Source organism: Cytobacillus gottheilii, assembly GCF_001636345.1.
GTDB classification, from domain to species: Bacteria; Bacillota; Bacilli; order Bacillales; family Cytobacillaceae; genus Cytobacillus; species Cytobacillus gottheilii.
The window spans coordinates 4,398,946-4,584,535 of the sequence record NZ_KV440945.1 but is presented as its reverse complement, the minus strand read 5'-3'; the positions used below and the strand labels follow the sequence as shown (position 1 = coordinate 4,584,535).

General features: G+C 38.0%; 185 protein-coding genes, 3 pseudogenes, 3 riboswitches and 1 other annotated feature. Of the genes and pseudogenes, 140 read left to right on the top strand and 48 right to left on the bottom strand.

Annotation, left to right across the window (positions count from 1 at the left end):
* Positions 1 to 228 precede the first annotated feature (228 nt).
* The 6 genes from A6754_RS22200 (at position 229) to A6754_RS22175 (ending at position 6,554) form a co-directional block, all read left to right on the top strand.
* Positions 229 to 1,050, top strand: a complete 822-nt coding sequence (locus A6754_RS22200) for a hypothetical protein (RefSeq protein WP_066451213.1) — start codon at positions 229 to 231, stop codon at positions 1,048 to 1,050.
* A 14-nt stretch (positions 1,051 to 1,064) separates the two neighbouring features.
* Positions 1,065 to 1,244, top strand: a complete 180-nt coding sequence (locus tag A6754_RS22195) for a hypothetical protein (RefSeq protein ID WP_066451210.1) — start codon at positions 1,065 to 1,067, stop codon at positions 1,242 to 1,244.
* A gap of 649 nt (positions 1,245 to 1,893) precedes the next feature.
* Positions 1,894 to 2,139, top strand: coding sequence for a hypothetical protein (locus A6754_RS22190; protein ID WP_066451209.1), 246 nt, complete (start codon positions 1,894 to 1,896; stop codon positions 2,137 to 2,139).
* A 799-nt stretch (positions 2,140 to 2,938) separates the two neighbouring features.
* Complete coding sequence (locus A6754_RS22185) at positions 2,939 to 3,328, top strand: hypothetical protein (protein ID WP_066451208.1); 390 nt, start codon at positions 2,939 to 2,941, stop codon at positions 3,326 to 3,328.
* A 466-nt stretch (positions 3,329 to 3,794) separates the two neighbouring features.
* Complete coding sequence (locus A6754_RS22180; protein ID WP_066451206.1) at positions 3,795 to 4,100, top strand: hypothetical protein; 306 nt, start codon at positions 3,795 to 3,797, stop codon at positions 4,098 to 4,100.
* A gap of 483 nt (positions 4,101 to 4,583) precedes the next feature.
* Positions 4,584 to 6,554: a DEAD/DEAH box helicase gene (locus tag A6754_RS22175; protein ID WP_066451204.1), complete on the top strand. Its 1,971-nt coding sequence runs from the start codon at positions 4,584 to 4,586 to the stop codon at positions 6,552 to 6,554.
* Between the two features lie 300 nt (positions 6,555 to 6,854).
* Here A6754_RS22175 and A6754_RS22170 read toward each other — a convergent pair whose 3' ends face one another.
* Positions 6,855 to 7,196, bottom strand: coding sequence for a hypothetical protein (locus A6754_RS22170; RefSeq protein WP_066451202.1), 342 nt, complete (start codon positions 7,194 to 7,196; stop codon positions 6,855 to 6,857).
* Positions 7,197 to 7,498: 302 nt separating this feature from the next.
* Here A6754_RS22170 and A6754_RS22165 point away from each other — a divergent pair, with 302 nt between their 5' ends.
* From A6754_RS22165 to A6754_RS22155, 3 genes are all read left to right on the top strand, one after another.
* Positions 7,499 to 8,290 carry a GIY-YIG nuclease family protein gene (locus tag A6754_RS22165; protein ID WP_066451200.1) on the top strand — a complete coding sequence of 264 codons (792 nt, stop codon included), beginning with the start codon at positions 7,499 to 7,501 and terminating at the stop codon, positions 8,288 to 8,290.
* 65 nt (positions 8,291 to 8,355) lie between these two features.
* Positions 8,356 to 8,793 (top strand): hypothetical protein, encoded by a 438-nt coding sequence (locus tag A6754_RS22160; RefSeq protein ID WP_066451197.1) that lies wholly within the window; start codon positions 8,356 to 8,358, stop codon positions 8,791 to 8,793.
* Between the two features lie 48 nt (positions 8,794 to 8,841).
* A complete protein-coding gene (locus tag A6754_RS22155) occupies positions 8,842 to 9,501 on the top strand; it encodes a hypothetical protein (protein ID WP_066451195.1) in 660 nt (219 codons plus the stop codon).
* A gap of 76 nt (positions 9,502 to 9,577) precedes the next feature.
* Here the strand turns inward: A6754_RS22155 and A6754_RS22150 are convergent, their stop codons facing one another.
* Entirely contained in the window at positions 9,578 to 10,189 is a 612-nt protein-coding gene (locus A6754_RS22150; protein ID WP_066451193.1) for a helix-turn-helix domain-containing protein, read from the bottom strand.
* A 295-nt stretch (positions 10,190 to 10,484) separates the two neighbouring features.
* Here A6754_RS22150 and A6754_RS23425 point away from each other — a divergent pair, with 295 nt between their 5' ends.
* The 6 genes from A6754_RS23425 to A6754_RS22130 all read left to right on the top strand — a co-directional run bounded on the left by A6754_RS23425 (position 10,485) and on the right by A6754_RS22130 (position 14,642).
* Entirely contained in the window at positions 10,485 to 10,643 is a 159-nt protein-coding gene (locus A6754_RS23425) for a zinc-ribbon domain-containing protein (RefSeq protein WP_082851791.1), read from the top strand.
* A gap of 63 nt (positions 10,644 to 10,706) precedes the next feature.
* Positions 10,707 to 11,225 carry a hypothetical protein gene (locus A6754_RS22145; protein WP_019156565.1) on the top strand — a complete coding sequence of 173 codons (519 nt, stop codon included), beginning with the start codon at positions 10,707 to 10,709 and terminating at the stop codon, positions 11,223 to 11,225.
* 172 nt (positions 11,226 to 11,397) lie between these two features.
* Positions 11,398 to 11,847 carry a GNAT family N-acetyltransferase gene (locus A6754_RS22140; RefSeq protein ID WP_066451185.1) on the top strand — a complete coding sequence of 150 codons (450 nt, stop codon included), beginning with the start codon at positions 11,398 to 11,400 and terminating at the stop codon, positions 11,845 to 11,847.
* An 891-nt stretch (positions 11,848 to 12,738) separates the two neighbouring features.
* Positions 12,739 to 12,867, top strand: coding sequence for a hypothetical protein (locus A6754_RS23340; protein WP_257299029.1), 129 nt, complete (start codon positions 12,739 to 12,741; stop codon positions 12,865 to 12,867).
* Between the two features lie 77 nt (positions 12,868 to 12,944).
* On the top strand, positions 12,945 to 13,262 hold the full coding sequence (locus A6754_RS22135) for a hypothetical protein (RefSeq protein ID WP_066451176.1): 318 nt from the start codon (positions 12,945 to 12,947) through the stop codon (positions 13,260 to 13,262).
* A gap of 246 nt (positions 13,263 to 13,508) precedes the next feature.
* Complete coding sequence (locus tag A6754_RS22130; protein ID WP_066451173.1) at positions 13,509 to 14,642, top strand: PD-(D/E)XK nuclease family protein; 1,134 nt, start codon at positions 13,509 to 13,511, stop codon at positions 14,640 to 14,642.
* 42 nt (positions 14,643 to 14,684) lie between these two features.
* Here A6754_RS22130 and A6754_RS22125 read toward each other — a convergent pair whose 3' ends face one another.
* Positions 14,685 to 15,179: a Holliday junction resolvase RecU gene (locus tag A6754_RS22125; RefSeq protein ID WP_066451170.1), complete on the bottom strand. Its 495-nt coding sequence runs from the start codon at positions 15,177 to 15,179 to the stop codon at positions 14,685 to 14,687.
* Between the two features lie 281 nt (positions 15,180 to 15,460).
* Positions 15,461 to 16,210 (bottom strand): hypothetical protein, encoded by a 750-nt coding sequence (locus tag A6754_RS22120; protein WP_066451167.1) that lies wholly within the window; start codon positions 16,208 to 16,210, stop codon positions 15,461 to 15,463.
* A gap of 892 nt (positions 16,211 to 17,102) precedes the next feature.
* Between A6754_RS22120 and A6754_RS22115 the strand changes: the two genes are divergently transcribed.
* The 4 genes from A6754_RS22115 to A6754_RS22615 all read left to right on the top strand — a co-directional run bounded on the left by A6754_RS22115 (position 17,103) and on the right by A6754_RS22615 (position 19,612).
* Positions 17,103 to 18,329, top strand: a complete 1,227-nt coding sequence (locus tag A6754_RS22115) for a hypothetical protein (protein WP_066451165.1) — start codon at positions 17,103 to 17,105, stop codon at positions 18,327 to 18,329.
* A 129-nt stretch (positions 18,330 to 18,458) separates the two neighbouring features.
* Complete coding sequence (locus tag A6754_RS22110) at positions 18,459 to 19,016, top strand: YdcF family protein (protein ID WP_066451163.1); 558 nt, start codon at positions 18,459 to 18,461, stop codon at positions 19,014 to 19,016.
* 83 nt (positions 19,017 to 19,099) lie between these two features.
* Positions 19,100 to 19,339 (top strand): hypothetical protein, encoded by a 240-nt coding sequence (locus tag A6754_RS22620; RefSeq protein WP_082851790.1) that lies wholly within the window; start codon positions 19,100 to 19,102, stop codon positions 19,337 to 19,339.
* Positions 19,340 to 19,366: 27 nt separating this feature from the next.
* Positions 19,367 to 19,612 (top strand): GNAT family N-acetyltransferase, encoded by a 246-nt coding sequence (locus A6754_RS22615; RefSeq protein WP_371806985.1) that lies wholly within the window; start codon positions 19,367 to 19,369, stop codon positions 19,610 to 19,612.
* A gap of 116 nt (positions 19,613 to 19,728) precedes the next feature.
* Here A6754_RS22615 and A6754_RS22100 read toward each other — a convergent pair whose 3' ends face one another.
* A complete protein-coding gene (locus A6754_RS22100) occupies positions 19,729 to 21,162 on the bottom strand; it encodes a hypothetical protein (protein WP_066451161.1) in 1,434 nt (477 codons plus the stop codon).
* Between the two features lie 495 nt (positions 21,163 to 21,657).
* Between A6754_RS22100 and A6754_RS22095 the strand changes: the two genes are divergently transcribed.
* The 5 genes from A6754_RS22095 to A6754_RS22075 all read left to right on the top strand — a co-directional run bounded on the left by A6754_RS22095 (position 21,658) and on the right by A6754_RS22075 (position 29,652).
* Positions 21,658 to 22,101, top strand: coding sequence for a helix-turn-helix domain-containing protein (locus tag A6754_RS22095; protein WP_066451158.1), 444 nt, complete (start codon positions 21,658 to 21,660; stop codon positions 22,099 to 22,101).
* A 62-nt stretch (positions 22,102 to 22,163) separates the two neighbouring features.
* Positions 22,164 to 23,159, top strand: coding sequence for a hypothetical protein (locus A6754_RS22090; RefSeq protein ID WP_066451156.1), 996 nt, complete (start codon positions 22,164 to 22,166; stop codon positions 23,157 to 23,159).
* Between the two features lie 134 nt (positions 23,160 to 23,293).
* Positions 23,294 to 25,303: a type I restriction-modification system subunit M gene (locus A6754_RS22085; protein ID WP_066451154.1), complete on the top strand. Its 2,010-nt coding sequence runs from the start codon at positions 23,294 to 23,296 to the stop codon at positions 25,301 to 25,303.
* Positions 25,303 to 26,649, top strand: coding sequence for a restriction endonuclease subunit S (locus A6754_RS22080; protein ID WP_066451144.1), 1,347 nt, complete (start codon positions 25,303 to 25,305; stop codon positions 26,647 to 26,649). Before A6754_RS22085 ends, A6754_RS22080 begins: the two co-directional genes overlap by 1 nt.
* Before the next feature lie 15 nt (positions 26,650 to 26,664).
* The gene (locus A6754_RS22075) at positions 26,665 to 29,652 is read left to right on the top strand and encodes a type I restriction endonuclease subunit R (RefSeq protein ID WP_066451142.1); all 2,988 of its coding nucleotides are present in this window, start codon (positions 26,665 to 26,667) and stop codon (positions 29,650 to 29,652) included.
* A gap of 34 nt (positions 29,653 to 29,686) precedes the next feature.
* Here the strand turns inward: A6754_RS22075 and A6754_RS22070 are convergent, their stop codons facing one another.
* Together A6754_RS22070 and A6754_RS22065 are read right to left on the bottom strand one after the other, a co-directional pair.
* Entirely contained in the window at positions 29,687 to 29,989 is a 303-nt protein-coding gene (locus A6754_RS22070) for a hypothetical protein (protein ID WP_066451139.1), read from the bottom strand.
* Positions 29,976 to 30,962 carry a ParM/StbA family protein gene (locus A6754_RS22065; protein ID WP_066451137.1) on the bottom strand — a complete coding sequence of 329 codons (987 nt, stop codon included), beginning with the start codon at positions 30,960 to 30,962 and terminating at the stop codon, positions 29,976 to 29,978. Before A6754_RS22065 ends, A6754_RS22070 begins: the two co-directional genes overlap by 14 nt.
* Before the next feature lie 1,147 nt (positions 30,963 to 32,109).
* Between A6754_RS22065 and A6754_RS22060 the strand changes: the two genes are divergently transcribed.
* The 25 genes and pseudogenes from A6754_RS22060 to A6754_RS21945 all read left to right on the top strand — a co-directional run.
* Positions 32,110 to 32,364 carry a hypothetical protein gene (locus A6754_RS22060; RefSeq protein ID WP_066451134.1) on the top strand — a complete coding sequence of 85 codons (255 nt, stop codon included), beginning with the start codon at positions 32,110 to 32,112 and terminating at the stop codon, positions 32,362 to 32,364.
* Between the two features lie 94 nt (positions 32,365 to 32,458).
* Positions 32,459 to 33,262, top strand: coding sequence for a four helix bundle protein (locus A6754_RS22055; protein WP_066451131.1), 804 nt, complete (start codon positions 32,459 to 32,461; stop codon positions 33,260 to 33,262).
* 1 nt (position 33,263) lies between these two features.
* On the top strand, positions 33,264 to 33,650 hold the full coding sequence (locus A6754_RS22050) for a four helix bundle protein (protein ID WP_066451128.1): 387 nt from the start codon (positions 33,264 to 33,266) through the stop codon (positions 33,648 to 33,650).
* 441 nt (positions 33,651 to 34,091) lie between these two features.
* A complete protein-coding gene (locus A6754_RS22045) occupies positions 34,092 to 34,979 on the top strand; it encodes a tyrosine-type recombinase/integrase (protein ID WP_180320264.1) in 888 nt (295 codons plus the stop codon).
* A gap of 70 nt (positions 34,980 to 35,049) precedes the next feature.
* Positions 35,050 to 35,925: a heteromeric transposase endonuclease subunit TnsA gene (locus A6754_RS22040; RefSeq protein WP_066451122.1), complete on the top strand. Its 876-nt coding sequence runs from the start codon at positions 35,050 to 35,052 to the stop codon at positions 35,923 to 35,925.
* Complete coding sequence (locus tag A6754_RS22035) at positions 35,894 to 38,017, top strand: TnsB C-terminal domain-containing protein (protein ID WP_066451119.1); 2,124 nt, start codon at positions 35,894 to 35,896, stop codon at positions 38,015 to 38,017. Before A6754_RS22040 ends, A6754_RS22035 begins: the two co-directional genes overlap by 32 nt.
* Positions 38,007 to 39,602: an ATP-binding protein gene (locus A6754_RS22030; RefSeq protein ID WP_066451115.1), complete on the top strand. Its 1,596-nt coding sequence runs from the start codon at positions 38,007 to 38,009 to the stop codon at positions 39,600 to 39,602. Before A6754_RS22035 ends, A6754_RS22030 begins: the two co-directional genes overlap by 11 nt.
* A 3-nt stretch (positions 39,603 to 39,605) precedes the next feature.
* On the top strand, positions 39,606 to 41,444 hold the full coding sequence (locus A6754_RS22025; protein WP_066451111.1) for a TnsD family Tn7-like transposition protein: 1,839 nt from the start codon (positions 39,606 to 39,608) through the stop codon (positions 41,442 to 41,444).
* Between the two features lie 160 nt (positions 41,445 to 41,604).
* Entirely contained in the window at positions 41,605 to 43,503 is a 1,899-nt protein-coding gene (locus A6754_RS22020) for a KAP family P-loop NTPase fold protein (RefSeq protein ID WP_066451110.1), read from the top strand.
* A gap of 17 nt (positions 43,504 to 43,520) precedes the next feature.
* Positions 43,521 to 44,240 (top strand): Qat anti-phage system associated protein QatB, encoded by a 720-nt coding sequence (locus A6754_RS22015; protein WP_066451109.1) that lies wholly within the window; start codon positions 43,521 to 43,523, stop codon positions 44,238 to 44,240.
* The gene (qatC, locus tag A6754_RS22010) at positions 44,237 to 45,649 is read left to right on the top strand and encodes a Qat anti-phage system QueC-like protein QatC (protein ID WP_066451108.1); all 1,413 of its coding nucleotides are present in this window, start codon (positions 44,237 to 44,239) and stop codon (positions 45,647 to 45,649) included. The genes A6754_RS22015 and qatC overlap by 4 nt, the downstream gene beginning before the upstream one ends.
* On the top strand, positions 45,633 to 46,373 hold the full coding sequence (locus A6754_RS22005) for a TatD family hydrolase (RefSeq protein ID WP_066451106.1): 741 nt from the start codon (positions 45,633 to 45,635) through the stop codon (positions 46,371 to 46,373). Before qatC ends, A6754_RS22005 begins: the two co-directional genes overlap by 17 nt.
* Positions 46,374 to 46,459: 86 nt before the next feature.
* Positions 46,460 to 46,774, top strand: a pseudogene (locus tag A6754_RS23335) (type II toxin-antitoxin system PemK/MazF family toxin); the annotation flags it as partial.
* Complete coding sequence (locus tag A6754_RS23330; protein ID WP_306806941.1) at positions 46,754 to 47,350, top strand: ATP-binding protein; 597 nt, start codon at positions 46,754 to 46,756, stop codon at positions 47,348 to 47,350. The pseudogene A6754_RS23335 and the gene A6754_RS23330, both read left to right, overlap by 21 nt.
* A gap of 136 nt (positions 47,351 to 47,486) precedes the next feature.
* Positions 47,487 to 47,960 carry a GNAT family N-acetyltransferase gene (locus A6754_RS21995; protein WP_066451102.1) on the top strand — a complete coding sequence of 158 codons (474 nt, stop codon included), beginning with the start codon at positions 47,487 to 47,489 and terminating at the stop codon, positions 47,958 to 47,960.
* 345 nt (positions 47,961 to 48,305) lie between these two features.
* Positions 48,306 to 48,959: an HAD family hydrolase gene (locus tag A6754_RS21990; RefSeq protein ID WP_066451100.1), complete on the top strand. Its 654-nt coding sequence runs from the start codon at positions 48,306 to 48,308 to the stop codon at positions 48,957 to 48,959.
* Positions 48,949 to 49,566 carry an NUDIX hydrolase gene (locus A6754_RS21985; protein ID WP_066451097.1) on the top strand — a complete coding sequence of 206 codons (618 nt, stop codon included), beginning with the start codon at positions 48,949 to 48,951 and terminating at the stop codon, positions 49,564 to 49,566. Before A6754_RS21990 ends, A6754_RS21985 begins: the two co-directional genes overlap by 11 nt.
* 938 nt (positions 49,567 to 50,504) lie before the next feature.
* Positions 50,505 to 51,827, top strand: a complete 1,323-nt coding sequence (locus A6754_RS21980; RefSeq protein WP_066451095.1) for a hemolysin family protein — start codon at positions 50,505 to 50,507, stop codon at positions 51,825 to 51,827.
* Between the two features lie 549 nt (positions 51,828 to 52,376).
* A complete protein-coding gene (gene phnD, locus A6754_RS21975; RefSeq protein WP_066451092.1) occupies positions 52,377 to 53,330 on the top strand; it encodes a phosphate/phosphite/phosphonate ABC transporter substrate-binding protein in 954 nt (317 codons plus the stop codon).
* A gap of 213 nt (positions 53,331 to 53,543) precedes the next feature.
* A complete protein-coding gene (gene phnC, locus A6754_RS21970; protein ID WP_066451089.1) occupies positions 53,544 to 54,317 on the top strand; it encodes a phosphonate ABC transporter ATP-binding protein in 774 nt (257 codons plus the stop codon).
* Positions 54,314 to 55,126: a phosphonate ABC transporter, permease protein PhnE gene (gene phnE, locus A6754_RS21965; protein WP_066451082.1), complete on the top strand. Its 813-nt coding sequence runs from the start codon at positions 54,314 to 54,316 to the stop codon at positions 55,124 to 55,126. The genes phnC and phnE (A6754_RS21965) overlap by 4 nt, the downstream gene beginning before the upstream one ends.
* Positions 55,126 to 55,923, top strand: a complete 798-nt coding sequence (gene phnE / locus A6754_RS21960; protein WP_156495838.1) for a phosphonate ABC transporter, permease protein PhnE — start codon at positions 55,126 to 55,128, stop codon at positions 55,921 to 55,923. The genes phnE (A6754_RS21965) and phnE (A6754_RS21960) overlap by 1 nt, the downstream gene beginning before the upstream one ends.
* A 408-nt stretch (positions 55,924 to 56,331) precedes the next feature.
* Positions 56,332 to 57,171, top strand: coding sequence for a manganese catalase (locus tag A6754_RS21955; RefSeq protein WP_066451079.1), 840 nt, complete (start codon positions 56,332 to 56,334; stop codon positions 57,169 to 57,171).
* 799 nt (positions 57,172 to 57,970) lie between these two features.
* The gene (locus A6754_RS23080) at positions 57,971 to 58,138 is read left to right on the top strand and encodes a hypothetical protein (protein WP_180320262.1); all 168 of its coding nucleotides are present in this window, start codon (positions 57,971 to 57,973) and stop codon (positions 58,136 to 58,138) included.
* A 15-nt stretch (positions 58,139 to 58,153) separates the two neighbouring features.
* Positions 58,154 to 58,471, top strand: a pseudogene (locus A6754_RS21945) (redoxin domain-containing protein); the annotation flags it as partial.
* A gap of 168 nt (positions 58,472 to 58,639) precedes the next feature.
* Here A6754_RS21945 and A6754_RS21940 read toward each other — a convergent pair.
* Both A6754_RS21940 and A6754_RS21935 read right to left on the bottom strand, forming a co-directional pair.
* Positions 58,640 to 59,374: a class I SAM-dependent methyltransferase gene (locus A6754_RS21940; protein ID WP_066451069.1), complete on the bottom strand. Its 735-nt coding sequence runs from the start codon at positions 59,372 to 59,374 to the stop codon at positions 58,640 to 58,642.
* Between the two features lie 268 nt (positions 59,375 to 59,642).
* Complete coding sequence (locus A6754_RS21935) at positions 59,643 to 60,251, bottom strand: flavin reductase family protein (protein ID WP_066451064.1); 609 nt, start codon at positions 60,249 to 60,251, stop codon at positions 59,643 to 59,645.
* An 89-nt stretch (positions 60,252 to 60,340) separates the two neighbouring features.
* On the opposite strand from A6754_RS21935, the gene A6754_RS21930 reads away from it, so the two are divergent.
* The 6 genes from A6754_RS21930 to A6754_RS21905 all read left to right on the top strand — a co-directional run bounded on the left by A6754_RS21930 (position 60,341) and on the right by A6754_RS21905 (position 66,621).
* On the top strand, positions 60,341 to 61,021 hold the full coding sequence (locus A6754_RS21930; RefSeq protein ID WP_066451062.1) for an ArsR/SmtB family transcription factor: 681 nt from the start codon (positions 60,341 to 60,343) through the stop codon (positions 61,019 to 61,021).
* A 334-nt stretch (positions 61,022 to 61,355) separates the two neighbouring features.
* Positions 61,356 to 62,936 (top strand): L-lactate permease, encoded by a 1,581-nt coding sequence (locus tag A6754_RS21925; protein WP_066451059.1) that lies wholly within the window; start codon positions 61,356 to 61,358, stop codon positions 62,934 to 62,936.
* 78 nt (positions 62,937 to 63,014) lie between these two features.
* Positions 63,015 to 63,722 (top strand): FadR/GntR family transcriptional regulator, encoded by a 708-nt coding sequence (locus A6754_RS21920; RefSeq protein WP_066451056.1) that lies wholly within the window; start codon positions 63,015 to 63,017, stop codon positions 63,720 to 63,722.
* Positions 63,723 to 63,762: 40 nt separating this feature from the next.
* Entirely contained in the window at positions 63,763 to 64,479 is a 717-nt protein-coding gene (locus A6754_RS21915) for a (Fe-S)-binding protein (protein WP_066451053.1), read from the top strand.
* A 17-nt stretch (positions 64,480 to 64,496) separates the two neighbouring features.
* Positions 64,497 to 65,939, top strand: coding sequence for a LutB/LldF family L-lactate oxidation iron-sulfur protein (locus A6754_RS21910; RefSeq protein WP_066451049.1), 1,443 nt, complete (start codon positions 64,497 to 64,499; stop codon positions 65,937 to 65,939).
* Positions 65,920 to 66,621, top strand: a complete 702-nt coding sequence (locus A6754_RS21905; protein WP_180320261.1) for a LutC/YkgG family protein — start codon at positions 65,920 to 65,922, stop codon at positions 66,619 to 66,621. Before A6754_RS21910 ends, A6754_RS21905 begins: the two co-directional genes overlap by 20 nt.
* A gap of 178 nt (positions 66,622 to 66,799) precedes the next feature.
* Here A6754_RS21905 and A6754_RS21900 read toward each other — a convergent pair whose 3' ends face one another.
* Complete coding sequence (locus A6754_RS21900; protein ID WP_066451044.1) at positions 66,800 to 68,062, bottom strand: cation:dicarboxylate symporter family transporter; 1,263 nt, start codon at positions 68,060 to 68,062, stop codon at positions 66,800 to 66,802.
* 116 nt (positions 68,063 to 68,178) lie between these two features.
* A riboswitch (cyclic di-AMP (ydaO/yuaA leader) is annotated at positions 68,179 to 68,329 on the bottom strand.
* 181 nt (positions 68,330 to 68,510) lie between these two features.
* Between A6754_RS21900 and A6754_RS23325 the strand changes: the two genes are divergently transcribed.
* Positions 68,511 to 68,978: a glycine zipper domain-containing protein gene (locus A6754_RS23325; protein ID WP_246586548.1), complete on the top strand. Its 468-nt coding sequence runs from the start codon at positions 68,511 to 68,513 to the stop codon at positions 68,976 to 68,978.
* A 344-nt stretch (positions 68,979 to 69,322) separates the two neighbouring features.
* On the opposite strand, the gene A6754_RS21890 is transcribed toward A6754_RS23325, so the two are convergent.
* Positions 69,323 to 69,877 carry a hypothetical protein gene (locus A6754_RS21890; protein WP_066451041.1) on the bottom strand — a complete coding sequence of 185 codons (555 nt, stop codon included), beginning with the start codon at positions 69,875 to 69,877 and terminating at the stop codon, positions 69,323 to 69,325.
* A 107-nt stretch (positions 69,878 to 69,984) separates the two neighbouring features.
* On the opposite strand from A6754_RS21890, the gene A6754_RS21885 reads away from it, so the two are divergent.
* The 4 genes from A6754_RS21885 (at position 69,985) to abc-f (ending at position 73,471) form a co-directional block, all read left to right on the top strand.
* The gene (locus A6754_RS21885; RefSeq protein ID WP_066451039.1) at positions 69,985 to 70,578 is read left to right on the top strand and encodes a TetR/AcrR family transcriptional regulator; all 594 of its coding nucleotides are present in this window, start codon (positions 69,985 to 69,987) and stop codon (positions 70,576 to 70,578) included.
* 39 nt (positions 70,579 to 70,617) lie between these two features.
* On the top strand, positions 70,618 to 71,190 hold the full coding sequence (locus A6754_RS21880; protein WP_066451036.1) for a GNAT family N-acetyltransferase: 573 nt from the start codon (positions 70,618 to 70,620) through the stop codon (positions 71,188 to 71,190).
* A gap of 132 nt (positions 71,191 to 71,322) precedes the next feature.
* On the top strand, positions 71,323 to 71,451 hold the full coding sequence (locus A6754_RS23320; protein WP_257298990.1) for an RAxF-45 family protein: 129 nt from the start codon (positions 71,323 to 71,325) through the stop codon (positions 71,449 to 71,451).
* 145 nt (positions 71,452 to 71,596) lie between these two features.
* On the top strand, positions 71,597 to 73,471 hold the full coding sequence (gene abc-f, locus A6754_RS21875; RefSeq protein WP_066451033.1) for a ribosomal protection-like ABC-F family protein: 1,875 nt from the start codon (positions 71,597 to 71,599) through the stop codon (positions 73,469 to 73,471).
* 67 nt (positions 73,472 to 73,538) lie between these two features.
* Here abc-f and A6754_RS21870 read toward each other — a convergent pair whose 3' ends face one another.
* Positions 73,539 to 73,961: an SRPBCC family protein gene (locus tag A6754_RS21870; protein ID WP_066451030.1), complete on the bottom strand. Its 423-nt coding sequence runs from the start codon at positions 73,959 to 73,961 to the stop codon at positions 73,539 to 73,541.
* A gap of 179 nt (positions 73,962 to 74,140) precedes the next feature.
* On the opposite strand from A6754_RS21870, the gene A6754_RS21865 reads away from it, so the two are divergent.
* The 16 genes from A6754_RS21865 (at position 74,141) to A6754_RS21795 (ending at position 84,692) form a co-directional block, all read left to right on the top strand.
* On the top strand, positions 74,141 to 74,713 hold the full coding sequence (locus tag A6754_RS21865) for a GNAT family N-acetyltransferase (RefSeq protein ID WP_257298987.1): 573 nt from the start codon (positions 74,141 to 74,143) through the stop codon (positions 74,711 to 74,713).
* A gap of 12 nt (positions 74,714 to 74,725) precedes the next feature.
* Positions 74,726 to 75,154: a hypothetical protein gene (locus A6754_RS21860; RefSeq protein WP_066451027.1), complete on the top strand. Its 429-nt coding sequence runs from the start codon at positions 74,726 to 74,728 to the stop codon at positions 75,152 to 75,154.
* A 234-nt stretch (positions 75,155 to 75,388) separates the two neighbouring features.
* A complete protein-coding gene (locus A6754_RS21855; RefSeq protein ID WP_066451025.1) occupies positions 75,389 to 75,967 on the top strand; it encodes a TetR/AcrR family transcriptional regulator in 579 nt (192 codons plus the stop codon).
* A 24-nt stretch (positions 75,968 to 75,991) separates the two neighbouring features.
* Complete coding sequence (locus A6754_RS21850) at positions 75,992 to 77,446, top strand: DHA2 family efflux MFS transporter permease subunit (protein ID WP_066451821.1); 1,455 nt, start codon at positions 75,992 to 75,994, stop codon at positions 77,444 to 77,446.
* 217 nt (positions 77,447 to 77,663) lie between these two features.
* Positions 77,664 to 78,119 carry a GNAT family N-acetyltransferase gene (locus A6754_RS21845; RefSeq protein ID WP_066451022.1) on the top strand — a complete coding sequence of 152 codons (456 nt, stop codon included), beginning with the start codon at positions 77,664 to 77,666 and terminating at the stop codon, positions 78,117 to 78,119.
* An 18-nt stretch (positions 78,120 to 78,137) separates the two neighbouring features.
* Positions 78,138 to 78,878, top strand: coding sequence for a DUF5071 domain-containing protein (locus A6754_RS23315; protein ID WP_257298983.1), 741 nt, complete (start codon positions 78,138 to 78,140; stop codon positions 78,876 to 78,878).
* Between the two features lie 59 nt (positions 78,879 to 78,937).
* Positions 78,938 to 79,402, top strand: coding sequence for an NUDIX domain-containing protein (locus A6754_RS21835; RefSeq protein ID WP_066451019.1), 465 nt, complete (start codon positions 78,938 to 78,940; stop codon positions 79,400 to 79,402).
* A 23-nt stretch (positions 79,403 to 79,425) separates the two neighbouring features.
* Positions 79,426 to 79,977 carry a histidine phosphatase family protein gene (locus tag A6754_RS21830; protein ID WP_066451016.1) on the top strand — a complete coding sequence of 184 codons (552 nt, stop codon included), beginning with the start codon at positions 79,426 to 79,428 and terminating at the stop codon, positions 79,975 to 79,977.
* Between the two features lie 17 nt (positions 79,978 to 79,994).
* Positions 79,995 to 80,336 carry a hypothetical protein gene (locus A6754_RS21825; protein WP_066451009.1) on the top strand — a complete coding sequence of 114 codons (342 nt, stop codon included), beginning with the start codon at positions 79,995 to 79,997 and terminating at the stop codon, positions 80,334 to 80,336.
* A complete protein-coding gene (locus A6754_RS21820) occupies positions 80,333 to 80,737 on the top strand; it encodes a hypothetical protein (RefSeq protein WP_066451007.1) in 405 nt (134 codons plus the stop codon). Before A6754_RS21825 ends, A6754_RS21820 begins: the two co-directional genes overlap by 4 nt.
* Positions 80,738 to 80,824: 87 nt before the next feature.
* Positions 80,825 to 81,265, top strand: coding sequence for an Rrf2 family transcriptional regulator (locus A6754_RS21815; RefSeq protein ID WP_066451003.1), 441 nt, complete (start codon positions 80,825 to 80,827; stop codon positions 81,263 to 81,265).
* A 110-nt stretch (positions 81,266 to 81,375) separates the two neighbouring features.
* Positions 81,376 to 81,999, top strand: coding sequence for an NAD(P)/FAD-dependent oxidoreductase (locus A6754_RS21810; protein ID WP_306806936.1), 624 nt, complete (start codon positions 81,376 to 81,378; stop codon positions 81,997 to 81,999).
* Positions 81,950 to 82,276: an FAD-dependent oxidoreductase gene (locus A6754_RS23375; protein WP_306806935.1), complete on the top strand. Its 327-nt coding sequence runs from the start codon at positions 81,950 to 81,952 to the stop codon at positions 82,274 to 82,276. The genes A6754_RS21810 and A6754_RS23375 overlap by 50 nt, the downstream gene beginning before the upstream one ends.
* A gap of 571 nt (positions 82,277 to 82,847) precedes the next feature.
* Positions 82,848 to 83,225, top strand: a complete 378-nt coding sequence (locus A6754_RS21805; protein ID WP_066451002.1) for a GntR family transcriptional regulator — start codon at positions 82,848 to 82,850, stop codon at positions 83,223 to 83,225.
* Positions 83,225 to 84,094, top strand: a complete 870-nt coding sequence (locus A6754_RS21800; protein ID WP_066451000.1) for an ABC transporter ATP-binding protein — start codon at positions 83,225 to 83,227, stop codon at positions 84,092 to 84,094. Before A6754_RS21805 ends, A6754_RS21800 begins: the two co-directional genes overlap by 1 nt.
* Positions 84,087 to 84,692 (top strand): ABC-2 transporter permease, encoded by a 606-nt coding sequence (locus tag A6754_RS21795; protein WP_066450999.1) that lies wholly within the window; start codon positions 84,087 to 84,089, stop codon positions 84,690 to 84,692. Before A6754_RS21800 ends, A6754_RS21795 begins: the two co-directional genes overlap by 8 nt.
* Before the next feature lie 104 nt (positions 84,693 to 84,796).
* Here A6754_RS21795 and A6754_RS21790 read toward each other — a convergent pair whose 3' ends face one another.
* A complete protein-coding gene (locus A6754_RS21790) occupies positions 84,797 to 85,261 on the bottom strand; it encodes a FixH family protein (protein WP_066450980.1) in 465 nt (154 codons plus the stop codon).
* A 15-nt stretch (positions 85,262 to 85,276) separates the two neighbouring features.
* Complete coding sequence (locus A6754_RS21785) at positions 85,277 to 86,644, bottom strand: PepSY-associated TM helix domain-containing protein (protein WP_066450978.1); 1,368 nt, start codon at positions 86,642 to 86,644, stop codon at positions 85,277 to 85,279.
* 269 nt (positions 86,645 to 86,913) lie between these two features.
* On the opposite strand from A6754_RS21785, the gene nikA reads away from it, so the two are divergent.
* From nikA to A6754_RS21685, 21 genes are all read left to right on the top strand, one after another.
* Complete coding sequence (gene nikA / locus A6754_RS21780) at positions 86,914 to 88,395, top strand: nickel ABC transporter substrate-binding protein (RefSeq protein WP_371806984.1); 1,482 nt, start codon at positions 86,914 to 86,916, stop codon at positions 88,393 to 88,395.
* Complete coding sequence (gene nikB, locus A6754_RS21775) at positions 88,395 to 89,339, top strand: nickel ABC transporter permease (RefSeq protein ID WP_066450977.1); 945 nt, start codon at positions 88,395 to 88,397, stop codon at positions 89,337 to 89,339. Before nikA ends, nikB begins: the two co-directional genes overlap by 1 nt.
* On the top strand, positions 89,339 to 90,187 hold the full coding sequence (nikC, locus tag A6754_RS21770; protein ID WP_066450975.1) for a nickel transporter permease: 849 nt from the start codon (positions 89,339 to 89,341) through the stop codon (positions 90,185 to 90,187). The genes nikB and nikC overlap by 1 nt, the downstream gene beginning before the upstream one ends.
* Entirely contained in the window at positions 90,184 to 90,999 is an 816-nt protein-coding gene (locus A6754_RS21765; RefSeq protein WP_066450972.1) for an ABC transporter ATP-binding protein, read from the top strand. The genes nikC and A6754_RS21765 overlap by 4 nt, the downstream gene beginning before the upstream one ends.
* Positions 90,980 to 91,738 carry an ABC transporter ATP-binding protein gene (locus tag A6754_RS21760; protein WP_066450970.1) on the top strand — a complete coding sequence of 253 codons (759 nt, stop codon included), beginning with the start codon at positions 90,980 to 90,982 and terminating at the stop codon, positions 91,736 to 91,738. The genes A6754_RS21765 and A6754_RS21760 overlap by 20 nt, the downstream gene beginning before the upstream one ends.
* A 30-nt stretch (positions 91,739 to 91,768) precedes the next feature.
* The gene (locus tag A6754_RS21755) at positions 91,769 to 93,115 is read left to right on the top strand and encodes an MATE family efflux transporter (RefSeq protein WP_066450965.1); all 1,347 of its coding nucleotides are present in this window, start codon (positions 91,769 to 91,771) and stop codon (positions 93,113 to 93,115) included.
* Between the two features lie 98 nt (positions 93,116 to 93,213).
* Positions 93,214 to 93,876: a cobalamin B12-binding domain-containing protein gene (locus A6754_RS21750; RefSeq protein WP_066450954.1), complete on the top strand. Its 663-nt coding sequence runs from the start codon at positions 93,214 to 93,216 to the stop codon at positions 93,874 to 93,876.
* Complete coding sequence (locus tag A6754_RS21745; RefSeq protein WP_066450953.1) at positions 93,863 to 94,969, top strand: ATP-binding protein; 1,107 nt, start codon at positions 93,863 to 93,865, stop codon at positions 94,967 to 94,969. The genes A6754_RS21750 and A6754_RS21745 overlap by 14 nt, the downstream gene beginning before the upstream one ends.
* A gap of 47 nt (positions 94,970 to 95,016) precedes the next feature.
* Positions 95,017 to 95,373: a hypothetical protein gene (locus tag A6754_RS21740; protein WP_066450951.1), complete on the top strand. Its 357-nt coding sequence runs from the start codon at positions 95,017 to 95,019 to the stop codon at positions 95,371 to 95,373.
* Between the two features lie 81 nt (positions 95,374 to 95,454).
* Positions 95,455 to 95,598, top strand: coding sequence for a sporulation histidine kinase inhibitor Sda (sda, locus tag A6754_RS22605; protein WP_246586650.1), 144 nt, complete (start codon positions 95,455 to 95,457; stop codon positions 95,596 to 95,598).
* Positions 95,599 to 95,789: 191 nt separating this feature from the next.
* A riboswitch (TPP riboswitch) is annotated at positions 95,790 to 95,899 on the top strand.
* 107 nt (positions 95,900 to 96,006) lie between these two features.
* Entirely contained in the window at positions 96,007 to 96,612 is a 606-nt protein-coding gene (locus A6754_RS21735) for a thiamine phosphate synthase (RefSeq protein WP_082851849.1), read from the top strand.
* Positions 96,590 to 97,717, top strand: a complete 1,128-nt coding sequence (gene thiO / locus A6754_RS21730) for a glycine oxidase ThiO (RefSeq protein ID WP_066450942.1) — start codon at positions 96,590 to 96,592, stop codon at positions 97,715 to 97,717. Before A6754_RS21735 ends, thiO begins: the two co-directional genes overlap by 23 nt.
* A gap of 4 nt (positions 97,718 to 97,721) precedes the next feature.
* On the top strand, positions 97,722 to 97,925 hold the full coding sequence (gene thiS / locus A6754_RS21725; RefSeq protein WP_066450939.1) for a sulfur carrier protein ThiS: 204 nt from the start codon (positions 97,722 to 97,724) through the stop codon (positions 97,923 to 97,925).
* A 3-nt stretch (positions 97,926 to 97,928) separates the two neighbouring features.
* The gene (locus A6754_RS21720) at positions 97,929 to 98,696 is read left to right on the top strand and encodes a thiazole synthase (RefSeq protein ID WP_066450936.1); all 768 of its coding nucleotides are present in this window, start codon (positions 97,929 to 97,931) and stop codon (positions 98,694 to 98,696) included.
* Positions 98,693 to 99,700 (top strand): ThiF family adenylyltransferase, encoded by a 1,008-nt coding sequence (locus A6754_RS21715; RefSeq protein WP_066450934.1) that lies wholly within the window; start codon positions 98,693 to 98,695, stop codon positions 99,698 to 99,700. Before A6754_RS21720 ends, A6754_RS21715 begins: the two co-directional genes overlap by 4 nt.
* Before the next feature lie 137 nt (positions 99,701 to 99,837).
* A complete protein-coding gene (locus A6754_RS21710; protein ID WP_066450931.1) occupies positions 99,838 to 100,212 on the top strand; it encodes a hypothetical protein in 375 nt (124 codons plus the stop codon).
* 105 nt (positions 100,213 to 100,317) lie between these two features.
* On the top strand, positions 100,318 to 100,479 hold the full coding sequence (locus tag A6754_RS21705) for a DUF1540 domain-containing protein (RefSeq protein ID WP_066450929.1): 162 nt from the start codon (positions 100,318 to 100,320) through the stop codon (positions 100,477 to 100,479).
* Between the two features lie 265 nt (positions 100,480 to 100,744).
* Positions 100,745 to 101,071 carry a cupin domain-containing protein gene (locus A6754_RS21700; RefSeq protein WP_066450928.1) on the top strand — a complete coding sequence of 109 codons (327 nt, stop codon included), beginning with the start codon at positions 100,745 to 100,747 and terminating at the stop codon, positions 101,069 to 101,071.
* A 101-nt stretch (positions 101,072 to 101,172) separates the two neighbouring features.
* A complete protein-coding gene (locus A6754_RS21695; RefSeq protein ID WP_066450927.1) occupies positions 101,173 to 104,145 on the top strand; it encodes a hybrid sensor histidine kinase/response regulator in 2,973 nt (990 codons plus the stop codon).
* A gap of 265 nt (positions 104,146 to 104,410) precedes the next feature.
* Positions 104,411 to 105,058 carry an FMN-dependent NADH-azoreductase gene (locus A6754_RS21690; RefSeq protein WP_066450924.1) on the top strand — a complete coding sequence of 216 codons (648 nt, stop codon included), beginning with the start codon at positions 104,411 to 104,413 and terminating at the stop codon, positions 105,056 to 105,058.
* Between the two features lie 245 nt (positions 105,059 to 105,303).
* Entirely contained in the window at positions 105,304 to 106,530 is a 1,227-nt protein-coding gene (locus A6754_RS21685) for an MFS transporter (RefSeq protein WP_066450921.1), read from the top strand.
* A 94-nt stretch (positions 106,531 to 106,624) separates the two neighbouring features.
* Here the strand turns inward: A6754_RS21685 and A6754_RS21680 are convergent, their stop codons facing one another.
* Entirely contained in the window at positions 106,625 to 107,917 is a 1,293-nt protein-coding gene (locus A6754_RS21680; protein WP_066450918.1) for a DUF4179 domain-containing protein, read from the bottom strand.
* Positions 107,914 to 108,444 carry an RNA polymerase sigma factor gene (locus tag A6754_RS21675; RefSeq protein WP_066450916.1) on the bottom strand — a complete coding sequence of 177 codons (531 nt, stop codon included), beginning with the start codon at positions 108,442 to 108,444 and terminating at the stop codon, positions 107,914 to 107,916. Before A6754_RS21675 ends, A6754_RS21680 begins: the two co-directional genes overlap by 4 nt.
* Positions 108,445 to 108,735: 291 nt before the next feature.
* On the opposite strand from A6754_RS21675, the gene A6754_RS21670 reads away from it, so the two are divergent.
* Together A6754_RS21670 and A6754_RS21665 are read left to right on the top strand one after the other, a co-directional pair.
* Entirely contained in the window at positions 108,736 to 109,164 is a 429-nt protein-coding gene (locus tag A6754_RS21670) for a MarR family winged helix-turn-helix transcriptional regulator (protein ID WP_066450915.1), read from the top strand.
* A 3-nt stretch (positions 109,165 to 109,167) separates the two neighbouring features.
* Positions 109,168 to 110,391, top strand: coding sequence for an MFS transporter (locus tag A6754_RS21665; protein WP_066450913.1), 1,224 nt, complete (start codon positions 109,168 to 109,170; stop codon positions 110,389 to 110,391).
* 69 nt (positions 110,392 to 110,460) lie between these two features.
* Here the strand turns inward: A6754_RS21665 and A6754_RS21660 are convergent, their stop codons facing one another.
* From A6754_RS21660 to A6754_RS21645, 4 genes are all read right to left on the bottom strand, one after another.
* Positions 110,461 to 111,576 (bottom strand): Ger(x)C family spore germination protein, encoded by a 1,116-nt coding sequence (locus A6754_RS21660; RefSeq protein WP_066450912.1) that lies wholly within the window; start codon positions 111,574 to 111,576, stop codon positions 110,461 to 110,463.
* The gene (locus A6754_RS21655) at positions 111,566 to 112,657 is read right to left on the bottom strand and encodes a GerAB/ArcD/ProY family transporter (protein ID WP_066450911.1); all 1,092 of its coding nucleotides are present in this window, start codon (positions 112,655 to 112,657) and stop codon (positions 111,566 to 111,568) included. The genes A6754_RS21660 and A6754_RS21655 overlap by 11 nt, the downstream gene beginning before the upstream one ends.
* Positions 112,658 to 112,682: 25 nt before the next feature.
* Positions 112,683 to 114,143, bottom strand: coding sequence for a spore germination protein (locus A6754_RS21650; RefSeq protein WP_066450909.1), 1,461 nt, complete (start codon positions 114,141 to 114,143; stop codon positions 112,683 to 112,685).
* 203 nt (positions 114,144 to 114,346) lie between these two features.
* A complete protein-coding gene (locus A6754_RS21645; protein ID WP_066450907.1) occupies positions 114,347 to 114,802 on the bottom strand; it encodes a GNAT family N-acetyltransferase in 456 nt (151 codons plus the stop codon).
* Between the two features lie 152 nt (positions 114,803 to 114,954).
* Between A6754_RS21645 and A6754_RS21640 the strand changes: the two genes are divergently transcribed.
* Entirely contained in the window at positions 114,955 to 115,980 is a 1,026-nt protein-coding gene (locus tag A6754_RS21640) for a DUF1835 domain-containing protein (RefSeq protein WP_082851783.1), read from the top strand.
* Between the two features lie 68 nt (positions 115,981 to 116,048).
* Here the strand turns inward: A6754_RS21640 and A6754_RS22875 are convergent, their stop codons facing one another.
* The 3 genes from A6754_RS22875 to A6754_RS21630 form a co-directional block, all read right to left on the bottom strand.
* Positions 116,049 to 116,198, bottom strand: coding sequence for a hypothetical protein (locus A6754_RS22875; RefSeq protein ID WP_156495837.1), 150 nt, complete (start codon positions 116,196 to 116,198; stop codon positions 116,049 to 116,051).
* A 14-nt stretch (positions 116,199 to 116,212) separates the two neighbouring features.
* Positions 116,213 to 116,419, bottom strand: coding sequence for a YozQ family protein (locus A6754_RS21635; protein ID WP_066450903.1), 207 nt, complete (start codon positions 116,417 to 116,419; stop codon positions 116,213 to 116,215).
* 207 nt (positions 116,420 to 116,626) lie between these two features.
* A complete protein-coding gene (locus tag A6754_RS21630; protein WP_066450899.1) occupies positions 116,627 to 119,716 on the bottom strand; it encodes an efflux RND transporter permease subunit in 3,090 nt (1,029 codons plus the stop codon).
* 100 nt (positions 119,717 to 119,816) lie between these two features.
* Between A6754_RS21630 and A6754_RS21625 the strand changes: the two genes are divergently transcribed.
* Positions 119,817 to 120,656 (top strand): TetR/AcrR family transcriptional regulator, encoded by an 840-nt coding sequence (locus A6754_RS21625; protein WP_066450894.1) that lies wholly within the window; start codon positions 119,817 to 119,819, stop codon positions 120,654 to 120,656.
* Positions 120,657 to 120,773: 117 nt separating this feature from the next.
* Here the strand turns inward: A6754_RS21625 and A6754_RS21620 are convergent.
* From A6754_RS21620 to A6754_RS21610, 4 genes and pseudogenes are all read right to left on the bottom strand, one after another.
* A pseudogene (locus A6754_RS21620) lies at positions 120,774 to 121,887 on the bottom strand (Ger(x)C family spore germination protein).
* Positions 121,884 to 122,513 carry a GerAB/ArcD/ProY family transporter gene (locus A6754_RS22595; RefSeq protein WP_257299263.1) on the bottom strand — a complete coding sequence of 210 codons (630 nt, stop codon included), beginning with the start codon at positions 122,511 to 122,513 and terminating at the stop codon, positions 121,884 to 121,886. Before A6754_RS22595 ends, A6754_RS21620 begins: the two are co-directional and overlap by 4 nt.
* A 40-nt stretch (positions 122,514 to 122,553) precedes the next feature.
* The gene (locus tag A6754_RS22590) at positions 122,554 to 122,973 is read right to left on the bottom strand and encodes a GerAB/ArcD/ProY family transporter (protein ID WP_082851780.1); all 420 of its coding nucleotides are present in this window, start codon (positions 122,971 to 122,973) and stop codon (positions 122,554 to 122,556) included.
* Between the two features lie 11 nt (positions 122,974 to 122,984).
* Complete coding sequence (locus A6754_RS21610) at positions 122,985 to 124,442, bottom strand: spore germination protein (protein ID WP_066450885.1); 1,458 nt, start codon at positions 124,440 to 124,442, stop codon at positions 122,985 to 122,987.
* A gap of 80 nt (positions 124,443 to 124,522) precedes the next feature.
* Between A6754_RS21610 and A6754_RS21605 the strand changes: the two genes are divergently transcribed.
* The 7 genes from A6754_RS21605 (at position 124,523) to A6754_RS21580 (ending at position 128,629) form a co-directional block, all read left to right on the top strand.
* On the top strand, positions 124,523 to 124,999 hold the full coding sequence (locus tag A6754_RS21605; RefSeq protein ID WP_066450883.1) for a DinB family protein: 477 nt from the start codon (positions 124,523 to 124,525) through the stop codon (positions 124,997 to 124,999).
* Between the two features lie 178 nt (positions 125,000 to 125,177).
* A complete protein-coding gene (locus A6754_RS22585; protein ID WP_080848865.1) occupies positions 125,178 to 125,330 on the top strand; it encodes a YpzG family protein in 153 nt (50 codons plus the stop codon).
* A gap of 166 nt (positions 125,331 to 125,496) precedes the next feature.
* A complete protein-coding gene (locus A6754_RS21600) occupies positions 125,497 to 125,982 on the top strand; it encodes a hypothetical protein (RefSeq protein WP_066450881.1) in 486 nt (161 codons plus the stop codon).
* Entirely contained in the window at positions 125,963 to 126,475 is a 513-nt protein-coding gene (locus A6754_RS21595; protein WP_066450879.1) for a hypothetical protein, read from the top strand. The genes A6754_RS21600 and A6754_RS21595 overlap by 20 nt, the downstream gene beginning before the upstream one ends.
* Before the next feature lie 346 nt (positions 126,476 to 126,821).
* Positions 126,822 to 127,031 (top strand): helix-turn-helix transcriptional regulator, encoded by a 210-nt coding sequence (locus tag A6754_RS21590; RefSeq protein WP_066450877.1) that lies wholly within the window; start codon positions 126,822 to 126,824, stop codon positions 127,029 to 127,031.
* Positions 127,028 to 127,423 (top strand): hypothetical protein, encoded by a 396-nt coding sequence (locus A6754_RS21585; protein ID WP_066450875.1) that lies wholly within the window; start codon positions 127,028 to 127,030, stop codon positions 127,421 to 127,423. Before A6754_RS21590 ends, A6754_RS21585 begins: the two co-directional genes overlap by 4 nt.
* A 119-nt stretch (positions 127,424 to 127,542) precedes the next feature.
* Positions 127,543 to 127,651, top strand: a riboswitch (SAM riboswitch).
* A 180-nt stretch (positions 127,652 to 127,831) separates the two neighbouring features.
* Positions 127,832 to 128,629, top strand: coding sequence for an alpha/beta hydrolase family protein (locus A6754_RS21580; protein WP_066450872.1), 798 nt, complete (start codon positions 127,832 to 127,834; stop codon positions 128,627 to 128,629).
* 55 nt (positions 128,630 to 128,684) lie between these two features.
* Here the strand turns inward: A6754_RS21580 and A6754_RS21575 are convergent, their stop codons facing one another.
* Together A6754_RS21575 and A6754_RS21570 are read right to left on the bottom strand one after the other, a co-directional pair.
* On the bottom strand, positions 128,685 to 129,182 hold the full coding sequence (locus A6754_RS21575) for a hypothetical protein (RefSeq protein WP_066450870.1): 498 nt from the start codon (positions 129,180 to 129,182) through the stop codon (positions 128,685 to 128,687).
* Positions 129,179 to 129,655, bottom strand: a complete 477-nt coding sequence (locus A6754_RS21570; RefSeq protein ID WP_066450868.1) for a DinB family protein — start codon at positions 129,653 to 129,655, stop codon at positions 129,179 to 129,181. The genes A6754_RS21575 and A6754_RS21570 overlap by 4 nt, the downstream gene beginning before the upstream one ends.
* A gap of 171 nt (positions 129,656 to 129,826) precedes the next feature.
* Between A6754_RS21570 and A6754_RS22580 the strand changes: the two genes are divergently transcribed.
* Positions 129,827 to 130,126, top strand: a complete 300-nt coding sequence (locus tag A6754_RS22580; RefSeq protein WP_082851779.1) for a Parvovirus coat protein VP1-like protein — start codon at positions 129,827 to 129,829, stop codon at positions 130,124 to 130,126.
* Between the two features lie 282 nt (positions 130,127 to 130,408).
* Here the strand turns inward: A6754_RS22580 and A6754_RS21565 are convergent, their stop codons facing one another.
* Entirely contained in the window at positions 130,409 to 131,377 is a 969-nt protein-coding gene (locus A6754_RS21565) for a sugar phosphate isomerase/epimerase family protein (RefSeq protein WP_066450866.1), read from the bottom strand.
* Positions 131,378 to 131,580: 203 nt separating this feature from the next.
* Between A6754_RS21565 and A6754_RS21560 the strand changes: the two genes are divergently transcribed.
* From A6754_RS21560 to A6754_RS21535, 6 genes are all read left to right on the top strand, one after another.
* Complete coding sequence (locus A6754_RS21560) at positions 131,581 to 132,570, top strand: LacI family DNA-binding transcriptional regulator (protein ID WP_066450864.1); 990 nt, start codon at positions 131,581 to 131,583, stop codon at positions 132,568 to 132,570.
* 112 nt (positions 132,571 to 132,682) lie between these two features.
* Entirely contained in the window at positions 132,683 to 133,666 is a 984-nt protein-coding gene (locus A6754_RS21555) for a substrate-binding domain-containing protein (protein WP_367659952.1), read from the top strand.
* A 72-nt stretch (positions 133,667 to 133,738) separates the two neighbouring features.
* Positions 133,739 to 135,253 carry a sugar ABC transporter ATP-binding protein gene (locus A6754_RS21550; RefSeq protein ID WP_066450854.1) on the top strand — a complete coding sequence of 505 codons (1,515 nt, stop codon included), beginning with the start codon at positions 133,739 to 133,741 and terminating at the stop codon, positions 135,251 to 135,253.
* Entirely contained in the window at positions 135,246 to 136,229 is a 984-nt protein-coding gene (locus A6754_RS21545; RefSeq protein ID WP_257298934.1) for an ABC transporter permease, read from the top strand. Before A6754_RS21550 ends, A6754_RS21545 begins: the two co-directional genes overlap by 8 nt.
* 12 nt (positions 136,230 to 136,241) lie before the next feature.
* Positions 136,242 to 137,279, top strand: a complete 1,038-nt coding sequence (locus A6754_RS21540; protein ID WP_066450851.1) for a Gfo/Idh/MocA family protein — start codon at positions 136,242 to 136,244, stop codon at positions 137,277 to 137,279.
* Between the two features lie 184 nt (positions 137,280 to 137,463).
* Positions 137,464 to 138,393, top strand: a complete 930-nt coding sequence (locus A6754_RS21535) for an AEC family transporter (RefSeq protein ID WP_066450848.1) — start codon at positions 137,464 to 137,466, stop codon at positions 138,391 to 138,393.
* Positions 138,394 to 138,465: 72 nt separating this feature from the next.
* Here the strand turns inward: A6754_RS21535 and A6754_RS21530 are convergent, their stop codons facing one another.
* Positions 138,466 to 138,885, bottom strand: a complete 420-nt coding sequence (locus A6754_RS21530; RefSeq protein ID WP_066450845.1) for a DUF1801 domain-containing protein — start codon at positions 138,883 to 138,885, stop codon at positions 138,466 to 138,468.
* A gap of 119 nt (positions 138,886 to 139,004) precedes the next feature.
* On the opposite strand from A6754_RS21530, the gene A6754_RS21525 reads away from it, so the two are divergent.
* Together A6754_RS21525 and A6754_RS21520 are read left to right on the top strand one after the other, a co-directional pair.
* On the top strand, positions 139,005 to 139,787 hold the full coding sequence (locus tag A6754_RS21525; protein ID WP_066450843.1) for a nucleotidyltransferase domain-containing protein: 783 nt from the start codon (positions 139,005 to 139,007) through the stop codon (positions 139,785 to 139,787).
* Positions 139,788 to 140,003: 216 nt separating this feature from the next.
* A complete protein-coding gene (locus A6754_RS21520; RefSeq protein ID WP_066450840.1) occupies positions 140,004 to 140,879 on the top strand; it encodes a cation diffusion facilitator family transporter in 876 nt (291 codons plus the stop codon).
* Between the two features lie 103 nt (positions 140,880 to 140,982).
* Here A6754_RS21520 and ade read toward each other — a convergent pair whose 3' ends face one another.
* Positions 140,983 to 142,725 carry an adenine deaminase gene (gene ade, locus A6754_RS21515; RefSeq protein ID WP_066450837.1) on the bottom strand — a complete coding sequence of 581 codons (1,743 nt, stop codon included), beginning with the start codon at positions 142,723 to 142,725 and terminating at the stop codon, positions 140,983 to 140,985.
* A gap of 226 nt (positions 142,726 to 142,951) precedes the next feature.
* On the opposite strand from ade, the gene A6754_RS23435 reads away from it, so the two are divergent.
* Entirely contained in the window at positions 142,952 to 143,197 is a 246-nt protein-coding gene (locus tag A6754_RS23435) for a CysS/YqeB C-terminal domain-containing protein (RefSeq protein WP_442874021.1), read from the top strand.
* A 39-nt stretch (positions 143,198 to 143,236) separates the two neighbouring features.
* On the opposite strand, the gene A6754_RS21510 is transcribed toward A6754_RS23435, so the two are convergent.
* The 3 genes from A6754_RS21510 to A6754_RS21500 all read right to left on the bottom strand — a co-directional run bounded on the left by A6754_RS21510 (position 143,237) and on the right by A6754_RS21500 (position 146,665).
* Entirely contained in the window at positions 143,237 to 144,814 is a 1,578-nt protein-coding gene (locus A6754_RS21510; protein WP_066450835.1) for a Vga family ABC-F type ribosomal protection protein, read from the bottom strand.
* A 333-nt stretch (positions 144,815 to 145,147) separates the two neighbouring features.
* Positions 145,148 to 145,504, bottom strand: coding sequence for a hypothetical protein (locus A6754_RS21505; RefSeq protein WP_066450833.1), 357 nt, complete (start codon positions 145,502 to 145,504; stop codon positions 145,148 to 145,150).
* A 111-nt stretch (positions 145,505 to 145,615) separates the two neighbouring features.
* Entirely contained in the window at positions 145,616 to 146,665 is a 1,050-nt protein-coding gene (locus A6754_RS21500; RefSeq protein WP_066450823.1) for a lactonase family protein, read from the bottom strand.
* Between the two features lie 312 nt (positions 146,666 to 146,977).
* On the opposite strand from A6754_RS21500, the gene A6754_RS21495 reads away from it, so the two are divergent.
* Positions 146,978 to 148,705: an ATP-binding protein gene (locus A6754_RS21495; RefSeq protein WP_066450820.1), complete on the top strand. Its 1,728-nt coding sequence runs from the start codon at positions 146,978 to 146,980 to the stop codon at positions 148,703 to 148,705.
* Positions 148,706 to 148,775: 70 nt separating this feature from the next.
* Here the strand turns inward: A6754_RS21495 and modB are convergent, their stop codons facing one another.
* From modB to A6754_RS21480, 3 genes are all read right to left on the bottom strand, one after another.
* Complete coding sequence (gene modB, locus A6754_RS21490) at positions 148,776 to 149,441, bottom strand: molybdate ABC transporter permease subunit (protein WP_066450817.1); 666 nt, start codon at positions 149,439 to 149,441, stop codon at positions 148,776 to 148,778.
* A gap of 1 nt (position 149,442) precedes the next feature.
* Entirely contained in the window at positions 149,443 to 150,225 is a 783-nt protein-coding gene (gene modA, locus A6754_RS21485) for a molybdate ABC transporter substrate-binding protein (protein WP_066451804.1), read from the bottom strand.
* A 224-nt stretch (positions 150,226 to 150,449) separates the two neighbouring features.
* Positions 150,450 to 151,271 (bottom strand): formate/nitrite transporter family protein, encoded by an 822-nt coding sequence (locus A6754_RS21480; RefSeq protein WP_066450814.1) that lies wholly within the window; start codon positions 151,269 to 151,271, stop codon positions 150,450 to 150,452.
* Between the two features lie 323 nt (positions 151,272 to 151,594).
* Here A6754_RS21480 and A6754_RS21475 point away from each other — a divergent pair, with 323 nt between their 5' ends.
* Positions 151,595 to 152,440, top strand: coding sequence for a VOC family protein (locus A6754_RS21475; protein ID WP_066450811.1), 846 nt, complete (start codon positions 151,595 to 151,597; stop codon positions 152,438 to 152,440).
* A 64-nt stretch (positions 152,441 to 152,504) separates the two neighbouring features.
* Positions 152,505 to 153,842, top strand: coding sequence for a D-serine ammonia-lyase (gene dsdA, locus A6754_RS21470; RefSeq protein WP_066450809.1), 1,338 nt, complete (start codon positions 152,505 to 152,507; stop codon positions 153,840 to 153,842).
* Positions 153,843 to 153,889: 47 nt separating this feature from the next.
* On the opposite strand, the gene A6754_RS21465 is transcribed toward dsdA, so the two are convergent.
* A complete protein-coding gene (locus A6754_RS21465; RefSeq protein WP_066450807.1) occupies positions 153,890 to 154,624 on the bottom strand; it encodes a general stress protein in 735 nt (244 codons plus the stop codon).
* Between the two features lie 100 nt (positions 154,625 to 154,724).
* Between A6754_RS21465 and A6754_RS21460 the strand changes: the two genes are divergently transcribed.
* From A6754_RS21460 to A6754_RS21405, 12 genes are all read left to right on the top strand, one after another.
* Positions 154,725 to 155,912, top strand: coding sequence for an alanyl-tRNA editing protein (locus tag A6754_RS21460; protein ID WP_066450806.1), 1,188 nt, complete (start codon positions 154,725 to 154,727; stop codon positions 155,910 to 155,912).
* A 143-nt stretch (positions 155,913 to 156,055) separates the two neighbouring features.
* A complete protein-coding gene (locus tag A6754_RS21455) occupies positions 156,056 to 156,373 on the top strand; it encodes a DUF3870 domain-containing protein (RefSeq protein WP_066450803.1) in 318 nt (105 codons plus the stop codon).
* 463 nt (positions 156,374 to 156,836) lie between these two features.
* On the top strand, positions 156,837 to 157,661 hold the full coding sequence (dppA, locus tag A6754_RS21450) for a D-aminopeptidase DppA (RefSeq protein ID WP_066450800.1): 825 nt from the start codon (positions 156,837 to 156,839) through the stop codon (positions 157,659 to 157,661).
* 13 nt (positions 157,662 to 157,674) lie between these two features.
* Positions 157,675 to 158,607: an ABC transporter permease gene (locus A6754_RS21445; RefSeq protein ID WP_156495836.1), complete on the top strand. Its 933-nt coding sequence runs from the start codon at positions 157,675 to 157,677 to the stop codon at positions 158,605 to 158,607.
* On the top strand, positions 158,607 to 159,560 hold the full coding sequence (locus A6754_RS21440; protein WP_066450797.1) for an ABC transporter permease: 954 nt from the start codon (positions 158,607 to 158,609) through the stop codon (positions 159,558 to 159,560). Before A6754_RS21445 ends, A6754_RS21440 begins: the two co-directional genes overlap by 1 nt.
* A gap of 4 nt (positions 159,561 to 159,564) precedes the next feature.
* Entirely contained in the window at positions 159,565 to 160,557 is a 993-nt protein-coding gene (locus A6754_RS21435; protein WP_066450794.1) for an ABC transporter ATP-binding protein, read from the top strand.
* A gap of 79 nt (positions 160,558 to 160,636) precedes the next feature.
* Positions 160,637 to 162,265 (top strand): peptide ABC transporter substrate-binding protein, encoded by a 1,629-nt coding sequence (locus tag A6754_RS21430; RefSeq protein WP_066450793.1) that lies wholly within the window; start codon positions 160,637 to 160,639, stop codon positions 162,263 to 162,265.
* Positions 162,266 to 162,352: 87 nt separating this feature from the next.
* The gene (locus A6754_RS21425) at positions 162,353 to 163,294 is read left to right on the top strand and encodes a S66 peptidase family protein (RefSeq protein WP_066450790.1); all 942 of its coding nucleotides are present in this window, start codon (positions 162,353 to 162,355) and stop codon (positions 163,292 to 163,294) included.
* Between the two features lie 12 nt (positions 163,295 to 163,306).
* On the top strand, positions 163,307 to 164,428 hold the full coding sequence (locus tag A6754_RS21420) for a dipeptide epimerase (RefSeq protein ID WP_066450787.1): 1,122 nt from the start codon (positions 163,307 to 163,309) through the stop codon (positions 164,426 to 164,428).
* The gene (locus A6754_RS21415; protein ID WP_066450785.1) at positions 164,400 to 165,329 is read left to right on the top strand and encodes a C40 family peptidase; all 930 of its coding nucleotides are present in this window, start codon (positions 164,400 to 164,402) and stop codon (positions 165,327 to 165,329) included. The genes A6754_RS21420 and A6754_RS21415 overlap by 29 nt, the downstream gene beginning before the upstream one ends.
* The gene (locus A6754_RS21410; RefSeq protein ID WP_066450781.1) at positions 165,329 to 166,339 is read left to right on the top strand and encodes an ABC transporter ATP-binding protein; all 1,011 of its coding nucleotides are present in this window, start codon (positions 165,329 to 165,331) and stop codon (positions 166,337 to 166,339) included. Before A6754_RS21415 ends, A6754_RS21410 begins: the two co-directional genes overlap by 1 nt.
* Positions 166,336 to 167,118, top strand: coding sequence for a serine hydrolase (locus A6754_RS21405; RefSeq protein ID WP_066450777.1), 783 nt, complete (start codon positions 166,336 to 166,338; stop codon positions 167,116 to 167,118). Before A6754_RS21410 ends, A6754_RS21405 begins: the two co-directional genes overlap by 4 nt.
* A 130-nt stretch (positions 167,119 to 167,248) precedes the next feature.
* On the opposite strand, the gene A6754_RS21400 is transcribed toward A6754_RS21405, so the two are convergent.
* The gene (locus A6754_RS21400) at positions 167,249 to 167,983 is read right to left on the bottom strand and encodes a YqcI/YcgG family protein (RefSeq protein WP_066450775.1); all 735 of its coding nucleotides are present in this window, start codon (positions 167,981 to 167,983) and stop codon (positions 167,249 to 167,251) included.
* A 218-nt stretch (positions 167,984 to 168,201) separates the two neighbouring features.
* Between A6754_RS21400 and A6754_RS21395 the strand changes: the two genes are divergently transcribed.
* Positions 168,202 to 169,692 carry a GGDEF domain-containing protein gene (locus A6754_RS21395; RefSeq protein WP_066450773.1) on the top strand — a complete coding sequence of 497 codons (1,491 nt, stop codon included), beginning with the start codon at positions 168,202 to 168,204 and terminating at the stop codon, positions 169,690 to 169,692.
* 479 nt (positions 169,693 to 170,171) lie between these two features.
* Here A6754_RS21395 and A6754_RS21390 read toward each other — a convergent pair whose 3' ends face one another.
* The 4 genes from A6754_RS21390 to A6754_RS21375 all read right to left on the bottom strand — a co-directional run bounded on the left by A6754_RS21390 (position 170,172) and on the right by A6754_RS21375 (position 173,554).
* Entirely contained in the window at positions 170,172 to 171,491 is a 1,320-nt protein-coding gene (locus tag A6754_RS21390) for a TrkH family potassium uptake protein (protein ID WP_066450771.1), read from the bottom strand.
* Positions 171,492 to 171,655: 164 nt separating this feature from the next.
* Positions 171,656 to 172,282 (bottom strand): pyridoxamine 5'-phosphate oxidase family protein, encoded by a 627-nt coding sequence (locus A6754_RS21385; protein WP_066450763.1) that lies wholly within the window; start codon positions 172,280 to 172,282, stop codon positions 171,656 to 171,658.
* A 109-nt stretch (positions 172,283 to 172,391) separates the two neighbouring features.
* Positions 172,392 to 172,829 (bottom strand): Dps family protein, encoded by a 438-nt coding sequence (locus tag A6754_RS21380; RefSeq protein WP_066450760.1) that lies wholly within the window; start codon positions 172,827 to 172,829, stop codon positions 172,392 to 172,394.
* A gap of 128 nt (positions 172,830 to 172,957) precedes the next feature.
* On the bottom strand, positions 172,958 to 173,554 hold the full coding sequence (locus A6754_RS21375; RefSeq protein ID WP_066450757.1) for a YqaA family protein: 597 nt from the start codon (positions 173,552 to 173,554) through the stop codon (positions 172,958 to 172,960).
* A gap of 110 nt (positions 173,555 to 173,664) precedes the next feature.
* Here A6754_RS21375 and A6754_RS21370 point away from each other — a divergent pair, with 110 nt between their 5' ends.
* A complete protein-coding gene (locus tag A6754_RS21370; protein WP_066450754.1) occupies positions 173,665 to 174,528 on the top strand; it encodes a sulfite exporter TauE/SafE family protein in 864 nt (287 codons plus the stop codon).
* A gap of 1 nt (position 174,529) precedes the next feature.
* Here the strand turns inward: A6754_RS21370 and argS are convergent, their stop codons facing one another.
* The 3 genes from argS to mgtE form a co-directional block, all read right to left on the bottom strand.
* The gene (gene argS / locus A6754_RS21365) at positions 174,530 to 176,212 is read right to left on the bottom strand and encodes an arginine--tRNA ligase (RefSeq protein ID WP_180320302.1); all 1,683 of its coding nucleotides are present in this window, start codon (positions 176,210 to 176,212) and stop codon (positions 174,530 to 174,532) included.
* Positions 176,213 to 176,272: 60 nt separating this feature from the next.
* Positions 176,273 to 176,488: a binding site (T-box leader), on the bottom strand.
* Between the two features lie 32 nt (positions 176,489 to 176,520).
* Positions 176,521 to 177,696 (bottom strand): FtsW/RodA/SpoVE family cell cycle protein, encoded by a 1,176-nt coding sequence (locus A6754_RS21360; protein ID WP_066451801.1) that lies wholly within the window; start codon positions 177,694 to 177,696, stop codon positions 176,521 to 176,523.
* 1,086 nt (positions 177,697 to 178,782) lie between these two features.
* Positions 178,783 to 180,141, bottom strand: coding sequence for a magnesium transporter (mgtE, locus tag A6754_RS21355; protein ID WP_139785681.1), 1,359 nt, complete (start codon positions 180,139 to 180,141; stop codon positions 178,783 to 178,785).
* A 400-nt stretch (positions 180,142 to 180,541) separates the two neighbouring features.
* On the opposite strand from mgtE, the gene A6754_RS21350 reads away from it, so the two are divergent.
* The 5 genes from A6754_RS21350 (at position 180,542) to A6754_RS21330 (ending at position 185,127) form a co-directional block, all read left to right on the top strand.
* Positions 180,542 to 181,321 (top strand): hypothetical protein, encoded by a 780-nt coding sequence (locus A6754_RS21350; protein ID WP_066450748.1) that lies wholly within the window; start codon positions 180,542 to 180,544, stop codon positions 181,319 to 181,321.
* Positions 181,322 to 181,566: 245 nt separating this feature from the next.
* Entirely contained in the window at positions 181,567 to 182,616 is a 1,050-nt protein-coding gene (locus A6754_RS21345; protein WP_066450746.1) for a FecCD family ABC transporter permease, read from the top strand.
* Positions 182,617 to 182,618: 2 nt separating this feature from the next.
* A complete protein-coding gene (locus tag A6754_RS21340) occupies positions 182,619 to 184,019 on the top strand; it encodes an ABC transporter ATP-binding protein (RefSeq protein WP_066450745.1) in 1,401 nt (466 codons plus the stop codon).
* Positions 184,020 to 184,103: 84 nt separating this feature from the next.
* Complete coding sequence (locus tag A6754_RS21335) at positions 184,104 to 184,682, top strand: cob(I)yrinic acid a,c-diamide adenosyltransferase (RefSeq protein ID WP_066450742.1); 579 nt, start codon at positions 184,104 to 184,106, stop codon at positions 184,680 to 184,682.
* A 61-nt stretch (positions 184,683 to 184,743) separates the two neighbouring features.
* A complete protein-coding gene (locus A6754_RS21330; RefSeq protein ID WP_066450740.1) occupies positions 184,744 to 185,127 on the top strand; it encodes a VOC family protein in 384 nt (127 codons plus the stop codon).
* A gap of 131 nt (positions 185,128 to 185,258) precedes the next feature.
* Here A6754_RS21330 and A6754_RS21325 read toward each other — a convergent pair.
* On the bottom strand, positions 185,259 to 185,590 hold a 332-nt coding region (locus A6754_RS21325), incomplete at its 5' end, for a transposase (RefSeq protein WP_180320259.1).

Here is a 185,590-nt window from a genome sequence, read left to right as displayed (position 1 = left end):
GGGAACGTTATTATTCTTTAAATGAAAGAGGAAGAGAGTGGGAAAAGGGCGTGAGCCTTAGAGGGAGAAGCGATTGAGGAAGAAAGGGGGAAGTGGAGCGGGGGAACGTTATTAAAATTCGAGGACATAGTAGAGGGAAAGGGTTAAGGAAATGAAGTTAAAATTTCTAATTGAACTTATGTATAATAAATAAAAAGAAGATAGAAAGAGTAAAGGGAGTGAAAAGAGATGCTTTCTCTTGAAGAATATATCTCCAAAAGAAAAAAAGAAGATCAAATAAATGAATTTGATATTGAATCTAAACCTCAAAATATGCAAACATGTATGAACTATATTTTTGAATATTTTAATCAGTACCTTGATGCTTCAAAGTTAGACGAAAAGACTGTGTTAAACGAAGAGCGACTTGAAAAGTATAAAAAATCACTTCGAGACTATGAACCTGAACTTCAAGATTGGTTGGTTAGAATCTTTGAGGATTTTGACAAACAGCTTAATCGTTCCATTATTAGTTTCCTTAAAAAAGATGATTTATTTTATCTATACAATACTGAACAAGAGTTTCGGAGTGTTTCGTATGAATGTTACGCTCAGCTTATAAAGAAAAATTCTTACCTGAAAGACCAAACGGAAATGCTTTTCCTCTTTATAAAAGACCATCATCGTATCAAAAGTAATCCAAAATTGGATTTTCAAAATCTTTATATTTCAGAAGAAGTAGAGGAGTGGATTAATAAGACGTGGAACAAATATCAGGTGAACTTACTTGCTTTTGCATCAGACTATGTGTCCCGATTTTTTAATAATGAGGAAACGTGGGATGTAAAACATAGAAGTAAAAGCAAAGATGGTTGGAGGAAATATGAGTATGACTATAAACAAAAAACCAATTTATTTAATATAAACTCTCTACATAGAAGAATATCTAATAAACCATTTATCAGAGGGAAAAAGCAATTTCTTGAAATTTTGTTAATGTACTGTTGGATTCACGAAATTGATGGGGATGAATCTTATTGGCAGGAGTATATAACTAAGGTATTAGGATAAGAGAGGTTAAGAAGATGGAGACAGAAAAAGGGAATTTTGACAAAAAGAAAGCAAATGATTCTCAAATGCAAACCTTTTTATCAGGATATGATGATCAATGGAGATTAACAAAATTAGTTTCTATAAAGATGATGTTAGAGGATAGAGAAAAACTGAAGCGAAAACTTCGATCATTTTATGGGCCAGACTTTTAAAAAGAATGAGGATAACTACGTTTATAATGAAACAACAAATGGGTTAATATTTAGGGCAATCTCAGAGTTACTCATGTATTTTGAGGATTATTTTGTATTAATGAATTATATAAGAGAAGTGTACCCACCCAAAAATCTTTAGGCTAAGCTAAAAAACTTTGTTCTTAAAGAAAAAAGTCTGGTCAAGACTGAGGGGGACAGGGGCGATTATATTAGAATCGGGAACGTACCGTTGGTACGTCTCGATTCTTTTTTATATGAACAAATGATTGAATAGAAGCAGATAAAGCTAAAATTTTGGCTCCATTTCTTCGTGCTACTGTCTCTTCGCATTTAAGTTCTTCCCTATGTAATTCAAGTTCGTACCTGTTGTAAATAAGTTGGTATCTGAACAGGGGCGAAAGCGGGAGCTGACAACTATGTATGTAGACTCCAGAAGGATCGGGAAACGTACCGTTGGTACGAAGCCTGTAGTATCAAGTGTTAAAAGGGGGTTCGACATCCAATCTATTGAATCACGCCTTTTTCCGTTGTATTATTAACACATAAGCAATTGACGCTCACCTCAAAGGATATGCCATCAAATACCTCTCTGGCATTCCCATCATGCTTAACCACAAAAAATAAACCTCAAAGGAGACCTCGATTAATGAATAACTCAAAATTTGCAAAATCAATATTGAACCTATTAGGAGATAGGGTGTTAGAATATCAAGAATATCACTATGGACTGAATATGCTTGTCAAAGATGTAAATGCAGAAATAGATGGTAGAGATTTAATGGAATATATAGAAGAGGAATTAGAAGCCGAAGGCTTTAAGGACATTAGCTTTAGTTTTGGAGATGGACACTGGATGACAATACACAAAGAAAGACAACAGGTAAGAAATTAAGGCATCCTTTAAAAAGGTAGAGGATAAGGCAAGAGAGAAGGATCGATTTGCGTACCATCGGTACGCCATTCGATTCTTTTTTGTGTGATAAAAAAGGGTGAAAAATCGTGTTAGAAAGGTTTGAACAAAAAGGGGATAAGTTGTGAATAAAGGGAAAGAAAAAGAGAAGGGAATACTGCGATATCAACAAAATATACACAGATTAGGGATAAGGTTAGAGGAAAAGAGTGAAGAAGAGTTAGATATCAACAGGTTGTAAACAAGTAAGAAAAAAGGCGTGAAGAAAAGCCTGAAAAAACACCTGGTCAACCATCTTTTCAACCTTAATCCTTACTCCTACTATGGAAGAACTTAATTACATTTTCACCTTCCTTACTGTTCCGTTATCGGTACGAATTTTACCCGAAAGGGTGGTTTTTTGGGAAGAACTTGAATTACGTAATAGTGAGAAGGTTTAAGGAAGGGAAAGGGCGTGAAGGTAAGTGGGAGAAGGGGAGGGAAAGCGGGGAAGAACTTAATTTCAAAGAGACAGCTACCTTTATGTTTATTCCTGATTCTTTAAGTCCTGGTTGGGCCGATAAAAAGATATGACGTACCGTTGGTACGAAGCCTTTAGTATCAAGGTTTAAAGGGGTTCGACAGGGGTACGACACTCGAAGGATTGTAAATATTAATTGACAGGGTATAATTAAAACATAAGCATTAGATGAACTTCCTCATGGATGTGCTAAGCCTACTTCTTCAAGCACTCCCATCTGACGCTTAATCAAACTAAACCCCATATAAAGGAGACCTCGAAATGAACAAATTACAATTACAATCAGCAATTACCCAATCTAAGAATCTTGAAAGCAGTATCCGAATCTTTGTAAGTGAATCCTATCACTACAGTCTTAAAGACACCTTTAACAAGCCGTTAAGATTAGCTACAACTCTCTTATCAAACGTTATTCCGCTTAAATATTTAGTAAAAGAGTATTTTTATAATCCTGAATTATATAAGCAATTTGATGATATCTCTGATCAAATCTTCCATCATATAGATATGATTGAGGAAGCATTACAGGAGATATTAGAGTTAGGCTTGCAAAACGAAGAGGAATTTAAGCATGTGTACAGTCAGTTTAATTTCACCCGTAACTTGTATTGTGAGTTACTGGCTGAGGTATATGAAGAAGAAGCAATCTAAAAAAGAGAAAAGGATCGGGTAGCGTACCAACGGTACGCCATTCGGTTCTTTTTTTGTAAAACTTGGTGAGCAGGATGGAGTAAGGTAGGGGGAAGGTGGGGATAAGATGTGAATTAAGGAAAAGAAGAGTGAAAAGAATGGTTAGATATTAACAGGTTATACACAAAGATGGGAAAAGGAGTGAGAAAAAGCGGGAGAAGGGAAAGAGGGATTGAAGCGGGGGAGCGGAATTGCCCAAGGTTTTTTAGATGGAAACAAAGTAGACGGCAAGGATTAAGGATTAGGAAAGCCCCACCAGTTACCATATCAAAGTGTAAAGAAGGTTACTGCACTTGAAACATATTAACGATCAGTTTTGGTAAAAAATAAATTACATATAAACTGATAATAAGGGAACTAACTGAATTTGGAAGGTTTATTCTATAGCCCATTAATACAATCTAAACATAAGAAAGGAGTTAGAAACATGGAAAATTCAAAGGTTAAAGTAAGATATGAAATATATGATGATTTGATAAATAAGACGTATTACAAGAAAGAAACTGGATTTCAGATCGATAATGAGCATGTAGTCACCTTTTATGAACACAATCTAATTGGAATAGACCGAATAGGCGATAAAGTTGATGATTATTTAGTTGTGTATGATGATGATTACTTTAAAACTATTTTCTTGCAAATTGAGAATACAGATTTAGCTTGTATTGATCTTTCAAATGAAACATCAATTAGCTTTTTTAAGTATTTACTTAAACAAAGGTGTGATAAGTAGAGAGAACAGACACTAAGCAACCAAGTTCTTCTCTCGTAATTCAAGTTCAACCTGATGTAAATAGGTTGCTATCAGAACATAGGAGAGAATCATTTAAAATTGTAAAGTCCAAAAGAATCGAGAGTCATTACCGTTTTGGTACGTTTTCTCGGTTCTTTTTTGGGTAAATAAAAAAACAAAAACCGTTGACAATAGTCAAAATTGATAGTACAGTATAAAAACAATTTAATATATTATCTGCAAGTTTATATATTTTTTTCTATTGTTTTTTTATTCACTTATACAGCTATATAAGGCTGATTTACTTAGATTTACATTTTTGCAGATCCAGTATTTCTACTATTTAACTTTGGGACAAGTATGTCTGGAAGTGAGGTAGGAATAAGGATTTTTCTGCAATTATGTCTGTACTAAGTAAATCAGTCTTTTTTGCGTCTTTTTAAACAAACAAAAATAGCCGTTGTGGAGTCGGAGGAAAAACAAATGAAAAAGTCAGTTAAAAACAAGTATGCAGGAAAAATTCAAGTGTGTGAAGAAAGAAAACCGAGTGAGCCATATTTGCATCAAAAAGAGGCGTTGAAAGCCTTGGATATGGCGATAGGAAAAAGTGAAGCAAAAAGATTCTCAGGATTGTTAGTGTTACCAACTGGTGGAGGTAAAACGCAAACGGCAGTCCAATGGGTGCTAAGAAATATTATTAATGAGAATAAGAAAGTTATTTGGTTAGCTCATAGACATGAGTTACTGGAACAAGCCCTAACATCAGCTAAAAAGAACTCTTTTTCTATCTTGCTTAATAAAAGGAAGAGCTTTAGTTATAGAATTATTTCAGGTGTGCATGATAGGTGTCGCAATATAAGTAGAGAAGATGATTTTATTATTGCAAGTAAAGACAGTCTGTATAGAGGAAAAGAACACTTAATAGAAAATTGGTTAAAATACCATGATGATATATTTCTTGTTATTGATGAAGCCCATCATGCCACTGCAAAAACTTACAGAAAGATTATAGAGGTTATAGATAAAAAGGCTAATAGGCTTAGAATATTAGGTTTAACAGCAACTCCTTTTAGAACAGCAGAAGAGGAAAAGGGACTGTTGAAGAAAGTCTTTAAGGATGACATCGTGTATGAGGTATCTTTAAGAACTTTAATCAGTAGAGGAATCCTTGCAAAGCCAATCTTCAAGGAATTGAAAACTTATGTAGATATGAGAGCGGATTTAAGCGATAAGGATATTAAAACTATTGAAATGTTGGACAGTATCCCTAAAGATATTGCAAAGCATATATCGGAAAATAAGTTAAGAAATAACAGGATTGTGCAAGAGTATATTGATAATAGAGATGAATATGGAAAACTTCTGGTTTTTGCGATTAATAAGATACATGCTATTGTGTTGAATAAATTATTTACTGATAGAGGGATAAAATCTGAATACGTTATTTCATCTGATAACGATATTGTAGATGATAGTGGTTTGTCTAAAGCAAACAAAGAAATTATTGAAAAATATCGAAATAATGAATTAGACGTGTTGATAAATGTAAACATCCTTACAGAAGGAACTGACATCCCCAATATACAAACTGTCTTCTTGACAAGACCAACGATATCAGAAATATTAATGACACAAATGATAGGGAGGGCTTTAAGAGGGGAAAAAGCAGGAGGTACTGAAAAAGCCTTTATCGTTAGTTTTATTGACAGTTGGCAAAATAAGATTGCATGGGTTAATCCCAAGAAATTATACGAGGGTGAAGGTATCTGGAATGAATTAAGTAATGTAAATATAAAAACAGCACCAAGACTTATCCCGTTAAAGAAAATAGAGGAGTTTATTAAAATCGCTGATGATTCTGTTGATACAACTGACTTGGAAAGAGTAGATTTTATTAAAACAATTCCAGTAGGTTTTTATTCATTTTCACTGCCGATTCTCTCAGTAGACGGTGAAGTTAGATATAAAAATTGTGAAGTGTTGGTTTATGAAAACAATCAAAAGGCATATCAAACATTAATAAAGTCATTACCAAATTGTTTTGAATCGGATGAATTAAAAAGCACAATTGAAGAAAGTGACTTTGATTTAATTAATTCAACTGTAGTGAATAAGTTCCTTAATGATTTAGATACAATTCCAAACTATATATTCGAAGATTTAAACGATCTTATACGATACTATGCTTTAAATCGTTCAGAGCCTCTGTTTTTGGAGTTTAAAGATAGAGATAAATACGATATTTCAAACGTTGCTCAATATATATACAATTACGAATTAGGTGGAAAAAGGAAAAAGGAATATATTGATATGGTTTGGGAAGAAGAGGGCTTCTTTAAAGTGTACTTTGATTATAACAAGCTCTATTTCAGAAAATGCATTGATAATGAGATCTTAAAATTAGAGGAACCTGATATGTATGCCCCAATGTCTAATGAAAAGGCAGTAAGCTAACTCGCAGACATTATGTGAAATCAATTCTACCCTTAAATACCTCAACAAAAGTCATCATCATTCCTTGCAAAAATATGAACCTTAAAATATAGCGTTTTATAGGACAATTAAAGGAAGGAAAAAGGTATTATACATTTTCTTCCTCTGAAACTAAATTAAGTGTACAAAAAAATATGAAAAAGAGTTATCAAATTATTTGGATATTGGCAAAAAGCCACTTTATTTTTAGAGAGGGTTGGAGAACCAATAAATCCAACCCGAAATTTTTTATGAATACTAATGATGTCCAATCTGATGTAATTACGATAGGTTTCGCCATCCCTCTAAAGGATCGTGGTTCACAAATGTTACCTTCCAACATTGGTCATTAGTTATATACTCTATATTAAGCGAGACCTGATTAAATAAGGTAGCACCACCAAATATTTTAACTAAGAACGTTTGATTATATATCCTGTTTAGATCGTATAAATCTTTTTCAAGCGATACTGTACGCCTCTCCTTAAAGATTTGAATAACTACTATTGGTTTCCAACTAAGTTTTATTTTGTTTTTGATGTTTTTACCTACGTATTTCTCTATCGATTTGAATTTATGTTCAAAAGTATCCCCTTGTTTAAAAGTAAATTCAAAAAAGTCCATATGTCATCCCCTTAGGATAAGAAAGTATTATTGAAGGTGTATCTATAATTTTCATATTTGGAACATACATTGGCTTCTTATTTTTTGTTACAAGGTAGAGTATTGACTCGAAATAAAAATATGAATTTTCCAAAGGAAGGAATCAGGAGTAAAACCAGATTACTAAAAATCTTTCACTGCAATCACAACAATCAATCACACACTCCAATTACTATCTGTATTAATTTGTTTGTGCTAATCTAAAAATATTAAAAGGAGTATAGATGAATATGTTTTAGATAACCTGAATGGGGGCATTGAAGGTGGATAATTTACATGTTTGTGATTTTAGCTTCGAACACATTTATGACATCGCACCTGAAAAAGAAATAGACGACAACATTAAGGCATTCTATCCTCAGAATAAGTATGAGAATTCAAATGATCTTGTGTTACATAAGTATGGCAAGGGGCCATTTTGTAGGTTTGCGATTTCAAGAGAGCTTAGGAGAGAAGGAGTCTATCTTATAAAAATAGACGAAGAAATTAAGTATGTAGGAGAATGCGAAAATCTTGCAAACCGTTTTAACTTGGGATATGGAAACATATCACCGAGAAATTGTTTTGTTGGAGGCCAATCAACTAATTGTAGGATAAATAACGAGATTTATAAGAATTCAATAAACAATTACAATGTTGAACTTTACTTTTATGATACTACTAATAGATTTGAAGTCGAATGGGAGTTAATCAATACGCTTAGTCCATCTTGGAATAGATCTAAAGGTAAGAAAGTGGAAAATAGAAACAGCTTGGATAAATCAACTATTCCCTCTAAGCAAGTGTCGTATAAGAAATCAACTTGTAGGGAAGAAATTTTAACCGTAGTTAGAACTATTGTGGGGAATAAAGGAGTCAATGAGTTTACTGTTAGCGAGGTAGTAAAATTTATGCTGAAAAATGATTCTGGATTCAAGGAATCAACGATTCGAACACATATTACTTCAAAGTGTTGTGTGAATGCTCCGAGCCATCATGCAATTGTTTACAGTGACTTTGAAAGGATTAGTAAAGGGCTGTATAAGTTGATTAATAATGTAACTAATATCAAATAGCACAACATTAATAAATGGCAGGCATAGAGGTTATTGCAAATTTAAAAAAACAAAGTAGGTGCATCTTGAATACTGAAGCGGTTATAAGAATCAAAGAGACTGTTGATGGCTATAAGAAATTACTTGGTATCCTGGCTGAGAATGAGGATAATGAGCAAATTTGTAGATTATCTAAGAAGCGAATTTCTGAGATATATGGATTATCTTATACAGGTACATGTAAAAAGTTGGATTTCCTCTTACGGTATGGACTTGTAAGGGAAGTCGATAGAGGTTTAATAAGAACTGGAAAGAAAGTAATGGAAGCAAAACCATTCACATTACTTCAAAGAATTATGTTGTTGGTGTTAGATAAACCAGAAGTCTATAGTAGTTTTAAGCAACAGGCAGAGTTACTAAAAGAGCCATTTGAAGAAGTGCAAGTGGCATGGGGATTTTATTCATACTTTTTTGGATCAAAGTATCCAGATAAAGATGAACTTAGTTTGTTAGTTCAGGAGTAGATTTGATAGGCATGAAAATAGACAAGAAGAATTAGGAGGGATAAACCGATGAAGAAACAATATCTTGACTTAATACAATTTTTTGAGGGATACGTTCGTAATTATAGAAGGTTGAATTTGTCCAGAATTCATAATCGCTCGATGTTTACTCAAAGGGAAATTGATTACTTTGCAAATTTGGGCGAAATGCTTGGTTTTGATAGTTTTATTGAAGATGCAAAATATGATAAGAAAAAGGATCGGTCAAGACCAATGGATCTCGCTTGGTGGAAGTGGGATGAAAGAATAGATAAAGAGAATTATGTGCTTCTTGCACTGCATTTAGAAAGAGAAAACCAATGGAATAAAGATGAAGACACAATCGATAAGATCTTTTCTGATACAGAAGAAGGTTTCATTCCACATAATGTGATAGGAATTCAAAATGTAGAATCATGTGATCGAATTAAATTTCTAAACAAATTGATAGTAAGGAAGAATGCAGTTCAAAAATCAAACGTCTTAATGATATATCGCTATTATGACTTAGAATCTGATTTAGAAAGGGTATCTGCATACAATTATAATGCGAAAGGTTTATCAGAACAAAGAAGTGCCATCTGCAAGCAAGATGAATTGGGTTATTGGTTTATGTGTTTTGAAGAAGAATATGAAACATTGCAAAAGAACAAAGAGGAATCTGATTTAACCAGAAAGGTATTGCTGTGAATTCAGTAAATAAAGAAAAGCCAGGCAGTTAGTTTACTGAGCTGGCTAATTTTATGATTTCGCATACCGAAGTGTTTTACTTGTTCTTTCGCATTAAGTCTTTATCTAATTTTACTTTTTGAATCAAAGGGTTTTCTTTAGAGTAAATCTCAACAATAGCAGTAATCCAATTATCCTTCTTATTAATCTGACGATCACCGAATACCCACAAGCCAAGTTCCTCCAGGTGTTTAATCTCCTTTGATAAATTATTCTCTAAGTCAAATCTCTGACCGATTTCAACAATGTCCCATATATCTAATACATCCGCAACTGTTGTTAGGAATACTTGGACAACTTCAGTTTGCTCTTCTGTATGACAATCATGGTAATCATATCCATATTGATGTGCATGGGAGATGATTCTAACCAAGTCTCTACCACTTTGGATTCTATGAAGGAACTTAACATCTGTATGCTTTTCTGTACTCGCTTTCTTTATAGATTCATCCTCGCTAACGATGTTATCAAGTTCACTCAAATTTGTTTCTAAAGCATCTAAGACAGATAAAAGTGTTGCACTTTCTGCTGTGCCAGAGGACTCTAACCTTCGGACAGTCCTTTCACTAACTTTGGCTCTATCTGCTAACTCAGCTTGTGTCCAGAGCTTTAATTTTCTTAATTCCTTTATTTTCTGACCAGTATGCATCACTTAATCTCTCCTTGTTTTGTTTTATTGATTTTATTATAAACGCAACGGTACTAATGTTTAAGGTCAGCTATAGGACAATTAGAGGACAATATTGGGACAATTTTATTTTGTTAATAACTTTATGAAGACTACATTAAATATCTTCCACTTCTACACCAACAATTTCATTCCTACATCGAGTGTTATCTCTGTTAAAATAGTTATAAATTATTGGATGTAATTTGTAAAAACAAGTTAGTAGATGATGGATAAGAGCTACGTTGGCATTACATCGTAGCCTTTCACTATCTTAATGAAATTAGAAATAGTTGTAAAAAAACCAGAAATAGCAAAACAATGGCATCCAACCAAAAATGGTAGTACACGCCCTGATGAAGTGGGAGCATATGCAAGAGAAGAATATTGGTGGTTATGTGAGAATGGCCATAAATGGAAGAAAGAAAGCACCTAACAGTAGACGAAGTTCTAAGTGTAAATACTGTAAAAGGTAAATTTTATAATAGGGGGGACAATTATGAGTTGGGAAGAAATGTACAGTAGAGACTATCCATGTAGTTGTGGTAAAGGCACATATACAGAAGTGGTTGAAATGGATGACTGGAACAGACGAAGAGAACATCGAACAATAAACTGCCCTGAATGTGCTGAGAATGAAAAAAAAGCTAAGATAAATGAAGCTAAGGAAAGAGAAAGATTAAAACAATTGGATGAAGAAATAAAAGCCTATTTTAGTGAACGTTACATGGAGAAATGGCATTCTTACTTTGCTTCCGCAAAAAATAAAAAGGAAATTTGGACATTAGCAAAGGAAATGGGAATTGAAAGAGATAGCCTTTCTTCTTTCTATACTCGGAATAAATCCAAAGGTATGGAAACATACGTTAAGGAATTGGCAATCTCCGATAACATACAAAAGATCATGCAAGCTCTAAATATTGAAGATGTGGATTTAACATATAAGGTCGATGAAGCAATGAAGCTAAAAAGAGCAAAGTATGCAAAATCAGTTGCCGAATGGCATAGAAACCATTAAAGATAATTAACTGATGATTGTAAAATAGATAAAAAGTTCGCAAGAAATTTGGAGTGAGAAGATTAAATAATTGGCTTATTCAACTATCAGGTGTATTTTACTAACAATCGCTTCTTGTGCTAACGGAGCAGGTTAGTTTAATAAGAATTACGTAATTCGCAGGGGGATACATATGGGGAAATATGAGGTAAAGCAAATATATAATCTGTTGAGTTTTGATGTGGATAGTTTAGTAAAGCAAAGCAAAGAAGATGGTTTTCGTTTTGTAGAAAGATTAGTTAATGATTATAAAAATGGCAGTAATACTTTTAATCATTCTGGAGAAGGTTTATTTGGCGTGTTTAATGAAGAAGGTGTCATTGTTGCTATTGGTGGATTAAATAAAGACCCATTTTCAAATGAACTATCCATTGGTAGGCTGAGGAGGTTTTATGTTAGTAAAGAATATAGGAGAAATGGTATAGGAAGCCGTTTGGTAAAGAAGATAATTGACGAAGCAAAAATATATTATAAAATTTTGGTGCTTCATACAGATACGGAACAAGCTGATAAATTTTATACTTCTTTAGGATTTTCAAAGGAAAATCTTTATCCAAATTCAAGTCACTTTATGAAGTTTTAAAAGCTAATGTGTGCCATTGCTCAATAAAGGGTAATCGCTTCTTCTTGTTGAAGTAACGAGCAGATTAGTGAAAGAAAAATAATTAAAAAGGATGATGAGTATGGATGTTTTTGGAGCTATATTAAACATTATATTTTTTTTATTGGTGATTTATTTAATATCAAGAGTCTTCCACTATTTTAATGATACGAAAAATAGGTTAAACGAAATAGATAAGAAGTTAGAAGAAATAAGTGAAAAAATTTCTAACAGGGATTAGTCTAATAAGTTCCTCAACTAACGGGTGCTTTTGTTTAATATGATCGTTTAACTATGATCATATTTCAAATGGGAGAGAAATCAACAGTAGCTAACTAAAAGAGGATTTTTGAGAAGCATATAGAGAAGGTTATGGTCAGTGGTAGTAAAGAAAGCGGAACTAAAAGAGTAATGTTGATATTCTCTAATTCATTCTCTAATTCATTATCTAATCAGCAGATATAACCAATATAGAGATTAGATAACACATAGCTATGATTCCGATAATCAGCAATAAACCTTTATAAATTTTTCAACTAATAAACTACTATTTATTGATAGTTGTGCTTCCTTATTATTTAGAAACACTTCATAAAAAAAAATATAAAAACTCAATCATTATGGCATCCAAACAATTTCCAATATATTGAATGTGATCTATTGACATATTAAAATAGGTGGTTTATTATATTCCTTACAAATTATACTAATACACACCAATACTTTGGGATATGAGGGAGCAATTTATGAAAAATTGTTTGTTAGTCCATAAAGCCCAACTGAATAAAAAAGTACACTAATCCACTCGGAAAACGAGTGGATTTTTTTATGGTGTTACTTAGGCAACTGTATTAGAAAAAGGAGGAAGATTTAATGCTTGATATACACAATTCATTAAGAAGATTTGTAACAGAGGAGGCTATTCGTGACATAACTATTGATCTCATTATGCTATTGAGCGGGTTAATTATTGGAGCTTATGTAAAAATACTATTTTTTTAAATGTAATAGCACAATCTTGGTAGTGATTTACATGGTATTCCTATGAGAAAAAATATATCGCAAACAAGGTGAAGATGATGAAAGATAGAATGATTCTCGGCTATATGTTATTAGCATGCAAGCAGTTAAATTATACGAAGGAAGAAGTAAGGAATTTTATAGGAGAGCTGTCGATACTGTTGGAAACTAAAACTGAAGAAGAGATTGAAGAAGGTTTTCAATGGTACATGGAGTTAGATGAAAGCGAAAATAAAATAGAGAATAAACCAACTAAAATGGATATTAAACCAAAAAATCCAAGAAAGATAACCAGATTTCCCGAAGGTTATCGAAGCAAACTTTCAATTGAGAACGAGAAAATTATTAGACTGCTAAGAAGTATAAGTAACCCATAATTGAATATCAGGTTTTAGGGTTATAGAATTCATATATTAATAACTGTTGATATACCTTCATTTGTAAATTGTGATTAATGATGTGAGATGTCGAAAACTATTGAACCAGGGAGGAACGAGAATATGTATTTGTTATATAAGAAACACCAAACATCAATGAGTAAAGACAAGGCATTTCCAGAAAGATGGAAAATGTCTTTTTTAATACAGTTGCTTAGAAAACCTCATAAGAAAGGAGAGAGATAAATGCGTAACAACTACGGGTTCTGGTCACTTTCAAAACACAAGATGCTAATGGAGTGCGAAATGAAGTGGGCGTTAAATTATCATATATCGAAGAGAGGTGAATTTGATAGTAAGCCACCAATCCTCCAACTTGCATGGCGATTGAAACACCTAAAAAATGTGTTTTTACTCTTTGGAGATTTGCTTCACAAAATCATTGAAGAAGAAGTCAATAAATTTATGGAAACAGGAGAGGTCTTATCTAAAACTAAAATAAGGGGAAAGTTGAGCGATATGCTTGAACAGTCGTTTAGAGAGTCCCAAAATGATTTAAACCTGTGGTACAAAGATCCCAAAGCAAATACTATGCTTTATGAGATTTATTATGATGGTGGTTTAGGTGAGAATACTACTGAGTTTATTAAGCAAAGAATAGACAAGTGCGTTAGCGGATTTATCCATTCTAAAACAATTAATGAACTTATTATTAAAGGAAATGTGAAAATAATGGAGGCAGAAAAATTCCGCTCATTTTATGTGGATGGAGTTAGAGTTGTTCTTTCAGCCGATCTTATATATCATGACCAAGATAATGAAGTATGGGGAATTGTCGATTGGAAGTCAGGAAAGCAGACACAGCATGACGCACTACAGCTTTCCCTATATGCAATGTATCTCGAAAATACATATGGAGCAAAATTACAAGACATCCTGGTGAGTAATGATTTCTTAGAAAGTGGTACAAGCAAATCATATGTTATAGATACATACGAAACTGATAATCTACGAGATTTAATTCTACAAAGTGCAAAGAGAATGGCTGAGTTAGAAGAGAACTTACATAAATCTGACACAGAAGTAATGGAACTGTTTCACAAGACGGAGAACAAAGAGCGATGTGATACATGCAACTTTAAAGCTATTTGCTTGGATGAACAAAAGGATATACATATTAACAATTTCTTACGTGGCATTGGGAGAAAAAAGGGGGAGAGAATGGTGAAAGAGAGAGATATTATTATGATGCGAGAATTTGTACGAAGTGGTATGCCAGTTGACGAAAGGGTGGTAGAATTTTTGGAAGAAAGTCCCTATGAAACTGAGGATAGCTATAGAGCAAAATTGGAACGAATGTCAGAGTTTATGGAGTATTAGTCAAAACCCAACTTTCTCAAAATGGATACACTATGGATAATATCATATTGCACAATCTCCGAGAATGGGGCTAAGATCGAATCGATAGCGTGTGCGAATTAGTGTGGCAGGAAGGTTGATGCCATTTTGCTGAATCCATTCAATAGGGAAACTATTACGGTCGGCGTGATAGTAATAGTAATGCACTTTCTCAGCAGGAACGAAAAATGTCTGGTAATCATGTGATCGGAAGTTGATCACAAAGCCTGCAATAATGCCAGATTGTTTATTGTGAAGGAAGAGGGTGTCAATCTGATATTGATTGATGTTTGCAAATGGAAGGGACTTTTGCTTCGTGGTTTTGAGTTCGAATAGAAAAATGATGGGGTAACTGTAGGCAAAAAAATCATAGCTGTTCTTTACGTTCGCAAACTTCATCGTATCGTCTTTTAACCGCTGAACAAAAATCTCAGAAGGAAAGCTGTTGAAGAACTCTTTCTCAAACACCTTACCATGATTGGTCTTACTTTTATTTTTAGTTGTTAATGTCGTAGTCATAAAGCCTTCTCCTTTCTGTTAGTAGATGTCTTACCTTATATGCAGAAAGTGAGAAAATATAAGAAACAGCAAAGGCCCTCAATAAGAGGGCCTATCTGTTTAAAAGTTAAAATTTGCTTAGGTCTTGTTCTTATCTTTAGCCTTTAAGTTATTGATAACTTCCATTAGCTCTTTTACTCGGAGATCGGCAGTTTTAATTTGCTTTTGTTGAACTTCTTGAAATGCTTTTTCTTTATCGTTATTAGTGTCCTCCTTCTTAGGGAGTATTATGGAATAATACTTTAAGAGAAAAGTTCAGGCAGATGATTTAAGCCATAATATTCGAGTTCATATTCCCACTCTTCAAACAGAAAAATAATAAGGTTATCGTTTAAGCCATCTTCTACATGCTTAATAAATGCTTGTCTATCCATTTCTTTCTCTTTTTCATAGTTTTCGTTCCGATAGTAGACGGTTTTATTGATGACTGTAATAATTTCAGAACTCTCTTTTGCATTAGCAATAGCGGCCATTGCGTCTTCAGTGGTATTGAAATGGTGAGATTTACAATCGAAAATAGCGTTAAGAAACTGATGTGGAAGTGTAAGAGCAGGTTTAGAGGTGTAGATGTTTCCGACCGAATTGATAGAGAATTTGGGCTGAATAAAGCCATCTCTTTCATGTTGGAGAATAGCTTCATACTTCTTCTTTAAAAGTAGACATTTTCGATATTCGATATAAGCAATAACAAAAGATTCTCTTGGGAAATGCTCAGATAGTTTACTTAGACTTATTTTTGCATTGTCTTCAAGAATGTAGTGCGTGTTATTGCTATATCTTCTAACAAAGAATTGATTACAGAAATTAATTATTGATTGTTCGGACATGAAGTTATTGTCTACCTTGATACCGTTTGAAATCATTTCATCACCAATAAACTTCTCGGCATCTCTAATCACTGATATACAATCTTTAATACAGATTTTAAGAAGCTGTGGGTTAATTTTGATAGGGGTATTGTTAAGGCGTTCTAAGAGCATTTCGTAGGTCATATAGAAGTTCTCCTTTTGTATGGGGTATTAGTGTAAGCGAATGAAACTTGTTATGTTTATCATAAGCGAAACCTGGAAGAGAAAAAATAGCAAAACGGTTCTATGTTGTTTGAGTCCTCGATATTTAAAATGATCGTTTAAAATTGCTCTACCCCTTATGGCTGTTAGGTTCATAGGATGTTGGGAAACGGAACAATAATCACTTATATATTACTTGATTAAAAACTCTTAGAGCTAATTTACATCTTTAAATGAGATTATCTACTATCTCTTTTATGTACTTTTGATACTGCAAATTCAGTAAGTATGTCTTATAGACATATTTGCGAACGCCCCTTTGCAATTCCTACTGAATATCTCCTAAACACAATTAAAACCTTTCTTCTAATGGAACAACTTTTAGTTGTTTAAGAGCTGTCATTGATGTAATACTCAATTTCCATAGAACTTAAAATGAACTGGTTTGACAATTGTCAACACCACTAAGAAATACAACAAACAATCTACATATAGTATAGAGCATTCTAACTCTGTATTTACTGACGCTGTATATAGTAAATGTGTTATAGATGTATCTTATGAATTCATAAAACACAAATAACGTTATAGTAAGTTTACAGTTTTTGGTTTACTATTTAGTTAATTAGTTGCAAAATTTTCTAACTAAAAGGAAACTTGCCATGCCATGAAATTTTTTTAATAGCTTGAAATGAATCTACTCCATTACATAAATCATTTATGGAGTTTCATGCAAATGGTAGTGCTGAGCATTGGGAAGTACATATTGATTTTGCAATAAGTGGTAGTGAAAGTATCCACAATGATAAGCTCGTTTATAGCTATTGGTTAGTAAATAAGAAGTTCTCCATATAACGCTTATTGAGGTGAAATTATGTATTACAGATCAGAATTATTATTTAATAAGGATGATATATCCAACTATCTATTAGAAATGAAAAATCAACTTAAAACTGAAATTTGGAAAGAAACAGAAGATTATCTACTAAACGTGGGTACACAGCAATATTTACAACATTTAAAGAGCAAATATGAGTTAAATGAAATAGTAATACACACCGAGGAAGCATATGCAGAACCGAAAGAAGAATATATTAAGGCAGAGGATTTCCCGTATGACTTTCATGTAGTTAGTGGTAAAAGTTACCCAAAGCAGGTTTATTATTTTAATGTACCGTATTCTGGTAATTCAGACCTATTGAGTTATAGACCTTCTACTTTTACATTATCACCACCAAGGGCATATATAAATTCAAATATGTTAGTGTTGAGATTTGTTCAGTTTTACGATGATGTGCAGAGAATAAATAAAGAATACGAATCTTTTATTAACAGTTTACAAGGAATGGTTAATAATTTGAATAATGATATTAGGCAGTACAATGGTGTTTTGGAGCCACATATTTTAAACATTGTTAATTTGAGAAAAGAAGAGATTTTAAAAAGAAGAGAACAATATGCCTCATTAGCTGTACCTATAAGAAAAAAAGATAATGTGTCTTATACATTTTCTATTCCATCGCCAGAAATAAAAAAGAAAATTAACTTAAAACCTGTTCAAACTGCGAAGGACTTTACACCCACTCCTGTTTTAAGCCAAGAAGTTTATTTTGATATATTAAAAATAATCAATGATATGGGGAAAGAATTTGAAAGAAAGCCATCAGTGTATTCTAATAAGGGTGAAGAGGATTTAAGGGATCACTTTTTAATGCTATTAGAGCCACATTTTGGTGGGAGTGCAACAGGTGAAACATTTAATAAAAGTGGAAAGACAGATATTTTATTACGCTATGAAGGTAGTAATGTTTTTGTTGGAGAGTGTAAATTTTGGTCAGGCAAAAAGGGCTTCCTTAAAACAATAGATCAGCTATTAGGTTATCTAACTTGGCGAGATTCAAAGACTGCCGTAATTATGTTTGTACCTAATAAAGATTTTAGTAGCGTAGTCGACACTGCTAAAGAAGCAATTACACAGCATCCTAATTATTTAATGTTTAATGGTGATTCAGACGAAACATGGTCAAACTATACATTTCATATAAGTGATGACGATAACAAAGAGATAAAATTGGCACTGATGCTATACCATATTTCATAAACCTGCGTTTACAAAAGATTATATTATACCTACAACATGAGAGCAAAGGGCTTATTCCGAGGCTCTTTAAAAGGTTATCCAACTTACGATACCGTAACGTATTTGTTTTATATAAGGGGAAATTTACTGATGACTTATCCTTTTGATTGTATTACTGAATTTATTTTCGTAGAAACAGAAATTTCTTCAGCAGATGTTATTTTAGTTCCTGGTGCAAACCATCCTCAGCTAATGGAAAAAGCAGTTGATTTATATAAACAAGGATTCGCACCGTACATACTCCCATCTGGTGGATATAAGCCACACGTAGGATCTACCGAGTGGGAATATCTAAGTAAAATTGCAATTGAATATGGACTACCAGAGGAAGTAATTTTAAAAGAAGATAAAGCACAACATACCTTGGAGAATGCTCGTTTTTCTTTAAAAGTTCTAAGAGATAAAGATATATCTTTTAATAAAGCTATAATTGTTTGTAAGGCAGGACACTCTCGGCGAGCATTATTATGTTATCAACACGAATTTCCAAAAGAGGTAGAGTTTCTTGTCTCACCTGTTGTTGATAGACATGGAATAACTAAAGATAACTGGTTTCTTACTGAAATTGGAATAAGACGTATAATGACTGAAGTTCAGAAAATCGGTAAATATTTTGGAGATTTTATTCCTACTTGGGTAAATAAATAATTTAATTCAACTATCGGGGTGCTTCAATAAATATTTTTGAGAATAATGGAAAGAGTCGCTTTACTTAGAGAGGAGATAAACAAATGATTGAATTACGAAAAATAAACGGGGATAACATAGATGAAGTAATAGCACTTGAAGTTGAAGAAAACCAGAAAGAATTTATATTAGAAACTACTAACCTTAGATGCTTTGCAGACGCTCATATGTTGAACACAGACGGTACACCAGCTTCGCCATTAGCTATTTATGCGAATGATACGATGGTTGGATTTTTGATGTATATTTACGATACGTTAGATCATGAATCATTTAAAAAATAACTTTTCTATGGCAAAAAAAGTTATTTTATTTGGCATAATATGATTGATAGAAGTTACCAAGGGAAAGGATATGGAAAACTTGCTTTTGAAAAAGTGTTGATGGATATTGAAAATATGCCATATGGGGAAGCTGAATATGTAGCCCTCTTCTATCATTCAAGTAATGTCATAGCTAAAACATTATACGCTTCATTTGGTTTCGTAGATACAGGAATCATTCAGGATAATTCTATGTTGGCGATTATAGACTTGAAGAATCAACCAACTCCTTGAATTATGAGCAACTCAGAATATCTTCTTTAACTAAAGAGCGTTAGTTTAATATCACATATCAATACAAAGGAGCATCGGTATTTTGATACCGATGCTTTTACGTGTCTTTTTCAACTCTAATCTACTTCTTCAAAGTCATTGTATTGCTCTTGCTGTTCAAAATGCTGTAATGACATTTCATACAGCTCTTTAGCTGGTAGATCAAATAGGGAAGAGTCTTGCAATGAGTAAATCTCTTCTTCAGGAGTCTCCTCCAAATTCTTCACCAAACCCTCCTCAAACGCTTCATACGGAAAGTCCATAAGAGATTTTTCTGCTACCCTTTCAAGTTTATCTGGTTGCAATTTCATAATGGAAACTTCACGTACATTTATTATGGACTTAGCTTTCTTCTCCCCAAGCACAATTTTTAAATTCTTACCCGTAATTTGCTTTGCAGTAGTAATTTTATTCATTCTTAGTCGCTTTGCCATTTTCTCAGCTTTTCTCAGAAGTTCTGAATCATAGTACGGAATTGTCATGAAGGTAATTAGATGAAAATGATTGTTGTTACCTTGGATGGAGTGGGCGATTTGAAGTAATTCTTCTTTGTTATTGAGGATTTCAGACGGAATTTTGTGGAGGAGACCTAATACTGCAAAGAGGCTGATAGCCACACAAAAAGTGGAAGGGTGTCTTTCAACTCCGTATTTTTCATTAACGAGCTTGGCAAGGTGACGAATGGAGATAAAGAATACAGTATCATTCTTGATGGCGTGTCGTCTTTCAGTAATATTTTGAAAGGCGAATTGATGGAGTTCATCTAAGATATAAAGCTGACTTTTGGTAATCGAGTAGAGGTTGGGGTAGAGGGTATCCCAATCGGATGCTTCATCAATCATTGTTTGATTGCTTTGATATTTTTTCTGTTGATATTTAACGTATTCCAAATCTCTGTAGTTGACGTTAAGGATTGTAGCAAGCCTTCTACGAGCCGTTGGGTATCCCATAGGCTTTCCAATGTTGTCATCTGAACATGCTATCTCAATTAAATCAAGTAAAGAAAATCCAATGGTTACAGCCGTTTTTACGTTCTTAGAGAAGTAGCGATAGTACCCTTTGTTATCTTTTGAAATCCACCCTACGTGATTTTTTGAGAAGATACAGTGTTCCCATTTCCCTTCATCAAAACGCTTAAACGAAGGAAATACAGTGGAGAATAGATTTTGTTTGGAGATGTAATCAGTGAATTGTTTATCTGTCTTTACTGATGGTGGTAGTTGATAGTGGGCTTTATCAGAAGTTTGAAAGAGGGGAGTAAGGTTGTGACCAAGGATATGAGTTTGAAAGATTTTCTTGTTGCTTGCTGTGAGCTTCAAATACTTCCGAATGATGCCATTCGCCAGTTCTTTCTCTAACACCTGCTTCGCTTCAAAAACTTTATTCATATATTCTACTCCTGAGTATCCCTGCTCTTTTAATTCCGTTCGTACTTTATCTAACTTTTTGCTCATATAAGCCTTCTTTCCTAATTTGGATAGCTTGGGTGTAAATAGTTTTTGTAATGTCATTTTCTTACTCTCCTTTGGTATTAGATTTAAGGGCGAAGTTCCCTTAATTGATATTTTCGTACAAATGCAAGTTTTCTTCTATATGAAAACGGTTCGACCTGGTTCGAGAGAATAGATGTAAGGAGAGTAGGATGAAGGACTAAGGTTAAAGGATAAATGCTTGAATAGAGGGAGATTTCAAATGTTGCAAAGATAACTGAATAGGATATTAGATGTATTCAATTATATTTAAGGTAACTGTATTAGGAGTAAATGCTTTTGTGGTTGTCGAGAAAACGGTATTACGCAAAGAGGAATAGGGAGGTAGGAATAAACAATTCAGGATAGACGAAGTTCATGTTGTTACTTAGAAAACATCAATGGAATTCTTCGAGAAATACTTATAGATATGTTTTCGTGGGTTATCAAATGTCAACTCCAAATCTATCATATAAGGTATTTGATTTACAAAACAGGATTTCGTAATTGCGAAAACGTTTAGGAGGGTGACAGAAAATGAAAAAGGGAAGATCAATGAATAAAAATTTTGGGAGTATGCTATTTTATCTGAGGGAAAAAAAGCAGTATTCATTGCAACAGTTGTCGGACAAGACGGGTATTTGTCCAACATATATCCATAAATTGGAGAAAAACAAAAGAAATTGTCCAAGTTATCCTATTGTCTCTAAATTAGCAGAGGCGTTGGAAGTGGATGTCATTGATTTGTTAGAAGTGTCTACTAATCATAGTGTTAGAAGCTCGCTAACATTTGAACAATTAGTTATGTCTAATAGTTTTGCAGTAGAAGGAGTAGATGAATTTACGCCACAAGCAAAGAAGTCCTTATTGTCTTTAGTAGATGTGATCATTGATTTAGATTGGGAAAAAGAAACGTTAATCGGAGATATGTACGAGGTTATGCAGGCTGTAGATGAATTTAAAAAGGGTATAAGTGCGTAGATAACGTTTGGAGTGGAAGAGTTTTTCCTCTCCTCTTATTTAGATTAAAGGTGGGAAATGAAATGAGCAGGAACAATAGTGAAAGGGAGAATATCTTAAATCTATATATTACGCTTTGTAATAAACAAGCATTAGAGGATATAGTTTCAGAAGAAATAAATGCAATCCAATTAGAAAAATATTATCAAGGCAGTAAGATTGATGTCTATGCGGAAACTGAACAGGGAAAGTTTTTATTTGTTGAAAACCAAATTAAGCCAACAGATAAGGCTCACTTTGAGTCAATTCAGAAACTCATTTTAAAAGCTCCTGATAATTCAATAGTAATTTGGGGGGCAGTATCCTTTTCAAACAATTTTTTGGAAACAGTTGCTGAGTTAGTAAGTAGTATTAATTATAAACGAATAGAGTTTTATGCAGTTGAAATTAATCCAAATCTCCTTGAAATTTTAGATGAATTGAATCAACTACACATCATAAAGGTTATTGATAATTTACCAAGGTTACAAGGAATAGACACTTATACGACTACGTTTGATAAGTACGTTAGTAGTTGTCAGCACCGTACACCGAATAACGAATACGAAGGCTATGTAAGGAAGTCTGTTCGTGAAAGGACTAACGAATGTATTGTAAGGGAATTAAGAAGTAAAATTAAGTATCCTCTTTTCTTTAGAGAGAAGAGAACGATGGATATTAACAAATTACGCTATGGAGCAGGGCGAACTGCCATCGATTTTGAATTGTATTTCGCAGATCGCAAGCAAAATGCTTTTGTTACTTGCCAATTCACGAATGAGACTACGGATATATTCAAGTTAATTTGTGCTAAGAAGAGCATCTTTGAGGAAAAGATAGATAAACAAGTCATAGTAGATGAAAATAATATGAGGCTATATACTCTCGTAGAGCAATATGAACACAAATTTGATAAGATTGATCAGCTTGTTGATTTGATGGATAAGTATATATTTTATTTGTCGAATTATACGTTTTATCTAAACAAGCCAAGTCAGAAGGAAATGTGGGAGCAACATCCAGAAGGGTTATTAGAATAAAGAATTGGGAAGAAGGGTGGATGAATTAAATCTATCCTTTTTTCATTTCTTATATTTGGAAAATTATTTTGTTATATAGTAATTACTGATAGAATGAATTTATAAACGAGTAAGTGATAAGGAGCAAACAACAGATGATAAACTTTCAAGAAAAAGTAAACTTTATATGGTCGATAGCTGAGATTCTACGTGGCCCATACAAACCAGACGACTACGGGAAAGTGGTATTGCCGATGGCTGTATTGCGTAGATTTGACTGTGTACTGGATGATACAAAAGAAGCTGTATTGCAAAAACATGAGCAGTTTAAAAACCTTCCAGAAGAGTCAAGGGATGAAATTTTAAATCGTGAAGCAAAACAGAAGTTCAGTAACATCAGTAAGTATGATTTTTCTAAACTATTAAGTGACTCAGATAATATTGCAGATAATTTACGTGATTACATAAATGGATTCTCACAAACGGCAAGGGATATAATCGAGTATTTTGACTTTGATAAGCAAATTGAAAAGATGGATCGCAATGATTTACTATACCTTGTTGTAAAGCGTTTTAGCGAAATTGACTTACATCCAGAAATTGTTTCAAATGTCGAAATGGGATATATCTTCGAAGAATTAATTCGTAGGTTTAGTGAGCATGCCGAGGCGGGGGATCATTACACGCCAAGAGAAGTTGTAAGGCTAATGGTCAATCTATTATTCCTTGAAGATGAAGACATCTTGACTAAGCCAGGTATTACTCAGACATTATATGATTCATGTGCAGGAACAGGCGGAATGGGTTCTGTGGCACAAGAATACTTAAAGGAAATGAACCCTACAGCAGAGCTTGAATTCTTTGCACAAGAAATCAATGAGGAATCGTATGCCATTTGTAAAGCCGATACATTGATTAAAGGTGAAGAAGCTAAGAATGTTCGTTTTGGTAATACATTATCAAATGATGCTTTTTCTAATATGAAATTTGATTATTTGATTACCAATCCTCCCTATGGTGTGGAGTGGAAACCAAGTGAAAAGGTGGTAAAAGCAGAACATGAAAACATGGGCTTAAATGGCCGCTTCGGAGCAGGATTACCGAGAATTTCGGATGGACAACTTCTCTTCCTACAACATCTTGTATCTAAAATGAAGCCTGTATCAGCAGACAATCCTAAAGGTTCACGTCTGGCTATTATCATGAATGGATCGCCTTTGTTTACAGGGGATGCAGGTAGTGGAGAGAGTGAAATTCGCCGTTATATGATAGAGAATGATTTGGTTGAAGGGATCGTAGCTATGCCAAATGACCTTTTTTACAATACGGGCATTTCAACGTATGTATGGATTTTAACCAATGCAAAAAATCCTTTGAGAAAAGGTAAGATTCAGCTTGTAAATGGCGTTCATTTCTATCAAAAGATGAAGAAAAGTATGGGTAGTAAGCGAAATGAACTATCAGAAGAGCATATTAACGAGATTGTTCGCTTATATGGAGATTTAAAAGAAGGTGAGTATGTTAAACTCTTTGACAATGAGGACTTTGGCTACCATAAGATTACTGTTGAACGACCATTACGTTTGAACTTTAAAATTGATGAAGAGAGAGTAAAAGAGCTTTCCACTCAAACAGCCTTTGCAAACTTAGCTAAATCGAAGAAAAAAGGTGAGACAGGAGCAAAAGAGATTGAAGTTGGAAAGCAACAGCAACAAGACATTGTAGATGCCCTTTTGTCCATTCAATCAGATATAGAGTACAAGAACCGAGAAGAATTCACGAAAATGTTAAAGAAATTGTTTAAGGACAAAGGATTAACGATAGGTTCACCTTTACTAAAAGCAATCTTAAATGTACTATCTGAGAAAGACGAAATGGCTGACATTTGTGTTGACGGTAAAGGTAATCCAGAGCCAGACACAGACCTACGTGATACAGAAAATGTACCTTTAAAAGAAGATATTCATGAATACTTTGAACGTGAAGTAAAGCCTCATGTTCCTGATGCGTGGATTGACGAGAGCAAAACAAAAGTTGGGTATGAAATTCCATTCACTCGCCATTTCTATCAATATACTGCACTAAGAAGCTCAGCCGTCATCAAGGAAGAGATCAAAGCATTGGAAGAGAGCATCTTGGAGAAGTTGAAGAAGGTGATGGGGTGATGGAAAATCATTATGTTTATCATCCGAGCGGTGTTGATTGGTTAGAACAATTGCCCGAAAATTGGAATGTAGTAAAATGGAAATATTTATCAAGTGAAAGAATGATGTATGGTGCAAATGAATCTGCTGAATTAGATGACAGAGACTTACCAAGGTACATTAGAATTACGGATTTAGATTCACAAGGAAACCTAAAAGATGAAACTTTTAAGTCACTATCATATGAAAAGGCTAAAGGTTATATGTTGAAAAACGGAGATATATTGCTCGCAAGAAGTGGTGCAACTGTTGGTAAAGCATATATTCATAAAGGTGATTTAGAGGCATGTTTCGCAGGTTATTTAATTCGATACAGAGCCAATGAAAATATAGTAAATCCGAAATTGGTATATTATTATACTCAAACGATGTTGTATGCAGATTGGATCAGAGAAAATACTATCCAAGCAACAATTCAAAATGTAAGTGCAGAGAAATATGCAAATTTATCAATGCCTGTTCCTCCTAATCAAGAACAGAATAACATTGTATGTTTCCTCGATAATAAAACATCTGAAATCGATTCTCTTATAGCAAACAAAGAAAAACTGATCGAATTACTCGAAGAAAAACGTCAAGCGACCATAACGGAAGTAGTGACAAAAGGATTAAATCCTGATGTGAATATGAAGGATTCAAATGTGGATTTTATAGGTCAAATACCAGAGCATTGGGAATTAAAAAAAATGAAAAATTTATCGCAAATAGAATCAAGTAATGTTGATAAAAAGACTGTTGAAAATGAAACGCCTGTTTTGCTTTGTAACTATGTTGATGTCTACTATAATGACGAAATCACAAATAAAATTGAGTTTATGAAAGCTACGGCTAAGCCAGAACAGATAAAAAATTTCACTTTAAAGAAAAATGATGTAATTATTACCAAAGACTCCGAATCACCATTAGATATAGCAATTCCTACTTGGGTTGGGGAGGATTTAGATGGTGTTTTATGTGGATATCACCTTGCTCTTTTACGCCCAAAGGAAAGTGTTCTGAATGGGTTGTATCTATTTTATCTATTAAAATCATCACAAATTCGAGAGCAATTTTATTCAAGAGCTAACGGGGTTACAAGGTACGGTTTATCAAAAGAAGCTATAAAGAATGGACTCTTTCCTTGCCCACCACTTGAAGAGCAATTGTCTATCGGAGCATATCTATATGAAGCTAACAATGAAATTAGTAATGGAATAGTTTTAATTAAGGATCAAATAAACAAACTTAAAGAATACCGCCAATCTCTCATATATGAAGCAGTCACAGGAAAAATTGATGTGCGGGATTATAAAAAAGTGCTGTCGTAATAGGGAGGGGAAGAAATGGCGATTGATTATAGTGAGAAGGGGTTTGAAGAAAATATAGAGAGTACCTTGATAAGTTCTGGCTATATCGAGCGTAAGATTGTAGGGCAAGACTTAGAGGGGTTTAGAAGGCATGCCATTGATATAGAAGTGTTCTTTCAGTTTTTAGAAGCTACACAGCCTAAGTCTCTGGAACGTCTTCAAAAGGCTTACAAAGTGCAGTACAAGGCTAAAATTGTAGACCGTCTTCATCGTGAGTTGGACAAGCGTGGGATGATAGATTGCTTACGTCATGGCATTAAAGATTACGGTGTTACCTTAAAATTGGCATACAACAAGCCTGTAAGCACCATGAATCAAATGCTCCAAGACCTGTATGAGAAGAACATATTTACGGTTAGTAGGCAGGTCTATTACAGTAAGAACAACCAAAATAGCTTGGATATGATGATTTCTTTAAATGGTCTACCTATTGTTGTCATGGAGTTAAAGAATCAGCTAACAGGTCAAAATGTCGAACATTCTATGAAACAGTTTGAAGATGACCGAGATCCTAATGAACTTCTTTTTCAATTTAAGAAAAGAGTGATTGTTTACTTTGCGGTGGATACCGATGATGTTTTTATGACCACTCGACTCAATAAGGATAAGACCTACTTCCTACCATTTAACAGAGGGAATAACGGTGGGAAAGGAAATCCTCTTGTCTATGATAACTACCGAACGTGCTACCTATGGGAAGATATTTTGCAGAAGAATAGTATGTTGGATATCTTATTCCGCTTTGTCTTTATCAAACAGGAAGATGTATTGGATTCAACAGGAGAAATCATTGACAAGAAGGAAACGGTTATTTTCCCACGTTATCATCAGTTAGATGTTGTTCGGAAGGTTGAAGTAGATGTTCAGGATAAAGGCGTAGGAGTCAACTATTTAATACAGCATTCAGCAGGGAGTGGGAAAACCAACAGTATTTCTTGGTTATCCCATCGACTTGCCAAACTGCATAATGAGAACGATGAAGCTGTATATAATAGTGTGATTGTCATTACGGATAGAAGGGTGTTAGACCAACAACTACAGGATGCGGTCTATCAGTTAGAGCATAAAGCAGGAATGGTTGAGAAGATAGATAAGGATTCAAGCCAACTTGCCAATGCTCTTACAAATGGTACAAGAATCATCATTACAACTCTACAAAAGTTCCCTTTTATCGTAGAAAAGGTAGGAGAGTTTTCGAGAGGGAAATATGCGATTATCATTGATGAAGCTCATTCAAGCCAAGGTGGTAAAGCCTCAACAGCGATGACAAGTCTACTATCTGATAAGACATTAGAAGAAGCTCTTGAAGCAGACCGCATTGCCGAAGAGAATATGGAAGATATCGAGGAAAAGATTGCAGAAACGATAGTGAAAAGTGGGAAGCAAGACAATATCTCCTTCTTTGCCTTTACAGCAACACCAAAAGCTAAAACGATTGAAAAGTTCGGTACATTAGATGCAGATGGAAAACCTCATGCTTTTCATGTTTACTCCATGCGACAAGCGATTGAAGAGGGCTTTATTTTAGATGTCCTGAAATACTATACAACGTACAAGACGTATTACGAGGTTGCTAAGAATATTGAAGATGATCCAGAGCTACCGTCTGGTAAAGCTACTAAACAAATCGCTAAGTATGTATCGTTGCACCCTCATAACATTGCTCAAAAGACGGAAATTATCATCGAGCATTATCGACAAGTGGCGAGACATAAGATTGGTGGCCGAGCAAAGGCGATGGTCGTGACGGGAAGTAGGCTTCATGCTGTTCGATACAAACAAGCGTTTGACAAATATATAGAAGCTAAAGGGTATGACGATCTAAAGTGTATCGTAGCATTTTCTGGAACGATTGAGGACAAAGGGGTATCTTTTACAGAGCCAGAAATGAATCAATTTGGTGAAAAAGAGTTGCCAGAGAAATTTGCTTCTGATGAATACCAGGTATTACTTGTCGCAGAAAAATATCAGACGGGATTCGATCAGCCTTTACTGCACACCATGTATGTTGATAAGCCATTATCTGGTATTAAAGCTGTACAAACTCTGTCACGCCTGAATCGAACGTGCAAGGGGAAGAACGATACCTTTGTCCTTGATTTTGTGAATGATGCTGAGGATATTCGAAAGTCGTTTCAACCTTATTATGAAGTAACAGGCTTGGAATCAACGACTGATCCGAACTTGCTCTACGACTTACAACAAGAGTTGGATGCTTGCCAGGTATATACTGAGGAAGAAATAGAGGAAGTATGTAAGTTAGAATTCAGTGATAAGAAGAAAACGGTTAAGACTCAGGAGAAATTGAATGCTGTTATTGATAAAGCAGTGGAGAGATTTAAGAAGGACTTAACGAAAGAACAAAAAGATGATTTCAAAGGAGCTTCTTCAAAATTTATTCGAACGTATTCGTTTATCCTACAAATCAGTCCTTTTGCTGACGTTGACCTTCATAAACTCTTTGTTTACTTAAATTATCTAATGAAGAAGCTACCAAGAGGTAGTGGGGATACAGTTTATATTGCAGATGATGTAGCATTACAGTTTTATCGAAATGAAAAAGTTTTTGAGGGAAGTATCTCTCTAAGTCAGGATGGGGAAGTGGAATTAAAGCCACCTTCACATGGTAAGGGAAGAACAATTGAAGAAGAGAAGGAACGATTGTCTTCCATTATTGATCGTCTAAATGATAAATTTGGTACAGAGTTTACAGAAACAGATAAATTAAGTCGTGACCAAATCAAAGAGGATATTGTGAGAAATGAAGATTTAGCTCAAAAAGCTCGCAATAACACTAAAGAAAATTTTAAATTCTCATATGAAAAAGCGTTCATGGATTTTGTGATTTCCAGGATGTCACAAAATGAGCAGTTCTTTATGAAGATGCTTGAAAACAGTGATTTCCGTAGCTTTATTATGGAGGATATGTTTGAGGAAGTGTACTCGGAGTTAAATGCACATTGATATGTAAGGGAGCCAATTGGCTCTCTTTTTTACTCTAAAATAAGTTGTTTAGTAGATCAATGTCTTCCTCAGATAGCTTGCCCGTCTTTTGCTTTTCTGTCTGTGAAGGGGGATTGAGAGGTATTACCTGATGGGTTTTAAGGAGAGCTTCCAGAATCATCTTCTCAATTTCAGACTGCGAAAAGGTTATTTTTGTCTGCTCTTTGCTCATATCTTCTTTTACTAATTTGCAGATATAGTCGCTAACGTTCTCATTGTTTTCTTTCAAGTGGTTAAGGAAAACGTAAACATCATGATACTTTCGTTTGAAGGAAATAGAGATTTTATGCTTTGCCATTCATCTTCGCCTGTAAGACATTAAAGAAAGACAGCACATTAGCAAATTCGGCATCGGATATGAATTCAACGAACGGGTATGGGGAGAGGTATTGCTTCAATATGGTGCTACCCCCGCCTACAACAACAACACTTGTATTAGAGAAGGATATCTTTCTACTTTTTGCGTAGTTGAAGATCATTTCTACGTGATTTTCAATGATTTTCTCGATTATCTCCTTACTTTCTGACTGTTTTATGCCATCCAGGATCAAGTATTTGTCCTTAAAAATTTGTTCGACTACTTCATCATGGATGGTCGTTCCATAATGACTACTTAGTGTTTCAGCAATTTTCCCTCTAAGAATGTGAATGCCGAGAGTGCTTACCGCCATTCTGTCATATTGGGGTACTAATTGGTGAAATTGGAGATAGCTACAGTTTAGACTACCAATGTCGATCACAAGCAGATTTTTTTCTCTATATTTATCCATATCATGGTAAGCCACACCTATACCTTCGGGGGCTAATACTACATTTCTAATTCTAAATGAGAATGGTTTATTATTTACTGTTAGTGCAATTAATTCATTCTTTTTGATATACCCTTCAAACTCTTCTTTCTTTTTCTGGCTCTTATAAATACTTAGAGGCATATTGATAGCAAGGTTGATCTGAGCCAATGCAATTGGTTCTTTTGCCTTTTCAGCCAATTCAAGCAATCTGGTAATAGCCAGATAAATTGAAAGACGATGGTTATAGTTTTGCTTGGATAGGTCATAGTTAATGTGTTCATCACCTACAGCATCACCAACAAGAAAGGATTGGTCTTCGTAAGATACCATGTAGTTATTTCCTGCTATTTCAACACCGAAATCCTGAGCGGACAATATCTTATTTTTAAATTTTCCTTTCTGGATAGAACCGTCATACTTTCCTAAATACTTGCATTCTGATTTGCCACAATCGATGGCAAAATTAAAGATTTTGTTCATTGTTAAAGCCTCCTTTATTAGTTTTTATATTATAGATGACAAGGGCGACTTTATAACAAAAATTCCTATCTTTTTTGTCGTATGTAGTAGGATGATATGCGAAAATATGCTATGTATTAGGAAATCTCTATTGATGATTGTTCAAGGTTCTTTATAGTTAGAACGGGGTACATTACATGAGGCTGTAAGGTTAAATACGCTCATTGATTACGGAACAAGGACTCACTACTATTCTAATTGTTGAAGTAATTTCAATAGAGTGATGATGTTAGGATAATTCGCAAAACGCTAATAGACTTTTTTCATTTGCATAACCCAACTTGGGAAGTCTGCGAGACTTCTATACTGCGAATTCACATTGCGAATTCAATACACTAATTGTAAATCTATTTTCACTTATAATGTAAAAGCTATTTAAGTAATACCCTAATTGATACATTCGATGCTACAAGTGAATGGAATCTCTACTGATTACAGTTAATACCATCAACATTGCTTTTGATTATATGTGTCTTTTATTCCCTGTATATGGAAGTCATTCCAAGGATATTACGGTTGCAGTAATTCATATTGTCGTCTTGAAGACGACTCGCCTACTGCCTGGTGTAACTCCTGTAGAATCCTGCGTAAAATGAAATGGTTTGACAATTGTCAACAGTCTGATCGAATTTGGTGTATATCAAAATTAACTCTTTGATTAGATGTGGTTTTAATGTCTCCGCAATAAAACCTCCTGGATCTACAAATGTTTAAATGAACAAAACAGGATACTTATTGAATTGCAATAAATGAAGCAATTTGGCCGCAGAGTTTGCTGATGATATCACTCATGGAATCCGCAGTAGATCAAGGGTTCTCAAATACCTGGTTTTTTCGTTGTGTAATATAGGTTTATGTTTTGACCAAGTTGATTTTTTACTCAACAGTTAATTGATGAAATCAGCAATTATTTTTTCAATGAGACGCTTCCAACACGTAGTAAGATTTGTTTAAAATGGCTCGAACACCATAGAACCGAAACTACGAATACAAACATTGCCTTTCTTTATATAATAGTTATATCAGATGTGAAAGAATTGATAATTTAATACCATTTGAGAAAGCCTCTATAATTAAATAGAATGGCTAATAGAAGGAGGAAACGAGCATGAACATCTTAGTTAAAAGAACACGTATAAAATATCGAAATGCAAGGGAAAGAGCCTGCTACAACATCATGGATATTGAGTATCACCTAAAAACACTGGCTTGCGATGGACTAATTTGGTGTTTGCAGGAAATGCCAGATACGAGCCAAGCAGAGGAAATCCTTATAAGTCACTACCTCCATAAATATCGAGAAATACAAGTGTATGATGATATTTATGAACCCCAAACACCCTCAACAACAGCAACCTACTAAGCATACAATCCTCACGTTTTTGTTCTCTTTTCAAAACTAAAAAAAACAATACCCTTACACAATTCAAAAAAGACAAGAAAGAAGGCTATTACCTATGAAGATAAGCAAAAAAAGGTATGTTGGAAATGTAAGAGATTTAAAGGTCTATAGGAAGGCATTATTGTTTTGTAAAGTGATGTATGAGATTTCTAAAAGACTTCCGCCAGAAGAATCATACCTTGCCGATTTGTTAAAGCGAAGCAGTTGCAGTGTGGTAGCGAATCTGGCTGAGGGGAATACAAATTTCTACCACAGAAAGGAATTAAATCACCTCAATAGTTCTATCAGCAAAGTAGCAGAAATTAGAGCAGGTCTTGACTTACTAAGGATGCAAGGCTATATCGATGAATCTGTTTATAAGAGTTCAGATTTAAGAGGAGAAGAAATCTTAAAGATGATTATTAAGCTGATGCAACGGATTGAAAGTAAACTTGATCAGGATGACATAGATGAAACAGAAATAGTAAATAAATCAGTAATGCTTCCAATTGAACTTTCAGAGCTTATCAAAAAAGCAACTTTATTCAACAATCATATCCTCGAAATAGTTCAGCAGTACCCTCCGATTGAGAAATACGGTCAAATTGACCAGATTACAAGAGCATCAAAATCCATTCTGGAAAACCTCGGAAATGCTCAAAATGCATCATATCCCCAAAAGAGCCTCTATTTGAATACTTCCCTTGGTAGCGTATCAGAGTGCAAAGCCTTCCTCGATATCTCAGTTATGCAAAACTATATTTCAACTGAACAATTTTATGAAATCAGTAATCTTGGAGACACATTGTTAGATTTGATTATTGAACTTATTAATCATATGGAAGAGAACAATGAAAAAGTATATAACGAGGTGTCTTAATATGATTAAAGTTGAGACTTTCCGTACTTTTGATGTTTACAATCGATCAAACGATTTATCAATGGCGATTAAACAAGCAACAAAGAGTTGCAATGCCGACCTAACAGAGCAGGAAATTGGCGTTCTTAATAAGAAAGTTGTAATTATCCCAACTAAGGTTGCGGCCGCAATTGCACAAGTGAATTTGAAAGTGAGGTTTAAGAAGTTAAACGAAGCGAAATCTACACTTATTCAATTGCAGACGATCATGTTGGATTTAACTGTGAGAAAGAAAATAGACGAGCAGTCATGGGTGGAAGTAAAAGAATTATCAATAGAAGTGATGAAGTTATTAAATGGTTACTTTGGGTGGATTAGTGGTAGAAAGCAGAAGTCAAATTATGACTAATAGTAGTGTAAGTAAATAGAAAATCTTATTTCCAGTAATTCTTTTGGTTTAACTTGGTGTTCTATATAGAGATAACTCGCCTGAACATCTGTAAAGCTGATTGACAGACGTATATTTTATTGCAGTTATCTTATTAAATTGGCTTAAAAAGTTATGTATAGAGTTAAAGGTTGCTTATTTTTCTTCTATAGGGTATCAATCCGCATTCTTACGTCTGGTGAAAATTAAGACTTTCAACATAACTAAGAATTATGTAGAAGGATTATTTTTACAGTCAGCTTACTTGCGAAAAAGCTGATTATCACTATAATAGAATTATAGAAACTAATAGAAATTTAATAGGCGTTATCGCTTTGGGAAGATTTACTTTAAAAAAAGTAAAATCTTTGCCTGAATGCGATAACGCCTATTTTTTTGCCCAAAAAGAAGGAGTTGATGAAGATGGTATCTGAATTTATAAGCGAGTTAAAAAGGGAAGGTAAGAGTCCATTAACGATTCAAGCCTATGCAAAGGACATTGAACAATTTATGGATTGGTTAGATGAAACGATAGGGTATGCAACAGATGTAATTACTGAGACTGACATTCGTGAATATCGTCAATTTTTAAATCTCCATAAAAAGCTAAAAGTGACGAGCATCAACAGAAAAATTAAAAGTATAGTCCAACTTCAAAAGTTTCTTTACAGGAAAGGAATATGTAAAGAGGAGGTGAATCTGAAAAAGGTTCTACAGAAGAATAATATTTATCTTGATTATGAAGTGACCGTTGTAGAAAAACAAGATCTCTACAGATTGAAACGTACAATCGAGGCGGATGGAAATAAGAGAGATATTCTAATTTACTATTTGCTATTTGCAACAGGTGTCAGGTGTAGCGAGTTAGTATCAGTAGATTTAGAAGATATTCAAATGACAGATCGTAATGGAAAGAACAACTATAGTTTTATCCTTATTCGTAATGGAAAGGGAGATAAGATTCGAAAGATTAATTTGAATGCACAAGTAGTAAACGCAATTCGAGCATATTTAGAGGTAAGACCAGAGTGCTTGTCTAACAAACTACTTCAAGGTCAAAGAGGATCGCTTACAAGGTTAGCAATTAATAAAATCTTAGAAAAGTATAGTAGGAAGGCTCAACTTGACTATATTGTTTCACCACATATGGCCAGGCATACCTTTTGTTCCAATCTAATAAAGGAAGGAAAAGTTGATCCCAAAACCGTTGCAATTTTAAGCGGGCATTCTACGGTGGATACATTATATCGGTTCTATGTGAATAGCAGTGGAGAAGATAAGCAAAGAGCTGTTGATAATTTGTATGTTTAATAAGTAGAAAATGCAATGATTTTGCCGAGTTTCTTCCTATTATATATTTACTTTGAATGGAGTGTATAAAATGCCTGTATTGAAACATGAACAAACTGCTGAGAAATTAGCGAAATTAGTTGAAAAGGGATACGGTCAGGGAGAGGGAATAGATTACAAGCCTTTTCTTGATGTTATTCGAGTACCAAGCAAAGGGCGGGTTAGTCGAATCAAGGGGTGGAAGACGAATCGAGTACATCATTTTCTCACTGACTCGGAGACTCGCTATTTTTATCTATTGGAGTATGGAGGATTTGAGGGTTTCCAAATTATAGATGTTCGTGAGCATTATCCCTTGATAGAAGGCATGAATGAAATATTGCCAACCTTGGATAAACAACTAATCAAACGTGTGTTTAATCAGAAATCAGGAGAACCAATGGTATTAGTGACAACCTTTCTGATTACTTTGCAAAATGCGGATGGTGATATTAGCTATTATGCAAGATCAGTTAAGGATTATCGGCAGTTAGAGAATAGCCAAGTTATCGAACGTTTTGAGGTAATGAATAGGTATTGGAAATATAGAGGAATAGACTACGGCATCATTACAAATAAAGAAATTCCGATTGTCCCTGCAAAAAACATTGAATTTATCCACTCTGCTTACCATCTGGATGAATACGGCATTAAAGATGAAGAACAAGTAATCTACATAGATTACATGCTAAAGCTAATAGCAAATTACCAAGATAGTCCTGTAAAAGATGTAGCAATCCAATTTAATAATGATCTTAATACTGAAGATGGGACTGGACAACTCATATACAAGCATTTGTTAGCAAGAAAAATTGTGAAAATAAACATGAACAAGCCAATTAATTTAGATCTTCCTTGTTCAGAGGTAACTTTTGTGGATAAAGGAGAGGGTATTGGTGCTTTTTATCAACATGTTGATTCAATATGAAAATGATCCTAAGAGTATCGATAGAGTAATCTTTATTGATGACAACTATCAAACTTGTTTTCTCATAAATGTATTTGATAATTCGTTTCCTATAGCCAAGGAGATTAAAGAGGTTGAGGATACTATAAATGATGGGACAGTAAAGATTATTCGTAATGATCCTTGGGCTTTATTACTGTCTGAGAATGATATTAGTGAAAAGGCAAAATTAGTACAAGAAAAAGCATGGGCAGTTGTTTCTCGGTTATTAGAATTTGGTGTGGATAACCTGTTAAATACAACGAGTAGGAATAAAGTTATCAACAAAATTGCTAATGAAATGGGGATAAATCACAAAACAGTCGTTAAATATTTGAAGCGTTACTGGAAAAGAGGAATGTATCCAGATTCATTACTTCCTGATTTTAGAAACAAGGGGTGCAAGGGACAAGAAAAACAAAGTGGAGAGAGAAAGAGGGGAAGACCAAGAAAAGGTAAGCGAATTGTAGGGGATGGAATCAATATAGATGAAGAAGTGAAAAGGATATTCAGATTAGCGGCCATTAAATATTACGAAACGAAGAAAAATGTTAGTGTACGGTATGCCTATGAGCAGATGATTAAGGAGCATTTTAGAAAGGTGCTGGAAGAATCTCCAGAAAAGCTCCCAACTTATAATCAATTTCTCTATTGGATTAGAAAGGAACAAAATTTATCAAAGGAGATTATTCGTAGAACAGGGAAACGTAACTACGATTTAACATACAGACCAGTTTTGGGTAGTTCGACAAGTGAGGTACGTTCACCTCTGGATAAGGTACAAATTGATGCTACTGTTGCAGACGTATATTTGGTAAGTGAATTTGGTGGGGGTAGAAATTGGGTGATTGGAAGGCCAATTTTATATTTGTCCAAATGTGTATTTTCGCAAATGATTGTTGGTTTCCATGTTGCATTGGAAGGGCCAAATTTTGAGCAAGCAAGGCTGGCTTTAATGAATATGGTTGAGGATAAGACAGAGTATTGTTCGCAATTTAATATACAGATTGATGAATCACAGTGGCCTACTGCTTATTTACCTAATTGTATTGTGGCAGACAGAGCTGAGCTTCTTTCAAATGCATCTAATGTACTTACGGAGAAATTGAATATAAAAATGGAAAACTCTGGTTCGTGGAGAGGCGATCTAAAATCGCTAATCGAAAGGCAATTTGGACTCTTAACCAACGAGGTTATTAAGCCCATATTGCCTGGGGCTGTTGATAAGGACTTTGGAAAACGTGGTGTCAGAGATCATCGCCTAAGCGGAAAATTAACCTTATCGGAGTTCAAGAAAATAATCATCAATTACATTTTATACTTTAATAATTACTATGTATTGGAAAATTACATGATGGATGAAGAAATGATTAGGGCAGGCGTTGAACCAATCCCGATTAAAATTTGGCAGTGGGGGATAGAGAATAGAGCTGGAAGACTCCGAAAGATCTCAAAAGAAAAAATGATGTTGCACATGCTTCCTGAAGGAACGGCAACGGTAACTGAATCTGGTATAAAGTTTCGTAATATATTCTATGGTTCAGATTTGGCGTTAAAAGAACAATGGTTTGTTCAAGCCCGTTATAAAAAGAGTTGGAAGGTTTCAGTTAAATACGATTCGAGAAACCTCAGCCGAATATATTTAAAAGGTGTTCACGACAATGGATTTGAAGAGTGTTATCTATTGGAACATCAATCTCGGTATAAAAACAAATCTCTGGAAGATATTAATTATTTGCAAGAGTACGAGAAGATGCAAAAAAGTGGGTATAAACAAAATGAATTGAAAGCCAAAATTGACCTTAAAGAAGCAATAGAAGATATTGTGAAAAATGCTGAAAAACAAGCAAAGGCGAGTGGAGTTAAGGAAAGCTATAATAAACGAATAAAGAACATAAAGGTACATAGGAAATTTGAACAAGAAAAAATAAAACAGCAAGAGCAAGCAGAGTCTCAGAACGTAAAAACGGAGAGTATGAGAACTAATATTATTCCAATGAGTGGCGTATCTAATGATGACTTGTTGTTACTAAAAAATATGCAGAAGAAGGGGATTGCCAAACGTGAAGAATAATCAGTTTATTCATGCTTTTTACCATGAACAGGTGATAAAAGAATACGAGGGTAATCCCCTGATTGAAGCACTACCCCCCATTTTATCAAAGCAGGAAGTCGTAGAAAAATTGTGTTATTATCCTCACTTTGATGAAAGTGAACGTCAATTAGATAGTCAATATCGATTTCATATTATTCAAAGGCTCTTTTCTTTATTTCAAGTTCTTCCCTTTCACATCGATTTGGAGTCCAGGTTATCCAGGCTTCTAAGGCAGGGTTATATAGGAAGAAATCCATTTAGTCCTACATATGCTTCATCGTTAATTCAGGGACATGAGAATATACAGAATCAAGTAGACCAAGGTTGGTTTAATCACTCAATTCCAAGAGGTCTAACAATAATTGGGCCAAGTGGTACTGGTAAAAGTACGGCTATTGCGAAAATTTTCGATCAATTACCTCAAATTATCAAACATTCGAGCTATCGGGGGAAAGATTTCTTGTTTACACAATTAGTTTTTCTTCGCCTTGAATGTAGCCATGATGCATCGGTCAAAGGTTTGGTGAACCAGTTTTTTATAACTGTTGATGGTCTATTAGGAACAAACTATTTTGAAAAGTTTGGTCGATCTAACAAACTGTCAGTAAATACATTGATGCCAATTATGACGCAAATCATCAATTCGGTCGGTGCTGGAATTTTATGTATCGATGAAGTCCAACATCTCAGCATAAGAGGAGTAGGTTCTAAGCTAATGCTTAACTTCTTTACCACACTAAATAATATGATTGGAATACCTATCGTACTCATTGGAACTCCTTCCGCTATGAATGTTTTGCAAAGGGAATTTCGACAAGCTCGTAGAGGAAGCGGCCAAGGTGATTTAATTATGGATAGAATGGAAAACGATGCGTATTGGAGGTTGTTCTTGGAATCTATTTGGGAATATCAATGGGTTAGAAATCCAGTAGAACTGACTGATGAGATGGTTGAGGTCATGTACCAAGAATCGCAGGGGATTATTGACATTTGTTTGAAGCTCTTCTCTTTGTCACAAATAAGGGCCATCTCCTCTGGTAGTGAATGTCTCTCAGTAACCTTAGTTAGACAGGTAGCAAGGGATTATTTAAAACTCGTTCAGCCTATGCTTACAGCTTTAAAATCTGGTGATATGAGTAAAATCGCACAATATGAAGATATTTATTTTCCCTTTCAAGAAGCAGTAGAAAGAGAGAGGATTGACTTAGAGAAAAAAGACTTTATTAAAGTGATGAAAAATAAACAAAATTCAATTGATGATACAAAACTTAGAGAAGAAGCTCTATTCCGACTTAATATACTTGGACTGTCAAAGGAAAAAGCTAAAGAGGCAATTAACGAAGTATGCAAAGCTACGATCTTTACTGATTTACAAGAATTAGTGAAAAGTGCGTATCAATATTCGGTACAAATAGTTTTAGAGAATGAAGGTACAAAAGAAACAAGGGTAAATTCAGAAAGTGACCTGAGAACAATTGTGAAAGAAGGCAAGGAAAAAGGGCTTTCAGCTTATGCCTCTTTAATAGATTCAGGAATTATCAAGCAGATTAAGGAGGTGGTATAAAAGATGCTGTTCTTTCCTACTCCATATCCTGATGAACTACTATTTTCGTTATGTTCCAGATATTATGTAAGGAGTGGCAACATTAGTTACAAAGGAACTCTGGATGATCTGTATTCTAATCGGAGCTTAACAGCTTCGATTTCTTTGCCTTCAGGAATTAGCTCGTTAATAAAAAACATGCCACCTTTCTCCAAGATGAATGAAGAACAAGTTATTCATCAGCATACTTTATTTTTATTTAATTCGGCATTTTTACCATTTGAGCGGGCTAAGACCATTCACACAGAGATGTGTAGTAATGATGGGAAAGGGGTTTACGTTCGTTCTGGCTTAAATGCAAGTGCAGTAACGCAAAATGAATTTCTTCGTTATTGCAAAGACTGTGTGCAGGAAGATAGAGAATTGTTCGGTGAATTATACTGGCATCGGAACCATCAGATAAGTGGGATACACTGTTGTTTAAAGCACTATACTCCCCTTTATGACAGCGACATAAAAGTAGTCGGTTCTAATAAGCATCGATTTGCTATTCCTACATTGGAGAACTGTTCTGCAAAAAAGAGTGTACTTGATGGAGTTGCCGAGAAAACAAGATTGGAATACATAATGCATTGCAAGAAGTTGAAGAAGAGTATTTTGCAGATATTGGAACAGCCATATGTACATCATCCGTTAGAATGGTTTGATCAGAAGTATAGAAATAAATTAGCTAATATGGGTTTGGCTTATTATACTGGTCGTGTTAAACAAAAAGATTGGAGAGAATATTTTCAGACTATCTATAGTGAAGAGGTGTTACACCTTTTCCATTCACCATTAAGAGGTAATCAAGATTGGCTTTCGCAAATAGTTCAAAAAAATCGGAAGTCCTTCCATCCTGTAAGACATCTATTAGTAATTTTAGCTTTAGAGTTGACAATAGAAGAGATTTTTAAAAAGAGTTTACCTCAGCCATTTGGTCAACCAAACTATCCATGCCAGAATATTGTTTGCGAATACTATAATGTCCCTATAATCGAAAACGTATCTATTACTCTATGTGAAAAGACTAAAATACCCATTGGAACGTTTACATGCCCTAAATGTGAATTTAGCTATACGAGACGAGGGCCAGATCAAAATGAAGCGGATAAATTTCGAAGAACAAGGGTTAAATCCTATGGTTCACTATGGGAAAGGAAGTTACAGGAGTTTTCAAAGTCTGGTATTGGATTAAGAGAGTTATCTCGAAGAATGGGAGCAGATCCGAATACAATAAGGCGATTTTTAAATAGTGAAGAAGAAACTGGCTTGGAAATTGAAAATACTGAGAACTTTGTTACGCAAGATCAGCAAAGCTGGCTTTCAATGCAAAAGGAATGTTCACACAAGTCTATCAAACAATTAAGAGATGCAAATAAGGCTCTGTATATGAGGTTGTATAGAAGGGACAGGGAATGGTTGAAAGCGAATAGTCCCAAATCATTAAAAAGAGCATCCTCTGTAAGAATCGATTGGAATAAGCGGGATGAAGAGATATTGGCAGAAGTAACTAAAGTCGTTGAAGAACTTCTTAATCCAGAAAATAAGCCAGTTCGAGTTACGGTAGGTAAGGTTGGGTATTTAATTGGAGAGAGAGCATTATTAGAAAAGAAGCTGGATAAACTACCGTTGACAAAATCTTTTCTACATCAGAAGGTTGAAGCCATTGAGAAGTTTCAACACCGCCGTATTTATTATGCAATCAAGAGAAGTAGAGCTATAGGTGAAGTCTTAGTGTCATGGAAAATATTGCGAGGTGCAGGAATTAAAGAAACTAATAAATGGACTGAAATTGTTAATAGAATTTTAGCAGACTTGTAATATACATGTTACTGGTAGATGAATACATTCTGAAAGAGACATATCTTTTATAGATATGTCTCTTTATGTGCGAATCTTTAGAGTACATAGACAAATCAGTAGAAATAGGTCAAAATATGTATAAATATGGTTTTGTTCTTTGATATTAGGAGGGATTTAGATGTGGGCGGATAATGCTTCAAAAATAGATATGTTATCTTACGAACCTTATGCTGAATTATTGCACGATATAGCTTTAAGTGAACGAGTTAATCCATTGACCATTGGACTTTTTGGCAATTGGGGAAGTGGAAAGTCTACGGTACTTAATCTGATAGAAGGGAAAATTAAAAGAGAGGAAAATCCGAAAATAACTTCTGTTTTTGTTAATGCATGGATGTTTGAAGGTTATGATGATGCAAAAACGGCACTTATGGAAGTTATACTTAGATCTTTGGAAGAAAATGAGGATATAAAAAGTAAAGTTGGTGGTACTCTTAAAAGTCTCAGAGATAGAGTGGATTGGTTTAGAGTTGGTGGTTACGCTGTTAAGAAAGGGATTCCCTACCTGTTAAGTGCAACACTTGGAAATCCATTACCACTCCTTATTGATGGGTTAAAATCATTTGTACCCAAAGATGAAAAACAGGCTGAAGAAACATTAGCGGGAATGAAGAAAGCAAAAGAATTTCTAAAAGACCAATCTGAAGAAGGAAATGTAGTTCAAAATATAAGGATGTTTCGAGAGGAATTTGAGCAAATGATGACTGATTCCAACTTAGAGAATCTTATCATCATTATAGATGACTTAGATCGGTGCAGTCCTGAACGTATAATTGACACACTGGAAGCAATAAAGTTGTTCTTAGCTGTAAAGAAGACAACCTTTATCATTGCAATAGACGAAGATGTTGTCAGTTACGCTGTGCAAAGGAAATATCCCAAAATAGACGATGCAACACTTGATATTTCGAAAGACTATATTGAAAAAATTGTACAAATGCCTATTAGGATACCAGAATTATCGGACATTGATGTAAAAAACTATTTATTACTCTTAGTCAGTGAAATGTTTCTGAGTGAGAGTCATTTAGATAGGCTATTGTTAGGATTAAGAGAACGTCAGATTTTCGTTAAAGGAGAAATAATAAATCAAGAAGAAATATATTCGATTTTAGATTTCTCTACAAATAATTTAGAAGAAGTTTTTAAGACAGGATTCAATAAACAGGATTTTGAACTACAGTTAGATGTATTCGGAAGCGTAGCTGAAGTAATCTCAACTACGTTAAAAGGAAATCCTCGTCAGGCTAAGCGATTCTTAAATTCATTCTACATTAGAAAAAAACTATCAGATATTCAAAATCTTAATCTTGATTTAAGAATTTTGGCAAAACTGATGGTTCTTGAATATACACATATTGAACTTTTTCGAGAATTATATACTTGGCAGGTAAAAAATGAAGGATATGCAAGTGAATTAGAGGAATTAGAGAAGATTTCAATGGATGAAAATGTTGATGAATCAAAAATTGAAATAGTAAAGAAGAAGTATAACAGTTTATGGTTTAAACCAATTGTTCAGCAATGGGTGAAAGTAGAACCATTAAATCTTTATGATCAAGATTTGAGACAGTATTTCTATTTGGCTAAGGAATCTATTAAAGAAAAGGGAGTTTCCTTACTTAACCTAACCTCTATAGAAAGAAAATGGGTTAATGATATCAGTACCGAGGAATTACAAGAATCGTTAAGGAGACAAAAAGTTGTTGAATTTAGCGAAGACCAAAGCCTTGACCATTCAAAAATTATCAAAGGCATTATCTCAAAATATCAGACCAACAGAGAAGCCTATATTAAAGTGTTAATTTTAATATATGAGCAATTTCCAAATTATAGAGATGAACTTGTCAAGGAGTTTAAAAAACTAAGAAAAGAAGAATTTAGTCCTGGAACAGTTTTAACGTTTAATGCAGTGAAAATGGTGAACGCCGACCATTACCAAGAGGTTAAGAATCATTTTATTAAAGAAGAGGTAGTAAGTGTAGGGATTTGGGAAAGGGTTGAAAAACCGAATTAATTATTAGGAGGATATGAATGGGGACTTCAAAAGGGTATTTACCGCCCACTGGTCATTTATGGACTGATACTAAGAGAGCTGTCTCAAATATGAATCGAAACAATTATAGTGGTAGCTCTATCGGTAAGGCTATGTCAAATTTTTCAAAGGCAACTGGTGGAAGTAATGGTTCAAGAAATGAAGGGAATACAGCGATAGGAGCATCTGGTTCTAAGGCAATAAGTTTTGGGAATTTAGTAAGAAGCATTGGTTTAAATAACGCCCTTGATCAAGTGGGTTTATCCCACCTAATCGGCAAAGGGCCTCAAGCAGTATTTGAAGGTTTAATAGATTATTTTTCAGAGGGGACAAATTCTCTTCAACAATCCATTGCAAACCAGGCGATGCAAGAGTATATGGAAGAGATGATGGGTAGTGTAAGAAGTGAAGAAGAACTCGAAGACGCATTTACAAATTTAGAAACTGAAGTATTCATAAAGGATTATTTAACGAAATATGTAGAGGTTTCATTCTTTACTAACTTTGCTGAAAAAATAAATTCATTATGTAAGGATATTACAGAAGCTATAAAAATGCAGGGAAGAATAAAAGAGTTTATTAGACTTACAGTTTCGGAAAGTTACAAATCAGATGCCTTGAAGAATATTGATTGGAAGGGAAGAGAAGGAAGGCAATATCTCGAAAATAAGTGTGAAGAAATATGGGGAATCTTTGAAATGTGGGGTGATTCAGAATGAGCAGGATTTGGTTCGTAAAGAATGAACAGGATGTAGAAACGGGCAGTAGTATGGTTTACAACTTAACATCAAAAAACAACAAATCAAATATTAAAACAGACGTAGAGAACTTATGGAGGATGTTCAGTCAACCAAGTTTATCAAAGGTTGTTGAAGATTTATTATTAGTTGGAATAGCTGTTTTTACAACCGACAAAAAGATTCCAAGAAAAACAGCAAAGGATGGATGGAGTAGAGAATTAAATCTCCATATACCTGTTTTGGAAATTGATAAATGGAATTCCGTTAAAAACGAGTTAGAAGAAACACTTTCTTTTCTGAGTGGCGACACATGGAATATTTCTTTTTATCATACGGTAGAAAGGCTTAGAGGTGATAAAGTTAATAAAAAATATAATATTAAAGATCCTACATCTTTTGATTGCGTCTCATTGTTTTCAGGTGGAGTGGATTCATTTTGCGGGGCTCTAACGCTTATGGAAAGTAGTAGGAACCCATTATTTGTAGGGTTTAAGGAATACCCATTACTACTTAGAAGACAAAAAACTCTTATCGAGTCAATTCAAGATAAATATAGTGAGCAAAATATGGATTTTATCCAATTCAATGTCTCCCCAAGAAGACCGTCAAATGTAGGTTCGAATAATACGTTTGGAGAAAGCACAAGTAGAAGTAGATCGTTTCTTTTTATTACTGGTGCAATTGCTGTTGCTTCAATGATTGGTAAAGACACACCTGTTTATATTCCTGAAAATGGCTTTATAGGTATAAACGTTCCTTTGACACAAAGTAGAAGTGGAAGTTGTAGTACCAGAACTACCCATCCATATTTTATAGGCTTAGTTAATCAGCTACTTATTCAAATAGGGATAGGTAATAAGGTAGAAAATTTCTATTCAACAAAGTCAAAAGGTGAAATTATTTCTGAACATCAAAATAATAATGTTTTTAAAGACAACTATAAAGAAACATTGTCTTGCTCCCACCCTTGTCAGTCGAGGTATGACGGAATTAGTCCGCCATTAAATTGTGGGTACTGCTATCCTTGTCTAATTAGAAGAGCGTCATTAGTTGTCAATGGGTTTACTGATGATCATTACAATTCTAATTACTCACTGGACAAGGAATTTATAGAGACCAATCTAAAGATTGATGGGAAAGCAAGCGACTTAAAAGCTGTGTTATATACAATTAGAAGATTCGTAGACAATGAACAAGACTCGGTTTTTATTAGAAAATTACTTCGACAGCCAGGGCCGCTATCAAGTGCTGAATTAGACTCTTATGAAAGTGTATATCGTACTTCTATAGAAGAGCTAATTTCGATGGTAGAGTATGAAGATGGAAAAAATAATGGAGAGTTAAAAAAATACATGGGATTAAAGGAACAGCATGCAGAATTACGTTGATTTCCATGTTCATATTGACTATTACGAAAACTACAAGGAAGTTTACGAATACTATACCACAAATAAAATTTATGCTCTTTTCGTTACAAACTTCCCCGAAATTTATAGAAAGTCTAAAGAAACTTTTGCTGATTCAAAATATGTCAAAATTGCTTTAGGGTATCATCCAGAGATGGTTGAAATTAAGCCATTTAACAGAAAAGAGTTTGATAGGCAGTTAGATAAAACAAAATACTTAGGAGAAGTTGGATTGGATTTCTCAAAAAGATTTTACAAGTATCGAGATGAACAGATCAAAGTCTTTCGATACATTTGTCAAAAAGCTAACGAAGGCAACAAAATAATGTCTATTCATTCAAGAAATGCAGAAAAAGATGTCTTAAAAATTTTAAATGAATATAAAGTAAAATATGCTGTTTTTCATTGGTACACTGGTAGTAGTAGTTTATTACAAGACATCCTTGCGTCTGGTTATTACTTTTCCTTAAACCCTTCAATGTTGAAGTCAAAAAAGGGAAAAGAATTCATAAGTAATGTGCCTTTAGAACGGATATTAATTGAAACGGATGGGCCTTACGGAAAATTTAAAAACCGTCATATTACTCCTGGTGATATCCCATCTGCATATAAAGACTTTGAATATTTCTTGGGAGTAGAAAATTTAAGAGAAATAGTATTTCAAAACTTGAATGGATTGCTTGTAAAGCAACTGGAACGAAATTAAAAGGATTGAATTGAAATCATTGAAGTAACAATAGATCCCTTAGAGTGGTAATACTAAATTATTGTAAGCAACGAGGAGAATGAAATATGGTTAAACAAGGTGAAGTGTATTTTGCTGATTTATCTCCTGTGCATGGAAGTGAACAAGGAGGATTAAGACCAGTATTAGTTGTTTCCAATAATATTATGAACAAACATTCTACATGTGTAATTGTTGTTGCAATAACTGCACAAATTAGTGAACCAAAACTTCCAACCCATGTTGTAATAGAAAACGATAAACATAATTTTAGTAAAAGAAGTATCATATTATTAGAACAAGTTCGGACAATAGACAAAGAACGTCTAAGAGAAAGGATAACAACACTTGATATAGAGACAATGACAAAGGTTTCTGAAGCGTGGTCATTCAATACATTTATGGATGAAAGGGGTTTTCAAAAACTTTCCACTCTGCAATTACCAACCTTTGTTAAAGGATCATTGTTTAATCAAGAAGAGGATTATGAATATGAGTTTAAAGAAATAAGAGAGAATGATATTGCGAGAGATATTATAAAAGATAAGGTGATTGAGTACACAGTCGCATTTCTAAATGATGATGGGGGAAGAGTTTTATTTGGTATTTCAGACGATCTAATTGTAAAAGGTGTACTATTAAGCAGAGATGAAAAAGATGATATAAGACAATTAGTAAATAATAAGATTTCTGATTCTGTACAACCTTCTGTATCTCCTAACTCCTATGCAATAGAATTTCATCAAGTTTATGATGAAAACAGTGAAATGCTATCAGATTTATACATCGTTGAAATTCTTATTCGATCACCGATTGATTCGACTATTGTTTATTTTGACAACAAGGATAGAATTTGGTCAAAAGTCAATGGTGGAAAAAGGCCTTTAAAGGGGCCAGCAATTCAAGATTTTATTTTAAGAAAGGCTCTAAATAAAGCTCTAAACAAAAATAGAGAATAACATCAAATGAATAAAGATACAGGAATTTCTCTACAAATGAGTAGTGTTTGCTAAAGTAACCTCAAAACCTTAAATCTTAATATCAATAGATATGAAATGTATTTACCAGAACAGGATTTTAAAAGGAGATAAAGAGATGGAGATATTAATTGAAGGTGCAAAAATAAGTGATACAAAATCTTTAGTTACAATTTATCATGATGCCTATTCTGAAAATGAAGAAATGGGTTTTCCTACAAGTGCATCAAAAGTAACGACAAAAGAGGTTGAAGATTGGATTAAAGAAACTATATTATACATAGCTCGTTTGGCTAACTCTTCCGAAGCTGTAGGTGTTGTGAGGTTTAAATATAGCAGTGAGTGGAATTGTTATGTATTAAGTAGATTAGGAGTAAAGTCTATTTATAAGGGTAAAGGAATTGCTAAAAGCCTAATGGAATATGGAGAATCAGAACTATTAAAAATGGGTGAAAGGACATTGAGATTGACAGTAGCCCAAGGACATCCTTATTTGTTAAAAATGTATGAAAAGAGGGGATACAAGATTGTAGGAGAACGGCCTCTACCTGAGCTACCGTATGATGAATTTATTATGGAGAAATTATTATAGCGAAGAAGGATTGATTGGAGGATTAAGAGTTTGATATAAGGAAATATCGAAAGGTACATAAAATTGATAATTAGACTTGCTGAAGAAAAAAATATTAAGGAATTAATAAGTATGAGATGGGGTCCTACTATTGAATACGATGAAAATAAATAAGTCAAACAGAATCAATTCGATGATTTTCATAGGGAATGTTACTCATTTGTTTTTTTAGTGAATGCATTTAATAGTAGGGTTTGTAAAGAATGCTCTTTTTCACCAATAAACTTAATAGACTGCATAGTACAGGATGTAAAGGGGGAGACTGAGAAACCCTTTATATAAGAAAAATTGAAAGGGTGTGTTCATATGAAAGCGGTAATCATAGATTTTGATGGAACTTTAGCGAATACCTTACCAATTTGTTATTGTGCTTTCAAAAAAGTATTTAGAGAGTTTGATAATAGAGAACTTTCGACAGAAGAGATTAAAGCCATGTTTGGGCCTTCTGAAACGGGGATTATTAGAGAGAATCTGTGTCATCAAAATAAAGAACAAGCAATTGAAATGTATTATGAAACCTATACAGCATTTCATGAAGATTTAGTAGAACATAATCAAGAAATAGATGATCTATTACAGTATTTAAAAAACATGGGAGTAAAGTTAGGAATTGTTACAGGAAAGGCAAAGAGGAGTTTGGATATTTCATTAAAAGCTCTACAAATGGAAGATTTATTTGATGTTACTATAACAGGTGATGATGTAACAAACCCAAAACCGCATCCTGAAGGGGTGATTAAGGCTTTATCTGATTTAGGTATAGACAGAAGTGAGGCAGTGTTTGTTGGAGATAGTGATGCTGATATCGAGGCAGGTACAAAGGCAAATGTTTATACAGTTGGAGTTCAATGGTTGCCTGATTATCAAACGGCGAAATTTACTATTGAACCTGATTCTTTCTTTAAAAGTGTAGCTGAATTTCTTGAATTAATAAAAATGGGTGTTCCAAATGAGTCATAAGTGGTTGGAGTGGGCAAAAAAAATTCAATCATTATCTCAAGCGGGATTAACTTTTTCAAAAGATGTTTATGACATTGAACGCTTTGAAGAGTTACGAAAAATAAGTGCTGAGATCATGGAAGAATATACTGGATTAGAAATGCAAAAAATCAAAGATTTATTTACTAATGAAACAGGATATCAAACTCCTAAGTTAGATGTTCGTGGTGTTGTGTTTAAAGATGATAAAATCTTAATGGTAAGAGAAAAAATTGACGATAGATGGTCTTTGCCTGGAGGGTTTTGTGATATAGGATTGTCACCTAAAGAAAACATTGTAAAAGAAATAAAAGAAGAATCGGGCTACGATGTAATCCCTACAAAATTACTTGCTTTATTAGACATGAATAAACATCCCCATCCACCTCAACCCTACCATTATTACAAATTGTTTATTCAATGTGAAATAGTGGGTGGGTATGCAACTGTAGGAGTGGAAACAAAAGGTATAGATTTTTACTTCGAAGATAATTTGCCTAACCTATCTTTAAACAGAAATACGGAATCTCAAATCAAATTACTATTTGACTTTCTAAGAAATTCAGATAAAGAAGCAATCATTGATTAACTACTCCTTAAACCTAATCACTACTATGTCTCAAAATTTTATAACCGTTCCTTAAACAAAAATAACGTACTTTAAATAAAAATAAGATTCCAAGACCGAAGGTTTCCTGATCCGATTCAGCAGACCTTCGGTCTTTTTTTGCTTGAAAAAGAAAGGGAGAAAAAGGCGAGAAAAGCATGAGGAAGAGCATGAAGAAAAGCGGGAGAAAGAAAGATTCAACAGGGTTTCGCAACGAAAAAGGAAGAAGAAAAAGCAGGAGCAAATGTGGGGGAACCCGCTCCTAAACCTTAAACCTTACGCCTACTATGGAACATTATTATTATCTCGGATTTAGTGAAAAGTCCGTACATAAATGAGGAAAAAGCGTGAAAAAAGCGGGAACGTTATTATTCTTTAAATGAAAGAGGAAGAGAGTGGGAAAAGGGCGTGAGCCTTAGAGGGAGAAGCGATTGAGGAAGAAAGGGGGAAGTGGAGCGGGGGAACGTTATTAAAATTCGAGGACAAAAAGTCCTCTAGGGTCTCCTTAGAGGACTTTGCTTTTATGTACAGATTCCGTTAGGTACACTAGACTGAACGCTCTCTGATTTCTCTCATTTTAAGATAAAACTCTTCTTCAAGATTATAGCCAAAGTAATTGGATAACTTACATAGCACTTCGGTAAGGGGAATATTGTAACTTGAAAAACACACTTCCAAGGAGCTGCTAGCAGGTTTTCATAATTGCTCTAATAATAAGAAGCACTGATTCTTCTTGAGAATTGGTGCTTTTTTGCGTTTAGATGGTGTGAATAGCCGAATTTAATTTAGAGAGCTAAGCCTTCTTCACTGCCGATAGAAACAGATGTTTAGAAATATATTTAAAAAGGAAATTTTGATAATTAAACAGCACTCAAGAGATATTAAGTATATAAAATCATATGAAAGAACGGTGAAATCTCTTGGACAATATAGGCATATCTATCTTAATCATATTGATTCTTATAGTGGCGAATGGTCTTTTTGCGATGACAGAGATTGCCATTGTAACATCTAAGAAAGCCCGGCTTGAGAGAATGCGTGATGAAGGAAATAATAAAGCAGCATATGCATTGAAATTAGCTGAGGATCCTAATCAATTACTATCAACCATTCAAATAGGCATTACCTTAATTGGTGTCATTACAGGTGCTTTTGGAGGAGCAACGATTGCCCGCCAGTTATCTGTTTATGTAGAACAGATTGAATTTCTTGCTCCTTACAGCTACCAGTTAAGCTTTATTATTGTCGTTGGGATCTCTACTTATTTATCGTTAATTATTGGTGAATTAGTTCCTAAGAGAATTGGTTTAGGAAATCCTGAGAAAGTTGCGAGTGCTGTTGCGAAGCCGATGTATTATTTTTCAAAAATTGGACGGCCTCTCATTTGGATATTAAGTAAATCAACTGAACTTCTTCTGAAAATTTTAGGGATTAAACCAAACAATGAACCAAATGTAACGGAAGAAGAAATCACACAGCTAATTGAAGAAGGTGTTTATAGCGGTGTGGTTGAAGAAATAGAGCAGGATATCGTCGAGCAGGTTTTTTATTTAGGAGATAAACGCCTAAGTGATATCCTGACAACTCGCACCAAGCTTATTTGGCTGGATATTGAAGATTCGTTTCAGGAAAACATGAAAATGATAAATGAAAGCCCACACTCTAAGTTCCCAGTTGGAAAAGGAAGTTTAGATCGTTTTCTTGGGATTATTCATACAAAAGACCTCTTATCGAAAGTGGCTGGAGGAGAGAAATTTGATCTGGCTGATTGTATTGAAGATACTCACATTCTTCCCGAATATATGAAAGTATTTCACGTGTTGGAAATCTTAAAAAAGTCCGGCAAACATGAAGCGGTAGTAACAGATGAATATGGAGGCATAGAAGGCTTTGTAACTCTTCATGATATTATTGAAAATATTGTTGGGGACATGCCGGAGGATGACGAAGAGGTTCCGCAAATTATTAAAAGAAATGAGGATACATGGCTGGCAGATGGGCTTGTTTCCATAGATGCCTTTATCCGATACTTCGACTTAGAGGACTCATCACTTTTAAAGGATCGAAGTCATTATCATACAATCGGCGGACTGTTCGCATACATAATTGGAAACTTACCTAAAATAAAAGATACCATTCAGGTAGAAGATTTAGAGATTGAAGTAATTGATATGGATGGAGCAAGGTTAGATAAATTGTTAATCACGAAGTTAAATACAGAAAAAGATATTGAAGAAGAATAGGCGGTTCTTATAAAGTTGCCTGTTTATATTAAAAACGAATCTATTCTTCCAGATGCTTAATAAATAAGATTGAGACAGTATTTTAATCTTGATAAGCCCGAACCATTAGTGGAACTTTATGCTCCCTAATTGTTTCGGGTTTTTTTGAGTTGAACACAACATATAAAACGGGTGGAATAGAGGGTAGGGTGAGCACCCTCAGAAGGCCAGATTCCGCAGTACAATGTAACGGTTCTGTTTGAATAGCTGATCCCTTATTTTAATAAGAAAAATAGGTCGTACAGAAAAAAATTAGCGATAAATATATACCCGTTATTCATAGACTTATGCATTTACCCATGTAAATATTTCGTAAATCTAATCATGATCAAAAATAGTAAATACTACCTAACCCTTTGAGCTTCAATAGATAGGCAAATAGAGGTGATTTCACCGAATGTAAAGCCATGTAAAAGCAGTGTATAAAAACCCCAGAATGGTAGAAAAGTAGATTTTCCGCAGTCATAATAGGTTTTAGGCAAAATTCATAAACTTCGGGAGGAATTAATTATGAAAAAATTTCTTGGTTTCTTGCTAATAACTCTATTAGCAGTAACTCTAGCAGCTTGCGGCGGAGAATCTTCAAGTAATGAAGATACATCAGGAGATTCAACAGATGATAGCAATGGAAGTGAAACTACTGAAACACCTGAAAGTCTTGTAATGGGATTTGTACCATCACAGGATTCAGATACAATTGCGGATACTGTTGAACCTTTAGCTGATCGCTTAAGCGAGGAGCTTGGCATGGAAGTAGAAGGTAAAGTTATGACAGATTACTCAGCACTTATCGAAGCAATGGGTGCAAATGAAGTACAAATTGGTTTCATTCCTGCATTTGCTTATGTACTAGCTAATGAGCAATACGGTGTTGATGTTCAATTAAAATCTGTTCGTTACGGAAGCGGAACTTATAAAGCACAATATGTTGTTCGCGCTGATTCTGGCATTGAGTCTTTAGAAGATTTAGAAGGAAAAATCTGGGCTTATCCTGATGCTGCTTCAACTTCTGGATTCCTTTTCCCAGCAGCACAATTAATGGGTGAGTTTGATATTGCTTCTGCTGAAGCGCTTCAAACTGAATTTTTCTCTGAAGCTATTGCAGCTGGCGGTCATGACACAGCAGCGATTGCTGTTTATGAAGGCGATGCAGATGTAGCAACTACATTTGATGATGTTCGTGGTGACCTTGTTGAGGAGTATCCAGATATTGAAGAAGAATTAAAGATTCTTGGCTATACTTCAGATATTCCAAACGATACAATCTCTACTGTTAAAGAATTAGATGAAGAGCTAGTTACAAAAATTAATGAAATATTCCTTTCTTTCAACGAAGATGAAGAAATGATCAAAATCATGAACGAAGTATACAGCTGGGATGCCATTGAGGCAGCTGAAGATGCTGAATACCAAGTTGTTCGTGACACATACTCAAAACTTAAAGATTCAATTACTTTAGACTAATATTGAATAACTTGGAGAGAGGAGGCAAGTTCTCCTCTCTTTTTACACTTTTAATAAGGTCAATTTGTATCATAGTTCATTCACTTAACGCAATTTGATCTGAAGTGTAAGGCAGTTTCCACCTTATCGGCTTGCCAATTCAGCAAACTCGCTTAAAGCAAGCTAAGAATTGAGGCTGTTAGAATACACCGAGAATAAAAGGGGTTATATCCAATGATTGAATTTAAAAATGTTTCCTTAACATATCCAAATGGAACAAAAGGTTTAAAGAATGTGAACTTAACAATTAATGAGGGTGAATTCGTTGTGATTGTCGGCCTTTCAGGTGCCGGTAAATCGACGTTAATCCGAAGTATAAATAAACTTGTTACAGCGACTGAAGGCGAACTATTAGTTGATAATGAAAATATTTTAACCCATAAAGGGAAAAGACTTCGCAGCCTCCGCACAAAAGTCGGAATGATCTTCCAAAATTACAATCTTGTAAAACGTTCCAATGTCTTTAAAAATGTATTAGCTGGCCGGCTTGGTCACACTGGCACATTGCGTTCACTCTTCAATTTATTCTCCAAAGAGGACCGCAGTCTTGCGTATGAAAGCCTTAAGCGTGTAAATATTGAAGAAAAAATATACAATCGTGCCGACGAACTAAGCGGCGGACAGCAGCAGCGTGTAAGTATAGCGCGTGTGCTTACTCAAAAGCCGAAGTATATCCTGGCAGATGAACCTGTTGCATCACTTGATCCGCCTACTTCTCACCAAGTTATGACATATTTAAGGAAAATCAATCAAGAAGATAATATTACAACGGTCGTAAATCTTCACTTTATTGATATGGCGATGGAATACGCGGATCGTATTATTGGTATGCGAGCTGGTGAGGTCGTATTTGATGGCCCTGCTTCAGAAGTATCTGAAAAAACATTTGAAGAAATATATGGCCGAACAATACGTGAAGGTGATCTTCGCGGAGGGACTGAGGCATGACAGAAAAAGAAATAAAAAAAACCAGTACCCAGTCACCTTCGGTTATTCCCTTAAAAGCCAAGTTTCGAGTTACAGTTATTTTCTTTATTGTACTAGCATTCTACCTTTTTAGTTCCTTTAAAACAGAATCTTCAATAACTGAGTTTATTGATGGAATTGGAAATATGGGAGAGCTATTTCAAAAATTTTTCCCGCCTAATTTAAGCCTATTTCAAGCCATTTGGCCAGCTTTAGCTGATACAATTCAGATGGCTATTATTGCAACGACAGCTGCAGGAATTCTCTGTATTCCATTAAGCTTACTGGCAGCCAATAATGTTACAACCAATAAAATTCTTTATAATATTGTCCGCTTTTTATTGAATATTTTAAGAACGATTCCAGATCTGGTACTTGCTGTTATTTTCGTTGCGTTATTCGGGATTGGAGCATTACCTGGTATTATCGCACTGGTTATCTTTTCCCTAGGATTACTAGCCAAATTAATAAGTGAAACGATTGAAGCAATTGATATGAATCCTTTAGAGGCGATGCAAGCATCTGGAGCGAATACAATTCAAACTATTTACTATGCTGTTGTGCCGCAAGTACTGCCTCAATTTACGTCATTTGTTTTATATGTTTTTGAAATTAATATCCGTGCCTCTGTTGTATTAGGGTTAGTAGGTGCCGGTGGAATTGGACAAATCCTTGATCAGCAGATCAAGTTCTATGAATATCCGAATGCAATGGGTATTATTATTATCATTTTTGCATTGGTGGTAATCATTGAATATATTAGTACAAAAGTAAGGGAGGCGATTGTCTGATGATGCATAATTTACCTCCTAAACCGAAGCGTTCAACTTTTAAGACAGTGCGAAATATCCTTATTGGGGTTATTTTAGCCGGGATCTATATTTGGACATTTATGGGGATTGATATTGACTTTGCCAAAGCTGTAGACCGGATGACTAACAATTATGCCCGTATTATTCCCAAACTTTTAGATCCTGACTGGTCAGCTCTATCAGATGTTTGGGCAGCCATGGTGGAAACGATTTATATCGCCTTTGCCGGCTCTTTAATGGCAGCTATTCTTGCCATTCCTCTTGGTTTCTTAGCTGCGCAAAACATGACAAATAACAGAGTATTAACGACAATTGGAAAATGGATCCTAAGTGCAATCCGTGCTTTCCCGGATATCATTTTAGCCATTTTATTTATAGTTGTTGTCGGACCAAAGCCTTTTGCGGGAGTCCTTGCCATTGCAATTGGTTCTACAGGAATGCTAGGGAAATTGTATTCTGAAGTTCTGGAATCTATCGATACAAATGTGGTGGAAGCCATGGAAGCGAATGGAGCTAACAAGCTGCAGATACTAGTTCATGGAATCCTTCCGCAGATTACACCTGAATTTCTTTCCTATGCCATCTATCGTTTTGAAATCGATGTGCGTGCTTCAACCATCCTCGGGATCGTCGGAGCAGGAGGTATAGGAACATTAATTGTATTTGCGAAAATGAATCGAAACTGGGAGGAAATGGGGCTTATCCTGTTGATGATCATTGTTGTTGTAACAGTCATTGACCTCATCTCTACTCAGATTCGGAAAAGACTTGTTTAGCAATTGGATCATCATATTGATTGGCTGACTTAATGGTGTTTCATTAAGTCAGCTTTTTTAATTAAAACGAGAACCATATTACGTAAGGGTGATCACATTTCCCTGTTTCATAAGATATAGATCGATGGGATTAGCATTCAGGATGGCATTTGAAAGGTTAATCTTAAAAAAGAGCTAATGGAAAGAGTCTTCTTTTGAAGGCTCTCCTTTTTTATTGGAAATCTATTTATTAAAGTTTTACACCTTGAATGATGGGTAAAAAAAGAATCGTAGACAGGAGATCCACAAAATCGAAAAGCTGCTTTTTGGTAGTAAGACTAATGGGTCACTTGCCTGCACAATGTTATACCTATTTGTGCTAAGTGCCCAAATCTTACTCGAAAAGCCTCTTAAATTAGGAGGAATATCATGTTTCGACATCAAAAAGAATTGCAATTTGAAGTAAAAGTAGATCGTCCCGACCCGCAGCTCGCCAAGCATATTCAAGAAGTATTAGGTGGTCAATTTGGTGAGATGTCAGTAATGATGCAGTATTTATTTCAAGGCTTTAACTGCCGCGGCAATGAAAAATATAAAGACATGCTAATGGATATCGGTACAGAAGAAATTGGCCATGTTGAAATGCTTTGCTCTTTGATTAGCCAATTGCTGGATGGCACTTCACCTGATCAGCAGGCAGAAGCAGCTAAAGATCCGACTTTGGCAGCCATTATGGGAGGAGTGAATCCTCAGCATTTAATCGTTAGCGGACTAGGGGCTACTCCTAAAGACTCTCAGGGTGTTCCATGGAATTCAGGTTATATAATAGCCAGCGGAAACCTGCTTGCTGATATGAGAGCAAATCTTAACGCAGAAAGTCAGGGAAGACTTCAAGTGGCCCGTATTTATCATATGACAGATGACGAGGGTGTTCGTACTACACTCCGTAAAATGCTTGCGCGTGACCGCTATCATCAATATCAGTGGATGGCTGCGATTGCCGAACTCGAAGAGAAAAACGGGGTAGTCGTACCTGCTAGCTTCCCGCCAGAAGCAGAGCAAGAGGCTCAGCCTCATGGATTAGAATTTTGGAACCTATCACAAGGCGAGGAATCATCTACAGGGCTGTGGGCTACTGGAAGTGCACCAGATGGAACGGGAGATTTCGTCTATGTAACTGAACCAGCAGCACAAGGCAACATCCCAGACCCCAAAGTCCCGGCAACAGAAGTGCATCATGATCTTGATGGAAAAACTTCCGATAAATAATATATGTAATACATTTATAAAAACCCTTCTCAAAACGAGAGGGGCTTTTTATTTACTCCATTTATTAAAAGGATTCTTCAGTCTTTCCTCTGCTTGAACCATGCTTTGTAAACTTTTCATATATAACCTGGAAACCATATAACACAAAGGACTTTATTAGAAAAACAAGTGATAATTGAAACTTTGTTAGCCTTACTAAAGATGCGTAACCAATTTTTTTAAACCATTCCATGCCAAAGTATGTAAAGAGAGAATCTACTAGGATATTTACTAATAGGTATAAATTAAACTTCCCGTAAGTGAATTTTAATATCCACATAGACCCAACAAGGAACGGGCCGAGTATAATGGGTAAGCCTCCCAGAAAATTTGATTTAAGGGAAATGGGAAACCACCACCACTTTCTCTTTTCTGCAAATTTAAATTCAAAAATGATATACAGACTCATGAAAAGGGAGGAAAGAATAAACCTTTTCACTGATTTTTTCCCAAGTAAAGGAAGGGATAACCAGGATAGAAGCACCATTCCTATATTTAAATAACTTGCCTTTTTCATTTGAACACCCCTGCTATTATTATACTTATATAAGTACTATTGCCTTTAAACGAGGCGTTTATGATTTAAATGGTAAAAAAGTGTAACAAATCTGCACTGCTATAAATTAGTTTATTCACTTTTCTGCATTGTACCTAAGAGGGAAATCATGTATCCTTTTTATTATTAGTTCTTATTGTTATTCATAATAGAGGTAGGCAGGTTAATTGCAGAGAGTTTAGAAAAAATCAAAAGGAGATAAAAATGAAAACAAAATCATTTCTTTTCATCATTTTGTCCATGCTCTTTTTATCAGCTTGCGGACAAAAGTCACTGAGTGAGCCTGTAACTCTGCTAAATCAGAATGCAGAAAAGGTTACATTTCCATCAGACAAACCGGCAGTATTTTTCTTTATTACAACATACACCTGAGGACTTTGCGCACAGCAACTGGTTCAGTTGCACGAAAATTTGGATATGTTAGCAGATTTAGATGTTGATATGTACGTAATTAGCAAGGATTCTCCAGAGGAACAGCTTCAATTATACAATGCTTTAAACGATGAATTTGGTCAAAGTATTCCTTTCATTTCTGATCCCGAACTAGAGCTAATTGATTCTATGGGAATGAAAAACGGAGATGTAGCATACAGAGGCTATGGGGTCATCGATTCTGACGGCAATATCGTACTTGCTGAGAAGAACGATCATTGGGGAGAGCAGATTGAGGATACTGTAGAGAATATTAAAGAGAGTGTAAATTGAGACATGAGGGGAACCTCTGTCTCTTTTGATGAAATTATGGGCTCTAGTTATACTGTAGATTTCATCATGTTTATAGAACTACAAGAGGCCGTGATCAGACATGGCCTCTTGCAGATTTATCTGTTGAATTTTTTGCTTGTTCTAGTTTGAACGTTCAGCGTTTGCACTCTACTTCTTAGCCCTTACTATCAGAAAGGGCGGACGGCGAGTCTCTTTTTTTAAGCCGGGCAATTTCCTCATAGCTTCTGCTGTAGGTAGTGGCTCTATTATTCTCTGAACTATTAAATCGTGATCAGTGAGAGTATTAATGATGGTTGAAAAGGTCCGATGATAAGTAATAACATTTTCTACAAGCCAATTTTGTGACCGCAGTCCTTCATTGTGGTAATGATCCAAAACAAAGTGCTGTATCTTTCCTTCGCTATCTACTACTCTGTCCTTAAACCCTTTATTAGCAGTAACAAATGGATGTTCAATTGAAAATAATAGAATACCATCTTCTTTTAAAGTCTTGCTGATTTTTTGGACGAGCTCATCGAAGCGCTCGATATAGTGAAAGGCTAAAGAGCTGCTAATAAAATCAACTGAACCTTCATCGGCAATAAAATTTTCGATACTACAATTTTGAAAATGTAAGTTATCTTTTTTATAGCGGCGATTAGCAGTCATAATCATGTTGGAAGATATATCAATTCCGGTAACCTTTTTAGCTCCCTGCTTTATACAGGATGCTGCAAAATCCCCCATCCCACAGCCAATATCTAAAACAACCTTTTCCTTAAGATCAGGAACTAGCGTTAAGAAATTTGGCTGCTCCAGCAAATTATTATAATTGTATTCTCGTTCTCTGATCGACTCATACTGCTGAAAAAATTCTGCATTATCATAAATGTTCTGTTTCACGTCTTTCTCCATTCCCATAACGTTATGAGTCATTTGCGCAAGTTTATTATGACATTATGATAAAATTAATAATAGACTTATAATTCAAATTTTAGTAAGATGTAGATAGAGGCATGGCTTCTTTAATTAAGCATTCATAAACAGGCGGCAATCTTCTTGGATTGCTGCCTTTCTTGTGTGCTGTAAGTGTTATGTAAAGTATGTTTCAAGGTGAATGCGGATGTTCGAGTATAATCGCCCTTACTGCATGGCAGCAGACTGTCCTCAATCAAGTTTCTGACCGAAACGATTTCCCGACTTCCTTTCCTAATCCAAAGTAATGTCTAAAATTATAAATTAGCGGACTCCACTTAGCGGGATCAACATAATGTTCGTGTTTAATAAGCTTTTCTTCTGCGTGAAAATGGATAACTTGAGTTTCTACAACGGCAAATAATCCATTATATTCTGGTATTCGAATATTCTTGACCACTGCCTCAATTTGAATTGGACATTCTTGTATACGGGTTGGCAAAACGGTTTTTGACGGCAAGGCTGTGAGTCCTGCTGCCTTGTATTTATCCTTTTTATATGTAAAACCAATATCTCTTTTACCTTTAGGGATATTCATTGTCCCTGTAAAGGAAGAGATATTCTCGACATTTGTCCATAGTTCTGGACCGGGTAAATTGATCACACATTCTTTATGTCTTTGTAAATTTTCAATTGCCTTTCCTCCTAAACCTACTCCGAGAACAATACAATCCCCTAAAGCCCAAGATGAAGACATCGGACTAATATTGGTCGTATTATCTTCATTAAGTGTATTCAAGAGCAGTGTTGGTGTTCCATAATACATAATTTTAGGTTTTATTTCTTTAAAGTTATTAATCTTCATTTTGATTCACTCCTGTCTATTCGTTACACTAGTAGTATAGGTTTTAAATAATACAACCCTCATCGAAATATGAATGTATGGAGGCAAAAATGAATCCGGATCTAGCGAAAATCGCTGCACTATTATCAGACCCCACTCGATCTGCCATACTGCTATGTTTAATGGACGGAACCATTCATCCGAGCTCAGAACTAGCTTATATAGCAAAAGTGAAACCTCAGACTGCCAGCTTTCATCTGCATAAGATGCTGGATGCGGATCTTGTAAGTGTTGAAAAGCACGGCAGGCATCGCTATTACAAGCTGAAAAGCAGTGAAGTAGCCAGAGTACTGGAACAATTACTGCATATAGCACCAAAAACGGCTGTGAATTCCCTCAATGAATTTAGAGAAAAAAGTGCAATCCATCTTGCGAGAACCTGCTATGACCACTTAGCCGGTTATGTAGGTGTGCAACTCACCAATGCATTGATGCAGCAAGGCTTTTTAACCAAAACAGATATGAATTTTGACATTACCGCGAAGGGGCGCATATTTCTGGAAGAGCTAGGAATTATAGAGGGAAATATAAGAAACAGCAGGAGAAAGTTTGCTCCTTGCTGCCTAGACTGGACTGAAAGGCAGCATCATATTGCAGGTGCTTTAGGGAATGCACTGCTCGAAAACTTGCTTGAAGCAGGTTGGTTTTCGCGGATCCCTAAAACTCGAGCGTTAAAAGTTACACCCAAAGGAAAGCTGGAATTGAAAAAGCGGTTTTCGATTCAGTTATGATAAAACGTTGAAAGTAAAATACAAAAGTTAATAAAGAATTTATTTAAACTGACCCCTATTTTTGATGGGGTTTTTATTATGCCGGGAGAGGACAAGTAAGGTTTTTAATAGACTGAAAGAGGTATAACATACTGACTTTGTTTTTAATCTGTGCTCGGCATCTAAAAGGCTGAGGTTTTAACAAACAATTTAAAAGTCAAATTAGTTCACAAAATAGTAACTTTTTCATTGTAAAATTATGAAATATATGTAACTATATTTATAAGGTCATCAGATGACCTGTTAATATGTAAACGCTTGTATTTTTTATGGAAAACAGGGGGGAAGGGTTTATATGTTACTGCTTATTGCACTAAGTGCGATTATTGCTCCTTTTTTATTTCTTGTTGTACTGAGAATGTCAGCAGCAAAAGGGATGGCAATCAGTTCAGTAATCGTAATTTTGTTAGCGCTTACGACTTGGGGGATGGAAGGGCAGGTTGTACTATCATCTGTTTTTCAAGGAACCCATAAAACATTGACTATTTTATGGATTTTATTTGGAGCTCTGGTTTTATTGAATACGCTTCAAAACACAGGGGCAGTTGATCGTATTAATCAAGGATTTCAAAGCATTTCAGGGGATATGCGTGTACAGGTAATTGTTGTCGCTTTCTTATTTGGTGCTCTTATTGAAGGAGCAGCAGGGTTCGGAACACCAGCTATGGTAACAGGACCATTATTATTAGCTCTTGGTTTTCGGCCTTTAGTAGCTGCGACAATCGCATTAATTGCTGATAGTACATCCGTTATGTTTGGTGCAGTAGGTACACCAGTGGCTGTCGGGTTAAGTAATATTCCTAATGCGGATACCAGTTTTTTTCATGACATTGCCGTGACAGTTACAAGTCTTGATTTGCTGGCAGGTACTTTTATTCCATTTATTCTAATGGTCGTATTATCGGCAGTTAGCGGGGATGGTTTGAAGGGTGCACTGCCAATGCTTCCGTGGACTTTGTTCATTGGCGTAATCTACACAGCTAGTGCTTTTGGTGTGGCAAGTTTGTTCGGTCATGAATTTGTATCGATCCTCGCTGCCCTCATTACTTTAGTTGTAGCAACACTTACAGCTTCTAAAGGGATCTTGCTTCCAAAAACAGAATGGAAAAAGGCAATGCGTGAGGACTTTACAGTTAGTAATCAAAGATCGTCAATGAGTATTATTACAGCTTGGTCACCGTATATTATAGTTGTTGCATTGTTATTGCTGACAAGAATTGTACCTTGGCTCAAGGAATTTACACAGACTGCAATTGATTTCACATGGACAAATATCTTAGGTGTTGAAGGGGTTACATCAGCTTGGGAGTTTTTGTATTCTCCAGGAACTGTCTTAACATTGGCAGCTATTTTTGCATTTATCATTCAGCGCAAATCACATAGCACATTCACACAAGCATCAAAGAAAGCATTAAGTACCATGAAAATCACTAGTATATCTTTAATTGCCACGTTAGCCATGGTGCAAGTATTTGTTAATTCAGGTATAAATGCGAATGATTTGAACAGCATGCCGCAATATATTGCAGAGTTGCTTGCTAATTCATTAGGTTCCGTTTGGATTTTCGTTGCGCCATTCCTGGGAGAGCTGGGAGCTTTTATTACTGGAAGTGCAACCGTTTCGACCTTAACTTTCTCACCGATTCAGTACAATGTGGCAGAGGCAATTGGATTAGACATCAATATTGTATTAGCTGTACAGCTGCTCGGTGCAGCAGCTGGGAATATGATTTGTGTGCATAATGTGGTGGCTGCGAGTGCTGTTGTTGGCTTATCCGGCAAAGAAGGAGAAATTATTCGCAAAACACTCGGACCTGCGATTGTGTATGGAGTCTTAGCAGGTATTTCAGGATTTCTCTTTTTAAATTTCTTCTAAACTTGTAAACATGATTTCCCATTGGTTTCTCCTGTAAGTAAACTTATATAATAGAGAGATAGATGGGGGTTGAAGATAGTGAATTATAAACGTGTCCGCGGGAAAAAGATTTATGAAGAAGTAGCAGAAACTATAATTGATTTTATAAAAAAAGGTGAATTGAAACCTGGTGATAAATTAGATTCTGTTGAAAAGTTAGCTAAAAGCTTTGAAGTGGGTCAGTCAACTATACGGGAAGCGCTTAGCGGTCTGAGAACGATGGGGTTAGTAGAGGTAAGGCACGGAGAAGGAACATTTGTAAACAGTTTTGATCCGTCCAAGTTCCAGCTGCCTGTTAATATCGCCTTTTTAATGAAAATTGAGGATATAAAAGAACTGTATCAGGTTCGTGAAATTTTAGAAGTGGGTACAGCTGCTCAGGCGGCTCTTGTTCATACGGAAGATGACCTGCTGGCGCTTGAGAAGGCAATTATTGTTATGGAAAATGCCAATGGCAATGAAGAATTGGCATCAAGTGGAGATATTGATTTCCATTTAGCCATAGCAAACGCAACACACAACAAATTATTAATTAATTTAATGAGCAGTGTTTCCTCAGTTATATCTGAAACGATTCAGGAAGCGAGAAAAGTTTTCTTATATTCGGGTAATACAATAGAAGACTTGAAAACAGAACATCGGAAAATCTATGAAGCTATAAAAAATAGACAGCCAAATGAAGCAAGACAGGCGATGCTTGAACATTTGCAGACTGTTCAGAAGCGTCTTTTTCAATATATCGAATAATAGAGCGGTGTTTTACCAAAATTTTTAGAGGTGAGTTAGTATGAAGGTTTCCTTATTTAGTACATGTCTAAGTGATATCCTCTTTGCTGATGTGGCAAAAAACACACTGGAAATTCTAGAGCGCTTAGGATGTACAGTGGATTATCCAATGGGGCAGACTTGCTGCGGCCAGCCTGCATATAATAGCGGCTATTTAAAGGAAGCGAAGCAGTCAATGAAACAGATGATGAAGGCTTTCCAGGACTCGGAATATATTGTCGGTCCATCCGGTTCATGTATTAGCATGCTTAAAGAATATCCTCATGTTTTTGCCGGAGATCCAGAATGGGAGCAGGAAGCGAAAACATTTGCTTCTAAATGCTATGAAATCACTGAGTTTTTAGTAGATGTGTTAAAAGTGACGGATGTCGGATCAACGTTTAAAGGAAAGGTGACATTCCACTCTTCTTGTCATATGAAACGGCTGCTGGGTGTAAAGGAACAGCCGAAAATATTGCTAAACAATGTAGAGGGAGTAGAATTAGTCACGCTGCCAAACGAGGAAGACTGCTGTGGGTTTGGGGGAACGTTTGCAGTGAAAAATGCAGCCATTTCACAGGAGATGGTTAGCGAGAAGTCGCGTCATGTTTCAGAAACGGAAGCAGAATATCTGGTCGGTGCAGACATGGGCTGCTTAATGAATATTGGCGGCCGAATGAGCCGTGAAGGAAAAAATGTCAAAATCGTTCATATCACAGAAATTTTAAACACCCATTAAGAAACGGAGGGATATACATGAGCGTCAAAATTGGCGAGATTCCATACAAAGAACGAATTCAAAACGGAATTAAGGATGACTTCATGAGGCAAGCCGTATCCTCCGCTCAAGGAAGATTTCGGAACGGAAGATTAACACAGGCAGAAGCATTAGGGAATTGGGAGGACTGGCGCCAGCTTGGTTCTGAAATTCGCGCACATACAATGGAGAATCTTGATTTCTATTTGCATCAATTAAGTGAGCAAGTGGCAAGACGCGGCGGGAATGTCTTTTTTGCTCAGACAGCTGAAGAAGCAAATGAGTATGTAAAAAATATCATTAAAAACAAAGAGGCCAAAAAAGTAGTTAAAGCAAAATCAATGGTCACAGAAGAAATTGGTTTAAATAATGCGCTTGAAGAAGCAGGAGCTGAGGTCGTTGAATCCGATTTAGGAGAGTGGATTTTACAATTAGACGAAGATCCTCCTTCACACATTGTAACTCCTGCCCTGCATAAAAATAAGCAGCAAATTCGTGAAACATTTTCCAAGAAAAAAGGCTATCAGGGATCAGATACTCCAGAAGAGCTGGCCGCTTTTGCAAGAGAGCAGCTGCGTCAGGATTTCCTTGCAGCGGATGTGGGCATTACAGGCTGTAACTTTGCGATAGCCGAGTCTGGTTCAATCACATTAGTTACAAATGAAGGAAATGCAGAAATGGTAACGAGTCTGCCGGATACCGTGATTACAGTGATGGGTATGGAAAGGATTGTTCCAACCTGGGAAGAGATGGAGGTTCTTGTTAGTTTATTAACTCGAGCTGCTGTTGGTCAAAAGCTTACGAGTTATATTACTGCTATTACAGGTGCCAAAGGGCCTGAAGAAGTAGATGGACCAGAAGAGTTTCACCTGGTTGTTGTTGACAACGGCCGTTCAAAAATACTTGGGACGGAATTTCAATCTGCACTTCATTGTATTCGCTGTGCAGCCTGCATTAATGCATGCCCTGTTTATCGGCATATTGGCGGCCATGCTTATAATTCCATTTATCCTGGACCAATCGGTGCAGTCATCACTCCGCTTTTAGAAGGGTATGACGATCATAAGGAACTGCCATACGCATCTACACTATGTGCAGCATGTACAGAGGCTTGCCCGGTGAAAATACCGCTTCATGAGCATTTGGTTCGCCACCGTCAAATCATTGTTGAAAGAGAAAAGAAAGCACCAATGGCCGAAAAGCTTATGATGAAAGGATTTGAACAATGGTCCAGCCATCCATCACTTTATAATCTAAGTGCAAAGCTCGCCAAGCCTGCTCTTGGACCATGGGTGAAGGATGAAGAAATTGAAAATGGACCTGGACCTTTAAAAGAATGGACTGACGTGCGCAATTTTAGTGTTCCGCAGGGTCAATCGTTCCGTGACTGGTTTAAGCAAAGGCAGAAAGATGGTGAGTCAAATGGCAATAAAGAATCGTGAGGCATTTTTAGATAAGCTGGCTGCCACACTTGGAAGGGAACGCCGCATTGAAGGGGTTGAGCGTCCAGAGTGGAGTGTAACACCTCAATATGAGGTCTTTAAAGATAAAACGCAAGATCAGTTAGTGGAGATTTTAGCTGAACATTGCAGAGTCATTCATACTGATTTTAAACGAACAGACCGCAAAGGATTAGTTAGCGTTCTCCAAGAAACCATAGATGAGTTCGCTGGGAAGTCTATTATTATGTCAAATGATACTCGGCATGAAGAATATGGGATCAATGAATTTTTTAAAGCGGCAGAGGACAGACTTGATGTTCATGTTTGGAATCCAGCTTTGGGCAAGAAAAATCAGGAGATAGCTGAATCTGCAGATGTTGGGCTTGTATTTAGTGACGTTACTTTAGCAGAGTCTGGTACCGTGACTTTGTTCAACCATAAGGATAATGGTCGCTCGATCAGCCTGCTGCCTAAGACTTTTATTGCGATTATTCCGAAAAGCACACTTGTAGCTCGAATGACGCAAGCTGCTGCACATATCCACAATATGCAGGAACAGGGTGAAGATGTACCATCCTATGTAAGCTTTATTACGGGTCCGAGCAATAGTGCTGATATTGAAATGAATCTGATTGTTGGGGTTCATGGACCTGTGAAAGCGACTTATATTGTGGTGGATTGAGGGAGGTTTGTGCGTAGGCTTGTGCGCGCAGGCTCGTGCAGGCTCGTCACAGTGACGCCCCGGAATTTGTCGAATCACGGCGAACAAAGAAAGAAACGCAACACAAAAAGGACAAGAAAAAGATCTTGTCCTTTTTGCTGTTTAATTTTTATAATAGTTGATCCTGTTCCCCGCAGCATTAAGAAGCTTTTACAACTTCTTCTGCCTCTGCTGGAGGGTTGAATTGACCTTCCCATTTGGCGATCACAATGGCTGCCAAGGAGTTTCCCGCAACATTTACCGCTGTACGCCCCATGTCAAGGATCCGGTCAATACCGGCAATAAATGCTAAGCCTTCAGGCGGCAATCCAATTGTACTAAATGTAGCTAATAGAACAACAAAGGATACACCTGGTACACCCGCCATTCCTTTAGAAGTAACCATTAAAACAAGCATCAGCGTGATTTGCTGTACAATGCTTAACTCGATGCCAAACATTTGTGCAATAAATAAAGAAGCTATTGCCTGATATAAAACGGAACCATCCAGGTTAAAAGAATAGCCTGTAGGAATAACAAAAGAGGCAATATGTTTTGGACTTCCTGCCTGCTCCATCTTCTCCATAATCCTTGGAAGTACCGTTTCTGAACTTGCGGTTGAAAAGGCAAGTAATAATTCACCTTTTATCATCTTCAATAATTTAAAAATACTAAATCCAACAAATTTGGCCATTAATCCTAAGATGACAATGACAAAAAAGATCATCGTTCCATAAACGGTAATGGCTAATTTCCCTAATGGAATTAAGGATGAAAAACCGTACTTAGAAATGGTTACACCAATTAGAGCAAACACGCCAATTGGAGCGTATTTCATAAAGAGGTTCGTCACATAAAACATTGCTTTTGCTGTACCCTCGAAAAATCTTAGTACTGGTTTCCCGATATCCCCTACTGCGGCAATACCAAGGCCAAATACTACAGCAAAAAAGATGATGGCCAGCATATCTCCTTCAACCATTGCTTGTACCGGATTTGTGGGCACTATATGCAGAAGTGTATCTGCAATGGATTTGTCCTCTTGCGCTTCATTCGTTTCAACATAGTTTGAAATGTCACTTTGCTGCAGAGTTTCCATGTTTAAGCCGGCACCTGGCTGGAATATATTAGCGGAGACTAGGCCTACTGCTATAGCAACCAGTGTCATACCGATAAAATATACTAAAGATTTGCCGCCAAGCTTACCAACAGACTTGATATCCCCAACACCAGCTATCGCAACAATGATCGTTGAGAGAACAATTGGGACAACAATCATCTTAATTAAACGGATAAATAGATCGCCCATTGGCTGCAGGATACTTTGAGCGGTTTCACTGCCATAAAAAATCCCGCCAACAATAATACCCAAAACGAGACCAATAAAAATTTGACTTGCTAAACTTAATTTAAACTTTTTCATTCATTACCCTACCTTCTTTTGTTTGTTATAAACTTGTGTTAGGCAAGGAAAACAATGATATTTTGAAATAAAAATAGAATTGACGAAGATGCCAATTCACGTTCTTTCATATTCTCATATGTTTCCTTAAATGCTTACGAGGTTAGCTTTCGGGTTAGGACTAAGGGAAACGGCAAGCCCTTCCTTAATGGATTCACCCCAAGCGGAAACTCCGCTGTAAAAATTGGGTCCCCCGCTCTTAAAAATAAGATTAAGCAACTGACATGAGATCTATTATATTATTTTAATATAATTTTTGTAAATAGAAAGAAATGGGACATGTAAGGAAGAAGGCAGTTTTTAAGAAAAAGTGAGACCAATTGTTCATGCAGGTCGTAGAAGAGATAAGTGATTTTTTAATGGCATCAGTGGATTGTACAATATTAAAAGTAATGAAGGAGGTTATCTTATGGAGGAGAGAGTGATCAAGCTCCAGGCTGATCTTGAAGAACTTAAAAATAAAGTTGGCGAAAAAACAGCCGCAAAGCTGGAATTAGATAAATACAGCCGGATCATTCATCGATTGGCAGAATTCTCAGCAGACTGTGAAGAATGCCGTCAGTATTTTGATGAATTAGAAAGTCATCTCTTACAGATGGTGAATCAGGCAAAAACGAAGGAGCTTACACCACAAGAAATAAAGGTTCATAGACAAATGACAGCAAATATCACTTCACATTTAATGAAAAAACATCAACTCGTTCCTAGTGGATACTATATTGGTATATATTTGGCCCTCGGTATAAGCATAGGCTTGGTTTTAGGATTTCTTTTATTTGATAATATGCCGCTCGGAATGCCAATCGGTATGGCAATGGGTGTTGCGATTGGGTCAGGATTAGATGCTGATGCTAAGAAAAAAGGAAAAGTACTGTAAAAGGAATATAGATTAAACCAACTAAATACCCAATCTAAAAAATAAACGGAGAAATTCCGATTATAAAGTAAATATCACTGAAAAGGGCTTAAATAGACGGAGAAATTCCGCCTATTGCCCTAAATAATATGAAAATGTAAGGTTTTCTTTTAAATAACCGGAAAACCTCCCCTTAAATCCTCCGAAAAGAGCTATATCCTGCAAATAGTCGGAAAAATTCCGTTTAATTTAGGCGCGTTAGTTAACTCAATTGTGGACAGAACATTCATTGCCGCTTTAGGAGTGTTGGATGAAACATAACCTCATAATGCTGGGGGGTAACTGATCAAATTGCCCGGATGATGTTAGGTTGATGAAGAAAACCCCTTTGGTTTTGGCGGCCAAATAAAAAAGGTAACTGAAATGAGCAGATCAATTGCCAAAGCGATTGACCAAATTCTGGTTACACCCAGTAAGGCTTCTGTTCTTGCTGGGTCACCAATCCAAAAGATTAAACCCATTAATATACCCACACCAATTAGATAGGCTAACAGATGTCTAACCCAGCTTTTCAAGTAATGCTTTGCATAATCCATTCCATAGCGTTTTCTTGGCTTTTCTCCTTGTTTTGTAACGTAATATTGAAAGCGCTGGTCTGCCCATGCAATCATGCTTTTTCCAAATGAAAGGGAAACACCTATATATACGGCAGCGATGGCATGTGCTAATGTAGCAGATTCACCCTGATACAAATCAAAGCCAGCTGTAAGTAACAAGATAACATCAATGACGGGAGTTAAAGCTAATAAAAACAACCCAAGACTTTTTCTCTTGAAAATATACCGGGTCACTAACCCTAATAAGATGACGACCCAAAACATCACTTCACAAAAGATAATCATCCAGCCAACTATACTCAAACGATCCAGCTCCTTTTTAATACAGTTGTATTATTTAAAAAGATTATAACATCTGATTTTAAATAATACAATCGTATTATAAAAACAATTTATGATAAAATAAAACTATGCCAAAAATAGTTGATCATAATCTAAGAAAAAAACAAATTGCTGAAGCGTCATGGAGGGTTATTCTTGAACAGGGAATGGAAGGAGCAACAGTCCGGAATATAGCAAAAGAAGCAGGGCTCTCATTAGGAGCATTACGTCACTATTTCTCCACTCAAGATGAACTGCTTGAATTTGCGATGAAGCTTGTTATGGAACGAGCAACAGAGCGAATAGAAAAAATAGCTGTAAAAGAATTACCTCCAAAAGATATGATATTGCAAATCCTGATGCAGCTTGTCCCAACAAATCCCGAAACACTGGCTGAAATGGAAGTGTGGTTTACGTTTATAAGCTACGCAAGACATAAGCAAGTGAATATGGATCTTCCACATGATAGGATCTATCAGGGAATGGCCAAGCTTATTCGATCAATGGACCAGTTAAAACTGCTGCGTAAAGACTTAAATATCGATCTGGAAATTGAACGGTTGTATGCATTAGTTGATGGAGTCGCCATACATGCCTTAATGGAAAAAGAACGAATGAACCAAGAAAGAATTTATGAGTTATTTGTGTATCATTTAAATTCAATTTGGGTGGAGGAACAATAATCTATTTCAACATGATGTGATTATACAGGAGGAATTCGTGTGGTGGATTTGAGTATAAAACCAACTATTATAGGTGAGGCAGTCATCTTGAGACCGTTTAATCTGGATGACTTTCCATCTATTGAAGAGTGTTTAAAGGACCCTGAAGTTTTAAAGCTGACGGGGAGCAGTGCTGATTACGACAGAGAAGCAGTCATAGAGTGGTATAGCACTAGAAATGAGCAGAAGGACCGGCTTGATCTTGCCATTGTGGACAAGTCTCTAAATATAGCAGTAGGGGAAGCAGTTATCAATTTATATAATGAGAAGGATCATAGTATGAATTTTAGAATTCTGATCGGTCCAAGAGGGAGAAACCGTGGACTGGGATCCGAAGCCACTCAATTATTGATTGATTATGTATTCCAGAATACAAATTTAAATCAAATTACCTTGAGTGTATTTGATTTTAATCCGAGAGCAAAGAAAGTGTACAAAAAGGCTGGATTTGTACTCGAAAGTATCGATCAAAACGACCTGGAATTTGAAGGAGAATGGATTGATTCCATAAATATGGTGTTGAGCAGGGAACGATGGTCTGACCGGTCTGACCGGTCTGACCGGTCACTGTGACGCCCCGAAATGCATCGAAACGCCCCGAAATTCCCCGCATTTTGTCGATTGTTAATTTAGAGAAAAGTTTGAAAAAATGTATAGGATTTATTATAATAGTAATAATTCTATTTTGAACGGAGGTGGGGAAGGATGTTGAATCAAGCTGTTTTAGTGTGCGGTTTTTGGAATGAGTTTTTGTATTTTAACCGTGCTAAATTTGCTGTTGAAGTTGTTAACGGGACACGTCTGTCCAATTTTAACAACTTAATAGCAAGCTAAAACAGTGAAAACATCTCTAACCCACTATATATAACTGGCAAAAGAGGGGCGTTTCATGCTCCTCTTTTTTTTGTTTTAAAATTTGTATGAGATCCATGGGTGTTTTCTGTCCCCATGGTTTTTTGTTATTTAAGGAGGAAATAAGATGATTGCATGCAGTGTAAATGGAGTTAGCAAAATGTATGGCGGAAGCGTCATTTTTGAACATATATCATTTGAAATTCAAGAGCAGGAACGGGTCGGATTAGTTGGCAGAAATGGTAGCGGAAAGACGACATTATTAAAATTATTATCTGGTGAAGAAACCCCAGATTATGGGCAAATCCATTGGAAAAAAGGTTCTCAAATTGGATACTTGGCACAAATCCCAGATTTTCCAAAGGAATTAACAACAAAGGAAGTATTAAAGACGGCCTTTTCAACTCTTTTACAAGCAGAAGAAAAAATGAAAGAGCTGGAGAATCATATGAGTAATCCTGCAAACAGTGGTAGGCTGGAAAAACTTATCCTCGATTACGGCCAGCTGCAGGATGAGTTCATGTTAGCAGGCGGATACGAAATAGAAGCGAGCATTGATAAAATCATCCATGGACTTCAGATTTTACATCTGCAGGAGAAGCCATTCGCTTCCTTGAGCGGAGGAGAAAAAACAAAGGTTGGTTTAGCTCTGATGCTGCTTCAAAAGCCGGACTTTTTAATTTTAGATGAACCGACTAATCATTTAGATTTAATGGCAGTTGAATGGCTGGGGCATTTTCTGAAGGACTACAATGGAACGATTGTGGTGGTCTCTCATGACCGATATTTTCTAGATGAAGTCGTTAAAAAAATTTTAGATTTAGAAGATGGAGAGATTCAGTCTTATCCAACAAACTTTTCTGATTATATAGTGAAGAAGGAAGAGCGGCTGCTGCAGGAGTTTCACGCTTATGAAGAACAGCAAAAGAAAATAAAGAAGATGAAAGAAGCGATTAAACGGCTCAGAGAGTGGGCAAACCGGGCAAATCCCCCAAATGAAGGCCTCCACAAGCGGGCGAGGAATATGGAAAGAGCATTGGAAAGAATGGAAAAATTGAACCGGCCAGTGTTAAATCGCAAGAAAATGAACCTTAATATGGACTCTTCTGATCGCAGCGGGAAGGATGTAATCAGTCTGAAAGAGGTATCAAAAACATTTGGAGGGCAATTGCTTTTTAATCATGTCAATTTACAGATCTCATATCAGGATCGAACGGCTATTATTGGTGAAAATGGAACAGGGAAATCTACTTTGATTAAGATGATTCTTGGCCAAATGGAAGCAGATGCAGGAGAAGTGAAAATTGGCAGCAGTGTGAAATTTGGCTATCTGTCACAGCATATTTTTTCTGACATTGCAGATGAAACCGTTATGGATGTATTCCGCAACGAGGTAAGAGTGACAGAAGGTGAAGCGAGACAGATATTAGCAGGATTTTTATTTTATGGTCATATGGTTTTCCGCAAGGTTTCCCAGTTGAGCGGGGGAGAGCGAATGAGACTTCGGTTAGCTCAGCTGATGTACCAGGATACGAATGTCCTTGTTTTGGATGAACCAACAAACCATCTTGATATTGAATCACGAGAAGTGCTGGAAGACTCTTTGGAGAAATATAAAGGAACAATTCTAGCTGTTTCACATGACCGTTACTTCTTAAATAAACTGTTTGATAAGGTATATTGGATTGAATCACAGGAAGTTCATGGATTTGACGGGAATTACCAATGGGCTAAGCAGAAAATGATTGAGAAAAGAAGCCGCATTCAACAGGTAGTGATAGAGAAAGAGAAAACTGTTCCACCCAGGCAAAAATCAACTAAACAGAAGAATATAAAGGTCAATAATCTGGAAGAGGTGTTAGAAGAAGTAGAGAAGAAGATTTCTGGGGTAGAAGAAAGGCTGGCAGAAGTTCAGGATTTAGAAATTTTGCAGCAATTGTTTGCAGAGAAGGAGAAGCTTGAGCAGCAGTGGGAGGAACTCTACGAACAAGTGATTGGCTAGTATGCTTTAATATTGGATTGAAAATAAAAGGCTCAATCTGGTGATTGAGTCTTTTCCTATAGAAGAATTAGTTGCTGTTTTCAGCATAGTTTTTAAAGTTATCTAAAATGGCCTGCCATCCTTGCTGCTGAAATTCAACTGGATGAGTGCTCTCGGCATCAAAGGTTTCAACGATCTTGGTTTCGTTTCCGTTTTCTTTAAAGTGTATTTGAACCGTTCTGCCATCACCCATTGTATAGGCGATTCGTTCGTGTAATACAACTTCATCATACACTCCGCCCATGTCGAAGCCAGCGCTTCCATCCTTTGCTTCCATTCTGGAAACAAAGCTTCCTCCAGCTCGAAGGTCGTTTTCAGCAAATGGAGTGTGCCAATCATCAGAGGCACTATTCCAGTTTTTAATATGGTCTGGTTCTGTCCAACACTTCCAAACTTTTTCAATTGGTGCATGAACATTTGTTTCCACAGTAACTTTGTTAGAGATCTGCATGTTTTAGCTCCTTCAAAATGTTTTATTTTGCAGCAAAAACTTGGTGATAATCTATTTATTATTATAAGTGAATATTTATATTTTCACTATTAAAAATTGTCTTAAATTAATAAACTAATGCTAAGTTTATGGTGTTAAACTATAAAGGTAAATCATACATTGAAAAAGGAGATTTTGCCGTGAAAATCAGTGCAGAGTATTTCCCATTAATAGAAACACCAAGATTAAGATTAAGGAAAATAACAGCAGAGGATGCGAACAGTATTTTAGTTTATCTTTCTGATGAGGATGTTATGAAATATTACGGATTATTACCTTTTACATCTGTAGACGATGCGTTAGGTGAGATCGCTTGGTATCAATCCATACAAGATCATCAGACCGGTATGAGGTGGGGCATTACCCTAAAGGAAGAAGATGTTATTATAGGAAGCTGCGGTTTTCATAACGGAGTTGCAAAGCATTTTCGAACAGAAATTGGTTTCGAACTAAGTAAAGCCTATTGGGGCAAGGGAATAGCAGCAGAAGCAATCAAAGCAGTCGTCAGTTACGGCTTTGACCATATGAACATCAATCGAATTGAAGCACTAATTGAACCAGCAAATCAGCCTTCGCAAAAAGTGGTAGAAAAAATAGGCTTTATAAAAGAGGGACTGTTGAGAAACTATGAATGTACAAACGGGAAATTTGATGACTTATACATATACTCTCTATTAAAGCGGGATATAAGGACAGATTCACAATCATTCTAATAAAGGTGATCTATGAAAAAATTAATCATAATATGCTTGGTCATGCTCTTAATCTCTTGTCAGGCGCAAAAGACCAATGATAGCTCGCTTTTGACTGAAGAAGAAATCGTTGCGGCCTTCATTGAAAATGGAATTAATTTAGAAGAAGCAGATAGTACAAAAGGGGATGTTTTTGGCTTTAAGTTAAATCATGTGAAACCAGCTGTCTATAAGCTAAATGCTAAAAAGCTCTATATTTTTGAGTTTAAATCAGAAGAAGCTTTGAAAAAAGGACTGAACGATTTTGATGATCAGACCGCTGCCATGAATTTAGTTTCATTCCGCACCTATGAAAAGAGAAGTATATTGATCTCCTACGTACATGAACAAAATTTAAGGTCAAAGGACATTCCTTATGAAAAAGAAATACAAGAAACACTAGATCGTATGATAGAGGGTTAGAGCCAAAATGTTTTTAGATGGTTCTGCCCTTTCCTTTTTTACCAGCTGTAATCCTCTGTATGTCCACAAACGAATGAACATTTCAACTTACTGCTTACATTCATTTAATATTGTGTTTAAAGAAAATGACCATTGTAAAGATTTTATAAATAAGCGAGCATTCGAATTGACTCTATAAAAATAATTAGTTAACATACTCTAGACCGGTTGCTATATTTTTGGGGTGAATGAAGGATGAAGGGCAAACAGAATACAAAGGATATCATCTTGCAAACTGCTACTCGTTTATTTCAGCGTCAAGGCTATAACGGAACAGGGCTTAATCAGATTATAGAGGAAAGTGGTGCGCCAAAAGGCTCCATTTATTATCATTTTCCAAATGGCAAAGAAGAAATTGCCATTGAAGCCATTTCTATGATGAGAAAGCTTGTGTTGGAGGGAGCTGAGAAGGACTTATCTGGAAAAAGTTCAGCAGCAGAGGCATTCGAATATTATCTCGATAATGTAGCCGCTATTTTTGATGCAAGAGAGTGTATCGATGGATTATCAATCGGATTAATTGCATCGGAAACAGCGTTTACACATGAGAGGCTTCGTTATTCATGTGAAATGGTTTTCAAAGATTTTCAGACTCTATATGCCGGGATCCTAATGCAGTATGGATTTAAAAGAGAAAGTGCAGAAGAGTTAGGAATCACCATAGCCGCAATGATAGAAGGGGCATGCATTTTGTCGATCACGTATCAAAATGGGAATCCTATCCGGAGGATCGCAAAGCAGCTGTCGTTGCTGTTAAAAATGAATCAAGAATGACATATAGGGGGAAACAGAATGGATATGGGTAATACACAGCAAGTGAAAACGGGAGAAATTAATATTGGTGATTTGCGTGTTGTGCCGATCATCATCTCATTTGTTGTAGCAGGTTTTATTGGCTTGTTTAGTGAAACTGCGTTAAATATGGCCTTAACAAATTTAATTGGGGATTTTGGTATTCATGAAACGACTGCACAGTGGCTAACAACTGGCTACTTATTGACTTTAGGTGTACTTGTACCAGTTTCAGGGTTAATTATGCAGTGGTTTACAACAAGACAGCTATTTATCACGTCACTAATTGCTTCAATTATTGGGACGTTTATCGCAGCAATCGCACCGACTTTTGCTATTTTAATGGTTGCCCGTGTCGTGCAGGCAATCGGGACAGCTTTATTGCTGCCGCTGATGTTTAATACAATGCTTTTAATTATACCGCCGCATAGACGTGGCCGTATTATGGGTGTTATTGGTCTGGTTATTATGTTTGCTCCAGCCGTTGGCCCAACGATTTCAGGTATTATTATCAATAACTTAACTTGGCATTGGATTTTCTGGTTCTCACTTCCGTTATTGATTGGTGCTCTTATTTTTGGCTTATTCTTTATGCAAAATGTTGCAGTTCCTACAAAACCGAGAATTGATATTCTTTCTATTTTACTATCAACACTTGGGTTTGGAGGAATCGTGTATGGATTCAGCAGTGCTGGTGAAGGCGGCGGCTGGGGAAGTCCAACGGTGATCATTGCCATTTTTGTTGGAGTAATTTCTTTAGTTCTATTTTCGATCAGACAAACGAAGATGGAAAAGCCAATGCTTGATCTGCGAGCTTTTAAATATCCAATGTTTACAATTGGATTGCTGTTAATTCTTGTTTGTATGATGGTCATGTTATCAACAATGATCCTTTTACCGCTATACTTACAGACATCACTTGCTTTAACGACGTTTGCAGCAGGGTTGCTTCTTCTTCCAGGAGGAATCATCAATGGAATCCTGTCTCCAGTCATGGGTGGTTTATTTGATAAGTTCGGTCCAAAATGGCTAGTGAAAATTGGGATTGTGATTTTAGCAGGAGCCATGTTTGGATTCTCAACGATTACAATGGAAACAAGTTCTGGATTTATTATTGGTCTTCACATTGTTACAATGGTGGGAATCTCTATGATAATGATGCCAGCTCAAACAAACGGCTTAAATCAGCTGCCGCGTGAGCTTTATCCTGATGGAACAGCCATTATGAATACATTGCAGCAAGTTGCTGGTGCGATAGGAACGGCCATCGCCATCTCTATTATGTCTTCAGGTCAAGAGTCATTTATGACATCTGTAGAAGATCCAGCTAACCCTGTCAATCAGCTTCTTGCATTTACTGCAGGAGTTCAGGATGCGTTCATCTTTGCCATCATTATGGCGATCATCGGATTCGTCATCTCACTATTTGTTAAACGTGTAAAAGTTGAACATCAAATGTAATAGAATTTCCAACAGCCTTGCTATTAAACTAGCAGGGCTGTTTTTTATAGATTGTTCTTGTAAAAATTTCCTAAAACGGCAAACTGGCATGATAAAATGAATAGGAGCAATAACATAAGAGAGTTATAAGTATGTAATTTTCTATTTTGCTGGGTAAGGTACACAAAGGTGTATGCATTCCATTGTAAAATTATATTGACAGGAATGAGGAAATGATTTGATACAGAAGATTGATATTACAGATCCAGAACATGCTAAGGCAGTTTTAGATGTTCAAATTCCTTCCTATAACATTGAGGCAGATATTATAGGCTATCATGATATTCCTCCTTTAAAAGATACGGTCGAATCACTGCAGCAGTGTGGAGAAATATTCTTCGGATATTATTGCGGGGAAAAGTTATGTGGCGCCATATCATTTAAACTGGAAAAAAACGTACTAGATATACATCGGCTGATCGTTATCCCTCAATATTTTAATAAAGGGGTTGCTGGGGAACTTTTAAGTTTCATAGAAACGTATATGGATAATATAGATACCATTTGCGTCTCAACTGCCTCAAAAAATGCTCCAGCCATTCAATTTTATACTAAAAATGGATTTTCCAAATTGGAGGAGATAAGGGTGAATGAGCAGCTATCTCTGACTTCTTTTAACAAATTACTACAATGACCGAATGTGGGTGAAATAATGAACTGCACATGCAAAACGGGAAGTACTAAGGAAATTAAAGTTGAAGGCGATATGGGAGCAGATCCGATTTGGTGCAGCAGATGCGGCTGTAATTTTGATCTTGAGGAATTGCCTATTTCGGATGCTTTAAAAGATGAGTTGTCTTCATGGAGCTTGAAATACGGGGAGTGGATTAATTGGGAAACTGAAAAATTCCTTCCTAATGGCTTGGAATTGGAGGAAGTATTTAACGAATGTGGCATCTTATTAACAATGCAGGTGATTGAAGAGCTTGGAGATAGATATATCGTTCAATATGTTGCATCTAATTATCGGGTTATATCAGAAAGAGATACAGAAAATGAAATGGTTCAGCTGCTGGATGATTACTTGCCAAGACACAAGCACGACATTGAAAGAGTGACTAAATTAAATAATCTGGATAAAAGTGAGTTGCTCCCCTTGCTGCCTGCGCTCATGGAATGGATGCAAGACATCAATTGGCCGATTGCGCGTGAGGTTGCGCAGCTGCTGTTAACCTGCCCAGAGGATATTATCCATCTGATTAAAATTGTTTTAACAACAGATGATGAACCATGGAAATATTGGTGCTTAGAGTATTTAGTTAAAGAAATGCCAGAAGAACTGAGAGCAGAATTTAAGGAGGATTTAATAAGGATAGCGGAAAATCCAACAGTTGGTGAAAAAGATGAAGATCTGGATGAGTTGGCAAAGGAAATAGTAAATACCTTAGAATGAGGTTGTTACTCTTTGTGTTAAATATGCTTTAGTAAATTCTAGATATAGGAGAGGTTCAAATGGCGATAAGAAATTCAGCAAAAGCGATAATTGTACAAGATAATGCTTTACTTGCAATCAAAAAACGTGATGAGGCAGGAGGTTATTATATACTTCCTGGCGGCGGTCAAGAGTTAGGAGAAAATCTTCATCAGGCTTTAAAGAGAGAATGTGTAGAAGAAATCAATGCGAAAGTCGAAATTGGAGATTTGCTATTTATCCGAGAATATATTGGGAAAATTCATGAACATGCCCATTTTGATCGCGAGATTCAGCAGACAGAATATATGTTTTTATGCAGGATTTCAGAGGACAGTAAAGAAATAGGAAATGGAATTGTTCCTGACGATGGGCAGATTGGTGTAGAATGGCTGCAGCTATCAGAGTTATTGGAATACCGACTATATCCGCAGACGATGCGTCAGTTCATCATGGATCATTTTGCAGGCAAACAACAGCCTGTTTACTTAGGAGATATAAACTAATTTAGAGAGAGGAAGCAGATGGAATGACGACTCAATTATATTTAGTGAGACATGCTCATTCTGACTATACACCTGATGAGCTAAGAAGGCCGCTGTCTGTGCGTGGTTATGCTGATGCGGTTCAGGTAACAGAAGTTTTAAAAGGGGAAAGAATTGATTATGTTTACTCAAGTCCGTATAGACGGGCTTTGCAAACAGTAGAAGGAATTGCAGAATACATAGGCAAAGAAATACTTATAGAAGATAATTTTAAGGAAAGAACCTTAGCTGCCAGCCCTATAGAAGACTTTCAGGCAGCTATTACGAAAGTTTGGCGTGATGAGGATTTTTCCTGGGAAGGGGGAGAATCTAATCGGATTGCTCAGCAAAGAGGCGTAAATGTTACAAAGCAGGTACTTAGACGGCATCCAGGCAAGAAAGTGGTTATTGGCACACATGGAAATCTGATGGCGCTGATCATGAATTATTATAATAAGGATTACGGTTTTGATTTTTGGAAGAGCCTCGACATGCCTGACATATATTTGCTTACTTTTTTTGGTGAAAATCTTATAAACATAAGTAGAAAACAATGACTGTGAGGAGTGAGCAGATGTTTGTGAAGATGTATGAATATTATATTCAAGTCGATAAAATGGAAGAGTTTCTAGTGATCCAAGAAAAGGCCAGCAAAATTTATGGCAGATATCTATTATTCCAAACACAGTACTTACAGAGTAAAGACGATCCCACAAAGTGGGTAGAAATAACGAGATATAATGATGAGAAAGAATACGTACAAAGTCTTGAGTTAATTAATCAGCATTCAGAGATCCAAGCTTTATTTAAATCCTTCCAATCTGTCCTTCTTACACCTAAAAGGGAGATACGAGAAGAAAATTATACAATTAGAAAAGAGATTAGCAATACTAAAGAAAAAGGACGGATGACATGAGCAAGCATCTTGGACAGAATGAGGAAATTCGTTTTACTTTGCCTAAAGACTGCGGGAACTCACCGAAAAAGAAACTGATCCAAGAGATCATAGTGGCAGCTGCTCGTAAAGATTCATCCTTTATTTTAGAGTATTGTGATGAAGCTCTTTGCTGGAAGATTGTAAATAAAGTAAATCTTCAAGGCAAAGAAAAGGCCGGAGCATATTTACAAAGCAATATGATGATATCACAGCTGGAATTATTATCAGTGATTACACATGGTAAACACGCGGCAGCACATGGTCAACTTACATTAACAAATGGAGATGCCTATTCTTTTTGTCATGTTATTGATTTTGTCAGTGCGGGGAGAAATGTGCTTAAGAATGTTACGTCCTATGTAATTAAGCTGGATGAATAGTTTTGAGGATTGAGGTCGTGTGATTGACGGCCAATTTTAAATAAGATATTATAGATATTGTAAGTCTATAATTAGAAGGTGAGTTCATTGAAATTTTCAAAAGCAACTAATTACGCATTACACTCAATGGTTTTTTTAGCTGTTATACCATCTGGGAAAACAATTGGAGTAAAGTCGCTGGCTGACGTCCAGAAAGTATCGCCTACGTATCTATCAAAGGTGCTGACAAACCTGGTCAAGGCTGGTTTTGTAGAGTCTGTAACAGGTGTAAATGGAGGATATAAGCTAATTAAGGATCCTAAAGAAATTACTTTTTTAGATGTAATTCAAGCAATTGAAGGCAAAGCATCCTTTTTTCAATGCGGCTTAGAAAATAACATCCATGATCGCCGAAATTGCATGATTGAAAACGTCATGAATGAAGCGGAGCAAAAAATGGAAGAGCATTTAACGCTGAATACCATTGCAGGGGTAGCTGAGAAAGTAAATGCCGATATGATCACGCATATTCACACAGCAGCAAACTAAATTTTTTTCTTCTAATTATAGACTATGAGTATCTTTAATATCTTTTAAAGAGTGGTCAAAAACAGCATTTGATATCAGCTTAAAAAATTAACGAATGAGGTGGCGTAAGTATGTTAGAGTGTATCATTATTGGCGGTGGTCCCGCGGGATTAAATGCAGCATTGGTTTTAGGAAGAGCAAGAAGACAAACTGTACTGTTTGACAATAACGATGCCAGAAACAAGGTGACACACGAGTCGCATGGCTTTATAACAAGAGATGGTGTAACACCTAAGGAATTCAGAGAAGCAGCGCATAATGATATTCGTAAATATCCTTCAGTAAAAATTAAGAAGGAAACAATCATTGAAGTATATAAGGAAGAGAATGGACTAATCAGTGTGAAGACTGCAGATGGACAGATCATCACAAGTAAAAAACTTATTTTTGCAACAGGATTAAAAGAGAGACTCCCCAATATTGAAGGTGTTAGGGCGTTCTATGGAAAAAGTTTATTCAGCTGTCCATATTGCGATGGCTGGGAACAAAGGGATCAGCCACTTGTGCTAATTTCAGAAAATGCACATGCTGTCCATATGGCAAAAATGATTTATCAGTGGAGCAAAGATTTAATTATTTGTACGAATGGGAACAAAACGATCTCAGATGAAGATAAATTAGTATTTGAGCGTAAAAGGAATTCTCGTGAGGGAAGAAAAAATAGCCCGCTTACACGGTACGGATGGCAAGCTTGAAAAGATCATCTTTGAAGACGGCCATGAAATTTCAAGGACAGGCGGGTTTGTGACAACGGAACTTTATCAAGGCAATCAGTTTGGAGCTTCGTTGGGCTGTGCGTTAAATGAAAATGACGGAATCATTGTGGACACTTTAGGAAAAACAAACATAAATGGCGTATTTGCTGCAGGGGATACATCGTTCTCAGGACCTTCACAGCTGATTATTGCAGCGAGTGAAGGAGTACGCGCAGCGGCTGGTGTGAATAGTGAGCTGACGATGGAGGAGTTTTAATTCGTTTGGGCCAGAGCAATAACAGAAGGACGGCACAGGATGAGGTATATCATCTTGTGCTTTTTTTGTATGTGGAGTCTTCTTGTTATTACTTAAATATACAAAAATCCCACAGTCATGTACTCGCTTTCCGGCTGGACGGGTGCTGAGCATAAGCTGAGTCTCGCACTCTACGTTTCGATCAACAGTTATAGTATAGATACTTTCCGAAAACGGAAGAATCACAAATGATGCGCAAAATAAACGGAAGAATTCCGCTTATATCATAAAACCACTTAAAATGAGCTTAAATAGACGGAGAAATTCCGTCTAACTGACCGAAAACCATGCAAATGGGCGGTTTTTTTCAACATAACCGGAAAATCTCCGCTTATTTCGCCTCGAAATAGCCCGATTCCGTAAATAAGGGTAAAATCTCCGCTTATTTCACTGTTTTATTCAGGAAACACATCTACCAAAAAAACAATCGCTCAGAAAAGAACCAGCCATCTTTTTAAAAAGAAGGGTTGATTAATTGTATATATTGTATATAATATATATATAAACAATATATACAATAAAAGAGGTCGTTATGCAAATTATCATTTCAAATAGCTCAAAGCAGCACATATATGAGCAAATTTATGAACAGCTGAAAACGAGTATCCTTTCGAATGAATTAGAAGCAGGACAGTCGCTTCCTTCTATGCGGCAGTTAGCAAAGGACTTAAATGTAAGTCTTATTACAACAAAGCGCGCATATGAGGAGCTGGAGAAGACCGGGTTCATTTATTCAATAGTCGGAAAAGGCTCTTTTGTGTCAGAGCAGAATAGTGAGATGGTGAAAGAAGCAAAGATGAAGGGGATTGAGGAGCAGCTGCTTACTGCCATTCGAAATAGCAAAGACATTGGCATCAGCCTTACAGAATTAAAAGAACTACTGACGATTCTTTACAGGGAGGAAGAATAATGGAAAACATTATAGAACTTAAAAATGTTCATAAATCATTTAAAGGGTTTGACATTAAGAATTTTTCGATAGCTGTAAAAAAGGGGTTTGTCACAGGATTTATTGGAGGAAATGGAGTTGGGAAATCAACAACCATTAAAATGATTATGAATTTGCTCCAGCCAGACAGCGGGACGGTTTCTGTTTTTGGCTTGAATTATAAAGAGCATGAAAAAGAGATTAAGCAGCGAATTGGATTTGTTTATGACGAAAACATTTTATATGATCATTTGTCACTAAATCAAATGAAAGATATTGTGAAACATGCATATGAGAACTGGGATGATCATCTTTTCAACCATTATGTAGAACTATTTGATTTGCCGCTGAAGAAAAAAATTAAAACCTTTTCGAAAGGAATGATGATGAAAGCATCCCTCACGATGGCTTTATCACATCATGCCGAGCTAATCATTATGGATGAGCCAACATCCGGATTAGATCCAATTTTTAGACGAGAACTCCTGGAGATCCTTCATCAGCTGATGCAAGACGGTGATAAAACGATCTTCTTTTCTACACATATCACAACAGATTTAGACATGATTGCTGATTATATTACCTTTATTCATAACGGCGAGCATATCTTCACAAAAGATCTGATTGAAATTGAAGAAGAGTATGCAATTGTTAAAGGCGGATTGGAGCTTTTAGATAGAGAAATAGAGCAGGAATTTTTGGCAGTTCGCAAATCGAATTACGGTTTTGAAGCTTTAACAGCCAATAAGGGAAGAGCAGAAGAGGTCTTTGGGGATATGGTGATTATGGAGAAGCCTACATTAGAAGACATTATGTATTACACAAAGAAAGGAGCGGAGCAGCATGTTTAGTTTAGTTCGGAAGGATCTTATCTTGCAGAAAAGTTCTATCCTGCTGTTGCCGGTTTTGTGTGCATACTTAGCATTTAATACATCAATTTTATGGATTGGAATTGTTTTTAGTATCGTTATATCATTAAACTCTTTTTCAACAGATGAGAAGTCGCCAATTCATATTCTATTTAACTCACTTCCGTATACAAGAAAAGAGATCGTTACTTCAAAATATATCAGTGCGTTCATTTTTACAGCAGTGGTTGCAATCGCTATCTTTATAGGAAATTACTTTATCAATGGTATGATTGTTGATTGGAAAGTGTTTGTACTAATGTTTGGTATTGTCCTAAGTGTCATTTCAGTTATTTTTCCGCTCTCTTATAAATTTACAAGCAACCAGCTATTGATGGTATCACTTGTGTTGTCGGGCATCTTTTTAGTGGCGGTTAATTTTTTCGTTAAAAATTGGATTGATCAGATTCGAGCGTTTATTGGATGGCTCCTTGCTTTGGAGGGAAATCAGATCTATTTTATGATGGCGGGTGCTGTTTTCATTTTATATGCAGGTTCGTGGCTTTTATCGATGTATATATATAAGAAGAAAGTATTTTAAGAGCGTGGTGTTGTCCGCGCTCTTTTTTGATAGTGTTGCAGTGAACTGGTCCCCTGGCAATTATGCGTTTGGCGCAAAAAAGCCAGGAGAACCGTCCTCCTGACTTAGTGGTGGTGACCGCCTGTGTCGCCTTCTTGTTTAATGCCGTTTTGAAGGGCATCCAGGTCGCTTTGTGATAGTTCTCCGACAATGAATTGCTTTGTGGGAACGATCATGGAACCGGCGCTGCTGGCATGGACTTTTACATAGTAGAGACCATCCTGGTCAAATGGTTTGCTGAGGCCGAATGTACCATCTCCCAAGTTTTCAGCTTCTTCCATACCGTAATTCAAAGATCCGTCCTGCTTCCAGATTTCTAAGTGAACGAAATCCGGGTTTTCTACAGTTTCTCCACCTTGAGTGAGTTGAACCTGGATTTGCTCAGATTCCTCTTCTGCAAAATACTCAGGTATCATAATGTCTGCTTCAAGAGGAGATTTTTGCTCGTATAGTTCAGCAACATTTTCATCAAGTGAGCAGGCGCTTAGAAAAAGAGCTGAAAGGATAAAAACACCAAATATTCTTTTCATAGATATAATCTCCCTTTACGCATTCAAAAATCTTTTTATAGCAGGAATCCTTTGGATCACAAGCAGGTCGAGCAGCCATACAATGACCAGTGACAGGCCGACTAGCGGGAAGATAATCCCTAAACCTATGAGTGTAAATAGGAAAAGCTTCTTATTGAAGATTTTAGGAGCTTTAGGTGCACCCATTTCTTTTTTAGGCTTGCGTTTTAACCATAAATATAAACCGCTTAGGACGATTAATATAATCCCCAGACAGATAAATAAGCTAATTAACTGGTTGATGAGACCAAATTCTGTTCCTTTATGAAGTGTAATACCAATGGCAATGACTTTTCCCATAAATCCATAGTTGTCATAACGATAGTCTGTTAATACAGCACCGGAATACTGATCAATATGCATTGTTAATTCGTCTTTTGCTTTTGGAGGGAAAGCTGATAAGGTATACACACCTTCTTTTGTATTCGGAATACTAATGGTGTAGCTTGGATGAAGACCCCCTCTATTGGCGATGGATACGACTTCATCTATTGAGACGGGAACATAGTCCTGAATATCGGAATGCGGGACTTCTAAATTTTCCGCTGCCCATGGAACATCTGCAATATCTTTTGTTTTTACGATCGATTCAGGTCCGCTTCCTACCCAAACAGAAGGAGGATATCCTGTACCTGTATTTGTAACAATGGTTTGAAAGTTAGTGCCCCAGAAGCCGGACCAAGGCAACCCTGTCATAATGAGAAATAACATTCCAGCTGAGATCCAAACAGCCGGAACAGCGTGAAGATCTCGTCTAAAGATTTTTTTCCCTTTATTAAATCGAATGAACAGCGTGCCAAGAAGGCCGGTCTTTTTCCGTGGTGCCCATAAGAAAAAGCCGGTAACGATTAATACAACTGCCCAGCATGCCACTAGCTCCACAACACGATCCCCGATTGTGCCGGCCATTAGTTCTCCGTGGAACTCTTCAATTTTATCCATTATACGATCTTCATTATTAAGTGATCCAACCAATTCACCTGTATAAGGATTAATAAAAGCCGTGTATGTTTCATCATTCATTGACACGGTTGCTTCACTTGAACGTGTTTCGCCTTCTCCAGGACGGTAAGCTGTAATCAGCCCATTTGGATATGCTGCTGATACAGATGCAAGCTGCTCTGTCGCAGGAAGCTTGTCCCCTTGTTCTTCAACCACATAGTAATCTTTGTACATCGCTTGTTCAATTTGAGGAGCAAATAAGTAAATAGATCCTGTAACCGCCAGGATAACAAGAAATGGTGCAATAATAATGCCGGCATAAAAATGCCAGCGCCAGACCGATCTATATAATGAAGCATCTGTTTGTTTTTTAGAAGAACTTGTCTTCGTTATTTCGCTCATTGGACTTTTCTCCTTCAATCATAGTAAGTGCTGAAAAAAGCGTAAAACAAAAATGTGATAAAAAGATGAAGTTATTAATTATGGCAATGTGAAATATTATACATGAATAAAAATAGAATAGAAAAGAGATTAAAATTTTCCTTGATAAATCGTAACGGTTACGATACTATTAGAATCGTAATTATTTCGTTTTGGAGGTTTTTGTGTTGAATACATTTTACATAAAGAAAAAATGGATGAGTTTAATGATCTTAATTATATGTGCAGTTATGCTTACGGCATGTGTAGGCACCTCATCTGAGGAAGGAGAAGAAGACGGAGAGAAGAATATTCACTTCTTATATAACTTCTCGACCAATTCACTGGATCCGCATGTAGATTCTAGTTATGTTCCTATCAGAGCAGGGATTGCTGAAACGCTAATCCGCTTAGATGAAGAAAACTTAAACATCGAACCTTGGCTGGCTGAAAGCTGGGAAGGTGAAGATGGTGAAAATTGGACAATCCAGCTTCATGAGGGCATCAAATTCCAGAACGGAAATACAATGGATGCAGAAGCGGTTAAAAAGTCCTTAGATCGAGCATTAGCAGAAAATGTAGCGATTCAGAATGCATTAAAAATAAAAAGTATCGAAGCAGATGGTCTTACACTGCAGATTACAACGGAGCCTTTTCCAGAGTTTATTTCAGAACTAGTGAACCCAAATGTTTCTATTATTGATGTGACGGAAGAAGATATTGTTAACCATCCGATTGGCACAGGACCTTTTAAGCTTACATCATTTTCACCGGGCAGCAAGCTGGAGCTTGAGCGTTTTGATGATTACTGGGATGGCGCATCAAAATTAGATACTGTAACATTCTCTTTCAATGAAGATGCAAATGCACGCTCGTTAGCTCTGGAATCAGGTCAGGTTGATATTGTTTACCGTCCAGAAGTTGAAAGCTTAGAAAACCTGCAATCTGATGGATCGATTGAAGTAGAGTCAACAGCAACATTCCGTGTTCACCAAATGACGATGAATGTCCAAAGAGAAAGTTTAAAGGATGTTAATGTCCGCCGTGCTGTCGATGCATTAATTGACAGACAGGGAATTGTTGATGAAATTCTTCTTGGACATGCTGAGGCTGCTGCTGGACCGTTTTTGCCTTCACTTCCGTTTGCACCGGATTATGAGGAAAAGCTGCAAGGTGCTGACGTAGCCGTTGAATATTTAAAAGAAGCCGGATATACAATGCAGGATGGTGTAATGCAAAAGGATGGAGAGCCACTTAAGCTAACTCTTCTCACATATCCTGCGAGAGCAGATTTGCCGCTGATTGCACAGGTGTTCCAATCAGATGCAAAACAAATTGGCATTGAAGTGGAAATTAGACAAATTGAAATTCCGGAAGAATATATGGCTTCAAACCGTGATTGGGATTTAGCTACTTACAGTAATTTGACAGCACCACGCGGAGATGCTGGATATTACTTGAATGCTACTTACCATCCAACAGGAGCATTAAACTTTAGCGGAGCTGATGAGCCAGAACTGACAGCTATTATTGATGAGCTGAATCAAGCGGTAGACCAAGATGAGCGTTCTGCACTAGCCGAGCAAGCTGCTGACTATGTGAATGAACAAATGATTAACTCGTTTGTGCTGCATCCTTCTACCATTGTTGCTTATAATAAGGACAAAGTGGCAAATTGGGTAACAACCAAAAGTGAGTACTATATGATTAACAATAAGTTGGATGTGAAATAATGTTTAAAATCATCACCAGGAAATTCCTTGAAGTATTAATATTCGTTTTATTTATTACGTTTGTTAGCTTTCTGTTCATTAGGCTAGCCCCTGGTGATCCAGTCTTAACTATTCTAAATGTAGATGAACTTTCAGTAAGCCAGGAGCAGGTAGAAGCTCTTAGAACTGAAATGGGATTCGATCAGCCAGTTCTCGTCCAGTACGGGCTCTGGCTTTTGAATTTTATCCAATTAGATTTTGGCGAATCCTTTGTAACAGGACAAAAAGTGATGGACATGATTGCTGCTGCTTTACCTGCTACTATAGAGTTATCGTTAGGTGCGATTGTTGTCATGCTGCTGGTCGCTATTCCTCTGGGCTCCCTTTCGGCTCTATATCGTGATCATTGGATCGATCATGTCAGCAGAATTCTATCAATTATTGGAGCGGCAATCCCTAGCTTTTGGCTTGGGCTTATTTTCATTCAGCTCTTTGGAGTTAAGTTAAATTGGTTCCCAACGATGGGAAGAGACGGAATCATGTCTTTATTTCTGCCATCTATCACATTAGGTTTGGCAATTTCGAGTGTATATGTGCGTCTCCTTCGTTCTAGTTTGCTTGATTCGTTTAGCCAGGAATTTATTCGAGCAGCACGTGCACGCGGATTGTCGGAAGTCCGGATCTTTTTCATGCATGCATTCAGACATAGTATTCCGCCTGTCATTACTGTTTTTGGTGTGAGCTTAGGGAGTTTAATCGGCGGTGTTGTTGTTATTGAAGTCATCTTTTCCTATCCTGGTTTAGGAAGTCTTGTCGTCGAAGCGATTCGGCAGAGAGATTACCCCTTAATTCAGGGATATATATTGGTGATGGCTATGATTGTATTTGTCGTAAATACATGTGTTGATCTCTCGCTTCGCTACTTAAACCCTGAGATCAGAATGAAAGAAATGGAGAACAAATAATGAAGTTGTTGTATGCTCTTGCGCAAAAAAAACAAAAAGGAAAATGGCAGCTAAATTTGCTCAAGCTTCTGCTTGTCGTTATTGTGCTTGTTTGTCTTTATACCTTCTTATATTTACAGCACGATGCAACATTAACCAATCTTGGCGAAAGGCTGCAGGACTCGAGCTGGGAGCATCCGCTGGGTACCGATCATCTTGGCAGAGATGTTTTGACAAGGCTTCTGTTAGGCGGACAGCAGACGATTGGCTATAGTTTATTTGCGCTTCTGGCTGCCCTGCTCGTTGGAATTCCCATCGGCCTTATATCAGGGTATAAGGGTGGTGTCGTTGATCGTATTTTTATGAGAATTGCGGATGGGTTTTTGGCATTTCCAGATACGATTGTAGCGATTGTGCTTAGCGGTTTGCTTGGTCCTGGGATTGGGAACTTAATGCTTGCCATTGTATTGGTCAAATGGGTGAATTACGCGCGGCTTGTCCGCAGTACTGTCATGATTGAGTCTAAGAAGGACTATATTTTAGCAGCTCGCACAAATGGATTATCTTCATTTAGCATTATCAAAAAGCATATGATTCCTCATATTGTAGGGAATGTCCTTGTCATGGCAAGTTTGGACCTAGGGAAAATCATTTTATTAATTTCTTCCCTCTCCTATATTGGTCTTGGTGCACAGCCGCCAGTTCCAGAGTGGGGCACAATGCTGAACGACTCAAAATCACATTTCCAATCACATCCTGAATTAATGATTTATCCAGGTTTAGCGATCGTACTTGTCGTATTAATTACAAATATGCTTGGAGATTATTGGAGAGATCGCTTTGATGTTAAAAAGGAGATGCAAGGATGATTCTATCAATTGAACAATTAAATGTCAGCACGAAGGAAAAACAGCTTGTTCATAATGTCTCTTTGTCCGTTCGGAAAGGGGAATGGTTCGCCTTAGTGGGTCAAAGCGGGAGCGGAAAAAGCGTGTTGTCACAGGCTATAGGACAGATGCTGCCGGCAAACTTAAAGGCGAATGGAACTATTCAGTTCATGGATCAAAACATGCTGACTTTAGACAGGAAGCAAATGAAAGATATTCGCGGCAAGCGAATTTCATATATTTTTCAGAATTATCATGGCTCTTTTACTCCTTTTCGAACGATTGCTCAGCATTTTCAGGAGTATCAAAAAGCACATGGCATCTCAAGTAAAGAGAAACGAAAAGAGAATGCCATTGAAGCGCTGGAATCAGTCGGATTGGATGCATCTTTTTATAAAAGGTATGCATTTCAGCTTAGCGGAGGGCAGCTTCAGCGTGTTTCAATCGCCTTAGCGCTTATGCTCTCACCAGAACTTGTGATTGCAGATGAAATCACGACTGCTTTGGATAGTGTTTCAAGTCATAAAATTCTGCAGTTATTAGCTCAAAAGCAGAAGGATACGGGCTGTGCCATTCTTTTTATTACGCACGATTGGCGTCATGTTAGGCGCTATGCCGATCGTCTGGCTGTCATGAAGGATGGCCAGATTATTGAAACGGGCGGAAAACACCGTATACTCGATCATCCGAGACACGAATATACCCGTCAATTGATTAAAGCAGCTCCTATCTTAAGCAGCGGGCTGCGTTCAGGTTTAGAAGAGGAGAAAAAACATGAACCTACTTTCAGTTAAAGATCTAGTTAAATCCTATAATGGAATAAACGCCGTGGATCATATATCATTTGATCTGAAAAAGGGAGAATGTCTTGGCCTTGTCGGCGAAAGCGGCTGTGGAAAAAGTACACTTTCACGCTGCCTGCTTCGGCTGGAGAGTGTAGATGCTGGTTCAATCACTTTTAAAGACAAGGAAATTCAAAAGTTAAACCAAAGTCAGCTTCGGCCAATTCGTAAGGATATACAGATTATTTTTCAAAATCCTACAGCAGCCTTAAATCCCCGCTTGAAAATAAAGGATTCCATACTAGACCCATATCTTCAATACCAAAAGGAGTTATCATTAACTCATTTTTCTTTTACGTCAAAGGATCAGTACGTCAATCAGCTTTTAGAAGCGGTTGGATTGCCGAAAGGGATGGGAGACAGATATCCGCATGAAATCAGCGGCGGACAGCGGCAGCGCGTGACCATTGCAAGGGCCATCAGTATTGAACCTGAAATGTTGATTCTTGATGAGCCAACTGCTAGTCTTGATGTGATCACGCAAGCGGAAGTATTAGCTTTATTGGGGGAGCTTCGCCAACAATTACAGCTATCTTATTTATTTATTTCACATGACTTAACAGCTGTTAATCAATTAAGCCAGCAGATAATGGTGATGAAAAAAGGAAAAATAGTCGATCAATTTCCTGTTTCTCAACTATTTTCAGAGGATCGTCATTCGTATACAAAGGAATTAATTGAAATATTTTAAGGGCATATGTCCATCGGAGGATTAAATAGAATGGAAATGCGGAAATCAGCCGTTTCAAAGGGTTTACAGACGACTGTCACTCATCAGGAATATATTAAACTGGCCATTCCGCTGATTATTGCAGGGATTTCAACACCGCTGATCGGAGCTGTTGATACTGCTGTAGTAGGGAGGATGCCTGATCCGGTGGGGATAGGTGCTGTATCTATCGGTGCAGTTATTTTTAATACAATTTACTGGCTGCTGGGCTTTTTAAGAGTAAGTACAACAGGCTTAACAGCACAGGCAATCGGTGCAAATGATAAGGAGGAATCTGCCTTATCATTTTTGCGTCCTATGGCCATAGCACTTGGTATTGGTCTTATTTTTATTATTCTGCAAGGTCCAATTCTGTATGTTTCTCAAAAATTATTAGGCATCCAATCTGAAATAGAGTCATTGACCTCTGCGTATTTCTCCATAAGAATCTGGGGAGCGCCTTTTGCACTATTAAATTATGTGTTAATTGGGTGGCTGATGGGATTAGGGAAGGTCAAATTATCATTAGCTACACAAGTATATATGAACATATGCAATATTTTATTGGATCTCTTATTTGTACTCGGTTTTGGAATGGGTGTAGCGGGAGTGGCGATTGCTACGTTAATCGCTGAAGTCAGCACCGTTTTCATAGGACTATATTTTGTACTAAAGATGAAACAAATCGACATGAGTTCCGTTCGCTGGAAGCTGATCTTAAAGAAAGATGCATTTATGAAAATGCTTATATTAAATAGAGATTTATTTTTAAGATCTATTTGTCTATTAACCATGACAGGTGTTTTTACAGCGATGAGTGCCAGAATGGATGAAGTGGCGCTGGCAGCAAACAGTATTTTACTGCAGATCCACTATATAATAGCCTATCTGATTGGAGGATTTGGAAATGCCTCTAGTATCCTGATTGGCAAATCCATTGGCAGTCAGCAAAAAACCTTGTTCAAACGAACACTTTCGCTTTCCTTTACATGGGGAGCTATATCTGCAGGCGTGTTAGCGCTCGCCGTTTTACTTTTTGGCGAACAGCTTTTATCCTTTTTTACAAACATTCAGGAAGTAAGAATTCAGGCTGCCTCACTTTTAATCTGGATGGTGGTATACCCAATTGTGGGCTTCTGGAATCTTCAGCTGGAAGGTGTGTTTTCAGGAGCGGCTGAAGCAAAATATGTGCGCAATAGTATTTTTATGGCGCTCATCATGTTTCTGGTGTATACCTTTGCTGTCCAATCAGCCATGACACCGCATCAGCTGTGGCTTTCGTTTATTATTTTTACGTTAGGCAGATCTCTATTTCTAGCGATGTCAGTTGGGAAGTTAGAAAGATTAAAATTCAAATAGAGGATTTTTATGAAAATTCCATAATCTATCAAATTCTACTAGTAGATGGTACTTTCTTCTGTTAAACTGATGATAAAAACGGTAAAAGAGTGTTTGCAATGCAAGAAAAAATAGTAAAGGATTTAGCAGGTTTAATGCTAAAAGGAGACGAACACGGCACATGGGTTGAAATATCAAAATTGATTGATGAAGGATACGATCGTCTATATATTTATGAAATGCTAGTAACGAAAGTAATGAGATACATAGGCGAGCTTTGGGAGGAAAACGAAATTTCTGTGGCAGAGGAGCATATTGCATCCAATGTATGCAGTTTTGTGCTTTCTAAAGTAGGAGAAAGTGCTGCGGTCGAAAAAAAGAAGTCTCCAGGCAAGGTAATGATGTTTTGCATAGAAGGGGAAGAACATAGTCTAGGTCTAAAAATGGTCCACAATGTCTTTAAAGAACATAGCTGGGATATACGCTTTTTTGGATCAAATCTTCCTGTACATGATGCAGTTGTATTTGCAAATAAGTGGAGACCAGATGTCCTATGTATCTCAATATCTATCGTGTATAATCTTCCGAATCTGATCCGATTGGTGGAGCAAATTGACCAATTAGACTATCAGCCGAAGATTATAGTTGGAGGGAGAGTATCAACCATGTATCCATTAAATGATTATCTTAAAAGTAAAACTGTGGTGCTGAAGGATTTGGTTGAGGTTAATGATTGGCTTGTGAATAATAGGATTAGCAGCAGAGATTATGTCGGTAGCTAAGAACTATATTGAATCTGTCCCTTTCCCATATTTTATAATGGATGAGCAATTAAAGATCCTGGGAGTATCTGACGAAGTATTTCAGCATTTCCCGCAAGCGTCCAATTTTATGGATTTGGTTGATTATGGAAGTATAAAAAAGGTCGAAAAGTTTATGAAATCTAACGTCGGCCAAACGAAGATTGAAATTAATATGCTGACGAAGCACCAGCCTATTACCCTTTTTGATGTATATATTCAATGGGATTCAGAAAAGAAGTTAAATGTTTTTTGTATTGAAAAACAAGAATTTGTTCATCAGGTCCAATCATTTGTAACAAAGCTGGAAAAACAGCTGAATAACGAAAACCTTACAATTGCTGAGAAACAGGATGAACTCGAACACTCTTTAAAAAGAGTGCAGCAGCTTCTTATGCAGCATGACAATCTATCGAATATTAGTAAGTTAGTCAGTCACATTGCAGATGAATTGAAGAAGCCCTTAACAAGTATCAGGGGTTTTTTACAATTGCTTAAGCCGCATTTAAGCTCGATTGGCAAAGAGCATTATGCAAATATAGCATTAGACGAAATCAATCAGGCAAACAATCTTATCTACCAATATTTGAATACGACGAAACCAGCTACTCCTAACAAAACCCAATCCAACCTGCAGAAAATGATTACTGAAGTGGTCCAGCTGACAAATGCAGAATCAAAAAAGATCCATTGTGAAGTAAAGTATGTAAAAGAACATATTCTGCCTGCTGTTAATGTTGATGTGAAGCAGATGAAGCAAGTCTTCTTAAACATCCTGAGAAACGGGATGGAAGCGATCCAAAATAGCAAAAACAGAAACAATGGACAAATTCTCATAAGAACGGATTTAACAGATGATGCCATTAGTATCTCATTTGAGGACAATGGAATCGGGATGACACAAGTAACCATTGCAAACCTTTTCACCCCATTTTTCACGATGAAAGAGAAGGGAACTGGAATTGGATTGGCTGTTTCACTGCATATTATCAATATGCATGGAGGCACAATTGAGGTGAAAAGTGAAGCAGAAAGCGGCTCGCAATTTACCATTATTCTGCCTATAGATATGTAAGGATCGTAAATGCAGCTCCGGAAATGCTATTGATAGAGGTGATAAGGATGAATGATGATATAATTATTGCAAACATCATAGAAGATGTCATGAAGGATACATATCTTGCCTACCCCGAACTGATGGAGCGATTTGGAGAACGGGGCAAAGAAAAGTGCAAGGAAGATAACGGGCATCACTTTAAAAATCTCGAAACAGCTTTTTCTGTCAATGAACCAAAGATTTTCCTCGATTATTCACACTGGCTTAACAATGTGTTAACGAGCAGAGGAATGAAAACAGAGCATATAATTGATAATTTTGAGAGAATTTATTCTAAAATTGAAGGCCAACTATCAGCAGAGCGAGAGGAATTTTATCGGAAAGCCCTTGTCCTCGCACTTTCATCTTTGAAGGAAATATAAAAATTTACTTTGTACTGTTACAGAACAAAATGTAAAATATAAGGGTAAAACTGTGTCAAAGGGGTAAGGTTTGTTTTGAAAATGTCAAATGAGGAATTAATCGAAGCCTATCAAGATGCAATAAGACTAGAACTTGATGAAGATTTTATTGCAATGCTAGCAGAAGAGATGATAAGAAGAAACTTAAAAACTACGAAAAAAAAACCAGTTGAAATGAAATCATAGCATCTAGCAAAGCAGTGTTCCAATGCACTGCTTCTTTTTTTTGCGTATATATATGTCCTAATATCAACTTAGGCATTGCTGGAAATACATATCGAGCCAATTGAAGGTTGAATGAAGCACCTATAAATCTTGAAAAAAAGGTGGAAACCTTTTTAATTTATGCTAAAATATGTATAACAGTTTTATAATAAGATTCACACTAGGGGATCCCTTGATAAGGGCTGAGAATAAAGTAGTTACTTTTAAACCCTCATAACCTGAACAGGTTCGTACCTGCGTAGGAAAGTGGCGCTATCATTCATACATTTGCGCTTATTTAAGCGTGCGCAAATTTTAACCACTTTCCTATATTTAGGGGAGTGGTTTTTTGTTTGGCTGAAAAAGAAAGGGGCTAAGAATGTGAAGCTGATGGCTGTGACGAATGGGTGTCAAGAGATCAATGAATTAATGAAATCAATTATTCAAATTCATCCTTATGTTGATTTTATCCAAATTAGAGAGAAACAGCGCAGTGCGGGGGAACTGTGTCAATTAGGTAAGCGCTTAATTAACGAGGGAGTGCCGAAGGAAAAACTGCTAATGAATGATCGTATGGATGTTGCTCTCCTTTTACAGCTGCAGCAGCTGCATTTGCCTGGAAATGGACTGCCGCTTGAGCAGGTGAATGAAAGCTACCCCCATTTAAATGCAGGCATATCTATTCATAATCTTGAAGAAGCTTTAAGAGCGGAGAAACAAGGTGCAGCATATATGCTGTATGGCCATTGTTTTCCGACAGACAGTAAAAAGGGAAAGGAGCCGATTTCATTAAGCTCCATCCGAGATATAAAGAGATCCGTTTCAATCCCTCTGTTTGTCATTGGCGGTATTGATGAGGACCGTATTGAACAAGTTGCCTCATACGGAGCTGATGGAGCAGCTGTTATGTCAGCAATCTTTGCATCCAGTAACCCAGCTGACGCTGCTAAAAGATTAAAGGAGAGGTGTGCACATGTTAAAAACCAATCACACTGAAGTAGCTGTCATAGGAGGCGGAATTATTGGCAGTGCAATCGCTTATTATTTGGCGAAGGATAAACGCAAAGTTGCTCTATTCGAAGAGCGAGAAATTGGAAGCCGGTCAACTAGTGCCGCAGCCGGTATGCTTGGTGCTCATTCGGAATATAAGGAATTTCAGCATGTATACTCCTTTGCACGCAGCAGCCAGCTTTTATACAAGGAGCTATATCATGAATTAAAAGAACAAACGGGAATTGATTTTGAAATGAAAAAAGGCGGACTGCTTCAGCTTGCCTTCACATCCGAAGAGAGAGAAGAAAGGAATTCTCTTATGCAGCTGCCAGACATAGAATGGCTGACAAGAGAGGAAGCAAAAAGAAAAGTACCGCTTTTAACGGATCAAATCATTGGTGCGTCATTTTTAAAGGAGGATGTCCATGTAACTCCTGCCATTGCTTCTAATAGTTTCAGTAAAGGGGCATTCCTTTTTGGGGCAGAGATTTATGAATTTACGAAGGTTTTGTCGGTGGTTAATGAACACAGCCACTACAAGGTTAATACCACACAGGGATCGTATACGGCAGATCAGGTGGTAATTGCCAGCGGTGTGTGGAGCAATTATTTCTTTCAGCAAACAGGGTTAATGAATGCGATTATTCCAGTAAAAGGTGAGTGTATTGCAGTTTTAAATGATCAGCTGCCGCTTGCACACTCCATCTTCCATGACCAGCATTATATTGTCCCAAGAAACAATAATGAACTCATTGTGGGTGCTACGAAAAGATGGAATGACTGGAATGAAGAACCCACCCTTGAGGGGATTGAAATGGTGATTAAAAAGGCAAAAGAAATGCTGCCTCCCATTCAAGGAATGAGATGGCTGAGAAGCTGGGCTGGCTTAAGACCGCAAACTTTTGATGGTTTTCCTTTTATCGGAGAACATCTGGAACAGAAAGGTCTCTACTTTGCAGCTGGTCATCAAAGAAACGGTATATTGTTAGCTCCTGGAACAGGGAGAATGATCGCCGATTTAATAACCGGCAATCCAGTTAATCCAGAATGGGTGGAGGCATTTAAAATTGATCGCCTTCCATCGGCGGTTTCAACTGGGAGGGGGTGAATAGGTGAAGATCGAGCTAAACGGAAAGGTACATGAATTGCCAGAGCACGTAAAAACGACTGCTCAGCTTCTAGCCTTTTTAGAACTGCAAAATCGTATTGTTATTGTGGAAATCAATCAAGACATTGTACTGAAAGACAAATATGAAAGCCATCAATTAAATACTGGTGATAAAGTAGAGCTTATTCATTTTGTAGGAGGGGGTTAATACATGTTAAAAATTGCAGATCGTACGTATCAGTCCAGATTGCTGCTGGGAACCGGAAAATATCCAACTTTTGAGGTGCAAAAGAAGGCAGTAGACGTCTCTGAAAGTGAAATTCTTACATTTGCAGTAAGAAGAATGAATATTTTTGAGGAAACACAGCCTAATTTTCTAGAGCAGCTTGATTTAAAGAGATATACATTATTGCCTAATACAGCAGGTGCAAAAACAGCGGAAGAGGCGGTTAGAATTGCAAAATTGGCAAAAGCTTCAGGATTATGCGACATGATAAAAGTAGAAGTGATTGGCTGTGAGCGTTCGCTGCTGCCAGACCCTGTTGAAACGCTGAAAGCTTCTGAGTTATTACTGGAGGAAGGCTTCATCGTTCTTCCTTATACATCAGATGATGTCGTTCTGGCAAAACGGCTTGAACAGCTTGGTGTTCATGGCATTATGCCCGGTGCATCTCCAATTGGATCAGGGAGAGGAATTATCAATCCATTAAATCTCCAGTTTATCATTGAGCAAAGTGATGTACCTGTTATTGTTGATGCTGGAATTGGTTCACCGAAGGATGCTGCATATGCCATGGAGCTCGGAGCGGATGCTGTCTTATTAAACACAGCTGTTTCAGGGGCGGAGGATCCTGTAAAAATGGCATTGGCAATGAAGATGGCGGTAGAAGCAGGAAGATTAGGGTATGAAGCAGGCAGAATTCAAGAAAAGAACTATGGAGTTGCAAGTAGTCCGATGACAGGAATGATCACATCTTGAAAAGCCGTTATTTGAAACAGGAATTATTCATCGGCAAAACAGGACAGAAGAAAATAGAAGAGAGCACAATAGTCGTATTTGGAATGGGTGCTTTAGGTTCTGCGATCTCGGAAATGCTTGTTCGTGCTGGTGTTGGGAAATTGGTAATAGCAGATCGCGATTATGTAGAATGGAGCAATCTGCAAAGACAGCAGCTGTACACAGAGGATGATGCAAAGAAGAAACTGCCTAAAGCAGTAGCTGCAAAACAGCGGCTTCAATCCATAAACAGTCAAACAATCATAAAAGAGCATGTAATGGATATTTTTTTTCAAAATGTAGAGGAATTGGCGGAAGGAGCATCCATTTTAATGGATGCAACAGATAATTTTGAAACGAGATTAGTGATTAATGATGCTGCCATGAAACATAACATTCCATTTGTCTTTGGCGCTTGTGTCGGCAGCTATGGAATGACTTATCCGGTCTTGCCTGGAAAGGGACCATGCTTTCATTGTCTGGTTGACTATATTCCATCACAAAATGTAACGTGCGATACAGAAGGAGTAATTAGTCCAATTGTCCAGTGGGTTGCTTCTATGCAAGTTGCACAAGCCATGCAAATCCTAAGCGGTGAAGATGTAACACCGACTTTGCGGTCTTTTGATATTTGGAAAATGGAGCATGCAGAGATGAATGTCGAAAAACTGAAGAACCTTGATTGTCCAAGCTGTGGAATAGAGAGACTTCATCCTTTTTTAACAATGGAGAAACATACGAAAGCTGATATTTTATGCGGGAGGGATGCTGTTCATATCCGTCCTCCGGTACCGAGAACACTGGATCTCAAATATTTGTCAAAGCAATGGGAACAGCAGACCACAAATATGCTGGCTAATGCACATTTACTTTCATTTCAGTATGAGCCTTATCGCGTGATATTATTCAAGGATGGGCGCGCTATCATTCACGGAACCGCTGATATCACCATGGCCAAAAACGTATATACAAGATTGACCGGTTAACCTTTGATCTTCCGTAACCTCATGGGATAAAATTCTTTATGAGGTTATTTTTATACATTTAGAATATATATTGCAACTAAGCCTAGTATTTTTGACTTATTAAAAAGTATTTTTTAAAACTGGAGGGGTAGAAAAAAATGGGATTATTTGATAAGCTGTTTGGAGGAAAAAAAGAATCATTGCCGGAACAGACGGTTGCAAAAAAAGGAACCGATGGAACCATTAAACTGTATGTTGTTTATAAAGATGAAATAGGTGGTTCGGTTGAAGAAGTAAACGCCTTTATTGATTCATTTGATGAGTTGTGGAATTTTGCAAGTATAGGGGAATCTGGTCCTGTAGATGAAAAATGGGTAAAGCAGCATAACGCGCCGTTACCATCAGATACTGAATATCCATATTTTCTTTTATACCCAGACAGCGAAATGATTAATTATAGCAGACCTTACTTCCATTCAGGCAGTGAAGAAGAGGTTATTCAGTTTTTAGAGAAGTATGAGAGTGAAGAATAAGCGATATGCTCTAAAGCATTAGTAATTGAATTCATTAAGAACTTTCACATATGAGTAGAACCTCGCTATTTGGGTACAATAGAGATAAAGGGAGGTGTCTATCTCATGGCAAAAGATGTTTTGTGTGAAGTCAACAGCTGTGCTTATAATATCAATTCTGAGAACAAATGTGGTGCAACGCAAATTTATATTGTCAATAACAAAAAAGATGATGCTTCGACTAGCAGTGAAACCGACTGCAAAACGTTTGAACCCGCAGATTTATAAGAATGATGGAGGCAACCGGCCATGGTTGTCTCTTTTTTTATACCTTAAACATCAGAAAATCCATGCCCATTTTTTTTGCTGCTAAGATATGAAAGATTGCAGAAAAATCTTTTGCCTTACATTTCTACCTATAGTGTTGATAATAATTATCATTATTATTCGCAAAAAGAGCATTAATTGAAATTTTTTATAGGTATTTTTTAAATAAAGTCGAACTAGTTCAATATATGAATACAATGTTTATCGGAAAGGAAGGGAAGAGAGAATGATTATATATGGTGAAGGGGTACCGTCTTATGAGGTGGGAGAAGGAGTGAGCCGAAAAATTTTAACCCGCGGCGGAGGATTAATGATGGTTGAAGTTACCTTTAAAGAAGGTGCAGTAGGGGCGCTCCATCAACATTTTCATGAGCAAATTAGCTATATTATAAAGGGGAGTTTTCAATTTGAACTAGATGGAAATGTTCAGAAAGTGACAGCTGGAGATAGTATTTATGTGCCATCAAATGCAGCTCATGGTGTTAGATCGCTGGAAGAAGGTTCTGTCATTTTGGATGTCTTTTCACCACAGCGAGAAGACTTTTTAGAATAGGCTCTTCATTTTATCTTTCAAGAGAATCTATCTGCTTTTCTTATATTTCCGTATAATGTAGGAAGAATGGAAAATTAGTACAGATATTTTAGGGGTAAAAGATGAAGAAAAAAAACCTGTTTCTTTTAGTTGGATTTTTTGTTATTTTCCTTATTTTAGCTAGAGCACTATGGATCATGTTCAATACTTCAGTTCCTCAGGTTCATGGTGTCAATGGAATCGTCCAACTCGATCATTTAACTCAGTCAGAAATCGCACTTGGAGGGCAATGGGAATTTTATTCGGATGCATACATAATAGATACTGGTTCATTTTCTGAGAGGCGCAAAGAAATCGGCATGGTAGAAGACATGTGGTATTCATCTGGCGGCTATGGAACATATCGGATAATGATCAATCACCGCCAAGAGGAAAATGCTAGCGAACTCTACAGTATTCGTTTTCCATCTGTACGTGCAAAAACGGCCATCTATATAAATGGTCAATATGCAGGCGGTTCAGGGAACGCTATACCTGAATCCACTCCGTATGATGTTCAATTTCTGCTAAATGGAGATCACACCGAAGTAGTCATACATGTTGAAGATCTTGGGGTAGACATGAAGAAGAACTCTGCAGGAGGTATACTTTTCGGTAAAAGTGAATTCGTTGAGAGAAGTATTCAACTTAGCTCCTTAAGCCAAATAGCTGTAGTTGTTGTGCTTTTACTGCATGGGTTGTACGTTTTTCTTTTGTATTTAATCGGATTCAGAAACAGAGCCCTTTTATTTTTTGTGATGCTCATGATTAGTGCTTCTTTTATGGTTTTAATTTCAGATAATCGATTGCTTCTATCTGTTCTTCCAATGACTTATGCAGCGCTTATAAAAAGTATATTTATTATATATACATGTACAGCATTATTCCTATTTTTGTTTATAAAGTATTTCCTATTTGATTATAAACTTCCTAAATTATTTAATTATTATCCATATATTTGCGTTATTTATATAGTTTTTATATTCTCTGTACCTGTACATATCATTATAAATTACAGCTTTTTTCTTAGCGTGATCCTCTTTATATCGGGATTAGCATCACTCATACAGTTTGCAAAACTAGTGATCAGCGGGCGGGAAGATGTTGTATTTCTATTTTTTGCAGCGGCAGCAGTTTTAAATAATGTTTTTTGGTCAATTTTAAAGTATCGTATTACAGTAGATTATCACTTTTATCCATTTGATATCATGGCAGCTGTTATCTTATTTTCTGTTTTTTGGCTGAAAAGTTATGTTCGCAAAGTAAGAGAAACAGAGATATTATCTTCGGAATTGTTAAAATCGAATAAACAAAAAGATGATTTTTTAGCCAATACATCTCATGAGCTTCGCAACCCACTTCATGGTATTTTAGGGATTACCGAGTCGCTTCTTAAAAAAGATAAAAATACCGATTTACAGCTAATTTTAAATATCGGCAGGAAAATGTCATTGCTGCTTGATGATCTGCTTGATTTTACAAGATTAAAAGAAAAAGGAATACTTTTACAAATTGAGAGAGTAAGACTGGATTCTGCTGCAACAGGGGTAATTGATATGCTGAAGCATATGAACACTGGGAAAGAGCTAGAAATCAAAATGAGTATAGACGGTAATTTTCCTAGTGTAGCAGCTGATGAAAGAAGATTGGTTCAAATTCTCTATAATCTGGTGCATAACGCGCTCAAATTTACAGAGACAGGTTCAGTTGAAATTCGCGCCGAGCATGATGAAACGAAAGCAACCATTTATATAACAGATACAGGCATCGGAATGGATGAGGAACTGCAGAAGCGAATTTTTAAACCCTATGAACAAGGGGATCCAAGCATAACCTCCATTGGCGGCGGGATTGGGCTTGGTTTGTCTATTTGCAAAGAGCTGATCCACCTCCATGAGGGTGAATTGTCTGTTCGTTCGTCCCTTGGTGAAGGGACAACCTTTTCTTTTACATTGCCAGTGGCCAGCAAGGAAATGAGTTTTGTAGAAAGACCAACAGCTCTAAAGCAAAGTGAAATTAAAGTAAGCACGCCAAAGCTGCCAGCAGGAGCGCGAGTAGAAAAAGGAAGATCAGCAAGCATTCTAGTTGTAGATGATGATCCGGTTAATGGAAAAGTTCTGGCTGATCTGCTCAGCAGCAATGAGTATAAACTTACAACTGCAGTCAGCGGAGAAGACGCTATAAAGCTTCTTAATCAAAAATGGGATCTCATTATCAGCGATGTAATGATGCCAAAAATGTCTGGATATGAGCTGACAAGAAGGATACGTGAGAGATATTCAATCTCAGATTTGCCTATTTTATTATTAACAGCACGTAATCGCCCTGAGGATATGTATGCGGGTTTTCAGGCTGGAGCAAATGATTATGTTGCCAAACCGGTTGAAATGATAGAATTGCAAGCGCGAGTAGATGCACTCGTACATCTGAAGCTGTCTGTTCAGGAACATTTAAGGTTAGAAGCAGCTTGGCTGCAAGCTCAAATCCGGCCCCATTTTTTATATAATACTTTAAATACGATCCTGTATTTGCAGGAAGAAGACCCAGATAAAATGCGAAGGATGCTTGAAGCATTTATCATTTATCTGCAATCCAGCTTTGATTTCCAGAACTCAATGAGACTTGTGCCTATCCAGTATGAACTTGAGTTAGTTAAAGCTTATTTGTTCATTCAGCAGGAAAGGTTTCAGGAGAAATTAGAGGTGAACTGGGAAGTTGAGGAGGATCTCCATGTGATGATTCCGCCATTATCGATCCAGCCAATCGTTGAAAATGCCCTTCAGCATGGCATCTTGCCGGGGAAAAGTAGAGGAAAGCTTCTTATCTCGATAGCTAGGGAGAGTGAGGGAGTGAACATCACCATTTCTGATAATGGCATCGGAATGACAAAACAGAAAATGAATGAAATTCTGTCGGATGATCGGCTGAAAAACCGCGGAGTTGGAGTTTATAATACGAACTTGCGTTTAAAAAAGTTATATGGAACGGGTCTGCAAATGACAAGCAGTCTTGGTCAAGGTACCACAATCTCTTTCAAAGTAAAGAATGAAAGATAACGTTTGGAAATGATTGTTAGTTATAAAACTAGAATTATAGTGATTATATCTATAAGTTGGAAGATACTGATATTGCATAATCTCAGTATCTTTCTTATATAAAAATATCTTTAATTCAAGAATCTTGAATTAGTGAGCAAAATTCATGCTTTTTATATATTCTTCTACTATAATGATTAAAGGATTGCCTTAAACATAAACATTATGTTTTGTTTTCTTTATATAAAAGGTCCTTAAAATCATTTTACACAGGAGGAATTATGACATGAACGTATTAGTAGTGAAAGCAAATAACCGTCCGGCAGCTGAAGGAGTTTCCAGCAAAATGTATGAAACATTTATGGAAGCATTACAAGGTGCTGACCAATTAAATGTGACAACTTACGATGTATTCGCAGAAGATACACCGTATTTCGGACAAGATCTTTTCAACGCGTTTGGAAAGTTACAAAGCGGAGAAGAATTAACAGATCTTGAACAAAGACTATTAGCAGCAAAGCAAAAAGCAATGGACGCTGTATCAGCAGCTGATGTTGTAGTGTTTGCATACCCATTATGGAACCTTACAATCCCTGCGAAGCTTCAAACATTCATTGACTATGTTTATGCAGCAGGATTCTCATTCAAATACGATGAGCAAGGCAACATGGTTCAATTAATGACTGACAAAAAAGCAATCTTCCTAAGTGCTCGCGGCGGAGTTTACTCTACTCCTGAAATGGCTCCAATGGAAATGTCCACTAACTACTTGCGCAATGTAGTTGGCGGTATCTTCGGAATGGACATCATTGACGAAGTAGTAATTGAAGGCCACAACGCAACACCTGACAAAGCAGCTGAAATTATTGAGGCTGGATTAGAAAAAGTGAAAGAAGCTGCAGCAAAACTTGCTAAGCTACCACAAAACGCTTAAATAATAGCCTAAGATCAGACCAGGAGACCTGTTTCTCCTGGTTTTTTTATTGAGTAAATGTTATATAAGAGTGCGTAAAGACAAGATATCCGCAAAACTTTCGTTTATCTATAAATCCTGAACATGAACCACCTTTTTGCAAACACGCTCTAAAGTAAACTTTGCAGCTAAAAAAAAGGTTGATGTATCTCACTAAATTAGATTATTATCTAATTAGATGATAATCTAATTTAGGTGGTGTAGAAATGCTCAGCTTGTTTAAGGAAGAAAAAGAATACCGAAAACTTTTCAGCGCAGGTGTGCTAAATGGCATTGGCGACCGTTTTAGCCAGGTTGCTGTTCTAGCTCTATTATTGGAGCTGACAGGATCCGGTTTTGCTGTTGGATTGACTTTAGCGATACGAGTCATTCCGTTCCTGCTGTTTGCTCCGCTTGGCGGCTGGCTTTCAGATAAATTCTCCAAAAGGAGCATTCTGGTGTTAACGGACCTTATACGAATATTCTTTGCTCTGTCCTTTTTATTTGTTAAAAGTCCGGACCAGGTTTGGATTATTTATGTTGGGACGTTTATTCTCGGAGCAGGAGAGGCTATTTACGCACCTGCGAGAAAATCAATAATTCCGATCATCGTAAATCAGTATAATCTTGTAAAAGTAAACAGTTTAGAGCAGGTGATGATAGGATTTATTTTGATAGGAGGCTCTTTAAGCGGCGGGGTGGCTTCGTATTACTTAGGGCCAAACATTACTTTCGGGGCAAATGCTGTATCGTTTTTACTTGCTGCCTTAATCCTTTCGCGCATGCAGGTGAAAAAAGAGAGTGTAAATGAGATCATTTCCGAAAGCACTCAACGAGAAAATACAATTGCCTTCTTGTTTTCTTCTAGTCTGCTTCTTCTGCTGCTGGGAAGTGAGTTTCTTATACCGCTCCTGAATGGAATAGATAATGTACTGATTAGTGTATATGCTGTTGAAGAATTTCATCTCGGTGACTTGGGCGTTGGCATTTTTTACGGTTCACTGGGAATTGGGCTCATGCTAAGCTTTATTGTAGGGGAGCGGCTGCACAATCATTTGCTGATCATCGGCTTTTCAGTCCTTATTTTTGAAGGATTATTTCTTATCATATTGAGCGAGGTGCACTCTGTATCGATTGCTGTTTTAGTCTATATCACCATTGGATTTTGTGCTGGTGTGGGAGGTACTTGTTTTGATTCTACCCTTATGAGGATCGTGCCGAAAAATAAACAAGGATCTGTATTTGGTTTATTTGCAACCATCTCTAATTCCATGATTGGCATCTCTATGTTTGGTGCCGGCATCGCTCTTGAGTATGCAGATAATCGGTGGCTTGGCATGTTGGGGGGCGCAGGTTTTATGGTCGCAGGGCTGTTGTTGCTGGCGCTGTATTTATCTTTAAAAAACAATAAAGATAAGATGCCCTCGGGTAGGGGAACAGACGTGAATGCATGAAACTATTTGTTTTTCAATCTGTAAGGTTATAACGCATCCTAACAGAGAGTGAGAGTTCCTGCACAATGCTATGTTTCAGGAACTCTCAATATTATTACTCTATAGGAATACGAATTCTTTCCTCATATGCTTTCATATAGTGGATACCGTTAATGTGAAGAGTTTCTGGATTTGTGACTTTATTAAATACCATCGTTCTCTCCTTAAGAACACGTCCATCCTCTGCTTTAATGAGTTTTTCATCAACGGTGGAGTCTAAAGGATGGTGTTTCCCGTTTGAAATTACAGAAACGCCATTAAGCCTTACATTCTCCTCGGTTGAAAAAGTTATTTCAGTACTCACTGCTGTTTCGGATATTTCTTTAACAAGCACTTCATTTCCTTCAATTAAAATTGGTTCTTCACTGATAGAAGAGAGCTCTATGCTCTTTTTGGCAATCTCCTTGTAGACAGGAAGCTTTTCAATGACTAGCTCCAGGGATTCTAGGTTTTTCGGGAGAGCATCAAAGCGCAATTCCATTTTACTCCCATTTAAGGAGGAAGAAAGACTGCTTCCCAGGCGCTCGATTGGTTGTCCATTGGCATGAAGTTCAATCGTGTCAATGAAATTGCTGTCATCTTCATACCTGTAGTCTAAATGAACTTTGCCCTCAATAAGAGTCATAGTGGGAGTTGCTCTTAAAGATTCAAATTTAATGTTTCCCTGATCACCCTGAAAGCTTTGGTTTACATTTTGTTTAATCTCTGTTTGCAGTGCTTTATTTGGATTAAAAGGAAAGCTGATTAGAAGAGTGTCCGTTCCTTCAATTCCCCCAACACGGAAAGAAACGGTTAGTTTTTTTGCCAGCGGACTGACTGGATCAAATGACATTGTCCCTTTTAACTCAGTTCCTTCGGTATTTACTTTGGATATACCTCCTACAGGATTTGATTTTGTCAGAAATCCGTTGATAAGATTGGGTAGTACATCCTTTCTTTCCGGATCAATTCCGTTTAAATTTTCCAATGTATAATAAAGAAGAAATTGATTTTCATCTGCCATTACCCCATCAATGGTTAAAACACTTCCATCAGAAAGAATGGTTTCCTTTCCGATCATCTGTCCCATTCCAGCTTCATTGAGATCCTTTAAAGATTGTGTAAATAGCTGGTCGAAGCCGAATAAGGTTTTACCATAATAAGCGACAGCATTGTAATGGTAACCAAAGAAACATAGAAAAATAAGTGCAGCTGCTGCAAGAGGCCAAAGTAGAGGCTTGAAACGTCCCTTTTTTGGAGGTGTTTTCTCTAAAGCGTGGCGCAAACGATCCTCCAATTCTTTTGGTGCCTTGATTTCCTGTAGTTTTTGATGTTCATTGATAAATATTGTATTCCACTCATCCTTCATTCATTTACACCTCCATGTTTCTCTCTTAGCTTTTTTAGACCCTGAAAAATTCTTGATTTAACCGTGCCAAGCGACACATCCGTTATAGAAGCAATCGTTTCATAATCGAGATCATGAAAGTATCTTAATTGAATTGTTTCCCTTTGAGGGTGACTTAGATGACTTAGCATTGCCTCTAAATCAACCTGCTGTTCACTGGCTAAGAAAAAGTTGCTGCCTGAAGTGGGTTCGATTGCTGCGTGCCAATCATTTGTTAATAACTGTTTGCTGCGCCGCCGAAGTGCCGCTTTGCACTCGTTGACCAAAATCGTTTTGCTCCAGCTGTAGAAAGAGCGATCCTTTTTAAGCTGATTTATTTTGTCATAAAGAACGACAATCATATCCTCTAATGCATCCATTGCGTCATGTGAATTTCCCATATAAGTATAAGCAAGACGATAATACGCATCCTTTTCATTCATAATCAATGTAAGTAAAGCTTCTTTATCCCCCTTTTTAGCTTTCTTAATTAGCCGATCTTCTTCCATATTCTCACCTCGCTCACTTCTAAGAGTAATAACCAGCAGAAAAAGTTCAATTTTTTTAGATTCAGTAATAAGATTTATTTCGTTTAACTTTTAATGTTTGTATCCTTCTATTTCTATTAAAGTATCAGTCTTTATGCAGCTTTGAAAAGGGAAAAAATGAAGGGAGTTTGTGATTACCGCAGGAATCGTTTATAATAGGATGATGGTTACTTAGGGTAACTAAATGTTAATGGAGGTTATTTTTTAACCTAATAGTTACTCATGGTAACTATCTGAGAGGAGTGATTTGGAATGGAGTCTTACAGAAAGTTCTTTCACCAATATTTTTTGCTGTATCGACCGTTTATAAGTGACTTGAATCGTCTTTTAAACGAATATGATCTGCATTACTCACAATGGTCGATTATGTATTATTTAGAGATGTATGAATCTGTTACACTTGTGGAGCTTTCAAAGCATTTATATGTAGAAAAGCCAACGATTACGAGAACGGTGAACTCACTAATTAAATTACAGTATGTTGAGCAAATAAAAGGCAGGGATAATAGGGAAAAGAGAATTCAACTATCACCGAGAGGAAAGGAAATAACAGCTATCCTTCGAAAGAACATAGATGAATATGAACAGGATATTATGACAGGCATTTCCCCAGAGCAGCAAGCTGAGGTTATTGAAGTAATGGATCAAATTCGCAGCATGATTATTAAAAGGGGAGTGTAAGGTGTGGAAAGCACGAAAGAAAAGTTATGGACAAAGAATTTCTTAATTGTTTTTGGCGTTAATTTTTTGCTGTTCTTATGTTTTTATTTATTAATGGTCATCATCCCAGTGTATGCAAAAGAGGAATACGGCGCTTCTACAGGAATGGCAGGATTTGCTTCCAGTATTTTTGTATTAGGCGCTTTGATTGGACGATTATTTGGAGGAAGTGTAATTGAAAGGATCGGCCGGAAAAAACTGCTGTTCATAGGCTTAGTTGCGTTTTTAGTTATGACAGCACTGTACTTTTTCATAACAGGCTTAACCGGACTGCTCCTTGTTAGGATGCTTCATGGCATTGCCTTTGCTTTTGCATCAACCGCAACAGGAACGATTTCAGCAAGCTTAATCCCTAAATCACGGCATGGCGAGGGTATTGGCTATTATGGAGTCAGTATTATTATTGCAACAGCCATTGGTCCGTTTATCGGCATGATGATTACTGAACATGCTACTGCATTTATTAATTTTATCATTTGTGGAGTGTTTGCCTTTATCACACTGATATCAGCTCTATTTGTAAAAGTGCCGGAACTTTCATTGTCATCAGATCAGAAAAAAGAACTGTCACAATTTAAGTTATCTAATTTTCTTGAAGTTAAAGCTATTCCTATTTCGGCCATTAGTTTCGTAATGGCTTTTGGCTATTCAAGCATTCTTTCTTATCTTACTTTTTATGCGGAGGAGATTGATTTAGTTAGTGCGGCCAGCTTCTTTTTCATTCTGTATGCTGTAACCGTTATTTGTACCCGTCCTTTTACAGGCAAGTGGTTTGATCAAAAAGGGCATAATTTCGTCATCTATCCCGCAATCCTGTTTTATATTTTAGGCATGCTGCTTCTCAGTCAAGTGCATAGCGGAACTATGTTGCTGCTATCAGCCGTATTGATCGGTCTTGGATATGGAACCATTCAAGCAAGTGCCCAGGCTTTGGCGATAAAGGTAACGCCATCACACCGTATTGCGCTGGCAACATCTACTTTTTATATATTTGTCGATGTAGGAATTGGCATTGGTCCATTTATTTTAGGATTCATAACACCGTATATTGGCTTCCGCGGAATGTATATTTTAATGACGATCCTCTTAATGGCAGGCATTCTTTTATACCATTTCTGGATTGGACGGAAAAGCACAAGAAAAGAGACGGCGGCAAACCAGTTGGACGGTTCAGCTGGATCGCTATAGTGCAATGAGTCGGCAAGATGAAAAAAAGGGGCCAATCGCGGCCCCTTTATCCTTTCAGATGGGAGTCTATTACCTCATATTTAATCCTTCATCTTTAATCCGTACACTAACATCAATGGTTATATTTGATTTTCCAAAAGCATCTCCCCAATTGTCACTTACCTTTTTCCAATGCTTATATTGAAAGGCCCGCGCATATTCTCCAAATCCTACTGGATCTATTCCGTTATCTTGAAAGCTCTTTACGAGTTTGTTGAAATCAGCTGTTAATTTTTCTTTTAGCTCTTTTTCCATTTTTTCGCGATCTTTATAAGGATTTTCGTTCAATGCTTCTTTAATATAAATGGCTAGTGAATAGTCTGTCTTAAAGACAAATTGCCCGTTTTCATATGTGACTTTCACCTTTCGCTTTAAATCTCCAACATTATAGCTTAAAAGCTTTGTTTGAAAGGGATTTGTGTCATCTGTGCTAAATTTTGTCGTTAAAAATAGCTGTTCAAGTTTGGTGTTGCTCAGCAGCTGCAGCAGCTCTCCTTCATATTGATTAATATCTGCAGCATATATACCATTGTGATCTAATAAAGTAAAGCCGCTTAAATTGATCGTATCGTTAAATGTAATTCTAGGAACAGAGCCTGTTTTGGTTTTAGAGTAGTAGTCAGATTGGAGATTATGCAAGGTTGTTTCTCGTGTAATATGGCGTTTATCACCTGTTTCTACAAGCTTTGATATATGTAATGGAAGTCTGATTTTATCACTGGGACTGCTATAGATTACATCGGCGACACTTTCTTCTACAATAATCACCTTGCAATTAATAGATGAAAAGGAGTCTCGGTATAAGCTGTCTAAAAGCTCGAACCAATCTTCATGCTGAATGACTTTTTTACCGATCAGCAAGACTTGCATTTTTCCTTTGCTGATCGTGCCGGATAATAAACTATCTAATTCGCCTCTGCCTTCTCTTAATGAGGAAGCCTTGACGCTATACTCTTCATTCTTATCGCTAACTTCTTTATCGAAAACAGGATTGGAGCTATAAATGATCATCTCGTTATCTTCATTCAAATCAATTCCAAGCATTAATGTCATTGTAATATCTTCAATATTCGTTTTATCATTGCAGCCTGATAATAAAAGTGCACTAATACAAAATGAAAATAGAAGATATCTTTTAGTTTTCAAGCTGTTCACCTTTTTCTTTTTGAGAATGAAACAAAGATAATCCATATAGTAAAAACGCAAATACGTAGATAATCGCTCCCATAAATGTCACGCCATTTTTCATTTTATTTAGTAATTCCCAGTCCTGATTCATTATGAAGGTAACGATAATAAATGAAATTAAGATCGGAAGAATGATGTTTTCACAGCGCTTGATTTTAACGATATGACTCAGACTTGTTGCAGTAAAGTAAACATACGGAATCCATGTCGTAGAAACAACAAACATATAAACAGGCAGGAGAATGACATCGATTCGTTCAACATAACGGAAACGGATATTGCTCAATTGATTAAGTACCGGTTCGAAATAATTTCCAATGGTGTCTGGTCCATAAAAAAGGTAACAGGCAATCGCTGCACTGACATAAATCACCATGGTGATAGTATTGGCAGCAATTGCTCCTTTTAGCGCATTCTTTTTATTGCCGAGATATGGATAAATAAAAAAGATAATTTCAAAACCTAAGAACGAAAAAACAGTTGTTTTTGAGCTCTCAATTATGGGCGTAAACCCGTCTTTAAAAAAAGGAAGAAAATAGAGCCAATCATTTTTATCAACAGGAATATATAGCAAAAATAATATCCAAAATGTCAAAAGAAAGGTGCTCTCCGCATAGCGTCCGAGTACTTTGACTTTTCCTCTTGAAACTATAAATGTTGGAATAACCAGCAGAGAGAGCAGTGTTGTTACACTTGTGCCAGGCAAAATCCAGCTTTTTAAAAGCATGACCATGGACAGCATTAATGTATAAGAAAAGAAAACCAAGTAGCTGGCAAAGTAGATAATGACGAGTTTACCAAGTATATTGCCGAAATATAACTTGAATATTTCCTCAGCCGTTTTTCCTGGATAACGTTCTAACGCTTTAATAATTAAGATGCTTGTAAGAGAAGCTAAAACCCACCCAATTAGAATGGCGATCCAGCCGTCTGAGCCAGCGATTTCACCCAGCTCACGAGGAAGCGACAAAATTCCCACACCCATTTGGGCACCATGAATTAGGAAGATATACTGTGATGTGGTGAGTTTTTCATTCATGTCAATCCATCCTTTATATAAACACTTAGTCCTTTGATGATTGCTTTGATTTTCCGGCTTTCCAAAGAGGGAAACGGAAGAGACTATCCTTAAAATCAGAAGAATGAATCGGATTTAACAGCGTACCATAGGGTGAGCCAATGGATTCGAGTTTAACAATATGGCCGATCAGGGTCATAAAACCTACAGCAATTCCAACGATCCCGAAGAGTGAGGCAATAATCATCATAGGAAATCGCATTAACCTAATGCCAAGGGACATATCGTAATTAGGAATAATAAAAGAGGATATGGCTGTTAATGAAACAATGATGACCATAAAGTTACTCACAATTCCTGCCTCCACGGCTGCTTGGCCAATGACAATTCCTCCCACGATGCCAACCGTTTGCCCAACAGGTGCAGGCAGCCTAATGCCTGCTTCTCTTAGCATTTCAAGAGTTATCTCCATAAGCAGCGCTTCGATTAATGGATCAAAAGGAATTTCTGCGCGAGACTCTCCAATAGTGATTAATAAGCGGATCGGGATGATTTCGTAGTTAAAAGATACAATGGATATATAAAGGGCGGGCAGAAAAATAGAGATCAGTACGGCAACAAACCTTAAGATGCGTACAAATGAAGCCAGCATCCATCTTGTTGTATAATCATCAACACTCTGGAAAAATGACATAATAGAACCTGGAGCAATTAATGCGCTTGGAGACCGATCTAAAACTACACATATTTTTCCTTTAAATAAATCAATTGCCGCCTGGTCTGGCCTTTCGGTTAATCTGAATTGGGGAAATGGTGACCAGTGATTATCCTCAATGCATTCTGCTAGTTGTCCAATATTAATAAATTGATCTCCATTAGTCCTTTTAATCCGTTTAGTCAGCTCAGTCAGTTGTTCTTCCTTCGCAGTTCCTTCAAGATAAACTAGATACACATGTCTATTTAAATCACCCTCCATCTTGACTTCTGCTGCTTTTAATTTCGGAGAAGGAATAAATTGCTGCAGCAAAGCTATGTTTTGGTCTGTTGTTTCGCCAAAACCAAGATGAGAACCTTTTAATGTTGTTTCAAAAATTGAATCTTCAATCGTTCGGCTGGGACCTCCGACGGTATTATAGATATATGCCTCATTATGTTCTTGAAGGAAAAGGATTGTATTGCCTTTTAATAGGCCATTAATCGTTTCTTGAAGAGCAGAAGTCTTTTTAAAATCGGCAATAGAGGTGTGTGGAGGCTGATCAAATTCTCCTGTGCAAAGAGGAGGGATAATATGCTTCTCAATTTTCTTAACATCAGCTAAATCTTGCAAATAAACAAGCGTGCCATCAATCTGGCGGTCAAGCAATTTTATATCTCTGAATATTAAGTTTGGAGTTAATGTAAACACTTGTTTTATGTTAAAGATATTTACCTGAAGGCTAGAGCTTATCTTTCCTTCTAACGGACGTTTCGGGTCTGTTACGTTTTTTCTATCTTTAAAAAAGCGCATAATCGTTCTCCTTTAGAAAGGCTGATAAACCGTTCCATCTCTTTTTCTTAAGTTTTCCAAAGTGCTGATTCTATATGTAGTCTGTAAAACAGCTTTTGTTAAGTTTTCGTAAAAAAAGAGAGGAACCAACAAGGGCTCCTCTTTAAAGATCATATTTAAATGATTATGTAAAACTAAATGTAACCGCACTGCATCAGACATTTTTACAGCTTTAATGTCATAAAAACACTATTAGGATCTACTGTATAATCCCCAAAAGGTTCACAATAGTAAAATCCAGCTTTTTCATACATGAGGCGGGCAGGCAGAAAGGCATCCATAGAGCCTGTTTCTAAACTTAATTGTTTATAACCGCGGTTTCTAGCCTCAGCAACAATATAGTCCAGCATCAGTCGGCCCACACCTTTCCTAATATGGTCAGAAGAAGTTTTCATCGACTTCACTTCACCATGATCAGGTGTTAACTCTTTTATTGCACCACACCCAAGCAGCTCCTCATCCTCCCACACACTCCAAAAAGTAACTTCAGGCTGTCGCAGCCCATCTAGATCAAGTGCATGAATACTCTCAGGAGGAGAGTGAAGTGTCATGCTTTGTAAATGATCCTCTAGCAGCTGTTTAATCTCAATACTTGTTAAATCGTCTTTTTTGATTTCCATAATAAGACCTGTCCTTTCATTACATATTCTTATTGAACATCATATTTCAAGAAGAGTATTAAATGCCAGAATAAAATGAAAAGAAATTGGAAAAGTTCTACAGCTCCTTTACAATAAAATAAAGATCTCTGTGAGGAATGAGGTAGAGACACATGCAATTGGAAGCTATGAAGAAAACCATTAGCAGTTTAAGTGAAAGTGATGCAAAGTCTATGTTACTTCTCTTGTTTGCGAAAACAAATCAATGGAAGCAAATGGGGAATACGGATTCAGAACTGGCGATGGAAATTGAAAAGATGTACAACGGACTTGAGAGGGCTATTGAGGAGAAGCAGAAGGAAAAACGGATTGAGGAATATGAACGGATTCATATTATGTTTGGAGCTTCCCCAGCAGGAAGTCTTCGAGAGGCTCTTAAGACGATGAAGCTTGAGCATAAGGAGAAAATTATCGTGTTTGGGGATATGCTCTCCGTAGGACCGATCTATCACTTACAAACAGAAGACGGGCAGGAAAAACGCGCGAATTGGATGTTAACCGCTTTTCCTTATGATGAAGAAGACTGGAGAATAAGCGAGTTTGAAAAGAGTCTCCATGAAATCACTTCAATCAGCGAGAATCAGCACATTACCATTTGGTGTTCTAACAGTGCACATGAGCAAACGGCACTTCGTTTTGTTCTTTTTCTATTAAAGGAGCGAGAACATCAAATTCAAGTGGTCAATACAGCTGCCTTACATGAAACGCTATTCAAAAGGAAGGATGTTGAATATCAGGTGCTGCATACTGGAGAAATTCCACCAGAGAAACTCCAAATTATGTACGAGAAGAGTGATAGTGAGAAACTGAGCCAACAGGAGAGGGAAATGTTCGAAAATGAGTGGCTCTCCTTAGCGGAAACAAAGAATGCTCTAAGAATAGAACAGAATGGAATAGTTGAGTCAAAGAATGAATCTTATTTTGATCAAACCATCATTGAGACTGCTAAAGAGTTAAACATGGATAGAGAATTTAGAAAATCAGCTCGTCTCATTGGCCAGGTTCTAGGAGAATGTGAGCAGCATATAGGGGACTCCTTTATAGAATATCGCCTCCGCAAGCTAATTGAAAAAGATGTCTTTGAGGTAAAAGGGAGTTTGAAGGCGATGAGATATTATAGTGTTAAATTAAAGGTCTAAAAAGAAATTGAAAGGCCGTCCAATTAGGTAATACTAATGGACGGCCTTATGTTCTTCTTGCCTTTAGCTCAATCCTCTAACATAACCGGCGGGATATCATAATCCTGCTGTTTTTTATAATCTGAGCCTTCAGTATGCTTCAAATGCTTATGACTTGGATATGTTGACTTGTGCTCATGTGAGAGCTTTGCCACTTTGCCGCGATCCGTATTAACCAAGGTAAAACCTCCCTTTACTTATCGTACCCATCTCTGCTTAATGGAATATCTTTGCCGTTTACATTTTCGATTTTTCCATCAATCGTGCCTTCTGTATACGTATCAGAGAATTGTTCGTGTGTATGAGCAAGACCTGAGGAGAGCTGATCCTCTTTTTTGTAATCATCCGGACGATATGTTCTGCCTGCAAGTTCTAAAGACTGCTGATTTTTCTTAGTCATTTAAAATTCACCCTTCCATAACTTTTCGGTTTAGAAAAAAGGCACACGATACATACTTTGTTATTTAATGAGAGTGGCCATACTTTAGTATGCTTCTGTAAATCAATCAGATGAATGTTAAAAAACTCCTGTTGAAGATTCAGGTAGAAAAAAAGCCAGAGAATCAGGTTCTCTGGCTTTTGCATTTGGACAGCTTCAAGCGTATCCTTAGTTATCTTTTACTTCTTTACGATTTTTCTTAAGCATTTTCGATAAGATTTCATAAACGATTGGCACGATGATTAACGTTAAGATTGTTGAGCTAGTTAATCCGCCGATAACGGTAATACCAAGTCCTTTTGAAATCAGACCGCCGCCGCCATTACCAAAGAGCAATGGAATTAAAGCACCAATAGTCGCAATAGCAGTCATCAAGATTGGACGAAGACGAGTAGCTCCTGCTTCAAGGATCGCTTCACGCATATTCATGCCTTCGCGTTCCATATGAATGATTCTGTCGACCAATACGATTGCATTGGTAACAACAATTCCTATGAGCATTAGGAGACCCATCATTACAGATACGGAGATTGTTTCTCCAGCTATTAGAAGTCCAACGAATGATCCAATCACTGCAAATGGAAGTGAGAATAGGATTGCAAATGGTGCTGCACCTTCGCCGAACGTTACGACTAGGATGAAGTATACAATCGCAATCGCAGCGAGCATCGCAATTCCAAGCTGTGTAAAGGTTTCATTCATATCTGCAGCTACACCGGCAACTCCAGTTGTAACACCGTCAGGGAAGTCTAAGTCATCGATTGCTGCATCTGCGTCAGCTGTTGCTGTCGATATATCATCACCAATAATGGTTGCTGATACAGAAGCATAGTACTGACCTTCGCTACGTGCCAGTGTATTAAGTGTTGTGCCCTCTTCAACAGTCACAAGCTCTGAAAGTGGCATTGACATGCCCATTGGTGTTGCGATTTCTGTTTCAAGAAGTTCATCAATTGACTTAGGTTCAGCCTGCTGATCCTGCTGAATGATGACATCGAGTGTTTCTCCGTCCTTCTCAACCGTTGTTAAAACTTCTTTTGTTTCTGTATTGCTTAATGCCATTACAATCTGACCAGTTGTTAATCCATATTGCAGAACGTCTTCCTGGTCTACATTAAAGGTATACTCTACATACGCGTCTTCCGCACTTGATGATACATCTTCAAGTCCTTCCGTATCGTTAAGCACGTCTTCAACCATTTTAACGGATTCGTTCAGGTTATCTAAATCTTCGCTATAGAATGTGTAGCTAACCTCATTTGTTGACATTCCCATAGATGAGAAGTCTTGGCTTTTCCACTCACCGGATTGGCCTATATTAAAGACATATTCTTCAATGTCTTCACGTACTTCTGGGAAGTTATCCATTTCTGGATCAAAGATCAGGTACATTAAAGCACCGCCGGCACCGCCGCCCATCATGGCTGCAGAAGGGTCAGACGAAGCCTCGTCTTGAATGGATAACTGGACAATGTCGATATCTTCTCGCTGCAGCATTTCTTCCTCAACAACGGTTACGTTGTCCAATGTATCTTCTGTTGTTTCACCCGTTTCAGGTGTATAGGTTAAATACATTACTTTTTCTTCTTCGCTGCCTAAAAAGCTAAATCCAATAAGCGGCGTAAGGGCCAAGCTTCCAGCAAGAAGGATAACAGCGATCACAGATGTAATGATTTTGTGATTCAATGTTTTTTCAAGAACGCCTCTATACCACATTGCAAGCTTGCCAACTTCTTTATGGCTGCTTTCTGTTTTCGGACTGTACAGCTTCTTTTTAAATAAGAAGTGAGAAAGAGCTGGAACGATTGTAATTGCTACAATTAAGGATGCACCTAAAGCAAACGTCATTGTTAATGCGAAAGGCATGAACAATTCTCCAACCATGCCGCCAACAAAAATCAACGGAGCAAAAACAGCTACGGTAACTAGAGTGGACGATAAAATTGGTTTAAACATTTCAATTGTTGCTTCTCTAATAAGCGCACGCCCAGTAAGCTTTTCTTCTTTTAAATGCATACGGCGATAAATATTTTCCACAACAACGATGGAGTCATCAATAACCCGCCCGATTGCTACGGTAATGGCACCAAGTGTCATAATATTTAATGTAATATCCAGCCAGTGCAGCAATAGGAATGCCATAAAGATTGAAACTGGAATAGATACAATTGAGATAATCGTTGACTTAATGTCACGCAAGAATAGAAGGATGATCAATACAGCGATTAAACCGCCAAATAAGGCTTTTTCAATCATTGTATGAACAGAGTCCTCAATCGGAGCTCCTTGGTCTAATGAAATATCAATCATCAGTCCATCAATGGCTTCTTCTTGATCGGTTGCAAACTCTTTAACAGCATTTACAACATCAACCGTGTTATCCTGCTGTCCTTTTACAATCTGAATGGCAATGGCATTTTCCCCATTTGTCCGGGAGACAGATTGTTCGCGTCCAATTGTTTCAATTGAGGCAATATCGCCCAATGCGACAAATGGAACCTGATTTTCTTCTGAAGGAGTTATTGGAATAAGAAGCTCTCTTAACTCTTCAACTGATGTAACTTTGCCGTCAACAGCGACTGCCTGTTCACCATCTTCAAACTCATAAAGCCCAAGAGACATAGCCATATCACTGGCTTGAATCATTTGTTTGACATCATCTTCTGTTAAGCCGAGCTCAGCCATTCTTTCTTCATTGAAGGTGAAAATAGCTTCCTCAATATGCTGACCGGAGATTGTTGCAGAAGCAACACCGTCAATTTTTTCAATCTCTGGTAAGATCGTGTCTTCTACAGTCGATGTTAATTCTACAATATCTTCTGAGCTGCTGCTGATAGATAAAGCAACTACAGGCATCATATTCATCCCGATAGATGTTACAGTAGGTTCCTGAACATCTTCAGGCAGTGTGACAGTATCTAAAGCTGACTCAAGTTCTCTTTTCTTTTCATCCATATCAATGCCATATTCGTATTCAACCTGAATACTTGCTACATTGGAACTGGAATTAGAGAAAACAGCTTTTACATCTTCAAGTCCTTCAATGGCACTTTCAATAGGTATTGAAACGTCTTCCATTACCTTCTCCGGAGTTGCTCCCGGATAGATTCCCATGACCATTAAATATGGAATGTTAATGTTCGGAATCGTTTCTGTTTTCATTTGTGTACCTGAATAAATACCCGATGCCGTAATAATGATCGTTAATAACCATACAGCGAGCTTGTTTTTCAGGACAAAATTTACTAAACCTTTCACAATTACACCTGCCCCTTTATTGACTTTGTTCAATTAATTACATATACTAATGACTAATCGGTCATTTGTCAATTGATTTCATTTAGGAGAGTATTAAGATATGGTAAAGAAACAGTTAATAATGGAAAAGGCACTAGAATTGTTTGCGGAACAGGGATTCGATGCTACTTCAGTACAACAGATTACTGAAAAGAGCGGTATATCAAAAGGTGCGTTTTATTTATCCTTTAAATCAAAGGATGAGCTAATCTTTGCTTTAATTGATCATTTTATGAGTGAAATCGTTTCCAATATTGACTATCTGGTCAGTGGTGGGGGATATCAAAAGGATGAGCTGTTATATCAGTTTTACCTTACGATATTAAAAAACTTTGAAGAACACTCTAATCTTGCCACTGTTTTTATGAAGGAACAAACACATACGTTAAATATGGAACTGATTATGAAGCTTCATTTTTATGATAAACAAATCAATCGTGCCATCCTGAAAATGATTGATCAAATTTATGGTGATTCAATTGCGGCTACAAAGTTTGATTTGCTTTATTGTGTAAAAGGATTTATGAAAATGTACTCGGAGCTTTTTATCTTTTCAAAGCTTCCGCTTGATTTGAAGTTACTGGCCAGCTCACTTGTTGAAAAGACAAATTTGCTTGCAAAGCATTCCACAGTCCCTTTTGTTACAAAAGAGCTCGTTAACTTGCTCGATCTGCCGGCAGAAGGTCCTCCAACACAAGAAACCTTAGTCAAACATATAAATGATCTAATTGCTGAGGTACAAGAAGGATTTGTAAAAGATGCACTGCATGAGTTAAAAGAACAAATAAATAAACAAACATTAGATATCCTGCTGATTAACGGACTAGTAGAAATCGTGCGCCAAGATGCTCAGTGCATGTGGGTTGCTTTTCTCCTCCGCCGCTATTTTAAAATAAGCTGAGGATTCACTGGTTATAAAATTTAGTTCAGCTTCAGTGATAAGGTTCAGTTCTCAGGATTTGAGACATGATTTTAAACGAATATTAACTGAACCCTCAGCTTCACCTGAGGGTTCCCTTTATTTTGTAGCTCCTTTTGCCCCAAAATCAATAATTTTTAGATCAACTTTAAATTGAACATTTGCTTTGCTGAAAATTTCATCCATATTATTTTTGTTTTGTTTATAAAATTTAGGATGCTGAGATCGAATATAGTAAAAGAAACCTGGCGCATCTGACTTTAAGTCATTTTGCAATTTGTCGAGAATAATCCCGACCTGCCGTTCTACTAGCGGCTTTTTCTATTTCTTTCAAATAAGAGGAGCTAAAAGAATCTTCATTTGAATACCAGTCTTCAGAGAGACGGGTATTATACTCGGTTGAAATGTCGATTGTTACTTGTGAATCATTAACAGTAGTTTTAATTTCTTTATTTGTTTGATCAATGACCTCAACACTAAAACGTTTCCCTTTGTGTTCTCCAACGATAATTCCACCTTCAATATTTCCCTCAAGCCAGTTCATATAGGAAACTTCATCTGCAGTTAACATTCCTGCTAATTCAGAATGATTATTTATGACACCTGCTCCATCTAACTTAAGCATCTTTTCTTTAATAGAAACGGATTGAATGGCAAAGCTACCAGCTGCCTGTAGGCTTGCAGAGGTCTGACCCAATGTTATCGATGGCAGAATCTTACTTGTCGCTGAAATATTCTCGCTTAAAGAATATAGATCATTAGAAGGAACACTTCCATCTTCTCCTGTACTTAAAATTTGTTCTGCAGGATCTTTTGAAACCATAATGATACAGCTTCTTCTTGTATCATTATCTTTTATAAATTGATTGATTACAGCGTCTAATGGGAGACTTTTTAATACATTCTCATTAATAATGATCAATCGCTGCTGATTTGCAAATAGAACATTTTTAGACATCGCTACTTCTCTTATGGCATCATGAACGGTTCGAGCGAGCACGGTGGCGTTTTCATAGGAAGGGGCTGGAGTTTCTGCAGACTGTCCGGAAGCTGGCAAGAGAATCTGATGTGTCAGAGATAGCTGATCATCCTCTCCAAGATCAATGCCCACTCCTACTAATAACGACAGATCTTCTATTTCTTCACTGTCCCAGCACCCGCTTAAAAGGGAGATAGCGACAAATAGCCCGATAAGATGCACGACCAGTTTCATGTTCTCATCCTCCTTTCTAAACCGTAAACGAAAAATGTTGCAAAAGGAAGAATGATAAGGACTACCGGAAATGCAAAGCCGAGCAGGTCACTGAATATAAAAACATCACCAAGATCTTTGGCGTAATTAGCTAAAAGAAATATCAATGGAACGAGTATGATTAAGTTAGTAGAGAACCTGTTATGAAACACATGTGTCATGCTTTTGGCTGCAAAATAGAAATAAAGCATATGAGTGGTGAAGAACTGCAGAATCCAGGTAACTAATAGAAAGAGCTCTAATCTTTCGACGAAGATACCTTGAACTTCAAATGATTGGATAAATGAAATGGTTGGCCATGTGACCGACGTTACCTCATCAATTGTAAGTGTGCTTACAACTAAAATATATGTCAGCACATACATGCCAACTGGTATGAAACAGCCTAATAAGACGCCTTTATTGATATTTAGCTTTTTATCTGTCATTCCGTATAAAAATAAAACTAATTCAATTCCAAAAAAAGATAGCTGTCCGGCACTAAACCCTTTTAGAATAGGCTGCAAACCATATCCCAATATAGGTTTGATATTCATAAGATCGACAACTTTAAAGCTCATACTATAAATAAAAAGGACAACCACAATGGTAATAGGTAGAAACAGAATACAAACTTTAGCAATTGGTTTAATGCCTCCGATAATTAAAGTGAACAGCCGCTAAAATTAGTGCTAAGATAGTTACTTCCATAGGAGTATTTTCAAGCATATAAAAGCGGACCATTTCACTCATTGCCCGGACTTCAAAACTTGCAATAGAAAGAAAATAAACGGCTAAGGCGAGGCAAATAGCTTTTCCCGCCCACTTTCCATAAGCCTCTTCAATATAAGAAAAATAATCTGTCACCCTATGTTTTTTTAGCATATAAACAAGGAGAATTAATAGAAGAGCTGCACAAATACCATTGAGGATTAGTATAATCCATCCATCTGTAGTTGTTGCCTGCTCTGTTAAGCCTCGAGGAAGGGTGAGCATTCCTACGCCTAGCATTGCACAAGAGAGGATTGAAGTAATTTCTAAATTTATTAGGGTTGGTTTAGCTTCCATATTTTTATCTCCTAGTTATTGCCTGCTTTTTTAGGAAGTCTTATTAGAAAATCCCGCTGTTTTTTCTTATTAAATAATTGTCTTAAATCTAGATAAGGCTCATTAAAGCTTGTTAATTTCGCTAAATGAGTGATGAAAATGATAAAAAATAAGGTTGTGCCATATAAACCCAATATCGCAGCAATTCCCATTGCACCAAATCGCAATGCCCTAAAGCCAAGACCAAAGCTATATTGAGGGACCGTGAAAGAGGTGATCGTGGTGATGGATACAATAATAACCATGATCGAACTGACCAGATTTGCCTGAACGGCAGCCTGACCGATAATAACGCCGCCAACAAGGCCAATGGTTTGCCCAACAGGAGTTGGAAGTCTTACTCTTGCTTCTCGTAATAACTCTATCGTTAATTCCATAATGATTGCCTCAATAAAAGGAGGGAAGGGCACATTTTGTCTCGTTCCGGCGATTGTCATGGCGAGCTCAGTTGGAATCATTCCAGAATTAAAGGATACAAGCGATATATATATTGCTGAAAGAAAGACGGTAATAAACACTGAGATATAACGTAATAACCTTAAAAATGATCCGGCAATCCACCGTTCATAATAATCATCTGGAGATTGAAGAAGCATATCTACCTTTGTCGGAGCAATTAAAGCGAAAGGAGAGCCGTCGACTATTATTCCCACACGGCCTTCCTTTAGAGATGCAAGCACTTTATCAAGCCGCTCGGTATTTTGTATTTGTGGAAAGGGTGTATAATGCGTATCCTCAATTAGTTCTTCTAGAACACCTGAGTCTAATATGTCCTCTTTTTTTACTTTTTCAATACGAGAAAGGACTTCATCAACAAGGTGCTGCTTCGCTAAATTTTTGTTATAGATCACAGCAATTTCCTTTTTTTCTTCCGATCCTGTTTTTATTTTCCTGACAACAGTGCTTTGATCTTTTGTACTCTGTCTAATGAGAGCGATATTATCGCTCAAGCTTTCAATCAGTGAAATTTTAGGGCCTCTAACTACACGTTCTGTCGTAGGTTCAGCAAAACTTCTTGTTTTAGAACTCGGAAGATTAAGAAGAAGTGCTTCCTGTTTTCCTTCCAAAACAAGTGCAATTTTCCCATCAAACAACTCTGTCATCAGCTCTTTTTCTGTATGTGCTACATTGAATAAAAATGGCTGGAAAAAATGCATTAAGTCATCATAAGAATGGATTTTATCTGAAGATGAACTGGTAAGATCTTGAGCCAGCTTCCAATATTCTGTGTAATCAATAACCCCATTTACAAAAATAAAAAATGCTTTCCTGGAAAGGACTGTTATCTCCGTAAATTGGATATCATCCTGATTCTTGGTTAAAGCTTTTAATGAATCTTCAGTGAAGGTTCGTTTTCCTTTGTTGAACATATTCTCACCCTTGTTTTCATATGTATTTGTATTTTTTGCATGTGCTTGATAAATATTCACGAAGTAAATTCATTCTTTTTAAGTGACTTCTATCCTGTGTTAGAATGAAAAGCAGGAAAAATGAAAGGGAGATGAATGAAATGTACCGTCAAGTAAATGATTTCTTAAATGAGTGGAATGCTGAAGCTGTTAGTACTATAGCCGTTATGGATGCATTAACAGATGAAAAATTGGAACAAGCAATTACTGAGGGACACAGTACCCTTAGATGGTTAGGCTGGCACCTGGCAACAAGCCCAGTATTCTTCGCAAGCTTAGTTGGTGTGAACCTTGCACCTCCAACAGAAAAAAAAGAAGAAGAAATGACTGCTGCTGATATTCAGGTTGCCTATAGAAAAATAGCAGAGGAATTAAAGTCTGCAGCAGAATCGACACTGGCGGACGAACAGCTTACTGAAACAATTGATTTTGGAGGTCCGACAGCGAAGGGATCTATTCTTAGTAAACTGATCCTGCATCAAACACATCACCGCGGACAAATGACAGTCCTTCTTCGCCAAGCAGGGCTGCCTGTACCTGGGGTTATGGGACCAACGAAAGAACAGCAGCAGGGATAACATATTTAGAAAAGCCGGTTCTCTAAATTAGAATTCCGGCTTTTCTGATGTTTTCTGTTCTTTGACTTTGAGAGGCAGTTCGTAAAAGGGAACATAAAATTTATTATTTTGCACATGCTAAAATAGATATTCCACTTGAATATCCGGAACTACATCCTAACTACGAGGTGATTTTACCATGAGTTACCGCAATCGATTAGACGAGCACTCTGCACAGTTTCATCATAACTGGACAAGACCGAAACGTTCTAAATCGCAGGTGAATGGGCATACGGAAATGTCGCAAACGAACATTATTTTGCGCAGTAATGCCAAAGCCCATCGCTGGTAAGTAGTAGGAATAGGGGAAGGTTTAATTGGAATAAGGCAATTTAAAGATTGCCGTCGCAAAAAGACCTGGGGAGTATCCCTTAGGTCTTTTTGTACATGATTTTTTAAGTTTCATTCTCATAATAAAGGGTTGAACGTTCATACTAACAGGAAAGGAGGAGATCGTCTTGGAGCTTCTGATTATGTGTGTAATTGCCTGGTTAACAGTGGCCATTTTCACATTTTTGCCTTATAAAATGTCTGTTGCAGCCAATATACTTAACTATTTAATGATCGCTGTTGTAGATATTAATAAAATATCTTTTCTCGCCTTTCATTATCAGTGTATTGAAATTAGCTCTGATACCATACGCTTTATCTCATTTATTGTGTACCGGGATATCATTTTTTCCTTTTTACTGCTTATCTTAGTGAACATTTGGTTTGCTTTCCATCATAAATGGATCCGATTCCTTGCTGCAGTGGGTACTTTGGGGATTATAGCTATCTTGAGAGTGCTCCTCAGTTCACTGTCCATATTCACGTATAAACATTGGTCATTTATACATGAGCTTCTTATGGATGTTGTCATGTTGCTTCTTACAGTTTTGATCGCATATATGTCTCGCAAAATTACAAAAGGAATGAAGACAAGTGAAAAACACCCTATATGAGCAAGGTTTTAATGCCAATGAAATGGTTATCCTGGGGATGATTATAATAGGAGGAATTATTGTTATTGTTCTTCCTAAAATATTATCGAAGGCATCAGCGGTTTTCAGTTTATTATTTGGTGTCACAACTGGGCTGATGTTTGATCACACATTAGCCGTACCTCCATTAGATCTATATGATGTAAACGATCAGTCAATCTATCAGACATTTGATATGTTCAGTTATTTAATGTATGCCCCATTTGGTTATATCTTTATTTATATTTATCGGCGTTTTAATATAAAAGGCTGGAAGGTTATTCCTTATATTCTAGGCTGGACCGCTTTAGCTATTCTGGTTGAAGTATGGGCAATTAAAGTAGGCATTTTTCACTTTAAGAACGGCTACAGGTCCCTGTATTCCATTCCAATTTATCTTTTTGTACAATCTGTGCAGTTATTTTTATATGAAAAGGTTTTTATGAATCATGATTACGATAAGGGGGCCAACTAATACGGTCCCTTCATGCAGATTTTAAGCTGCAGAATCTGGTTTTACAATATTCATCCGGATCTCCTCCAAAACCTCTTTTTTTCGCACCTTTGTTTTAAATCTCCAAAATAATTCTTCGGATTGCTGTTCCAAAGCAAATATACAATGTTCATATATCAGCTAAGATATTGTTACAACACTTTCTGTTTTTAATTATTTTACTGAGTTAAATCTAAAAAAAGAAAAGAGTATCTGTTTAAAAAGATCGTTAAATAATTTTATAAAGTGTAAAGATATCTTTACTTTTTCTTTTGGAACATGTTATACTCCGTGTAAAGATATCTTTACATGGATGGCGGCGAATCATTTGAAGGTTACCAATCGAATTAAGGAAATCAGACTCGCAAAAGGAATTAGCCAAGTTGAGATGGCAGAGGCATTGCAAATTACGAGGCAGACGATCAATGCAGTTGAAAAGCATAAATATAATCCTAGCCTTGAGCTTGCTCTTAAAATGATTAAATATTTCAATGTGCCAATCGAAGAATTATTTACATTGGAGGAGGATACAAAATGAAGAATCTGCAGTATTTAGCATGGGGTTTTATTGTTGTCTGTATGGGTGTTGGTATTCTGATTGCCAAATGGATGATTCCAGACTTGTCATGGAGCGCCGTTGCTGCCAGTATAGGCGGAACGGTGGCAGGTGTTGGACTTGTGGCTGCGGTCGCTAAAATTCGTGAAATGAAAAAAAGAGATCATGTACCTGATGTGGATGAAAGAACATGGAATAACATGAAGAATTTTTATGCCGCTGCGCTATATTTTGTCTTGATTGGCAGCATGGCTGTTGTGATTGTGCTAGTGGGATTAGGACATGAAACAATAGAACTAGGAGCAATCAGCCTCTATTTGCTGTTTTTATTTATGATTCTTGCCATTGGATCATTTATAGTCAAAAGAGCATAATACTGGAGTTCCTCCTGCTGGGGGCACCCACCATGTGTTCAATTTAAATTGTGCTATAAGGGCTGCAATTCCCTATTGATATTTGACAATAATTGTATTAGAATAGATGTAATTTCATAATCTTATCCAGAGAGGTGGAGGGATTTGGCCCTTTGAAGCCTCGGCAGCAGACTCAAGCTTTGAGCACTGTGCCAATTCCAACAAGCGTATTTGCTTGGCAGATAAGGAGAACGGTAAATTAAATCTCATCTTATGCTGTCAAAAGCATAAGGTGGGATTTTTTTGTGTCTGCTAAGTATTGAATTCAGCCCGGAAAGCCTAGGACGCTGTGTGTTACGTATCAGTATTAATTGTCAGTATAAATCTGACTAATGCGATGAGATTAATTTCATTAGATGAGGTGAAGAAATGATAAGACATATTTCAATTCGATGGGAAGATCGAGAACTGGCAGCGGCAATTCATTATCCAGATTCATATGGGAAAGAAAATAAAAAATATCCCGTCATCGTAATTTGTCACGGTTTTGTGGGAACGAAGGTTGGAATTAATCGTCTCTTTGTCAAAGCTTCTAAAGAATTATCACTGGAGGAATGTGTAATTGTTCGCTTTGACTATGCAGGATGCGGCGAGAGTGAGGGCGATTACGGGCAAAGCTGTATTGATGATTGGATTAGCCAGACACAATCTGTCATCAGCCATTCACTGGGGGTTGAACATATAGACCGTGAACAGTTAGTGCTTATAGGCCATAGTCTTGGAGGTGCTGTTGCCCTCTTGACCGCTACACGGGATCAGAGAGTTAAAAGACTTGTGTTATGGAGTGCTGTTGGTCATCCCTTTAAGGATATAACTGCTATTGTTGGAGAGGAAAGGCTGGGGGTATTGAAGGAGAGCGGCGAATTTGATTACCAAGGATATTCCTTAAGGGAAAACTTTATAGAATCTCTTAAAAAATATCATCCATTAAAACTAGTATCTAAATTTAATGGAGATGTTCTTCTTATACATGGAACAGCGGATGAGGAGATTAGCGTTAATCATTGCTACAATTATTACTATGCATTTCGGACGCGTAAACAGGGAATCTGTGATAAGCGGATTATCAATGGAGCCAACCATACATTTTCTTCTGGGGCAGCATACAGCCAGCTGATACATGAAACAAAGCAGTGGATTGGTCAGAGACATACGCTGGCCATTTAGTATGAACAGAACAGCAGAAACCGAGCGGAAAAAGCGGTAAGTGAGAAAGAGGCTTTTAATCATTTCCGCTCCTTTTTCTTTTCTTAAAATAATGATTCAAGAAATAGAAAAAAACTGTCATGACAGCCAAATATAAAGGCAGCGGTCCTGCAGAATGCTTCAGTGGTAATGGTTCCCCATATACTTGCCATTTTTTATCTGTTTCATCAACATTCTGCTGAAGAGGTGCACAAAGAGGCACTTTCCAGAAACCGAATTCCTTATTGGCGAAAACCAGTATTTTATCTCCTGCTTTATATGTGTTTCCCCAATCGTTATCCTCATATATTTTAACCTTCGTCTTGTCTACACCTTTCCATGACTGCACAACTTCAAGTTTAGTATTTTTGGTCAGGTCACTGCTGCTGATCACTTTGCCGATAAATACAGCTTCATAGTCATGTATGGCCTGCGAGGGATCAGGTATTGCACAGTCAAGAGCGTAGATCTTAGTGGGAAATACTAAAAAGGCTAATACCAGGATAATCAGAATGATATTTTTGTAAGGTCTCATATTTTACTTAAAGATGAAAACTGCCTTCCAATGTAGCCGGGAGAAATAGGAGCCAGGTCCAGTTCTCTTGCCCAAATTGAGAGCTGCCCAATATGGTGAATTTCATGCGCCACTAAATGATGCAGAATATCAGATACCGTATGAAACTCATCTTCCCATGGAATATAAACTTTTTGGTTGTATGTATGTGGCTCTATTGCAGTCATAAAAACACTATTCTCAGATAATGTTTGCTGAGAAAGAATTTTCAGCTGTTCTAAACTTTTATAGGAGTCGAAGTCAAAAATCACATCGTCCTGACTTTGGATCGCACGCAGCCAGCTATACTCTACATCGATAATATGAAACAGTGTATATTGAATACTGCCGACCCCGCCGACTCGCTTTTGCAGCAATACTTCTGATGAAAGCTGCTCACACCAATGCAACCATTCATCTCGAACCTGCCAGTTATACTCAAAAAAAGACAGCATCATAACTCCTCCTTTTATTTAATACATACTATTCTATTTTTTACTCGAGAATCCTCTAGGTATTTGGTTCTTCTAGTGAGATGATTAAGAAATTCCGCTATTTTCATAGGTTTTCCTCCAATCCTTTTTGGTAGAGGTGCGTATGGATAATAGGAAGGAGTGAAGTAGAGTATGAGAATACAGAATAGGCGCCGGACGAGAGGTCCTGGCTTCTGCCTGTCTGGTGGCTACCGCTATTGCGGTCCAGGCTGCAGCGGTCCGGGAGAGCCGATCAATTATGTTGATTCGTGCTGCAAGAAGCACGATGAGTGTCTTAGTAAATATGGAGACAGCTGCAGATGCGATCAAGTATTGATTCAATGTGTGGAGTCAAAATTAAACAATTGTACAGACGAAGGGAAGAAAGCTCGATTAATCTCAGGATTCATGAAGTTTAGAATGTCGATGAGATGCGGACGATGGGCTGAATAGTTTTTTTGAATCGTGTCCAGTTTCAGCGCCAAAAAAGGGAGAGGAGCTCCCTTTTTGAGTTTGGCGGATATTTTGTTTGTTTTGTCGGATATCGGCTTTCCAGAGCGGTTTTCCACCGCTTTTTATACTCAAATGCTCTGCTAATCTCTCTAAAGTTGTGAAAAAGGGTTAATTTTAATTCAAATGATCGCTTTTTCCAATAACGAACTCAGTAATTTAGACGAATCAGACCAAGAGAGCCCCAAATATAGTGTTCCGTGCGTTTTCAGTCCGCTCCTTCGATCAAGCCCACCACATCTCTCCTGCTGGCGCATTGAATAAAAGCGGTTTCAAACTTGCTGCTGCTTTAGAAAAGCCTTCTTCGACTGACATTAACCCATCTTCGTGCTCGATGCTGACGACATAGTCATATCCATACAAACGAAGAGCGCTGATCATGTCTGCCCACGTTTTGGTGTCATGTCCATACCCGACAGTCCGGAAATTCCATGCGCGGTTTTGCATCTTGCTGTAGTCAGTCATATCCGTGATTCCATTTCTATTCATATTCTGCTGATCGATAATGGTATCTTTTGCATGGAAGTGGAAAATAGCATTTTCTCTGCCAAGAATCTTAATCGCCTCGACAGGATCAATGCCTTGCCACCACATGTGGCTGGGGTCAAGGTTAGCACCAATTGCGGTGCCGCAGTGTTCCCGCAGCTTCAGCATGGTCGCAGGTGTGTGAACAGAGAAACCGCCATGAAGCTCGAGGCCGATTTTCACGCCGAGCTCTTCAGCTCGTTCATTCTTCTTGCTCCAATATGGAATGATTTTCTCCTCCCATTGCCACTTTAGGACTTCTTGAAAATCATGAGGCCACGGTGCTACTGGCCAGTTCGGATAGAGTGCATTTTCATGATCTCCCGGACAGCCGGAGAAAGTGTTCACTACTGGAATTTCAAGCTCCGCTGCAAGCTCCATCGTTTTGTTCAGCAGTATATCTGCTGGTTCGGATATAGCCTTTTGCGGATGAAGGTGGTTCGAATGGCAGCTTAATGCACTGACTATTAAACCATGACTATTAATATCCTTTTTAAATTGATTAAGAGCACTGCGATCACTGAGCAATGTATCAATTGAACAATGGGAATCTCCCGGATAGCCGCCAGTACCGAGTTCAATTGCTTCAATTCCTTTAGAAGAAACAAATTGAAGCATGTCATGAAATGATTTATTTGAGAATAAAACTGTAAAGACACCTAATTTCAAAATAGACCCCTCCAATTATTATTTTCAGAAAATAAAGAAATGTAATCCGTTACATAAACTAAGTTATTAAAAAAAACATGATAAATCAACTGTTTTATGAAATTAATTTTCAGTATTGACAGATAATTCCGTGTGTAATATCATCGAATTGAAATCGATTACATCGTTAGCAGTTCAGCAATACAGAAAGTAGGCAAGAAAATATGGCGAATATCCAGCAGGTTGCAAAGCTAGCAGGTGTATCTGTTGCAACCGTCTCGAGAGTATTAAACGGACAAAGAACAGTAAGTGCTAAAACTAGATTTAAAGTTGAGCAGGCAATTGAAAAATTAAATTATGAACCGAGCATGCTCGGCCGAAACTTAAGAAACTCTGAAAGCAGAATGCTGCTGATCTTAATTCCAGCGATCACAAACCCATTTTATTCGGAGGTTATTAAAGGAATTGAGCATATCGCGATCAGTTCGAATTATAATATTTTGCTCTGTGAAACCGATTCAAGTCCTGAGCGTGAAAATATTTATTTTGACCTGGTAAGAACAAAAATGGCTGACGGCATTATATCAATGGACCCTGCTGTTAATACCGAAACATTAAAAGTTCTGGCAAAAAAGCATGCGATTATTCAATGCAGCGAGTACACGCCAGACAGCGGGATTCCTTATGTGACAATTGATAACGAAAAGGCCTCTTACCAAGCGGTCAAGCATTTAATACAACTAGGGCATAAATCAGTTGCGATCATTAACTCAGATGAGAAGTACTTGTACGCCAGACAAAGAATGATGGGTTATAAACGGGCAATCATGGAGCATGGACTAGAACTCAATGATTCGTATATCATCCATACACAGCAGCTTGGGTTTGAGCACGGACAGCAGGCAATGAGGAAGCTTTTGAATCTAAAAGAGCGACCAACCGCTGTATTTACAGTATCGGATTTGCTTGCCATTGGGGCATTAAAAGAAATAAATAGCCAAGGATTGCTGGTGCCAAATGACATTGCGGTAGCAGGGTTTGATAAAATTGATTTTTCGAATATGACCAACCCAACTTTAACAACAGTTGCACAGCCAATGTATAAAATGGGAACCATTGCGGCTGAAATGCTCATTGCAAAAATCAAGGGACAAGAAGTTGAAGATGTGATTTTAGACCATGAATTAGTCATACGCCAATCAACTTTAGGATAGACATCAGCTAAGATCAGCGCTCTGTTATTAAAGATTTGATAATAGAGCGCTGGCCTTACATGTAAATGTAATCGATTACATTATGGCGGCATGATGTAAAACTAAAAAAGGGGTGGATCGCTTGAAACGCTTATTAATGATTGGACTGACTGTTTTTTTACTAACGATTCTTGCGGCGTGCAGTGAAGAAGGCAGTGGAGACGGCAACGGAGAAACTGACGGTGAAAAAAGTTTGAAAATTGGGATTTCTCTACCTTCCGCTACACATGGTTGGATGGGAGCGTTAATTGAGGAAGCTGAGAACCAGGCAAAAGAGTTAAAAGAAAGTGAAAACATTGATTATGTGATAACAAATGCTGCAGATCCGAATAAACAGGCCAATGATGTGGATGATCTTATATCTCAGGAAGTTGATGTTATTGTTATGCTTCCGATTGAATCAGCTGCCTTAACACCTGTTGGGCAAAAGATCAAAGATGCTGGAATTCCGCTTGTCATCGTGGATAGAGAATTAGAAAATGATGCGGCAACAGTAGTCGTAAAAGGCGACAATGAAGGAATCGGCGTAAATGCAGGAAAGTACTTTGTTGAACAGTTAGGCGGAGAAGGAAAAGTGGTTGAAATCACAGGACCGCCTAGTTCTGTAACTGAGCAGCGCGGAGCAGGCTTTAAAGAAGCAATGGAAAGTGAAGAAGGAATTGAAGTGATCGCCTCACAGAGCGGTGATTTCTCCACAGAAAAATCTCTAACTGTTATGCAGAACATCCTTCAGGCACATCCTGAGATTGATGCTGTGTTCACGCAGGATGATGGAATGGCTTTAGGTGTTATTCAGGCAATTAAAGAGGCAGGCAGAACAGATATTCAATTTGTTACTGGTGCAGGCGGTGCTAAGGAAGTATTTGAGAATATGAAAGAGGACGGCTTAATTAAAGCAACATTCCTTTATTCGCCAACAATGGTGAAGGACGCGGTTGTGATCGCAGGGGATATTGCAAAGGGTGAAGATCCTTCAGAAGCAATGGTTGTTAAAGAGGCTACACAGGTTACAAAAGAAAATGCTGATGAGTTCTACAATCCTGATTCAAAGTTTTAATAAATGAGGAGGGAAATGTGAAAACGTTTCCTTCCGCTGCTTTGCCTATTGTCAAAGTGAAGGGGTGAGAAAATGGAGAATAAAGTCTACTTAGAAATGAGAAATATTAAAAAATCTTTTAATGGAGTCAAGGTGCTTAAAGGTGTTTCACTTCAGGTTCAAAAAGGCGAGGTTCATGCACTGCTTGGAGAAAATGGGGCCGGCAAATCAACGCTTATGAATATATTAGGAGGAGTTCATCAGCCTGATTCCGGAAGCATTACAATAGAAGGACGCGATGTGAAAATGTCCGATCCACGTGAATCAAAAGCAAACGGAGTCAGCTTTATCCATCAAGAATTAAACGTTGTCCCTGATTTAATGGTTTATGAGAATTTGTTTTTAGGAACAGAGATTAAAAATAAATTTGGCTTTTTGCATGTTGAGGAAATGTGCAGACAGACTGCCGATATTTTAGGACGGCTTGGAGTGGATATTCATCCGAAAAGTTATGTCCGGGAACTCGATAATTCTTATAAGCAATTTATTGAAATAGCGAAATCATTACTTCATAAATCAGAACTGATTATCATGGATGAACCAACCTCCTCGCTCGCTGATCATGAGGTAGAGCGGCTGTTCACTTTTATTCGAAATCTAAAGGAGACTGGCGTTTCCATTATTTATATTTCCCATAAGCTTAAAGAGATTGAAGAAATCTGCGATCGTTTTACCGTACTGCGCGATGGAGAGCTTGCAGGCGCAGGAATTGTGAAGGAATTTAAACTGGATCAAATTACAAAGCTAATGGTAGGGAAGGCGATCTCGAATGAACGGTTTGAACACAAGGAAATTCAGGATACTGTTCTGTTAGAGGTAAATAACTTAAGCACTGAAGGGTTATACAAAAATATAAATTTTTCCGTGAAAGCCGGAGAAGTAGTAGGATTTACGGGTCTTGCTGGAGATGGAAGAACAGAGCTGTTTGAAAGTATTTTTGGCTATCGAAAAAAATACACGGGGCAAATTAAGGTTCGCGGCCAAGTGTTAAAAATAGATCATCCGCAAAAGGCTGTCAAAGCGAAAATTGGTTTTGTTCCAAAAAACCGAAAAGAGAATGCCATAATCAAAGACTTAAGTGTTATTCATAATATGAGTCTTTCATCATTATCCAAGTTTAATAGAAATGGACTGCTGGACCAAAGCCTTGAGAGAAAGCGATTCAGATATTATAAGGATTTACTGAATATTAAAGTTCATGATCCGAATATTACGATCGATAAGCTTAGCGGAGGAAATCAGCAAAAGGTAATGCTGGCAAAGTGGCTGGAGGCAGACCCTGATATCCTCATTTTCGATAATCCTACACAGGGAATTGATGTTGGAGCAAAGCAGGAGATCTATGAGCAAATTCTCGCGTTAGCAGCGATGGGGAAAGCGATCATTATTTTATCCTCAGAAGCACCTGAGATTCTTAGGCTCTGCCAGCGCATATATGTTATGTATCAAGGAGAAATCGTATCCTCATTTAATGGAAATAGAGCCACAGAGGATATGATCATGAGCTATGCTACAGGAGCAAAAAGGGAGGATGAACAGATTGGCTAATCCAGAATTAAAAGAACCCGCCAAGCAAGGATCTGCCATGGGAAGTGCAAAATCACGTCTTACATGGATTTGGTCAGAATATAGCGTTATTATTGCTTTTGTCATTATTTTTATTTTAGCTGCCATTGTGAGTCCAAGATTTTTAGATATTAATAATCAGCTGAACATATTAATGCAGGTTTCTATTATTGGAATTGTTGCTCTCGGTATGACAGTGGTTATGCTGTCCGGCGGTATTGATTTATCGGTAGGATCGGTTCTTGCTTTAGTCGGCGTTCTTACAGTCCTTGCGCTGAATGCCACTGGAAGTATACTAGTTGGGATATTGACTGCTTTAGCCTCGGGCGTCATTATTGGTCTATTGAATGGATTATTAGTTGCGAAAGGGAAGATTGCCTCCTTTATTGCCACGCTCGGAATGATGGCTGGTGCCAGATCAATTGCCTTATACATTGCAGAAGGCGGGAGTATCTCAGGCGAAGTGTCAGGCTTTACAGCGATTGCCAACACTGAACTTTGGGTTATTGATGTACCAATTATTATCTTTATTTTAATGGCCGTATTGGTGTATATGCTTATGCACAAAACAAGCTTTGGCCGTCATGTTTACGCGCTTGGAAGCAATGAAAAAGCGGCACTGCTTTCAGCTATAAGAGTAGATCGGGTGAAAATCGCTGTATATAGTCTTGCAGGACTGCTTGTGAGTGTGGCAGCAATCATTGAAACATCACGTTTGAATTCTATTTCATCCTCAAGCTCTGGCATGCAATATGAGCTTGACGCTATTGCAGCAGTTATTATTGGGGGAACAAGAATGACGGGTGGCCGCGGGAAAGTCATTGGTACTTTCTTTGGGGTTTTAATATTAGGTATCCTAAATAATATGATGAATCTAATGAATGTCTCTCCGCACCTGCAAGGGTTTGTAAAAGGAGCGATAATAATTGTGGCGGTTGTATTTCAAAAAAGAGAATAGGAGGAATGCTGAATGGGAATCAACGTGGGGATTATTGGCTGCGGATCCATTGCAAAAAATCGGCATGCACCTGAATATGGTGCTAATCCATATGTGAATGAAATTGTTTTTTATGATCGAAATCCAGAAAGAGCAGAAGCATTAGCAAAACAGTTTAAGGGCAGAGCAGCCTATTCATTAGAAGATCTGCTGGAAGACCCAAGTGTTGAAGCAATTAGTGTATGCTCCTCAAATGAAAATCATGAGAAAGATACGGTAAGCGCCCTGTTAAGCGGAAAGCATGTATTGTGCGAAAAGCCCCTTTCTCTAGAGGTAGATGAAGCAAGAAATATGATACGTACAAGAGACGAAACAGGGAAAAAACTGATGATTGCTCATAATCAGCGCTTTACAAAAGCACATCAAGAGGCAAAGGAGATTATCAGCAGCGGGAAACTTGGAAAGGTATTAACATTCCGAACTACCTTTGGGCATGGCGGTCCTGAAAGCTGGGGTATCAATAAAACCAATTCCACTTGGTTTTTTAAAAAGGATCGATCCGGCTTGGGAGTGGCGGGTGATCTTGGCGTCCATAAGATCGATCTTATTCATTATTTGCTGGACGATCAAATTACAGACGTGAGTTCATTCATGGGTGCTCTTCATAAAAAAGACGAATCTGACAAACCGATTGAAGTTTGTGATAATATTGTATGCTCGCTGAAAACGAGGAAGGGTGTCATCGGTACAGGATCCTTTTCTTGGACTTATTACGGAGAAGAGGATAACAGCACTATTTTATATTGTGAAAAGGGAATCCTGAAAATCTATCATGATCCAGCCTATCAACTGGAGCTGATTTCTCATGCAGGAGAAAAGATAAGGTACGAGATCGAAGGTATACAGACAAATGAGAATCAAAGTGTCAGCGGTGTCATTGATGCTTTTCTGGAAAGTCTGCAGCATGATGAACATGTACCCGTCACGGGAGAAGATGGCTTATTATCTCTGCAGGTTATACTAGCGATAATAAAAGCGGCCGAGACGAATACAGTGGTTGAGGTAAATTAAGTATTAATCCATACTGGGAAACTGGTATGGATTTTTTTAGTTTATTGAATAAAAGTGTAGATGATGGACAGCAGGAAACCACTTCATAAGCAATACTAATAGTACATTATAATAAATTCATATTTTACAAGTATTTACTGGAGGAATATACTGCAGAGGTAAATAACTGAATGGTGGTGCTCCGGTGATGGTTATGGCAGAAATTTTTTTGAATATTATTGCTCCCATTTTATTGCTTTTGCTATTAGGTTTGTTTTTACAGAGGAAATTCAATTTTGATTTAAAATCATTAAGTCATTTAATGACGTATGGATTGATGCCTGCAGCTATTTTTATGAATATTTATCAAACCGACTTTAACATGCAGCTTTTAGTAGAGGTCGCTCTGTATCTTTTCCTGTTTACACTGACAATGATGCTGATTGGCATAGGGTGGAGCCGTGCTTTGAAGCTTGAAAGAAATGATGCTGCCATCTTGAAGAATGGCATTAGTTTAATGAATTCAGGCAACTATGGACTGCCTGTCAGTCAAATGCTTTTCTCAGCCAACCCAGTCGGTACCTCTATTCAAATCATTGTTCTTCTTTTTCAAAACCTTATGACCTATACATACGGACTTTATAACCTCATTGCAGCGACAAAATCCGGCTGGAATATTATCAAAACATTTTTGAAGCTTCCGTTAATATATGCTGCCCTATTGGGAGCTCTCCTTAATGGGTTTGAAGTAAACCCGCCTTCTTTCCTCCTTACACCTATTCAATATCTGGCGGATGGCTTTATGGCAATCGCTTTAATTATACTTGGTGCACAACTTGCCAATATAAAAGTTAAGTCGGTAAATATAGCAGTCATTAGCACTTGCTTCACACGTTTAATCATATCTCCAGCAGTGGCTATGGGCATTATTTTTCTGCTTGGGATCGATGGGGTCATTGCCCAGTCATTGCTCGTTGCCAGCGCCTTGCCGACCTCAAGAAATAGTGCTACCTTAGCACTGGAATATGATGTGAACCCGGATGTGGCTGCTCAAACCGTATTAATCACCACCCTATTGAGCGGGTTTTCAGTGTCTATCGTTGTGTATTTATCGACCATTATTTTTCCTTATTAAAGCTTTGGCTAGTTGTCTTTCAAATGAAAAAAGCAGAAATAAGCTCTGATCACTCATTTCTGCTTTTATATATTAATTTGGATAACGTTCTCTAAGACATTTTATAGATGCCACAATCAATTCTTTCAAAACTTCACGGTCAACATCGTCCAGCTTATTAATATAAACACATGCTTTGCCTGTTGTATGTTTGCCAAACTTCTTCAATAACTCATCTCTCTCTGTCTCGCCAGGAGCAAAGTATAAACTGATTTTTGCTTTGCGCGGTGAAAAGCCGACAAGTGCTGCATCTCCTTCATGTCCGGTAGCATATTTATAATGATAAGAGCCAAATCCGATTATGCTTGTTCCCCACATTTTTGCTTCATAGCCTGTCGTTTCTGTAAAAATATCGAGCAGTTCATAGGCATCTTGTTTCTTCTTCTCACTTTCAACACTTTCAATAAACTGGGTGACACTGTGATCCGTCTCTTTCGTTTTCAGCTCGTACATATACATCGCCCTTCCCATTTATGTTTATATTATAAATATAAACGAAAATAGGGAGATTTAATTGATAAAAAGAAAAATCTTGTAGTCACCTTAAATTTATACGAAAATGGAGAACCGAAATGCGAAGTGAAATAATAAGATATTTAAATAAGATTGAAGAAGATAATTTTGTGAAGATTATCTATGCATGCGAATCCGGCAGCCGAGTATGGGGGTATTCAGGTTCAAACAGTGATTATGATGTCCGGTTTGTTTATATACATCATCCAGATTACTACTTGAGCATAGATCCGATAGGGATTGGTGAGAAGCGGGATGTTATGGAGCAGACACCCCATCATCTGCTGGATTTTGTTGGCTGGGATCTGACAAAAGCGCTAAAGATGCTGCGGAAATCAAACCCATCCTTCTTGGAATGGCTGCATTCACCGACTGTTTACGTTGAAAAATTTGGGACTGCAGATGAGATGAGAGGGTGTACAAATACCATTTTGTCTCCTCACACATGTCTCTTTCATTATATAAAAATGGCAGAAGGAAATTTGAAGAACGCTGTAAACAGAACAGACTTTCATCTGAAAAATTGGATCAATATACTTAGACCGCTGCTCGCTGCGAAGTGGATTGAAGAAAAGCAAACCTTTCCGCCTCTGAATGTCCAGCTCCAATTACAGGAGCTTAACCTAGGGGATGATCTGAATCAAATAGGGAGAAAATTACTTGCCAGAGATCAGGAAGGGTTTGAGAACAGTCTTTCATTATTTAGTGATTATGCGAAACAAGAGCTTTCGCGTTTGCTAACTGAAGCAAAAAAGAGAACAGCAAACCCTGGCAATTATACGGAGGATTTTAATGCCATTTTTAGAAAAACACTGAAAAAAGCTTGGAAAGAAGAGGTGTAAAAATAACATCTATGGAAATAATATTTTCTTATGGAAAGCAAAAAGATGGTCAAGCAATTTTAACTTTTCTTTCATAACATAATAAAGGAACAAGCCAAAAATACTGAACTACTTTTCCTTTCCTTACATTCGTAAAAGAAGGTAAAAGGGGGCCTTAGACGCCACTAACTACCTTCTGCTATGCCAATAATTGCATTTCGATTGGAGGAATAAATCATGAATGAAAGGAAGTACCAAAATTTAAAAAGGGGAGAAAGAGGGGCAATGATTAGTATTGCCGCTTATATTTGCCTATCTTCTCTCAAACTAATTGTCGGGATTATTTCTGGTTCTGAAGCATTAAAAGCAGATGGACTCAATAACGCAACTGATATCATTGCTTCCGTAGCCGTTCTTATTGGATTGAGAATTTCAAGGAAGCCAGCTGATAAAAATCATGCCTATGGTCATTGGAAGGCTGAAAATGTTGCCTCCTTAACAGCTTCCTTTATTATGATAACAGTTGGAATACAAGTGCTGATTGGAGCGGGAAATTCCTTATTAGAGGGAAAGAATGAAACGCCAGATATGATTGCTGCATGGACAGGAATTTTCAGTGCTGCTGTTATGTACTTTGTTTATCGATACAATAAAAAGCTGGCTGGAGAAATTGATAGCCAAGCTGTCCTGGCGGCATCAAAAGATAATATTTCAGATGCATGGGTCAGCATTGGAACAGCTGTCGGCATTATTGGCGCACAATTTGGTCTGGCATGGCTGGACCCGGTCACTGCTTTTATAGTCGGTTTCCTTATTTGCAGAACGGCATGGGAGATTTTCAGAGATGCTTCACATCAGCTTACAGATGGGTTCGATGAAAACGAGGTAAAAGAATATAAAGAATTAATCATGCAAGTGAATGGCGTTGAGGCTGTTAAGAATATTCGAGCAAGAAACTATGGAAATAATACGGTCGTTGATATTGTCATATTTGTTAAATCCCATCTCGACATTGGGCATGCCCACGATATATCTACTACTGTTGAAAACAAACTGATCGATGAATTTGAAGTTTATGATGTGCATGTACATGTCGAACCGCTTCCGACATAACAAAGGGGAGGATTCTCCTGGTTCAGTGCCTACAAAACAAAAAGGATATCCAATTTCTCCATCAAGGAGAGACTGGATATCCCTTTATTTTTCAGCAGAAAATCTATTCTGCACTCCGGGCTGAAACGGAAAGATGCTGAAACGAGCGAACATCGAACAAGCCTTTGTCGGTCAGCTTAATCTCAGGAATAACAGGCAGAGCAAGAAAGCTTAACGTCAGGAACGGGTTGAAATGCTGCTGTCCGCTAATCTCTTTAAGGGCGCTGTTGATCTTCAGAAGTTTTTCATTTACCTCTTCATACGTTCCCTGGGACAGCAATCCTGAAATCGGCAGTTCAAGTTTTGCTAATACTTCTCCATCACATACGACAGTTAAGCCGCCCTGCATTTCGCTAATGACTTTAGATGCTAAAAGCATGTCTTCGTCAGAGGTGCCTGCAACCATTACATTATGGGAGTCATGGCTGACCGTTGTTGCAATGGCTCCTTTTTCTAAACAGAGTCCCTTGATAATGCCAAGACCAATATTACCAGTTTGATGATGTCTTTCAATAACAACTAGCTTTAAAAGGTCTTCTTTTACAGATGGAACAAACAATGAAGAATTTGTGTCAACCTCAGTGATCAAGTGCTTCGTAATAATGCTGTTAGGAATAATTTCAATAACATTTGCCAAAGAGCCATCAAGTTTAATTTGAAGATCGTCTAGTGTTAAAGCCGGCAGTTTCACAGAATCTAATAATGCTTGTGGTGCAGAAAGTTTGTTTCCTTCTGGGAAATTGACAAGCTCTCCTTGAGCAGCAACACAAATACCGTCTTTGTAGACAGCTGAAATCGGCAGTTCTGTCAGGTTATCTGTCAGAATAAAATCAGCTTTATAGCCGGCTGCAATGGCTCCGCAGCCTTCAAGGCCAAAGCATTCAGCACTATTTAAAGATGCCATTTGAATGGCTGTAACTGGATCAATGCCTTCTTCGATCGCCATCCGAACAAGATGGTCAATTCCGCCTTCTGTGATTACATCATCCAAATGTCTATCATCCGTTACAAATAGAAAGCGCCTTGAATTGCGTGTATTAACAGCCTTAATAACCTCTTTCAGTTCTTTCGCTGCAGTTCCCTCACGAATCATGACATACATTCCTTTGCGAAGCCTCTCGAGAGCTTCATCTGCTGTTGTACATTCATGATCGGTTGTAATTCCAGCTGCCATATATACATCAAGCTGGTTTCCCGTTAACCCAGCTGCATGTCCGTCTATTTTGCGATGAAGGTGATGGGCATCGGTGATTTTTTTCATTAACCCTTCATCTGTATTGAATACACCAGGGTAATTCATGACTTCTGCCAGTCCCAGCACTTTTGAATGATCATAAAAAGGAAGCAAATCCTCTGCGGAGAGCTCTGCACCTGAATGTTCAAATGGAGTTGCTGGCACGCAGGAAGGCAGCATAAAGTGGCAGTCAAAAGGGATATTCATGGCAGCGTCGAGCATAAATTGAATTCCTGCTTTCCCGGAAACATTCGCGATTTCATGAGGATCGCAAATGACACTTGTTACTCCGTGCAAAAGCTGGATTTTGGCAAATTCAATTGGTGTGACCATGGACGACTCTATATGTACGTGACCATCAATAAAGGAAGGGCTGAGGTACTTATTTTGTGCATCTAAGATGTTCTTTGCCTGATATTCTCCGCCAACCCCTGCGAAAATGCCATCAGCAATGGCTACATCTCCTGAGATAATTTCTCCGCTAAATACATTTACAATCCGCGCATTTTTGATGACTAGATCAGCAGGCTCTCTTCCACCGGCAACGGCAATTCTTCTTTGAATACGATCCATATAAGTAAATCCTCCTTTTAAATGAATGATTTATCGAAAAAGTGTGTTTTACAAAAAAATTGAGACTGAGTAAGACGGAACTTACTTTTTCTTAAGATTAGAAATGTATGATGAAATGGGTATGAACAGCGATAGCAGATTTCCAAAGTAGGAGCGCCTGGAAAAAAGTCTGCACTCTATAACATGCTGCAGACTTTTACCTCTGCGCTTGTCTTAAGAATATGTTATGTTTCATCACATGATATTTTTACTACTATATCATGAAATTAGAAGAAGTGAATTTTTTAATAGTAATTCTCTTAAATTTGATTCAAATAATAATAGACCCGTATTTTCCGCAGGATGTCAATGCGCTGCTGTCCGCAAATGGGGGAAGCAGAAGAGGGCAAAAGTGCTTCGAAAGGATTTAGCTGAACGGGGAGTGGTTATTCGTGATGAGAATAAACGGCAATATGTGAGAATGATTGGCTAAACAGAAAAAAGCAGCCAAAAGATCGGCTGCTTCTTTTTATCATTTCTTTTTATTTTCCAATTCTCTTTTTTCTCTTAAAAGCTTTTGAAATTCTGCATCAAGCTCAGGTGATGGTTCTATGCTGAGGCGAGATAATATTTCAGATATTTTTGTTCCTAGGACGAGCAGCTGATCTTCGGATGTGTCACGTGAATTCTTTGGTGTGTCATTTTTATAGCTGTCATAATGACCATCATAGATTAAAAGGCTGCCATCCTTTAGTTCAAATATTCTTTGTGCCACTTTAGAAATAAATCGGCGGTCATGCGAGACAAAAATAACAGTGCCTTCGAACTCAGCTAAAAGTGTCTCAAGCGCTTCAACGGCATCAATATCCAGGTAGTTGGTCGGTTCATCTAAAATAAATGTATTCATGTTACTGACAAACGATTTGGCCAATGCAACCTTTACACGTTCTCCGCCGCTCAGCACGCCGGCTAATTTATAAACATCATCTCTGTAAAAGTGAAGGCGAGCTAAAACCGTGCGCACAAATGATTCATCTTGAACAGAGGTCGACTTGACGTTTTCCAGAATGGATTGATTTAAATCAAGCACATCCAGGTTTTGGCTAAAATAGCCGAGTTTAGCTGAAGGAGACACGGTAATTCCATCACTGCCATGAATCAATTTCTTCAAGAGTGTCGTTTTTCCTGCACCGTTCGGTCCAATAATAGCGACTTTATCTCCGCCCTTAATATGAAAGGACTTTTTCGACCAGAGCTTACGTGATCCGAATGCTCCTTCAATGTTTTCGGCTCGGATAATGATTTTATTTTTAAAAGAACGCTCATTAGGAAGAACCATTTTAATCGGTGTCTGCTCCTTTAATTTTTCTACTGTTTCGAGCTTCTCCAGTCGTGTTTCAATGGACTTTGCCGTTTTTTGCATCTTTTTCTGCTTCTTGGCGAAATAGGGCTTTGCTCCTGTAATGCTCGCTTCAGAGAGACTCACATTTTTTGGTTTTTTCGTTGCTCTGTCCGCACGCTTCATTTTTTCCTCTAAAGCATTTTCAAGCTGCCGCTTTTTTTGTATATATTTCTCATAATCACGTTCGTGCTCAAGTCTTTCCAGCTCTTTCTGCTGTACATAGTCAGAGTAGTTCCCTTTATATTCTTTTACCTTTCCATCGCTTACTTCCCAAATTGTTGTGCAAAGGGCGTCAAGGAAGGCGCGGTCATGTGAGACGATGATAAAAGCTCCCTGCCAATGACACAGTAATTTTTCCAGCCATTCGACGTGTGATGTATCCAAATTTGTTGTCGGTTCATCAGCTAATAAAAGTTCAGGATTCTGCAGCATGGCTTCTTTAATATATTCCTGTGTTACTTCGCCACCGCTTTTGGTTGTATCTGTTTTTTTGATTTGCGGCAGAAGAACAGGAGAGGTAAACAAATGGATATCCCCGCTGTCTGGTTTGCGTTTTTCTGCTAATACCTCTAGTAAAGTAGTTTTTCCGCTTCCGTTTTTGCCAACAATGCCGATCCTGTCTTTGCTGTGAAGCTGCAGGTGTTCAACATCAATAATTAACCGATCCTTTATAAAAACCTTTAAATGATTTGCTTCAAGCAATTTCATTCAATCATCCCCATCCCTTCATACTGGAGGAGACAAAAAAGCCTCCTATCCGGATTCAGAATAGGAGGCACAGGTGTACGCCAAAAAAGAGACTGCTCCCTTTTTTCTAACGTTTGCCGAATCAAGCCAATCCTATTCTGAAAACGTTGTTTAAAAGGCAGGACAGAAGAGAGCATAAATATGCCCAGTGTATCCAATAGCCTTATAAACGTGTTTTCGAAAAATAGGATTATAACTTCATGTCAGCAGGTTCACCCTTCCGTTTTTAATTAATTTAACAATACGGGAATGGATATTATTTGTCAATAGACTCATACATGAGAAAATGTCCTGTTATTCAATTCTATATCTTATATATTCATAATGAGAGGTGGGAACACTTTGAATGATTTGGTTGTTATGATCTCGATACACTTCGTATTGCCGATGAGTTTCAACTAAATACCCATCTTCAATTGTTTCACTTTCATATTTTAATTCGATCTCAGGAGTTAATCCGGCCAACGGATCGCTGTCTTCGCTTGCAGAGACAGTGACATCGTCTTCTTCAGAGCTCTCATTAACAACAGGTATTTGCGGATAATCATATTGCTCATTAAATGCTCCATCCTCTATGGAATAAGCAGTTTCATAATAAGCGATGATCAATATGATTGCGGCAGCCCCGAGCAGCGGCATTAAACGTTTCAATGTAGATATCCCCCTTTTTTTATCTTTATAAAATATATGCATGTCCGTTTATGAAAGAACCGAAGCTCCATCAAAAAAAGACACCGTATTAAGGGTGTCTTGTGGGAAACATTATTTTACATGCAAAAACTTCACACAAACAGGATCAGGCACTGCAACATCTTTTTGAAGAAGAGTCAGCTTTCCAGTTTCAGCATCCCGGCTGTAAAGGGAAAGGCTGCTGGAATTTTGATTGCTGGCAACAACGAATTTTTCGCTTGGGTCGAGAACAAAGTCACGCGGCCATTCTCCGTTTGTAGAAGTATGTTCAACAAACGTTAATGTGTTTGTATTTTCATCAATCGCAAAGACAACAATACTGTCATGACCTCGATTGGCCGCGTATACGAAGCGGGTGTCAGAGGACAAATGGATCGCACTGCCTTGATTGTTCTCCGTAAAATCTTGAGGAATCGTTTTAATGGCTTGCAGCTGTGTAAAAGAACCATCCTCAGCATTATAGCTTAGCACAACAACCTCAGAACTAAATTCGGTCATCACATAAGCAATATTGCCATTCGCATGGAAGACAAGATGTCGCGGACCGCTTCCAGGTGTGAATGTGAAGACGGACTTCTTTGATAATTTCCCTTCTTGTACCTCATAGGTGATAAGTTCATCTGTACCAAGGTCTACTGCTGCTGCATATTTTCCGTCAGGTGTCATCCCTGCGTAATGGGTATGTGCCTTCTCTTGTCTGCTGTCAGGGCCAGAACCTTTATGCTCCATAATAGAGCTTACAGGCTGAAGGGAGCCGTCGTTATTTGTTAAGTAAGATTCAACTGTTCCTTTATGGTAGTTTGCTGTCAGAACAAGGTTTAAAGCTTCATCAATGCTCACATGACAAGGAGGTGAACCTGCAGAAGTTTGGCTGTTTATAAGTTGTAAGCTGAGGTCATTCTCATCTATTGAATAAGCAGCTACCCCGCCATCTTCGTTATCTTTAATCACAGAATACAAGTGCCTGTTATCTTCTGAGATCGTTAAGTAAGTCGGATTGCCTAATTCAGCTGCTGCTTCAATATTGTCTAGCTTCTTTAATTCAGTATCCAGGGTGAATTTATATATTCCTTTGCTCTCCCCTTTTGTATATGTACCAATATATCCAGCGTATTTTGCCATCTTTTTAAACCCTCCTATATATAATATGATTTCTTCATTCTATGTTAGCATGTTCAAATTAATTGTGAAAATAATTGTGTTTCCCATCCTAAAGAAGGCAGATTGCACTCTTAATGGTTCAGTGATATAGTTTTTTACAGATTATTGGAATATATGGCATCCACTAGCCTATGCCCTTATGTAAAAAAATGATTAAAATAGGGGGTGATTCCCCGATTTATGTCACTAACATAGTAGAATAGAATGATCTTAACCTGAAGCCAAATTTAAAAAGCGTACCAAGGCGCACATATTACTGAAAGGAGGAGTATAGTGGAGTTTATCTTACTTTTACTTGTTTCAGCCATTCCATTAATCATTTCCATTGCCGTGCTTTTTACACCAAAAACACATATAACGATTGCGATGGCTGTGTTTCTCTTTCTGCTTTCTTCCTGGCAAATGGATGTTTCGATCCTGTATGCGAACGGTGTATTATCATTAGAAACCATTGATCTGCTTTTTCGTATTCTTAGAGGCGGATCGATCTTTCTCATGCCAATGATGTATTATTTCTGTTATCATCTTGTCCAAGAAACACCTTCCTTAAGTCATATGAAGGGTTTTTGTAATAAATCGATCTTATATATAATGATTGGATTTAGTACAATCGTTTATCTCTTTAATTTTACAGAAGCCGGCATTGAAACATATAATTTGGTTCATGCTGAAGGGATCTCCCCTTCGCATTGGTTGCCTGTGTATGGGCCCTTAAATAGTTTGTTTATCATCAATACTTTTTTCATATTTATTAATACTTCAATACTTTCAATCCTATCACTGCAAATAAAGATTAAAATCTATAGAAACTTTTATTTAAAATTGATGATAGCGGCTATGTTTATTTTGTTTAATGGAATTATGAGTGGTTTTTCATTTTTTCCTTTGTTTTTCTCCAGTTTTAATTCGATTATTGCAGCGATCATTTTATTTTTCGGTTTCTTTCAAATGCAATCATCTAAAATTCATTCAATGAACAAAGAACTGATCCGCCAAAGTGATTTGCTGGAAGCGATTATGAATATTAATCCTAATTATTTGCTTGTTACGAGCGGGAAAAATAACATTGTTAAAGTAAATGACTCTTTCTGCGAACTTTTCAGCTTTAAAGTGAACGATTTAATAGGGTTTAAGTTTTCAGATTTTCCAGAGGTTAAAGAAATACTGGATTTAAATCCTGAACAGCCTAGTAAACATATGGATGCAAAAGGGAGGATCAGGTATATAAGCTGGGGCACAAGAGAGCTTCAGCAAAGTAAAACAGAAATCTATCAGATCTACTTTGGAATTGATATTACCGAACAGAAACGTCACGAACAAGTATTATTATCATCAGAAAAATTAAAAGTTATAGGAGAAATGGCCGCTAGCGTTGCCCATGAAATTCGCAATCCATTAACGACGATAAGAGGTTTTATTCAATTAATAAAGGAAAATAATTCTGACTCGAATTATGAAAATATTCTTCTGGATGAAATTGATCGTATTAATGAGGTGTTAAAGGAATTGCTTATCTTAAGCAAGCCAGAGGCTCGCGAACAGGGACAAGCTGGGGAGATTGAAGTATATGTCAGAGATGAAATCCGCAGCATCCATATGCTTTTTCACGCTCTTGCTTTGGAGCAAAATAAAAACATCTATATTGATGACCGGCTCAAACAAGATTGCTATATTAAAATAGATAAATCTCATTTTAAACAAGTCATCATCAATATTTTAAAGAATAGCCTGGAGGCAATTTCTAAAGGCGGCAAGATTAAAATGATCATGGATGAACGGGATGGAAAAGTGCGGATTCGGATTATTGATAATGGAGAAGGAATCAATAAACAAAGGCTGTCCAGAATTGGTGAGCCTTACTATACGAGCAAGGAAAAGGGTACAGGCATTGGCCTTACAATCTGTTTTAAGCTTATGAAAGAGAACAGCGGGGAAATGACGGTGAAAAGCAAAGAAGGCTGTGGAACTTCTGTTACAATCCTGCTTCCATCCCATAAATAAATTTTTGTAAAATAAAATCTGCTGCAGATGAAAGCATTAAAAAGAACATGTCTGATCACTATTAGAGGGGTCAGACATGTTCTTTTTTTAACAGGTGAATAAACAAAAGCATGATAAATGACAGACCAACCATGCAGGCGACCCAAAGATAAGCCGTTTGCATATTGCCCGCATCAATCGCTAAATAGATGGCTGTCGATGTCGTCTGTGTTTTTCCGGGGATATTTCCTGCAAACATAAGTGTTGCCCCAAATTCACCCAGAGCTCTGGCAAAACTTAATATCGCACCTGTCATAAGCGCTTTACTGGCAAGGGGAACGGAAACATTAAAGAAAAGACGGAATTCACCAGCTCCATCTACTCTTGCAGCTCCCTCAATATCAGAATCAATCCCCTCAAATCCAGCTTTTGCTGATTGATACATAAGAGGAAACGAAACCACAACCGCCGAGATCACCGCAGCCCACCATGTGAAAATAAGAGGCTGATCAAACAAAAACTCAATAAATTGCCCTGCCGGACTATTTCGCCCGAAAAACAAGATCAGCAAAAAGCCGATGACAGTTGGCGGAAGAACAAGCGGCAATAGAAAAAGAGTTTCGATGACAATCTGACCTTTAAATCTTTTTCGGGCTAAAACCTTTGCAAATATCGTCCCTAAGATGATAACAATCACACTGGAAACGGCAGCAATTTCAATGGATAGCCTGACTGGTGACCAAAAATCGATAGACATATTAATTCAAACCTTTAAATCCATATTTTTTAAAAATCGCCATGGCTTTCTCGCTTTGGAGATAGTCGTAGAATAATTTAGCTTCTTCTTGATGATCCGATTCGTTTAAAATGCCAACAGGATATATGATATCTTCGTGTGTGCCTTCAGGAGCAGAAGCAATTACTTCAACATCTTCAGAAACAGACGCGTCAGTACGATACACAATCCCAGCATCTACATTCCCTGATTCCACATAGGTTAGGACTTGCCGAACATCCTTTGCGTAGATGATATTTCCTTCTATTTTGTCCCATATGCCCATATTTGTTAAAGCCTCCTGCGCATACTTGCCGGCGGGCACCGATTCAGGAGTACCAATTGATATCGTATCTAATGACATGATATCCTCGAACCTGCTGACATTAGAGGCAGCATCTTTAGAAACGATCAGTGCTAAATCATTGCCAATCAGGTTCTTCCCCTCTTCAATCAGTCCCTCATCAGCAAGTATCTGGTACTTGTCCATTGCTGCAGAAAAAAACAGGTCTGCTGGTGCACCTTGAGAAATTTGCTGCTGTAGTGAACCTGAGCCGCCAAAATTAAAAGTGACCGTAATAGCAGAATGGTCCTTCTCAAATTCTGTTTTCACGTCATTTAAAGCATTTTGTAGGCTGGCGGCTGCCGAAATCGTCAACTCTGCTTCTGCTTGCTCTTGATCACTGCCTTGTTGATTCCCGGAACAAGCTGCTGCAAAGAAACAGGATAACAAAACAACCGCAAACAATCCGATCCTTTTTCTCATCGCTGTCTTTCCCTTCACTAACATTCATTATTACCACCCATTATAACGTATTTGCTTAACGAGGGGGACGGTTCTTGATGCTCCTTGTGAATCAATTCCTCTTCGTTTGTGTCAATTTAAAGAAGGTATAGGCAATTTAAAAGCCGATTCCACTTTTATTCGGGAACCGGCTCTTAATAAAATGAAGATGTTATTCTTCTGCTGACTCTAACTAAGCAAATGATTCATGAAGCATCATGCTGTTTGATTCTCTCTGTATGACGAACCTGCAAAGGCTCTCTTTTTGATTTATAGGCCATCCAATACGCAAAGCCGATAAAGATTGAGCCGCCTACTGCATTGCCTAAATAAACAGGGATGAAATTTTCGATATAGATTGCCCATGAAAGGTGTCCGGCAAAAATGGCAGCTGGAATGACAAACATGTTAGCAACGACATGCTGGAATCCAATCGCAACAAAGGCCATGGTCGGAAACCAGATTCCAAGTATTTTACCTGTTGTGTCTTTGGCGCCATAAGATAGCCAAACGGCAGCCGCCACTAGCCAGTTGCAGCCGATTCCGGAGATAAAAGCAGGCAGGAACGAGGCCTCTACTTTATGTTCAGCAATGCTAACCGTTTTTTCAAGGAATACGCCGCTCTCTGTCAGCCCGGCAATATGACCGAAAAAGTAAGCCACGAACAATGCGCCAGCGAAATTGCTGACAGTCACTAGTCCCCAGTTCTTTGCAACAGAAGCGAGTGATACTTTCTTTGCCATATTAGCGAGAGGAAGAACCATCATATTTCCGGTGAGCAGCTCACCGCCGGCAATTAATGTTAGGATCAGACCAATTGGAAAGAGAGCGGCACCCAAAAATGAGCTGATTCCTGCTAGTTCGCCGGCTAATGGTGCAGTCACACGGATATAAAGCAGATAGCCCAGCGCGATGAATGCGCCAGCTTGAAATCCCAAAATCAGTGTTCTTATAATGGGGTAATCTGCTTTTTTCACACCCATATCAACCGAATAACTTGCAATTTCATCTGGTTTATAAAAAGACATATCGGAAAACCTCCGGTAATAAGTAAAATGCTGTGAAGTACATCACATATACCTATATTTTAATACAAAGATTTCCAAAATGATGTGAACGTTTTAGCACTGTTTGTAAAACGCTTACATTTAAAACTATATGGGCAGAGTAAACATAGGATTTCTTATTAAAGTGCAATAGACAAGAAACATTTGTGAGTGTATAAAGCAGTATAGTTATATTTATCACAGGAAAAATCATACTTGGGTTCCAGAGGCTGTATATTGACATTTGTTAATTTCGAAAATATAATAACTTACATAAAGTAAGTATATGATAAGGAGAAAATAATATGAAATTTCACGAGGCTCCACATGTTTATGTTAGCCAAGTTCAATTAAAGGTTCAGGATTTGCAAAGATCACTGGCATTCTATCAGGACATTTTAGGTTTAAAAGTTATAGAGAAATCGGAGGAAATCGTTCGTTTGTCTGCTGATGGTAAGACAGGGCTTATTACATTAACTCAGCCAAGCACCATTTCCCCAAAGCAAAACAGAACAACAGGTTTATATCACTTTGCACTCCTTCTTCCAGAGCGCAGAGACCTGGCAGCCGTTATTCGTCATTTAATCAGTACGGGCTATCCGCTGCAAGGGGCATCTGATCATCTAGTGAGTGAAGCCCTTTACCTGGCTGATCCTGATGGAAATGGAATTGAAATTTACCGTGATCGCTCATCAGAAGGCTGGGAGTGGAAAGATGGCGAGGTTGTCATGGCAACAAATGCCATGGATGTAGAAGGTGTTTTATCAGAATGGGATGGAGCATCTTGGAGCGGTCTGCCCGCTGGAACGATCATGGGGCATATCCATCTGCACGTTTCAGAATTCCATAAGACTAAAGAGTTCTATTTAGAAGGTCTTGGATTTGAAACGGTTTGCACTTATGGAGGGCAGGCACTTTTCATTTCAACTGGTGGATATCATCACCATATCGGGTTAAATACTTGGAATGGGATTGGAGCTCCAGCTCCGCTTGAAGATCATGCCGGAATGGAATCTTTTACACTCGTATTCCCGAATGAAGAGGAACGGCAAGCCGCTGTTAAGAGGCTAAATATGCTTGGAGCAGCCGTAGCTGAAATGGATGGGCAGTATACTGTAAAAGACCCTTCTGGCACAAAAATGAACTTTTAACCTTGCCCGAACCCGCTTTCTCATTGTATGTTAGTAGCAAAATGAGCGCCGCGGAGGGGAAAATATGGATGACATCACTATTGCTGATCTTGAAAGTAAGTATCCACTGATAAAGGATTTACGTGTGTATAGAGAAACAGCTTGGGAGAACCTCAATTATCGAAACGAGCTGCCGGAAGATCTTGGGCTGGCGGATATTGAGGACGCAGAAAAAAGGTTACAAAGGTTTGCTCCATTTATAGAAAAGGTTTTTCCAGACAGCAGAGAGAGCGGAGGCATAATAGAGTCTCCTCTTATTAAGGTGGAAAAAATGGCGAATGAATTGGCTGATTCATTTGGCATAAAGCTATCAGGTGAGCTGCTATTAAAATGTGACAGTCATTTGCCGATTTCTGGTTCGATAAAAGCTCGGGGCGGCATTTACGAGGTGCTGAAGCATGCGGAAGATCTTGCACTTAAGCATCAATTGCTAAACCAACATGACAATTATGAGGTATTTGCAAGTGCAGCTTTTAGACAATTTTTTTCACAGTATAGCATTGCCGTTGGATCTACCGGAAATTTAGGACTGAGTATTGGAATTATGGGAGCAGAGCTGGGCTTTAATGTATATGTTCATATGTCAGCTGATGCGAAGCAATGGAAAAAGGATTTGCTGCGGACAAAAGGTGCCAGCGTTATTGAGCATAGTGGTGATTTCAGTGAAGCGGTCGCTACAGGACGGGCACAGGCGGAGCGAGATGATCATATGTACTTTGTTGATGACGAAGATTCCAAGCATCTATTTCTTGGATATGCAACTGCTGCACTTCGGCTGAAAAAACAGCTGGATCACCAAGGGATTGCTGTTGACCATGAGCACCCTCTTTTGGTTTATCTTCCATGTGGAGTAGGGGGAGGACCTGGTGGTGTTACTTTTGGACTGAAAAAAGTTTTCGGCGAGCATGCACACTGCTTTTTTGTAGAACCAGTTCATTCTCCCTGCATGCTTCTCGGTTTATTGACAGGACTTGACGATCACATTTCTGTACAGGATATTGGTCTTGATAATAAAACGGCAGCAGACGGACTTGCTGTCGGGCGGCCATCCGGCTTAGTGGCACGAGCAATCAAATATGCTGTCAGCGGCATCTTTACGGTATCAGATGACAGGCTATTTGCTCTCCTATACCAGTTGGCGAAGCATGAGAATTTTTATCTGGAACCATCAGCATTGGCAGGGTTTAGTGGTTACCTCCAATTGCAGGAAAACGACTCGTACTTCAGAAAGCAGTGCATGCAGCATGTTATGCAGAACGCAACACATATTGTATGGGCAACAGGCGGTTCTATGGTGCCGGAGCGTGAAAAACAGGAATATTATTTAACTGGGAAGCAGGTTTATGATAAGGGGTATAAGTAACAAAAAGGCTTGGAATGAGTTAATCATTCCAAGCCTTTTTACTATACTTAATCTTTAAATGGATTATCTTCTCGTGCATTAAACTTTTGCAGTCTTCCATCCCTTGTCCCAATTTCATCAGCATATCCGCTAGGGTAGTTTTCTGGATCAGCGTTCATTTTTTCATTTAAAGGACGGTTAGGATCAATATTTACATCTGGTACTGGAGCTGTTGGGTCATCTGGTGCATAGCTTCTATTATCCAATTCTCCTGGATTTAATGGATCCTCATCAGCTCTGCGTGCAGATAGATCCGAGTTTGAATCATTGCGCAAATTATAGCCAGTATTGAGATCATCTGTTTCTGAATGTGGTTCAACAATAACAAGGATATTTCCTTCTTTCACATCACTTTCATAACGATTTGCCTCATCTTCTGGAATACCCATGCCAATTAAGGCTCCAGCAATAGAACCAGCTCCTGCACCGACAGCAGCTCCAGCTAAAGCGGTTGCTATTGGTCCTGCTGCAACAATCGGTCCAATTCCCGGAATCGCCAGGGCACCGACCCCAGCCAGAATACCGGTTAGTCCTCCTAATACGCCTCCTGTAGCTGCGCCAGTTGCTAAACCTTGTTCAGCCTTTGTTCCTGTTTCTTTCGTTACTTCATCCAAGTTAGCTCTGTTGCGGCTGATTACAGAAATATCTTCCGAGCGATAGCCATCTGCTCTTAAGCGTTCTACTGCATCAATCGCCTCTCGTTCAGTTTTATATGATCCAACTACTTTTTTATTCGTTGACATATTTTATAACCTCCTTGGGCTTGTATATAATGTACATACCCCCTGTGTATAAGAAATAGGCAGGTAAAATTTACCGAAATGTTTGGGAAAGGAAGATTTGATGGAAAAGCTTTATTATCAGGATCCGTATATAAAAGAATTCAAAGCACAGTTATTACACCAAAATACTGATGAACAAGGTAATTTATATGCTGTTCTTAATCAAACAGCATTTTATCCGACGGGTGGCGGCCAGCCGCATGATACGGGAGTGCTAAATGGTGTAGAGGTTGTGGCGGTAGAAGAAGTGGAAGGTGAGATACGCCATTATATAAAAATGCCATTGCCGCAAGGAGAGATAGAGGGAAAGATTGATTGGTCCCGCCGGCTGGATCATATGCAGCAGCATACTGGACAGCATATTTTATCTGCAGCATTTGCAGAGCTTTTTAACTACCAGACGGTAAGTTTTCATCTTGGCAAGGATATCTGCACCATTGACATTCATACAAATGCTCTAGGGGAGGATGAGGCTTCAGCTGCAGAGGCTCTTGCAAATGAAATTGTGTTTGAAAATCGGACAATAGAGACGAAGTGGATCAGTGCCGCAGAGATTACTCAATATCCGCTCCGCAAGCTGCCGTCTGTAACGGAAAATATTCGCCTTGTCATTATTCCAGATTTTGATTATAACGGCTGTGGCGGTACCCATCCCTCATCAACTGGACAAGTATCTTCTATTAAAATATTGGATTGGGAAAAACAAAAACAAAATATTCGAGTTCAATTTGTATGCGGAAATCGTGTACTAAAACAGCTTCATGAAAAGCATAAGGTAATGAAGCAGCTGACAGCCGCATTAAATGCGCCGCAGGAAATTGTTGCAGATGCTGCAATGCGTATAATCCAAGATGCTAAAATACTGGAGAAGAATGTGGAGAATAAAAATGAGCAATTATTATCCTTTGAAGCGAAGGAATTGCTGATTCAGCATAAAACCGAGGATAACGTACAAGCTGTTTTTAACAATCGCTCCATTAAAGAATTACAAACATTAGCACGTAAAATAACAGAGCTAGCAGATGACTCGGTGGTTATTTTGGTTAATGAGCTGGAGGATAAGCTTCAGTTTGTTTGTGCAAGCGGAAACGGCTCCGATGCCAATATGAAGAAGCTTGCAAATGAATTGCTGAGCAGCATCAATGGCAAAGGTGGAGGAAGTGAATCTTTTGCGCAAGGCGGAGGTCCAAAGGGCATGTCTGGTGAAGAATTACTTCAAAAAGCGAGACAGATATTATTAGTTAATTGATAAAATATTTAGAAAAATCTATCAAAAGCATTGTCAAAGCGAAATATGTGTATTACAATTCTGTTATAGGTCATGCATTATAATGAATGTTTATGCTATCGCATAAATACCTCATATAATATCCGTGATCAGGAGGAGTAACGATGTTCCCAGACAATTCAATTTACATAGTTGGAGAAAGCAAGACATCCACTAATAATGCAATTACACAGCAATATAACGGTTTTTTTATTGCTCTTGTTGTCAATCGGGACAGTGGTGAAATTTTGGATGCTGAGTGTACTTCTACAATCGACATCACATCCAACTTTGTGAAAGCGATGTTTACATCCAAAAACATTACAGATCTCGACTTTTTATTAGAGCAAATTGAATCTAGGTATTTTGGCTCGTCCCAAAAAGCGCTCATGGTTGCATTTAAGAATGCAAATATTAAATACTTGCAAATAACGAATAAATAGCTGCTTCTTCTGCTTATACAGATGAAATCCAGCTGTCAGAGGAAATAGATATCCACTCTGGCAGCTGGATTTTTTTGGTCTCTGTCTGCGTCTAACGACTTGCCAATCGGCGAGTTTTCTTTACACTTCCTTTGGGATCACCGAGGACGAAGGAGTAGATTCGACGCAGTGCCTCGTTGGGAAGGAAGTATAAGTGTAACTAGGCCTCTGTCTGCGCCTCTGTCTGCGCCTTACGGCTTGCCAATCGGCAAGTTTTCTTTTCACATTCCTTGGAGGATCACTGAGGACAGGGAAGAAAAATCGACGCAGTGCCTCAGTGGGAAGGAAGTATAAGAGCAACTACGCCTCTGTCTGCGTCTGCGACTTGCCAATCGGCGAGTTTTCTTTATATTCATTGGGTTTTTGTCATATAATCTAACAATTTATGAAATGGGTTTTGTAGAGAGAGAAGGGGGTTTTGGTTTTGAAGTTTTATATTTCAGTAGATATGGAAGGCATTACGGGTTTGGCGGATTATACGCATGTGGATTCATCCCGGCATAATTACGAGCGCGGGCGGATTTTAATGACAGATGAAGCAAATTATGTGGTAACTGAAGCGTTTCAGCAAGGCTGTACAGAGGTGCTGGTGAATGACAGTCATTCGAAGATGAATAACCTGCTGATTGAAAGACTGCACCCGGAAGCAACTGTGAATGTGGGTGATGTAAAACCTTTTTCAATGGTACAAGGTTTGGATTCCTCATTTAGCGGAGCTGCCTTTGTGGGATACCATGCACGGGCATCGATGAAAGGTGCGATGTCTCATTCAATGATTTTTGGTGTGAGGCATATGTACATAAACGATATGGCCATTGGAGAAATGGGCTTTAATGCTCTAGTGGCAGGTTATCATGGGGTTCCGGTCCTCTTAGTAGCAGGAGATGACCAGGCGGCATTAGAAGCAGAGAAGCTCATTCCAAATGTCACTACCGCCATCGTCAAAAAAACAATCTCCAGATCAGCGGTTCAATCGCTCACACCGACAAAAGCAGGTGAACTGTTAAGGGAAAAAACAAAAGAAGCTTTAGCAAATAGGGAAAATGTAAAGCCGCTTGTACCTCCTTCCAACCCAGTTCTTCGCATTGAATTTGCCAATTACGGGCAAGCCGAATGGGCAGCATTAATGCCTGGTACGGAAATTGAAGAAGGAACAACCATTGTTAAATTTCAAGCAAAGGACATTCTTGAAGCCTATCGTGCCATGCTCGTTATGACAGAGCTAGCGATGCAAACATCATTCTGTTAGGAGGGATCGGGATTTGGCCAAGTATATACTAAAACGTCTCATCGCTATGGTTATTACACTTTGGTTCATTATTACATTGACGTTCTTTTTAATGCACTCCATTCCTGGTTCGCCTTTCAATGAGGAACGTGCAACAAGTGAAGCTGTTCAGGAAAATCTTGAGAAATTCTATCAGCTGGACCAGCCATTAATTGTTCAATATGGAAACTACCTCAAATCGGTGGTGACGTTTGACTTTGGTCCTTCAATAAAGAAATCATCACAGACCGTTAATGAGATGTTAGGCAGAGGGTTTCCGATTTCCTTTGAGCTTGGCATTATCACACTGATAGTTGCTGTAATATCAGGGATTACGCTTGGTGTCATTGCTGCTCTCCGCCACAACGGCTTTATCGATTATTTGGCGATGACGATTGCTGTTTTGGGTATATCCATCCCAAACTTTGTATTGGCGACAATGCTCATTCAGCAGCTTGCTGTCAATTTTCCGATCTTTCCAGTGGCAACCTGGTCAAGCACGATGCATATGGTACTGCCTACATTCGCCTTAGCAACAGGACCGATGGCGATCATCGCCCGCTTAACCAGATCGAGTATGCTGGAAGTTTTAACACAGGATTATATTCGAACAGCTAAAGCAAAAGGATTATCGCCAGTGAAAATCATTTTTAAGCATGCGTTAAGGAATGCGTTGCTTCCGGTGGTAACCATTCTCGGATCACTTGCAGCAAGTATTTTAACTGGAACCTTTGTCATTGAAAAAATCTTTGCCATCCCTGGAATGGGCAAGTATTTTGTCGAAAGCATTAACCAGCGTGACTACCCTGTGATTATGGGGACCACTGTCTTTTATAGCTCGATTCTGATCATCATGCTTTTCTTAGTCGATATTGCTTACGGCATTCTTGATCCGCGCATTAAGCTGCATAAAAAGGAGGGGATTTGATGGAATTGCGGAAGCAGCAAGATCCAAACATAGCACATGAAATTCCCGATGAATGGTTTACACCCAAAAATAAGGATGAAAGAGCAGCGGAAGCAGTCGTCCGTCCTAGTCTCTCTTATTGGAAAGATGCATGGCGCAGATTGCTGAAAAACAAGCTGGCTATGGCAGGGAGCTTATTTTTAGTACTGTTAGCGATTATGGCCATTATTGGGCCGATGATTTCTCCGCATGGTGTCTCACAGGGGAATTTAGTAAATCAAAATCTTCCGCCTTCATCTGAATACTGGTTTGGAACAGATGAGCTTGGCCGCGATATTTTTGCGAGAACATGGTATGGAGCAAGGATCTCCCTTTTCGTTGGAATTGTTGCTGCTTTAATTGATTTTATAATAGGCGTTATTTATGGAGGTGTTTCCGGCTATAAAGGCGGAAGAACCGATCATCTTATGATGCGCTTTATAGAAGTCTTATATGGCTTGCCATATTTGCTTGTTGTCATTCTCATTAGTGTAGTCATGGGGCCAGGCTTGTTCACCATTATTTTCGCTTTGTCTGTTACAGGCTGGGTTGGGATGGCCCGAATTGTCAGGGGACAGGTATTGCAGCTGAAAAATCACGAATTTGTGCTCGCTTCAAAAACATTTGGCACAAAAACGCCGAGAATCATCCGGAAAAACCTGCTTCCAAATACAATGGGCCCCATCATTGTTCAAATGACTTTGACTGTTCCATCCGCCATTTTTGCTGAAGCATTTCTAAGCTTTCTAGGTCTGGGCATACAGCCGCCATTAGCAAGCTGGGGTTCTATGGCGAATGATGGATTGTCCTCCATTTTATCCGGACACTGGTGGCGGTTATTTTTCCCGGCATTATTTATTTCTTTAACCATGTTTTCATTCAATGTGCTTGGTGATGGGCTCCGGGATGCTCTCGATCCAAGGCTGAGGGGGTAGACAGATGGAAAAAACTTTAGAGGTAAAGGATCTTCATGTCGCATTCTCAACCTATGGGGGAGAAATAAAAGCAGTCAGGGGTGTTTCTTTTGATCTGTATAAAGGAGAAACTCTGGCGATTGTTGGAGAATCAGGATGCGGGAAAAGTGTTACTTCTCAAAGTATTATGCGCTTAATTCCAAGTCCTCCAGGAAAAATCACAAATGGGTCCGTTTTATTTAAGGGAAGAGATTTAACAAAGGTGAAGGAATCTGAAATGAGGGAACTTCGCGGCGCTGATATCTCCATGATCTTTCAGGACCCAATGACGGCATTAAACCCAACAATCACCGTTGGGGAGCAAATTATTGAAGCGATTATACAGCATGAAGGTATTTCGCGGAAAAATGCAAAAGAACAAGCATTAGATATGTTAAAACTTGTGGGCATTCCGAATCCGAAGGAAAGACTGAAGCACTATCCTCACCAATTCAGCGGAGGAATGCGACAGAGAATAATGATTGCCATGGCACTCGTCTGTGAGCCAGAAGTGCTGATAGCGGATGAGCCGACGACTGCTCTTGATGTGACCATACAGGCACAGATTCTAGACTTATTTAAGGAAATTCAAGTGAAAACAGGTGTCTCCATTATATTGATTACACATGATTTAGGTGTAGTTGCTCAAGTTGCGGATCGAGTTGCCGTCATGTATGCGGGCAAAATCGTTGAAGCAGGCACACGCAGAGAGATCTTTTACAGCCCGCAGCATCCTTACACAAAAGGGCTGCTCAATTCTGTTCCTCGCCTTGATCTGGAAGATGATGAACTGATTCCAATCATGGGTTCTCCGCCGGATTTATTCGCACCTCCGGCAGGCTGTCCTTTTACAGCCCGCTGTGAACATGCAATGGAGGTGTGCAGCAGAGCTTATCCTTTCCAAACGAGATTGACGGAGGAGCATCATGTGGAATGCTGGCTTCAGGATGAGAGGGCAAAAGCGCTGCTTGCCAGATAGCTGAGATAGCTTCTTTCACGCAAAGTGAGAGTTCTATATAAGGAAAATAAAAAATAATAGCAAATAAGGGGGAAAAAGAATGAAAAAGCTGTTGTCTTTATTTTTGATGGGTTTGTTGGTATTTGTGCTCGCTGCTTGTACGGCCAATGAGAATGCAGGTAATGAAACAGAACAACCTGACGGAGAGGATACCGAAACTGCTGAAAAAGTATTGTACTTAAATAACGGGCAGGAGCCTACATCGTTTGATCCGCCAATTGGTTTTGATTCTGTTTCATGGCAGGCGCTAAATAACTTAATGGAAGGTCTGACGCGTCTTGGGAAGAATCATGAGCCAGAAGCAGCAATTGCTGAAGATTGGGATCTTTCTGATGATGGAAAAACCTATACATTTCATATTCGTGAAAATGCAAAATGGTCGAATGGCGATGATGTAACAGCCGGTGATTTTGTTTTTGCATGGAAAAGACTTTTAAACCCTGAAACGGGTTCACCAGCTGCATTTCTTGGCTACTTTATTGAAGGCGGGGAGGCATTTAATAACGGAGAAGGCTCTGCAGATGATGTAGCAGTGAAGGCTGTTGATGAGAAAACCTTCGAAGTGACGCTAATCAGTCCGCAAGAATATTTCTTAAGCGTTATTACAAACCCGGCATTTTTCCCGGTAAATGAAAAGGTAGCTGCTGAAAATCCAGAATGGTTCTCAGAAGCAGAAACGTTTGTAGGAAACGGGCCTTTCAATTTAGCAGAGTGGGAGCATGACAGCCACTTCTTAATGGAGAAAAATGACCAATACTGGGATGCGGAAAATGTAAAGCTTGATAAAGTACATTGGGCAATGGTTGATGATACGAACACAGAATATCAGATGTTCCAGGCTGGTGACCTTGATACATCAGATGTGCCGGCAGATTTAAGTGAGCAGCTTTTTGGTGAAGGAAAGGTTGAAGTTGTCGATCAGGCGGGAGATTATTTCTATCGCTTTAATGTAACGAAGGAACCTTTCCAAAATGAAAATATTCGTAAAGCATTTGCGATGGCAGTTGACCAACAGCAAATCGTTGATTTCGTGACAAAAGGACAGGAAAAGCCAGCTTATGGATTTGTTTCTTATGGATTTACAGATCCTTCCGGCAACGACTTCCGTGAAACAGCTGGAGACCTTGTGAAGACAGATGCAGAAGAAGCGAAAAAGCTTCTTGCACAAGGAATGGAAGAGGAAGGCTATGACACGCTTCCAGAAGTAACACTGACATATAGCACAAGTGATGCGCATAAAAAGATAGCAGAGACACTTCAGCAGATGTTTAAAGATAATCTTGGCGTAGAAGTTCAGCTGGCGAATATGGAATGGAATGTTTTTGCAGAGGAACAATCTGCATTGAAATTCCAGCTTTCACGCAGTTCATTCCTTGCTGATTATGCAGATCCAATCAATTTCCTTGAAAACTTCCAAACAGGACATTCAATGAACCGAACAGGCTGGTCAAACGCCGAATATGATCAGCTTATCCAAAATGCAAAAAATGAATCAGATGAGGCAGCTCGCTATGACATGATGTATGAAGCAGAAAAGATATTAATGGATGAAATGCCAATCATTCCAATACATTTCTATAACCAAGTGTTTATGCAAAATGAGAGTGTGTCTGATATTGTCCGCCATCCAGTTGGCTATATGGAGTTAAAATGGGCAGATAAGAACTAATTGTGAAAGCATTGGTGGGATGTTCTGCTGAACATCCCTCCGTCTGCTTACTGTATTCAAACCTTGCAAATGAGACTAACACAGCGAATGAAGGATGTGACAGCAATGAAAGAAATCAAACCGCAAAGGCTGCAAATAGGAGATACGATTGGGATTATTTCACCTGCCAGTCCTCCTGATGTAAAGAATTTAGAGCGATCTTTTTCTTTTCTGGAGCAGCTCGGACTAAAATATAAAGTCGGAAACCATGTGTATGCTCAGAACGGTTATTTGGCTGGAGAAGATGATGAAAGGCTGAAAGATTTGCAGGAGATGTTCCTGGATCAAGAAGTGAAAGCTATTTTCTGTGCTGGCGGCGGTTATGGCACTGCCAGGATTGCTGCACAAATAGATTATGAGCTTATTAAAAATCATCCTAAGATTTTTTGGGGCTATAGTGATATTACGTTCCTGCATACGGCGATTAGACAAAAGACAGGATTGGTCACTTTTCATGGACCGATGCTTGCATCGGACTTGGGAAAGGAGGATGCAGACGAATTGTCAAAACAATATGTCAGTCAGCTGTTTGAACCGCAGGAGCTTCGTTACCCAGAGCATCTCTCCAAACTGGAAACCATTGTCTCAGGAACCGCGGAGGGTGAATTAATTGGCGGCAATCTTTGTTTATTAACAAGCACACTTGGGACTGCTTTTGAGGTTGATGCAAAAGGTAAGCTGCTGCTGATAGAAGATATTCATGAAGAACCGCGCAATGTCGACCGCATGCTAAACCAGCTGCAGATGGCTGGGAAGCTGGATGATGCCGCTGGATTTATAATAGGCGATTTTAACGACTGTGAACCAAAAAGGGAAGTATCACTTACACTCGACGAAGTGATTGACTACTATATACAAAAAACGAAAAAACCGGCAGTGAAGGGTTTTAAAATTGGCCACTGTTCCCCTCACTTCTCTGTTCCACTTGGAGTGAAGGCAGTTTTACATGCTGAACAAAAGGAATTCATCATTGAAAACGGTGTGATATAAGGGTGGGAGAGAATGAAAATAGCAAATATAGAAACATACCGGCTAGCCGTACCGCTTATTAAGCCGTTTAAGACTGCTCTGAGAACTGTAGAAACAGCATATGCCGTTGTGGTGAAAATATCCTGTGATAACGGAGTCGTTGGATGGGGAGAGGCACCTCCAACCGTGGTCATCACTGGAGAAGGAATGGACAGTATTGAGGCTGCAATCCACCAAGTCTTAAAACCATTTTTAATTCAGCAAGATTTAAATCAGTACGAAACGATTTTTCAAGGAATTCATACACTGCTTGTTGGAAATACGAGCGCTAAGGCTGCTATTGATATGGCTTTATACGATTGTATCGCTCAGCAATGTAAACTACCTCTCTATCAATATCTCGGCGGACATAAAAACGAGATTGAAACCAACTATACGGTCAGTGTAAACGATCCAAAAGAGATGGGCGAGGACGCTATTTCATATGTACGGCAAGGCTTTCATGTGTTAAAGGTAAAAGTAGGAAAAGACTTAATCGAAACCGATATTGAAAGAATTCAGGAAATTCGCAGGAGAATCGGCAATCATATTAAAATTCGGCTTGACGCCAACCAAGGCTGGAAGGCGAAAGAAGCAGTAAGAGCTATTCAAAAGATGGAAGACTTGGATTTAAATATTGAACTGGTTGAACAGCCCGTAAAAGCATGGGATATTGAAGGGTTAAAGCAGGTCACTGATCATGTTGAAACACCGATCATGGCAGATGAAAGTGTATTCACACCCAAGCAGGCGTTTGAAGTAATCAAAACAAGAAGTGCGGATCTAATCAATATAAAATTAATGAAGTCAGGCGGCATTTATCAGGCACAAATGATTAACCAGCTCGCCGAAATTAATGGGATGGAATGTATGGTCGGCAGCATGATTGAAACACGCATTGGCATTTCAGCCGCAGCTCATTTTGCAGCTAGTAAGAAAAATATCACCCGTTTTGATTTTGACGCGCCGCTTATGCTGGCACAAGATGTTGTAGAGGGCGGCATTATTTATAATGGAAGAAAAATTACGCTTCCAGATTCATTTGGTCTTGGAATAAGCAATGTACAGAAGGAGGGAGATGCTGCAAATGTCAAACAAAGCAAAATGGCGAATTAATGTCCCAGTAGCAACCGTTTGGACAACTCCGCAATCAGCGCGGGATCTAGATCAACAAGCAATTAGCTCTCCAGCAGACATAACAGGATGGTTAAGTGGACTGTCTTATGAAAACAGTTTGGAGCTTTGCAGCAGTAACCTTGTACAATCACAGGTTTTATATGGAGGGGAAGTACTGATCGACAGGATTGAAGGAGATTGGGCATTTGTGTTCGTTCCCGATCAGCCTTCTTCAAAAGATGAAAGAGGATATCCAGGGTGGATACCCCTGGCACAAATAACGAAGGAGATCAATGATGCTGAATCTGACTCTGTTGCTGTGATTACGAATAAGCAGGCAGGTCTTTTTTCAGAGGGAAATGACTTGCTGCAGGAGCTCAGCTATATGACGATACTTCCTCTTATAAGTGAAGAGCAGGATCGAATTAAAGTTGGCATTCCTGGCAGCAGTGCTTACGTGCAAAAGCAGGATGTCAGCATTTATGAATCCGTTCAGCGGCGGCATTTTGGCAATGGAGCATCTATCGTTAAAGCGGGAGAGCAGTTCATCGGACTGCCTTATTTATGGGGTGGAATGAGCAGTTACGGCTATGACTGTTCAGGGTTTGCTTATGCAGCATGCCGGGCAAACGGCTATGACATCCCTCGTGATGCTTCTGATCAGGCACAGGCAGGAATAAATGTGGATCTGGATCAAATCCAGCCGGGGGATCTCCTGTTTTTTGCTTATGAAGAAGGGAAAGGAACGATCCATCATGTAGGGATATACTATGGAGATGGCCGATTGCTGCATTCCCCTAATACAGGAAAAACAATTGAAGTAATAGAACTGCAGAACACAATATATGAAAAAGAGCTTTGTGCAGCACGGCGCTACTGGCGAGAGACGGAGGAATCATAATGGCACATGACACTCTCTTGGAAGTAAAAAACTTAAAAAAGTATTTTCAGATGGAGAAAGGTGTAATGCTAAAGGCGGTTGATGACGTTTCTTTTGCGATAAAAAAAGGAGAAACATTTGGCATTGTCGGTGAATCTGGCTGTGGAAAATCCACGGCAGGACGCACAATCATTGGATTATACGATCAAACAGATGGAGAAGTGCTGTATGATGGAAAAAATGTACATGAAATGAATGACAAGGAACGATTTTCTTTTCATCGCAAAATGCAGATGATCTTTCAGGATCCTTATGCCTCCTTAAATCCGCGGTCTACCGTTCAAGAAATTATTTCTGAGCCAATGGAAGTGCAAGGCTTATATAAAGATAAAAAGGAAAGACAAGAGCGTATATACCAATTGTTAGAAGATGTTGGACTGAACCGGGATCACGCCAACCGCTATCCGCATGAGTTTAGCGGCGGACAGCGGCAGAGAATTGGAATTGCAAGGGCGTTATCCTTGGACCCTGAATTTATCATAGCTGATGAACCGATTTCGGCCTTGGATGTTTCCGTGCAGGCGCAGGTTGTGAATCTGCTAAAAGGGCTGCAGAAGAAGAAAGGCCTGACATACCTGTTTATTGCCCACGACTTATCAATGGTGAAACATATTAGCGATCGAATCGGTGTTATGTATTTGGGGCATCTAATTGAATTAACACAAAGTAAAAAATTGTATCATAAACCGCTCCATCCTTATACACAAGCTTTATTATCAGCCATCCCGATTCCTGATCCCGATGTGGAGGATACGCGAGAAAGAATCATCCTTGAAGGTGAACTGCCCAGCCCTATGAATCCGCCTTCGGGCTGTGTGTTTCGAACACGCTGTCCGCATGCGATGGAGGTGTGTGCGGCAGAAAAGCCGGAATGGCAGGAAATCGAAGATCAGCATTATGTGGCCTGTCATTTATATGATCCTACTAAAACAGGTGATCATGATTGGTCCCAGGTAGCGGCATCAAGATGAATTGGGATCAATTTAATAGAGACGTTCAAAGGCTTACTTCTGCCGCACATGGCAGAGTGAGCCTTTTTATAGAGTCAGATAAAGGTGTAATAGAAAAAGATCGTCATGCCGTTTATCCAGCAGCAAGCACGATAAAAATCCCTATTCTACTAGAGGCTCTTCGGCAGGCTGAGTCAGGGGAAATTGATCTGAAACAGTCTATATCGATTTCTCCTGCCCATATAACAGGCGGGGCAGGGATTCTGCAATCGCTATATCATCCAACTGAGATGAAGCTGGTTGATTTACTGTCTTTGATGATCGTTGTTTCCGACAATTCAGCCACAAACATTATCATTGATCTTTTAGGGCAGAATCAAATTAAACAGTGTATTAACATCATGAATTTACAAGAAACGAAATTGCAGAGAAAAATGATGGATTTTGAAGCAGGCAGGAGAGGCTTTGAGAATACCACATCCGCTTATGACCTGGGAATCTGTTTGAAGTTTCTTACAGAAGATGGATTGTTAAATGAAGAAAGCCGAGCATTGGGACTGGAAATTATGGGGAGGCAGCAATTCCGTAAGCTGGCTTATTCAGTAACGAGCAGCAAGATAGCTGTGTATGGAAAAACAGGAGAATTGCCTGGTGTTAGCCATGATTGTGTAATATTGAAAAAAGAACATCATTTGCTTTACGGCGTGGCATTAATAGATGGAATCACACAAGCAGAAGAAGCACTGATTTATTTCAGCCGCTTAGGACGGCTGATTGAACAATATATGTCTAACATTTGAAATTCTTTACTGAGAATGATGAAAAAGGAGATCAGGACACTTGCCGAAGCGGCATGAGCGTGAGAAAGACCAAATCATATTGATTTGGTCTTTTATTCTAAGCATTATCGCAGTCATCAAGATTGCGCTGCTATTGATCATTTTTATGATGAAAAGGACAATTTCCTGTAATCGGTTCGATGTCATCTCCTATAAAATACTGCTTCCATTCTCTATGATTTGGATCCCCATAGTGGCTGATGTCAGGATGCTTCGGAAGTCCATCCCATTTTTCTACACGTTCTCTTACCTTTTCGCGTGACATAATACCGCCCTTTGATGTTCCCTCAAGACCTTCAAAGATTCTGCGAGGCTGGAAACCGAGGACAAGGCTATTGCCAAGATCACGTGTCTTTCTTTGCTTATAGGCTGGTGCATTGCCAAATGCGAAGAAAGGCTCGCCAGCAAACGAAAATGCCCATAAGTGGTGGTCAGGATCTGTCGGGTAATCCGCTGGCCAAGGCTTTTGGTCTTGATCATGTAAGTATTGAAGAATATTCCAAAAGTATTGACGATAGTGTTCGATGCTCTTTTCTTCCATTTCAGGCTCCACAAATACGAATAAGCCATGGCGTGTTAGTTTAGGTGCATCAAATAGTTTAATAAATTCCTCAATTGCTTTAGGCAATGATGACCAGTCATCCTGAGAAATATAAGCATAGCGAAGTTCGCCTTTTTTTTCAGCGCTCATCCCGAAATAACAAGGGAATGTGCGATCCGTTACCGTATCTCGGAAAGTTTCATATTCCCGAATAACCCATTCAGGTAGCATTTGTTTATCTGTCATATCTTCTTTTGTCAGTAAAAACTTTTGCGCTGTTTTCATTGTGCACCTCCAGAATGAATACATATATATTTTATAAGCAAGTCCAATTCACACTCTTTTTTATACCCTCCGCTGCTATAAAACTAACGTGAAAAGCTCGATAATATATACTGCAGGAATCGGGTTTTTAAGTCTGACAGAATAAAAGTTTATATGTATGCAAATTGAAACATATGGTAAAATAATTTGAATGAAAATTAAAAGGGATATGATGTCAGTTGAATTTGCCATCTTTTAAAAGTGCTTATGATTCTTTGTCAATGCTTTCAGTATCTCAAGGTTTATTAACAAACTTAAATAATATTGCCTATAAAAGAATTAAGGCAATTTCATGGCTTGTTGTCATTACATATGCTGCACTCCTATATTTTGGATTTGTGATGATGGGAGATGTAGCCGATCAAACTTATCTATTTGTTTTGCGATCCTTTCATTTCTTAGTATTTGTCCTATCCGCTTTGTTTCTCCTATTTCATTATTACCGAAAAAAAAGAGCCATTATTTTATCACCAAAAACGTTAAATAACATTGTACATTTCTATGCTGCCTTCTATGCTGCAGTCGGATCCGTTTCTTCTATAAATAGTCAGAGGCTGACTGGAAATATAGATTCATATGTCATTATCATCCTTACAATAGGTGCATTTCTTCCGCTGAAATTTAGAAATATATCCATCATATTAATGGTCAATCATCTCTTGTTTTTAGCAGGATTATTTCTTTATGCAGAAAATCAGTATGAGTTTCTCACAAAAGCTTTTAACTCTACTGCTGCTTTAGTTTATGCTTTATTACTTGCCGGAGGAATATTTTTATATATTAAAAGAGATTATACGCATGTAGGGAAGCTGAAAGAAAATGAGCAAAACTTCAGGAAAATGTTTGAGGTTAACCCCTATCCGCTCATATTGACGAGTTTTGAGGGGAAACCGATCTTAACCAATAAAAAGGCTTCACTTTATTTTCAAAGCTTAATTGAAGATATTCATCTTCTTGGTACCCTCAGCATCTACAATGATCCTTCGGAAAGAGAGCATCTTATAAGAGAGGTAAAGGAGCGGGGAAGTGTTCAACGCACGCTTGAACTGAAGGGATCAGATGGAAGAACGGTGTGGGCACTTATTTTTTGTGAGAAAGTGATTTATGGAGATCAAGAGTGTATATTAACGGGAATTACTGATATTACTCATATGAAACAGCTGGAAAATGAATTGGTGCAAAATGCTTCTATTGATTCCTTAACTGGGCTGATGAACCGCAAATACGGACTAAATCACCTGCAGCTGGAAATAGATCGGGCTGATCATTCAAATAGCACAATGGTAATAGGCTTCATTGATATCAATAAGCTTAAAATGGTAAATGACCGCTATGGTCATTTAGAAGGAGACCGTTTAATCAAGTCTATTTGCCAAAGCATTCAGGAAGTCATGCATGAAGAAGATCTGTTTTTCAGATATGGCGGAGATGAATTTGTACTAGTGTTTTTAAACAAAGATTTATTTGGAGCGGAACGCATATGGAAGCAGGCTGAACAGAAATTTGCCGAATTAAATCATCGTGATCATCGGCCTTACAAGGTATCAGCCAGTATCGGCTACTTTCAGTATGAGCCCAATTCTCAACTGACTATTGAGCAGATGCTGAAGTATGCAGATGATGCAATGTATAAAAATAAAACTGCTAGTTATGAAAGCTTAAATAAGTAAAAGGCAGTGTGGTGAATGGTGGTTCCCATGCTGCCTTTTTTGTATTGTGTCCAGCTTTAACGAAGTCAAAAGCCGAGCTGTTTTGTGCTTGTTGGGTGGAACAATTTTATTTAATACTATGAGGAAGGCTGTAATCGTGTCATATTATAAAAGAAATTGGATAAGAGAATAATATCTAAGCCGTAATCACGCCGTCAAACACCAATAACTGTAAAACAGAGTCGCATTTATGCTATAATCACGCCACGAAACCCCAATAATTAGAAAAAATAGTCGTGTTTAAGCTTGAATCAGGCTACAAAACCCCAGTAACTGGAAAACGGAGTCGCATTTAAGCTGTAATCAGGCCGCGAAACACCAGTAAATGGAAAAAGGAGTCGCATTTAAACTGTAATCACGCCGTTAAACACCAATAACTGTAAAATAGAGTCGCATTTATGCTATAATCACGCCAAACGCAGGCTCCTTTTCTCTAGCAATCAGCCTGTCAGCACATCTTCCTGCGGATAGCGGATCTTCTGCTGGTCCGGTTTTGCCAGGGTGTATGCCAGTGTTAGCGGACCGATATTTCCTAAAAACATAATAAACATAATAATAAGTTTTCCGATTACCGATAATTCAGGTGTAACCCCCATTGAAAGTCCGACTGTGCCAAATGCTGAAATCACTTCAAAAGCAAGCGGCAGAAAATCTCTCTCTTCAAAAATGGTCAGTAAAAATATTGCCATACAAATAAAGAGGAGACTGGTAACAGCGATTGCCAGTGCTTTCATGATGGTCGTCTCCTGTAATCTTCTTCTAAAAATGACTGTATCCTTTTTGCCGCGAATAAATGTAATGGCAGCTAATAAAAGAATCAGGAAGGTGGTTAATTTAATACCTCCACCTGTAGAGGTGCTGCCTGCTCCAATAAACATCAGCATCATCATAAAGAAGGCGGTCGGATCTTCTATCGCGGAAATATCCACTGTATTAAATCCTGCTGTTCTTGGACTCACACCTTGAAAATAAGAAGCAGCAGCTTTTTCCCATAATGAAAGAGGAGCGAGTGTGCCTTCATTATTAAATTCAAGGAAAAAGATGACGAACATCGCCACAATATTTATCACAAAGGTGCCTGTAATCATCATTTTAGAATGAAGTGATAGTTGTCTAAATCGTTTAGCGTAAATGAGGTCTGCAATGACGGTGAAGCCGAGACCACCGAAAATAAATAGCATCGTAATAACAATATTCATGACCGGATCCCCAACAAAGCCCATTAAACCATCAGACCATAAAGCTAATCCTGCATTATTAAAGGCGGAAATCGAATGAAAAAGGCTGTAATAAAGCCCTTGGCCAAACCCATATTCCGGAACAAGGCGAATGCTGAGTAAGAGCGCAGCTGCAGCCTCGATAACGAAGGAATAAATCAGAACACTTCGGGCAAGCCTGATTACGCCTCCGAGTGAATTTTGATTTAACGCTTGCTGTATTAACAGTCTTTCTTTAAATTTGATTCTTTTGCCGATAAGGACATAAATTAAAACCGCATAGCACATAACCCCAATGCCGCCAATCTGCATGAGAAACATTAGAACAATTTCACCGAATAGAGTAAAGGTAGAGCCTGGGTCAACTGAAGCAAGCCCGGTAACAGTAATGGCAGACGTTGATAAAAAAGCGGCATCAATCCATGATACGCCATCCTCCGTTGCAATCGGCAGCTTCAATAGGACAGTGCCCGCCATTGCGCATAGAGCAAAGAGAGAAACAATCAGCTGGGCAGGATTTAATGTCCAGTATTTAGTGTTCATTGGATAACCCTTCTATCTCCCAATGGTTGTGGTTTATTGGGGTATTATTTGATTCTAAAAATACGCCCGTCACTAAATATTGTCAATATATATTTTAGGGGAACATCTCAACAAAAAAAGACACAAACCGAATCTAGTAAATATCGGTTTGTGTCTTAAGCTGTTTAATATAAGTTGTGCTTGTAGCTTAGGTTCAAGGAGGTTTGGATTTTTTCACTATCAAGGTCTTCCATGTTGATGTGAGCTGCAAGCATTTTAGCAGGCTGCGGCAGCTGCTCCTTTGTACTCCAGGATTCCGGCTCCCATAGTTGAGAGCGCTTAAAAGCTTTAGCGCAATGAATATAGCATTCTTCTACTTTGACAACAATTCCGAGCTGAGGAACTTTCTCATTAACAGCCATTTTTTCTAGAATTTCAGCATCTTGAATAATGGTAGCGGAACCATTAATTCGCAGTGTTTCTCCTAATCCAGGAATGACAAAAATGAGTCCGATATTTGGGTTTGAGAGGATATTGATGAGCGAGTCCATTTTTCGGTTACCAGGTCTTTCTGGAATAACCAAATGCTTCTCATCAAGCACATGCACAAAGCCTGGAGCATCTCCGCGAGGTGAACAGTCACAGCGTCCAGTTGAATCAGAAGTTGAGATAAACACAAATGGTGATTGATCCATAAAGTTTCTGCAATGTTCATCTAAAAAAGATATCGTTTTATTTAACACCGTGATTCCTGGTGTTCCTGCAATACTATGAAGCTCTTCTATTGACTTTACAACCTGATTAAACTTAATGGTATTCTCCCCCTAACATGTTCTTATTTAAATAGTAACATGCTCAAGGTGGAAATTGGGCAAAAAAGAAGTCAGTGATAATTATCACTGACTTCTTTAGCAATCTCTATTATTCTCCTAAGTAAGCGTTAAACATCCAGATATGTGTATCTAGTGTAGCCATTAAGCCTACTGCGAAGTCGTTTGTTAAATCATCGTTTTGATCTGCTGCAAGTGCAGCTAAGTCTTCCAGTTCTTTCTTTAATTGAGTGTAATCTGCTGCTAAGTTTGCAACCATCTCGCTTGCTGTAGCTGGAGCTGTGTCCTCCGTTAATGTGGAAGTGTTTAGATATTCCTGCATAGTCGAAACTGGTTTACCTCCGATTGCAAGTAAACGCTCAGCAGCTTCATCCACAACGTTAGCTGCTTCATTATATAATTCTTCAAATTTAGCATGCAGTGCAAAGAAGTTAGGGCCTTTTACATACCAGTGATAGCGATGCAATTTTGTGTATAGAACACTCCAGTTAGAGATTTGTACGTTAAGTGCTGAATATAATTTTTCCATTATAAAAGCCTCCTCATTGATCTTATAAATTGATTATAACAAATATAAAAATAAAATCAATATTAAATTATAATTATTTTAAATTAATATTTATAATAAATAAAAAAAGCGCTGACATCTTGATAATGTCAGCGCTTTGTTATGTTAATAGGTTTCGTTCTATTTTTTATCACCAGGTAAAGCAAATAAGCAGTAACAACGGCGCCTCCGCCAATCAATGTAATTTGTGTAAAGTGTTCCTGGATATAGGGTCCGGCTTTGGCACCAAGGTAGAGAATGATCACTGCCTCTAAAAAGAAACGTGCACCTCTGCCAATAATAGACCAGATAATCAATACGTTTAATTTAACATTTGAAATCCCAGCAAAAATGGTGAAGATTTTAAAAGGGAATGGTGTAAATGCAGAGATTAATATAGCCATTGCTCCGTATTTAGCAAAGTATTCTTCTACTTTGTTAATCTTGCTTTCTGAGATAATGAATTTCAAAACAGGCCTTCCAAGTCTTTTCCCTATTACCCAGCCAAATGCAGCGCCAAGCACGGAGGCTGCAGTGGTTAACAATGCATAAGCAAAAACTTTGTCCGGATTGGCGATCCCAAGAGGAATTAATAGAACGTCAGGTGGAATCGGGAAAAAAGAAGAATCTGCAAAGGAGATAAACAATAAACTAAAGACACCATACTCCATTAACCAAACTTCAATACTATGTATAAACGCAGACATATTCCAATGCTCCTTTCATGATCATCATATGCTTGTTCAATCGGGGTTAGACATGTCTTTTTGGCAGGTGTACAATGTTGGGAGTATGTTTCTAAGCAGAGGGTGATATCGTGGAATACTTTTTCTTTTTTTTATTAGGTGTTTTAGTAAGTGTCATGTCGGGCTTTTTTGGGATCGGCGGGGGGTTTATTTTAACACCATTTTTAATGCTGATTGGTTATGAACCAGTTGTAGCGATAACGACGAGCTTGTTATTTACGATAGGAAGCTCTCTTTCGGGGATCGTTGCCCATTTAAGGATGAAAAATATTTATTGGAAGGAAGGTTTGCTGCTGGGAATTAGCGGCATGGCGGCAACACAGATTGCTAAGCCATTCGTTCTGTTCCTTGAGGAACGCGGCTATGATGAATGGGTCATCCCGATGCTGTATATTGTCATGCTTTCCTATTTCTCCGTACAAATGCTGAAAAAAGAGAAAGCAGTTCAAAAGGGGATGCAGAAACGTTCACCTGGAATTGGAAAAGTATTAATCATTGGTTTTGGAGCAGGTTTAGTTTCTACAACCCTCGGTGTAGGGGGAGGCTTTATTATTGTTCCATTAAGCGTTGCTTTCCTAGGATTTCCGTCTAAAAAAGCGGTGGGCACCAGTTTATTTGCTGTCTTATTCATTGTTTCATCCGGTTTTGTCTCGTATTCCTTTGATGTTCAGATTGACTTGCTCGTAGGTTTAATCTTAGTAGCAGGCGGTCTAATCGGCTCACAATTTGGAGCCCGTTTAACCAATTTCTTTGCAAACGGGGAAATTACCCGCCTATTAGGAGTATTGTATGTATCTACTGTTATTAGTGTCATCATGAAGCTAGTAAACTTCAATACAGCAGGTTTGGCGATTACCGCACTTTTCTTGCTGAGCTTTTTTGTGATTGCCTTTGTGAGAGTGCGCAGCAAGAAAAAAACAGCAGGAGAGCAGTAAGTTACATTTTTTCTGGAGCTTCCATCCCGAGGATTTTCATACCGTTGGAAAGAGTTATGGTAACGGCTTTAACAAGGGCAAGTCTGGATGGAAGCAAATCATCATTTTCCAGAATGTGAACTTTACTGTAGTATTTGTTAAAGTTTTTGCTGATTTCTAAAAGATGTTTTGCCAGAATAGCAGGGGAGTGCAATTCATAGGCCTGCAGAATTTTGGCAGGATACATGTTGATGCTTTTTAGTACTTCCCAGCTGGCAGAATCAGAAAGACCAATCACAGAAGCTGGTTCTGCGGATGATTTGCGCAGAATGGAGAATGCCCGAGCGTTCGTGTATTGTAAGTAAGGACCTGTTTCGCCTTCAAAGGTCAGCATATCTTTTAGAGAAAACTCGATAGAATTCATCCGGTCATTTTTAAGATCATGAAAAAGAATGGCGCCAACTCCGACCGCTTTAGCAATTTCTTTTTTGTTCTCCAGGTCAGGATTTTTGTTATCTATGTTTATTTCAGCCAGTTTAATTGCCTCAAGAACGACCTCTTCAAGAAGAATGACTTTTCCTTTTCTCGTCGACATTTTTTGTCCGTCTTTTAAATATAAACCAAATGGGATATGAAAAAGATCATTTGCCCAGTGGCAGCCCAGCTTTTTTATGACTTGTTTAACTTGCTTAAAATGAACCGACTGTTCCTGGCCAACAATATATAAAGCATGATCAAATTGATATTGAGTTTTGCGATACAAGGCTGCTGCAATATCTCTTGTTGCATACAATGTGGCACCGTCCGATTTTTTTATTAAGCAGGGAGGGAGCCCATCGTCTAAATAAACAACCTCGGCACCTTCAGAGTCCGATAGTAATCCCTTGTCTCTTAGCGCTGAAACCGCGTTCTCCATTTTATCGTTATAAAAGGCTTCCCCCTGATAAAAATCAAAGGAGATATTTAATAGTTTGTAAATACGCTGAAACTCTGTCAGTGATTCATCTCTAAACCATGTCCAGAGTTTTTCTGCTTCTTGATCTCCATCTTCTAATTTCTTAAAAGAACGTCTTGCTTCTGCCGTAAGTTCTGTATCATTTTTTTCTTCTTCATGAAAGCGGACATATAATTTAAAAAGCTCTTGAATGGGCTGCTTTTCGATTTCTGAAGGAACTCCCCATTTTTGGTAAGCAGTAATGAGTTTTCCAAACTGTGTTCCCCAATCCCCGATATAGTTGATTCGTACAGTTGGATATCCGCATGCTTCTGCAAGGTTGGCCAGGGCATTGCCGATGACCGTAGAACGTAAATGTCCCATTGAAAATGGCTTGGCAATATTGGGAGAAGAGTAATCCAGTAAGGCGGTTTTGTTTTGCCCGGATTGATTGGTGCCGTATAAGATGTTCTGTTTGAGAACATCTTCTAAAATATGTGAAGATGCTGCTTCTTTGGAAAAAAAGACATTCAGATATGGCCCAACTGCATTAGCCTGATGGATTAGAGAACCTTGAAGCTCCAAAGCAGCTTTTTGTGCAATTTCAGCGGGGTTTTTTCGCAATGCTTTAGCTAGTTGAAAACATGGAAAGGCTAAGTCTCCATGCAGCGGGTTTTTTGGCGTTTCAATAAGTGCTTCAATTTGGTCCAGTGACATATGATCATGAAAATGAACGTTTAATGCAGAACTAAATATTTTTTTGAAATCAATCATACGAGCTGCCTCCTTAAGATTAAATGTTTTTTTAAAAACAAAAAACCCGTCTCTAAAAATAGAGACGAGTTTGAAAGACCCGCGGTACCACTCTGATTGTCCAATAGGACCCCTTGAATATACATGTCTTAACGGTCATCACCGCCAGAGCCTACTGATTTTTCAGCGCTGGACTCAGAAGTGCGTTTCGAATAAAGGCTGCCAACAGGCTTACACCATCCCTGTCTCGCTTTTGTAAACACATTATCCTACTCTCTTCGTCATTGATTTTAATATTAATACCGTATTATACGTGATTGTAAAATTTAGTCAACATAATTTTTCCCAGAGGAGAACATGTAATTTTTCTGGTGAAATTTCATTCCAAAGACAAGTCCCATTGCCATCATATTCCCCATAATCGAACTTCCTCCGTAACTGATAAAAGGAAGTGGAATCCCCGTAATTGGCAGTACTTGGATGGTCATGCCGATATTTTGGAAGACATGAAAGGTGATCATGCCAATAATGCCGACACAAATATACGTATTAAAAGGATCGGCAGCTTCTAGTGCTGTCTTCGTTAAATGATAGATCAGCAAAAAGAACAATCCAATGACGATACTGGCGCCGATAAAACCATATTCTTCCCCAATGACACTAAAAATAAAATCGGTATGAACATCGGGGATATACACTTGCCGATCATAAAAGCCTTTTCCGGATAGAAGACCAGAGCCGATTGCATGCAGGGAATTATATAACTGCAAGCCATCTCCCTGACGGTGGCCAACGGGATCTAACCAGGCATAGATGCGATACATCTGATACGTATCAACGTATTTCTCAAGGTATTGTGGCGCCTGGATCACAAGATATAAAATACCGGCAACAGCTGCGCTTCCAAGAGTGATAATCGGAAGAATCAGCTTCCACGTAATTCCGGAAACGAGAATAATCCCAGTCATGATCGCCAAAATAACAAGCGCTGTCCCTAAATCCTCGACCACAATTAATGCAAATGGAATAAAGGTCAAACCGCCGATTTTTAAAAGGAGCAATAAATCCGTTTGAAACGTTTTGGCCACAAACTTTTTATGATGGCCCACGGTTACTTTAGCTAATGCAATAATTAAAAAGATCTTAAAGAATTCAGAAGGCTGGACAGAACCCAAGAATTTTATTTGGTACCATAGTGTTGCTCCTTTTCTCTCCTCAGCAAGCCATTCTGGAGCAACGAACAAACCAGCCTGCAGAATGAACCCAAACCCAAACAAATACCAGGCAAGCTTCTTTACCTGTTCTGTATCAAAGTACATCACAATGGCTAAGATGACGGTCCCGGCAACATAATTTTTAACTTGGGCGAGAGCGAAATTGACATTATATTGAGAAGTTGATTGCCCGCTGTATATAGCAACACAACTAATGATAAAAAATAAAAACAGCAGCAAGCTTAAATTCCAATCAAAACGTTCTGCAATCCTGTTTTGCCGATTCATTAATAACACCCAGTTCCCTTTTATCATCTCTATATCTCTATGATTATCTCGGTGCCAGCAGTCCAAATTAAACATTATTTTCCTTTAGACTAACAAAGCAGAGATCGTCATTCAATACAATCTTTGCAGCATTGAAAATAATAATCTATCAGTATAGACGAAAATGGGGTTAGGATAGTTTCCTTTTTAAATAGAAATGACAAAATGGTTTAAAACAGGTATAGGGAGAAGGGGGAATTCCCGAAAGAGATGGCGGGTGAGGATTTGGGGAAATAGAACGGCAAAGTAATTTCCGAAAGAGAAGGCGAGTGTCAGTTTGAGGAAATAGAACGGCAGAGTAACTCCCGAAAGAGAAGGCGAGTGCCGGTTTGGGGAAATAGAACGGCAAAGTAATTCCCGAAAGAGAGGGCGAGTGTCGGTTTGAGGAAATAGAACGGCAAAGTAATTCCCGAAAGAGAGGGCGAGTGCCGGTTTGGGGAAATAGAACGGCAAAGTAATTCCCGAAAGAGAAGGCGAGAGTCAGTTCGGGGAAATAGAACGGCAAAGTAATTCCCGAAAGGGAAGGCGAGTGCCGATTTGGGGAAATAGAACGGCAGAGTAATTCCCGAAAGAGAGGGCGAGTGCCGGTTTGGGGAAATAGAACGGCAGAGTAATTCCCGAAAGAGAAGGCGAGAGTCATTTTGAGGAAATAGAACGGCAGAGTAATTCCCGAAAGAGAGGGCGGGTGAGGATTTGGGGAAATAGAACGGCAAAGTAATTCCCGAAAGGGAAGGCGGGTGCCGGTTTAGGGAAATAGAACGTCAAAGTAATTCCCGAAAGAGAAGGCGAGTGTCATTTTGAGGAAATAGAACGGCAGAGTAATTCCCGAAAGAGAAGGCGAGTGCCGGTTTGGGGAAATAGAACCACTGAGTCATTCCGATCGCGATAGTGCTCCCTATTAAGGGAAGTTGAGTCACCGAATAACACCAAAAACAGTTAAAGTGTCAAAGCAAACCATGCTATTCGAGGTTTAGGCCGGCAGAGATAGGGGATTGTTCAAATATAGTAAAAAACCCCTTGATATCAAGGATATCAAAGGGATATGTTTTACGTTAAATAGCTAATAAACATGGTGGCAATGCCAAAATACGTTATTAGTGAAAAGATGTCATTTAATGTGGTGATCAGCGGGCCAGATGCGATCGCTGGGTCGATGTTAAGACGGTAAAGGATCAGCGGAATAACGGCGCCGGCTAATGTTCCAATAATGAGAGTTAAGAATAAAGAAACACCGACAACAAGGCCTAATACCGCATTTCCTTGCCAAAAATAAGCAATAAGAGAAATTAAAATACCGCAGGTTAATCCAATTAAAAGTCCTACAAAAAATTCACGAAGGATAAGCTTTGTGACAACTTTTTTATTAATATCATTTGAAATAAGTCCGCGAACAACAACTGCAAGTGATTGTGTGCCAGTGTTCCCTGTCATGCCTGAAATCATCGGCATAAAGAAGGTTAATGCGACTACCTGCTCAAGTGTTTGTTCATAACCGCTAATAATTCCTCCTGAGAGAATGCCGATGAACAGAAGCAGGATCAGCCATGGCAGACGCCGATAGGCAGCAACAAATGCTTTTGTATCAAAGTCAATGGATTTACCAGAAGCGGAAAGCTTTTCAATGTCTTCATTTGCTTCCTGGATGACAACGTCGATTAAGTCATCGACTGTTGCTATTCCCATTAATACATTTTCTTCATTTACAACTGGAATGGCAAGGAAGTCGTATCTCTCAACCATTCGTGCAACCTCTTCCTGGTCGGTTGTGACGGTAGCGGCAATCACACGTTCATACATGACATCGCTGATTTTTTCATGCGGTTCAGCAATCAGTAAATCACGGTAAGACACAACACCAACAAGCTTGCGGTGCTGATCTATTACATAGAGGTAGTTAATCGTTTCAGCATATTCAGCAAAAATTTTCAGCTTTTCGACTGCCTCTTTAACACTATAGTAATCGCGGATCCAAACAAAACGGTTTGTCATGATCCGGCCGGCAGTTTCTGGAGGATAATTCATGATATCTTGTACAATTTGAGACTCGCTTTTTTTCATGCCGGAAAGAAGCGAAGCGATTTTTTCAGGTGATAACTCGTCTAGCAGCAATGCGAGATCATCGTTATCCATCTCATCAAGTACTTTACCTGTCCGTTCTTTCCCTATCTTATTCAGTACCTCCAGCTGCTTTTCCTTGTTCAGTTCTTCCAGCAAATCAGCTAGCCTATCCACGGATAAGAACAATAGGAAACGAGGCTGATGCTTTTCGGGAAGGTTTTCGTAGAGCTGCGCTATATCATACGGCTGCAGTTCATCTAGAATTACGTCGAAATCCTTCTTTTTGTTTTCTTTTAACGTTTTAATAATATAAAGTGTGATTTGATTTTCGGTCATGTTTTGGATCAAAATCGTCACGCCCCTTTCTGCAAGAAATTATTAGAGTATAACATATCTTCGCCTGCTTTTATTCTGTTTACATTATAAGAAATAAAAGAGTTGTATGGAATGCCGGCAACCGCTTACCTAAAAAAGAATTTTAAATCAGAATTGTAATATTTTTTTAATAAGCAATTTTAGTACCTTTTTGCTAAAATGAAGGTAATTGTAATTAGGTATTTCCAAATTTAAACAAGTTTCTTATGTGTATTGTATGCTAATAAATAGAAGTAGTGCGATCATATGTATGTGACCTGTTTTAAATATACCCATTAAGAAGGCTGCTGAAGCTTGGTGTTTGAAATCTATCATTTTGCCACTATGAATACAAAGCGGTATTCGTATTTTTATTTACCCGGGGGTTACATGTATGAAGAAGAAAAATCAGGATATTCGGGATCTCGTTTATATTTTGTTAAATGAACAAGAGCAATATGTGATGACATATGGGATTGAATTTGCCGAATTCGCGCAGTCATTATCCGATTCCTTTAATCATCTCCTGCTTTTAAAACATAACTTTGATCATGGTGAATTCCACGTGCATACTATGCTGGATTTTGTCACGAAAGAAAAGCTTTCAAAATTAGTAAATGATGATGTGTATTCATATGGTGATTTTTGCTGGATTGATTTTGAAGAGGTAGAAGCCTTAAATGAACTGCCGGGACAAGTGTTAGCAGAGCTATTGTACCTTGGACATACAAAGGATCACCTGCGGCAGCCGTTTTATAATATTTTAAGCAATCGTTTCGTTTATTTGGCGCATGATGATGGCTGGCTAAACAAAACATATTACCGTGATATGCAAAATTTTTATAATATGCTTGGCGACTGTCTGCCAGGAAAACTAGAACAAATAAAAGTTGAGAAAACCTTGCTTGGATTTAAGCGGAAGAAAAATTATCCGCTCATCCCGCGCGAGATCTTAAAAGATTTAAGACCATTCATGAAAGAAGGCATTGTCTTATCTTTTAAAGATATGGCTCAAAATCGAACTCGAATTGAAGTGCCGATTTGGGTAATCGGTGATTTTGTTAATATGGACAATATGATGGATGAATATGAAGAAGCTTCAAAAAAGAGAAAATGTGAAGCGAAACTCGTTATTGACAAGAAGACGCGAGAATGGCGAATCTATAGCAGTTAAGCGGGTGCACAAGTCTAAAGGCTCACTTGACTTGTCATATTGAGGAAATAATGAGATGCTATGGATATTATTCATTTATGAAATGTGACGGCATTAGAGCGTTGCTTTATTCTCTATAATGCTTAAGCGTCATTGCGGCAAGCAGTTTATGGAGAACCATATCTGTACACTGACATCTCCGGAATAGCTGCGGAGGTGTTTTTTTAATTCCTAACAAGCTTTCAAAAAGGCAGAGAGAGGTCAACATGCTATCCATTCGAAAGTTTTTAAGACATAAGGGGCTGGCCTATTTACTGGCTGCATCGTTTTTGATTGTTTCCATTCTGCTCGGTGTTTCCATTGGCAGTGTTTCAGTGCCAATCCTGCAAATTGTGAAGATCATCGGAGCAGAGATCTTTCATTATAAGCCAGATGGTACAGATCCCTTATTTGAAAATATCGTCATGAATATCCGCCTGCCTCGCGTGGTGCTGGCTGGGCTGGTAGGTGCCTCACTTGCCATAGCAGGAGCGGCATTTCAAGGTTTATTAAGAAACCCATTGGCAGACCCTTATACATTAGGGGTATCCTCTGGTGCTTCTGTTGGTGCTGTGATGACTTTATTCTTTGGTATAACAATTCCTGCAGCAGGGCTTTTTACATTGCCGTTATTAAGCATTGTGTTTGCTTTTATCACTATCTTATTTGTGCTTATGTTTGCCCGGCAAATCGACCGTGCAATGAGGGTAGAGACCATTATCTTAACCGGCATTATTTTCAGCTCATTTTTAGGGGCTGTGATTTCGCTGATGATTGCGTTAACAGGTGACGAGCTTCGCCAAATCATCGGCTGGCTGCTTGGCAGCGTTTCTATGAGGGGCTGGGATTATGTATTGATTCTGCTGCCTTTTTTGATCATTGGCGCAGCTATCTTATTAAGTAGCAGCCATGAGCTCAATGCGATGTCATTTGGAGAAGAGCGTGCTTTTCATATCGGAGTAAATGTCCAGAGAAAGAAGATGCTTATTTTAATCGGCGGATCAATTTTAACGGGTGGTGCTGTAGCGGTTTCAGGAACTATCGGTTTTGTAGGTCTGGTAATTCCGCATTTGACTAGGCTCATTTGGGGACCTGACCATCGTCATTTGCTCCTTTTATCCATGCTGACAGGCAGCGGCTTTTTAATTCTTGCAGATTTGCTTGCTCGAACGATTATTTCTCCAGCAGAACTGCCGATTGGTGTCATTACAGCATTGATTGGTGCCCCTGTTTTTGCGGTTATTTTAATGAAAAGACGATCTGAAAGAAGAGGATAGATGTGATCAGAGTTCAAAACGTTACAGGCGGGTATGATAATCAGTTCTTAATACAGAATATTTGCTTTGAAGTTAACAAGGGTGAACTGCTTGGCGTCATTGGACCGAATGGAAGCGGAAAAACGACTCTTTTGAAAATGTTAAGCGGAGTACATAAAGTCGCAGCTGGAGATATTTTTATAAAAGGGAGAAGCCTTGAATCTTTTAGACCTAAAGAGCTGGCCAAAGTAATTGCTGTGTTATCTCAGCACTCTGAAGATCACTTTTCCTATTCAGTTAAAGAGACAGTTTCCCTCGGTCGCTACGCTCATCAAAAGGGCTGGTTTCAAGCTTTAAGCGATAAGGATGAACAGATTGTGGCTGAGGCGATGGAGCTGACAGGCATAAGCCGTTATGCGGATGAGCAATTGCAGCATCTTTCGGGGGGAGAGCGTCAGCGTGTGTTTCTGGCACAGGCATTAGCGCAGGAGCCTGAAATTTTACTGCTCGATGAACCAACGAATCACCTGGATCTGTCCTTCCAAAAAGATTTATTGGATCTGCTTCAAGCTTTAACGAAAAAACAAGGCTTAACAGTCATTTCGATATTCCACGATCTTAATTTAGCTGGCCTATATTGCAATCGATTATTGCTGATGGATGCTGGCAAGCTGCTGAAGGATGATGTGCCATATGGAGTGTTGAGAGAAGAGGTCATTTCCTCCGTTTATGAGACAGAAATTAAAAAACAGCCACATCCGTATGTCCCTGCACCGCAGCTGGTTCTGTTGTCGGAAGGAATGCAAGGTGAAAGCAGTTCAGGAAAGATAGGGGCAGAGCAATTAACGATTGAAAAAAGCCAGTTTTCATTACAATCGTCTTTCTATCTTAAAACCATATCTTCTGGTGTATCGGGCTCTGGAATGGGCTGGCATCGCTCATTTGTTAATTGGCAAACAAATGAATCCCCTATAAAATGTTCCGCTGAAATGGATGATTATTTAAAAGCCAAGGGCTTTAAAGCGGGAGAAACGGTCGGTATGATTTCAGCTGGTAAACCGGAGGATGTTAGCTATGCATTATTCGAAGGGGAAGGTTTTTCGGTCTTTACAGTGGTGATAGCAGAGGTGTCTATTGAGCATGGTATAAATACATGGATTTTTATAAACGGAATGTTTTCAGACGAAGTTTATATTCAAAGTATTATAACGGCAACAGAAGCGAAGGTAAAAGCGCTTGAGCAATTCCAAGAACTAAATATGAAGAACGAGTGTATTTTAATTGCAGGCACTCAGCAGGGAGAGACACTAACTTCAGCAGCGAGGATCTCTCCTTTAGGCAAGCTAATCAGCCAAGGAATTTATGAGTGTACCACAAATGCTATGATGAAAAGTTTAAAGAGGATAAATGGCGGTTTCTGTTGAAGAACAGTCTAGTAAGATGAATATACTAGATGAATGAAGAAGAATGGTTAAAATGAAAATAACGAATATAAAGGGGTTTTAGGTATGCTTTTATATACGAAAACGGGTGACAAAGGAAAAACTAGTGTTATTGGCGGCAGAGTGGAAAAAGATGATATACGTGTTGAGGCATATGGTACAGTTGATGAAGTAAACTGTTTTGTTGGACAAGCAATGACACAGCTGGACGATTCTCTTTTTCGCGATGTTCTAGATGATCTTGAGAAAATTCAGCATGAGTTGTTTGATTGTGGCGGAGATTTGGCTAATGTAACAGAAAATAAAGAGTCTAAGCTTGATGCTGCAGCAGTTGAATATCTTGAGGGCCGGATTGATCAGTTTATCGAAGAAGCGCCAACACTTGAAAAATTTATATTGCCTGGCGGCTCGCCTGCTTCCGCAACCATACATATCGCCCGCACAGTTACAAGAAGAGCCGAGCGTCTTGTCGTCACGCTGGCAAAAGCAGATCCGGAAATTTCTCCGGCAGCATTACCTTATTTAAATCGATTATCTGATTATTTCTTTGCTCTTGCTCGTGTAGTAAACTTTCGGCTGAACGTTAAAGATGTAGAGTATGCCCGCAGTGCAAATGTATTTAAGGGTAAAAAAAGAAATAATTGATCAATAAAGCGATTCCAAAAAAAGTTTTCTTCATTAAAAAGTGATTAAAGGAGCGGTCAAAATGAATTTAAAACTTGGGTATGTTATTTTATATAGCTTAGATCTAAGTAAAACAAAACATTTTTATCAAGAACTGCTTGGTTTAACATTAAGAAATGAAATTGGGACTTATATAGAGTTTGAAACAGGAAATACGATTTTAGCCTTTAACACCCGTGAAGATGGCCGTGCCATCACAAAACTTCCGATTCCTGATGAGCTGAGAAAAGAGCAAACGTTTGAACTTGGATTTGTGACAGAAGATGTAGAAATGATGGTTGAAAAATTAAGAGCAGCAGGTGTACCGATCCTCTTAGAACCAGTTGAAAAGCCGTGGGGGCAAAAAGTTGCTTACGCGGAAGACCCAGATGGTCACTATATTGAAATATGTACGCCAGTAGGCTAGGGAATCCTTTAAAAGGATTCTCAGATTGTAGACAAAAGGGGTTCGGAATGGTCTCATTCCGAACCCCTTTTGAAGTTTTTTTCTATTTTTATTCCTTTAGAGGACAGAATGCAGCTATCCTATCCTAAGATTTATACTGTTTTTGGGTCCTGCCACGTCCAGTTGGCTATTTTCTTTAAATTCATGGACGCGAAAGTAAGCATCGCTTGCATCGACAATTTTTTAAGTCCCCTTAACGTTGTCCAACGCATTCCATGCTTTTCTTTTGCATCAGCGAAAACACGTTCAATCGTTTCCTTTCGCTTTGCGTATATTGGTTTTACATCTTTGTGATGGCGAAGATGTTCCACTTCCTCCACATATTCCTGCCAAATATGCCGGGTCACCACTTTTTGGTGATTCTTACTCTGTGTACATTGGTGCAATAATGAACAAGTGCCACAAGTCTGTTTCGATGATTTGT

What these genes read in the sequence shown, in the direction of transcription:
- A6754_RS21795 (WP_066450999.1), top strand. Translation starts at nt 84,087, where the DNA reads ATGTTTAGTTTAGTTCGGAAGGATCTTATCTTGCAGAAAAGTTCTATC.
- A6754_RS23315 (WP_257298983.1), top strand. Translation starts at nt 78,138, where the DNA reads ATGAACTGCACATGCAAAACGGGAAGTACTAAGGAAATTAAAGTTGAA.
- A6754_RS21850 (WP_066451821.1), top strand. Translation starts at nt 75,992, where the DNA reads ATGGGTAATACACAGCAAGTGAAAACGGGAGAAATTAATATTGGTGAT.
- A6754_RS22110 (WP_066451163.1), top strand. Translation starts at nt 18,459, where the DNA reads ATGACTTATCCTTTTGATTGTATTACTGAATTTATTTTCGTAGAAACA.
- A6754_RS21430 (WP_066450793.1), top strand. Translation starts at nt 160,637, where the DNA reads ATGAAAAAGCTGTTGTCTTTATTTTTGATGGGTTTGTTGGTATTTGTG.
- A6754_RS21790 (WP_066450980.1), bottom strand. Translation starts at nt 85,261, where the DNA reads ATGAAAAGAATATTTGGTGTTTTTATCCTTTCAGCTCTTTTTCTAAGC.
- A6754_RS21740 (WP_066450951.1), top strand. Translation starts at nt 95,017, where the DNA reads ATGAATGATGATATAATTATTGCAAACATCATAGAAGATGTCATGAAG.
- A6754_RS21680 (WP_066450918.1), bottom strand. Translation starts at nt 107,917, where the DNA reads ATGAAGGATGAGTGGAATACAATATTTATCAATGAACATCAAAAACTA.
- A6754_RS21650 (WP_066450909.1), bottom strand. Translation starts at nt 114,143, where the DNA reads ATGCGCTTTTTTAAAGATAGAAAAAACGTAACAGACCCGAAACGTCCG.
- A6754_RS21705 (WP_066450929.1), top strand. Translation starts at nt 100,318, where the DNA reads ATGGCAAAAGATGTTTTGTGTGAAGTCAACAGCTGTGCTTATAATATC.
- A6754_RS21500 (WP_066450823.1), bottom strand. Translation starts at nt 146,665, where the DNA reads ATGGCAAAATACGCTGGATATATTGGTACATATACAAAAGGGGAGAGC.
- A6754_RS21520 (WP_066450840.1), top strand. Translation starts at nt 140,004, where the DNA reads ATGAATGAAAGGAAGTACCAAAATTTAAAAAGGGGAGAAAGAGGGGCA.
- A6754_RS21335 (WP_066450742.1), top strand. Translation starts at nt 184,104, where the DNA reads ATGCTTTTATATACGAAAACGGGTGACAAAGGAAAAACTAGTGTTATT.
- A6754_RS21380 (WP_066450760.1), bottom strand. Translation starts at nt 172,829, where the DNA reads ATGGAAAAATTATATTCAGCACTTAACGTACAAATCTCTAACTGGAGT.
- modB (WP_066450817.1), bottom strand. Translation starts at nt 149,441, where the DNA reads ATGTCTATCGATTTTTGGTCACCAGTCAGGCTATCCATTGAAATTGCT.
- A6754_RS21805 (WP_066451002.1), top strand. Translation starts at nt 82,848, where the DNA reads ATGCAAATTATCATTTCAAATAGCTCAAAGCAGCACATATATGAGCAA.
- A6754_RS21405 (WP_066450777.1), top strand. Translation starts at nt 166,336, where the DNA reads ATGAATTGGGATCAATTTAATAGAGACGTTCAAAGGCTTACTTCTGCC.
- A6754_RS21685 (WP_066450921.1), top strand. Translation starts at nt 105,304, where the DNA reads ATGCTCAGCTTGTTTAAGGAAGAAAAAGAATACCGAAAACTTTTCAGC.
- A6754_RS22175 (WP_066451204.1), top strand. Translation starts at nt 4,584, where the DNA reads ATGAAAAAGTCAGTTAAAAACAAGTATGCAGGAAAAATTCAAGTGTGT.
- qatC (WP_066451108.1), top strand. Translation starts at nt 44,237, where the DNA reads ATGAGCAGGATTTGGTTCGTAAAGAATGAACAGGATGTAGAAACGGGC.
- A6754_RS21915 (WP_066451053.1), top strand. Translation starts at nt 63,763, where the DNA reads ATGAAGGTTTCCTTATTTAGTACATGTCTAAGTGATATCCTCTTTGCT.
- sda (WP_246586650.1), top strand. Translation starts at nt 95,455, where the DNA reads ATGTCAAATGAGGAATTAATCGAAGCCTATCAAGATGCAATAAGACTA.
- A6754_RS22180 (WP_066451206.1), top strand. Translation starts at nt 3,795, where the DNA reads ATGGAAAATTCAAAGGTTAAAGTAAGATATGAAATATATGATGATTTG.
- A6754_RS23320 (WP_257298990.1), top strand. Translation starts at nt 71,323, where the DNA reads ATGTTGAATCAAGCTGTTTTAGTGTGCGGTTTTTGGAATGAGTTTTTG.
- A6754_RS21675 (WP_066450916.1), bottom strand. Translation starts at nt 108,444, where the DNA reads ATGGAAGAAGATCGGCTAATTAAGAAAGCTAAAAAGGGGGATAAAGAA.
- A6754_RS23330 (WP_306806941.1), top strand. Translation starts at nt 46,754, where the DNA reads ATGACAAAGGTTTCTGAAGCGTGGTCATTCAATACATTTATGGATGAA.
- A6754_RS22580 (WP_082851779.1), top strand. Translation starts at nt 129,827, where the DNA reads ATGAGAATACAGAATAGGCGCCGGACGAGAGGTCCTGGCTTCTGCCTG.
- A6754_RS22140 (WP_066451185.1), top strand. Translation starts at nt 11,398, where the DNA reads ATGGGGAAATATGAGGTAAAGCAAATATATAATCTGTTGAGTTTTGAT.
- A6754_RS22015 (WP_066451109.1), top strand. Translation starts at nt 43,521, where the DNA reads ATGGGGACTTCAAAAGGGTATTTACCGCCCACTGGTCATTTATGGACT.
- A6754_RS21455 (WP_066450803.1), top strand. Translation starts at nt 156,056, where the DNA reads ATGTTCCCAGACAATTCAATTTACATAGTTGGAGAAAGCAAGACATCC.
- A6754_RS22060 (WP_066451134.1), top strand. Translation starts at nt 32,110, where the DNA reads ATGAACATCTTAGTTAAAAGAACACGTATAAAATATCGAAATGCAAGG.
- A6754_RS21995 (WP_066451102.1), top strand. Translation starts at nt 47,487, where the DNA reads ATGGAGATATTAATTGAAGGTGCAAAAATAAGTGATACAAAATCTTTA.
- A6754_RS21350 (WP_066450748.1), top strand. Translation starts at nt 180,542, where the DNA reads ATGAAGAAGAAAAATCAGGATATTCGGGATCTCGTTTATATTTTGTTA.
- A6754_RS21410 (WP_066450781.1), top strand. Translation starts at nt 165,329, where the DNA reads ATGGCACATGACACTCTCTTGGAAGTAAAAAACTTAAAAAAGTATTTT.
- A6754_RS21800 (WP_066451000.1), top strand. Translation starts at nt 83,225, where the DNA reads ATGGAAAACATTATAGAACTTAAAAATGTTCATAAATCATTTAAAGGG.
- A6754_RS22135 (WP_066451176.1), top strand. Translation starts at nt 12,945, where the DNA reads ATGAAAGATAGAATGATTCTCGGCTATATGTTATTAGCATGCAAGCAG.
- A6754_RS21830 (WP_066451016.1), top strand. Translation starts at nt 79,426, where the DNA reads ATGACGACTCAATTATATTTAGTGAGACATGCTCATTCTGACTATACA.
- A6754_RS21670 (WP_066450915.1), top strand. Translation starts at nt 108,736, where the DNA reads ATGGAGTCTTACAGAAAGTTCTTTCACCAATATTTTTTGCTGTATCGA.
- A6754_RS21585 (WP_066450875.1), top strand. Translation starts at nt 127,028, where the DNA reads ATGAAGAATCTGCAGTATTTAGCATGGGGTTTTATTGTTGTCTGTATG.
- A6754_RS21810 (WP_306806936.1), top strand. Translation starts at nt 81,376, where the DNA reads ATGTTAGAGTGTATCATTATTGGCGGTGGTCCCGCGGGATTAAATGCA.
- A6754_RS21640 (WP_082851783.1), top strand. Translation starts at nt 114,955, where the DNA reads ATGCAATTGGAAGCTATGAAGAAAACCATTAGCAGTTTAAGTGAAAGT.
- A6754_RS21750 (WP_066450954.1), top strand. Translation starts at nt 93,214, where the DNA reads ATGCAAGAAAAAATAGTAAAGGATTTAGCAGGTTTAATGCTAAAAGGA.
- A6754_RS21415 (WP_066450785.1), top strand. Translation starts at nt 164,400, where the DNA reads ATGTCAAACAAAGCAAAATGGCGAATTAATGTCCCAGTAGCAACCGTT.
- A6754_RS21720 (WP_066450936.1), top strand. Translation starts at nt 97,929, where the DNA reads ATGTTAAAAATTGCAGATCGTACGTATCAGTCCAGATTGCTGCTGGGA.
- A6754_RS21645 (WP_066450907.1), bottom strand. Translation starts at nt 114,802, where the DNA reads ATGGAAATCAAAAAAGACGATTTAACAAGTATTGAGATTAAACAGCTG.
- dsdA (WP_066450809.1), top strand. Translation starts at nt 152,505, where the DNA reads ATGGATGACATCACTATTGCTGATCTTGAAAGTAAGTATCCACTGATA.
- phnD (WP_066451092.1), top strand. Translation starts at nt 52,377, where the DNA reads ATGAAAAAATTTCTTGGTTTCTTGCTAATAACTCTATTAGCAGTAACT.
- A6754_RS22585 (WP_080848865.1), top strand. Translation starts at nt 125,178, where the DNA reads ATGAGTTACCGCAATCGATTAGACGAGCACTCTGCACAGTTTCATCAT.
- A6754_RS22120 (WP_066451167.1), bottom strand. Translation starts at nt 16,210, where the DNA reads ATGACCTACGAAATGCTCTTAGAACGCCTTAACAATACCCCTATCAAA.
- A6754_RS21860 (WP_066451027.1), top strand. Translation starts at nt 74,726, where the DNA reads ATGAAAAAATTAATCATAATATGCTTGGTCATGCTCTTAATCTCTTGT.
- A6754_RS21435 (WP_066450794.1), top strand. Translation starts at nt 159,565, where the DNA reads ATGGAAAAAACTTTAGAGGTAAAGGATCTTCATGTCGCATTCTCAACC.
- A6754_RS21625 (WP_066450894.1), top strand. Translation starts at nt 119,817, where the DNA reads ATGGTAAAGAAACAGTTAATAATGGAAAAGGCACTAGAATTGTTTGCG.
- A6754_RS22005 (WP_066451106.1), top strand. Translation starts at nt 45,633, where the DNA reads ATGCAGAATTACGTTGATTTCCATGTTCATATTGACTATTACGAAAAC.
- A6754_RS21700 (WP_066450928.1), top strand. Translation starts at nt 100,745, where the DNA reads ATGATTATATATGGTGAAGGGGTACCGTCTTATGAGGTGGGAGAAGGA.
- A6754_RS21755 (WP_066450965.1), top strand. Translation starts at nt 91,769, where the DNA reads ATGGAAATGCGGAAATCAGCCGTTTCAAAGGGTTTACAGACGACTGTC.
- A6754_RS21400 (WP_066450775.1), bottom strand. Translation starts at nt 167,983, where the DNA reads ATGAAAACAGCGCAAAAGTTTTTACTGACAAAAGAAGATATGACAGAT.
- A6754_RS21955 (WP_066451079.1), top strand. Translation starts at nt 56,332, where the DNA reads ATGTTTCGACATCAAAAAGAATTGCAATTTGAAGTAAAAGTAGATCGT.
- A6754_RS22070 (WP_066451139.1), bottom strand. Translation starts at nt 29,989, where the DNA reads ATGGCAAAGCATAAAATCTCTATTTCCTTCAAACGAAAGTATCATGAT.
- A6754_RS21475 (WP_066450811.1), top strand. Translation starts at nt 151,595, where the DNA reads ATGAAATTTCACGAGGCTCCACATGTTTATGTTAGCCAAGTTCAATTA.
- A6754_RS21735 (WP_082851849.1), top strand. Translation starts at nt 96,007, where the DNA reads ATGGCTGTGACGAATGGGTGTCAAGAGATCAATGAATTAATGAAATCA.
- A6754_RS22080 (WP_066451144.1), top strand. Translation starts at nt 25,303, where the DNA reads ATGGAAAATCATTATGTTTATCATCCGAGCGGTGTTGATTGGTTAGAA.
- A6754_RS23425 (WP_082851791.1), top strand. Translation starts at nt 10,485, where the DNA reads ATGAAATTAGAAATAGTTGTAAAAAAACCAGAAATAGCAAAACAATGG.
- A6754_RS22065 (WP_066451137.1), bottom strand. Translation starts at nt 30,962, where the DNA reads ATGAACAAAATCTTTAATTTTGCCATCGATTGTGGCAAATCAGAATGC.
- A6754_RS21550 (WP_066450854.1), top strand. Translation starts at nt 133,739, where the DNA reads ATGGAGAATAAAGTCTACTTAGAAATGAGAAATATTAAAAAATCTTTT.
- A6754_RS23435 (WP_442874021.1), top strand. Translation starts at nt 142,952, where the DNA reads ATGTTTCATCACATGATATTTTTACTACTATATCATGAAATTAGAAGA.
- A6754_RS21695 (WP_066450927.1), top strand. Translation starts at nt 101,173, where the DNA reads ATGAAGAAAAAAAACCTGTTTCTTTTAGTTGGATTTTTTGTTATTTTC.
- nikB (WP_066450977.1), top strand. Translation starts at nt 88,395, where the DNA reads ATGTTTAAAATCATCACCAGGAAATTCCTTGAAGTATTAATATTCGTT.
- A6754_RS22075 (WP_066451142.1), top strand. Translation starts at nt 26,665, where the DNA reads ATGGCGATTGATTATAGTGAGAAGGGGTTTGAAGAAAATATAGAGAGT.
- A6754_RS22055 (WP_066451131.1), top strand. Translation starts at nt 32,459, where the DNA reads ATGAAGATAAGCAAAAAAAGGTATGTTGGAAATGTAAGAGATTTAAAG.
- A6754_RS22050 (WP_066451128.1), top strand. Translation starts at nt 33,264, where the DNA reads ATGATTAAAGTTGAGACTTTCCGTACTTTTGATGTTTACAATCGATCA.
- A6754_RS21710 (WP_066450931.1), top strand. Translation starts at nt 99,838, where the DNA reads ATGGGATTATTTGATAAGCTGTTTGGAGGAAAAAAAGAATCATTGCCG.
- A6754_RS22620 (WP_082851790.1), top strand. Translation starts at nt 19,100, where the DNA reads ATGATTGAATTACGAAAAATAAACGGGGATAACATAGATGAAGTAATA.
- abc-f (WP_066451033.1), top strand. Translation starts at nt 71,597, where the DNA reads ATGATTGCATGCAGTGTAAATGGAGTTAGCAAAATGTATGGCGGAAGC.
- A6754_RS21360 (WP_066451801.1), bottom strand. Translation starts at nt 177,696, where the DNA reads ATGAATCGGCAAAACAGGATTGCAGAACGTTTTGATTGGAATTTAAGC.
- A6754_RS21540 (WP_066450851.1), top strand. Translation starts at nt 136,242, where the DNA reads ATGGGAATCAACGTGGGGATTATTGGCTGCGGATCCATTGCAAAAAAT.
- A6754_RS21745 (WP_066450953.1), top strand. Translation starts at nt 93,863, where the DNA reads ATGTCGGTAGCTAAGAACTATATTGAATCTGTCCCTTTCCCATATTTT.
- A6754_RS22190 (WP_066451209.1), top strand. Translation starts at nt 1,894, where the DNA reads ATGAATAACTCAAAATTTGCAAAATCAATATTGAACCTATTAGGAGAT.
- A6754_RS21690 (WP_066450924.1), top strand. Translation starts at nt 104,411, where the DNA reads ATGAACGTATTAGTAGTGAAAGCAAATAACCGTCCGGCAGCTGAAGGA.
- A6754_RS21560 (WP_066450864.1), top strand. Translation starts at nt 131,581, where the DNA reads ATGGCGAATATCCAGCAGGTTGCAAAGCTAGCAGGTGTATCTGTTGCA.
- A6754_RS21420 (WP_066450787.1), top strand. Translation starts at nt 163,307, where the DNA reads ATGAAAATAGCAAATATAGAAACATACCGGCTAGCCGTACCGCTTATT.
- A6754_RS23340 (WP_257299029.1), top strand. Translation starts at nt 12,739, where the DNA reads ATGCTTGATATACACAATTCATTAAGAAGATTTGTAACAGAGGAGGCT.
- nikC (WP_066450975.1), top strand. Translation starts at nt 89,339, where the DNA reads ATGAAGTTGTTGTATGCTCTTGCGCAAAAAAAACAAAAAGGAAAATGG.
- A6754_RS22020 (WP_066451110.1), top strand. Translation starts at nt 41,605, where the DNA reads ATGTGGGCGGATAATGCTTCAAAAATAGATATGTTATCTTACGAACCT.
- thiO (WP_066450942.1), top strand. Translation starts at nt 96,590, where the DNA reads ATGTTAAAAACCAATCACACTGAAGTAGCTGTCATAGGAGGCGGAATT.
- phnC (WP_066451089.1), top strand. Translation starts at nt 53,544, where the DNA reads ATGATTGAATTTAAAAATGTTTCCTTAACATATCCAAATGGAACAAAA.
- A6754_RS22085 (WP_066451154.1), top strand. Translation starts at nt 23,294, where the DNA reads ATGATAAACTTTCAAGAAAAAGTAAACTTTATATGGTCGATAGCTGAG.
- A6754_RS21990 (WP_066451100.1), top strand. Translation starts at nt 48,306, where the DNA reads ATGAAAGCGGTAATCATAGATTTTGATGGAACTTTAGCGAATACCTTA.
- A6754_RS21655 (WP_066450911.1), bottom strand. Translation starts at nt 112,657, where the DNA reads ATGAATGAAAAACTCACCACATCACAGTATATCTTCCTAATTCATGGT.
- A6754_RS21925 (WP_066451059.1), top strand. Translation starts at nt 61,356, where the DNA reads ATGTTACTGCTTATTGCACTAAGTGCGATTATTGCTCCTTTTTTATTT.
- ade (WP_066450837.1), bottom strand. Translation starts at nt 142,725, where the DNA reads ATGGATCGTATTCAAAGAAGAATTGCCGTTGCCGGTGGAAGAGAGCCT.
- A6754_RS21820 (WP_066451007.1), top strand. Translation starts at nt 80,333, where the DNA reads ATGAGCAAGCATCTTGGACAGAATGAGGAAATTCGTTTTACTTTGCCT.
- A6754_RS21510 (WP_066450835.1), bottom strand. Translation starts at nt 144,814, where the DNA reads ATGAAATTGCTTGAAGCAAATCATTTAAAGGTTTTTATAAAGGATCGG.
- A6754_RS22115 (WP_066451165.1), top strand. Translation starts at nt 17,103, where the DNA reads ATGTATTACAGATCAGAATTATTATTTAATAAGGATGATATATCCAAC.
- A6754_RS22145 (WP_019156565.1), top strand. Translation starts at nt 10,707, where the DNA reads ATGAGTTGGGAAGAAATGTACAGTAGAGACTATCCATGTAGTTGTGGT.
- A6754_RS21635 (WP_066450903.1), bottom strand. Translation starts at nt 116,419, where the DNA reads ATGACTAAGAAAAATCAGCAGTCTTTAGAACTTGCAGGCAGAACATAT.
- A6754_RS21765 (WP_066450972.1), top strand. Translation starts at nt 90,184, where the DNA reads ATGATTCTATCAATTGAACAATTAAATGTCAGCACGAAGGAAAAACAG.
- A6754_RS21580 (WP_066450872.1), top strand. Translation starts at nt 127,832, where the DNA reads ATGATAAGACATATTTCAATTCGATGGGAAGATCGAGAACTGGCAGCG.
- A6754_RS23080 (WP_180320262.1), top strand. Translation starts at nt 57,971, where the DNA reads ATGAAAACAAAATCATTTCTTTTCATCATTTTGTCCATGCTCTTTTTA.
- A6754_RS21330 (WP_066450740.1), top strand. Translation starts at nt 184,744, where the DNA reads ATGAATTTAAAACTTGGGTATGTTATTTTATATAGCTTAGATCTAAGT.
- A6754_RS22195 (WP_066451210.1), top strand. Translation starts at nt 1,065, where the DNA reads ATGGAGACAGAAAAAGGGAATTTTGACAAAAAGAAAGCAAATGATTCT.
- A6754_RS21835 (WP_066451019.1), top strand. Translation starts at nt 78,938, where the DNA reads ATGGCGATAAGAAATTCAGCAAAAGCGATAATTGTACAAGATAATGCT.
- A6754_RS23325 (WP_246586548.1), top strand. Translation starts at nt 68,511, where the DNA reads ATGGAGGAGAGAGTGATCAAGCTCCAGGCTGATCTTGAAGAACTTAAA.
- A6754_RS22100 (WP_066451161.1), bottom strand. Translation starts at nt 21,162, where the DNA reads ATGACATTACAAAAACTATTTACACCCAAGCTATCCAAATTAGGAAAG.
- A6754_RS21910 (WP_066451049.1), top strand. Translation starts at nt 64,497, where the DNA reads ATGAGCGTCAAAATTGGCGAGATTCCATACAAAGAACGAATTCAAAAC.
- A6754_RS21760 (WP_066450970.1), top strand. Translation starts at nt 90,980, where the DNA reads ATGAACCTACTTTCAGTTAAAGATCTAGTTAAATCCTATAATGGAATA.
- A6754_RS21605 (WP_066450883.1), top strand. Translation starts at nt 124,523, where the DNA reads ATGTACCGTCAAGTAAATGATTTCTTAAATGAGTGGAATGCTGAAGCT.
- A6754_RS21575 (WP_066450870.1), bottom strand. Translation starts at nt 129,182, where the DNA reads ATGAGACCTTACAAAAATATCATTCTGATTATCCTGGTATTAGCCTTT.
- A6754_RS22155 (WP_066451195.1), top strand. Translation starts at nt 8,842, where the DNA reads ATGAAGAAACAATATCTTGACTTAATACAATTTTTTGAGGGATACGTT.
- phnE (WP_156495838.1), top strand. Translation starts at nt 55,126, where the DNA reads ATGATGCATAATTTACCTCCTAAACCGAAGCGTTCAACTTTTAAGACA.
- A6754_RS22125 (WP_066451170.1), bottom strand. Translation starts at nt 15,179, where the DNA reads ATGACTACGACATTAACAACTAAAAATAAAAGTAAGACCAATCATGGT.
- A6754_RS21440 (WP_066450797.1), top strand. Translation starts at nt 158,607, where the DNA reads ATGGAATTGCGGAAGCAGCAAGATCCAAACATAGCACATGAAATTCCC.
- A6754_RS21825 (WP_066451009.1), top strand. Translation starts at nt 79,995, where the DNA reads ATGTTTGTGAAGATGTATGAATATTATATTCAAGTCGATAAAATGGAA.
- A6754_RS21930 (WP_066451062.1), top strand. Translation starts at nt 60,341, where the DNA reads ATGAATCCGGATCTAGCGAAAATCGCTGCACTATTATCAGACCCCACT.
- A6754_RS21985 (WP_066451097.1), top strand. Translation starts at nt 48,949, where the DNA reads ATGAGTCATAAGTGGTTGGAGTGGGCAAAAAAAATTCAATCATTATCT.
- A6754_RS21855 (WP_066451025.1), top strand. Translation starts at nt 75,389, where the DNA reads ATGAAGGGCAAACAGAATACAAAGGATATCATCTTGCAAACTGCTACT.
- A6754_RS21905 (WP_180320261.1), top strand. Translation starts at nt 65,920, where the DNA reads ATGGCAATAAAGAATCGTGAGGCATTTTTAGATAAGCTGGCTGCCACA.
- A6754_RS22200 (WP_066451213.1), top strand. Translation starts at nt 229, where the DNA reads ATGCTTTCTCTTGAAGAATATATCTCCAAAAGAAAAAAAGAAGATCAA.
- A6754_RS21570 (WP_066450868.1), bottom strand. Translation starts at nt 129,655, where the DNA reads ATGCTGTCTTTTTTTGAGTATAACTGGCAGGTTCGAGATGAATGGTTG.
- A6754_RS21425 (WP_066450790.1), top strand. Translation starts at nt 162,353, where the DNA reads ATGAAGGATGTGACAGCAATGAAAGAAATCAAACCGCAAAGGCTGCAA.
- A6754_RS21785 (WP_066450978.1), bottom strand. Translation starts at nt 86,644, where the DNA reads ATGAGCGAAATAACGAAGACAAGTTCTTCTAAAAAACAAACAGATGCT.
- A6754_RS21900 (WP_066451044.1), bottom strand. Translation starts at nt 68,062, where the DNA reads ATGAAAAAGTTTAAATTAAGTTTAGCAAGTCAAATTTTTATTGGTCTC.
- modA (WP_066451804.1), bottom strand. Translation starts at nt 150,225, where the DNA reads ATGAGAAAAAGGATCGGATTGTTTGCGGTTGTTTTGTTATCCTGTTTC.
- A6754_RS22025 (WP_066451111.1), top strand. Translation starts at nt 39,606, where the DNA reads ATGCTGTTCTTTCCTACTCCATATCCTGATGAACTACTATTTTCGTTA.
- A6754_RS21460 (WP_066450806.1), top strand. Translation starts at nt 154,725, where the DNA reads ATGGAAAAGCTTTATTATCAGGATCCGTATATAAAAGAATTCAAAGCA.
- A6754_RS21530 (WP_066450845.1), bottom strand. Translation starts at nt 138,885, where the DNA reads ATGTACGAGCTGAAAACGAAAGAGACGGATCACAGTGTCACCCAGTTT.
- A6754_RS22095 (WP_066451158.1), top strand. Translation starts at nt 21,658, where the DNA reads ATGAAAAAGGGAAGATCAATGAATAAAAATTTTGGGAGTATGCTATTT.
- A6754_RS22040 (WP_066451122.1), top strand. Translation starts at nt 35,050, where the DNA reads ATGCCTGTATTGAAACATGAACAAACTGCTGAGAAATTAGCGAAATTA.
- phnE (WP_066451082.1), top strand. Translation starts at nt 54,314, where the DNA reads ATGACAGAAAAAGAAATAAAAAAAACCAGTACCCAGTCACCTTCGGTT.
- A6754_RS22130 (WP_066451173.1), top strand. Translation starts at nt 13,509, where the DNA reads ATGCGTAACAACTACGGGTTCTGGTCACTTTCAAAACACAAGATGCTA.
- A6754_RS21465 (WP_066450807.1), bottom strand. Translation starts at nt 154,624, where the DNA reads ATGTCAACGAATAAAAAAGTAGTTGGATCATATAAAACTGAACGAGAG.
- A6754_RS21390 (WP_066450771.1), bottom strand. Translation starts at nt 171,491, where the DNA reads ATGAACACTAAATACTGGACATTAAATCCTGCCCAGCTGATTGTTTCT.
- A6754_RS21480 (WP_066450814.1), bottom strand. Translation starts at nt 151,271, where the DNA reads ATGTCTTTTTATAAACCAGATGAAATTGCAAGTTATTCGGTTGATATG.
- A6754_RS21935 (WP_066451064.1), bottom strand. Translation starts at nt 60,251, where the DNA reads ATGAAGATTAATAACTTTAAAGAAATAAAACCTAAAATTATGTATTAT.
- A6754_RS22185 (WP_066451208.1), top strand. Translation starts at nt 2,939, where the DNA reads ATGAACAAATTACAATTACAATCAGCAATTACCCAATCTAAGAATCTT.
- A6754_RS21525 (WP_066450843.1), top strand. Translation starts at nt 139,005, where the DNA reads ATGCGAAGTGAAATAATAAGATATTTAAATAAGATTGAAGAAGATAAT.
- A6754_RS22045 (WP_180320264.1), top strand. Translation starts at nt 34,092, where the DNA reads ATGGTATCTGAATTTATAAGCGAGTTAAAAAGGGAAGGTAAGAGTCCA.
- A6754_RS22590 (WP_082851780.1), bottom strand. Translation starts at nt 122,973, where the DNA reads ATGGAAGCTAAACCAACCCTAATAAATTTAGAAATTACTTCAATCCTC.
- A6754_RS22090 (WP_066451156.1), top strand. Translation starts at nt 22,164, where the DNA reads ATGAGCAGGAACAATAGTGAAAGGGAGAATATCTTAAATCTATATATT.
- A6754_RS21345 (WP_066450746.1), top strand. Translation starts at nt 181,567, where the DNA reads ATGCTATCCATTCGAAAGTTTTTAAGACATAAGGGGCTGGCCTATTTA.
- A6754_RS21885 (WP_066451039.1), top strand. Translation starts at nt 69,985, where the DNA reads ATGCCAAAAATAGTTGATCATAATCTAAGAAAAAAACAAATTGCTGAA.
- A6754_RS21375 (WP_066450757.1), bottom strand. Translation starts at nt 173,554, where the DNA reads ATGTCTGCGTTTATACATAGTATTGAAGTTTGGTTAATGGAGTATGGT.
- A6754_RS22150 (WP_066451193.1), bottom strand. Translation starts at nt 10,189, where the DNA reads ATGCATACTGGTCAGAAAATAAAGGAATTAAGAAAATTAAAGCTCTGG.
- nikA (WP_371806984.1), top strand. Translation starts at nt 86,914, where the DNA reads ATGCTTACGGCATGTGTAGGCACCTCATCTGAGGAAGGAGAAGAAGAC.
- A6754_RS22170 (WP_066451202.1), bottom strand. Translation starts at nt 7,196, where the DNA reads ATGGACTTTTTTGAATTTACTTTTAAACAAGGGGATACTTTTGAACAT.
- A6754_RS21870 (WP_066451030.1), bottom strand. Translation starts at nt 73,961, where the DNA reads ATGCAGATCTCTAACAAAGTTACTGTGGAAACAAATGTTCATGCACCA.